This is a genomic window from Neotamlana nanhaiensis, assembly GCF_000943555.1.
GTDB lineage: Bacteria > Bacteroidota > Bacteroidia > Flavobacteriales > Flavobacteriaceae > Neotamlana > Neotamlana nanhaiensis.
The window spans coordinates 692,057-873,334 of record NZ_JTDV01000001.1 but is presented as its reverse complement, the minus strand read 5'-3'; the positions used below and the strand labels follow the sequence as shown (position 1 = coordinate 873,334).

The following is a 181,278-nucleotide window of genomic DNA, read 5'->3' as shown; positions in this document are numbered from 1 at the left end:
GGTTCTGTTACCGATGCAGCAGCGGCGTCATTGTATATGGCTTTAGGAGCAAACTTTATTGTAACACCTGTGTTACGCGAAGATATCGCTGTGGTTTGTAACCGTCGTAAAGTATTATGGTCTCCAGGATGTGGTAGCTTAACCGAAATTGCTAAAGCAGAAGAATTAGGTTGCGAAATCGTGAAGTTATTCCCAGGAGGTATTTACGGACCGAACTTTGTGAAAGGTGTAAAAGGCCCACAACCTTGGACAAGCATTATGCCAACAGGTGGTGTATCGCCAACCGAAGAAAATTTAAAAGGCTGGTTTGATGCTGGTGTAACTTGTGTAGGTATGGGGTCTCAATTAATTTCAAAAGATATTATTGCCAACAAAGACTTCGATAAGTTAACTCAAAGTGTTGCCAACGCTTTAAGCATCATAAAAAAATTAAGAAAATAGTGTTAGTTATTTAGGCTATAGGTTAGTTTTGTTGATTAAAAGAACCGTCTCAATTTGTTTTGGGACGGTTTTTTAGCTTTATATTATGTTGGCGCTAATTAAACTAAGTTTTAAATTCATTTGCACCAAAAATTAATCAGTTTGTTTTTAACTAAGCACTTTTTTGCGAAAATTTGCTAAATATTAAAAATAGCACCCCACACGATAACCAAGCGGGAAGTGTTACAAAGGATAAAAACACATCGAATTGTACTGAAATAAAGTAAAATATTCCAAAGCTTAATGCCCAAGCAAAAAGTACCGATTTATTAAACTTTATATTGGCTTGTTCAGCATAGTTTTTAATGATTCCGTATTGTTTAGCAAAGAAATGTTCGAAAACAATAATGGCTCCAACAGGTGCTAAAATAAAACCGTAAAGCGCAACAAAATCTAGTAATTGCATCGCAAAAGCAGGGAATAATCCAGCAATTGTAGCAACGGAACCAGCAATTATAGTTACCCAAAATGTTGATGTTTTAGGCATAATCGCTTGAAAAGCTAAACCTGCTCTATAAATAGTTGGGTTCGCGGTAGTCCAACCGGCAAGTAACACAACAATAACACCAAAAATACCAATAGTATTATAAGCCATTGGTCCAGGAGCAACCGAAGGAGCGCCGCCTGCAGCAACAATAGCTTGGGCTTCTGGAGTTTTTAAATATACGGCATACATTAAACAAGCCGATATCCAAGCCATATAATGGCCAACATACATACCTGCAATGGTGGTCCATCCAGAACTTGCTTTTTTAGCAAAACGAAAAACCGATAAATCGGACATACCAACATGCATTGCAGCATTTGCAAACCATGACCAAATGACTACGTGCCAAAAGGTGTATTTTATTTGTCCTGGAAATGGCTCCGAACCTTCTCCCCAAATAGCCCAAAAGTCAGCAAAACTAGCAACACCAAGTTGGTTAATAGCGACTATTCCTGCAATTAAAAAGCCTAAAACAATAATAGGCGACATATAATTTGAGGCCTTAGAAACCGTGTCGTAACCGCGTGCTGCAATAATTGAAATTACTGCGCCAATAGCTAAAACTATAATTATCCAAGTTAAGCCATTGGGTGTGGTATCGGTTAGTTTTGGCATGGGCATATCGAAAGGAATACCAACTGCTGTGGCCGAAACGGTTATCATGGCGCCAGCCAAGAAACAGAATAAAATACCGTTGGCTAAATTATAGCCTGTTACTAATTTTTTACCACAAATTTTTTCTAATTGGTAGTATAGAGTTAAACGGTTTTTAACGGCAACTTCGGCAGTTAAAAAACGCCAAGATAAAACGGCTAAAAAGTTACCAAGAAGTAATCCAATAATTAAATCGAAGGCGCTTACACCTGTGGTTAAAAATAGTGGGCCAATAACAAATTCGGTTCCCGCAGCATGCTCACCAGCATACATTCCTAAAAAGCTTTTCCAACTTTTAAGTTTCGATTGCGGTACAGGGGTTCTTTCAAATTCGCCGCCTGCGGCCTCATCAATTATCTCTTCTTCTATGCTATATTGTGTCATAATTTAGTTGGTTTTATTAGTTTTTAAGGAAGCTTATTTTATGAGATGATCTCCAAAATTTGAAGTGGTCGCACAATTAAGTTGTTCCATAACTTGTTGTAATTCGGTTTTTAAAAGTGAAATGGTGTGGTTACCACCTTTTTTACCTAGCGCAGAAACGCCATACATAAACGAGCGTCCCATAAAGGTAAATTTAGCACCACTAGCCATAGCTCTTGCCACATCTGGTCCTGAACGTACGCCACTATCCATCATCACTTCAATTTTATCACCGTATTTTTCGGCTAATGTGGTCAATGGTTTAATGGTAGATTCTCCAGCGTCTAGTTGTCTTCCGCCGTGATTAGAAACAATGATGCCGTCGAGTCCTAAACGTATCGCTTCTTCGGTGTCATATTCACTAGCAACACCTTTTAAAACCAATTTACCTTTCCACATATCGCGAATAGGTTTTATTTTTTCTTCGTTTAATCTTCCACTAAACGTTTGATCCATAAACTTGCCTAATTGTTTTAAATCTAAACCTTTTGGCATGTATGGTTTTAAGTTAGCAAAGTTTGGCTGACCATATTTTAAGGTTTGCATTGCCCAATGTGGTTTTCCTAATATTTGAAGGATATTTTTAACCGACATTTTTGGGGGCATTGCCAAACCGTTACGAATATCACGTGGTCTAAACCCAAAAGTAGGAACATCACAAAGTATTACTAAAACAGGGCATTCAGCCGCTGCAGCACGGTTAATAATATCGTCACGTAATCTGTCTTCAGCAGGATGATATAATTGAAACCATGCCTTACCTTCGGTTAGTTCGCTAGCGCGCTCAATACTAGTTGTTGTTACGGTACTTAAAATAAAAGGTATGTTATGCTCGAAGGCTGCTTTTGCTAAAATTTCTGGCGAATTAGGCCACATTAAACCTTGTAAACCAACAGGAGCAATGCCAAACGGCGCATCGTATTCTACACCAAAAAGCTTCGTTTTTAATGAAGACCCCGTATGAGCTCTTAAATAATTGGGTTTTAATTGAACTTCTCTAAGTTCGGATGTGTTTCTAATTAAATTTACATCTTCATTACAGCCACCATCTAAATATTCGAAAGCAAAACGCGGTATTTTGGTTTGCGCTTTTGCTCTTAAGTCGTCTATTGATGGATATCGGGTATCGAACTTTATTGCCATGTTATGCGTTATTAAATTTTGATTGGTAAGTAAGTTTTATGATCGTTTAATTTCCTTTTAAACTATCTAATAAAATTACTACTTAATAATAAAAGGAACATGCTTTTTTAAAGCATAATTTTTCCTTAAAAATTTAGAATTTAATTTCGTGTCTGAAATTGAAATTGCAGCACCTAATGCCGAACCTAAAGAAGAATCGGTGGTGCGTAATTTTTTATCTCTAAAATGATGTGATAATAGTTTAATGTACAGGTCGTTATCGCTAAATCCGCCATCAACATAAAGGCGTTTTATGGCATCGTCGCCAATAACATCTTTTATACTTTTAATTTGAAGCAGTACCAATTCCGTCATAAGTTGATGGTAAGCTTCTTCGTAGGTTTCTTGTGGAATGCTCGTTTCAGTAGGCATATCTGCAGTTGAAAAGCCTTCCCATTTAAACCTGTTTTTAAAGTCTTTATTGATTTTTGTATAAATATCGTAATCGAACTTTACACTTCTGTGATAATTGTCTTTTACACCAAATTTTTCATCTAATTTTTTAACTTGAATTTTGTATTCGTTACCTAAAAATAAACGAGTAGCTTTAACTGGTTTGCCGTTAATTCGCATATAGTTTATCGATTCACCATTTTCGGAAATGGGCTTTTCGGTAAACGGATTTAGAGAAATACTCCAAGTACCTGTTGACACCAATACAAACTTTTTCTTTATGCTGCGCACATAAGGCAATAAGGCTGAAGAACTATCGTGAATACCAACACCAATTTTAATGCGTTTCCCGTTATAGTTCATGTTAATGCTAGTTTCGGTTGACACTATTGGAGGTAAAATTTTATGTAATTCTTCCTTATAAACCCATGGGTGATAATCTTTTTTAGTGTAATCCCATAAGGCGGTATGGCAACCAATACTGGTGTATTCGCTTAACGGAATACCTGTAAAAATATAGCTTAAATATTGTGGCAAATGCAACGAATATTTTATTTTCTTGAAGATTTCTGGTTTGCTATGTTTAAGCCAATATAGTTGTAAACCAGAGTTTAGCAAACTTAAATCGAAACAGCCTGTTTTTTTTAGAAAATCTTCTTTTGGACCATATTTTTCAATAAAAGATTTTACAATACCTTCATCTAAGGGTTTGGTGTAATTGTAAAGTGGTGTTAATGCTTCGCCGTTTTCATCTAAATGCACAAAACTAGCACCATAAGTTGAAAAGTTTATGGCTTTAATATTGTATTCTGAAGCATTTAAAATGTTTTCGAAAACGCCTTTTAACCATTTTTGCAACTCGGATAAATTTTCGGTTGGATGGCCGTCTTCATCTTCAATTTCATCAAACGAAATGTATTCTTTGTAAACCTCTTTAAAGTCTTTATCGAACAGAAAAAACTTTTTATTGGTTTTACCTATATCAAAAACTGCAGTTACATCAATCATATAAATAATTATAAACCTGTTGCAACAGTGTTTTTACCGCGTTCTGTTATAAGTTCGTTTCTTACATTTAAGTTGCGGTAAGCGTTAATAGGACTTAAAGCGCCACCAGCATCTAACCGAGCTTGTTGTAATAAGGCACGAACATCGGTACGGTAAGCATCTTGTAAAATTTCTTGACACTTAACAACGTCATGATGCAATTGGGCTGCTTTTAAATCGGCTTGATTAATTAAAAGCGCCTTCGCGTAAGCTTCTTGTATTGCTTCAAGGGATTGAATTAAATCTTCTAACGGATCTTTTACATTATGGCTTGCATCAATCATCCACGCTAAATCTGGGTTTTGCGGGTTGTTTTCCATACCGTAAACCAATTCGTTAAAAATTAAGAATAGGGCATAAGGTTTAATGCTTCCAACAGTTAAATCGTCGTCGCCATATTTGCTATCGTTAAAGTGGAAACCACCTAATTTTCCTTTTAATTGAAGAATAGAAACAATTTGCTCGATATTAGAGTTTGGTAAATGGTGTCCTAAATCAACCAAAGTATAAGCTTTATCGCCACAACCATTAGCTAACATTAAGGAAGCTCCCCAATCTTGTATTACGGTGCTGTAGAAGTTAGGTTCGTATGGTTTGTATTCTACAAGCATTTTCCAGTCGTCTGGTAATCCTTTGTAAATATCAATTAAGCTATCTTGTGTGTTTTGAAATGCTGTTTGAAAATTATTTTGTCCAGGAAAACAAGAACCATCGGCTAACCAAACGGTTAAGGCTTTAGAACCTAGTTTGTTTCCAATGTTTATAACATCTAAATTATGCTGAATAGCTTGTTCTCTAACCGCTTTACTCGTATTACTTAACGAACCGTATTTGTATGTTTCTTGAGCACCTTTTTGATCTTGAAACGTATTCGAGTTTACGGCATCGAACTTTATGTTTAACGCATCGGCTTTTTCTTTAATAGCGTTATAATCTGAAGGAATATCCCAAGGAATATGAAGCGATACAGCTCCAGCTGTTTGCGTTAATGCATGAATAACGCCAATATCATCAATTTTTTGCTCTAAACTAGAAGGTTCTCCATAAAACGAAAAGCGCCCAAAGCGTGTTCCTCCAGCACCTAAAGCCCAACTAGGAATAGCTACTTGAAAATCTTTTAGTTTAGAAACAATGCTGTTAACATCAAGACCTTTGTTTGTTAATTTATCGGATAAATAGTTAAAATCACTCTCGTGCGATTTTAAATCCTTTTGATTTATATCGTGTATTTGTGTTTTATTTAATTTCATTGGTGAATTTTTAAAAAAAAACTCCCATATATAAAATTATGCTATGGAAGTTTTTATAACTAAACAAACTAAATTTTAATATTATCTTACAAATGCATTGGCCATACCACCATCAACATTTACAATATTTCCAGTAGTTTTGTCTAATATAGCAACTAATGAGAAAACACCGTTAGCTATATCGTCTGGATAAATAATTTCGTTTAATAAATTTCTTTTTGCGTAGTGTGCAGGTAATTCTTCAACAGTAATACCGTAAGCTTTAGCGCGACCTTCGGCCCAAGCGCCTTCCCAAATTTTACTACCAACAATAACACCGTCTGGGTTTACTACGTTTACACGTATTTTGTCTGGAGCAAGTTCGGCAGCTAATAAACGCGACATATGTTGTTGTGCAGCTTTTGCAGTACCGTAGCCTACGTTATTTGGACCAGAAACTAATCCGTTTTTACTTGCTATACTTATAAAGTTTCCACCTAAGTTTTGCTTACGCATAACTTCTACACCAGCTTTTGCTAGCTCGAACTGACCTTTTACTAATACATTTTGTAAAATATCCCAGTCTTTTTGAGTAGTTTCTTCAATTGGCTTAGAAATAGCTAAACCAGCACTGTGTACTATAATATCTACACCACCAAACTCAACACAAGCTTTTTTGTATGCGTTTACAATCGATTCGTAGTTAGTTACATCACAAATAGCATAAGTTGAAACATCGCGTTTGTACGTTCCATTAGCTTCTTTAAGTGCATCTTCGTTAATATCAGTTAAAACAACGTTAGCACCTTCGGCAGCTAGTTTATCGGCAATAGCCTTACCAATACCACCACCAGCACCAGTAACTAATGCTACTTTACGCGATAATGGTTGCTCTTTTGGCATACGTTGTAATTTAGCTTCTTCTAATAACCAATATTCAATATCGAAAGCTTCTTGTCTTGGTAAAGACGTATATTCTGTAATCGCCTCTGCACCGCGCATTACATTAATTGCGTTGATGTAAAATTCGCTAGCCACACGAGTTGTTTGTTTGTTTTTTGCAAAACTAAACATACCAACACCTGGATAAATAATAATTACCGGGTTAGGATCACGCATTGCAGGACTATTATCACGCTTGCACGTGTTGTAATAATCGGCGTATTCTTGTCTGTATTGCTCGAATGCTGGTTCTAATTTCTTTAAAACTTCGGCACCGTTGCTTAAATCTTCGTTAGCATCAAGTGTTAGTACTAATGGTTGAATTTTTGTGCGTAAAAAGTGGTCTGGACAAGACGTTCCCATTGGCGCTAAACGCTCAAGGTCGTTGCTATTAATGTATTGCATCACCACATCACTATCAGAAAAATGACCAATCATACGGTTTTCTGATGAACATAAACCTCTTAATAAAGGCATTAATTGCGCTGCTTTTTCTAAACGCTCCTCTTTTGGTAAACTTTGTACTTTTTGTCCGCCAAAAACCTCGCCTTGAGCTTCAATTTTCTTGTTGATATAGTCTGAAGCCATTTCTATAACTTCTAAACTATTCATATAACATTCATACGACGTATCACCCCAAGTAAATAACCCGTGGCTACCTAAAACAATACCACGAATACCAGGGTTGTCGTTTAAGCATTTTTCTAACTGTAAACCTAAATCGAAACCAGGACGTTGCCATGGCACCCATCCCATAGTGTCTCCCCAAATTTCTTTGGTAACTTTTTCGCTATCTTTTGCAGCAGCAACGGCAATAAGTGCATCTGGGTGTAAGTGGTCTATGTGTTTAAAAGGTAAAAGTCCGTGTAAAGGTGTATCAATAGAAGGTGCTTTACTATCTAAATCGTAAATACAGTGGTTAAATAAACCAACCATTCTGTCTTCATCATCTAAACCGCCATAAACATTTTTTAAATCGCGTAAACGGTTTGTGTATAAACCCGCAATTCCAGAACGTGTTAGAGTACCAATGTCTCCACCAGAACCTTTTACCCACATTACTTCAACATCTTCGTTTGTTAAAGGATCTTTTTCTATGGTTTTACAGCTGGTATTACCACCGCCGTAATTGGTAATTCTTAAATCGGCTCCAAGTATATTAGAACGATATAAAAATAGAGCAACTTGGTCGTCTCCTAAAGCTTCCGCTTTTTTATCGTCCCATAAATAATCAACGTATTTAAAATTTTCTGTTAGTGTGTCCATTAGTTGTTTAAATTTTGTGTAGCTAAATTAAGTTATCAATTAAAAGTTTCTATCCTGTACTATCCCGTTTAACTAAAATTTAATGTAGATTGTTAAAAATGTGTCAAATTTCATTTTACTTTTATTTTGAATACTAATTTTAAGACCGTTTATTTGAATATTAAATGTTGAAAAACATTGCGTTCGTGTAAGTTTTAAATCTAAAAACATCTCCAAGAATTATGGAAGTAATGAAGTTTATATTAATTGACGAAAATTCAAGAATTCCTAAATATCAACAAATTGTAGATTCTATAATTCATAATATTTCGGTTGGTAACTTAACCATCGACCAAAAAATACCATCGATAAATATGCTAAGTGAAGAGTTTTATTTATCGCGTGATACGGTAGAAAAAGCGTATAACATTTTAAAAGAACGCAATATCATTTCGTCAATTCGAGGTAAAGGCTATTACATTACGCGAACCAAATTAATATCAAAAGTCAATATTTTATTTTTAGTAAATAAGCTGAGTTCATATAAAATGCGTATTTATAACTCGTTTATTGATAGTATAGGTGCCAATTCGCATACCGAGTTACATATTTACCATTGTGACGAGTCGTTGTTTTTAAATTTAATGGATAAAAACAAATCGGCTTACGATTATTATGTGATTATGCCGCATTTTAAAACCGAAGATTTACGTCACGTAAGTTTTACCGATAAAGTTTTGGCAGCCATAAAAAATGTGCCAAGGGATAGGTTGGTAATTTTAGATAATACCAAATTAAATATTGATGGAAAATTTATTGAAGTGTCTCAAGATTTTGAAAATGATATTTACAATGCTTTAAAAGAAGGCGCCGAAAAAATTAAAAAATACGAAAAACTGTTTTTGGTTTATCCAGATAGTTCGGTATATCCGTATCCGAGACGAATTTTACATGGATTTAGAAAGTTTTGCAGTGAATTTAATTTAGATTTTGAAATTTTAAATGAAGTTTACGACGATATCATTTTGAAAAAGGGAGATTTATTTATCACTATTGAAGAATCAGATTTAGTAAACCTCGTAAAACAAGTGCGTGAAGATGAATTTGTTTTAGGAAAGGAAATTGGTATTATTTCGTATAATGATACACCTTTAAAAGATTTATTGGGGATTACAGTAATTTCAACCGATTTTAAAATGATGGGTGAAACCGCCGCGTCTATGATTTTAAATAAAAAGAAAGGAAAAGTTAAAGTAGATTTTAATTTTATTGATAGAAACTCTATTTAAAAGGAAAGGCTGTGTTTTTGAGTATATAAAAAATTAGACTGTCTAAAAAATGTGAAATCTGTCATTCTGAATTTATTTCAGAATCTGAAACAAGTTCAGATTGACAAAAAACGACTTTTTAGACAGCTTCTTTATGAGAGTTAAAGTTTTATTTTATAGCCTTTCCAAGGCTTTAAAAACCGAAAAAGGTACTTTAAAAATAGTACCGTGTCTGGTGCCTTTTGGAAATTCAATTTTATCTGAAATATCTTCCCAATGTTCTAAATCTGCCGATTGTACCGCACCGTATTTATGATCGGTGTATTTATCAAAGTAAACCGTCCATTTACCATCAACCTTAATAGCTGTTGGTCCTTCTGCCCAATATTTACCAGTAATTTGCTCACTAGCTTTAGAGTATGGACCTTCTAATTTGTCACTAAACGCCAATTTTAAATTTTTTCTAACGGGTTTTTTAGTTTCATCTTTTAAAAACATAATAAACTTTTCGCCTTCTTTTTGAATTGTAGCATCAATCACATTAAATCCTGGTTCGTAAAATAATTTAGTGTCGCTAAAGGTTTCAAAATCTTTGGTTACGGTGTAATACATTCTGTGGTTGTATCCAGCATCGTCTTCAATTTGAGTTTCAGGGAATTTTCCAGTAATAGTAGTTGCCCAGTAAATAATATAGTCTTTCGTCTCAGGATTGTAAGTAACCTCAGGCGCCCAAGTATTTCTGGCATTTGGTTCGTGTGCCATCACTGGAATAAATTTTTGCTCCGACCAATGTATTAAGTCTTTCGATTTGGCATAACCAATACCTTTATCGGTCCAACTTACGGTCCAAACCATGTGGTAGTAATCGTCACCGCCTTTAATAATACAAGGGTCGCGCATTAATTTATCTTTCCCAACCATTGGCGTTAAAAACGATTGGTCGTTTTTTAGTGTAGTAAATTTATAACCATCAAAGCTGTAGGCAAAATGTAATCCATCTTCCCCATTGCCTTTAAAGTACGAAAACATATAAACAGATGGTTCTGGAATAACATGATTAGCAATAAGCCATTGCTCGCAAGCTTTTGGCCAATTCGTGTGCGTGCCTGTTCTGCCTAAACCAAAGCCATGGCCACCATCTTCGTAAATATGCATTTCGGCAGGAACTTTATGTTCTTTTAAAGCCAAATAGTAATTAATTGAATTTTCTACAGGAACAGCGTGATCATCGGTGGCATGAATTAGAATTGTAGGCGGTGTGTTGGCATCAACTTGTTTTTCGTTAGAGTAGCTTTCAATTAATGCTTTTGAAACCTTTTTGCCTAAAAGATTTACTTTCGATCCATTGTGAGTTATACCGTCTTCCATTGAGATTACTGGATAAATCAACATTGAAAAATCTGGTCGTGCACTCATGTTATCGTGTTTGTAAACATCATCATTATAATGTGTGGAAGCTGTTGAAGCCAAATGGCCGCCAGCCGAAAAGCCAATAATGCCTACTTTTTCTGGGTTTATATTCCAAGTTGTGGCATTACGTCTTACGGTTCTAATAGCTTCTTGAACATCTTGAAGCGGACCGATAGTCTTGTTTTTCATGATGATATCACTAGGCAAACGGTATTTTAATACGAATGCAGAAATACCAATGCTATTAAGCCATTCGGCCACTTTATCACCTTCTTTATCGTGCGATAAAACACCATAACCGCCACCAGGGCAAATAATAACTGCCGCATTACTATTAGCGTTATTATCAGCTAAAAATACTTTTAATCTCGGATTTGTAACTTTCAAAATACCAGTGGCTTCTCCTTTTGAGTTTGTACGGAAATGCTCTTGGTAATCTTTGTTTTCAATAGAGTTTGGAACTTTCTCCCACAACTCAACTTCTTCTTGTTGTTGTGCGTTTGTGGCGTTAATTCCGAAAAGGATGGTGGATGCTAAAAGTAATTGTTTTAGTTGCTTTATCATGTTAGGCGTTTTGTCTTATTATATGTAATTGCTAGTAAAAATACATATAAAAATAAAACTACTCCTTAACTCCTGTATTTCTATCCTGTGGCATCCTGTAAAAAAACAAAAGACTGATGATTAATTGCGTTTTATTCATCAGTCTTTTGGCTAAAAACTTATTTTAGTTTTTCAATTTCTTTGAGTGTAGCTTCACCTACTTGATGTGCCGATTGTGGATTTTGGCCAGTTACCACACGACTATCTACAGTAACATGCACTTGCCATGGTGCCGATTTTTCAAAAATGGCACCACGTTCAATAAGTTTACTTTCAAGTAAAAACGGTACTATTTTTTCTAATTTAACGGCGCTTTCTTCCTCGTTTGTAAAGGCATTTATTTTTTTGCCATCAACCAAATACTTACCGTTGCTCAGTTTTATGTTTACCAAACCTGCTGGTCCGTGGCAAACGGCACTAATCACTCCATTGTTTTCATAAATTTTTTGAGCAAGAGTGGCTAGTGCTTCATTTTCTGGAAAATCCCACATGGTACCATGTCCACCTGCATAAAATATAGCAGCATATTCATCAGGGTTAATTTGAGCAGGTGTATTTGTGTTTTCAATCTTATGATGATATAATTCGTTTTCCCAGAATTTTTTATTGATTGGGTCATCTAAATCAAAACCATCAACGGGTGCTTTTCCGCCTTTTGGGCTAACAAAATCTACGGTGTACCCCGCATTGTTAAATACGTCCCAAGGATGAGACACTTCACTTAAATAAAAACCAGTTTTTTTGCCAGTATTTCCCTTTTCACTGTGGCTTGTAAGTACAATTAATATTTTTTTATCCATGTTGTTTGAGTTTTTAATCTGCGCATAGTTTTTTAAAGCAACCAATGCGCAAAGCGCTATTAATAATTGTTTTCGTATCATATTTATTTAAAAATCGATTTTAAATGTGTTAAGTAATTCGTCATATGAGTTTGTACCTGTTCGTTTCCATTGTTTTTTTCAACATCATGAAAATGGATACTTTTAAGAGGTTCTAGCGCTAAAAAAGCATTCATTCTATGAAACCCGAAAAGGATACCATCGTCTACAGAAGTTTCTTTAAAAAACTCATCAGGTAATGTAAATGCTGTTTCAGGAGCATTCCAAGTTGTGGTAACCATGTATGTTTTACCTTTTAGTAATCCTCCGGTGCCGTAATTTATAGCAGGGTTTTCTGCTTTTCTGCCATCGCTTCGGTATAAACCTTTTTGGTGACCAGCAGTTAAAACCTTATCGAAATATTCTTTTAAGGCATAAGGCATACCCATCCACCAAGCTGGAAAGTGGTAAATAATTACATCTGCCCAAATGAATTTTTCTATTTCTTCTGTTAGATTGTAAGGTTGATTTATGTCGGTTATTTTTAAATTGAAACCGTTTTTGGTAGTGAAAAAATCAGTATCAACATCAACTATCGTCTGATTAAATTTTCCTCCCGAATGGGCAAACTTTTTGCCGCCATTTATTACAAAAATATTCTTCATGTATTGCCTTTATTTATTAGGCAAATTTCGGAAGAAAGTAAGGTTTAGGTTAAGGACATATATCACATATTTATTGTGATGTATATCACATTTACAAGTATTACAACCTGCTTAAAGTTTCTCTTGTAACCCCTAAATAAGCTGCTAATATAGTTTTAGGAACACGCTGCAAGAGTTGCGGATATTGTTCAAGTAATTGATTGTAGCGTCCTTTGGCATCTTTGTTTAATAACGATAAAATGCGTTGTTGCTGAGCTACAAAACCCATACTGGTTTTTATGCGGAAAAAATGCTCGATTTTTTGAAGTTCGCGACATAGTTTTTCTCTGTTTTCTAGCGTGAGACAAAGTACTTCACTATTTTCGAGACAGTCAATATTTAATGTAGCATTGGTTTGTAAAAAGTAGGCTTGATAATCGGTAACCCACCAGTCTTCCATAGCAAATTGTAAGATGTGTTGCTTGCCTTCATCATTGGTGTAAGTGGCTTTTAGTAAACCTTTCAATACAAAATGATCGGTTTGTACAGGGGCACCGCTTGCGATTAAAAATTGATGTTTTTGAAGCTTTTTTTTAGTGAAGAAAGAAAGCACATACTTAAACTCTTCATCTGTTAAAGATACAATTTTTTCAATATGATTTTTTAATGCTAAACTCAAAATATAATGATGCTTCGATGCTAAATTATTGAAGCAAAATTAATGAATTTAATGTATTGACAAACTTAAAGGACTGTTATAAGTTAAGGTGTGTTGGTAGATGTGAAATCAACCACATTTTCATGAATGTATGGTTCGCCTTGAATGGTATCGCAAGCAATGTTTTTTAACGAAATAGTTTTTGCAGGTAGCGCTTCTTGGGCTAAAATTCGAGATACAAACTCAACATTACCAGCGTTAAAGTTTTCTAAATACACATTGCTAATTGGTGTTAAACGGGTTTCGTAGGTTGGCACTAAATCGCGCCACTGGTAAAGCACATCGGTTTCAATACCTAGAATGCCTTTGTCTATTTTACCCGAAGTTATGTTTTTTACAAAAATATTTTTTACATAACCGCCACGGCGTTCGTTAGTCTTAATGAACACTAAATGGAATAATTTTGCGCCATCTAAAACCTCGCAATTATCCATATAAACATTTTCGACACCGCCAGAAAGTTCGCTTCCTATGGCAAGTAACTGATGTCCGTTTTTTACAGTAGAATTTTTAATAACCAAGTTTTTAGTTGGCGTGTTTAATCGCCATGCGTCTTGGTTTCTTCCAGATTTTACGGCAATAGCGTCATCACCTTGATCGAAAAAGCAATTTTCAATCAGCATGTTTTGCGACATTTCAGGATCTACGCCATCGTTGTTGTGTCCGTGTGCATATACGTTTAAGTTTCTAATGATGATGTCTTTTGAAAGATAAGGATGGATGGTCCAAAACGGACTATTAGTAATCTTTACATCTTCCAGTAAAATGTGCTTAGAGCGATTAAACTGAATAAACTGTGGACGCAAATGTGCGCTGTCATTTACCATTTGGCGTGCTTTAACGTCTGGGTTCTTAGCCGATAGATTGTATAGGTGTTTCAAGCTATTCATGTGTGGTCTTGGGCGAGAAAACCAAGTTTTCCAAACATCCATTTTAGCTTTTAATTCACCTTTACCTGTAATGGCAATGTTTTCACAATTGTAAGCATAAATTAATGGCGAGTAGTTGTAACATTCCATACCTTCCCAAGTGGTATGTACTGCAGGTAAATAATCTTCAGGATTTTCAGAAAATAATAATACTGCACCTTCGCTAAGATGCAGGTTTATATTGCTTTTAAAGTGTAATTTTTTAGTTAACCATTCACCTTTAGGTATTAAAACAACGCCGCATCCATTTTCGTTGGCTTGGGTTATAGCTTTTTCAATAGCTAAACTCGTTTTGTTTTTATCACTAGCTACCGCGCCAAAATCAACAATATTTAAAGTATCGCAATTAGTGAAATTAGGCGTTTTAATTTCCGGCATGTCAAACGGCGCTTCAACTTTTGTAGTGTTATAAGTTATTGCTGGTTTTTCTTTGGATTTACATCCAACAAAACCAATTAAAGTAATTAAAGCGAGTAAGCTAATGTTTTTCATTTAGGTGAAAATTTTAAAAGAAAGAATTTTAATAAAAAAATACAACCTGCGTGTTGGCAGGTTGTATTTTTTAGATGATAATTATTGTAATCGGTATAGTTCTGCTCCTGCTAAAAGGAAACATCCTAAGCCGTAATCTTCAAAATCAGGTACTTTTTTGTATGAAAGTGGCTGACCATCTTTTGGTTCTTTTCCAGTAGATTGTAACCATCCTAAGAAACCATCTTTGTGTAGGGCATCTTTTACAATGGCATTCCAAGCTTTTTCAATAACAGGTAAATACGTTTCTTTATCTAAAATACCGTTGTTTATTCCGTAAGCAATTCCGTAGATAAATAAAGCCGTTCCAGAGGTTTCTTTACCGCCGTAGTTTGTAGGGTCGTGTAAACTCACGTTCCAGAAACCATCTTTACGCTGAATAGGCACTAAAGCTTGCGCCATAGATTTTAAATCCATAATGTATTGCTCTCTGTGTGGTGCATCTTCTGGAATAATAGTTAATACCTTTGCTAAGGCGGCAATTACCCAACCATTACCACGGCTCCAGTAACAATCTTCGCCGTTTGGTTCTTTGTATGGCGGATCGAAATCGGCATCACGCCACCATAATCCGTCTTTCGGGTTATATAACCCATTGTCACCGTGCTTATCGCGGCTGTACATGTACATATCATACATTTTTTCGAAGTAGCGTTCGTCATTTTCAAGAACTCCAAGCTTTGCAAATACCGGCATCCCCATTTGTATGGCATCAATCCACGACCAATCATCTAGTTGTGGTGTGTTTAAATGCATATTAATACAAGCCTTGGTATTTTTAAGTTTTTTAGAATCCGGTTCAAGGTTGTATAAATCGATGTAAGTTTGCGCAGCACAATAATCGTCTGCATTTCGGTTTGCACTGCCGTAACGGAATCCCCAATCATGGAATTCTGCCCAATCGTATGCATATTTGTAATATTCCTCTTTTGGATAAATTTCATACAATGCCATTAGCCCTTCGTAATACACACCACGCGTCCAAATATTACTAGGGCGCTCTTTATTTGTTACGATAGTTTTGCCAACATCTTGCCATTTATTCATAAAATATTGATTTGCTAATTGCATGTTTTTCAATATTTCGGCTTTATCAAAAGGCTGTTGCGCTAATGAAATATTAGTTATTAAGATGCTTAAAATTAAAAGCAGATTGATTTTTTTCATTGTATAATAATTTAGTTTATTTTTTGTAGAGACGTAAGGGTTACAGGTCCTAAAATACCAGAAAGCATAGGCTGCCATAGTGTAGCATCGAATTTTTGATAATCTTTGTTTACCATGTTTATTTCGTAGAAAATTTTCCATTCTTCACCACGAAGTTCTTTTGCACGAATGCGGTTAGCAGATAGGTTTGTAACTTCTACTTTTAACGTGTTTTCACCTTGTTTAAGTTTTCCTAATTCAATTTCAAAAGGATTAGACCATAGCGCACCGATAAATTCATCATTTACCCAAATTTTTGCGCTTTCGCGGACATCACCAAGTTTTAAAAGCCAATTATCTGTATTTTCATCAGAAATAGTAATGGTGGTGGTGTATTGAGCAGTACCCGAAAAATGTGCTGATGCTTCGTTGAAGGTTGTCCAAGATTGTAAACTATCAATCGTTTTAGTTTCAGGTAAACTTGGGCCACCGCGTAAAAATGATACTTCCCATGGTTCATTTAAAGCAACCGCATCGCTTGAAGCATTAAAATATTCCCAATTCGTTTCTGTTGCCGATGCTATTGTTTTTAAGAACAACGCTTCACCAGGTTTAATTGAAACTTGAACTAATGTTTTGCCGTTTTCAATTTTCGTGCTACCATTTCCAAATGCACCTGTATTTGGGTTGATAATAGCAACGTGGTCGTATATGCCGTTAATAGGAATAAACTCCGAAATGGCCTTATTAGTATGATTTACCAAATAATACGTTTTGTTACCATCAACATCACGTTTTATAAATTTTAACCCTGAATTTACTAAAGTTTCAGGAGCAATGTTAGCAGCTAGTAAACTAGAAATAACATCGCTAGCATCAGTAATATTTGCGTTATCAGCTAACAGTTTTTTCAATTCCGTAGTGCGTGCTTCGTAGTTGTTAAATCCTGGAATTGTGCTTGGTAATCCTTCAAAAATAATAGTTGCACCTTCTTTTTTAAGAGCAATAAGCTGCTTTAAGGTTTCAAGCGACATTTTATCGCAATTAGGAACAACAATAGCTTTATATGCGCCACCCGGAACTTCAATTTTTCCGTTGGCAAAAGTCGCTTTACTTAAGTAATTATCCGAAAGGAAATCAACACCATAACCCGTATTCATTAATAATTTTCCAGTATTGTAAAAAGGCGTGTCGTGCAGCCATTCTTTTAAAGAATGTATTTTAAACTGAAAAAATAATTGATTCTTTAATTGACTTCCCCAAGTATCGTAAATAGGATAGTATAGCAATACGTCGTTATCGGGTTTTCCTTCTTGAAGTAAGGCTTGACAATTGGCAATATAGTTAAATAACTGATTTTCATCTTCGCCAATCGCTAAATTAGGATTAAAGTTTACCGATGCGTAAAATTTCCACCCTGGCCATGTGGCACGTTTTGGCGAATAGGTTGTACCGTGTAAAAACACATGGTTAACACCGTTTAAAAATAAGTCTTCAACCTCTGGTTTGGTTTGTGATAAAGCCACTTTAAAATGATCGCGTAGCCAAGTAAAGGTTTCCGATGAGGTTAACGGCTTACCTGCAACATGTGCTGCAGACGACGAAAACTTCAACATTACTGGGTCGGCATCGCCTTCGCGAATATCTTCTTGCTCACGACGTAAACCAGGAATATCGTATGGCATAGAACCAAAGGTTTCACATTCTGGAATATCGGCAGCGGCATATAAATCTAATAAATTTCCTGGTGAACCATGAGCTTGTAAACGCGACTTAAAGTTGTGTTTGTTGGCCCAAGTTGTCCAAGGTTCATCAAAATCATGTAAAAGTAAATCAGATAATGTTTCGCGGTAATCGCTCTTTATGCGGTTAGCTTCGTCATCATCTTCGGTACTTAATAATAATTGTAAATGCGGTTTTAAATCGTAACCACGTAAGGTTTTAAAAGCTTCAAAGAAATTCGGCGTAAAATCGGTGCCATAAACCTCGTAACTATCATTAAATATAGAACGGATATTCCCATCAAATCCATTTAATGCGTCATCAAAAGGCACAACGTATTGGTTAAGTGCCTCGGTAGAGTAGTGGTCTAACGTGTAACCACTTCCGCCTGGAGCGGCACGTTTAACTTGTTGTCTTGTTTTTCCTGTAAAAACAGCTATAATATTGTAATTGGCGTTTTCTGCGGTCCAGTTGATAGTGTTGTCTTTAACTTGACTGGTTAAATCGATAAACTCACCGTTATCACCATAAGCTAATAAGTAATTAAAACTGGCTAGTTTTTTGTCTTTTTCGTTTGAAACTTCAATAGTGTTTTTAAAAGTTTCGCCTTTTTTAACAGCATATGTTTCAGTAATAAGTTTTGTGGCTGCAAATTTGGGTGTTACTTGGGGTCCGCCGTAAGGCCAACCGGTACCTAAAGTTAAATCGACTTGCATGTTTAAACTGTCGGCTATTTTAGTGGTATAGCTTAACATGTTCATCCATTTGGGCGATAAGTAATCTATAAAGTTGTCTTCTTCACCTTTAGCACCGTAAATTGGTGCAATTTCTACACCGCCAATACCTACTTTGTGTAAATCGATTAGGTTTTGCTTTATGTTGGTGGAATCTACCGCGCTACCCATCCACCACCAGCGTGTCCAAGGCTTTTGCAAGTTCGTTATTTCGGGAATAATGCTATTTTCTGTGGTGCTAGCATCTTGTTTTTTATCGCAATTGATAAATAAAAGTACTGTTAAACAAGATACTATAATTTTTATTTTTTGCATTTAGTTTAATTAAGGCGTTTTATGGTTAGTAAATATATGTGCTATTGGCAGATATGCTATCCTGTAGCATCCTGTTAAAATGCTTTGTTAAGTCTTTTTTAACAGAATTTAAGGCATCAAAAGTTATACCAATAAAATACTGGAATGCGCAAGTTGTTAAAGTAAATAAATGATAATTTAACAGATAGCACAGGATAGAATTGCTGTGCTCTATGGCTAAATTTAAAGAATACATAAACCACAAGTCAACTAAATTTATGACCACCACTAAATACTTTTTATCCGTTTTTTTATTGTTTTTACTATTACAAACGGCAACTGCTCAGGTTGTTGAAGGTAAGGATTATACTTCACTTTCTGAAGTAGATCATACCTTCGATATGGCGGGAGACGATATCTTTGGACAACGTTTTCCTTCAGAAAATTTTACCTACAAGGACAAAATTACAGGAGTAACAGTTAATGCCTTAACCACGTCGAGACATAGTAATTCTAAAATGTATCAAACACATCCGCAATGGTTGGCCAATGGCGAATACATCATTTTTTCATCGAATAGAACAGCAAAAGAAGGCAGTTGGGATAGGCAATATTATGCTATTTCTACCAAAACATTCGAAATCACTCAAATAACAACAGGTAAAGGTGCGCGCGATTTTCATTTAGGTTGGCATAAAAATGTAGCCTACAGATTTAAAAATAATACTTTAATTGAAATAGATATTGAAGCTATTTTAAAAGATGTTGACCATAACAAAGTAAAAACTCCTGAAGCTTACGAAAAGGTTTTGGCTAAAGTGCCTTCAACTATAAAACCTTCAGGATTGGGGATTGATGCCAACGAAACAGCGGCATATTTTTCATCTAAAATAAACGACGAAGAGCAAGCCATTTATAAAACCGAATTTAAAACAGGAAAAACTACAAAACTAGTAACTGTTCCTTTTCGAATAGGGCATTTACAGAACAATCCTTATGTTTCTGGCGAACTGATGTATTGTTGGGAAACGGGAGGCGATTCACCACAACGTATGTGGTTATTGTCTATTGATGAAAATGGAACGGTTACAAACCGATCATTATACGAAGAACGAGCAACCGATTGGGTTACGCATGAAGTGTTTATGGGTAAGGACAAAGTTTTGTTTCATTTAATGGGACATTTGGATAGGCTGAAGGTTAATCAAACAGGTATTTATTCTATTGATTTAAGAACTAGTAAATTAACCTTTCATGGGCAATCTCATGTTGATGGCGGCTACTGGCATTGTAATGCAACACCCGATGGCAAATGGATTGCAGGTGATACCTTTGATGGTAAGTTATTTAGAATTAATGCCGAAAATCCAGACGACACCGTGTTACTTACCCAAGGTCATCGCCTGTTGAGTGTAAGTCCATTTTCTAAAGAAGCACATTTGCATCAATCTATTAGTCCAGATGGTAAATGGGTGTTGTTTAATTCCAGTTATTTAACCAGTAACGATATCATGCTGGTACCATTAATGGGAAATTTTAAAAATACGAAATAAGCATTAAAACTCATATATAATAAGATATTATTAAAATAAGAGCTATCATTTTTTGCATTAAGCAGGTAAGTGCAGGACGGTTTGACAAAAGATTAACAATACTTTCACTAACATAAAACTAAACTAAAATACTCCAATTTCAAAAAATAGCGAATTACACATTGCAAGAATTAGCTATTGGAGCCTATTATCGTGTATTAACTCATTCTTTTAGAACGGAATATCAATTTGGTACTACACAATATGGTACCGATGAGTTTCATGTTGGAGGTGATGATACTAATAGCCAATGGAATAACTACGATTCAAGATTTGGTTCAATAATAACAACAATAAGAACCACTGCTGAAGAGCCATGGGACGATAAATATATTGGTATAGGTTTAGCCAATCAGTTAATTCAATCGGCTACTAATATTGAATCTTCAAATCCAGAAATTAAAAATATAGCTTTAGGTGAGGGGTATTTCTTTAGAGCTTACAATTACTTAAAATTAGTACGTCAATATGGAGGCGTTCCTTTAAAGTTAGAACCTAGTAATACGGTAGAGTTAGAGTTTACAAGAGCTTCAGCAGAGGAAGTTTTAGCTCAAGTAATAGACGATTTTACCCAAGCATATAATCTATTAAATAACTCAGGTCAACAGCCTCATCGTATAAGTAAAGATGCCGCAGCACATTATTTAGCCAAAGCTTATTTAACTCGTGCTAGTGAAATTAATGATGATTGGAATTCTTCAACAAAATCTGCAGACTTAGCTCAAGTAGTTGCATTATCTGATGAGGTTATTGGTAATCATCCATTAGCAAGTAATTATCAAGAATTATGGAGATATACACAACCAGATGGAGCAAACGAATTTTTACCAGAATTAATTTTGTCAGCCTCATTTGGTAGAGATGCTGCTCTCGAAACCTATAATCATCAGCATACACACTTTACAGCGCGTTATGACGATTTACCAATGATGAAACGTGATCTTACCGGAATGCGTCCTTATAGTCGTATGGCTGCAACCTACTTTACCTATGACGTTTTCGATCATGTTAACGATTCGCGTTTCTGGAAAGTATTCAGAACAAAACACCGCGTAAATAGTGGTGGTGAGTTTGGTGGTGTTTCGTATACGCCAGGGGTAGATTTAGGAATTATGTATGTTATTAATTCTGCTGACGATACTAGGTTTGCAAGTACTATAAATAATAACGACCCTAGTATTTTATACAGTGCAACAGGAAAGACTATTCCACATGTATTTGTTGCTTATGCAGCCGATGGGGTTGGTTTAATGGCTAACCCAAGATGGCCATCATTATCAAAGCATTTTGAATCAGATAGAACGGCAATCAACGATAACAGAGGGATGCGTGATGAGTTTTTAGCGCGTTCTGCCGAAACATATTTAATGGCAGCTGAGGCAAAAATAAAACAAGCAGCTATGGGGACAGGTTCATATGCTGATGCTTTACCTTACATAAATGCCGTGCGTGAGCGTGCAACCTATAAAAGTGGAGAGGATAGAGCTTATTATGAGGATGGCGCAGAATCGTACCCAACATCTACGTTTTCGCAACCATTTGAGTCTAATTCTTATATGAATGAAAACTCATATTACGAGTCTAATAATATTCCTGTTACTACAGCTGCGACAGATTTAACTATAGTTAGTACAGCAGTTCTTCCAGATGAAGATGAGGCTATTATTAGTACGTTAGGATATTCTTCAGAATATGATAGAATGTTATGCTTAATTTTAAATGAGCGTACAAGAGAGTTGTGTGGTGAGTGGCATCGTTGGGAAGATTTAAGTCGAACCCAAACTCTTGTAGAGCGCGCAAGAGCTTATAACCCAGAGGCTGCGCCAAATATTCAAGATTTCCACAATTTGAGACCTATTCCACAAACTTTTCTTGATGGTATTTATGCCAATGGAAGCCCGCTAGATGCTTCGCAAAAACAGGCGTTACAAAATCCAGGTTATTAATCTGGAATATTTTGAGTTAGTTTTTTAAAGTGCTAAGATGTTAATCTTAGCACTTTTTATTTTGATTAGGTTAAGTTAAAAATTAAGACTAATCAGTTTTAAATGTGAAAACAAAGTTAAAACCATGTTAAAAAATATAGCTTTTGGCTTGAGTGCATGTTAAAGTTAGACTTAAACAGGAGAGTGCAGGATAGCAATACTTTATTTTAATCTGTTCTTTGAACTAAAGTAGGCTAAAATCACTTCATTTTTAGCGCTACTTTAAAGTAAATAATAAACTAAACTATTTTCTACATGAAAAACAAAATCACAGCATTTTTATGCTTTTTGGTGTTTACTTTAATGTACACTACTGGGCATGCTCAAGAAAAAACAGTAACAGGAACTATTACAGACGATACAAGTTTTCCGCTTCCTGGAGTAAATGTTATTGTAAAAGGTACAACTAAAGGAGTTAGTACTAATTTTGATGGACTTTACAGTATATCTGTAGCTCCAGGAGAAACTTTAGTTTTCTCTTATTTAGGCTTTAAAACATCAGAAATTGTAGTTGGTGAAGCTAGTGTTTATAACGTTTCTATGGAAACAGACAATGCACAATTAGATGAAATTGTAGTAGTTGGTTATGGTACGCAAAAAAAATCGGACGTTACAGGTGCAATGGTAAATGTAGGCTCAGAAGAACTCATGACCCAACCTGTAAACAATGCATTCGAAGCTTTGCAGGGTAAGGCAGCTGGTGTAGATATTACATCAAGCCAAAGACCAGGAACAGTGGGTTCAATACGAATTAGAGGAACACGTTCTTTAACGGCTAGTAATGACCCATTGTATGTGGTTGATGGTGTTCCTTTGTTATCGGCCTCAGCAATAGAAACTTTAAACCCAAGAGATATTGAGTCTATTGATGTTTTAAAAGATGCTTCATCCACTGCTATTTATGGTTCTCGTGGTGCTAATGGGGTTATTATTGTAACAACAAAGCAAGGTAAATCTGGGCGTTTTACTTTAAACTATTCAGGTAGTGTCACAACGTCAAATATAGTTGATCGATCTCCGTCTATGAGTGCAGCCGATTTTATACAACTACGTCGTTGGGCTGCTTACAATCTAGATTCTGATACTTATGCGCATCCAGATAGCCCAACATTAGCAAACGATATGGTAATTTTCGATAGTGCTCTTGATGGTCAAACATCTAGAGATAATGTGTTAAAAGGATGGGAAAATGGTACTTGGGATCCATCAAAAGTAACTAATACCGATTGGACAGACTATGTAACCCAAACGGCATTAACAAATGAGCATACTATTAGTGCGAGTGGAGGTACAGAGAAAATGAAAGCTTATGGTTCTATAGGGTATTTAAATAATGAAGGCACTCAAAAAGGACAGTTTTACGAAAGATATACCGCAAAATTTAGTACTAGTATACAGGCTACAGATTGGTTTACATTAGACGCTAACTTAAATACTTCTTGGAGCGAGCAAGATTACGGAATGTCTACTCTAGGAGGTAGAAGTGGTTCGGTACCTAATGCTATTTACGGTGCAGCAAAATCTATTTACAACATGGCTGTTCCTTATGATAGCGAAGGAAACTTAGTTATAAATCCTGGTGGAGAATCTGGGATTTATACTATTATGAATGAGTGGGAGAAAAGTACGCAACAATCTCAAACTATGAGATTTTTAGGAAGTTTTTCTGGAACTTTTGATTTAGGAGCTCTTTGGGATTCGGTTGAAGGATTAACCTATAAAATAACTTTTGGTCCAGATTTTCGTCATTGGAGAGAAGGTGTTTATATAGATGGCACTTCGTCTCATAGAATTAATTCTGATGGAAGCGTAGGAACAAATTATGCTCGTTTAAGTAATAGGCGTGATTTTTCTTGGACTTTAGATAATATGTTAATTTACAATCGAACCTTTAAAGATATACATAATGTTGGTGTTACCTTGCTTCAAACAGCATCATCTTGGAATATTGAGAACTCTTCAATGTCTGCCAACAATATACCTAAACCTTCCTATTTATGGAATGCTTTTAATTCTATAGATGTTACAAATTCAGATAATAATGTTTCAATTGGTTCAGGCTTGTCAGAGCGACAATTAAGTTCTTATATGATTCGTTTAAACTATGGTTTTGATGATAAGTATTTATTAACTGTTTCTGGTCGTTGGGATGGTGCTTCGCAATTAGCTGATGGTCACAAATGGGATTTTTTCCCTAGTGCGGCGTTAGGATGGAGAATAGATAAAGAAAGTTTCATGCAAGATGTAAACTGGATTAACCAATTAAAACTTCGTTTAGGTGTTGGTACTACAGGTAATTCTGCTGTAAGTCCATATGCTACAAAAGGAGATATTGCAGCCATTTATTTGCCGTTTAACGACATGTCAAATCAAATCGGTTATACCACAAATGAGCCTTATTATTCAAGGGATCAGTTATCTATGGCTAATCCAGAGTTAGGGTGGGAAAAAACAACACAGTATAACATTGGTATCGATTTTGGTTTCTTACGAAATCGTATCTCAGGTAGTTTAGATGCTTACCGTTCTTTTACAAACGATTTATTAATGTCTGTAGATATTCCTACCTTAACTGGTTTCCCGTCAACTTATGCAAATATTGGTAAAACAAATAACCAAGGTTTAGAGCTAACGTTAAATGCAACACCAATAGAATTAGAGTCTGGTTTCGCATGGGATACTAATGTTAATGTTGCATGGCAAAAAGATGAAATTGAAGAGTTAGCATACGGAAAGAATGATATGGTAGACAACTCTTGGTTTATAGGAGAATCTATAAGTGTTTATTATGGTTACGATAATGAAGGTATATGGCAAGATACACCTGAAGATCAAGCTGAAATGGCGCTTTGGAATGCTAATGGATATGACTTTTCTCCGGGAAATGTAAGACCAAAAGATCAAAATGGAGACTACGATATGACCACTGAAGACCGCGTTATTTTAGGTAATAGAAATCCAAGATGGACTATGGGATGGAATAATACCTTTTCGTTTAAGGGGATAGAATTAGGTATTCAAACCTATTCGCGTTTTGGTTATACGGCAAACTTAGGAGGTCAAGCTTTAACTTCTCATAGTAATCAAATGGAAACAGATTACTGGACACCCGATAATACTGATGCAGAATTTCAAAAACCAATACTTGGTCAAGCAACTTCTGGATCGCAAGATGATTTTTCTAGTCTGTTAGGATACAAAAATGCTGGTTTTATAAAAATTAGAAATATTTCTTTAGGGTATAATTTTCCAAAAGAGTTTTGTACTAAAAATGGGATAAGCAATTTTAAAATTTATGCACAAGCAATTAATCCTGGAAGCATTTACCAATCTGTAGACTGGTATGATTTTGATGTTAGCTCTACTATATTCAATCGTAGTTTTACGTTAGGTATAGATATAGGAATTTAAGATTAAAATTGTTTTTAACATCATTAAACTAAAATATTTATAAAAATGAATAAGATTAAAAAATTAAACATATCATTTGTGATAATAGCAATATTGTCACTTACTTCTTGTTCAAAAGACTTTCTTGATGAGGAGCTAACAACTCAATATTCAACAGAGTATTTTGAAACTGCAGAAGGTTTAGAAGCATTAACAGTGTCGCTTTACGGAAACATACGTTGGCATTTTGGTTACGAATGGGCTTACGGTTTAACACTATACGGAACCGATGAGTTTACAAATGCAAACGATTTAACCAACGAAATGTGGAATACTTACGACAGTCGTTTAGGACCCTTAGGAGCAACGCCTTCAACTGGTGCAGCTAACTGGAACGCAACATCCCCAGCTGCATTATGGGATGAAATGTATTATGGCATTTCTTCTGCTAATACTATCATTGCAAATGCAGATATAATAGATAACGAAGAAATAAAAAATCGATGTTTGGCTCATGCCTATTTTTTACGTGGTTATAACTATTACCGTTTAACAGCTCAATATGGTGGTGTAGTTTTACAAACAGAACCCGCGGTTGGTGTAGTTCGTAATTTCGAACGTTCAACAGAGGAGGAATCTTGGGAGCAAGTAATTTCAGATTTTCGTAATGCCTACAACCTTTTTGCAGGGGAGGTTTTTACCTATGGAAAAGGAATTACATGGACCAAAGCTACTGCAGCACATTTCTTAGCAAAAGCTTTATTATTTAGATCTTCTGAAAGAAATAGCGACTGGAATAGTGCTTATATTCAAAGTGATTTACAAGAGGCCATAGATGCTTGTTCTTATGCCATTGGTGCTAGAGGAACATTAACCAATAACTATAGTGATTTATATGCCAATTGGACAGGAGTTGATTGTGAAATTGAGCAACTTGATGAAATTTTAATGGCGGCAGGACATAATGCCGATGGTGCTACAACAGGTCGTTTTGGTAACCGTACTTATAATTATTTTACACCACAATTTTCTAACTTCTCTGGCGGTTGGGTACGTCGTGGTGTTTGGATTGGTGGAATGGATTTTCAACGTTGTCGCCCAACAGAATACGCTTATGCGGTTTACGATCATGTTAACGATGCACGTATGTGGAAAACCTTTAAAACCGTTTATGGCATAAATAACATTGCCGATAATAACTTAGGTTTAGAATCTGGCGATCCTGGTATTGTAATGATATTAAACTCTCAAAATGATAACACTTACGATGGATACAACTTTGGAGCTTATGTTCAAAATCCTGATTGGGTTGATGTTAATGGTCGCTTACCAGAATGGGAAGAAGGTTCTCGTCAAACAGAAACAGCAGGAACATTAACAAGTACACCTGGTCAATATGTACCAAATGTATCAGTATTATATCAAAATGGGGAATATGTAGCACCAAACTTTAAAAGTCAGCCTATTTGTAACTTCTTTGCAGGTATAAATAAAACAGATGATGGCTCTCGTTTTGCTGAAAAAGGTGATGCACACCGTGATGTTACTATGGCGCGTCTTGGAGAAACATATTTATTACGCGCCGAGTGTTACGTGCGTTTAGAGCAATATGGAAATGCACTTAACGATATTAATGTGGTGCGTGAGCGTGCGCAGTGGAAAGCTGGTGAAAACCGTTCATTCTATAGCGATGGTTCACAGGCCTTCGAAAATAATGCATTGAATACAGGAACAGCAGCCGATAATTATGTGTATTCAAATTTAAATATGAATACCTATTATTTATCTAATCCAGATATCGCGGTGACTACAGATGCATCAGATTTAATGCTTACGTCTTTTCCTGGAAACTTACCTGCCGAAGATGAAGCTATTTTAACAGCAGTTGGTGCTGGTAGCGATTACGAAAGAGCGTTACACTTTATTCTTAATGAGCGCACTAGAGAGTTGTTAGGTGAGTGGCAACGTTGGGAAACGTTATCTCGCACAGGAACTTTAATTAGTAGAGCAAGAGCTTTTAATCCTGAAGCATCAACAGGAATTACAGAAAATAAGCATGAGTTAAGACCAATACCACAATCGTTTATAGATGGTTTATTAAACGACGACGGTACAAACTTAACCGATGCTCAAAAAGCTGAGTGGCAAAACCCTGGCTACTAGCAAATATTTTTTAAGTGAAGTATTAAAAGTGCTGAGGTTTCTATCTCAGCACTTTTTCTTTTTTAACAGTATAGCGCAGGATACTCACCACATCATAAATATATATATTTAGAACTTACAACTAAACTATATATTTAAAATGAATGATTTAAAACAGACCAATTGCGCCAAAATCTTAAAGCGTTTAAGTGTTTTTACAGTAATGTTTGGAGCTTCCCTTATCGGATTTTCGCAAGAACCAGCCAACGATGTTACCACACCACTACATTTATTACAGGCTAATTACCCTACACCTTATGGCGCACAATCTATAGAAGATATTGTGCTAACAGTAGATCGGGTTTATGATTTTCTAGAATCGGAAACAGCATCAAAATTAATCGATTCTAAAACGCATACAGAAATTACCAATTATAAAAAGTTAGATGAAAACACCGTGTTTTCACCGGGCGCTTTTCGTTTAACAAGTTACGAGTGGGGCGTTACTTATGCAGGTATGCTGCATTTAACCGAAGCTACAGGCGATGAAAAATATGCCGATTATACCAACAAGCGTTTGCAAATATTTGCAGATATAGCGCCATTTTACAACAAAAAAATGAAAGTGGATAAAAATTATCCGTCGCCAATAAAACAGTCACTAAAACCACATGCTTTAGATGATGCCGGAGCCGTTTGTGCTGCCATGATAAAAGCAAAACGCGCTGGATTAGATGCCGATTTGCGACCACTTATTGATAACTTTATAGACTACATTAGCAATAAGCAATTTCGTTTAGAGGATGGTACTTTGGCTAGAAACAGACCGCAACCTAATACCTTGTGGTTAGACGATTTATTTATGAGTGTTCCTGCATTAGCGCAAATGGGAAAATTAACAGGCGACAACAAATATTTTGACGATGCCGTTAAGCAAATCACCCAATTTTCAGAGCGTATGTTTAATGCTGAAAATAATCTCTACATGCACGGTTGGGTGATGGCCATGGAAGACCACCCTCAGTTTCATTGGGCACGTGCTAATGGTTGGGCAGTTATGACTCTAGTTGAGCTTTTAGATGTGTTACCAGAATCGCATGCAGGTTACAATACGGTGTTAACCCAATTGCAAAAGCACATAAAAGGTTTATTAAAATATCAAGATGGTACGGGTTTTTGGCACCAGTTAATTGATAAAAATGAAACCTATTTAGAAACTTCAGCCACGGCTATTTACACCTACGCTATGGCGAAAGCGATCAATAATGGTTATATCGATAAAATGGCATATTCACCAGCAGTATTATTAGCTTGGAACGCCGTTTCAACTAAAGTGAATGAAAAAGGGCATGTTGAAGGAACGTGCGTAGGAACAGGAATGGGATTCGATCCTGCATTTTATTACTATCGCCCAATCAATATTTATGCGGCACATGGCTACGGACCTGTTTTATTAGCAGGTGCAGAGGTTATAAAACTATTAAAAAGCAATACTTTTGAAATTAACGATAGTTCATTACAATTAAAAGTCAATAATTAATTTTTATGATAAAAAAACTCGGTAGCTTCTTTTTAATTTCCCTTTCCATTTTAAGCTGTAAGCAACAAAATGATGTCATTGTTAAATCCGATAATCCAAATATTCTGGTAATAATTGCAGATGATGCTGGTTGGAACGACGTGGGGTACAACGGATCAGAAATTAGTACACCAAACATCGATTCCTTGGCAAAAAATGGCGTACAACTCAATCGATTTTACGCAAATCCAACCTGTTCACCATCACGCGTGTCGTTGTTAACGGGTATGCCTGCTAGCCGAATAGGTGTAGTTGCGCCAATCAGTGGAAAAAGTAATAAGACGTTGCCAGATTCCATTACCACGTTACCTCAGGTTTTAAAAAAACATAATTATGAAAATGCTTTATTCGGTAAGTGGCATTTAGGTTTAGATATTAGTAATGGCCCGAATGCTTTTGGTTTCGATTATTCTTACGGTTTTTTACATGGTCAAATCGATCAATACACACATCGATACAAAAACGGCGATGCCAGTTGGTACAGAAACGATAAGATGATTGAGGAAGAAGGTCATACAACCGATTTACTTACCAAAGAAACTATCGAGTGGTTAACCAAAAAACGCGATACTTCAAAATCGTTTTATGTGCAGTTGGCCTATAGTGCGCCTCATTTTCCTTTGCAAGAAGAAGAACAATGGAAAGCGCCATATTATGTAACCATAAAAGATAGTTCACGCGTAGATTTTGCCGCAGCCATGACACACATGGATAATAGCATTGGTAAAGTTTTAAAAACCTTGGAAGAAAACAAATTGGACGAAAATACCATTGTTATTTTTCTAAGTGATAACGGCGCCATGGAACATTGGTTTCCAACAACGCAGTATAATGGTGTACATGGTCCAAATCCTGTGTTGGGGAGCAATACACCGCTGCGCGATTGGAAAGCTTCAAACTACGAAGGCGCTATTCGCGTGCCGGCTATTGTGTATTGGAAAAATCATTTAAAGGCATTTACAAATGCGAATTATATGTCGGTTTCCGATGTGATGCCGACTATTCTATCCTTAATCAAAGCAGAAATTCCGCAGTATGTGGAAGGTATTAACGTTTGGAAAAGTATCACAGATTCAAACGAAATTACCAATCACGAAATTTACATACGCGGTCATGTTCAAGAATGTTTAATTGGATGGCCATGGAAAATTATTAGAAATCGTCATGCCGATAATTCACCATCAACCTATCAACTATATAATATAGATGAAGATCCGGAAGAAAAGCATAATCTAGCAGAAGAGAATACTGTTGTTTTAGACTTGTTAAAACAACGTTTAGAATATCATTTTTCAAAAGATGATAAAACCGTAAATGTACCTTTGAAATAGAAAATCATGTTCAAAATCAACTTTAAAAACACTTTTTTAATGGTGTGCATCAATTTGATAGCAATATCCTGCGCACCTAAACTACAAATTGCCGATAAACCTTTGTTTCGCGATCCTGTTTTTGATGGTGCCGCAGATCCTTCCATTCAATGGAATAACAAAGAAAAAGAATGGTTTATGTTTTACACCAACAGGCGCGCCAGCGATACTACAGCAAACGGTGTAAGTTGGGTGCATGGTACTAAAATTGGCATTGCAACTTCCCAAAACGGTGCAAAATGGAACTATAAAGGTACTTGCAATATTGAATACAATCTTGAAGATGTTACTTATTGGGCGCCCGATGTTTTAGAGCATAATGGCACGTATCACATGTATTTAACCATTGTTCCAGGAATTTTTAACGATTGGTATCACCCAAGATATATCATTCATTTAACTAGTGATAATCTTGTGGATTGGAAGTTTCAATCGCAATTAAAATTGGCTTCAGAGCGTTGTATTGATGCTGATGTGTTTCAGCTTCCAAACGGCACTTGGCGTATGTATTACAATAATGAAAACGATGGAAAGTCTATTTATTATGCTGATAGCAAAGATTTATACACTTGGGAAGACAGTGGTAAAAAAGTAGTGAAAGATCGTGGAGAAGGCCCAAATGTATTCCGTTGGAAGGATAAAAACTGGATGGTTAACGATGCTTGGCGTGGTTTGGGTGTGTATAGCTCAACCGATTTTGAAAACTGGCAACGTCAACCTGAAAATATTTTAGAAACTCCAGGAACGGGTGAGGACGATCGCGTAAAAGGCGGACATCCTGATATTGTGATTAACACCGATAAAGCCTACGTGTTTTACTTTACACATCCCGGAAGAACACCAGAAAATGAAGGTAAAGATACTTACGAAACCCGCCGAACAACTATACAAGTTGCAGAATTAGAATATGAAAACGGAAGTTTAATTTGCAACAGAAATAAGCCAACTTATATTAATTTAAAATCTCCAAAATAATGAGCAATACCATACGCAATGCCTTTAAAATGAAACTTAAACCTGGTTTTGAAGCGGAATATAAAAAGCGACATGACGAAATTTGGCCAGAACTGTCTGAGTTACTTTCAGAAACGGGCATTCAAGATTACAGTATTTTTCTTGACGAAGAAACATTAATCCTTTTTGCTGTTCAAAAAATTAGTGCCGATTTTGATGTTAACTACCTACCAAATCACCCAATTGTAAAGAAATGGTGGGCGTATATGGCAGATATCATGGATACAAATCCTGATAATTCTCCAGTTGAAAAGCCTCTAAAAGAAGTTTTTCATTTAGATTAGCAAAAAAATAACTAAATGAGAACTACAACATCTATTTTTTTTGTTTGTTTTCTGTTTTCGTTAACTATTGCTGCTCAAACAAGGCAGATAATAGACTTAAAAGAAAATTGGAAATTTGCAAAAGGCAGCTACAATGATGCTTACCAAAAAAACTTCAATGACACAAAATGGGAAACTGTATCCGTCCCTCACGATTGGGCTATTTACGGGCCATTCGATAAGGAAATTGATAAACAAACCGTTGCCATTTTGCAAAATGGCGAGAAAACACCAACGGAAAAAACAGGTCGTACAGGGGCATTGCCTTATATTGGCGAAGGTTGGTATAGACATACTTTTAAACTGACTGATGTTGCGCAAAACGAAAAAGTATTATTAACTTTTGATGGTGCTATGAGCGAACCACAAGTCTATTTAAATGGTAAAAAAGTAGGCTCGTGGAACTACGGTTATAATTATTTTTACTTCGATATTACCGAATATTTAGAGGATACCAATGTGCTGGCAGTACATTTAACGAACCGCGATAAATCGTCGCGTTGGTATCCAGGGGCAGGTTTATATCGCAAGGTGCAATTAATTGTAAAAAACAAGGAAAGCATCAATCATTGGGGAACTTACATTACCACGCCTTTAGTGAGTAAGAACATTGCCAAAGTAAATGTGAAAACCGAAGTTACAGGAAGCAATTTAGAACTTAAAACAACTATTTTGAACGCTGAGGGAAACGAGGTTGCTTCGAATACAACAACTACAAATTTTAACAATCAGTTTGAGCAGATTTTAGCAGTAAATAATCCTAATTTGTGGAGTCCTGAAATGCCTTATTTGTACAAGGCAAAGTCTGAAGTTTATAAAAACGGAACGCTTTTAGATGCTGTAACCACCATATTTGGAATTCGAGATATTAAATACGAAGCTGGTAAAGGCTTTAGTTTAAATGGTGAAATCCGCAAGTTTAAAGGGGTTTGTTTGCATCACGATTTAGGGCCTATTGGTTCGGCGTTGAACAAATCTGCGTTACGCCGTCAGCTTCAAATATTAAAAGATATGGGCGCCGATGCTGTAAGAAGTGCGCACAACATGCCATCACTAGAGCAATTGGAGTTGTGCGACGAAATGGGTATCATGTTTTTAGCGGAGAGTTTTGACGAATGGGCGAAACCAAAAGTTGATAATGGCTATCATTTGTTTTTTGAAGAAGATGTAGAAAAAGATTTAATCAATTTAATTCACGCTACCAGAAATCACCCTTCCATAGTGATGTGGAGTTCGGGTAACGAAGTGCCAGATCAATGGGGTGCAGAAGGTGTAAAGCGTGCCAAACGCTTGCAAGATATTTTTCATCGTGAAGACCCAACACGTCCTGTAACGGTTGGTATGGATCAAGTGGGAAATACCATGAAATCGGGTTTTGGTGCTTTGTTAGATATTCCGGGACTTAATTATCGTGTGCATTTATATGAAGAAGCTCAGGAGAAATTTCCGCAAGGATTTATATTAGGATCTGAGACGGCTTCAACTGTAAGTTCTCGCGGTATTTATAAATTTCCTGTGGAAAAGGCTTCGATGAAGCAATACGACGATTACCAATGTTCGTCTTACGATTTAGAGTATTGTAGCTGGTCTAATTTACCAGATGATGATTTTGTGTTGCAAGACGATAAACCTTGGGTTATTGGCGAGTTTGTTTGGACAGGTTTCGATTATTTAGGAGAGCCAACACCTTACGACGATAAATGGCCATCAAGAAGTTCGTATTTCGGAATTAATGATTTGGCAGGTTTACCAAAGGATAGATTTTATCTGTATCGCAGCCGCTGGAATACCGAAGATGAAACCTTACACATTTTACCACACTGGAATTGGGAAGGTCGCGAAGGCGAAACCACGCCGGTGTTTGTTTACACCAGTTACGATAGTGCCGAATTATTTGTAAATGGTAAAAGTATGGGCATCCAGAAAAAGAATGACAGTACGAAACAAAATCGTTACCGATTAATGTGGATGGACGTAAAATACGAACCCGGAACCGTTAAAGTAGTTGCTTTTGATAAAGAAGGTAACACCGCTGCTGAAAAGGAAATAAAAACAGCCGGAAAACCTTATAAAATTGTTTTAACTCTAGAGAATAAAACAGTAAAAGCTAATGGTGACGATTTAGCTTTTGTGCGTGTTTCGGTAGTTGATAAAAACGGTATACCATGCCCAACGGCAACCAATCAGCTTAAATTTAAGGTAAAAGGGAATGGTTCGTTTAGAGCCGCCTGTAACGGAGATGCTACGTCGCTTGAGGTGTTTCATAACCCAACTATGAAATTGTTTAGCGGACAATTGGTGGTTCTCGTGCAATCATCTAAAACTGCAGGCGATATTGAATTAAGCGTGAAAGGAAGTGGTTTAAAATCTGGAAAAGTGACGATACAATCGGTGGAATAAATTTATTTATTTAAATAATAATTTATTAATGTCTTAAATCAGATAAGACATTATCTTTTAATAAAGTTGTATAGCTCTAAAAAAAGTTCTAAAACTTTTTCTTTAGTGTTGTATGACTTTTTTTGTTTTAGTTTTATGAAAGAATGAAAAGTAGACATTTTAAAAGTATATATATTTTGATCAATACATTTATAATGTCCTTGTTTATTGGGGTTTTGTACATTTTTCTTGTTTTTTAAGTACAATATTCTCTATGAAAAAAGACATAATCAAGTTTATTTGCTCAACACCAAACACTTAATTATTAACTAATAAAAAATACGTATGAAGCAAAAAACAAATGATTTGGTAACTTTTGAATTCTCTTTTTTTTAAACATGATTATTATGTTAAAGAGAAAAATGCTAACCACATTTTTAATTCAACAGTCATTACTTACCAACTAAAAAAATAACCAAACAAATAAGGCATGAAAATAAAAACAAAACAAGTCCTCTTTATATTGGCATTCTTGTTAAGCTTACCCATTTTGGGGCAAAATAAGATCAATGTTTCTGGAGTGGTTACAGATAAAGGCGGAATGCCCTTGCCTGGAGTGACCATTGTAGTTAAAGGCAGCGCCATAGGAACAACAACCGATTTTGACGGAAAGTATGATTTTTTAATTCCAGACGATGCTAAAGCACTTGTTGTATCGTACGTTGGGATGCTTAAGCAAGAAATTAAAATAGAAGGAAAATCGACTATAAATATTGTGTTATTAGAAGACACAGAAGCTCTTGAAGAAGTTGTTGTTGTAGCGTTTGGAGAACAGAAAAAAACCGATATGATTGGTGCTGTTTCAACCATTAATACTAAAGATTTACAAAAAATTTCAACAAGTAACTTAACTACGGCACTTGCAGGCCAAGTGGCTGGAGTTATAGCTTATCAACGTAGTGGCGAACCTGGTGAAGATAATGCCGACTTTTTTGTGCGAGGTGTAACAACCTTTGGAACACAAGCTAATAGAAGTCCACTTATTTTAATAGACGGTATTGAACTTACAACGACCGATTTAGCACGTTTACAAAAAGACAATATAGCCAGTTTTTCGGTGCTAAAAGATGCTACGGCAACTTCATTATATGGGGCACGTGGTGCTAACGGTGTCATTTTAGTACAAACCAAACAAGGGGTTGAAGGACCTGCAAAAATATCGCTTCGTATTGAAAATTCAACTTCATCACCAACCCGAAATGTAGAGTTTGCAGATCCTGTAACTTTTATGCAAATGCATAATGAAGCCGTTATAACTAGAGATCCGCTAGGGCAAACCTTGTATTCTCCACAAAAAATAGAAAACACAATAAATGGTACCAATCCTTATGTTTTTCCGACTAACGATTGGAATGCTTTACTTTTTAAAAACCATACTAATAATAGACGTATGAACTTGAACGTAAGTGGTGGTGGTAAAGTAGCCAGATATTATGTGTCTGGAGGGTATAATACCGATAATGGTATTTTAAAAACCCATAAACGCAATAACTTTAATAGTAATATTAAATTAAACACCTATTCGTTACGCTCTAATATAAACATTAATATATCGCCTTCAACAGAATTGGTGGTGCGTTTAAATGGGGTGTTTGATGATTATACAGGACCTCTTAATGGTGGATCTGATGTTTATAAAATGGCGGTACGTTCAAACCCTGTTTTATTTCCAGCCTATTTTCCTGTAGACGAAGACCATAAATATGTTAAACATATTTTATTTGGGAATTACGGTGTCGATGCAAATTATTTAAATCCTTACGCAGAAATGGTTAGAGGATATAAAGATTATTCAAGATCAAGAATGTTAGCACAATTTGAGGTTAACCAAGATTTATCCGCCTTAACTCAGGGCTTAAAGTTTAACACTTTTGTGAATACAAATCGCAATTCATATTTTGATGTAAGTCGTTCTTATAATCCGTTTTATTATCAAGTTGCTAATTATAATGCATTAGAAAACAGTTATACGTTACAACAGTTAAATCCAGATACGGGAACAGAGACTTTAGGCGATCCTCAAGGTGGCGGAAAAACAGTAAGTTCAACGTTTTTCTTACAAAGCCAGTTAGTGTATAACCGCAAATTTAATGAAAAGCATCAGGTGGGTGGTTTGTTAGTGTTTAGAATGAACGAAACCATAGATAGCGATTTTACAAGTTTACAAACGTCGCTTCCTTTTAGAAATTTAGGCTTGTCGGGACGTGGTACTTATGGTTACGACGACAGATATTTTGTAGAATTTAATTTTGGATACAATGGTTCTGAACGTTTTCATGAATCGCAACGTTACGGATTTTTTCCTTCGGTGGGTGCCGCTTGGACCATTTCAAACGAAACCTTTTGGGAACCTTTTAAAGAGGCGGTTAATAATTTCCGCTTAAGAGCTTCTTACGGTATTGTTGGTAACGATGGTATTGGTTCGGCTTCCGATCGTTTCTTTTATTTGTCCGAAGTCAATTTAAACGATAGTGGTCGTTCTGCAACGTTTGGTCGCGATAATGGGTATACCAGAAATGGTGTGCGCGTAAGCCGCTATGCAAACCCAGACATTACTTGGGAAATTGCCCGTAAAACCAACATTGCTTTAGAGTTAGGTTTGTTTAACAAGTTTACGTTACAAGCCGATTATTTTAGAGAACGCCGTACAAATATTTTAATGGAACGTGAGGCGATACCGAGTACAATGGGTTTACAAACATCTATAAAAGCCAATTTAGGAGAAGCTTCTGGAAGTGGTATCGATTTAGCTGCCGATTTTCGTCATAATTGGAGCGATGGTACTTGGATTTCGGCTCGTGGTAATTTTACTTATGCCACCAATAAATTTGAAGTTTATGAAGAACCAGAATACGACGAGTACTGGCGTTCGCGCGTAGGGAAATCTATTCAGCAAACCTACGGTTATATAGCAGAACGTTTATTTGTTGATGATGAAGAAGCGCAAAACTCGCCAACACAAAACTTTGGAGGCAACCCTGTTGGTGGAGGGGATATAAAGTATACCGATGTAAATGAAGATGGCGAAATTACCGAAGCCGATATGGTAGCGATTGGTAACCCAACTTTACCAGAAATTGTTTATGGTTTTGGTTTATCTTTCGGGTATAAGAACTTTGATGTATCGGCATTTTTTCAAGGTTTAACTAACGAGTCGTTTTGGATAGATCCAAAGGCTATCGCACCTTTTGTTCGATCAGGTGGTGGCGAAAACCAAGTATTACAAGTTGTGGCAGACAGTTATTGGTCTGAAAGCAATAGAGATGTTTATGCATTTTGGCCACGATTAGATACCGAACTTAATGAAAACAATACGCAAACCAGTACATGGTTTATGCGCGATGGCTCTTTTTTAAGACTTAAACAGGTAGAAGTAGGTTATAATATGCCAGAAAAACTTCGCGAAACTCTTGGTATGACGACGTTTAGGGTTTACTTAAACGCATCCAATTTGTTAACCTTTAGTAAGTTTAAAAAATGGGATGTTGAAATGGGAGGTAATGGTTTAGGTTACCCTGTACAACGTACTGTTAATGTAGGTATGAATATCAGTTTTAATTAACTGAATGATGATGGTTTTAAAATTTAAAAGAAAAACAATGAAACGAAATAAAATATGGAATTTACTGGTAGTCGCATGTCTTTCGCTATGTTCATGCGAAAGTTACCTCGATGTTGTACCAGATAATTTAGCAACAATAGACGATGCTTTTAGCTTACGTGTTAATGCCGAAAAGTATTTGTTTACATGCTATTCGTATATGCCTAATCAAGCCGATCCTGCTGGTAATTTTGGGTTATTAGGTGCCGATGAAATTTGGGCTTTTAATTCAGCTCCAGGCGCATCAAAAAACTTTGAACATCGTATTTTCGATACAGCAAAAGGCGGACAAAATAAAATAGATCCCATAGGAAACGAAATTTGGGATAATATGTACAAAGCTATTCGCGACTGTAATATTTTTTTAGCGAATATTGATGTAGTTCCAGATATGGACGAATTGGAAAAAAGACAATGGATTGCCGAAGTGAAGTTTTTAAAAGCCTATTATCATTTTAATTTGGTAAAGCACTACGGCCCTATTCCTATCATCGACGAAAGCTTACCCATTGATGCCAGTATTGATGAGGTACGTGTATCGCGTCAGCCAGTAGACGATTGCTTTAATTTCGCTGTTGAATTGATTGATGATGCCGTTAACGATTTACCAGAAGAAATCACCGATCCGGTAAGCGCATTAGGTAGAGTAACACAATCCATAGCTCTATCGGTTAAAGCAAAAATACTAACCTATCATGCTAGTCCGTTGTTTAATGGCAATACCGATTTTGCTGCATTACAAAACAACGATGGTACACAACTGTTTAATCAAGTTTATGACGAAACGAGATGGCAAACTGCCGCAGACGCCTGTAAAGCTGCAATTGATGCCTGCGAAAGCTACGGCGCCAAACTACATGAATACCTTAACGTTATTGGTAAACCGCTTTCGGATGCTACCATTACCCAGCTAAGTTTAAGAACGGCCATTACCGAAAAATGGAACACCGAAATTATTTGGGGCAACACGCAAAGCATGGTGAGTGGTTTGCAAAATTATGCGGCACCGTACGTAGATGATACCAATACCGAAAACCAAGGTACAAGACACGAATTAGGTGTGCCTATTAAAATTTTAGATTTATACTATACTGAAAATGGTGTGCCTATTGAAGAGGATAATACCTGGGATTACAACGGAAGATTCAGCACCCAAGTGGCCGAAGAAGCCGATTATCCAAACATTGAAACCAATTATGAAACTACCAACTATCATTTCGACAGAGAAAACAGGTATTACGCCAATATAGGTTTTGATGGTGGCGTTTGGTACGGCCAAGGCAAATATGATGAAGACGATTTATTTTTCCTTCGTACAAAGTATAAGCAACCCAATAACAATAATTCCACGGGAAGTTATATTAAGAAGTACATACATTATGAAAATGTACAAACACCACCAATCACCTATTCGGTAAACGCTTATCCGTTTCCAGTAATCCGCTTGGCCGATTTATACTTGTTGTATGCCGAAACGTTAAACGAAGCTAGTGGGCCATCGCCAGAAGTAAAATCATATATCGACGCCATTAGAGACCGAGCGGGATTGCTAGGAGTGGATGAATCTTGGGCTAATTTTTCAACAAACCCATCAAAACCACAAAGCAAAGAAGGTTTGCGATCCATCATTCGTCAAGAACGCGGTATAGAATTAGCTTTTGAAGGCAGTCGCTATTGGGATTTACGCCGTTGGAAAACCGCTCCAACTCAATTGAACGACGACGTTTTGGGATGGGATCAAACCAAAGAATCTTCAGAATTGTACAGCAAACCAAGAGTACTTTTCACCCAAAAGTTCGGACTTAAAGATTATTTTCTACCCATTAAAGACAATTACATTATTCGCAACAGAAACTTGGTACAGAACCTTGGATGGTAAATCAACTAAAAAAACAAATCATGAAAAATAAATTTAAATACATAGCAGGACTTGTATTGTTTGCAGGCTTTATAGCTTGCCAAGAAGAAGGACGTGAGGATTTAATAGATCAATCCGGAAGCTCGCCGGGTATAATTACCAATATTGAAATTACACCCACACCGGGAGGCGCTATTGTCAATTACGATATTCCAAACGATGAAAACTACCTCTACGCCAAAGCCGTTTACGAGGCTCCCGCTGGCGTTCCAAGAGAGGCTAAATCATCAAAATACGACAATGAATTGATTTTAGAAGGCTATGGCGACACCAATTCCCATAATGTTAAGTTTTACAGTATTGGCAGAAACACCAAACAGTCCGATGCTGTTGAAAAAAGTTTTAATCCTTTAACGCCTTCTATTTTCGAAGTAGCTAAAACTATTGATATCAAAGCTGTTTTTGGAGGCATTGAAGTGCTATACGACAACCCAACTGAAGCAAACATTATCTTAGAGATATTGGTAGACACTTTAGGTACCAAAACTGAGTACATCCCTTACGACAAATTATACACTAAGCTAATAGATGGTCGTTGGGTATTACGTGGTTTTGATGCAGTAGAATCAAATTTTGCGGTTACGGTTAGTGATCCTTTTGGGAATAAAACCGAAATGATTGAAGCCACAGTAACGCCACTTTTTGAAATTCTAATTCCTAAAGATGGTTTTGCCGATTTACGATTGCCAACCGATTCTAGGTCGCTACGATCTAAAAACCCAATTACCCATTTATGGGATGATGTTATTTCATATAGTAATTTCTGGGCCTCAGATCAAAACCAAGATCCTATGCCTAAATGGATATCACTGGATTTTGGTACAAAATATAAGTTAAGCCGACTTAAACTTTGGTTTAGAGGAGACAGAGAGTATCAAGACGGTAATTTTCCTACCGATTGGGACATTTATGGATCTAACGATCCTAATCCTGATGGCTCTTGGGATAGCTGGACTTTTTTGCATCATTTTGACGAGCCTTACAAACCCTCAGGACAACCCCATAAACAAAATACACAAGAGGACATCGATTATGCCAGACAAGGTATTGACTACGAGTTTATAAACATTCCCGACGGTTATCGTTTTTACAGATTCAAGTTTAATGAAACCACCGGAGGCGGTGCTTTTATAATCATCACCGAGATGTCATTCTGGGGTAAAGTAGAAGAATAATTGAAATTAAGAAGCATTAAACATGAAAAATATATTTATATATATGGCAGTATCTGCGCTTATTGTAAGCACCATATCCTGCCAAGACCAAACTGAAATTTACGAAGATTTTGTAAATCAATTTTCAGATAGAAACTATCCTGGAAAAGTACTTGAACCGGTTTCCTTTTCAGGAAAAAATAGAGTAAAAATAGAAGTATTAACCCCTGGAGACCCTGCTGTGAACGAAGCCCGGGTGTTTTGGAATTTTTATGCAGATTCTATTTCGGTTCCGGTAGAGCAAACCAACACCTTACAGGAAATTATGCTGGATAATTTGCCGGAAGACAGCTATTCGTTCATCATAAAAACCTACGATACCTATGGTAATATATCGATTCCTGTTGAAGTTTTTGGAACATCTTACGGAGATAATTATGCAAAGCTCATTTCAAACAGAACCTTGCTATCCTCCAATATAGACTCCATAACCAGAACACTTAGCCTAAGCTTTAGCGATGCCGATATTTCAAATGGTGCTGTTGAAACTCAAATAAAATACATCAACACATCCGACATTGAAGCAACCACAAATCTATTGGCTGAAGAAAACTCCATAACCATTGAAGGTTATAAATCAGGTGGTGAATTTGCTACGGTTTTTTTACCAGACAGCTCGAGTATAGATACGTTTATAACCACGTGGGAAAACATTGAGTAACCGTTTAATCTAGTTTGCTATTGATTTGATAGAGGTTTGGGATGTAAGACAAAGGGTTGAGAGATTTTGTGTTGCACCCAGACCTCCAATCAATACCATACTACTTAGATAAAACAGCAAAAACACAAGCAAATTCTAACACAAAACCATGAAATACAAAACTTTAGCCTGTATTTATATTTTATTACTCACCATTATTTCCATTGACGCCCAAACAAACACCGGCAATTTTGAAAAAATACTACAAAAGAACAGCAACGAAATAAAACTTAAAACAACTAAAGCTACCGTTATAGTTGAACTTTGTACACCATCAATTATAAGGGTACGCACAAGTTGGAACCATACTTTTTTGGATAACGAAAATTGGATGGTTTCAAATTACAATTGGCATAATGTCCCTCATAAACTTACTGAAACAGATACCTCCATTAAAATCCATACCGAGCACTTAAAAGTAGAGATAAACAAAACCCCGTTTAGTATTCAGTTTTTTGATAAAGACAACACCTTGCTTTCATCTGAAACCAATAAAGGCCAAAACTATGGCGGTTTTAAAAACGAAAGTAAAGTTGGAAGTACCAAACATTTAAAAGCAAACGAGCATTTTTTTGGGTTTGGAGAGCGCATGGACTTTTTAGACCGTCGTGGCAAAAAAGTTGAACTTAACGTTGGACGAGGACTTGGTAGGCCGCACATTACCGGAGCCTATAATGTACTGGAAGCCAATTACAGCCCCATACCGTTTTTTATGAGCACCGCAGGCTATGGTTTGTTTTTCCACACAGCATACCCTACAACTTGGAATATGGGTGCCGATTCCAACAACCGATACAGTTTTTATGCTGATGGCGGTGAATTGGATTATTACTTTATTTACGGTCCCACTTTTTCAAATATTTTAGATGGCTACACTTCCTTAACTGGGAAGTCTCCCCTGTTACCCAAATTTGCTTTAGGCTTGCATGTGGGTACTTACAGCGGCGGAACCTGGGGACATGAAAAACACACCTCTACCGACTATGTTGTTAACCTCGCTAAAAAGTTCAGAGCATTAGAAATTCCGTTAGATATACTGCATTTAGATTCTACATGGCGCATTTTTGGGAAAAGCGGTGGCAAAGGCGCTACAACCTTTGAGTGGCGCAACACTTTTGACAACCCAGACCAGATGTTTTCAGATTTATACGACTTAAATTTAAACATGGTTGGCCTGCATTTACGCCCCAGGTTTGACAATGGGAAAACCTTAAATCTTCTAGATCAAGCCCGTGAGAAAGGACATGTATATCCAGAAGAAAACAGTTTAGGCGAATTCGTTAATTTCTTTGATGAAAAGGCTGTTGATTGGTGGTGGAAAAACGGCGTGAAAACCATTGCCGACCAAGGTGCGATGTTTTTAAAAACCGACGAAGGCAGTGCCTTTGGAAGAAAAGCAAACGAAAGCAATAAAGTAGGCCCTCAAGGCGAAGGCGTTAAAGCTTTGCACAATCTATTTCCCATTGCCTATGCCAAAGCACCATACGAGAAATTTCAAGAATATAATGGCATTCGCGGTATGAACCACACCAGGGAAGGTTATGCGGGCATACAGCGCTATCCTTTTATTTTTGCAGGCGATTGGCCTAGCGAATGGCAGTATTTTGAACCCGTTATAAAAGCGGGGCTTAATATTGGGCTTTCCGGTGTTGGTAATTGGGCTCACTGTATGGGAGGCTTTGAACATATCGCAGACCCCGAACTTTATATCCGTTGGTGCCAATTTGGATTGCTAAGCCCCATAGCCCATTTATTCGGGATGGAGCACCCTAATTATAAAGAACCTTGGAGCTACGGCGATGAAGCTTTGCAAATTTTCAAGCAATATGACAGGTTACGTTATAGTTTAATTCCCTATTTATATAGTCACTCGTACCAAATGTACACAACCGGCATTCCTCTAATGCGTGCTTTGGTAATTCCGTATCAAAACGATGTGAATGTTTATAGCATCACCGACCAATATATGTTGGGAGAAAGTTTAATGATTTGTCCAGTGACCCAAAAAGGGGCGAAAACCCGAGTAGTTTACCTTCCAGAAGGGCAATGGACAGATTATTGGACAGGAAAAATTTACGAGGGTAAAAAGCATTATAATGTACTTTCCCCCATTGACCAAATGCCCATTTTTGTAAAAGAAGGCGCCATAATTCCTACCCAAGTTCCAGTAAACTATGTTGGCGAGAAGCCTATTGATCACTTAACCCTTGATGTTTACCCTACTGCCTCGAGTACTTTCAGTTTATACAATGATGATGGCAAAAGTTTGAAATACCAAAAAGGAGATTTTAATATTACGGCTATAACTCTTCAAGTAGCTGAAGAAAATATCAAGTTAGACATTGAAATGCCTAAAGGTGATTTTAAAAGTGAAGAAAAAACATATACGGCGAAATTTCACCTAAAAGAACAACCGGATCATGTTAAGATAAACAATAAAAAGTACCACATAAACGAAACCGAGCAGGTTAGTTTTAAAGACGGCATTTTAAGCGTTTCACCAGAAATATCAAACAAAGAAGTTATATCGATTATTATAATTTAGTTAGTTTTCTATTAATTAGTTGTTAGTAACAATGGTTTTATTCTTTTATGAAGCCATTGTTTTTTTATTGCTTTTGTGTTTTAACTGAAAGGATTTAGGTGTTTGACCAAAGTATTTTTTAAAAATTTTAGAAAAATAATTGGCATCATTAAACCCACAGATTTGACTAATCTCGGAGATGGTATAATTAGTACTCTTTAGTAATAAAGCAGCTTTTTTCATTTGTATCGTACTAATAAACTCATGAGGGGTTTCACCTGTTATTTCCTTCATTTTTTTATAAAAAACAGTTCGACTTAATCCTAGTTTTTCTAAAATAAAATTAATACCAAAATTAGGTTCTCCAATACTATTTTCTACAATGTTTTTTACTTTATCTACAAAGGTTTTGTCTTCATTTGATTGGGTTAAAATGGATGAGGATAGCGTTGGATTTTTACTAAAACTTTTTATCATTTTATCGCGTTGCTCTATTACCGAATCTACTTTTAATTTCAAATATTTAAAATTAAAAGGTTTGGTAATATAATCATCAGCTCCAATTTTTATGCCTTCAATTTTTTTATACTCAGAGGCATTAGCGGTTAGTAAGATTATGGGGATATGACAAGTGTTAAAATTTTCACGTAATAATTTAACTGTATTTAAACCGTCTAGCACAGGCATCATTAAATCGCAAATTATAATATCTGGTAGCTTTTTAATAGCAACATCTAACCCAACTTTACCATTTTCAGCTGTTAATACACTAAAGTGTTTTGAGAATTTACTTTTTAGATAGTCGCGAATATCATTATTATCATCAATAATTAAAATGGATTTTGATTTTTTTACATCATTTTCATCTATTTCATTATTGTTAAATTCAATTTTTTGTTCATAAAAATTACTGTCATTAACTATCACATTTTCTTTTTCAAAAGTTACTTCTGGATAATATTTTTTATTAATGGGTAAGGTAATAATAAAGCAGGTGCCTTTTTTTAATTCGCTTTTTACACTAATAGCACCTTTGTGACAGTTAACCAGTTCTTTAACATAAAAAAGTCCGATGCCAGAACTATTTTCGCTTTTTCCAAAACGTTCAAATAGGTGCTCTTGGTCTTCTTTTGATATGCCCTTTCCTTGATCCTTTATTTTAATCTTTACAAATTCATTATTCTTTATCCGTTTTACGGAAATTTTAATTAATTTATTAGCAGGTGTAAATTTAATAGCATTTGACAAAAGGTTATAAACAATTTTTTTTACAATATTAACATCAATATAGCCAAGGAGATTTTTACTATCATAATTAAAAATAAGTTCTATGTTTTCCTTTGTGGCCAAGGGAGAAAATTGATTGTGAATATCTTTTATTGTATTGAAAATGTTTGTGTTAACGAGTTGTAATTTCTTTTTTTCTTCTCTGATTTTTCTGAAATCAAGAATTTGTTCCACTAAATTAAGAAGATAGCTTGTACTTTTCTGAATTTTTTTTATACTTGTTTTAGAAGTTTCAGATAAACTATCTTCGTCTATAATATCTTCTAAGTGACATGAAATGAGTGAAAGAGGAGTTTTAAATTCATGTGATATGTTAGTGTAATAAACTATCTTTTTCTCATTAAGCTTATCAGTAAAAATAACTTCTTGTTTTGCAGAAATTTGCTTTTTGTACAAATACAAAAAGCAGAAAAATATGAAACCGAAAATCAAAAAGGTTATTAAATAACCAAGATTAGATTTTAAAAAAGGTGGCTTTATATTAATTTTAATTTTTTGCATACCTGCTAATTCAACTCCATCACTATTAGTTGCTTTTAATAAAAAAGTATAACTGCCGTGTGGTAAATTTTGGTAAATTGCTGTATTTTGAGTTAGCGGTACACTCCAGTCAGCATCAAAATTGTCTAATTTATAAGTGTATTGAATCTTTTCTGGTCTCTTGTAGTCTAACACTGAAAAATCAAGTTGGATCGTGTTTTGGTTATGAGATAAGTTGAGCTCATTTTCATATTCAATATTTTTGCTTAAAATATCAGATTGTCTGGGTCTTTGCTCATTACCATTGATAAAAAGTTTTGAAAAGACCAAAGGGAAATGCGTGGTGTCTTTGGTTATATCTTTAGGATTAAAAGATAGAAACCCCCGATGGTGGCCAAATAAAAAATCTCCATTACTTAATTTTGAAACACAACCTTCTGAAAAGTAATTAAGGCCATGATTTTTTTCGATAAAGAAGTGTTCAAATTTACCGTTTCTAGGGTAATATTTATTTAATCCCAAACTGGTGCTAAACCAAATATTTTGATAAATATCTTCCTGAATAGCAAATATTTTGTTTGAAGATAAACCATTGGACGTACTTAAATGCTTAAACTGGAAATTTCGTTTAGCTATATTATTATGAGTTATTATATCTACGCCTCCACCCATTGTTGCTATATATACGGTTTTGTCAACCGATTGGTATATATGGTCTACAGAATTAAAACTTAGTGAAGTTATTTCGTCTTTTATATTTTTTATAGCTAAAAATTTTTTTTCTTTTAAAGTTAAGTGTTCAGAATTTAAAAAATTTATACCATCGGATGTTGCTATCCAAAGGTTATTATCTATATCTAAAAACAAATATCGGATGTAATTACTAATGAGGTGTTTATTTTCTGTATTAAACGTTTCTATTTTTGGTGAAGAAAAAGGCGAAGTTAAATGCGCTAAGCCATAACCGTGAGAACCAATCCAATAGCTGTTTGTTTTATCTTGTACAATAGAATAAACATCGTTTAATGCTTTAGATTTATTATTGTTAAAATGAATAATTTCAAACTTGTCTTTGGTTTCGTTTGTTATATTTTTAACAATGAACAAGCCTTTTCCTTTGGTGCCGATCCATAGGTTGTCTTGGTGGTCTATGTATAAACAGTAAACATTAACATTCTTAAATAGGTGTTTACTATTTTTGGAAAGATCATCAGGAAAAGTATAGTTTAATGAATCGTTTTTATAACCAAAAATATTTCCGCCTTTACTGCCGAGCCAAACAGTAGAATTACGGTCTTGAACGGCAGCTCGTATTTCGTTTGAAAATATATTTTTAGGTTTTTCTACCGGATTATACCATGTAAAATAATCTTTTGATAAATTGATTTTGTTGACACCTCCATACATAGTGCCTACCCAAAGGTTTTTGGAGGCGTCTTCGTATAAACTTAATATTATATCAGATGACAAGCCTCCTTGCTTTTCTTCATTATATGAATAATTTTTAAATTCATTCTGTTCCCGATTGTATAAAAAAAGTCCGCCACTATGCACTCCAAGCCATAGGTTCTTATTACTGTCTTCAAGAATTACTACTTTATCCGATCCACCTAAAAATTCACGTTCTGGTGCGTTTAAATCGTAATAAGTTACTTTGTTATTATTAATGTCGTATTTAAAAACGCCCCGTTTTTGAGCAATTAGCCAAGTGTTTTTAAAAGAATCGTTGTAAAACCTAGAAATACCATTAAATAACTTATGGTGTACTTTTGTGACTTTATGACTTACCAGATTAAATTTTACCAAAACATTTTCAAGTCCTAAAAGTAAAGTTTCTGAATCGTACTGATTTATAGATAATACAGAGTTAAAACCGAGTTTGGTATTAAGAAACTTTGAGGGGGAAAAACTGTTTTTTTCTTTCGAAAAATTAAAAACACCTTGACGTTTTGTTCCTAACCAAATTTGATTATTAAATATATTATAACTTATAAAGTTTATGTTGGGATAATGTACTTTTATGTTTGCCTTATCATCAGATGAGTTTAAATTAATGAGCCCTTTTTCTGTACCAATCCAAATATTCTTGTTTAGGTCTTCAAAAACAAAATGAACTTTTATGTTTTTAATACCGTTTATTTGGTTAAAAATTTTGGCTTTTAAACTATTAGCATTCCCTTGATATTGTATTCTTGCGCACCCATTATCTCCCCAAACCCAAATATCTCCATTTGAAATAATTTTGAAATCTTGAATTGCTATTTGATTGTGTAAAACATAACTATTTAAATCGAAAACTTCGTTGGTAGCAGGGTTTACACGCTGTAAATTATTATCTCTTGACCAACACCAAATAAACCCTCTTTTATCTTCAAGAATTTTAATCATTCTGCTGTTAGTTAGGCTAGTAGTATCGCCAGGAATAGTGTTGTAATTTTTAAAGCTATTTCCGTTATATCTGCTTAATCCATTTAGTGTGCCAAACCATAAATAACCATGTTTATCTTGAATGATATCTCTTACCGAATTATCTGGTAAACCATTTTTAATATCGAGTTTTTCAATTTGAATATTTTGGGATACACTTATGTGAAATAAAAGAAAAAAAGAGTATAGCCAAAAGTGTTTCATGTTAAGTAAAGTTATTGTTAAAGTAACTAATTAAATATTAAAAAATAATTAGTGTTATATGTTTTGGTTTATTGTTTACGTACAGTTTAGTGATTCTTGACATATTATAAACATACACATAAAATAAACGGATTCAGAAAAGACAGAATTCGTTTATTAAAACTCTAAGAATAAAAACTATTTAATAACAATTTTTATGTTTTCATTTAAATTATTACCAATAATATTTAAAATATACATACCTAAAAGTTTTTTGTTGGTAGTATTCAATATAAAATGTCCTTCATCAATCAATTCAAGATTTTTTTTAAGAATGATTTTACCATTGATATCTTTGAGAACTACAGATAGTTTTGCTCCATTATAAGCATCTATTTTAATATTAATTGTATTATTTACAGGGTTAGGAAACACTTTAATATTATCATTATAACTAAATTTAGTATTGCTTAAAATGTTATTTTGGTACAAACTTGAAACCTGTTGTTCGCTTAAAGCATAATTGAATATTTTGAGCTCGTCCAGCTTACCATGGTAAGGGGCAGGAGCGCTACCATTAAGCAATTCCAGTTCACCTATATTTCCAAGAATTAAGTCGCTTACTTCACCAATGCCTCCAACTCCAGTCTCGTCCAAATCGGTTATGTAGTTACCATTACTATATATTCTTAGTTTATGTGCTTCAATGTCTCTCATCACAACAACATGGTTCCAATCTCCTGAAAAAAACGGAACAGCACTAGTTGAAAGTTCTTTTTTGGTGTTATTGTCATCAATAGCGAAACGAAACTCACTATTTTTAAACTCAATATTATAACGCTTACCTGTTGATCCAGTAGAGCCGTTTAAAGAAAAAGACCCCTTACATAATAAGTAAGCGCTGTTCGAGCCTGTGGGCATTAAGCTGGATGAGGCTTTCATCCAAAAAGATATAGTAAAAGAACTGTTGTTTAAATAGATTTGGTCTTGGTTAGGAATATTTACTATAAATGTTTCGTTAGGAGCCGTTAAAAAATCTAATCCGTTATTTTCTTTGCCAGAAACCCTAACACTCGAATTGTCATAATTCACATCCAAGACCCCATGATTTTCATAAGAAGATTCGTCTAGTATTTCTCCTCCGTCAAGCGGAAATTCATTAAAAGACCAGTAACCTACCATTTCAGCAGGAATATCTGCAATGGTTCTAAAAGCCCAAACATCGCCAGTTACAACCCCTTTAGCGTTTACAGCATCAATTCTCCAATAATAATTAGTTTCAGCATTTAATCCGAAAATTTGAAACGATGGGAAGGTAGAATACGCTACCTCTGAGACCTTTAAAAGGCTTGATGGTTGTTCGCCAAAATAAATATCAAAGCGTTCTGTATTTTCGCTTCCATTCCATTTTAAAGTTAAATTACCTTCTAACAATTCTACAAAGTTGAAACCATTAGTAGGAGAGGGTGAAATGGGTTTGTCGGGAGCTGAAGGAATTGCAGGAGTAATTATAGAAGCTACAGCACTATAAACTGATGATTCATTAGTTTTAATAGCTTTAATGCGGTAGTGATATTGCGTGTTAGGTGCCAAATTGGAATCGTTGTAAGATGTTTTATTAGCATCAACTTGGGCAACTATGCTAAATAAATTTCCATCTTCTGAACGTTCAATAACGTAATTATTTTCGTTATTTGAATTGTCATTCCAGTTTACAGTTAAAGAGCTACTTGGTGGTGTTTCAATCGATATTGCGTTGGTAAAATTTACATTTGAAGGTGGAATAATAAAGTATGGAGGTGTTTCGTTAATCATACTATTAATATACACCTCAATGTTTAAGTATGGTGAGTTAGATGTGCTTACAGCTAAGGCATCGGTAGGGTCGTTTTTATCTAAGTTATTAAAGTCTTCCCAATCGTCTGGCATGCCATCGTTATCAGAGTCCTGTGGGGCTGGAGCACCGTAAACATGACCAATACCTCCATTTTCAAAAGGTAAATCTGTTTCGCGGTAAACGTAAAATGCTTCAGTTCCTTTAGAGGATAAATCGGCAATCATCAAACTGTCTACTTGGTCTCTTTTTGGGTAAGAAGCACCAACATTCAATACTACTTTCTCAAAAGCTTGCTGAGCCGTTAAGGGCGCATTCTTTACAGGGTAATCGTATGGCTCTGATTGCAAACTGTTCTCGTCTCCTGTTGGGTAACCTGTTAAATCTTCAGAAACTAAATTTCCATCTAATACCCCATTCTTATTACTGTCAAAATAATTACCCGAACCATAAAGATGGAAGTTAGAGTTTCCTCTGTTGAAAGGTGTAATAACACTGTTTCCGGTGTGTGGCCCACTAATAAAATAATTATTGATAATATTTACATTGGAATTTCCAGCAGAATCTCCTCCCATTATGTAAGCGTCTCCAGATTCTGTATGACCATAGGAATTTCCATAATTCCCCCAGTTGTAAACCACATTATTCACAAACTCATTGATGCCTTTTACCTTTGGGTTACGAGTTTTATTGCTAATGTACAGATTGCCAATTAAGCTAATTTTACCATCGGCAGGCTGCATAAGACCACCAGCCGAGTGATTGTGTCTATGTAAACCGTGACCAATAATTGAGTTTTGAATAGTAATATTATCGGGGCTAGTTCCTTTATTATCCCAATTTATTGAGAATACTTCATCTGTTCCCCAAGTGAAGGTCATGTGATCAAAAATCATATTTGCACCGTTTGAAGCTCCCGAAGCATCTTTGTTTTTTGCTGCGCCACCAAAACGAATTCTTAAATAACGGGCAATGGTATTACTTGCTCCAGAAAACATGACGCGTTGCCCGTATAATACAATGCCTTCTCCTGGAGCAGTTTGCCCAGCGATTGTTGTGTTTTTGGGAATCACCATGTCTGATTCTACATTTATAATGCCACCAACTTTAAACAATATAAAACGCCCTTCTTGACTAATGGCATCTCGAAACGATCCTGGGCCACTATCGTTTAAATTTGTTACCAAATAGATTTCTGGATTGATATGGCCTCTAGCTCCTGTTGTGTACTTTCCAAAACCTGTTGCTTCTGGAAATGCTAGTGTTTGTCCTTGGACTATCGTGGAGATTGATAATGCCATAATAAAAATACTTTTAAAATGCACTTGTAATTTGTTTTCAAATAATTGAAAGTATTGTTTCATAAGTTTAGAATAATTGTTTTGTGGTATTAAAACCTAATATTTCTTTTTTTTAGTAGCTAGTATTTTAGTTTCTATTTAAATTAGTGGTGATTTAAGAAAAATCAATATTTTAAATATAGATAATTCTTATAAATAGTCTATCCTGTCCAATCCTGATAGACTATTTTTTAAAAAATAGAAGTAGCTTACTTTTTATTAAAAAGAGTGTTGTAAACTATACAATAAACTTTTTAGCGGGCAATTAGTGGTTCTCGTGCAATCATCTAAAACCGCAGGCGATATTGAATTAAGCGTGAAAGGAAGTGGTTTAAAATCAGGAAAAGTGACGATACAATCTGTGGAATAAATTTATTGATTCAGTTTATAAACAAATGAGAGTTATGGATTTAATATCATAACTCTCATTTTTTTAGGTTTACAGAAAATAGTTTTAATTTGAATGAGGAGAATGATTTATTCCTCCAAATAAATAAACCCACGCATCCCTAGTTTTTTATCACTTTTTAAAACTTCAGCTACAGCTTTTGCGGTAAAGGTTGCACCGTCTATGTTAGTATGTGTGTGATCTTGCGGAAAAAACGGTTTTACGTTTTCTTTACCAATTTCTTCATATTTGGTCGCAACAATATCGTTGATGTCAAAAAAGATTACATCTTCGGCTTCGGCAACTTCTTTAGCCCATTTTACGTAGCTATCGGTACGTCTTTCGGCTTTTCCATTTGGCCATTCATTACGCGGCGTTAAGCTTAAAATTATAGGTGTTGCACCAGCGGTTTTGGTATCGTTTATCATTTTGGTTAAATACCAACCGTAGGTGTGCACTGTTTCAGTAATGCTATCACGAACCACGTCTTGTACTTCGTCGCCAATACCTTTCAAAGAACCGCGGTATTTTTTCTTATCAATATTTCCGGCATCATTATGTCCGAACTGAATAATAACGTAATCACCAGCTTCAAATTCCGCCTTAGCGCTATCCCAAAGACCTTCGTACATGAAAGTTCTGGTGCTACGTCCGCCACGAGCCTTATTGATAACATTGACTTGCATGGTATCGCAAAACTGCGGAAACGGCACGCCCCAACCAATAGTATTCGGGTTGCTGCTGCTCGCCATAGTAGAATCGCCTATTAAAAAGATGTTTTTCTTTTTAGGTAAGCTGATTTCTGGATTTTCAACAAAATAATTTTTTATGGAATTAGAGGTGTTTTTAAGTTCATCAACAATTATTGAAGCTGCTAGAGCCGCTCCTTTAGCCGAAGTATGCGTATGGTCGCGCTTATAAAAATATGTGCCAGTAACATTTTCTTCGCCGTGTTTTTCAAGCTCTGAAGCCATTTTATCGTTCAAATCGATAAAAGTGATGTTGTTTCTATCGGCAATTTGTTTTGCCCACAATCCGTAAGACTGGTTGTTTCTTGGTACATTGCCATCTTCCCAATCGTTACGCGGAATAGGAGACATAATGATTGGAATACCACCTTTTTCTAACGTATTTTTTACAATTTTTTCGATGTACCAACCGTAACTGTGTACAATTTCGTGTTTTTTGGTTAGGATGTTGTCGATTTCCTCGGTTTCGTCTCCAATACCTTTAATAGTTCCGCGAGCTCTGTGATTATCGTTTATTGGGCCATTATCGTTATGTCCAAATTGAATTAAAACATAATCACCTTTATTCAATTTATTATTTACAGTATCCCACAAACCTAAGTTTTGATAAGTACGACTACTGGTGCCGCCAAGGGCATGATTTTCAATGTTGACTTTGATGCTATCTAAAAACTGACCAAGAAAATCGCCCCAGCCCCAAAGACCGCCGCCGCCATCGCCACGACCATTTTTAACGGTAGAATCGCCAACCGTATAAATAGTTGGTTTTATTTGTTGTTTTTGAGAATTGCACGAGCATAATGTTAGTAAACATGCCGTGAAAAGAATATATAAAGATTTCATTTTAAGTTTTTTTGATGATGATGATTAGTTATTTCTGAAGTCGAACCAAAGCGTCATTGGTATACCGTCGTCGCCACTTTTAATTCTGATGTTGGTTGGTTGACTTTCCGGACCTTGGTGCTCTAAAGGTTTAAAGGCGCGCATACCCGGAATTTCATATAAAAATGAAATGTTGCCTTCTGGAAATTCTGGCTGAGGAAACGTTTTAGAAACTGCTTTTTTAGGTAAATCTGGTGTGAATAATCTAAAGAATAATTTATCAGATTCACTAAAGAATTTTACATCGGTTTTTGATGTTTTTAAATTACCTGCCAAAAAGTTCGCGTGATAGCCTTTAAATTCTGGATATACTAAGTTTTCAAAACTTTCACCTGTAATAGTTTGGTTGTAGTCTTTCTCCCAAAGTCCTAATTCGGTTCCTTTAATTCGGTTTTTCCAAACGTGATATGGCCCGTTACCAATCCATTTGAAGCTTTCTACGCCTGCTTCAGGAAAATCGAAGGTTACACCAAATTTATCAATAGCACCTTCAAAAAATGCACCATCAAACCCGCTATTTCGTCCTGCATTTTTCAGTAAAATAAGATGTAATTTTAAACGTCCATCGTTAAAGAGTGTCCAAGTCGCCGAATCAATTCCACCGTTATAATCAATTTTACAAATGGCAGCATCGTTGGTGTTTGTAAGACTTACTTTTTCAACTTCAGCTTTCATACCAATAGGTTTTGGACCATTGTTAAACGGTACATTGCCTTCGCTGTTGGAGATGCTAATTATTTCTCCTGTTTTGGTGTTTAATTTTACCGAAACAGAACTACTTTCTAAGACTACAGTAGATTCCGTTTTGGTAGCGGTTGCTTTTTGTTTATTGGTGTCTTTTGCAATAAATTTATCGGCAAAATAAGGCGCACGGTGTATAGGCCACGACCATGTGTAAATTTCTCTACCGTGTTTATCGGTAGCTGTGATTTCTAACCAATCGCCATCAAAAAAGTTATCTGGAACATCAAAACTAATGGTTTGTGTTTCTCCAGGTTTAATGCTTTTGATATCAATATTTTTTGATGCAATTACCGATGTTGAATTATTAGTATAGATAGCATCGGCATCAGTTTTTAAAACACGATATTCAAGTTTACAGGTGTTTAAATCGGTAAAAATATATTCGTTGCTAATTAAAAATGTACCATCAAAAGTTGAAGTAATCATTTTAGGTTTAAACTGAATTGGCGACCATACTTCCTTAACTGTAAAAAAGCTTCCTTCTTTTTCGCGATGAGGCCCTAAAACGCCATCGGCAGCGAGGTTTCCTTTAGAGTCGTATTTTTCTTCACCAGTCCAATCGGTGCGTAAAACGGCTTCATCTAAAAGTGCCCAAATAAATCCGCCAGCAAATAACGGACTCTGTTTGTAGCGCGTCCAGAAATCTTCTAAACCAGCGCCAATACCGTTATCGTAAGTACCGTGCATAAATTCCGTTGGGAAAAATACATTTTCACCATTATTAAAACGATGCATACCCGTTAAATAAGTCGGGTAGTGGTGCGTGTCCCAACCATTAAAATCGGACCACGGGTGAATAACAATTCTATTTTGCGGATCGTATTTCTCGAATAAATAATCGTTTTCGTAGTTCCAACCACCTTCGTTACCATGATCCCAGATAATTACAGATGGATGGTTAACATCACGTTGAATGGTTTCTTTTATAATTTTTTCTCCAACTTTGGTGTCGTAGCCATTTTGCCAACCTGCAACTTCGTTAAGTACAAAAAGCCCCAAGGAATCACATACATTTAAGAAATGCGTATCGACTGGATAATGAAAACGAACCGCGTTCATGTTCATGTCTTTTATTAAATTCACATCTAAAATACTGATGTCTTTACTGGTGCTTCTACCAGATTCTGGCCAAATAGAATGACGGTTAATCCCTTTCATTACTATTTTTTTACCATTAAGGTAAATACCATCTTTTTTAAGGAATTCCAACGTTCTAAAACCAATTGTTGTGGTTTTGCTATGGAGAATCGTTCCTTTTTTGTTTTTTAAGGTAAGGGTTAAATTGTAAAGGTTTGGCGATTCAGGATCCCAAGTTTTAACATCTTTCCAGTTTGCGGTAATACGCTGTTTGTTGGATTTTTTGTTAAGCGAAATAATGACGGTTTTAAAAGTTTCGTCGCTTCCAATTGGTGAAATGTTAGCTTCAATTACCGTGTTTTTTTGCGGGTTTTCAATGTTTAAATCGGCAGTTAAAGTACCATCCATTTTGGCATCAACAGCTACATGCTCAATGAATGTTTTAGGAGAAACCTCTAACCAAACCGGACGATAAATCCCTCCAAAAAGCCACCAGTCGGTTTTACGTTCGGCCGCATTAACGCTGTTATTGCTTGAGTGTTTCGAAACATGAACTTCAAGCAGGTTATCTTCTCCATATTTTAATAATGATGAAATATCATATCGGAATTCATAAAATCCACCTTGGTGAATCTCGCCAGCCAATTTACCGTTAATTTTCACTTCAGTGTCGGTCATGGCAGCACCAAAAACAATGGTTACGTTTTGTCCTTTGTAGCTTTCTGGTACGTTAAACGTATATTTGTAGAAACCTTCTTCTTTACTCGGTTCTTTCTGGTTTAACTCTTTGTACCAACGCCCGTAGGTGTATTCGCCAAAGCCTTCAAGTTCCCAGTTTGATGGCACGTTAATGGTACTCCATGTGTTACTGTTGTTGCCGTCTGTACACATAAATTCCCATGGTACAGGATTTTTAAAATCTATTCCCGATAGATATACTTTTTTGGTTTCCTGAGCGGATACTACAGCATAAAAAAGTAAAAAAAATGATAATTTTAGTAGATTTTTAGTGGTATTTTGTCTCATAAAAATAATTAATTACCGTCTGGTTTTGTGATTTCGAATCGGGTGCTCATAGGGAGCGTCCAATCCTTGAATTTGTTTGGATGTTTCGGGTTATAGTTTAGTAAGCTTGTTTTTAAATATTTTGATAAATCTAAGTTTAATCCTTGTATACCTGTGGCTACAGCTTTTGCGATTTCGTTAGCGCCAAAACCATTAAAATGCGTATTGTCTTCTAATTTTTTTGTTTGATTAGGAAACGTGTTTTCAGGATAATGTACAAAAGCATATTTGGAGTCGTTTACACCCCAACTTTGGTACATTAAGCGTGTTTTTTCGGTTAAATCGATAAGAGGAACATTCAATTCTTCTGCCACTTTTTTCATAGCAGCAGGAAAATCGCCGTGTGTACGTTTTAGGTTACCGTCGCTATCAAAGTGACGTCTTTCGGTTGGTGTTGATAAAATGACTTTACCACCTTGATCTCTAAATGCTGTGATGTATTCTTTTAGAAGATTGCTATAAAGCCCCCAAGCGCCATTGCCTTCACCTTTAATTTTTTCGTCGTTGTGGCCAAATTCAACAATTAAATAATCGTTTGGTTTCATAACCGATAATATCTTTTCTAAACGAAGCGCGCCTTTAAACGCAGGTAAAGAAGAACCAGATTCGGCGTAATTTGCAATGGCAATATTATCGTTAAAGTAGTTGGTAATAAATTGCCCCCATGAAGCCCAAGGCTCAACATCTTGGTCGGTTACCGTGCTATCGCCAGCTAAAAATACTGTGGTAACATCGGCAGGTTCAATTTTTATACTTTGAATTACCGGTGTTCCTAAAAATTCTAGAGTTAATTTATTGTCCCAGTTAAGTTGATGTTTGTCTCTGCTTTTAACTTTTATGCTTCTATCCTCGTTAATTTTAGGAGTTCTAACGTTTACGGTAAAGGTTTGTGTGCTGGTTTCCTTTTTATCTAGGGCTAATTCTTGAAGCATTAAACGCCTCGATTCTGCTTTTATAGTTGTTGTAGAACATGGTTTTCCGCCTAAAACAACTTCAATTTTATAATTGCCTTCAGGAAGTTTTACCGAAAAATAAACCGATCCTTCAGCTTTTAAGTAATTTTTTTTGAAAGCTATTTTTTCAGCGGTGTCGTAATCAAATCCGTAGCCAATAGCATCAGTGTATTTGTTTACATTGTTAATACTTGTGCCTGTGGTGTTGGTTTTTTTTCCGAAGAAAAACTGTTTAGTCGTTGCGTTTTGAGCGCTTAATCCTAGAGAAAGTAGGATGCTAAAAAAGAAAAAAAATGTCTGGTTTTTGGAGTGCATGAAATATATTTTATACTAAAATATCTACTTAAAATAGAATACGTATCCTGTACTATGATGATTGCCAGAAACTATTTCATTTAAAAATTAACGAATTACCTGTTTGTACAGGATACTTCGGGAAAATTAATGGTGTATTTTTAGCACTACAATATAATTTTAAAATATGAAACACCACCTGATTTTTTTGTTTTTATTAGCCGTAGTTACCACATCATGCAAGGAAAATAAAAGCAAAAAAAGTAACCAACCAACCGAAACTAAAACGCTGCAAACCACTTGGAAAGACAGTGTAGGGTCTAAACCAATTACCATACCAAATCAAACCTTTTTTGTGAATGATTATGGAGCCGTTAGTGATAAAAACACTATTAATACCGATGCCATACAAAAAACCATTGATGCTTGTAGTGATGCTGGCGGTGGTGTTGTGACTTTTAAACCTGGTACGTATTTAACGGGTTCTATTTTTATAAAAAGCAATATTAAATTTTTAGTACCCGAAGGTGTCACTATTTTGGGTAGTGAAAATATTAAGGATTACAAAGAAATTGATACTAGAATTGCAGGCATTGAAATTAAATGGCCTGCGGCTTTAATAAATGTAAGAAACCAAAACAATGTTATTATTGATGGCGATGGAACGGTGGACGGACAAGGCAAAGTGTTTTGGGATTATTATTGGGATTTGCGCCGAAACGATTACGAACCGCGTGGTTTACGGTGGATTGTAGATTACGATGCGAAGCGCCCAAGAACCTTTTTAATTTCAAAATCGGAAAATGTTGCGTTTAAAAATTTAAACATTCAGCGTGCTGGATTTTGGACGGTTCAAGTACTTTATTCACAATTTATAACGGTTGATGGTTTGACCATAAAAAATAATATTGGCGGTCATGGTCCAAGTACCGATGGTATCGATATTGATTCTTCGCGATATATTTTGGTTCAAAATTGTGATATTGATTGTAACGACGATAATTTTTGTTTGAAAGCTGGTCGCGATTGGGATGGACAACGTGTAAACAAGCCAACTGAATATGTCGTGATTAAAGATTGTATTGCACGCCGTGGTGCAGGGTTATTTACTCTTGGCAGCGAAACTGCGGGTAGTATTAGGCACGTTTATGTGAGTAATATAAAAGGATTTGGAACCAAAAATGGACTCAATATTAAGTCGGCTGTAAACCGTGGAGGAACGGTTGAAGATATCGTGATGGAAAACATTAAAATGGATTCCGTAAGAACCTTTATGCAAGTTGGCATGAACTGGAATCCGGCCTACAGCTACTCCAAATTACCAGAAGCATTTAACGAAAACGAGATACCAGAACATTGGAAAAAAATGCTGAAAATTGTAACGCCAGAAAAGGGCATTCCAACTTTTAGAAACATTAGTGTCAATAACGTTGCTATAAAAGGTGCACAAACAGCTATAAACGTTAATGGTTTAGAAGCTTCGGTAATAAAAAATGTGTCTTTAAGTAACGTTTCTATAGAAGCTGAAACTGCGGGACAAGTGAGTTTTAGTGAAGACTGGACACTTAATAATGTTAAAATTTATGCTAAAGATAGCACAAGGGTAACCTTGGAACATACAAATGGTGTTAACTTTACAGAAACCGTTTATAATGAGTAAATTACCTGGATTTATGCAAATTTATTTTTCATTTTTAATAAGAAACTCAAAGCTATTTAAGTGTTTTTTAGCGGTGTTAATCTGTGTTTTTACGTGTCATTTTACACAAGCGCAAGACGACAGAAGTTTTAAGGTCTTTCAGTTTCCAAAAGATAAAATACCAACGATTAACGGCGATACATCTGATTGGGATTTAGTGCCCGAAAGTTATACTGTTGGTATGGAAGAATTGTGGGACGATAGCAAAAAACACGAAAATATAAATCCTGAAAATTTAACCGTAAGCGTGAAAGTGGGCTGGGTAAAAGGCTTAAATCGATTGTATTTTTTATATGAAGCTTACGATGATTATTGGGATTTTTCGCAAGAAGGGCTTCATAATGATACCTTTGAGGTGGTTGTGGATGCCGACCAATCCGGAGGCACATTTATCGATAGATTTCATCCCAACAAATCGCTCGATATTATGGATGCCTATTTTAGTTATCATGGCGTGCATGCGCAAAACTATCACATTTTTACACCTGCAAAAGATAAAGATTGGACGATGGTTTGGGGTAGTCAACCATGGATTAAAGATTTACCGTATGCGAATGCCGCTTACAACTATAATTTTAAACCTGGCGAATCGGGTAAATTGGTGTTGGAATTCTGGATTACACCGTTCGATTATGCAGGAAATACACCAGAACGCACTGTAAAATCTCAATTGATTGAAAATAAAAACATCGGACTTTGTTGGGCAATTATTGATTATGATGATGTTGAAAATACCAATAATAACGGGTTCTGGAATTTATCAAAAGAGCATACGATGTACGGTAATGCATCCTATTTATTACCTTTTAAATTGATGCCACTTGAAGCAGATTTTAAAAATGACATAGAAGCAAAGTGGACGTTCAAGGTTCTAAATATGGATGAACGAAAAGTGGCATTTTCAGATGGATCAGAAGGAGATGTTAAGTCATGGCATTGGGATTTTGGAGATGGCACAACTTCCGAGGAAAAAAATCCGATACATCAATATAAAGATGCAGGTAAATACGTGGTTGTTTTAACAGTAAAAGGGCCCAAAGGAACATCAAGACTATCAAAGGTTTGGGATGTTGCGGTAAAATAAAAGAACAAAAAATCAAATAATTAATATGAGAAAATTAGTAGCATTAAGCGCCTTATTAGTTGCAGGTGTAGCTTGTAAATCACCAGAAAAAAAAGGTGAAAGCATTGTGTTATCCAATACATCAAACATTAAATTAACCGATAAAGCCATTGCTATTCATCGCGATAGTTTAACGGTTTACGAAACCTTAAATAACTATCCGTTATTAATGTCAGGGAATGATACTATTCCAGTTCAAATTAATGATACAACGGGTGATGGCATTTGGGATGAGCTATTTTTTGTAACAAATTTTGAGCCAAACCAAGAAAAATCAATCGATTTGCAATGGGTTGATGCAGAACCAGAATACACGGTAAGAACCAGCGCACGTTTTGGGAAGCGTTCTGCTATCGATTCGCCTGTAGAACCAGCGACTGATGAGGTTTTAATCGCGAAAGATTTACCTAAAAGTTTGGGGTATCAGCGTTATCAAACCGATGGACCTTCGTGGGAAAATGATAAAGTTGGATTTCGTCATTATTTAGATGGTAGAAACTCGAAAGATTTATTCGGTAAAAAGATTGCCGAAATCTCACCCGAAGATGTCGGCATTAATGCTAAAGGTGAGGTTGAGGATAACTATCACGTCATGGAAGATTGGGGAAGAGATATTTTAGCAGTTGGTAATTCTGTTGGTTTGGGCGGTTATGCATTAATTACTGATGATGCGTTGTTCAGACTTGGGGTAACCGTGAACGATTCGGTTAATAATGTTGAAAAAACTACATTTAAAATTCAAAATGAAGGTCCGGTAAAATCTTTATTGACTTACAATTACAAAAATTGGAATGCAACTGATGATAGAACGTACAATGTTGCTGAAGAAACAACCATTTGGCCAGGGATGTATGCTTATAAAAACACGGTTACTCTAAAAGACTTAAAAGGAGATGAAAAACTTGCTGTGGGATTAGTGGATATAAATAATGATAATCCGCTTTCTGTGTACGATGAAAACGAAAAATTCATAACACTTTACACACACGACAAGCAAACATATAATAAAGAATGGTGGCTAGGAATGGCGCTTATTTTACCAAAAGATGCATACATTGACAATGTTGAAGCACCAGAATCAGGTCAACTAACGCAAACCATTTTAGCAAGACTAAATATTGAAAATGATGTACCAATAAGCTATTACGCCGTTGCTTGCTGGGAGTTAAAGGATCCAAAATTTAAAAACGAAGCCTATTTTGCCAATTATGTAAAAGACTTAACCAATCAGTTATCGGCAGAAATAGATGTTAAAATTGTAAAATAAATCACTAAACTAAATAAGACATTAATGCTATTTTCAAAAAACAAGCCTACTTATATTTTTAGATTATGCCTGCTTTTTATTTCTTTTCAAGCCTTAGGACAAGAAGAAACCGTACAAAGTAGAAAGATTCACTACACACCAAACGGACAAAGTTTTGTTTTAAAACATGGCAACCGAAAATTTAACAGAGCACTTTACGGGACCAATACTGGTTTTCGAGTAGAAGCAGGCGATTTACCTGAGTTTGCCTTGTATTTACCAGGAATGGGTGGTAATTTAAAATTAGGCATTACTACAGATAATGAAAGCAAATGGATTACCGATTGCGACTCGATAAAAACGGTATATTCACCAGGAATTGTAAGCTACACTATTCAAGACGCTATATTGAATTCTGGTACTTTGCAAGTTTCAGTAGTGGCGCATGCTAATAATGAAGCTCTGATTTTGAAGCTTAAAGCCGAAAATATTTCAAAAGATATTAATTTAATTTGGGCATTTGGCGGAGCAACAGGTAAAAAGTTTCATCGTGATGGCGATATTGGTGCCGATCCTGAATCGGTATTTTATCAGCATCCCAATTATTGTTTAAATAACGTTTATGAGATTGAAAAAAATCATTTTCAATTGCATTTTGGGTCGGAAAGTAACAAGCAAAAAACAGGAAATAATAAAATAGTTTTAGGTTATTTTCCCAATTCAATAACAAAAATAGTTGAAGCAAATTTAGATAAATCGCCACTAGAGCTTTACAATTCAAAATTAGATAGTTTACCCATTTTCATTGGGGAAACGAAATTAAGTGCCAAACAATTCTGGAAACTTGAGTACAATCAAAAGGTTGTAAAAACCAATCAAAAACAACTTGAAAACGAATTTAATGAAGCCGTTACAAAAGCCGAAACACTTCAAAACCGCGTAGTTTTAAAAACACCAGATCCGTATTTGAATACCTTGGGTGGTGCATTGGCTACTGCCGCCGATGCCATTTGGGAAAATCCAGCCTATTTACATGGTGCCGTAGCGTGGAGAATGTATTTAAACGCTTGGCGTGGTGCGTATGTCGCTCATCCTTTAGGTTGGCATGATAGAGCGCAAACGCATTTTAAAAGCTACGGTAATTCCCAGGTTTTAGAACCCGAAACGGGACCTGTGGTTTTAGATAGTTCCAGAAATTTTGCCCGCCAAAAAGAGGTTTTAGGAACGGCTATGTTTAGTCGAGGGTATATTAGTCGGCATCCAAACAACAACACGAAGGCGCATCATTACGATATGAATTCAGTCTTTATCAATCAGATATTGCGAGGTTTTCAATGGGATGGCGATGTGGCTTTTATCAAACAAATGTGGCCGGTTATAAAACGCCATTTGGCTTGGGAAAAACGCAATTTTGATGCTGATGGCGACGGACTTTACGATGCTTATGCTACCATTTGGGCAAGCGATGCGTTGCAATATTCGGGTGGCGGTGTTACCTATGCTTCGGCATATAATTATTCGGCCAATTTGAAAGCGGCTAAAATTGCCGAAATATTGGGCGAGAATACAGAACCGTACTTAAAAGAAGCAAAACATATTAAAAATGCTATTGAAGAGCAGTTGTGGATGCCTAAAAATGGTGTTTATGCGGAATACAAAGATTTGTTAGGAAGTCAATTATTACATGAAAAGCCTGGGATTTGGACGGTTTATCATGCCTTGGATGAAGCGGTTTCAAGTCCATTTCAAGCCTACCAAGCTTTACGCTATGTCGATACGCAAATCCCGCACATTCCAGTTAAAGCAACGGGCTTGCCTTTTGATGATTTGCAAGTCATTTCCACGAGCAACTGGCAACCGTACACATGGTCTGTAAACAATGTAGCACTCGCCGAAAATTTACATATGGCGTTGGCCTACTGGCAAGGAAACCGAAATGAAGAAGCCTACAAATTGTGGCATAACGCCTTGATAGAAAGCATGTATTTGGGAGCTTCTCCAGGCGGTTTTCAGCAACTATCGTTTTACGATGCGGTGCGTGGTGAGTTGTATCGTGATTTTGCCGACCCAATTGGTATGGCAGCACGCTCGCTGGTTGAGGGTTTATTTGGTGTTAATCCTGATGCCATAACTAAAATGTTACATATAAAACCAGGTTTCCCAACCGATTGGAAAAATGCGTCTTTACATCTTCCAGATATTGATATCGCTTTCGCGGAAGTGGGGCAAGTTTCAAACTATACTATCGTTTCTCGATTTAAAATTCCAATGACATTACAACTGCAAATTGATGCAAAATTTGATGCGGTTGAAGCAGTAAAAATCAACGGAAAGATTAGTGATTATAAGTATGATGAAAATGCTGTTGGTGCACCTAATTTAATTGTTGAAGCGCCTTATTCGGAAAATTACAACATAGAAATAACATGGAAAGGCAATCCAATAGAAACGACTAAATTTCAATATGAAACAACGCTAAATGAGAACATTCAGTTTTCAACTTCGCAATCAGAAATTTTAGAAATTTACAATCCGCAAGAAGCAGTTTCAGTAGTAAATCAATCAAAAAATAAGGTCAATTTTAAGGTTACCGCTTCAGAAGGAGATAAAACCCTATTTGTAAAGTTAAAACAAAACGATGCAATTTGGTGGCAACCGCTTCATATTCATATTAAAAAAGAAGAAATTAGCTCGAAATTCCAAAACTGGGACGACCAATTACCTGAAAATACCAATTTTGAAATGCTCAATTTAGAAAGCGTTTTCAATAGCAAAGTCACCGAAATATTTGAACAAAACTATCTCACGCCTCGGCCAACTTCACCTACCTTGCAATTACCAACACAAGGTATAGGCAACTGGTGTTATCCTTACGTAAAACCAAAAATGGACGATTCAGGCTTGCGCAAATTAGCAGGAGAAAAAAATACTATTGTAAGTCCGCAAAACATACCATTTAAAACACCTTCAAATCCGCAGAAACAAAATATAGCTTTTGTAAGTATGTGGGATAATTTTCCTAAATCTTTGGAAATACCAATTTCAGGACAGGCGTCACACGCTTATTTTATGATGGCTGGAACCACAAACCCAATGCAAAGTCGGTTTGTAAATGGTGAAATTATAGTCACTTATAGCGATGGTAGTACTGAAACTCTTCAACTTAAAAACCCCGAAAATTGGTGGCCTATTGAGCAAGATTATTTTGTTGATGGTTTAGCTTTTACCACTAATGCGCCAAAACCACCCCGAGTATATTTAAAAACAGGACAAATTACCAGAGATTTCAAAGATTTCACACCTATAAAAGGTTTCAGTAACTATGGAGTAGATGGCGGTGCAGCAACACTTTTAGATTTACCATTAAACCCAAACAAAACATTACAAAGTTTAACAATAAAAGCAGTGGCAAACGATGTTGTAATTGGGGTAATGAGTGCAACCTTATTAAGATAAAAAATGAAAAGAAAAGATTTTATTTCAACAACATTGTTAGCATCAATAGCAGCCAGTTTACCAATACATGCAGGGTCAATATGGTCATTAGAGGCTAACAATCCAAAACTTTCCGATTTTGAAAAACGGTTATCACCAGTAGGTAGAGCTCTGGAGTTTGAAGATTATTATGTGTGGTGTAACAGCCCAATTGCAGGACCCGATGGCAAAATTCATGTGTTTTTTTCGCGCTGGCCTAAAGCAAAAGGCATGAGTGGATGGACGCACGCATCTGAAATTGCGCATGCAGTTGCTAATAAACCAGAAGGTCCATATGAATATGTAAGTACTGTTTTAGAACCACGAGGCACCGGATATTGGGATGCAACCACTTGTCATAACCCAAGTATACATTACGTAGATGGTAAATATGCCCTTTTTTTTATGGGAAATTCTAATGGCAAATTAAACACACAGCGCATTGGTTTGGCGGTTTCAAATTCATTATTCGGGCCTTGGGAACGCCCTGAAGAACCTTTGTTACAACCAGGAGAAGAAGGTGCTTGGGACGAGCATTGTACAACCAATCCGTCGTTTTTAAAACATCCTAATGGCGACTATTGGATGTACTATAAATCGTTTGATACTGATGGCTATGTAAATCCAAAATTTAAAATTAGAGGTAATAGAAAGTATGGTTTAGCCATATCTAAATCGCTTTTTGGCCCTTATAAAAAATATAATGGTAACCCAGTTATTGATTATCATAACATGGGAAATAACCAGCAATGTGAAGATGCTTTTGTATGGTATGAAAATGGTAAATTTAAAATGTTGGCAAGAGATTTAGGTGTATTTGGCATTGATGTAGGGTTATACATGGAATCTCAGGATGGTAAACATTGGACAGAACCCGAAATTGGCTATCAACAAATCGATAAATATATAAAACAACCACCAGCACCAAAACATTTAAAGCGATATGGACGAGCAGAACGTCCGCAGCTTTTGTTTCAAAAAGGTAAGCCAACCTATTTATTTACTGCATCGCAAGGCGGAAAATATGAAACAGCTTCAGGTTTTATTTTTAAAATACAATCATAAAAACATACACCAACTAAAAACTATAACAATGAAAAAAATCAATATTATTTTACTTGCATTAAGCATCGTATTTTTATGGTCATGCAAAGAAAAACCAACTGGAACCCTAGAAATTGCAGATAAAATCGATCGAAAAGCGGTGGCAACGCGCCATAATGTTAAAATTACTGCAATAGACACATTGGGTTCGTTAAACGTTGGTAATGGTAAATTTTCATACACCGTTGATGTTACGGGTATGCAATCTTTTCCTGAGTTTTATGCGAATGGCGTACCGTTGGGAACGCAATCGGAATGGGGATGGCATACTACACCAAACACCGAAAATTTTAGTCATGGCGAAACCTTAAAAGCCTACAATTTTAACGGCGATAAAAATAGTTTGTACGCCATTCAAAATAGAAGCGATGAGCGGGCAATGGCTGCCGCCGATTATTTTCGCATGAATCCTCACCGACTGCAATTAGGTAATGTGGGACTGCAAATTGTAAAAGCAGATGGAAGCATAGCACAACCACAAGATTTAAAGGATATTAATCAAGAATTAAATGTTTATACCGGAAAAATTACCAGTGAATTTACGGTTGAAGGCGAAAAAGTTTCGGTGGTTACTTATGCTAATTTTGATGATGACGGTATTGCCGTAAAAATAGCTTCAAAATTGTTGGACGAAGGTCGTATTCAGCTAAAATTACGTTTTCCGTATCCAACTAATGAGTTTGCCGATAGAGGTGTCAATTATCAAGATTCAGAAAAACATGAAACCACGGTAAAAGCATCAGGTAAAACATTTCAATTTACGAGAACTTTAGATGATGATGTGTATTATGTATCAACTACGTTAAATTCAAATGCAAACATTAACGAAGTAGAAAAGCATTATTTCACTATTTCGCCAGAAAAGAATAACGAAGAATTAGAGGTTTACGTATCATTTTCCGAAGAAAAACAAAGCAACCCTGTAACTTTTAGTAAAGTTGAAGCAAATAGTATTACAACTTGGAATACCTTTTGGCAGTCGGGTGGTGCAGTAGATTTCTCGGAATGTACCGACCCAAGAGCATTCGAAATCGAGCGACGTGTTGTTTTATCGCAATACTTAACGCGATCGCAATGTGCAGGTAATTTTCCGGTGCAAGAAACTGGATTAACTTATAACAGTTGGTATGGTAAGCCTCACATGGAAATGTATTGGTGGCATGCGGCGCATTATGCGTTATGGGGAAGAACGGAGTTGATTGAGCAAAGTATCGATTGGTATTTTACGGCTTTTGATGGTGCTAAAGACATTGCAAAACGCCAAGGTTATAAAGGCGTGCGCTGGCAAAAAATGACCGATCATCAAGCTGGAGAAGCACCATCGAATGTGGGGGCGTTTTTATTGTGGCAACAACCACATGTTATTTATTTAGCCGAATTAATTTATCGAAATAACCCAACTCAAGCCAATTTAGAAAAGTATAAAACTTTAATTTTTGAAACGGCCGATTTTATGGCATCATTTCCTACTTACGATGCTGAAACCGATAGATATAACTTAGGAAAAGGCGTTATTCCTGCCCAAGAATGTTTTGATAAAACTGAAACGTTTAATCCGCCAATGGAATTATCGTACTGGAAATGGGCCTTACAAAAAGCGCAAGAGTGGCGTAAACGCTTAAACTTAGAACCCAATAATGATTGGCAAACTATAATTGATAAGTTAGTGCCTATGGCAGAAAAAGACGGTGTGTATTTAGTGGCAGAAAGTGTACCGAATTCATATTCTGAAACTAGCGAACATACCATCGATCATCCTGCAGTTTTAGGCGCCATTAGTTTTTTACCGCATAACAATTATATCGATTTAGAAACCATGAATAAAACCTTTGATGTAGTCGATAGCGTTTGGACTTGGCACCATACTTGGGGTTGGGATTTTCCGCTGGAAGCTATGGCTGCAACGAGATTGAACCGACCAGAAGACGCTGTAAAAGGCTTGTTGCGAGACGAAATTACAAATACGTATTTACCAAGCGGTCATAATTACCAAACACCCCGGTTAACACTATATTTACCCGGAAACGGCGGTGTACTAAGCGCTGTGGCATTAATGTGTGCAGGTTATGATGGCAATACAGTTGAAAACCCAGGATTTCCTAAGGATGGTAAATGGAATGTAAAATGGGAAGGTTTGAAACCAATGCCTTAATGGTGTTTTGTAAGAGGAAGGTTACAAAAGAATTTTATTTGTTATGTCGATTTTCTCTTTAAGGTGAAATACTTACTTTTGGTTATTCTCAATTTTTTCACCAATTATTTCCAAGCCTTTTATCGAAGCATTATTGAAACGTTGGGATTCGAAATTATTGGGTTTGCAGCTTCCGATAAAAAAATAGCTAGTGGTGTTATAAAAATTACCGCTAGGGCATAATTTCGTGTAATTAACATCTCAAGAATAAGTTGTAATGGAATAATTAAAATGTAAAGAATAACAATGGAATTTGTTGCGCTAAGAATTAACCAACATAATGCTAAACTTAAAAGAGTTCTTAATATCCGTTGGAAAGTTGGCTGCCAAATATGGTAACGCGATGCGCCTTGCATTAATGCCGCACAAGAAATTGGTGGAATTCAATAAGGATTTTCCATTTCTAAAAAATAGCCACACCATAACGAGGCAGCCATAAAACAACCTAATGTTATCGCTTCCCAAAAGTTAGCATAATCGGTTTTTTGAAATATGCGAATGGGTTGCGGTTCTAAACGCCAATTTGCTTTGGTAGATAAGTAAAGCAAGTGTACTAATATTATAAAGTTAGCTAGCAATAAGCCTAAACTTATCAGACCTACTTTTTCTGGAATGGTATTAAAATCAAAAGGCTGACAAATAGATAATACGGTAATAAATATGAAAAAAAAGCTTCTAGGAGGTGCCGTTTTATATTGTAATAGAATTAAATGGATTAACATCGAATACACCCCAAAAGCAATTATTGAGGCTAAATGGCTGAAACTGAAAAATTGCCCAATGGCAAAAGAAAGAATAAAGCCAAACGAACTAATGAGCAGTGTTGAAATTTTATTTGTAAAACTACCAGTATTTGGTAAATAGAGAATTACAAGACCGCTTATACAAGCTGTTAATCCGGCTCTAACATTATCAAAATATAATCCTAAAAGTAACGGTATGCCAACCGAAATAGCTGTTAATGCTGCTTTAGCCCAAGTAGTCTTTGTACTTTTTATAGAAAATAAAGCTCTAACTTCAGCTAGTATTTTTTTTGATATTTGCAAAATTAGGAAATATTATTAATTCGAAATGAGTCGATTTAAACAATCTTTTTTATAACGCGCAATTTATGCGAATGCGTTTTAGTATCAACATTATAAATACCAGAATGGTCAATTCTATCGATACGCACTGTACCATGCGCGTGAATAATATAATTGTCGGGCATAATGATACCAACATGAGTAATAATGCCTTCATCATTATCAAAAAAAGCTAAATCACCAGGTTCACTTTCTTCAATAAAACTTAAAGCCTCACCTTGTGTAGCTTGTTGCGAAGCATCGCGAAGTAATTTGTATCCGTTTAATTTGTAAACCATTTGGGTAAAACCAGAGCAATCTATACCAAATGTTGTTTTTCCTCCCCAAAGGTAAGGCGCATTTAAAAATAAAAAAGCGGTGTTTAATAGGTTTTCTTTAGGAGATTTTTGGTTTGTGCTACTCCCATCGTATTTATGGTTTAAAATAGATAAACCATTTAGTGTAGAACCCATAACTATAGGGTGTAGTTGATTGTTTTGATCTTCAATAAACTCAACTAAATCTAAGGTAAGTACGGGGTTTTCATCGTGAAGCGTTTTGTAGTGTTCCTCGGTAATTTCGAAATATTGTTTATTGTCAATCCAACCTTCATATTTATCGAAAGCTAAACGTATTTTGCTCCACTTTTTTCGAGGTTCAATAATTTTAAAAATATCACCATACAACACTTGCGAGATCAGTTCACTTTTATCTGAGGCTTCACTTCTAAGCGGTACAATGCTTAAATTACAAATTCCGTACTGCATTTAAATTAATTTCGTTCTATAATAACTGCCGATGCACCCCCGCCACCATTACAAATAGCAGCAGCACCAATTTTGGCATTATTTTGTTTTAATACGTTAATTAGGGTTATTAATATTCTAATACCCGAGCAACCTAAAGGGTGCCCAAGCGAAACCGCTCCGCCGTTTACATTAACGTTGGTGTCGTTTAATCCTAAAATTTTCATATTGGCTAAACCAACTACCGAAAAAGCTTCATTAAACTCAAAAAAATCAATATCACTTAATTCTAAATTTGCTTTTTCTAAAGCCTTAGGCAAAGCCTTAGCAGGTGCCGTTGTAAACCATTCGGGTTCGTGAGCAGCATCGGCATAACTTTTTATGGTAGCTAAAGGTTTTAAGCCTAATTCGTCGGCCTTTTGTTTACTCATTAAAATTACCGCACCAGCACCATCGTTAATGGTTGAGGCGTTTGCAGCAGTCACAGTGCCATCTTTTGTAAAAGCAGGGCGTAACGCTGGTATTTTATCAAGTTTTACATTAGTAAATTCTTCGTCTTGGCTCACTAAAATAGGTTCACCACGACGTTGAGGCACTTCAACAGGAACCACTTCATCGTTAAATTTTCCATTAGCCCAAGCTTCAGCCGAACGTTTGTACGATTGTATAGCAAAAGCATCTTGGTCTTCACGAGAAAAGTTATATTTGGTAGCACAGGCATCGGCACAAACACCCATAGCATTTTGGTTGTAAGCATCAACTAAACCATCTTTTTGCATACCATCTTCAAGTGTTGCAGGACCAAATTTTTTGCCTGAACGTGCATGAAAATAATGCGGAATTAAACTCATGTTTTCCATACCGCCAGCAACAATAATTTCAGCATCACCAAGAGCAATACTTTGTGCCGCTTGCATAACTGCTTTCATGCCCGAAGCACAAACTTTATTGATGGTTGTACACGGTACCGTATCGGGAATTCCAGCGTAAATAGCAGCTTGTCTTGCTGGTGCTTGACCAGAACCGGCCTGCACGACATGTCCCATAAGAACCTCGTTTACTAAACTAGGACTTAACTTAATTTTATCGAGCGCTCCTTTTATGGCGATGGCTGCTAATTTTGGAGCAGGAATAGTAGATAATGCTCCCAAAAAACTACCAATGGGAGTTCTTGCTGCTGATACTATGACGACTTCGTTATTCATGAGTTAATTCGTTTAGTTTAGTACCTGCGAAAATAAGGTTTTTTTAATACATAAATAAGCTATAAGATGAATATAAAAAATGGTTTACGGGTATTATTTTAGTACATTTGATTTACATTTTATACGAAATGAAAGACTTTATAAACAAGCTCTACAGAAATCATGCCTTGATTTACAAAGGCTTATTGTTTGTTGCTACTACTTTTTTTATTGTGTATTTGTTTCCTAAGAGCGGAAAGTTTAAATACGATTTTGAAAAAGGAAAACCTTGGCAATCTGAAAATTTACAGGCTCCATTTAATTTTGCTATTAAAAAAACGGATGCTGAAATTACTAAAGAAAAAGCACAGGTTGAAGCTCAAATTCCGTTGTATTTCGATGTGGATTATGAAGTTAAAAACAAAGTTGAAAACGACTATCTTACTCAGTATAAATCGGCATTTCAAGATTCCTTATCTACATCGGAATTGTCTCGTTTAAAGCGCGTTGGAGAAGACATTATTTCTGAACTTTATGATTATGGTATTTTGGAAGAGAACCATAATTTTTCCGCCGAAAGGCAAATTATTTTACTTAATAAACGGGCGCAGGTAAAAGAAGGTTTTATATCAGATTTAGTAAAACAAGATGATGTGTCTTCTATAATAACTAACGTTTTAAAGCAGCATAATTTAACGAGTTATAAAACACAATTTACGGCCTTATTTTTTGATTTGGTAGAGCCTAATTTAATTTTCGATAGTTCTTTTACAAACAAAGTTAAAGCCGATGAGCTTAACAAAATTTCGTTTACACGTGGAAGTATCGCTAAAGAAACGCTTATTGTATCGAAAGGAGAAGTTGTAGATGAAGATACTTATCAAATCCTAAAGTCGTTACAGCAAGAATACGAATCGCAAGTTTGGAATAAATCGAATTACATTTGGGTTTTAATTGCTTATACCGTTTTAGTAGCACTGGCCTTGTTAATGTTGCTACTATTTTTGCAAAAATACCGTATTACTGTTTTTGACGATAACACGAAAGTAACCTTTATATTTTTCAATGTTGCATTAACCATTTTAATTTCAACTATGGTGGTTAATTACAATTCGAAGTATATCTACGTTGTTCCTATTTGTATTTTGCCCTTAGTGTTTAAAGCGTTTTTCGATGCGCGTTTAGGGTTGTTTGCACACGTATTAACAGTATTATTACTGGGTTTTATTGTGCCCAATAGTTATGAGTATATGTTTTTGCAAATTATTGCAGGCATTGTAACTATATTAACGGTTTCCGAGCTTTATAAACGTGCTAATTTATTTATTTCGGTTGGGCAAATAACACTTATTTATATTGTTGCATACTTTGCTTTTTTTGTAATACATGAAGGTAGTGTAACCGAGTTAAAATGGGAAACTTTTATTTGGTTTATTTTATGCGGATTAGCAACCTTGTTCGTTCAACCATTAATTTATGCATACGAAAAGCTGTTTGGTTTGGTGTCTGATGTGTCTTTATTGGAATTATCAGATACAAATTCTAAGCTTTTAAAAGAATTATCGAACAAAGCACCAGGCACGTTTCATCATTCTTTAAATGTTGCTAATTTGGCTGAAGCTAGTGCTAACGAAATAGGAGCAAACGCTATGTTAACACGAGTTGGAGCGCTTTATCATGACATTGGTAAAATGAAGAATCCTACTTATTTTACTGAAAATCAATCAACAGGTATTAATCCGCATCAGGAATTATCAAATAGAGAAAGTGCACAAATTATAGTGGATCATGTAATAAATGGCATTGAGATAGCTCGCAAAAATAATTTACCAGATAGAGTTATTGATTTTATACGCACGCATCATGGCACCAGTTTAGTGTATTATTTTTATGCCCAAGAGAAGAAGGCATTTCCAGATGATACAAATAAAGAAGATTTTAGTTATCCAGGGCCAAAACCTTTTAGTAAAGAAACAGCTATTTTAATGATGTGTGATAGCGTTGAAGCTGCCTCAAAAAGTTTGAAAGAGCCTACAACCACAAAAATTGAAGCGTTTGTTGAAAATATTATAAATAAACAAATAGAAGAAGGGCAATTTTTAAATGCCAATATTACTTTTAAAGAAATTCAATCGATAAAAAAAGTGCTAAAGCACAAGTTGGCAAACATTTACCATTTACGAATTGAATATCCAGAATAAATTTTTAAAAAATAGATAAAAATAGTTGCGCAACTGTTAAGTAAAAGTTACATTTGCAACCGCAAATTTATTGCGATGTTCTTAAAATAAGAATAGGAGAGGTGCCAGAGTGGTAATGGAGCAGATTGCTAATCTGTCAACGCGTAAGTGTTGCCCGGGTTCGAGTCCCGGTCTCTCCGCAAAATAGATAACCACAATCGGGGTGTAGCGTAGCCCGGTTATCGCGCCGCGTTTGGGACGCGGAGGTCGCAGGTTCGAATCCTGCCACCCCGACAAATTGATATATAAATCAAGAACAAAAACCTGTTAATCGTATGATTTTCAGGTTTTTTGCGTTTTTATCAGTGTCATAAAGATTTAAAAATACTGTTAAAAAAGTCAACAAATCGGATAACAAAAAGAAATTGGATAATGTGTTGACCGAATTGTTAAAATTCATCTAATGGTTGAAATAATAAATGTATCTTTAAAGTGATTTGGCTTTCGTCTGGTAATAAATAAGTATCAACAAAAAAGACGAAAACATGAAAACGACAACAACCTTCAGTATCCTATTCTGGGCGGATTACGCCCGTTCAACAAACAATCAGGCCGCGATTTATGCAAGGATTACCGTAAATGGCAAACTTCCATCATAAGTTTAAAAAGAAAGATGCCATTAAATGATTGGGACGCCAATAGGGGAAGGTCAAAAGGAACGATCCAAAATGCAAGAATGCTCAATAATTATTTGGAAGCGGTAAAAATGAGTATCTTCAAATGTTATCAAGATTTGAAATTGGAAGGAAAGCTTATTACCTCAAAGGCAGTAAAGGCAAGATACCTAGGTGTGGACAAACAGAATCGTTCAGTTCTGGAAATTATAGACTGCCATAATGAAGACATGAAGAATAAGCTCAAAAGGGGTACTCAGAAGAACTACTAAACCACACAAAAGTACGTTACTAAGTTCATGTTGAAGCACTACAAAACTTCGGATATGTATTTAAAAGAGTTGGATTATAATTTCATTATCAAGTTTGAGAAATACCTAAGAGCTCACACTCCAGAAGACCATCAAAAGCCTATGGGCAACTATACGGTGATGAAATATATAGAACACCTAAGAAAACTAATAAACCTCTCCGTGAAACTTGGTTGGCTTGATAAAGACCCGTTTATAAACTTTAGGGTACACTTCGAAAAGACGGAAAGGGGTTTTTTGACCTTGGATGAATTACAGGCAATAGAATTGAAGCAATTTAGTATGGGAAGGCTTCAATTGGTAAAAGGTCTTTTTGTATTCACCTGTTATATCAGTCTTATTTATATGATATTATAAGTCTTACTGACGACAATATGGCCATAGGAATTGATGGGAAACTCTGGATAAACCACAAAAGAGAAAAAACAAGCAAGCCTATTAGAATACCGTTATTACCACAAGCCTTAGAGATTATGGAAAACTATAAAACCAAACCAAACAAAGAAAGTAAACAGGTTTTTCCGAAAATATCTAGCCAAAAGTTGAATTCTTATCTTAAGGAAATAGCAGATGTCTGTAAAATAAGAAAGAACCTTACCTTCCATATTGGAAGGCATATCTTTGCCACAACGGTTACGTTAAGCAATGGTATGCTCATAGAAACAGTATCAAAACTATTGGGACACTCACGAATATCTACAACGCAGATTTATGCCAAAGTCATAGAAAGAAAGGTAAGTGATGATATGAGAAAATTGAAGGAAAAATTAATTAGCTAAGGTTAAAGGAACATTAGAGCAAATTAATTTGAAAGAAAAGCTCTCCTTTTCAGGAGTGCTATTGCTTAGTCTTTGGAAAATTAGTTCTAATTTGCCATATCACAAAATATAATAAATTTCTTATATTCTAATTTGCTAGTCAAAAAAAATGATAAAAACAACTGTCACCAATACAACTATATAGGTGAATATAAAGACCACTATTAACAAGGGTTGTATTTATAATTGATACCCTACACGGAATCTATAAATTAGTGAATTGGTTATTTTTTTAGAAGTTTTTCTAAATAATTGATTTTATCTTTTTCTGCTTGTAAAAGGCGTTCGTAAAGTTTTTTGTTTTCTTCATGAGCTTCAATCAATTTATCAAGAGGATTGAATGTTGGTTGATATGAAAATAATGATGAATTATCATGATTGGTTACAGTATTTCCAATAATATTAAAAACATTTTCCTCAGAAAAATTCTCAATTCCTTCTTTGGTTACGCCCAAACCTTTGGCGACTTGTTCCAGTTTCTCATCCTCAAAATGTTAAGATTGTTCAATCTTGGATACGGTCTGTTGGCTTACGCCAAGGGTTTCGGCTAGTACTTCATGTAAGGCTAAGAACTCTTCCGCCGATACCACTTGCAAATGATCTAGAGAGATAATAGGTGTTGAAAAATCCATAAAATCCTCTCTAGACATACCTTCCTCTATAGGACAATTAAGCATTTTTCTATATAGATTTACAGAGAAGTACTTCGTGCGTTTAAAATATTAAGATATTGATTATGACTTTTTAAATTATTGCCAACGAACTGCTAAACGCAGTTCAGGCATGAAAACGAATATACGATAAAATGGATAACATTTCCATGATATTGTCTATTGGTCATCATGGAATTGTTTTACAAATAGATAACGCAATTATCGTTAATTACCATTATATTTTATTGGGAGTTAGAATACCTGATACAAATTGCTTTTAGGTATTGTTACGGCAAGTAAAGCACATTTTTTAATGTTAACATTTATTTATTTGTTTAGAATTTCCATCTTACAAAGGCTTCCATGGCAGCATAATGCGCTAAGCCTAATTGATGATATAATGCTGCGGTTTCTTTATTTCGGTCTTCGGCACGTTGCCAAAATTCTCTACTATCGGTACCTTGAAAAACTACACCGTCTTTTTGCGACTGATGTTTAAAAATACCATGTCGTTTTTCAAGAACTTGACCAGGACTCATAGGTACTGCCATTTCAATTTCATCAATACCCCATTCTTGCCATGCGCCACGGTATAACCAAACCCAACAGTCTTCCATAAATGGTTGTTCTTTCAAGCGTTTTATAGCTTCAAAAATGGCGTCTAAACAAACTTTATGCGTTCCGTGAGGATCCGCCAAATCGCCTGCTGCATAAATTTGATGAGGTTTTATAGCTTCAATAAGATCCATGGTAATTTTTATGTCATCTTCACCAATGGGTTTCTTTTCAATAGTACCCGTTTCGTAAAAAGGCAGTTCCATAAAATGAATTTTTTCATCGGGTAAGCCAACAAAATGAGCGGTGGCTCGTGCTTCACCTTTTCGAATTAATCCTTTGATGTTTCTCACTTCAGGAATATCAATTTCGCTATCCTTTTTTGCTTTTAAAAAATGAAAGGCTTTATCGTAAATAGCATGCGCATCGGAATTTTTAATACTGAATTTTTCGTTGTAATCGCGAACAAAAGCGGCAAAACGAAGCGCCTCATCATCGGCTACTGCAATGTTTCCAGAGGTTTGATAAGCCACATGAACATCGTGACCTTGTTCTTGTAATCGTTTAAAAGTGCCTCCCATGCTTATAATATCATCATCTGGATGTGGACTAAAAATTAGCACGCGTTTTCTAGCAGGTTCGGCACGTTCAGGGCGCTTACTGTCGTCGGCATTGGGTTTTCCACCAGGCCAACCCGTAATAGTTTGCTGTACTTTGTTAAATATGGAAATATTAATATCGTAAGCAGGACCAAAATCTGCAAGTAAGTCGCTCATGCCGTTTTCAATATAATCGGCATCTGTAAGCATTAAAATAGGCTTGTTTAGGCTTAGTGCTAAACCTAGAACAGCTTTTCGAGTCATTTTATCTGTCCATTCCACCTTTTCTACTAACCAAGGTGTATTTATTCTGGTAAGCTTAGATGCAGCACTTTTATCTAGAACAAAGGTAGCATCTCTGTGTTCTTGTAAAAAAGAAGCAGGTACTTGGTTGGTAACAACACCTTCTACCGATGCTTTTATGATATTCGATTTTCCTTCGCCCCAAGCCATTAAAATTACAGATTTTGCTTCCATAATTTTTTTAACGCCCAAGGTAATTGCGGTACGTGGCGTTTTATCTAATCCGCCAAAATCCTTACTAGCAGCTAAACGTGTGGTATGGTCTAGCGCAACCAATCGGGTCTTTGAGTTTTGTAACGATCCAGATTCATTAAAACCAATATGACCGTTACCGCCAATTCCTAAAATTTGCAAATCGATACCACCTAAATCTTCAATTTTTTGCTCGTAATTACTGCAATAATCAGAGATGTTTTCTTTAGATAAGGTGCCATCTGGAATATGAGTGTTTTCAGGAAGAATATCAACATGTTTAAATAATAATTCATTCATAAAATACACGTAGCTATTCACCGAATTTGGTGCCATAGGATAGTACTCATCCAAATTAAAGCTTATTACATTTTTAAAACTTAAATCTTCTTCTTGATGTAAACGTACTAATTCAGCATAAACGCCTTTTGGTGTAGATCCCGTAGCTAAACCTAAAATACAAGGTTTGTTTTCGTACTGTTTTTTTTGAATGCATTTGGCAATAGCTTTTGCAACCGACTTAGATGCAGATGCCGAATCGTTAAAAACTACGGTGTTTACATTTTCGAATCGTTTTTCGAAACCAGTAGCTTTATCGGTACTATTTTTAATCATAATGTGTTATTTAATACTAGTTTATCTTAAAGTATGTTAGTTTTTATTTTTTTCCAGATTTTAATTAGCAGTAAACCAGAAACTAAAGCCACTATGCTAATGATACTTGCTTGTAATGTTTTTCCATAAATCCAATAACCTGTTGCAAACATAATGCTATAAATTAAGAGACAGCCTAATATCATAGCTAGAATTCCAGATGGTACGTTCGATGTGGTGTTGGAGTCTTTGAGTTGAGTTTTATGTTTAATTTGTTTCCATCCAGGGCCACCAGGTTGAATTTTATCGTAAAACGTTATCAATACACGTTCGTGTTCTGGTTGAGTTAAAAAGGTAACGGCTAACCAAATCAAGGTGGTTATAACAACAACAAAAGGATATTGCACGTAACTAGGAAACAATCCCGTATCAGTTGCGAATAAAATAGCACCTAACGGTGTTAGCTTTAGTAGAATTGAAATAACTCCTGAGGCAAACATGGCGCTAATTTCGCTCCAAGCATTAATGCGCCACCAAAACCAGCGAAGTATAAAAATTAAGCCTGTTCCGGCGCCAAAAACCAATAGTAATTCAAATAATTGTAGTGCATTTTGAAGGCATAAAGCTAATAAGGCACTAAATACCATTAAAATAACTGTAGATAATCTACCAACGGCAACTAAGTGTTTTTCTGAAGCATTTGGGTTTATTTGTTGTTTATAAAAATCGTAAACAATATAAGACGATCCCCAATTGAGCTGTGTTGAAATGGTGCTCATGTATGCGGCGATTAATGAGGCTAATACTAAGCCTAACAAACCACTAGGGAGTTTTGTAAGCATTGCAGAATAGGCCAAATCGTGTCCAAGTTTGTTTGTGGCGATGTTAGGAAAAGCCTCTTGTATACTTTTTAAATCGGGAAATATTACCAAAGAAGCAAGAGCAACTAATATCCAAGGCCACGGGCGTAAAGCATAATGCATAATATTAAAAAAAAATGTAGCACCCATCGCATGATTTTCATCCTTAGCAGCTAGCATACGTTGCGCAATATAACCGCCACCACCAGGTTCGGCACCAGGATACCAAGAGCTCCACCATTGTACGGCTAACGGAATGATTAAAAGTGTAATTAACGCTTCGGTATTCTGTAAATCGGGAATAATATCTAATTTGCTTATCACATTGTCATTAGAAATAAGCGCAGTAACACCGCCAACTTCGGGGAGATTTACTAAATAATAAGCAGCACCAATCGCACCACCCATAGCAACAAAAAAGAGAATGAAATCGGTGTAAACAACACCTTTAAAACCACCTAAAGCGCTAAAAGCAACTGTAATTGCGCCTGCGTAAACTACAGTTTCCCAAGGCTGTAAATCTAACATAATACCACCTATTTTTATTGCGGCTAATGTTACGGCAGACATGGTTATAATATTAAAAATTACACCCAGATATATGGCTCTAAATTTTCGTAAAAACGCGGCAGGTTTTCCGCCGTAGCGTAATTCGTAAAATTCTAAATCGGTATTAACATTCGATTTTCGCCAAAGTTTTGCGTAAATAAAAACGGTTAACAATCCGGTGAGTAAAAAAGCCCACCAAGACCAGTTTCCAGAAACGCCATGAGTTCTTACAATATCGGTTACCAAATTAGGCGTGTCGGTAGAGAAGGTTGTGGCAACCATAGAAACACCAAGTAACCACCAAGGCATGTTTCTTCCAGATAAAAAGAATTCTGATGAGTTGGCTCCAGATTTTTTAGAGACCCAAATACCAATACCTAAAGTCATCGAGAAAAAAATGATTATGAATAAATAATCTAGAGCGCTTAAGGTAATCATAGGTTTTAAATTTAGGCTATGGTTAATGGTTTAGTCTGTGGTTGCAAAATTATTGCCCATAGCTTCTTATCGCCCTGTAATTTTTAATCAACATCCTGTATTTTTTATTTAATTAAGATTGAAGTCTTTACTGTTACAAACGAAGATGAAGTATGGATTAATAGTATAGGTTTTTGAATAAATAATCCATCCTAAAAAAAGGTTGATACAAGTAATTTAGCTACCTAACTAATTTCAAAAACTATACACATGAAAAAAATTAAACAGTTATTGCTTGTTATAGCATTATTTTTTCGGCCATGTCTTGGGCGCAACAGCAGGTTCGAGGCGTTGTTACAGACGATAAAAATATGCCATTACCAGGTGTCGATGTGCTTATTAAAGGAACAACAATGGGCAAACCGTAAATAGAGTTGTAGGTGATACGGCTGTGTATTTTCCAAAGACTACTTGGACGGATGCCGAAATAGCTGCAGTACCATATAAAGTTATAAATCTGGATACTTATTTTACAAATGATGGGATAACCACAGTACATTACCCCATGTTTACCAAGTTTGATGATCCTTCGGCGCCATTTGCATTCACCGATGAGCGCGCACAAGGCACACGTGATATGGTTATGTCAAGAAGTGGAGAAGTCTATATAATTGCTGCCGAAGCGTATTTTATGGATACAAATGTCACAGATGCCGCTGCAAGATTAACAGCCTTACGCTCACGTGCGGGACTTACAACTCCCGTAGTTCCAACAGATGTAGATCTTGATTTTATTTTAGACGAACACGCAAGAGAACTTGTAGGTGAAGTTAATCGTTGGATGGATTTAAAACGCACCAGTAAATTGGTAGAATACGAATTAATGTACAATCCACATGCCGCAATGAATAATGCACTTACCGAAGTAAATAGATTAAGACCAATACCGCAAGTAGAGATAGGTAATATTAATGGAACAATAACTCAAAGTCCATTGTAAATGAAGTTAATTTTTTGAATAAGCTTATAGTTTATTTTGAGTTTGTTTAGTTAACATTTTCCTTGATAGGCAGTGATATAATTTCTGCCTATTTTTTACTAACAAAATTAAAATGTCCCATTCCCAAACGAATATCTATGGTAATTTTAAAAACTACAGAGACCATCAAATTAATTAATAAAATATATTTCGGATATTTAAAAATTCGATTTAATCAAAAACCAATTATAATTTAATAATGAATAACTTAAAAAATAAATTAGGGTTAATTTTTCTGTTTGTTCTGGCTATTTCTTGCAAGACTGAAATAGAAAAACCTAATAGTAATACCCCCGAAAACGCTTTAATAAAGCGCATTGTGCCTAATCATGCCTCGCAATTTATCGTTGAGATCGATTCCTCCATGGCCAACGATTGGTTCGAAATAGCTTCAAAAAAAGATAAAATTCTTCTTAAAGGTAACAACGGCGTTTCCATAGGTTCGGCTTTATATTACTACTTGAATGAATTCACCAACAGCCAAATCACATGGAATGGTACAAACCTAAATCTGCCAGAAACGCTTCCAAAAGTGATAAAACCTATTCATAAAAAATCGCCTTACCAATACCGCTATTATTTAAACTATTGTACATTTAATTACACCATGAGTTGGTGGGATTGGGAGCGTTGGGAAAAAGAAATTGACTGGATGGCGTTGCACGGTATTAACATGCCATTAGCCATTACGGGCGAAGAGTATATTTGGGATGAGGTTTACAAATCGTACGGATTTACAGATGAGGATTTATCCGATTTCTTCTCCGGTCCAGCTTATTTTTCATGGTTTTGGATGGGGAATTTAGATGGTTGGGGCGGTCCGTTATCTCAAAACTGGAAAGAAACACACCGCGACTTACAGCTAAAAATAGTGAAGCGCGAACGTGAATTAGGCATGAAAACCGTATTGCCTGCTTTTACTGGGCACGTACCAGCATCTTTTAAAAAACACTTTCCTAACGCAAAACTCAAACAAACCAATTGGGGAAATGCTTTTGATGATACTTATATCTTAGATTCTGAAGATCCATTATTTGCAGAAATAGGGAAGAAGTTTCTGGAAGTACAAGAAGAAATTTACGGAACCGATCATTTGTATTCTGCTGATACGTTTAATGAAAACACACCACCATCAAACAATCCTGAATACCTTGGAGAATTAAGCAGCAGAATTTATGAAGGTATGATTGCTGCCGATGAAGATGCCGTTTGGGTAATGCAAGGGTGGTTGTTTTACAGTCATCGCGAGTTTTGGGAAGCTCCACAAATAAAGGGGTTGCTTAATGCTGTACCTGATGATAAAATGATAATTCTAGATTTAGCTGCCGAAATAGAACCTATTTGGAAACGCACAGAGGCCTTTTATGGCAAACAATGGATTTGGAATATGCTACACAGTTTTGGTGGTAATATTAGTATGTTTGGACGTATTGATACTGTGGCAAACGAACCTGCAAAAGCATTGAAAGATCCTAATTCGGGTAAATTAAAGGGCATTGGTTTAACCATGGAATCTATCGAGCAAAACCCAGTTCTTTATGAATTAATGACCGAAAACACTTGGCACGATACTCCAATTAATACCAGCGAATGGCTTAAAAAATATACCATTAACCGTTACGGAACCTACAACGAATCCATTTTAAATGCTTGGGATATTCTTACCAAAACAGTTTATAACGGACAAATCATTCGAGATGGTGCCGAATCAATAATTGTTGCACGTCCAACTTTTGAAGGTTATCGCCGATGGGCACGAACCAAACTCAACTACAAACCTGAAGCTTTATTACCTGCTTGGGATTTATTTATAAAAGCCATTCCCGAATGTAAAAATGCCGATGGTTTTCAATACGATTTGGTTGATGTAACCCGACAAGTATTAGCAAACTATGCGTTGCCTTTACAACAAGAAATAGCAACTGCATACAACGCAAATAACAAAACAGCTTTTAATAGTTTAAGTGCCGAGTTTTTAGAATTGATAGATGATATAGATAAGCTCTTGGCCACTCGAAAAGACTTTTTATTAGGGCCATGGATTGCCGATGCCAGAAGTTGGGGCATAACACCAAAAGAAAAAGCCGTTTACGAGCAAAATGCAAGAGATTTAATTACACTTTGGGGCGACGCTAACAATCCGTTACACGAATATAGCAATCGTCAATGGAGTGGATTGTTAACCGATTTTTACAAACCAAGATGGGAACAATTTTTTGCAGAAGTAACTACCAATTGGCAAAATTTTAATCAAACGCAATTTGATGAAAGTATAAAACAATGGGAATGGCATTGGGTAACGTCTCGAAAAGATTATCCTTTGGAAGCTTCAGGTAATCCTAACGAGGTTGCAAAACAGTTGTATGAAAAATACCGAGCTAAAATTGAACCGATAACTCAAAAAATGAAACCAATACAATACAATTATTAATATGGCACAAAATTCCAACAGATTTTTATCATTAGATGTTTTTCGTGGGCTAACCATATGTTTAATGATTATTGTAAACACACCAGGTACAGGAGCAAAATTGTATCCGTACTTGGTGCATGCCAGTTGGTTTGGGTTTACCCTTGCCGATTTGGTTTTTCCGTCATTTCTTTTTGCAATGGGAAATGCGCTGAGTTTTTCCATGGGTAAAATGAAAACGGCGCCATCAAATGTATTTTGGAAAAAGATAATAAAGCGAACATTCTTAATCTTCTTATTCGGGTTTTTAATGTACTGGTTTCCATTTTTTAGAGCGGGCGTTGATGGAGGCATAGAACTAAAACCTATTGGAGAAACACGCGTAATGGGCGTTTTACAACGCATTGCATTATGTTATTTTGCAACCAGTGTTTTGGTGTATTATTTAAAAGAAAAAATTGTAGCTATTATTTCAGTCGCAATTTTATTGTTGTACTGGGTTATACTTTATGTTTTTGGAGAACCTGGTGCGCAATTAAACATGGCAACTAACGCCATAGCAAAACTTGATTTATTCCTTTTAGGAAACAATCATATTTATCAAAAAGACAGTATTCCTTTTGATCCTGAAGGCATATTAAGCACATTACCATCTATTGTAAATGTTATTGCGGGGTATTTTGCCGGTAAATATATTCAGAAAGCAGGAAAAACGTTTGAAGGTATTTCAATACTATTTTTAAGTGGTTTTTTAGTTACTGCTTTAGCACTGTGGTGGGAACTTATTTTTCCTATGAGTAAAAAGTTATGGACAAGTCCGTTCGCATTGTATACCATTGGTCTCGATTTATCCATTATGGCGGTTTTAATTTATGTAATCGAAATCAAGCAAATTAAGTTTGGAGTTGAATTTTTCAATATTTTCGGAAAAAATCCTTTATTCATTTATTTGTTTTCCGAGTTGTTTTACATCACCTTACGATTAATACCTGTAACACCAACACAAGACGCTTTCGAGTGGTTTAGCGAGGTTGTTGTACAAAATATTTTTCCAGGAAGTTTTGGCGCTTTTTTTACAGCAATCCTCTTCATGTTAGTGTGTTGGAGTTTAGGTTGGTGGTTAAATAAAAAACGAATTTATATTAAAATATAGTCCTTAGCCTTTTTAAAACTGAAAATTTAGTATTTTCAGCAGTTTAGAGATTGAATAGAAGTAGAAAAACTAACAAGAAAAACTAGAATTTTTTCTTGTAAATTCTGCTGTAATAACCTCAAAATTATATTTGTAAAGTACAGATTAATAAATTGTTGTAAACGGTATGGTCAAATTAAAAATACGCTCCAATGGTGCTGTAATTTTAAAAAGTAAGTAAGACGTTTTAATAATCTATTTATTTATTACAAGAAATAGGAGGAAAGGCATAAAGCATTTATTTTATATGATTAAACAATTTACTGTTATATTCTGCATGGTGATTACGTTTCTAGGTAGTGCACAAAATTTAAAATTTCAGCATTATAATAGTAAAGATGGGCTGTCTCATAACTCCGTTAGACACATTGTACAAGACGAACAGGGTTTTTTGTGGTTTGGTACGTTTTACGGCTTAAATCGTTTTGATGGCTATCAGTTTAAATCATATTTAACAAATTCTAACGGAAATTTAAATACCACAATCAATAACAACGATATTACGGTCTTAAAGTTAGATAAGGAACGAAATACGTTATGGATTGGAACGCGACAAGGCTTAACCTGTTTAGATTTAGAAACCCGAACTTTTAAAACCTTTTTAAGTCAAAAAAATGATCCTAATAGTTTACCAGATGAAGAAATCCGGTCAATTTATATAGATCATTTTAAAAGTATTTGGGTGGGTACCAAGAACTCAGGCTTGTATCGATTTTATCCAGAACAAAATGTGTTTACCAAAGTTGAGTTGCCGGGTTTTAATTATATAAAAGAAATATTTGAAGATAAAAAAGGTAATATTTGGGTGGGTAGCTACCAAACGGCATCGGTAGCAAAACTATCTTTAAATAACCAAGGACATGTAACTGGTTTGGTAAAGTTTACATTAGATATCCCTAATACAAACGAGATTAATCCTTATGTTAATTTTATCTATGAAGATGTAAAGTCTGATATTTTTGTTGGCACACGCGAAGGTATATACAAACTAAATAAAGCCACAAACAGCTTCGAAATCATTCAAATAGAAAATAAGGTTTTAAGAGAAAAAGTTGGTCCTTACTTTTTATCAATTGCACTAAGTCCAGAAGGTAAATATTGGATAGGTACTTTAGGTGGACTTTTAGTATGCAATCAAATAGAAGATTTAGAAAAAAATGAGTTTCAGTGGCATTATTCCGTGTTAACAGAAAGCACCTCGTTAGCCGATAATTTAATTTCGGTGCTTTATTTTGATGCTTCAGGTGTGTTGTGGATTGGAACCGAAGACGGCTTAGATAAATACGATCCGTACGAAAATCAGTTTCATTTAAATAAAGATTTAATCTTATATACAGAAAATCAAATACCTCGAATTAGAGGCTTTGCTAAAACCTACGATAATAAGGTTATTGTTGCCACATGGCATAACGGTCTGTTTGTTTCTAACAATAATAGTTACAAACCTTTGTACAATACCAAACAGGATATTTCTAGTATTTATTCCGTTGATGGAAAGGTGTTTTATTGCGGCTTATGGAATGGTAAACTGTTGGTTTATAATTATGAAAAAAACACTTCCAAAGTAATTGATATCGGTTTTAAAAAAGAAGCTATTTCGGCCTTTTCTACTTACGGCGATCATGGTTTAATTGTAGGGTCGTTTGGTGAAGGTATTACTTTTTTAGATACTCAAACCTTACTACCGCTTGCTAATCACGAACGACTTATAGAAGATTTTGAAGTGAATAACTTTAAAAAATCGGGCAATGTATTATGGATTTCAGCTGAAGAAGGTATCGTAAAATACAATTTACAAACGAAAGAAATTAAAATCTACACACACGATTATCACAATAAAAATGGACTTCCAGAAGATAATTTAAGTGATATTCTAGTTGATGCTAATGCTAATGTTTGGGCAGCAACCCGAAACGGATTATTAATGTATAACGCTATAAAAGATGTTTTCGAATTAATATCCGAACCAAATGAGTTAAGCGGAAAATGGATTACAGATTTAGTTCAAGGTACAGGAGATAACATTTGGTTAAATATAAATAATAACAGTATTGCGAGGTTCAATACGGTTAGCAAAAAAGTAAATAGCTACAATATAACAAGCGGTACGCGCTTAGATGTTTTTAGTTCTAGAGGGTTTTATAAGGTAGATAATTCTCAAATTTTAATCGGAGGCAAATACGGTATCATATCTTTTTATCCAGACAGGATTAAAGAAAATAATTATGCCCCAAAGCCATTTATAACCGAATTTAAGGTTCAGAATAAAGAAATTGTACCTGGAGCGGTAGTAAACGGTCAAGTACCCTTCGAGAAAAATATTAACATAAATAGAGAAGTCACTTTAGATTATAAAAACCGCAATTTTTCAATTCAGTTTTCGTCGCCATCATTTATCAACGAAAGATTAAACAAGTTTAAGTATAAACTCGAAGGATTCGACGATAACTGGATTGAAGCTACCAGCGCTTCGCGCACCGTACAGTACACCAATTTAAGTTCTGGAAATTACGAGTTTAAGTTAAAGGCATCGAACAACGATGGTGTTTGGAGTAACGAAGCCGTTTACAGTATTGCTGTTTTACCTCCATTTTGGTTGTCTTATAAAGGTTTGGTTTTAATAGCTGTAATACTGGCAATCGCATTTTATTTTATAAGAAGGCAACTGCAATTGCGTTTAAAGTTAAAACAAGAATTACTTCTAGAACGTGTAAACCGGGAGCGCGACGAGAAAATAAACAACGAAAAATTAACCTTGTTCACCAATATTTCTCATGAATTACGAACGCCGTTAACCCTTATTTTAGGTCCTGTAAAACAGTTGTTAGAGCAAAAAGCAACAAGCTACGAGCGAAGTAGGGTAAGTTTAATTTATCAGAATGCGAATAGATTATTATTGTTAGTAAATGAAATATTAGATTTTAGAAAAGCCGAAACTGGAGAGTTAAAATTGCAAGTATCCAAAACTGAAATTTTAAAAGTAGCCCGCAAAATTTTTGAGTCATTTACCATACTAGCCGAAACCAAAAATATCAATTTCAATTTTAATGCCGAAGAAGAGGTTATAGCAGGATGGCTAGATATAGATAAGTTTAATAAAATATTGAATAATTTAATATCGAATGCTTTAAAATTCACCAATAATTATGGTAATGTCGATGTTTTTATAGGCTTGAAAGAAGGTGAGCGTAAAATGCTTTTAATTGAGGTAAGTGACGATGGTATTGGTGTACCGCCAGAGAGTAAAGACAAAATTTTTTCAAGGTTTTATCAGGCGCAAAACAGTAAATCTATCACCACAGGAACAGGTATTGGGTTGTCTTTTGTAAAGGCGTTGGTAGAAATACACAAAGGCATCATAAAAGTAGATAGTGAGCCAAACCAAGGAAGTGTTTTTACTATAGAATTACCCATAGATAAAAATGCTTTTACTAAAGATGAGCGTTTAAGTTTTATTCCAAAAACCGAGAATATCGAGACTATTGTTAAAAATAATCAATATACGCCTATAAAAGAATTAGAGGAAGTAAAGCGAACAACAACCAATACCGATATTAAGCAAAAAATTCTGGTAGTAGATGATAACAGTGAACTCAGAAAATATATAGTTGATTATTTATCTGGGTTTTACAAAGTGTATGAAGCCGAAACAGGTAAACAAGGTTTAGAAATATGTAAAAAAATAAAACCTGTATTGTGCGTTGTAGATGTGATGATGCCAGAAATGGATGGTTTTCAGTTTCTTGAAGCCTTAAAAGCCGATGAAAATATCAGTCATACGGCAGTTATATTACTTACCGCACTGGGTGATAACGAAAATAAGGTAAAAGGCTATAAAATTGGGGTTGATGATTATTTAACAAAGCCATTCGATCCGTCGTTGCTAAAAACAAGAATCGATAGTATCATAAAAATTCATTTCGATTTAAAACAAAAATTCTCAGAAGAGGTAGAGAGCGATATTATTTCACTCGCACACTCTCAAATAGACATCGATTTAATTTCTAAAATTCAAGAATTAATAGAAAACAACATTAATAACCCAGAGTTGAATACCAATTTCCTTTGTACCGAATTGGCTATGAGTACCTCAAAACTCTACAGGAAAATTACACAACTCACCGATATGCCTCCTAATGAATTTATTAGAACGCTTCGTTTAAAAAAGTCGGCTAAACTTTTAAAAACAAAAAATTACAATGTAAATGAAGTCGCCGATATGGTTGGTTTTAACGATCCTTTTTACTTTAGCCGTTGTTTTAAAAAGCAGTTTGGTTATGCCCCAAGTTCTTTAATTAAGTGAGAATAACTGGTACTTATTGTATTTGTTTGTTATCAAATTCGATTATTTTGGAATTTCATATTATTAAGCGTGCGAATGTGACTTCCATCCATATTAATGATTAAATTGTCTATATATCTATTGCTCTAAAAAACTATTCTTGAATTCTAAATTTGAGAATATTAAGTGATATGAATTCTATACCCAAAATTAAAGTAATACTGTTTTTATTGCCAATAGTTTTACTTAATTATCATTCCAGAACAAAAGAAAATAATGAAAAAAAACAATGCCTATCTCTTTACTTATTTCACAGGTAATGATCTGGTAGAAGAAGCTATTAGGTTTGTCGTAAGCTCAGATGGTTATCATTATAAAGCATTAAATAATAATAGACCTATATTGAACAATAGTGAGATAAGTTCAACTGGAGGTGTACGTGATCCACACATTTTACAAGGTATTGATGGTAAAACTTTTTATATGGTGGCTAAAGATTTATATGTGACAAACATGGGTTGGGAAAACTATGCTATTAATTAAGTCTAATGACCTTATAAATTGGACAACTTCAGTTGTAAATATTCCAAAAACATTTCCAGATCAGTTTGGAGATGTGTATAGGGTATGGGCTCCACAAACAATTTATGATGTTGAGAGAGAAAAATACATGGTGTATTTTTCTATGAAGCAAGGAACCGATCCCGATAAAATTTATTATGCATATGTCAATGAAGATTTTACCGCTTTAGAGGCTATTCCTAAACAACTCTATTTTCCGCCAAAAGATAGCAATAATCAAGCTTGTATTGATGGTGATATAATATATAAAGATGAGAAATATCATTTATTTCATAAAGCAGAAGATGGAAATCCGGGTATAAAATTGGCTATTTCAGACAAACTTACTGGAGGCTATACTTTAGTTAGTAATGGCCGAATAGATAAAGAAACACTTCCAGTAGAAGGTAGTGGAATTTTTAAATTTAATGATTCTGATGAATGGATTTTAATGTATGATCTTTACACTCAAGGAAAGTATTAGTTTGCTAAAAGTAAAGATTTAAAGGATTTTACGGTGATTGATGAAATTATATCTATGAATTTTTTACCACGACATGGCATTATTTTACCTATTACAAATAAAGAATTAAAATTATTATTAAAAACTTATGCCACTTTTGATGATTCTTTAATAGAAGTAAAATCGGAATTCATAAAGAATCAAAATGTGGTTGTTTATTGAGATGAAAATGTGATGAGATTACCAGTTAAAGTTGGTACAGATATTTCTAATTTAGATCCAGAATTCGAGGCATTTAAAGGTGTTAATATATCTCCGGATGGACCTCAAGATTTTTCAAAAGGAGTAGTTACTTATATTATTTATATAGAAGGGAAAGGAGTGAAAGAATATAGAGTTATGGTATCAAAAGATCATAACCCTGTTTTAGAGGGGGGATATGCAGATCCGGAGGTTTTGTATTCCCATAAAACGGAAAAATATTATATATATCCCACTTCAGATGGTTTTCATAATTGGTCAGGCACTTACTTTAAAACATTTTCATCTGACAATTTTATAAGTTCGAAGGATTTAGGAGTAATGGTCTCGGCTATGATTTCATTGTGGAATTTCACTTAGTGAACATTCCGCCGAAATTATACCGTGGCTTGAAGTTAAGGATTTCCGTTTTTAGTAAATCCGCTAAAATGAATTATAACTAATGTTTTATGCAGTTTTTATTTTTCCGTTTCCAAAAATGATTTTATTTCACCGAGAGACGCTGTATTTCCGCGCATAATAATTCGTTTTTCTTGATCTAATAGTATAAAGGTCGGGTAAGCTCGGATTTTGAGGTTTTTACCAATAGGTTCTTCATGGTTCTTGCTATCAACAAATGAATGGTACCATTTCATTTCATTTTCGGAAACATAGGTTTTTACGTTCTCAACGTTTTTATCGACTGCAATGCCCAAAATATCAAGCTTTTCTGAATTGTTTTTGTAAAGTTGTTTTAATTCTGGTGTCAACTCCTTGCATGGCGCACACCATGTTCCCCAAAAATCCAATAAGAGGTATTTCTTTTTGAATTTTTCAGTCAGATTGAATTCATTGCCGTTAAGGTCCCTTAAAATATAATTATCTACTTTTTCTCCTGTTCTCCAACCGTTCGAATGAATTTCTTGGTTTTTTATTTTTGAGAAGAACAAACCACTCAATTCCTGATTTAAACTATCTATTTTGTAATATCCGTTCTTCACGGCCAATGTATCTCCAAGCGAGTATTTAAAATCATAAATTGAAAAATTCTTATGTTCAATAGAATCAGGCATTATAACAATATTGGGATATTCACCCATTCTCCAACCGTATAGGCTAATAGTGAAAGGCACATTTTCTATCGTCTTTTTTCCAATCCAACTATTCTGAAAAAGAATTTCTGCGGTATACTTATTATGGGTTGAATTAATTACACCTTTCATAAGTAAATATTTAAATGAATGGTCTTCATTTGGATAGAATTTAATCTTTTGGTTTGTCCAAACCAGTTTGCCATTGACCAATTGCTGATATTTAAATTTTAAAACGGGTAGATTTTTAATCAAGGTTGGGTCAGAAAACGTAATAGAAGAGTCTTTAGGAAAACTGAATACTCTTTCGTCACTAAAATCGAAATCATTGTTAAGGTCCGCTATTAGTATTTGCTTGCCTCCCTTAAATCCTGAAATGGCATTGAAACTATATTTTATTTTGGACGCCAACAAATTTGTTGTATCCAGATCTACCCCATTTGTATTTACCAAAAATTCTTCTTTAGATATTGTTTTACTTGAATATAAGTCAAGCATTAGAAGGTTCTTGTCAAAATTTTTTGTTATCAAATGAAAACTATCCAAATTAGGTATTCCCTTAAACCTCTTTAGTTTTTCAGAATAAAACTTAGGTTTTTTTAAAGAGTCTACGATTACAGGAGAAAGTATTTGGAAAATATCGGACTCAAAATATTTATTTAAAATTTGCTGGCTTAGATGAATTTCTGTTACAGAGGACTTTTCCTGTTTTTTGCATCCAAAAAGCAATAAAATCAGAGCAATTTTTATTACAAAAGACTTGTTTTTGTTCATGTTATTGTATTATACTGAAATAGGTTGACCTTTTTTTGTTGTAATTTAGACGTTCAAAAGTTTTTTTTCAGCCGTTTAGAAGGTAAAAAATAGTTTGAACTTGGTCAGTTCTTAATTCGTAAGTTCAGGTAAATTTACATTATTTTTTCTGTATGATTTGTAATTCAAGTTTTGATTTAGGTGAACTTCAGCAGGTTTTCTTAAATCGAGACTAAAATGGGTTCTTAAATTGGTGTAAATATGGACAGCTTGGTCAGTCATTTTTTGAGCCAGATTAGTGTTTTTAACGGTCTCGTATAACCGTCAGTTACGGGTTAATATGCGTTTATTTTCGGTTTAGAACTGGCGTTAGCAATTCCGAGTGGATTCGGACGTAGTCGAATCCGCCGTAATTGCGGTTATACATTGTTGCCAATAGTTTTTTATCTATTTATTAAAGTCAGATAATGGATTGTAAAAATTAGTCTATTATTTTTATCACTCAAATCAATATCTTCAATATTCTTTGCAAAACCAGCAACTACAGAAGGCACAATATCTCCAGCACTTTCAAATCTTTCAGCGTAAACTTTTATAAATTCAGATTTTTGTCCAACGTGTTTTAAATACTCTTGATATTTACTATTATATTTTAAATCAAAGCGTTTTTTGTTTGTAATAGAGTCGGTAAAATTCCGCCAAATCTTATCAAATACTTTTAGCTTTTTCAAGTCAGAATTTAATTCGGTATATTCTTTTAAATCAGGAATAACCATATCATTAAATACTTTTTTTGAAAACTCCTCATAAGCTTTTATTTCCGATTCAGATTTGTATTCAGAGATAAGGATTCGGTCAAATTCAGAAACGAGTGAGTTCAGTTCGACGAGTTCAGAGTCAGTCCAAATTCCGTTTGGGTTTTCAATTTCATATTTATCTGAATTCGCGCAGGAAATCAGTAATAAAATTGTCATTAAAATTCCAATTGTTTTTTTCAATTCGTCAGTTTTTTCAAATTGTTGGCAACTTACTTATATAAGGAACATCCAGCGGGATTTTACTCTTATTTCGGTGGATATGCGGAAGTTTGACTTAATTGTTTTCTTCATATTTTTTACAAAATAAATGGCTGGACCTTCTTACAAGACCAAGTTAAGAGGTATTTTGAATATTAAACAATTAATTTTTTAAAAAATGTCTTTAAAAGATAGTTCAAAACGTATCATCAAATAAGTTATTTATTTGATCTTGTATGTTACAAAAAAGATAATCTGAGGGTTAAAGAAGGTCGTAAACTAGAACAAAAAGCTAGAAGAAAGTATTTCTTCTAGCTTTTTTTATGTAGTTTCATATCTTTTTAAGAAAGTAAAACATAAGTAAGTATCGTTAAAACAGTCAAGATAGCTCCAGAGGTTTTAACATGTTTCCACGACTTTAAATGACTGGTTTTTTCAATGTCATTGAGAACTTTAACATCATTTGTCAATTCAGAAACCGCAAACATGATTATAAAGTTTAAAACGAATTCTATGCCCCACAAATGCACAAAATGAATATTTAATTTAAAAATAAAAGTGGTTAATATATAAAACGTAAATCCAAAGAATAATCCAGCTTTAGCGCCTTTTGTATTTATTTGTTTAAAAAATATACCAGCAATAATTATAGATGAAATAGGAATAAAAAAGATACCATTTAATTGTTGAAGCAGCTGATATAATCCATCGGGAGCATAGGTGACCATAGGTGCTGCGGCAATAGCAATTACCGCTAAAATAACAGACGAAATTTTACCATACTTAACAAGAGTAGCATCACTAGCCGTTTTATTGATGAGTTTTTTGTAAATATCTAAACAAAAAATAGTACTCGCTGAGTTTAAAACACTGTTAAACGTACTTAAAACGGCACCTAAAATAACTGCAGCAAAAAAACCGTATAAGTAAGTTGGAAGTATCTTTTTAACCAATAACGGATAAATTAAATCTGGGTTTTCGTAGTATTGATCTTGAAAGTAATAAAACCCGATTAATCCTGGTAAAACAATAATCGCGGGAACAAAAAGTTTTAGTACACCAGTGTAAATTAAGCCTTTTTGAGCTTCAACTAAGTTTTTAGCACCAAAGGCACGTTGAATAATTGCCTGATTCATACCCCAGAAATACAGCTGATTGATCATTAATCCTGTAAACAACACGGAAAACGGTAAGGTTGAATCTGGTTTGCCAATAATATCAAATTTGTCTGGAGCAAAGTGATACACCGTATTTAATCCGCTAAAAATATTCCCACTTCCTATTTGATATAAAGCGATACACGGAATTAATAAGCCTCCAAGCATTAAACCGATGCCGTTTAAAGTGTCAGAGTAAGCTACGGCTTTCAATCCGCCAAAAATGGCATAAAGCGATCCTATAATACCTATTATAAAAATAGTATAAGTAATAGAAGCCGTTCTCGAGGTATTAAATACTTCAGATAAATTAAAAACACTATCAATATTTATTGCTCCTGAGTATAAAACAATAGGTAAAAGTGTGATAACAAAAGATGACATTAACAAAAAAGCCACTATCGACCGTATGGCACCATCAAACCGTTTTTCAAGAAATTCCGGAATTGTAGTCAATCCCATTCTTATAAACTTCGGAATAAAATATATTGCGGCTATTACCAAAGCTATGGCTGAAGTAACTTCCCAAGCAATAACAATGATGCCGTTTTTATATGAATTTCCATTCATACCAATTAAATGCTCGGTAGAGATATTTGTGAGTATCATAGAGCCAGCAATAATAGGTCCAGTTAAACTTTTACCAGCTAAAAAATAGCCTTTGGATGTTGTAAGTTTATCTTTTCTTAATTTATAAGTGGTGTAAATGATAACGAATAGCGTAAAGCCGAAAAAACCTAAATAGGTATAAAGCATATTAAAATTAGTTTAGTGGGTTAGTGGTAGATTTTAAAATTTTAAAGTATCTGGTAAATACTTTTTAACAAGTGCTTCATAATAAGGCTTTAACTCGGCAACATTTGGTTTTTTAGGAGCTTTGGTATACAGATCGTAAGGATTAAATTTCTTAACCCATTCAAACATTTCGATATCTTTGTCGTTCATTAAGTGCGTGTAAGCTCCTTCTCGGTGTTGTGAATAAAATGAGTGGTAACGAATAATGTAAAGCGCAGGTTCAGGTAAGTAATCCTTCATTATTTGATAAAGATATTCATCGTGTCCCCAACTCATTTTTACATTATCTAACCCACAGTTTGGTTCATAAATACCATATTTTGTGTTGTATTTTGGGTTTGTTGAATCGGGATTTGCATCAAAAAAATCAGGATAAACTATTTTGTCTGAGAATTGACATCCTACAGGAAAAGTATCTCCAACTACGGCCCACTGTGGCTCTCCAAACAAACACAGTACCTTACCAACATCGTGTAGAAAACCAGTTAATACAAACCAATCTGGATGTCCGTCGGCACGAATAGCTTCCGATGTTTGTAACAAGTGTTGTAGTTGATCTAAATCGATATCTGGGTCGCTATCATCAACTAAAGTATTTAGAAAGTCTATAGCTTCCCAAAGCGACATTTCTTTTCGGTTAAACTTTAAAAACTCTTGTTCTTTCTTACAAACAAAATCATAAGTTTGATATTTATGATTTATTCTATAAAACTCTCTAACGGTGTCAACACGTTCGGAATCCACATAATTCCTAAATTCTTCCTTTTCTTTTGCAGGAGTTTCAGGATCTGGATAACGCTCTATTAAATTGTCTTCCCAATCATCAATATTATTCATGGGATTGTTCTTATTTGGTTTAGTTGAGTTTGCCATAATTTTAGGTGTTTATATTAATAATTATAAGCTTTTTTTAAGCCATATTCTAATCCGCGTAACTCCGCTAAGCCTCGTAAGCGACCAATGGCGGTGTACCCGGGATTGTTTTTTTGTTTATTTAAATCGTCTAACATTTGGTGACCATGATCGGGGCGCATAGGAATTTGGTAATCGGCCATACTATTTTGTCTGCGGCGATGTTCTTCTTCAAGAATCTCCTTAATGATGCCAAACATATCTACATCGCCTTCTAAATGATTGGCTTCATAAAAGTTTCCAGCTTCGTCGCGCTTGGTACTTCTTAAATGTAAAAAGTGCACGCGGTTAGCAAAACGTTTAAAAATATCAATCAAGTTGTTATCTTCTCGAACGCCCAACGAGCCTGTACAAAAGGTAATGCCATTATGGCGACTAGGAACCTTATTGAATAAGTACGCATAATCAGCTTCGGTGCTAACCACACGAGGTAAGCCAAGGATAGGAAATGGCGGATCGTCAGGATGAATACACATAAGGACATTATTAGCTTCAGCAACAGGTATAATTTCCTCTAAAAATAAAACCAAGTTCTGCTTTAGTTGGTCGGCGTTTATGCTTTTGTAAGTATCGAGAGCATTTTGAAACTGCTCTAACGTATAGCCTTCTTCAGCACCCGGCAAACCCGCAATAATATTGTTGGTTAAAGCTTGTTTTTCTACTTCAGTAAGATTGTTATAATAGGTTTTTGCAACTTCTATTTGAGCTTCAGTGTAGTTTTCTTCAGCCTTTGGACGCTTCAGAATAAATAAATCGAAGGCTAAAAAAGCCGCGGTTTCAAATCTAAGCGCTTTGGAGCCGTCATTGACAGTAAAAGCTAAATCGGTACGAGTCCAATCTAAAACAGGCATAAAATTGTAACAAATAATATTTATGCCGCAGCTTGCTAAGTTTTTTATAGACGTTTTATAGTTTTCAATATATGTTTTAAAATTGCCAGACCTAGTTTTAATAGATTCATGTAAAGGAATACTCTCTACAACCTGCCAAGTTAAGCTTTGTGTTTCTATTAAATGTTTTCTTTCTTCTATGGCTTCGGTACTCCAAACCTCGCCATTTTTTATTTGATGTAATGCCGTTACAATGCTTGTTGCACCAGCTTGTTTTATATCGGTTAATTTAACCGTGTCTGTAGGACCATACCATCGCCACGCTTGTTTCATTTTAGTTTAGTTTTTACGGATGATTACGTATTTGAAATTAGTTTATAGCGAAAAACCATTCAAAAGGCGGTATTGTAGAAATACCATACGAGTTGCTGTAAAATTAACGGAGTTCTTCGAAATCGATATGGATTAAATTTTCAAAAACATGGATATTTTAATCGGTAATTCATAAAAAACACAGGTGTATTTTATGTATTTAGCAATGTTTAGGGGCGGGATTTAAAAAATACAATTGTCCATGTTTTTGAATGATATGTCCATTTGTTAGCTATTTATCCATGTTATATTTGTGAATCTTTTAACGTCGCGCTCTCAGCGACAATTATAAACTAAACTAAATTAAATATGAAAAAACTCAAATTTTTATCCATAGTCTTTGCGCTATGTTTTTCATTAATTTCTTGGGCACAAGCCGAAGTGTCTGGAGTGGTATTAGACCCGTATAATGTCCCGATACCTGGAGTAAATGTTGTTGTAAAAGGAACGCAAACAGGTAGCGTAACAGATTTTGATGGCAATTTTACAATTAATGCAAGTAAGGGCTCTGTTTTAGTATTTTCTTATGTGGGTTATCAAACACAAGAAGTAACTTATAACGGAGAAGCAAGTTTAAACATTGTATTAAAAGAGGATCTAGCCAAACTAGACGAAGTGGTAGTTATTGGTTATGGTTCTGTACAAAAAAGTGATTTAACAGGATCTGTATCCTCTGTTGATAGTAAAACTATCGAGCAAGCTAATAAAGTAGATGCAGTATCTGCTTTACAAGGACAAACAGCTGGTGTTGTTGTACAGCGTACCGATAACAAGCCAGGTTCTGGTGGATTTAATATTCGTATTCGTGGTGCCAGTACAATTAACTCAAATCAAACTGCCGATCAAGGAGGATTCTCTCCAGGACAAAATCCATTGTTTATAGTTGATGGTATTTTTGTTGATGATATTGCATTTTTAAATCCAGCCGATATTAGCAGAATGGACATTTTAAAAGATGCTTCAGCTACGGCAATTTACGGTTCTAGAGGTAGTAATGGTGTTGTTTTAATTGAAACTAAACGAGGAAAAACAGGAGAATTAAAAATAGATTACAGTAACTACGTTGGTTTTAAACAAGCATATCATTTACCTCCTGTTTACGATGGGCCAGGGTATGTAGATTTTTTGCAGGATGTGGTTGTTGGTAACGAGTTTGCTGCTGGGAATTTATCTTTTAGAAGAGAAGATGTGGTGTTATCTAATTATTTAGATGAAGAAGAGCGCCAAAACATTGCCGATGGTGTTAATACCGATTGGATAGATTTAATGCTTAAAAATGGTTTTCAAACCAATCACACAATCAATTTAAGTGGCGGTACCGAAAAAACTAAATATTCTGTTGGTTTAGCTTATACAAAAGATGAAGGTACTTTTGAAGGTGAAGATTTTAGTCGTTACAATATTAGAGGTAGTTTAAGCAGTGATTTAACAGATTGGTTAAACTTTAGCATTAGTAACTACATTACTAATGCGGTGCAAAATACAGGCAGTTGGGAAGCTTTTAGAAGTGCATACCGCTTAAAGCCAATAGGAAGACCGTATAACGAAGACGGTTCGTTACGCTTTTTGCCAACAAACAAAGAAACGCAAATTACAAACCCATTATTTGAGGCCGATAATATTACAAGAGAAACAAAATACTTACAATATATAGGTGATATTGCGTTGAAATTCCAGCCTGTAGACGGTTTAACATTTACTACTAAATTTTCGCCAAATGTAAAATATCAAAGATATGGTGAGTATAGAGGCTTATATTCTAAAAGTGTAAGTGCGAACGCTTCAAACAGAAGAGCGCAAGTAAACCACGGTAACTATTTTTCGTATGCGTGGGATAATATTTTAAATTACAAGTTCGAAAGTGAAAACCATGTGGTTGATTTTACTGGAGTATTCTCAAGATATTCAGAGCGTTCAGAGAACTACTATAATCAAGTTAGAAACTTTACGACCGATGAGTTTTTATTCTATAACCTTGGTGCAGGTTTAGATATTAGAGATGTATCAAGCGACTTTACAAAACTTACTTTAGAGTCTTACACTGGGCGTTTAAATTATTCTTTAATGAATAAGTATTTATTTACTGTAACAGGTAGATACGATGGTGCTTCAATATTAGCAGAAGGTAATAAATGGGCATTCTTCCCATCGGCAGCATTTGCTTGGAAAATCATGGAAGAAGATTTTATGCTTAATCAAAACGTTTTATCTAACGCTAAGTTAAGGTTAAGTTACGGTCAAACAGGTAATAACGGTCAAGGTGGTGGCTTAGGGCCATTAGGTTCAAAGTCGTTATTAGCTAGTAGTGCTACTAATTTAGGAGATACAGCTGCATCGTCGCTTTACATTAATGGTTTAGCAAACCAAGAATTAAAATGGGAGCGTACAAGCGAAATTAACGTAGGTTTAGATTTCGGATTCCTTAATAACAAGATAAATGGATCTATCGATATCTATAACAGAAAGAATTCGGATATCATTTTTTTCACACGTTTACCAACTGTAACTGGACATGATGGTATCTACGAAAATATAGGTGAATCTACAAACCGTGGTATAGAAGTTGGTTTAAATACGGTTAATATTAATAAAAATGATTTTAAATGGACAACTAATTTCAATTTTGCAAGTAACCGTAATACACTAGATAACCTTTATGGTGGTGTAGATCAAATTATTTTTAATGTAGGTGGTACAAATTTAATCCACAAAGTAGGTGAGAGTATCGGTTCTATTTACGATTATCAATTTGACGGCATTTGGCAATTAGATGAAGCTGCCGAAGCTGCGCAATATGGTCAAACACCAGGACAAGTTAGAGTAAAAGATTTAAATAACGATGGTGTGATTGATGCTGATAACGACCGTACAGTTATTGGGCAAGTAACGCCTAAATGGACGGGTGGTATTACCAATACATTAAATTATAAAAACTGGGATTTTTCATTCTTTTTAAATATAAGTCAAGGAAATCAAATTGCTAGTAATTTCCATAATAGTTTCTCTTTCCCTTGGGATAGTGATCCTACAAGAACCTTTAACGGTTACGATGTAAATTACTGGACACCAACAAACCCAACAAACAATTGGTACCAACCAGGTAACGGTGGTATTTATCAAAATGTAATTAAGTACAAAGATGTATCATTTGTAAAGGTTGGTTTTATGACACTTGGTTATAAAGTACCATCTACAGTTTTAGAAAAGCTTAAAATTAAAAGCTTAAGAATTTACGGTACTGTTCAAAATCCATTCATTTTTACAGACTACGACGGTTGGGATCCTGAAAATGCGGGAAGAAACCAATGGGGAGCGGCGTTCATGTCGCGTACATTCATGACAGGACTTAACTTGAGCTTCTAATTTATTTAAACTAAAAAATGAGAAAAATGAAATATTCAAAATATAAATTAATAGCCTTAATTTTAATAGTAGGTATTTTTAATACAAGCTGTGAAAGTTATTTAGAGGAAGAAAATAACTCTTATTTGAGTATCGAAAATGCGGATGCAACAACCTTCGAGCAATTAGTAAACAGTATCTACGAAAGAGCACGCGAAACAACTACGGTATATACATCAGATTTGTATTATGCTTTAGAAGATTTAGGAACCGATATAGCTACAAGAAGAACTGCTATTTCTGGAACCGACGAGATTAACGATTACGTGAATCTAACTTCATTAAACTGGGCAATAGGAGTGTATTGGACCAATCAATACAGCGTTATTACAGCTGCAAATGTTGTAATTGATAATGCTGAAACGATTTCAGATTTAGATGAAAACGATAAGACTGTAGGTGTTGGTGCTGCAAAGTTTTTTAGAGCGATGTCTTACTTCAATTTAGTTGAAAACTATGGAGGTGTACCGTTAGTTTTAAACCAAATTACTACAGCAGAACGCGATTTTACTCGAGCTTCAGAAGAGGAAGTTTACACACAAATAACTCAAGATTTACAAGATGCATTAGCAGCCGTAGAGGAGTCTCCAGCAACATTTGGTAAAGTTTCAAAAGATGCAGTAAGACACCTTATGTCTAAAGTATTATTAACAAAAGGATACAAATCATTTGGAAGTACAGCCGATTTTACTCAAGCGGCAGCTTTGGCAGAAACAGTAATTGCAAATAACGATTTAGTGGACTCGTTTGCCGATTTAGTAAGCATCGATAACCAACGTAATTCAGAAGTAATATTCTCTTACTTATTTGGTAACAATTCGGTAAGTCGTGGTTGGGGTAACTCTAAGCACATGATGTATAAATTTAGATTTTACGATTACCCAGGTTTATCAAGAACAGTACAAGGTTTACGTAACATGCCAACGCCATTTTATTATTCGTTATTTGATGATGCCGATGAGCGCGCCGAAGCCACCTTCTCTCGTGTCATTTATGCAACCGAAGATTATGTAGGAACAGCAAACGGTGTAGAGGTAAATGTGGTAGCGGGCGATACAGCTATTTATTTTCCAAAAGTAGCGTGGTCTCAAGCTGAAATTGATGCTGTACCATACCAAGTTTTTAATCCAGGAACATACTTTACAAACGATGGTGTTACCGCAGTACGTTTCCCTCAGTTTACAAAGTTCGACGATCCTAACGTGCCATTTACTCAGCCAGATCAATCTTCTCAAGGTGAAAGAGATATGGTTGTAATGCGTAGTGGTGAGGCCTATTTAATTGCTGCCGAAGCATATTTAGGTGCAACCAATACTGGTGATGCGGCTACTAAATTAACCGAATTACGCAATAGAGCGGGGTTAACAACAGCTGTTACACCAGCCGAAGTAGATATCGATTTTATTCTTGATGAGCGTGCAAGAGAATTAGCAGGAGAAGTTAACAGATGGATGGATTTAAAGCGCACAAATAAACTAGTGGAGCGCACATTAATGCACAACCCACACGCAGCGTTTAACAATGCTTTAAATTCTAAACATTTATTGCGTCCAATTCCGCAATACGAAATAGATAATTCGGGCGGGTCTATAACCCAAAACCCGCTTTAGTTTAATAATTAGAATCAACGCTTGTAAGATTAGTTATAAAGTTTGATTTAGTTTTAAGTTGTTTGGTATATAGGCAGGTAGTTTTTAATTACCTGCTTATATTTTAAATATTTTGTGTAATAAATGCCCTTTTTAAATAACCATGAAAATTAAGATAGGTAGAATAAATATGAATAATCCAGTTTTAATCTGTTACACTACTTTGTTGTTTTTGTTTTTTGTCTCTTGTCAAGAAAAAAAGCAGGACGAAGCACAAAAAGAACAGTTAGTAGATAAGGTTTACCCTTTATTAGATACAGATAATTCAAGATGGTTCTATTTTTCGTCTGCAAGTCGTCCTTTTGGTATGGTTAATTTAAGTCCAGATACTGAAATAGATGGTGCGTGGGGAAGTGGTTATCGGTACAAAACCGATACCATAAAAGGCTTCAGCCATATTCATGCGTGGCAAATGGCAGGTATTTCGGTTATGCCTGTTGTAGTTGATAATGAATCTGAAATACATTCCAACTTTTATTCAAAATTCAACCACCAAACCGAAGTTATAAAACCAGGATATCATCGTTTAAATTTAGAGCGTTACGATATTCAAACCGAATTAACCAGCACAAAACGTGTTGGTTTTCATAAATATACGTTTCCAAAAAATAAGGATAAAGCCATCCTTGTAAATTTAAATACGGTTTTGGGGCCTTGTGAGAATACCGATGGCGTACTCAAAAAAACATCTAATTCCGAATTGGTAGGACAATTAATAGCAACACCTACTCACAGGCGTCCAAAACCATTAACTATTTATTTTAAAATTCAATTAAATACTGAAATTGATGAATTAAAGAAAGACGCAGAAACCGGTAATTATTTAATTAAAGTACAAAGCGAAGCACCGGTTTTAATGAAAGTTGCCATCTCGTATACGTCTGTTGAAAATGCAACGTTGAATTTAGAAACCGAATTACCAGATTGGGATTTTAAAAAAGTTGTTGAAAGTGCTCAGGACGAATGGAATAGCATGTTGGGGCGCATACAAATTGAAGGCGGCTCCGAACAAGACCAAAATCGTTTTTATACCGATTTATGGCATGCCTTACAAGGGCGTCGCATCATCAGCGATGTAAATGGTGCTTATCCAGATAATACCCAAGCCGAATTTAAAATTGGGCAACTACCTTTAGATGAAAATGGAAAACCAAAGTTTAATCATTACAATTCCGATTCCTTTTGGGGAGCGCAATGGACTATAAATACACTTTGGGGATTGGTTTATCCTGAAATTATGGATGAATTTTCACAATCATTATTACAGTATTATAAAGATGGTGGTTTAATACCACGCGGCCCTTCAGGTGGAAACTACACGTATGTTATGACGGGTGCGTCATCAACACCATTTATTGTTTCGGCTATTCAAAAAGGTATTGTGAAAAACGATTTGAATACCTTTTATGAAGCGTTAAAAGTAAACCATATGCCCAATGGTATTATGGCAAAAGCCGGTTACGAACACGATACATATATAGGTGGTGGATTAAATTATTACATCGAAAAAGGCTATGTGCCTTATCCATTACCCGAAGGTGAATATGGCATTCATCTCGATGGTTCCAGTCAAACCATGGAATATGCCTACCAAGATTATACCTTGGCGCAATTGGCTAAAAAACTGGGCAAAAACGAAGATTACGCGTATTTCACAAAGCGTTCTAAAAATTATGCCAATGTGTTTGATGTAGAAAAAGGTTGGATGGCACCAAAAACGGTTGATGGTAAATGGCATGCAGATTTCGATCCGTACAAATACGAAAACGGATTTGTAGAGTCTAACGCAGCACAATCAACTTGGTTTGTGCCACACGATATCAATGGTTTAGCAGAATTAATAGGTAACAAAGACATAGCCGTTAGTAAATTGAATGAGCAATTTGAGCAGGCAGAAAAGCTTGGATTTACTTCTGGAGACTCTCACGCGGCAGAATTACATCCCGAATACAGTAGAATACCCGTAAATTACGGGAATCAGCCTTCTATTCAAACGGCTTTTGTCTTTGGTAAATTAGGTCGATCAGACTTAACGCAATACTGGTCTAGAAAAGTGATTAGCAAAGTGTTTTCTGGTTTAAAAACATCATGTGGTTATAACGGTGATGAAGATCAAGGTTTAATGGGAAGTTTGGCTGTTTTAATGAAAATGGGCTTGTTCCAAATGAATGGCGGAACCGAAGAAAACCCAAGTTATCAATTAGGAAGTCCTATTTTTAATAAAATAACTATTACTTTAAATCCTGAATATTATTCGGGGAAAACCTTCGAAATTCAAGCTGAAAATAACAGCAGCGAACACGTTTATGTAAAAACAGTTACCTTAAACGATAAAGCGGTAAATACATTTAATATTTCGCATAGCGATATTATTAACGGTGGCGTTTTAAAATTAAAAATGGACAACAAATAACATTTATTTATGCAGTCTAGCTTCAAAGTAGTGATTATTTTTCTGGGTATAATCCAATGGTCTTGTGCTCAAAATACAACGATTAATATTCAAGATTTTGGAGCGGTTTCAGATGGTAAAACGCTAAACACAACAATCATACAAAACGCTATTGATAAGGTTCATAAAGCCGATGGCGGTAAGGTTATCATTCCGAAAGGAAATTATGTTACAGGAAGCATTCAATTAAAAAGTAATGTGACTTTATTTTTAGAAGAAGATGCCATTTTATTAGGAAGTACAAATCCTGAAGATTACCAAGAAATGGCGTTTCCAGGTAGGCCAGAATCGCCAAAAAATGATGATAATTCGCAAATGGCCTTAATTATAGCGCATAAAGCCAATAATATTAAACTAACAGGCAAAGGAAAAATTGATGGTCAAGGTTTAAAATTAGCATTGGCTATTGATAGTTTACATCACGCTGGTATTAAAATTGACCCCAATTACAACTACCGCAGACATCGCCCAAATGAAACCATGCGACCAAAATTGTTTAGATTTTCGCATTGCGAAAATGTTGATGTTACAAATTTACAAGTAGGAGAAGCAGCGTGTTGGGGCTTATCGTTTGAGTTGTGTAAAAACATGATTATTGATAATATTAAAGTTGTGAACCGCTCCTACTGGAACAACGATGGTATGGATATTACCGATTGCCAGAACGTAAAAATAACCAATTGCGATATTAATGCTGCCGATGATGGTATTTGCTTAAAATCGTACTATCCGGGTTATGCAAACGATGGTATTTTTATTAGCAATTGTACTATTCGGTCCAGCGCGAGTGCTATAAAATTTGGTTCGGCTTCCTATGGCGGATTTAAAAATGTAACCATCGAAAATATTAATGTGTTCGATACTTTTCGTTCGGCATTAGCTTTCGAGTCGGTTGACGGTGCCATCATTGAAAATATAAATGTTAATAATGTGGTTGCTAAAAATACAGGTAACGCTATTTTTATCAGATTAGGACACAGAGATGGTGAAAAACCAGGTATTGTTAAAAATATAAGTATTAAAAATATAAAAGTTGAAGTGCCTTTTGGGCGTCCTGATATTAATTATGAGTTACGAGGTCCAGAGGTTAATTTTTTTCATAATCCATTTCCAGCATCAATTGTTGGTATTCCTGAAAATTATATTGAAAACGTAACCCTTGAAAACGTAGAAATTACCTATCCAGGAAAATCCTTTAAAGGAATGGCTTATGTGCCATTAAGTAGATTAGATGCCGTACCAGAAGAAATTAAAGGTTATCCGGAGTTTTCAATGTTTGGCGAACTTCCTGCTTGGGCACTTTATGTGCGTCACGCTAAAGGTTTGAATTTTAAAAATGTAACCGTAAAATTAAAAGAAGATGATTTTAGACCAGCCTTTGTTTTTGATGATGTAAAAACACTCAATATGGAAGCGGTTTCAATTTCAAAAAAAGATACCAATCAAATTATATTAAATAATACCGAAAACATAAATTTAGACGCCACCGCCAAAAAGCAAGTACTAAAAATTTAATAATAATCTTATGATTCTAAACCGCTTAAAGCTTTTTATAGTTGTATTGTTTCCAGCAATATTACTAGCTCAAAATAATATTTGGGAAGATCCTCGAATAAATCAAATTAATAGGTTGCCAGCAAAAGCAACCTTTTATAGTTATGAAACCGAGGCATTGGCAAAGGTGAATATTCGAGAAAATGCAAACAATTTTAAATCACTTAATGGCGATTGGAAATTTTATTGGGTGGCAACCCCAGAAGAAGCGTTAACCGACTTTCAAAACGAATCATTTAATTCGGCAAGTTGGGACGATATTGAGGTGCCTTCAAATTGGGAAATGAAAGGCTACGGAACGGCCATTTATACCAATACCACCTATCCGTTTTACAACAATTATCCGTTTATAAATCATAGCGATAATCCTGTTGGGCATTATATAAGAACGTTTAATATTGATGAAAGTTGGAAAGAAAAAGATGTGATTTTACACTTTGCAGGCGTGTCCTCGGCCTATTATGTTTGGGTAAACGGTGAGTTTGTTGGGTATAGTGAAGATACACGATTACCATCGGAATTCGACATTACAAAACACCTAAAAACTGGTGAAAATAAAATAGCAGTTAAAGTTTACCGTTGGTGCGATGGTAGTTATTTAGAAGATCAAGATACTTGGCGCCTTAGCGGCATAGAGCGTGAAGTTTACTTGCAAGCTTTACCAAAAGTGCGTCTTAAAGATTTTACGGTTAGAACAAAGTTAGATGACACTTACACCGATGCCGTTTTACAAGTGCGTCCAAAATTCACGGTAAACCTGCCTAATAAATTTATAGAGCAAGTAGGACATTTTAGTAACACGCCTTTGCAAACTATTGTTGATAATTATATGTTAACTGCCCAATTATTTGATGCTAGCGGCAATCAAAAAGATGATGAAGTAACTATAAAACTAAGTGATGTTTTAGGTGTTAGGCATCCAGCAAGAGATAAAGTTTATTTCGGGGTTATGGAAATGCCCGTAGCACAACCCAAAAAATGGTCGGCCGATGAGCCTTATTTGTACACCATGGTTTTGAGTTTAAAAGACGATAAGGGAAATTTGGTTGAAGCTACAAGTACAAAAGTTGGATTTAGAGATTTAAAAATTGATGATAAAGGCCGCTTTTTAGTAAATGGAAACCCCGTAAAACTTATAGGTGTTAACCGTCACGACCATAATATGCACAATGGTAAAGTAGTATCGAAAGCCGATATGGAAGCCGATGTAAAAATTATTAAGAAATTCAACTTTAATGCTGTGAGAACTTCGCATTATCCAAACGATCCGTATTTCTACGATTTATGTGATAAATACGGTTTGTACGTGATGGATGAGGCTAATTTAGAATCGCATGCTTTAGGCGGCAAATTGTCGCAAGATCCAAACTGGACGAGTGCCTTTCTAGAACGCGGAAACCGAATGGTTATCCGTGATAAAAATCATCCAAGTATTATTATTTGGTCTTTAGGAAATGAATCGGGTTCAGGTGAAAACCATGCAGCCATGTCCGGATGGATAAAAGAAATGGATCCAACCCGTTTTGTGCATTACGAAGGCGCACAAGGCGATCCAACCGATGCCAGATACCAACGCGATTTTTGGCCTTCAAATGTTGGTAATCCAACCGATCCAAAATGGGTAGATATGTTAAGCAGAATGTATCCGCAACCTTTCGAATTAGAATCCCTTATTAACGATACAAGTTTCGATAATCGTCCTGTGCTTATGTGCGAGTATGCTCATGCCATGGGGAATTCCTTAGGAAATATGAAAACCTATTGGGATATTATTCATAAATACGATCGCGCTTTAGGCGGATTTATTTGGGATTTTATTGATCAAGGTTTGTTAAAAACAGATGAAAACGGCAAGGAATTTATCGCTTATGGTGGCGATTTTGGCGACGTGCCAAACGATGGTAGTTTTTGTATAAACGGTATCATTGCCGCCGATAGAACGCCAAAACCTGAAATTTTTGAAGCCAAAAAAGTCAATCAACCAGTGGTTGTTATGGCAGATGATGTTCTAAGTGGAAAATTTACGCTACAAAATCGTCATCACGTTTCAACCCTTGATAAATATGACGTAATTTGGCAAATTACCGAAAACGGAAAAGTAATTCAATCAGGTACATTACCGCAATTACATACAAAACCATATCAAACTCAAACGCTAACTATTCCGTTTAAAAAATTAAAACCTAAAGCAGGTCATGAGTATTTTATAAACATTAAAGGAAAGTTAAAGGAAGATGCTCTTTGGGAAAAGCAAGGTTATGTGGTTTTCGAAGAGCAGTTTCAAATACCTGTAAAAACTAATGATGTGCCATTATTAACAAGTAATTCCGAGTTGCAAGTTGAAGATGCTTTCGAAACAGTAACCGTTCAAAATAAAAACATCGCACTAGTTATAAATAAAGCTAGCGGTTATATTTCGAGTTATAAGGCAAATGGAACAAATCTTTTAGCCGAACCTTTAAAGCTTAACTTTTGGAGACCAGAAACCGAAAATGATAACGCATACCGTCGTTCGATGAAAAAAACAAACGAACGCGATTGGATGCAAGCGGGTGATGCGTTTCAGGTGAATGATGTTGAGGTTAATACGCAAAAAGGAAAAGTCATTATTACAGTTTCTGGTACAATTGAAAACCCTAAAACAAATGTCAATTTGGTGTATTCTATTTTAGGCGACGGATTTGTAAAAGTGAATAACACCGTTGTTATTGCTGAGGAAGCTCCAGATGTGCCTAAAATTGGGATGCAATTTTCAATTGATAACGGCTATAAAAACGTAACCTATTTTGGTAAAGGAGAACAGGCTAATTATCAAGATAGAAACTCTGGTGCTTTGGTTGGGTTATATAGTGCCGATGCAAATACCATGAATTATGAATATGTAGTACCTCAAGAACACGGTAACCATACAGGAACACGTTGGTTTAGCCTAACAAATAATTCAGGAAAAGGAATTGTTATTAAAGGTGAAAACCCTATTAATTTTAGTGTTTGGCCGTACACAGCAGCACAAATTACGGAAGCCACACATACCAACGAGCTTGAACTACAGGACAATTTTACAGTGAATGTCGATTTAATTCAAATGGGCGTTGGTGGCGACAATACATGGTCGCACAAAGCAGAACCACATGCAGAATACAAAATTAAAGGCGGAACCTATACTTATGCGTTTTATATCGCACCAGTTGTAACCCGTAAAACAGATGTTTTAATTCCAAAAATAAAATTTTAAATCATGAAAATTAAGTTTATGTATGGAGCTACAGCGGTTTTATTTTGCGTATCAACATTGGTGTTAGCTCAAAATTTTAAATATGTAGATCCTATGATTGGTTCAGAAGGTTTAGGCAATGTGTTTATAGGGCCTTCTTGTCCTTATGGGATGAGTAAACCAGGACCAGATAATGCTTTACATGCTAATAGCGGATATTCTACAAACGATGCAAAACCAATTTATGGGTTTAGTCAAGTTCATGTAAGTGGTACAGGCGGGGGTGCAAAATATGGCAACGTTTCCGTAATGCCATATTCTGGTAATTTCGATTCTATAGCGCAAGAATCTTTAAAATCTGAAGAAGACATAGCTTTAGGGTTTTATAAAGTATTGCTAAAAAAATGGGGTATTGAAACTAGAATAACAACCTCTGATAGAGCGTCTATTTATCAGTTTAACTATCAAAAAAATGCCGAACAAGCTATAAAAATTGATTTGGGTCGTTATCTAGACGAAACCGATGTAAAAGATGGGCGAGAAACACAACAATTTGTAGGCTCTCAGGTCGAGGTTATCTCAAATACCGAAGTTAGAGGTTATACTAAAATAAGAGGAGGTTGGAACAATGGAGCGGCATATACAGTATATTTTACAGCAGTATTTAATAAACCTTTTACATCCTTTTCAACATGGAAAAAACAAACGTTTTATCCTAATCAAAAAACACAAGTAGACGATGGCAGTAAAACCGGCGTTATGTTATTTTTTAATGCTTCAGAAGGGGAATCAATTAACATGAAAATAGGAATTTCGTTTTTAAGTGAATTAAAAGCAAAATATAATTTAGAAAATGAAATTCCGCATTGGGATTTTAATAAAGTACGTACAGAAACTGAACAAAAATGGGAACAAATTTTAAGTCGGGTTAGCATTGATGCTGATGCCACTTTAGAAAATAAAACCATGTTTTACACTGGGTTATACCACACCATGTTAATGCCTGTAGATAGAACTGGAGAAAATCCAAAATGGGAAAATAACACACCTTATTACGACGATTTTTATGCCATTTGGGATACCTTTAGGTCGTCTAGCCCTTTAATAACCTTGCTCGATCCCAAGCGCGAAATAGATATTGTAAACGCCATGTTGCAAATTTATAAACGTGATGGATACTTACCCGATGCACGCAGTGGAAATTCTAATGGCAGAACGCAAGGAGGCTCCAATGCAGAAGTTGTAATTGCGGATGCTTTTGTAAAAGGTTTAGAAGGCATAAACTATAAATTGGCTTTAGAAGCCATGATGAAAGACGCTATGTTTCCTCCAGGTGGTAACGAAGAAAAAGAAGGTCGAGGAGGCTTGGTAGATTATAATAATTTAGGTTATGTCTCTACCAATTATGTGCGTTCAGGTAACCGAACTATAGAGTATGCCTACAACGATTTTTGTTTAGCAACTGTGGCTAAAGCCATAAAACGCAAAGGAGAATATTGGCGGTTTATTAACCAATCCGATAATTGGGAAAACCTGTGGAGAGACATAGAAGATAACGGTTCGCGTGGTTTTATAATGCCAAAAGATTCGCAAGGTAAATGGGTAGACAGTATACAGTGTAATGTAAGTAACGGTAAAATAAATTACGTGCCTTATACACCTGTGGCTCAAGATTGGCCTAACTGTGTTTGCTGGTGGTGTGGTTTTTTTTACGAGGCAAGTTCTTGGGAGTATTCACTTTCAGTACCGCATGATGTTGCTAAAGTAATAGAAAAATCTGGAGGTAAGCTGGCTTTCGAAAAGCGATTAAACACATTTTTTAATAAAGGATTTTACAATGTAGCGAACGAACCTTCGTTTTTAACTCCAAATTTATATCACTGGATTGGTCGTCCAGATTTAAGTTCAGAACGCATTCATAAAATAATTGATGAAAATTACGATAGTAGTCGCGATGGTATCCCTGGAAACGACGATTCTGGAGCCATGTCGTCATGGTTGGCTTTTCACATGATGGGGTTGTACCCCAACGCAGGACAGTCGTATTACCTTATAAATACACCCTATTTTAAAGAAACTAATATTCATCAAACTAACGGGAAAGATTTTACTATTAGAGCAAGAAATTTATCAGTAAAAAATAGGTATATCCAATCGGCTACATTAAATGGAGAATCATTCGATAAAGCTTTTATTGAGCATCAAGATATCGTAAACGGAGGTGTTTTAGAGTTTAAAATGGGTAATAAGTCTTCTAAAAATTGGGGTGTAAATGTTGTGCCACCATCAAAATCTGATAAATAAAATAGTATGAAATTTAATTCTATGCATAAACTTTTTTTGTGTTTAACGCTGTTGACATTACAATTTTTAAAGGCTCAAAATAGCTTTCAAATGGCATCAAAGACAAGTACTGCAAATATTGTTATTGATAAATCTGATGCCAAAGTAGTCGAAATTGCAGCAAATTTATTGGCAAATGATGTTTTTAATATTACCAAAAAGAAGCCTGAAATTGTAAATAAACTAGAAGATTATGCAATTATTGCTGGTACTATTGGAAGTAGCAAATGGATTGATAAATTGATAAATTCAAAAAAAATTGATGTTTCAACTATCAAAACGAAATGGGAAACCTTTAAAATAATTTTAGTTGATAATCCCTTTCAAAATATAGAAAAGGCTTTGGTTGTGGTAGGTTCCGATAGACGTGCCACTGCATACGGATTACTTGAGCTGTCAAGACAAATGGGGGTTTCACCTTGGGAATGGTGGGCAGATGTTACTCCAGAGCCTAAAATTGAAATCTCTATTACAGTTGATAACACTAAAATTTATGGCAATCCTTCGGTAAAATATCGAGGTGTGTTTTTAAATGATGAAGATTGGGGCTTACAGCGTTGGGCAGCTTTAACTTACGAACCTGAAACGGGAGATATAGGCCCAAAAACTTACGCAAAAGTATTCGAATTGCTTTTGCGTTTACGCGCCAATACCATTTGGCCTGCAATGCACAAATCCACTAAGGCATTTTACTTTTATCCTAAGAATAAAGAAGTTGCCGACGATTATGCTATTGTAATTGGCAGTTCGCATGCCGAACCTATGCTTTCAAACATCAACGCAGAATGGAATCATGAAACTATGGGCGAATATCGTTACGATACCAATTCCGAATCCATAAAATCGTTTTTTAAAAAACGTGCTAAAGAAACGGCAAACTACGATGGTATTTATACCATTGGCATGCGCGGTGAGCATGATTCGCCAATGATTGTTGGTGAAGATGATACCGATTCGCAAGTGAAATTATTAGAAAAAGTTATAACCGACCAGCGTGCTATTTTAAAAGCTAACTCGAAAAAAGGCGAACACAAACCACAAGCTTTTGTGCCTTATAAAGAAGTGTTACATTACTACCAAAGCGGGTTGAATTTACCAGAGGATATTACTTTGGTATGGACCGACGATAACTATGGATATATCCGTCAATTAAGCAACCCAGAGGAACAGAAACGCATCGGTGGAGCAGGTGTGTATTACCACACATCGTATTGGGGGCGTCCGCATGATTATTTGTGGTTAAACTCAACAAGTCCTGCTTTAATGTGGGAAGAAATGCTAAAAGCCTATCAATTTAACTCTCAAGATTTATGGATTTTAAATGTTGGTGATATTAAACCGCATGAGTATAATATGGAACTGTTTTTAGATATGGCTTGGGATATGGCGCCATTTCAAAACAATACTTATTTAAAAACGCATAAACAAAATTGGGCAAAGCGCGAATTTGGAGAAAAGTATGCCGAAAAAATAGCAGATATTTTAAGTGCAAATGATGTTTTAGCGTTTAAACGTCGTCCAGAATTTATGGCTTGGAGTCAAGTGGAGCCTGTAACTAAATCAGGAGTTACCGAATTGAGTCAATTTCATTACGGCGATGAGGTTAGCAAACGTATTTCTGCTTTTAATGAGTTGTTAGAGCAGGTTGAAGCCGTAAAACCCAACCTTCCGGAGCACAGAAAAGATGCTTTTTATCAATTGGTATATTATCCAATAGTTGCGGCGGCTAATCAAAATAACAAGTGGTTGTATGCTTATAAAAGTAAGTTTGTAGCAAAACAAGGGCGTTTTAGCGCAACGGCATTTGCAAAAGAATCAGAGGATGCCTTTAACACCATAAAAGCAGAAACAGACTATTATAATACAAAGTTGAAAAACGGTAAATGGAATCACATCATGACGATGCAACCTCGATTTTTACCTGTTTTTGATAAGCCAGACACTGCAATTCCAGCAAGTACGAATGTCAACGATTTAGGAATAGCTCTTGAAAGCTATCAAATGGAATTAAATAACAAGGTGATAAATTCTTATGCCGATGTATTGCCAGTTTTTAACGCATATACCAAGAACACCTATTACATTGATGTCTTTTTAAAAGGAAATCAAACTTTAAATTGGGAAGCAAAACCAGAAGCGTCATGGATTAAATTATCACAAAGCAAAGGTGTTTTAAATATTGAAAATCCTGAAGAACGCATTTATGTTACCATCGATTGGAATCAAGTTCCGAAAGGTGAAAATAAAAAAGAAGCGCCACTTGGTCACGATTATCAACTTATACCACCAAGTTATAAGGTGAATTCGGCAATCAATTTTTCTTCAAATGAAAATAACCATAAAGTAGGCGTTTCGGTATTCAATCCGGAGTTAGAAGATTTAAAAAATTTCAAAGGATTTGTAGAAGATAAAGGATTCGTATCCATAAATGCTGAAAACGCAACAAGAAAAACCAAAGGCGCTGAAGCCAATTGGGAAACCTATGAAGGTTTAGGATATACCAATAAGGTTGCTGTGGCGCTTCCGCGTAGCGCAAAATCAATTACGGATGCTTCAGAAATTTTGAAGGATAGCCCAATGCTTGAATACGATTTTTACAGTTTCAATTTTGGAGAGGTAAACATTAATGTCCAAGCGATACCAACACATGCATTTTTTGAGGGTTATGGTGTGCGTTGTGCTCTAGCTATTGATGACGCTGAACCTGAAATTATCGACTTTCAAACTTTTGGACGTAGCGATGCATGGAAACAAAACGTTTTAAAAAATGCAGCTATAAAATCGGCTAAAGGCATTGTAAACAAGGCGGGTAAGCATACCTTAAAAATTTGGATGGTCGATCCAGGTGTAATGATAGATCAAATTTTAATTGATTTTGGAGGTTGGAAAGACTCGTATGCTTTTCCTGAAGAAACACGATTTTAAATTGAGCGAGAGTAAAATATAGCATATCAAACTCGTTGGGAGAGCTTTAACTTTTTTCAATTTTAAAATGATATTAATAACTATTAACTTATTTTAATTTTATTAATATATTGCGTTATTACTGTGGTATTTTTGATTTATGGCAAGGAATTTTATCTTTTTTTTATTTTTAGTTGTTTTAAATGTTTCTGCACAAACGTTAAAATTTGAACACTACAACGATAAAAATGGGCTCTCACACAATTCTGTTCGCCACATCGTTCAAGATAAACAAGGCTTTTTATGGTTGGGTACTTTTGATGGTTTAAACCGTTTTGATGGCTATCAATTTAAATCGTATTTAAGTACAAATGCAACCAATAACAGACTTTATAACGACGATATCACCGGGTTAGAATATGATGAAACCTTAAACAATTTATGGATTGGAACACGAAAGGGTTTAAGCTTATTAAAAACCAATACGCATACTTTTAAAACTTTCTTAAACAATCCCGAAGACCCTAATTCATTGCCTGACGATGAGGTGCGCTCGGTGTTTGTAGATAAATTTAAACGTGTTTGGGTAGGTACAAAAACAGCTGGCGTTCATTTATTTTATCCTGAAGAAGAACGATTTGAAAAAATAGAAATTGAAGGTGTCGCTTATGTAAAAGATATTTTTGAAGATAAAAGCGGCAATATTTGGGTAGGTAGTTTTGGTAAAGCTTCGGTAACAAAAATTACGATGGATGCTAAGGGCGATTTTGTTGAAATTAAGCCTTATACTTTAAAAATTCCGAATTCAAATCACATCAACCCTTATTTAAACTTCATTTTTCAAGATACGAAGTCCGATATTTTTGTGGGTACAAGAGAAGGACTTTACAAACTCGATGTGACTACAGATAGCTTTAAGAATCTTTACATTGAAGATAAAACTGAGCGCGAGCGTATTGGTCCCTATTTTTTATCGGTTGCCAAATCTCCAGAAGGTAAATATTGGATAGGAACACTCGGTGGTTTATTGGTTTGTGATGCTTTAGAGGATATCACCACTGGAAATTATCAGTGGTATTATTCGGTATTGTCTGATGATACGTCGTTGGTCGATAATTTAATTTCGGCTCTGTATTTCGATCCTTCTGGCGTGTTGTGGATTGGAACAGAAGATGGCTTAGATAAATACAATCCTTTCGAAAATCAGTTTAACTTAAATAAAGATATTTCTAAATATATTGGTAATCAAGCGCCAAGAATTAGAGGGTTCGAAAAAACTTATGACGATAAGGTGCTTATTGCGACATGGCATAACGGACTCTTCATTACCGACAACAATAGCATTGAACCGCTATTTACTACAAAAACTAATATTGCCAGTATTTATTCGGCAGATGGTAAACTGTTTTATTGCGGACTTTGGGATGGCAGATTAATGCTTTACAATTATCTTAATAAAACACATAAAATAATAGATATTGGATACAAAGACGCTCCTGTTTTTGCTTTTGAAAAGTTTGATGATAGCACCATGTTTATTAGCGTTTACGGGCAAGGTGTTGCCATTTTAAATCTAAAAACTTTAGAAGTAAAACCATTTAAGCACATTTTATTTACAGATATCGATATTAATAAAATTAGGAAAGATGGCGGTAACGTTTGGTTTGCTGCAGAAACAGGTTTAATAAAATACAATGTTGAAAACCAGCAGGTAAAGCGATACCAAAAAGGATTACATGCTAAAAAAGGATTGCCGCATAACAATGTAAGTGATGTTTTAATTAATGGAGACAATATTTATGCGGCAACGCGTAAAGGATTAGCAAAATATGATGCCACTATTGATGATTTTATGCCCATTCCAGAATTAAAAGACCTTAATGGCAAATGGGTAACCGATTTAACTATCGATAAAAATAAGATGTTGTGGCTTAACATGAACAACAATAAAATTGTAAAGTATAATCCCAAAGATAACACCGCTAACATTTATCAAGTTCCTAACGGAAACCGACTCGATGTATTTAGTGCCAATGGCTTCTTTAATTTAAACGATTCTAAAATTTACATAGCAGGAAAGGAAGGTGTGGTGCATTTTTCGGTAAACGAAATAAAGGAAAATAATAATTCACCCAAACCAATAATTACCGAATTTAAAATTGAAAACAAAGAAATTTTACCGGGCACGGTAATAAACGATCAAATTCCCTTCAAGGAAGATATTAATTTCTCCAAAGAGGTCGATTTAATTTATAAAAACAGAAGTTTTTCAATACAATTTGCAAATCCTTCATTTACAAGTGCGCAACAGAATAAATTTCAGTACAAACTTGAAGGTTTCGATAAAGATTGGGTAGAAACAACCAGCGAATCCCGCACGGTACAATACACCAACTTATATTCTAAAACTTATGTTTTTAAAATTCGCTCGAGTAATAATGATGGCGTTTGGAGCGATGTTAACGCCTATACCATTAAAGTAAAGCCAACCTTTTGGCTGACGTACAAAGGTTTTGCGTTAATTTTATTTTTGCTGGCTATTCCTGTTTACTTTTCAAGAAAGCAAATAAAACTGCGCTTAAAGTTAAAACAAGAACTATTATTAGAAAAAGTTAAGCGCGAGCGCGACGAAAAGCTAAACAGTGAAAAATTACGTTTTTTTACAAACATATCGCACGAATTAAGAACGCCTTTAACCTTAATTTTGGGGCCTGTAAAACAACTTTTAGAGCAGGAAAATAAGGATACTTACGAGAAAAGTCGACTCGATTTAATTTATCAAAATGCCAACAGACTATTAAGGTTAGTCAACCAAATTTTAGATTTTAGAAGAGCCGAAACTGGCGCCTTAAAATTGCAAGTCAACGAGGTGGATATTGTTAGCGCCACGCACAATATATTTAATTCGTTTGTAGAGCTTGCACAAACAAAAAATATAAACTTTAATTTAAACCTTGAACACGAACAACTTATTTGTTGGTTAGATTTAGATAAATACAATAAAATACTTTTTAATCTGCTGTCCAACGCTATGAAATTTACAGATCAGTATGGTAATGTCGATCTGTTTTTAGGCTTGAAAGAAGACAGCGAAAGAGTCTTGAAAATAGAAGTAAGCGATGATGGTATTGGCATTCCTAAAGAAAGTCAGGATAAAATATTTTCAAGGTTTTATCAAGCGCAAAACAGTAAATCGAGTACAACTGGTACCGGTATTGGCTTGTCTTTGGTAGAAGCTTTGGTAGAAATTCATAAAGGTGAAATTTATGTTGTTAGCGCACCAAACGAAGGCAGTGTGTTTACAGTAGAACTTCCTGTGGGTAAACCATCTTACACCGATGATGAATTGGCACATTTTACAGCTTCCGATGCGCAAGACCATAACATTACTCCGTTTAAGTTAAAAGAATCGGTTTTTCAAAGTATTAATGTGAAGGCTGTAAAGCATAATACCGATGTAAAACAAAAAATATTAGTTTTAGACGACAATGCAGAACTTAGAAAATATGTAGTTGAATATCTGTCTTCATTTTATAAAGTTTACGAGGCCGAAAATGGTAAAGAAGGATTAGAAATTTGTAGAAAAGAAAAGCCAGTGCTTTGTGTTGCCGATGTGATGATGCCTGTTATGAATGGTTTTGAGTTTGTTGAAGCCTTAAAAGCAGACGAAAATTTAAGTCATATTGCCGTTGTTCTTTTAACAGCTTTAGCCGAAAATGAAAATAGAATAAAAGGCTACAGTATTGGTGTAGATGGTTATTTGGTAAAACCTTTTGATCCAGCGTTACTAAAAACACGAATCAATAACATTATTAAAATTCATTTAGATTTAAAAAGAAAATTCTCTGGCGAAGCCGAAACCGATGTAATTACACTGGCGCATTCTCAAATTGATGTGGAGCTTATTTCAAAAATAAAAGCGATTATTGAAAAGAACATAAGCAACCCAAAACTCACTCCAGGATTTTTAAGTGAATCTTTAGCTATGAGTTCTTCGAAATTATATAGAAAAATCACTCAGCTAACCGATTTAACACCAAACGAATTTATTAGAACCATCCGTTTAAAAAAATCGGCACAATTACTAAAAACTAAAAATTATAACGTCTCTGAAGTGGCCAATCAAGTTGGTTTTAACGATCCGTTATACTTCAGTCGTTGTTTTAAAAAGCAATTTGGTTATTCACCTAGTACGCTTCTAAAATAGAACCTATTGATTGCCTGCTGGTTGTGTATTTGTCCATATTTTTGATTAAAATATCTCTATTTTTTAGCTCATAATTTTTCATCTTTACAAGAATTAAAACCACATTTTTTATAAAATCATAAATGAAAAACACATCTAAAATACCTGTAGTGCCAAAGCATATGTTAATACCTTTTATTTTGGTAACCTCTTTGTTTGCGTTATGGGGATTTGCAAATGCTGTAACCGATCCTATGGTGCAAGCATTTAAAAAAGTATTAGAATTATCAAACTCGCAAGCGGCATGGGTACAAATGGCGTTTTATGGCGGGTATTTTTGTATGGCATTACCAGCAGCCATGTTTATGCGTAAGTACTCGTATAAAGTTGGTATTTTAATAGGTTTGGCGCTTTATGCAACAGGAGCCTTACTGTTTTATCCTGCGGCAATAACAGAGCAATTTTGGTTTTTCTGCTTAGGACTATACATTTTAACTTTTGGTTTGGCCTTTTTAGAAACCGCTGCAAATCCTTATGCGTTGGCTATGGGCGATAAAGCTACGGCAACACAACGTTTAAATTTAGCTCAGGCGTTCAATCCATTAGGATTAATTCTAGGTTTATTGGTTGCTCAACAATTCGTTTTAAAGAATTTACAGTCTGATGATATTGAGGATTTTAGTGTGCTTGATGAAGCATCAAAAACTCTAGTAAAGACTTCAGATTTATTGGTTATAAAAAATCCGTATGTAATCCTTGGTCTTGTTTTAATTGGGGTATTCTTCTTGTTCTTGGTTTGTAAAATGCCTCAAGCAAAAGACGAAGATGCTATGCCAAGTCTTAAAAATACGTTTAAACAGTTGTTTAAAAACAACAAGTATAAATATGGAGTTTTAGCGCAAATAACCCACATGGGCTGTTTAATTATGTGTTGGACTTATATTTATCAATACGCCGAAGCTATTGGTCTTGATAGTGTTACAGCAGGTTATTACCAAATGGGGGCTTTTGTTCTGTTTACAATTGGTAGAGCTTTGGGTACGTATTTGTTACGTTTTATAAATTCAGGAAAATTACTGATGCGTTTTGCAATTTTTGGGGCGCTATGTATTTTACTAACAATTTTTATAAAGGGTATTTTCGGACTGTATGCTTTAGTGTCCGTGTCGTTTTTTATGTCCATTATGTTTCCAACAATTTATGGTATCGCTTTAGGTGATTTAACCGAAGAACAATCAAAAGTAGGATCAGCAGGTTTAATTATGGCTATTGTTGGTGGTGCTTTAATGCCAAAATTACAAGGTTTAATTATAGATCTTGGTGGCGTTGGTGTAAACGATATAAAAATAATGGGAGTTTCAGAGATTAACTTTTCGTTTGTTTTGCCATTGTTATGCTTTGTTTACATTCTGTTTTACGGCTTAAGCGTTTATAAAAAATCGAAGTAATTAATAATAAATTTCAATATGTTTAGAGTAGGTTCAAAAATTTTAACGGTTTTCGCAGTAGGTTTGCTCGCGTTTAGCTGTAACCAAAAAACGAAAACCCAAGTAGCGATTACTAACCCCGTTATTGAAGGCGATTTTGCAGATCCTTCCATAGTTAAATACGACGGTAAGTTTTATGTTTATGCGACCAAAGATCCTTGGGGAGGTGAAGATTTAGCAGTTTTTGAGTCATCCGATTTTAAAACCTGGGAACCAAAGACTTTAAATTGGCCTACAAAAACGTTGTGCACTAGTCCAACATCAAACGATAGTAGAGTTTGGGCGCCATCTGTAATTCAAGGTAAAGATGGCAAGTTTTACATGTATATTTCTGTTGGAAGTGAAGTTTGGGCGGGCGTGAGCGACCATCCGCTTGGACCTTGGAAAAATGCAAAAGAAGATAATACACCACTAATAAAAGGCAATATGTTTCCAGAATATCATATGATTGATGCCGAAGCATTTATAGATGATGATGGACAAGCGTATTTATACTGGGGCTCTGGTTTGCAATGGGTAAACGGCCATTGTTTCGTTGTGAAATTAAAGGATGATATGATATCGTTTAATGAAGCTGAAATAAAAGATATTACACCTCCAAATTACTTTGAAGCGCCATTTATGGTTAAAAAGAATGATGTTTATTATTTAATGTATTCTGATGGAAAATGTACTACGGAAACTTATAAAGTAAGATATGCTACTTCAAATTCGCCTTATGGCCCTTTTGAAGAAGGTGAAAATAGCCCAGTACTATCTACAACACCAGATAAAGTGACTCGCGGTCCAGGACACCATTCGGTGTTTGAAGAAAACGGACAATTATATATCCTCTATCATAGAATTACCGATAATAAAGATGAGCTTTTTCGCGAATTGGCTATCGATAGCTTAAACTTCGCTGAAAATGGAGCTATTAAAAAGGTGAATCCTAAAGGTGTGGTTTTCACGAAATAAATTTTCTAGGGTTATAAAATGTTTATAACCCTATTTTTTTACATGGGTTCTATATTTCCCTGGGCTTATCCAACGCGATGCGAAAACAATAATTTTATAAAAATTTCAGACAATTAAATAGTTCTAATTTCGGTAAGCATACAAAATTGGGGTTGCTACTTTTACTCGGACATAAAATTTAAGTCCGAATGTTACAAAACAAATATCTTAGAAGCATGAAAAAATGATATTACAGCCTCGAGTTAAAGGAACAGGCGGTTCGCTTAGGCTACCAGCGAGAGAATATAAAAGAGTTAGCGCACGAAATTAGAGGACCAAAGGATCTACAAATGGCGTAGGGCAACCAAAACAACCACATCCCATAAGCCTAAAAAAACTAATACCCGGTGATGCTTTAGAATTTAAAAGACTGAGGAAAGCTCTTAGAGAAAAGGAACTTGAACTTGAAATATTAAAAAAGCCGTGCACATCTTCTCCAAGAGCGATGGGAAATCTATGGATTTATCGAGCTAATACTGCGCAGTGTTTTCGGTGAAATCCTATCGATAATCCATTTTTTACGAAAAAATCAACGATTTCATTGGGCTGCCAAGGTTTTTTCTGAAAAACAAACACTGGGAACAAAGCACAAAGAAGTACAGCCTTCCAAAGTCCTTTATTTTGCTGCCGTTCTGAAGGAACATGAAAACGTAACATCGCGCAGCGTGTTACCCTCTTGCTTATCCCTTAGATTAGCAATGTCATTTACATGGAGCTTTCCTTTAAGATAATTACTCATATAAATGAATAGTAATCCTTAATTCGGGAAAAGCCTCCGTAATTGTAAATGGCAACTAACCGGTAGAGGAGCGTTGTACACGTTTTAAATCCTTAAAATTCTTTAATGTAATTTTATTTTGTTGGGTGTCCTCTAATATTATAAAATAAGTCAATAAAAGTATTGCCTAAAGTCATATTATACCCCTTCATATATAGTTGCAAGCCGTTATTTTACCGATATCAACTAAACCAAAACCAATTATGAAAATATTTCTTTTCATTACACTTTTATTATGTCTTGAAAGTAATTCCCAAACATTATCGAACATTACAATTGATTATGCTATAGACAAAGGCGAATCAAAACAAGTAGCTAGTGGTTTGTTACACGGAATAAGTGCTAATAACCCCGCTCAGTATTTGATTGATGGTATTACAGTGAATGCTATTAGAGGAGCAGATTACCATCCAAATTTGCCGAGCTATTTTGAACAGCAAACTTATGATAGGGCTAAAAGCACTGGCGCAAACTTAATGATTGGATTATATTACTACAGAGCGAATGATTCCTATTTTCCAGGAGATAATGGTGACTTTACTAAATGGGAAAACATCTGTAAAGATGTGTATAAAGATGCCCAAACTAAAAACCTTGATATTTATTCTTGGATTACATGGAATGAACCACGTTTGCAATGGGGCAACAGTTCAAATAATAGAAACAGATATTTTTTGGCACACGATGTCGCTTACAAAGCGGTAAAGTCTATTAATACTCAAGCTAGAATACAAGCACCCGAGGATCATGCATATGATTTTGTTTTTATGCAAGAATTTTTAACATATTGTAAGCAGAATAATTGTTTGCCCGATATTCTTGCATGGCATGAATTATCCCAAGATCCTTTGGATGTCGAAGCACATTGTAATGAGTTAAAACAATGGATGCTTAATAATGGAATTACACCTATGCCAATGGCGGTTACAGAATATCAAGGTGCAACATACTCGAATGATAATACTTCAATACCAGGTGTGAATGTTTACTATTTGGCCTCAATGGAGAGGGCTACGGAACATGGTTTTGAATTTGGTTTACATGCTTGTTGGACCCGCATTGGTAGCGATCCGGAATTTATAGCAACTTTAGCTGATATGGCCGATAGAGACAATGCCAATTTGCCTAGAGGTTTGTGGTGGAATTATAATGCATATAAAGACATGACAGGGAGAAAGATAGGTGTAACTATTGATGGATTAAATTCCGATGCGGTTGGTAGTACCGATGATACTATGAAAAGATCGGTTGTTTTAATAGGTACTAGGAATTACTTTACGCCTCATGATGTATCATTACAACTCGATAACATACCAGAATATTTAACCTATAATGACAAAGTTAACATACGAGTGGAGCAAATTACAAATCAAATGGTTCTAACAAATCCTGAAGTAGTAATCAAAAATGATTATGTAATAACAAATAACTCCGTTTCTTTAGATTTACCGCAAATGATACCTAAAAGTTCATTTGCGATATATATAACACCAGCAACTAATGATGCTTTAACAACATCTTTCGAAGCAGAAACTCTTACAGTTAAAAGTTCATTTACTACAGGCACACCTCATTATGTATTTAGCGAATCAATAGCTAGTGGAGGAGCATCAACAGCTTTTGAAGCTAATGCTATTGGCGATTTTGTTGAATATACCATACCTTCACCAGGACCAGGAATTTATAACTTATCAGCACTGCTTAAAGGCGCACCAAATCGAGGATTTGTTCAGTTATACATTAATGGAAAAGTTACTTGTGCACCAGAAGATTTGTATAAAAATCAATTTGAATATTATAAAAACGACTTTGGCAATATTGAAGTAGGTAGCGAAGACTTAAATTTAAAATTTGAAGTTGTTGGTAAAAATCCAAATGCTACTGGCAACTTTTTAGTATTTGATAGATTCGATTTAACATTTTTAGGAAATTCGCCAACTGCAGGTGTAAATGATATTGTTTCCAATAGTAAATTAAAAATTTATCCTAATCCGAGTACAGGTATTATTAATATTAAAGTTGATGATGTTGATTTAAAAGATTCTCATTTGTCAATATATGATAGCATGGGTAGACTAATATTTAATAAAAAACTGAATAGTAATAATGAATTAGATATTACTAATTTTTCATCAGGAATGTATTTAATTAAAATTTTTAATAAAGAAGAAGTTTTAATAAAACGTATTACAAAAAAATAGATTGTAATCGGGTTAATAGGTATTCCAATTCCAATTCACTAAAAAAACATAAATTATATAAAAAGATGAACGAAATTTTTTTTAACATAGCAGGAAAAGTAGCTATTGTAACAGGTGGCGGCGGTGTTTTAGGTGGTAGTATTTCAAAACACTTAATAAAAGCAGGTTGTAAGGTAGTTGTTTTAGATATTCGAGAAGAAAATGTAAATAATAGGGTTAAAGAATTAGAAGAAATTGGAGGAAAAGCCATAGGTTTTGTTTCTAATGTTTTAGATGTAGAAGAAATGAAACTTACAAGAGATAAAATTCTTAACACTTGGGGTAGTATAGATGTTTTAATTAATGCTGCTGGCGGTAATTTACCTGGAGCCACTTTAACCGAAGAACAAACAGTTTTTGATATGAAAATTGAAGACTTCGAAAAAGTAACTAATCTTAACTTAAACGGTACTGTTTACCCATGTTTAGTGTTTGGTGAAGCCATGGCTAACAAAGGAAGCGGAAGCATCATCAATGTGTCTTCAATGGCTACATTATCTGCAATAACAAGAGTTCCTGGGTATTCTGTCGCAAAAAGTGGTATTGATATATTTACAAAATGGTTAGCTATGGAAATGGGTATAAAATTTGGAGAAAAGGTACGGGTTAATGCCATTTCACCAGGGTTTTTTATAGGCGACCAAAACAGAAAAGTATTAATAAATGATGATGGTTCGTACACCGAAAGAAGTAAAAAAGTATTGGCTAGAACACCTATGAAACGTTTTGGAGATATTAACGAGTTAAATGGTATGGTACATTTTTTATGTTCTGATGCGGCAAGTTTTATTACAGGAACAATCATTCCTATTGATGGCGGTTTTAGTTCTTTTAGTGGCGTTTAAATAATATAAGTATGGAATTAAAAAAAACATTACGTTGGTTTGGTGAAAAAGACCCAATAAGTTTAGCGCAAATTGCACAAACAGGAGCTAAAGGTATTGTTACTGCATTACACCATATACCAAACGGAGAAGTATGGTCAGTTGAAGAAATTTTAAAAACCAAAAACAATATCGAATCTCATGGCCTTACTTGGGATGTTGTAGAGAGTTTGCCATTGCACGAAGACATTAAAAAAGGAAAACCAAGCCGCGATAAAATTATTTCAAATTATAAAGAGAGTGTTAAGAATTTAGGCAAATGTGGCATAAAAACCATATGCTACAATTTTATGCCCGTATTAGATTGGGCGAGAACAAGCTTAAATTATACGCTTGAAAACGGTACAGAAGCCATGTATTTCGAGGCCGATTTATTTGCCGCATTCGATATCTATATACTTGAAAGACCAAATGCTCTAAAAGATTATACACCAAACCAAATAGCTGCAGCTAAAGCTATATTTGAGGCATTAACCAAAGAAGACATAAAAGCCATTGCTTACAATATTATTGTGGTTACACAATCTTTTATTGATGGCGCAGTAGGAGAAGATGAAAAAGAGCCAATTAAGATTTTTCTAAAATTATTGGCGGAATATGATGGTATAGATAAGAATAAACTTCGCGAAAATTTTGCTTATTTCTTAAATGAAGTTGTGCCTACAGCTGAAGCATATGGCGTTAATTTGGCAGTTCATCCAGACGATCCGCCGTATCCATTATTAGGATTACCCCGTATTGTTAGTACTGCAGATGATTTTGAGTGGCTATCAAAAGTTTGTCCTTCTTTAAATAATGGTATTACCTTTTGTACCGGTTCGTTAGGTGCTCGAAAAGACAATAAGCTTCCTGAAATATTTGAAAAATATGCAGATAGGGTTCATTTTCTTCATTTAAGAAGTACAAAAATATTAGACAATGGCGACTTTTTTGAAGCAGATCATTTAGATGAAAGTGTAAACTTAGCATCTGTAATGAAAGTTATAATAGCAGAACAAATAAGAAGAAAAAATACGGGTAGAGAAGATTACAACATACCTATTAGGCCAGATCATGGGCATAAAATGCTTGATGATTTTAATAGGAAATCAAACCCAGGATATCCATTAATTGGCAGACTTAAAGGTCTTGCAGAACTTTCTGGTTTAGAATCAGGAATGAGATACTTAATGGTAAGTAAATAATATTTATATTAAATTTCATTGAAATTAGGGCTTAGTTTTTTGGGCTTAACAATTTAAAAACTAAAAATAAGTGAAAAGAAAATACCCGATTATTAACTTAAAGGCACTAGCTGTATTCTTGCTATTTCAGTCCTGTGCTAAAGTGTTAACGGAAAACAATTTTGAGATTATTACCCCAGAGCACCAAGCCACCATATTATATGATGAAAAAGGCAGTGATTTAGATTCTATTGCCGCAAATCTGCTCGCCAAGGATATTTTTATGGTCACTAACTATAGGCCTAAAGTAGTTAACAGTATCGATGAAGTTAACGGCAACGTTATTGTTATTGGTGAAATCCAATCCAAGCTTGTCAATACATTTTTAAAGAATAGCCAAATTTCCGAAGATTTTAAAAACCAATGGGAAAGCTATACTTACCAAACCGTAGCAAATCCCAATGGAAAAATTGAAAAAGCCTTCATTATTGCCGGAACCAATCCCAGAGGTACAGCTTACGGGGTGTTCAACATTTCAAAAAAAATGGGTGTAAATCCTTGGTACTGGTGGGCTGATGTTCCCGTTAAAAAAAGTGAGGAGCTGGTTTTGAATCAACCCGATGTTTTCAGTAAATCGCCATCGGTAAAATACCGGGGCATCTTTTTAAACGATGAAGATTGGGGACTGCAACCATGGGCCGCCAAAACATTCGAACCAGAAACCAATGACATTGGTCCAAAAACCTATTCAAAAATATTCGAATTGTTGTTGCGCCTTAACGCCAATACCATTTGGCCAGCCATGCACCCCAGTACCAAAGCTTTTTTCCATTATCCCGGAAATGCCCAAGCAGCAAAACGTTATGACATTATAGTAGGCACATCACATGCCGAGCCTATGTTGCGAAACAATGTTGACGAATGGAGCAAGACCGAACACGGAGCGTTCAACTATAAAACAAACCAAGCTACCGTTTTAAATTATTGGGAAGAGCGCGTAAAAGAAGCCAAAGATATTGATGCGATTTATACTGTGGGTATGCGCGGTGTTCACGATAGCGGAATGGAGGGCATAAATAGTAAAGATGAAGCAGTTGATTTGCTCGAAGGTATTTTGAGCGCCCAAAGAAACTTGATAAAAACCCATGTTAACACTAAGGTAGAAGAGGTGCCCCAAGCCTTTACCGTTTATAAGGAAGTGCTCTACTTTTATAAAAACGGACTGGAAGTGCCCGAGGATATCACTCTGGTTTGGACCGACGATAATTACGGTTACATCAGAGCGTTAAATAACACCGAAGAACAGAAACGCCCAGGCGGAGGTGGCGTTTATTATCACGCTTCTTATTGGGGCAGGCCGCACGATTATCTGTGGTTAAGCACTACAAGTCCGTATTTGATTTGGGAAGAAATGATTAAAGCGTACCAACTGAACAACAAAACCATTTGGATATTGAATGTGGGGGACATAAAACCCGCCGAATTTAACACCCAATTATTTTTGGATATGGCCTATGATGCCTCAAAATTTGAAAATTCGGAATATATAAAAACGCATCAAGAAGAGTTTTTTAAGAATATTTTTGGTGAAGACCATGGCAAATCCATTGCACAAATTAAGGAAGATTATTATCAACTGGCATTCGGACGCAAGCCCGAGTTTATGGGCTGGAGTCAAACCGAACCCACAACACTTATTTACAATACAGACTATAGTCCATTTTCGAACGGTGATGAAATCGAGCAACGCGTTGCGGATTATAATAACTTAGAAAAGGCGGTTAAAGATATAGAGGCACAATTGCCTGAAAACCTAAAAAGTCCTTTTGTGCAATTGGTAAGTTACCCTGTTGAAGCGGCCTCGAATATGAACAAAAAGTTTTTGTATAGAGATAAGGCCATGGCATACGCAGAACAGGGTAGAAAAAGTGCATTGCAATATAAAATGCTATCACACCAAGCCTACGAAAATATCGTGTCGTTAACGGAAAAGTACAACAGTCTATCCAACGGAAAGTGGAAAGGTATGATGGATATGAAACCCCGAAATCTGCCGGTTTACGATATTCCGGAAATCAATATTTCGGTTGCAAATTCAGAAGAACCCATAGGCATCACTGTGGAAGATACTTTAAAGCTCGATAACGGCCAGCTTCGTTTGCCTACGTTTTATGCAAACGATTCGGCTTCATATTTTGTAGATGTTTATTTAAAATCAGCAGAAAAAGCCTCATGGCAATTTAGTAAGCTTCCAAAATGGATAAACGTAGAAAACGCTTCAGGTAAATTGGATGATGAAAATTTAGAAGAGCGCATCTCGTTTTCAGTGAATTGGGATGCTTGGCAAGAGGCAGGAAAACCACATTCTGAAACGATATCCGTGGAATCTAATGTTTTTAAAAGAGACATTCAAATCAATATCTCCACTGCCTTTGAAAACACTTCTGAAAATAGTTTGGTGGAGAAACACGGACGAATTATTGGCTATGCCAATGGTTTTACAAAAAACATTTCAAAAGAAAATTCCAATTGGCAACCCATAAAAGGTCTTGGGCATACCCAATCGGTAATGCAGGCCGCTCCGTTCCAAAGCGGTTCCATTTCAAATTTTGATGATGCAGCCGTTTTAGAGTACGAGCTATTTGCTGAAACGATTACCGACGTTGCTTGGTTGACTTTAGTGGCCATTCCTACGCACCCTTTAACAACTAGCGGACAGGTTAGAGTTGGGGTTCAGTGGAATGACAACCCTATTGAAATTATCGATTTTAAAACCGAAGGACGAAGTAGCACTTGGAAACAAAACGTGCTCAGCAATACAGCAAAAAAACAGTTAAAGGTTTCCGTAGATTCAAAAGGTAAGCAAACCTTGAAAATTTATATGCTGGATGCCGGGTTTTTATTGGATTATTTTGTTTTGGACACTATGGGTGAAGAAAAAACACCCTATAGAATTCCTGCCGAGACTAAAGTTGCTGCTAAATAACTGAAGGTACAAACTGCAAATATTTTAAGTTCTTACGACCGTTATAGTATTTGTTTAAAAGATGTAGCAAGGAAAATGTTGAATAATCACATGTTGATCTAGTTGAAAGATATTTTGGATAGTTAACATGCAGTAGCCAACTAATTTTTTGCTACTAAAATTTTACGCTCTCTCAACCAACCATGCGAAACGCGATTTGAAATGTAGCATAACAATTAGCTAATTGAAGGCAAATTTTAAATTTGTAAGCATAAAAAGGAACTTACGTCGTATCCATTTTATTTATGTGCCAAATGGTTTTACATATTATTGTTTGTACTCTGATGGTAAAACTCCAAATTGTTTCTTAAATAATTTTCTAAAATAGGTAGGGCTTTTGTAGCCTACCTCAAAAGCAGCTTGGGAAATTGAGTATCCTTCGTTTTTAATCAATGATGCCGCTTTTTTAAGCTTTACCATGGTAATGTATTCATTTATGTTTTTTCCTGTGATTGCTTTTATTTTTCTAAATAAAGGAGTTCTGCTCATACCCATTGCTTTTGTTATTTCATTAACATTAGCACCCCCTTTTTTTAAGTGATTTAAAATGGCGAGTTCGAGCTCTCTTAGGAAGTCCTTTTCTTTCTCAAATAACTTTGATTGTTCTAATGATAGGTCGCTAGGTTGTTTGTCTTGTCCTAAAAAATATTTTCTTAATAAATTTCTTCCTTCAATTAAGTTTTTAATCCTTACAAAAAGTATGTCGCTATTAAAGGGTTTGATTATATAATCATCAGCTCCAGTTTCATAGCCTTCTTTAATGCTTTCTGCGTTTGTTTTTGCAGTTAATAGGATTATTGGTATGTGCGTTGTAGTAGTTTCTTTTTTTAATACTCCACATAAATCAATGCCACTTTTTTGGGGCATCATAACGTCAGAAATTATCAAATCTGGCACATACTTTATGGCTTTATCTATTCCTTCTTGCCCATTTTCTGCAAAAATAAGGTCATAATTGTTTTTTAATACCCCTTCTAAATAATCGAGAACGTCAGGGTTGTCATCAATTAATAATAAAAATAGCCTGTCTTCTTTGTTTAGATTTATATTCCTATTCTTTAATTCATTTGCTTTGGTCAAAGTTTCGTCCCATACGTTTAACTCGTTCAAAGCGTTATCGTTTTCAATTATCGAATCTTGATCGTTGATAATTTCTTTAGAATAGGAAGATTTGTTGTACGGTATGGCTAAAGTGAAGGTTGTGCCTTGGTTGAGTTTACTGTTTAGGGTTATTTTGCCTTCGTGTAATTCGGCGAAATTTTTTGATAATGCAAGCCCTATACCTGTTCCTTTTTTTCTATGTTGAGACTTGGTTTGGTAATACCAGTCAAAAATGTAGTCAATATCATTTTGGTGAATTCCCATTCCTGTATCTTCAACTACAACGTTAAAATATTTTTGGTCATTCCTGAGATATACGTTGATTATTGAGCCTTTATCACAATATTTGATGGCATTTGAAAGTAAATTACTTATAATAATTTGAACTTTTTCTAAATCAAACCATGCTTCTAAACTTTTGGTTTCTAAGTTTAGATTTAAAGTTATTCCTTTCTTTTTGGCTAAGGAACGATAATTGTTTACTAATTGTTTTAAAACATTAGCTATATCGTTTTTGCTTATCATTAAATCGCTTAAACCTACTTGAGATTTTCTAAACTCTAACAATTTATTGATAGTGCTATATAAAGTAGAGGCATTCTTTTTAATCAAACTTAATGTTTTGGTATGTTCAGGGCTAGAAATTTTTGTTAACATGTCGTTTACAGGACCAAGAATTAATGTAAGAGGTGTTCTTAGTTCGTGTGAAAAACTTGTAAAAAAACGTATTCTTTCTTCGTTTAGGTCTTGCTCTAATTGTCTTTGTTTTTTTTCAAATAAAAGAGAGTTCTTTAATTTTAAATGCTCCGAATAATATTTAAGCCCTATATATAATAATGCTAAAATTAAAAGTGTATAAAGTGTGTAGGCAGTTGAAGTTCTCCAAAAAGGAGGGGGTATGTTTATACCTATTTGATTAATGATTTCTTTTCCTGAACCTAATACGGCTTTTACTTTAAGGTTGTAGTTGCCCGGAGGGATATTACTTAAGTTAGCTACACTGGCTCCTTTGGTGCTTATCCAGTTTTTGTGATAATTTTCAAGGATATATGAATAATTGATGTTTTTAGCAAACGGATAATTAAGTACAGCAAAATCTATAGAGAACGAATTTTGATCATGTTTTAATGAAAGGTGGTCTTGATAAGTTATGGCATTCTTTAAAATAGCTTTATCTGTTTCTGGTTTTACTGTGACTTTTTTGTTGGAAATATAGAGATTTTGAAAAAGGATTGACTCAGTACTTTCATTTTTGTTGAAAATGTCTTTTGGGTTAAACACATTAAATCCACTATTGCCTCCAAAATACATAAGACCCTCTTTGCTTTTTAAAGCAGCTCCAATGTTAAAATCACTTTTTTGTATATTATTTAAAGGGTTTAGATTAATAATATTATTGGTTTCGGTATTGTAATAGCTAATGCCTTTGGCCGTAGATAACCAGGCTTCAGTATCGGTACCCATAACAATACTCATTATCGTATTATTGCTTAATCCATCATTTTCAGTAAAATTTTGAATTTTGTTCGTGCTTGGGTTTAGTCTTATTAAACCTCCATAACGTGGGCCTGCGAGTATGTCTCCATTTTTTAAAGGCTGAATGCTAAAAATAATGTCTGTAATTACTCCTTTGGTATTGTTAGAGGTATAGTACTTTGCAATATTTTTTTTGTAGTTGTATTTAATGATACCATCACCATATGAGGCTAGCCATAAATTGCCAAGAGAATCGTTTTTTATGTCTCTTATATCAATTTTTCCGAGAGTTTCAATATATTCAAAGTTATTATTAATTGGATTATATTTATAAAGGCCTCCTCGGTTGGTTCCAACCCAAATATGACCTTGATTGTCTTCAAATATTTTCCTCACATCTGAACCATCCCTTGATGAACCTTGTAGGTAATGTTCAAAATAACCCGTTTTAGTATTAAATTTGTTTAGGCCGCCTTTATAGGTTCCAATCCATAAATTTTCTTTTTGGTCATCATATAATGAGATGATATAATTGTTGCTCAATTCACTTTTATCACTATTGGCTACGTGCTTAAATTTGCCAGTTTTTGGGTTAAATACACTTAATCCTTTTCCATCGGTTCCTACCCAAATTTTACCATCTTTACTTTCTGATAAGGCTCCAATTCTATTATGGTTTAAACCATCTTCGATTTTAGAGTTTTCAACAAATAGTTTTATTGGTTCGCCATCTGGATTCACAAAATTTAAACCTGTGCTTGTGCCTAACCACATGTTGCCATTATTGTCTTTTTTTATTGCAGAAATAGTCCTGTTGTAAACACTAGATCCGTCATTTTTTGGTAAGAACCATTCTATTTCCAAAGATTGTTTTGAAAGGAATGAAGGGGTTTTAAGGATATTTAACCCTCCGTTTCTAGTTCCAATCCACATGCGTTTTTCATTATCTTCTTCAAAAGACAAAATTTCGTTATCACTAAGACCTTTTTTTGGAATTATTGATTTTTTTAAACTTAGCGTATCAGCATTTTTAGTAATAACAAATAGCCCTTTTGATGTGCCAAACCATAAATTGTTTTCTGAATCGGAATATATGGTTTCAATGGTAAACGTATTGTCGGGATTATTGTGTAGGGCAACTTTTTTTACGTTGTTGGTTTTATAATTATATTTATGTAATCCGTGATAATTTGTGCCTATCCAGAGAATAGAATCGCCTTGCGTAAAGAGGTTGGAGATGTAATTAGTAGAGAGAGATGAATGATTTTTGTTTTGAGTACTTATATATTTAACCTTGTTGTTTTCATCAATAAAGGTTAACCCCCATTTTATTCGTGCAGAACCTACTATAATTTCTTTTCTTGGGCCAATGGCCATACAGCTAACATGAGTTTTTAAAGTTACCCCATTCTGTTTATATGTTCTAAACGATTCTTTTTTAGGATTAAATATATTAATTCCATCGTCGGTAGCTATTAGTAAGTTGCCTTCATTATCGATTTTTAGTGATGACACATTGTTGTTTAAAAGGATTGAGTCATTGCTTTGAAAATCTTGTTTGAACTGCACAAAGTTTGTTCCATCAAACCGATTCAGGCCTTCAGTGGTAGCTACCCATATATAGCCAATAGAATCTTGTTCAATATCATTTACAAAGTTATTGGACAATCCATTATTAACATCTAAAAGATGGAAATTGAGAATGTCTTGAATGGGTTTAATAGAGGAAGTTTGGCCGTGTATTGCCAAGACATAAAAAAAAACTAAAATTAATGAAGAATATGCTTTTTTAAAGGACATATAGCTAATGTTTAAATTTTAACAAAAAAGTAGTTTGAGTGCAATAATACTATTTTTACGGATTAATTGGATTATTGGTTTTTAAAATTGTATAAAATTAATATTTCAAATTAAATGTTCTTGGAAGAATAATGAGAATGCATGATTAAGTCATTTTGTTACTTGTTTTTGGCTGATTTTTGCTGCATGATAAGATATTGAATATTTAATTTAGCCTCTTCAATTAACGTGTCTATCGTTGTTCTTGTTATTTGATTTTTGCACCACTCAAATAGTTAGTAAGAAAAAACGATTAGACGAAATTGTAAATTATTAACTAATCTAAATTAAATTAACTCATGAAAAAAACTACCAAAAGTTTTTCAAGGTTAAAAAGGGACAAATTTGTTTTTGTTATTCTTTTTGGCCTAAGTGTCTTCTCGTTATTTGCACAAAAGACTACAATTACGGGAAAAATTACAGATGAAGCAGGTATTCCAATTCCAGGAGCCAACATTGTTTTAAAAGGAACCAAAACAGGAGCAGTGACAGATTTTGATGGTTTGTATTCTATCAATGCTTCACCTGCTGATGTTTTAGTTGTGACTTACATTGGTTATCTTAAAAAAGAAATTACTGTAGGGAGCCAAAAAAACATTAACATCCAACTTCAAAATGATATATCAAAATTAGATGAAGTCGTAGTGGTTGGTTATGGTACACAAAAAAGAACCGATGTAACAGGGGCTGTTGCAAGGGCCAATATTGAAGCCTTTAAAGAAGCTCCCAATGCAAATGTTGTTCAGAGTTTACAGGGTGCAGTACCGGGTTTAAATATTGGACAGGTAACTAGTGCCGGCTCAACACCATCAATTAGTATTAGAGGGCAAGTATCTCTAAATGGTAATCAAGATGTACTTATAGTTCTAGACGGGATTCAATACAACGGTTCTTTGTCTTCTATTAATCCAAACGATATCGAGTCGATAGATGTGCTAAAAGACGTAAGTTCTACAGCTGTTTATGGAGCTCAAGCGGCTAATGGTGTAATTTTGATTACTACTAAAGGGGGGAAAAGAAACCAAAAAGCAAAAATTACTGTAAGTTCATCTTACACAACGCTACAGCCAACGGTCGATTTAAGACCAATGAAAAGAGATGAATATATTGACTACTTAAATATGCAGTTATATGATTTTGAATTTTTAGCGCCCGATTATACTACACCTAATCCAGATTACGAAGGGTATTTTGGTAATAATTCAGGTGTAAATTACAATCCAAATTTAGCTTCACCAGACGACCCTCTTAGCTTTAATGATAATGATTATGATTGGTGGGAAGAAGGCACGCAAAACAGTTTTATTAGAGAGAACTTAATTAGTGCTGCTGGCTCTTCAGAAAAAATAAGTTATCTTATTTCATTAGGGCTTACGGAACAGGAAGGTATTATTAAAAATGATAATTTTTCTCGTAAAAGTATTCGTGTAAACCTTGATGCAGATGCCACAGATTGGTGGAAAATTGGTATTCAAACATTTGGTTCTTTTACAAAACAAGATGGGGATGAACCAAGTTTAAACCGACTAGGTATTTCTTCGCCATTGTTAGTGCCGTATGACGAAAATGGAGATTTAATCCCAACGCCTTCTGGAACCGTAGAGCTAAATCCGTTTTTAGGTTCTAATACGCAGGATTATGAAAGACATGATTACTTTTTTGCAAATTTATATTCTGAAATACAGTTGCCAATTAAAGGCTTGTCTTACCGTTTAAACTTCGGTAATAACTATAGGATAGATAAAACTTATGGTTCTAGTATATATGGTGCTGGTGAAACGGGAGATGCTGGTAAAAATGTTAGTTTCTATAAAGACTATACTATTGACAACATATTAAAATACGCCAGGGTATTTGGCAAGCACGATATTAGTGCTACTTTATTGTATGGTGCTATAGAGCGTAAAGGAGAGAGTACAAATGCTTACGCTAGTGGTTTTGATAGATTATCATTAGGTTATAATGATTTATCTTTAGGAACCATTCAAGAGGTAGGATCTTCTGCATTTACAGAAACTTTAAACTACCAAATGGCAAGAGCTAACTACAAGTTTGATAATCGTTATATCTTAACCGGTACAATAAGAAGGGATGGGTTTTCTGGATTTGCAGCAAATCAAAAAACGGCCTATTTCCCTTCAGGAGCATTGGGGTGGATTGTTTCAAATGAATCCTTTATGGAAAATGCCGATTGGTTAAATAATTTTAAACTAAGAGCATCTTATGGTACAAGTGGTAACCAAACTAGTAGATATTCTTCGCTTGCGAGAGTAGGAACAAGAGCCGCATATGTGTTTGGAGATGGTGGTACTACAGCATTTGGACAAGAATTAAATTCGTTAGAAAACTCAGACTTACGCTGGGAAATAACTACAGGTTTAAACGTGGGTGCAGATTTCTCATTGTTTACAAGTAGACTGAGAGGCTCTGTTGATGTTTACAGAAATATTACTGACGATTTATTATTTTCAGTAAGAATTCCTTATCTAACAGGATTTAGTAACATTCAAACAAACGTTGGTAAAATTAAAAACTCTGGTGTTGAAGTTTCATTAACAGGAGATATTGTTCGTTCAGATAATTTTACTTGGACAGCAACCGCAAACTTCTCAACAAATAAAAACGAAATACTTGAGCTTACAGGTGTTGATGAAGATGGAGATGGTGTAGAAGATGATTTAATTCAAAGTGGATTGTTCATCGGAAAATCAATTAATGCCATTTATGGTTATGAAAACGATGGTATTATGCAAATTGGCGAAGAAAATGTAGTTGGTGGTATAAGACCTGGAGAATACAAAATTGTTGACCAAAATGGAGATGGAGAAATAACTCAAGCAGACGACCGTACCTTTTTAGGGAAAGGCGACCCTGATTTTAGAGCCTCTTTGTTAAACACTTTTAAGTACAAGAATTTTTCACTTAGCTTATTCTTCAATGCCATACAGGGTGGAAGTGATAGTTATATTGCTAGAAATGATAATGCCTTGTTTAGGAATGCAAATACATTATATCAAAATAAAATTAGCGGAACAGATTGGTGGTCTCCACAAAACCCTGATGGTTTAAACGCTCTTTACTTAGGTGGAGGCCTTAACCCAGGAAGATATGAAAATAGAAGCTTTGTGCGTTTACAAGACGTAAACTTGCGATATAGTTTCGATAAATCTTTGCTTGAAAGTTTATCAATTGATGAGTTAAGTGTTTTTGTAAGTGGAAAAAACCTTGCTACTTGGACAGATTGGAGAGGATGGGATCCAGAAACAGGATCAGGCATGTCTACTGGTGGAAGACCAGTATTACAAGCGCTTTCATTGGGTATTAACTTAACCTTTTAAAAAATCATGAAAAAAACATTTATATTTTTAGCAATAGTCTCATTATTCTATTCTTGTAATGATGACTTTTTAGACGAAAAGCCTGAAGACTTTTTAAGTTCAGCAAATGCATATACAACGTATGCCGACTTTACTGCATCTGTAAATAATTTATATTTTTTATTTAGAAGACAGTATTTCAGTAGAGACGAGAACCGTCCATTTGATTTTATCTATGGTACAGACCTCGTTTACGATGGAGAACCACATACCAACCGCCACAGTAGAATGGATTTGGCCTACAGGCCTTCTGGAGATATAGCAACAGTACATTGGAATCTATTATATAAAACAATATCTGAAGCTAACGCTATTATAGACCGTTCTGCCAATTCTGAAATGACTGAAACTGAGTTAAATGATATTTTGTCTCAAGCTCGATTTTTTAGAGGAATTAGTTATAAAAATTTGGCTACCCTTTATGGAGGAGTGCCGCTAGTTTTAAATGAAGTTACAGCACCTAAAGTAGATTTTAAACGTAATACCAAAGAAGAAGTACTTAATCAAGTAGTAGATGACTTATTGTTTGCTTCAGAAAATTTACCTTCTATTAATGAGGCTGTAGATGGACGTATTAATAACCTTGTTGCTAATCACTATTTAGCAGAAGCGTATCTAGCTTTAGGTAGAAATACAGATGCAATAGCTGCAACAACTAAAGTAATAGATAACCCGAACACAGCCTTAATGACATCACGTTTTGGAACCCGACGTACGGAAACTCCAGGGGATGTTTTTTGGGATTTATTTAGAAAAAACAACCAAAATTCAGACGACAATACAGAAGCTTTATGGGTTATACAGTTCGAAATTGATGTGCAAGGTGGTGGTTTAGAAACAGGTAGAAGAGCGGGAGGTTATCCTGCGGAAAGGCATTTTGCACCACTTTTAAGATTTAGCCCATTTAACTCTTGGCCAGTAGGAGATTATACAGGAGGAAGAGGAATTGGTTGGGGTATTTCAACAACCTATTATTCTAACACTATTTGGGGAGATGATTCGAGTAATCCAGACTGGAATAACGACATAAGAAACGCTAATCATAATTTTGTTAGAGTTTTTGATCAATCTAATTCTGAAGCCTTGAAAGTACAAAATATTACTCAGGAATATTCTACAGAAGTATTGCCAAGACGAAGAGAATTTTATGCATTTCCATCAAAAATCACCACACCATATAACCATCCAGAAGGAAATTACAGAACAAGCAGTACGCCTTTTGCATTAACATCTAATGCAGGAATGACTTATACAGATCAATATATGTTAAGGTTAGCAGAAACCTATTTGTTAAGAGCAGAAGCTTATTTAGCCGATAACAAACCAGGCTTAGCTGCAGATGATGTAAATGTTGTAAGAACTAGATCAAATGCTTCTTTAGCTACAAGTGCAGAAATGAACATTGATTATATTTTAGATGAACGCGCTAGAGAGTTAGGTCTTGAGGAAAAACGCAGATTAACTTTAATGCGTTTAGGAGTACTTTATGATAGAGTGAACCGTTTTAATCCATACTATATGGATGAGGGTATGCAACCTCATTTTAATTTGTGGCCTATTCCAGCTGATGAAATAGAGGGTAACCGTGGTGCTGTTTTAGAGCAAAACCCAGGATATAATTAATAATTAATTTAAAACCCGTTATAAAAACTATAACGGGTTTTAACTCCTATATTATTTACCAATTAAACTAATAACCAAACATTAATGAAAAAGAACAACCTCACGTTTTTAGCTTTTTTAGTTTACAGCATAAGCATTACATTTCTTAATGCCCAAATTAAATTAGTTAAAACTTCAGAAACGGGATTTACTATCGTTAACAACAACATTGTAGCGAAAATATATTATGATGATAATGATTTTGAGGTTGTAAAAGTTGCCGCAAATTTACTTTCAAAAGACATTCACAACGTTACAGGTAAAACACCTAGGGTTTCCTCAAAAAAACCTAAAGCATCACATGCTATTATTATAGGTTCTTTACAAAGTGAATTAGTTAAAAAATTAATAGAATCAAATAAAATTAATACCAAACCTTTAGAAAACAAATGGGAACAATATAGTTATATAACTGTAAAAAAACCTTTGCCAAACGTAGACGAGGCCTTAGTAATTGTAGGTAGCGATCGTCGTGGAACTGCGTATGGTGTATTCGAACTTTCTAAACAAATAGGTGTGTCCCCATGGTACTGGTGGGCAGATGTTCCAGTTATAAAAAGAAAAACATTACGCATTGCGGATGTAGATTTTATTTCTAAAGAGCCTTCAGTTAAATATAGGGGGGTGTTTTTAAATGACGAAGATTGGGGGTTAAAACCTTGGGCTTCAAAATTGATGGATCCTCAGATAAATGATATTGGCCCAAATACTTACGAAAAAGTTTGCGAATTACTTCTTCGCTTAAAAGCAAACATGCTGGCGCCTGCTATGCACGAGGTTACTGGTGCCTTTTTTAAATATCCAGAAAATAAAGTAGTTGCAGATAAATTTGCAATTATGATGACGAGTAGTCATGCAGAACCACTCTTGTACAATAATACTACAGAATGGGATAAAAAAATTAACGGTGAATGGGATTACGTAACCAATAAAGACGGTGTTTTAAATGTTTTAGATAAACGCGTAAAAGAAGCTGCTCCATACGAAAATATATATACCGTAGGTATGCGGGGTATACACGATACAGGTATGAAAGATGTGCCAGAAGGCTATACAAAAGCCAATGTTTTAGAACAAGTTATAGATGCAGAAAGAGATATACTTGCCAAGTATATTGAAAAACCAAAAGATGAAATTCCACAAATATTTGTGCCATACAAGGAGGTTTTAAATATCTATAATAGTGGTATGGAATTACCAGAAGATATAACCATAGTTTGGCCAGACGATAATTTTGGGTACATAAAAAAATTAAGTGATAAAGAAGAGGTTAAGCGTAAAGGTGGCGCAGGTGTATATTATCACATATCCTACTTAGGAGAGCCTAACGATTACCTTTGGTTAAATACAACGCCACCAGCTTTAATATATGAAGAAATGTATAAAGCATACCAAAATGGCGCAGACCGTTATTGGTTACTTAATGTTGGCGATATAAAACCAGGTGAATTAGGTATGCAGTTCTTTTTAGACTTAGCTTGGAATATTGATATGGTTACTTATAATACCATTCCTGATTATAACAGTTCGTTGTTGGCTTCCATTTTTGGCAATCAGTACAAAAATGATTTAAAAGATATTTATAATAGTTACTTCCATCTAGGTTTCGAGCGTAAACCAGAATATATGGGTTGGGATTGGCGTTGGAACAGTTTATTTGCTAAAGAAAGAATTTCAGATACCGAGTTTTCATTCTCAAATTATAATGAAGCCCAAAATCGAATCAACGAATATGATAGAATAGCTAATAAGGCAGAAACGCTTCTTAAAGAGTTGCCAGAACAATATAAATCTAGTTTTTATCATCTTGTTTATTACCCAATAGTTGGTTCATCATTAGTAAATAAAAAAATGCTAGTGGCTCAAAAAAACCGTTGGTATGCGCAACAAGGTAGAGCTGCTACAAATGGTTTAATTGATGAAGTTAATAACATAGATGCTCGTTTAACAGAAATTACAGCAAATTATAATGGCTTAGAAAATGGAAAATGGACTGGTATCATGACGGCACCCGAAAGACTTCCTGAAATTCAATTACCTCCAACAGAGAAAATAGATGTACCCGAGAATGCAGAAATGGGAATATTCATACCCAGTGCGTCTTCCATAAATGGCGTAAATGTTTTACCCAGATTCAACAAGTTCACAAAACAAACATATACTATAGAAGTATTCAATAAAGGGGTAAACGCTTTAAAATGGGAAGCTAAAACTAATGAGAGTTGGATTCTACTTAGTAAAGTCAAAGGAAAAACCAATACTCAAGAAACAATACAAGTTAGTATAGATTTTAATAAAGCGCCAATTGGCACCAACATTACAGGGGAAATTCAAATTACTTCGGGAGAACATACAGAGAAAATACACTTGTCTTTATACAATCCAGAAACAAATGCAGAAGATTTGAATGTTCTCTATGTTGAAGATAACGGTGTAGTTTCAATTTTGCCTTCAGAGTTTTCAAGAAAAAACGAAAAAAATGAAATGAAAGTTAAAATTATAGAAGAGCTGGGTTATGAAGGTAAAAGTGTTCAGTTGGGAACTATTGTAGATAAGGGTCGGAGAAATGCTAGTGTAGAATACGATTTTTATTCAGAAAGTGCAGGTTACGTAACCGTTTACACTTATGCATTACCTGTTTTTGGTAAAGACGAAAAAAACGGCACAACTTATGGAGTTCAAATAGATGGTAGTATGGTAAGTTGGGAAACAACAGCTTCCGATGAATATTCATTTAATTGGAAGAAAAATGTCATTAGAAATTGTACAATAAATACTAGTGAAATTTTAATTTCCAAACCTGGAAAACATACATTAAAATTAATCTCTGGAAATCCAGGAATGGTCATACAAAAAGTAGTCATTGATTTCGGAGGAATGAAAAGATCTTACTTGGGCCCCCCTCCAACAATGCTCAATATTGATGACAAATAGTTTAAACTACAATAAGTATTGAATTAGTTTAGTTTAGTTTTTGTGTAAGCAGAGAAGTTGATTTGTCTTCTTCTTTGCTTACTTGTTTTAGATTTTATTAAAACATACACAGATGGCAATAGAAAACATAACCAATTAAATAAATTTTAATGAAATTAAAGTTTCTTATCTTGACTGTCTTATTTGTATTTGCTTGCTCAAGTAAACATAAATACGAAGGTGTTGCATTTGAAGAAAAAACACCGCACGATTGGGAAAACCCAGAAGTTTTTAGGGTTAATAAAGAAGCGCCGAGAGCTTCATTTATACCATACGAAACCGTCGAACAGGTAAAAGAAGATAATGAGTCAAACTCATCATTCTACACTTCTTTAAACGGTTTTTGGAAATTTAATCTATCCAATACACCTTCAGAGAGACCCTTTTATTTCTTTAAAACAGATTATGATATTTCAGATTGGGAAGACATAGCCGTTCCTGGTAACTGGGAAACACAAGGTTTCGATATTCCTATATATACTAATGTAAAATATCCACACGAGAAAACACCGCCTACAATTCAGTCATATTACAATCCTGTAGGCTCTTATCGTACAACCTTCAATATTTCAAAAAGCGCTTTAAATAAAGATATAATTTTACACTTTGGTGCCGTGAGTTCCGCCATGTACGTATGGGTTAATGGTGAGAAAGTGGGTTATAGTGAAGATAGTAAGACACCTGCGGAATTTAATATTTCAAAATATATTATTGAAGGTGAAAATCAGTTAGCTGTTGAGGTTTACCGTTGGTCCGATGCTAGTTATATAGAAGATCAAGATTTTTGGAGATTAAGTGGTATTACCAGAGATGTTTACGTTTTAAGCAGAGAAAAAGCACATGTTAAAGATTTTTGGTCTAAAGCAGATTTAAAAAACGATTATAAAGATGGTTTGTATTCATTAGACATAAAATTATCAAAAGATGCTCAAAATAATGGATATGTACAATATCAACTATTTGATGCTAGTGGAAAGGAAGTTTTAAACGAGCAAAAATCAATTGAAAATGAAACGATTCATTTTGAAAAATCCATTGAAAATGTAAAGCCGTGGAATGCTGAAAACCCGTATTTATACCAATTAGTTATTACACTTAAAGACGCTAAAGAAAATACTATTGAGCGTGTAGGAACGCAAGTTGGTTTTAGAAAAATAGAGCAGAAAAACGGACAACTATTAGTGAACGGAAAGGCTATTTTGGTAAAAGGCGTTAATCTGCATGAGCATCACGACAGAACAGGGCATTATGTAGATAAGGAAACTATGTTGAATGACATTAAAACTATGAAACGTTTTAATATCAATGCTGTAAGAACATCGCATTACCCACAGCCAGAAGCATTTTATAAACTTTGTAATGAATATGGCTTATATGTTGTAGATGAAGCTAACATAGAATCGCACGGCATGGGCGCAACAAATCAAGGTTCTTTTGATGAGACCAAACACGTTGCTTATTTACCAGAATGGGAAGCGGCTCATATGGATAGAATAAAAAATATGGTGGAGCGCGATAAGAACATTCCTTCCATTATTACCTGGTCGTTAGGTAATGAATGTGGTAATGGAAAAGTATTTTATGACGGTTACTATTGGATAAAGCAAAGAGATACCACAAGGTTGGTACAGTTTGAACAAGCGGGTACGAATAGGAATACCGATATTGTTTGCCCAATGTATCCACGTATAAAAAGTTTAATAAATTATGCCGAAAACAATAATGACAGACCATACATTATGTGTGAGTACGCACATGCTATGGGGAATAGCGTTGGTAACTTACAAGACTATTGGGATGTTATTGAGAAATATCCTGTATTACAAGGTGGTTTTATATGGGATTGGGTCGATCAAGGCCTAATTAAAACAACTGATGATGGCACAGAATATTGGGCTTATGGTGGCGATTTTGGACCTAAAGATGTGCCTTCCGATGGTAATTTTTGTTTAAACGGATTGGTTAATCCAGACCGTGCACCTAAACCTCATTTATGGGAGGTTAAGAAAGTGTACCAAAACATTAAGTTAAAAAAACACGCAAATGGTTATGAAATTGAAAATAACTTCGATTTCACCAATTTATCTGAGTTTATATTCACTTATAAATTTGAGTTAGATGGCGAAGTTGTTCTTGAGAATATAATAGATTCTGTTGATGTTAAACCTTCGCAAAAAACAATTTTAAAAATTGAAAAGCCAGGTAATTTTGATAACAGCAAAGAATTGATTTTAACTATTTCTGCTTTAGCAAAAGAGGCAAAAGGTGTTATTGAAAAAGGGCATGAAGTAGCTTGGGAACAATTTATACTAAATAAACCAGCGCCTGTGGCTATTTCAAAATCTAATTCCAATATTTCAATTGAAAATACCGAAGCTGCAATAAAAGTTAGTAACGAAAATATCAAAGCTACTTTTAATAAAACCACGGGTGTTTTGGTTGATTTAAGTTTTAAAAATGGTGAGAACATTATTAAAAACCAACAAGGTTTTACTCCAAACTTTTGGAGAGCACCTATTGATAATGATTTTGGAAACGATTTACACAAAAGAAGTCGTGTTTGGCGACATGTAAGTAAAAACAGAACGGTAGAAAGTATAAAAGCCACTATGCAAAATGGTGATGCATTGGTGGTTGTGAAATATAATTTATTAAACGAAGAAAATCTTAAAATAGCAGAATTTCAGATGGACTATACCATAAACAGTGATGGTGCTATTTTAATAAAAAACACATTTCAAAAGAAGCAAGATAATTTGCCAGATTTACCAAGAGTAGGTTTGAATATTCAGTTATTAAACGAATTTGAAAACGTAACCTGGTACGGAAAAGGACCTTACGAAAGTTATTTCGATAGAAAAACTGGGGCAAAAATTGGCACGTATTCTGGCCAGATAGAAGATTTTAATTGGGCATACATTCGTCCGCAAGAAAACGGTAATAAGAGTGATGTGAGATGGATGAGTCTAAAAAATAAAACTGGTAAAGGAATCAAAATTTATGGGTTTCCAACTATAGATTTTAGTGCACATCATTCCATTATGGAAGATTTTGAATCTCTAGAACGTACCGACGGCAGACAAAGTGAAGGGGACCTGGTAACCAATAGGCATACCATAGATGTAAAAACCAGAGATTTAACGTCCTTAAATATCGATTATAAACAAATGGGTGTAGGTGGCGATACTAGTTGGGGTGCACACACACATGATGAATATAAATTGTTAGATAAAAAATATGAATTCACGTTTTATATAGTTCCAAATTTTTAGACAATCGACGGGCTTATAACATTGTTTAAATAAAAAAAGTAATTCAATTCTTTAAATAAATTCAATTTTAAATGAAAAAAAGCAACTATAAAAAAAGGTGTCAATTTTTTATTTTTTTTAATGAGTCTAAATATAGATTTAGGTTCATTTTCTCTATTGTTTTAATACATGTTTTCCTTTTAGGGTGTAAAACAGCTCAGAGAACAAAGGGTCAAGAATCGTTTGGTCAAACTAAAGAAGATATTAAATCTATTGTATATAAAGTTAATGGCTATTGGCAAAAAACACACCCAAATCATGGGAATTCTTTTTGGCACGTAGCAGCTTATCATACAGGTAACATAGAGGCCTATAAAATAACAGCTGATGAGGATTATTTAGAATATTCAAAAGCTTGGGCAGAAAAAAACGAATACAAAGGAGCTAAGTCAGATAATAAGTCAGAATGGAAGTATAATTATGGAGAAACCGATGATCATGTTCTTTTTGGAGATTGGCAAATAGCATTTCAAACTTATATAGACATTTTTACTTTAGAAGGAAAAAAAGACCCTGAAAAAATTAAAAGAGCGCGTGAAGTAATGGAATACCAAATGAGTACTTCTGCAAACGATTATTGGTGGTGGGCAGACGGACTTTACATGGTTATGCCAGTAATGACTAAGCTATATAATGTTACGGGAAACGAACTTTATTTAGAAAAACTAAATGAATACCTAAACTATGCTAATAGTATTATGTACGATTCCGAAGCGCAATTATATTTCCGTGATGCAAAATATGTATACCCCAAACACAAAAGTGCTAATGGAAAAAAGGATTTTTGGGCGAGAGGTAATGGTTGGGTTTTTGCAGGTTTAGCTAAAGTTATTCAAGATTTACCTAAAAAATCTAAATACAGAGAAGAATATATTACTCGTTTTAAAACCATGGCAAATGCTTTAAAAGCAGCGCAACAACCAGAAGGTTATTGGACTCGAAGTATTTTAGATCCCGAACACGCGCCAGGGTTCGAAACCAGTGGTACAGCTTTTTTTGCCTACGGCTATTTGTGGGGTGTAAACAACGGAATTTTAGATGAGAAAAAATACCTCTCTGTTATTGAAAATAGTTGGAAGTATTTATCAAAAGTTGCACTGCAAGAAGATGGTGAAATAGGGTATGTACAACCCATTGGTGAACGTGCTATTCCTGGTCAAGTGGTAGACGTTAATTCTACTGCAGATTTTGGTGTAGGAGCCTATTTATTGGCTGCGTCAGAAATGTATCGATATTTAAAGAGTAAAGAATAAAATTTAAAAGGCTACGCCAAAACATGAAATATCAATAAAAAGGAACACGAAAATCCAATTAATAAAACCAATAAAATGCCTTTTGCTTATTTTAGTAATAACTAGTTTTAATTCTTCATGTAAAACACCTCAAAACAACAAGCCAAATAATTATGTTGCCCACCTATTTACATATTTTACAGGCAATAATGGAACCGAGGAATCTATACGATATGCAATAAGTAAAGATGGGTATAACTATTATGCCCTTAATAATAACGAGCCAATTATTAGTTCAAAGAAAATAAGTTCTACAGGTGGTGTACGTGATTCGCATATTTTAAGAGGTCATGATGGAAAAACGTTTTATATGGTTGTTACCGATATGGTTTCTGCCAACGGATGGAGTTCCAAGTAACTCAGCTTGTATTGATGGTGATATTATTTAGAAAGACGGGAAATACCATCTCTTTTTTAAAAACGAAGACGAATCTAAAAAAGGGATTATGCAAGCAGTTTCAGATAATTTAACGAGCGGTTACAAAGAACAGAAAGGATTTATGAACGTAACAAATAAACCGGTTGAAGGTTCCAGTGTTTTTAAATTGATTAATTCTGATACTTATATTTTAATGTATGATATGTATACTTCTGGAAAGTACCAATTTACCAAAATTACTGATTTAATTAATTTCTCTGTTGTTGATGAGTTTATTTCAATGAATTTTCATCCACGCCATGGAACTGTAATCCCAATAACACAAGAAGAAACCGCACTTCTGAAAAAATGGGAAAGTAAAAACCGAATATGTTATTAATATAAATTAATTAAAAATTGCAAAGCTGCACAATTAATTCTAGGTTGAAATAAATTAAGCGTTGGGCGTTTAATGCATCAACTTCAACCAATTTGTTACCCTAAGCATATTATAATTATATGTTTTTTGCAGTATGATTTTTAATTTTTCTATAGATTTTTTTCTGTAGAGAAATAACTTGTATTAAAAAAAAGACAGATCATACAGCTAAACCCAATAAACTAAATTAAACTAGATGAAAAAAAATACATTTTTTATTTCATTCTTATTGCTTTTTGCAATAGGAATATGGCAAATCAATGCGCAAACAAGCACAAGTAGTAATTTTGTAGTTCAACCATCTGCAGATGAGGTTCTGTTTTACGATGTAAAAGCTACAGGAACTCCCAAAACAATGTTATGGGGCTTAGACACGGCTTGGGCAAGTGAAGAAAATTTTAGAAGAGGGATGGCTTTCATGGGGGGCGAAAATGTCGACGTAGTTCGCGTATCTTATTTCACGCATTTGCCATTGGAAAGTAATGGAGAGCTTGCTCCAGCGATCAAAGCACTAATAGATAAACGTCTTGGGTATCTCGCTTTATTGGGCAGGCCAATGCAGCTAACCATGAATAGCGTTCGTAACTCTGTAGACCCAAGTTATGGTACGCAGGGTAATTACAATCCTGTTACCTGGGCAGCAAATATTGCCGCTACCATAAGTTATTATGAGGCAGCAGGGCATGAAGTTATTTCTTTAGCCCCATGTAATGAATGTGACCTTGGTACTTCTTACGGAAATGGCGACAAACCATTTAATGCTGCATTAAACACAGAATTACGGAAATTATCAGAACTTGATGATGTTCGAATATCTTCTAGTACTTTGAATACAGATCAGGCTTTACCTTGGTACAACTACCTAAAGTCTACATTAGATGAAGGTATTACGCATCAGTTGGCAGGTTCGTTTAGTAACTATGCCAATTTCTTTGAAACAGTAAGAAGTGATGGGAACTATGCTAGTAATGACGAATTGCATAATGTTATTGAAGCAATTGCGGGATTGGAGTATGGCCTTCAAATGGGTATTTGGTGGGGAACACCAGAGTACACTGGGGGGAAATTTTTAAAGGCATCAAAAGGGGCTAGGTTGGCTTATGCCGAAAACCGCTCCAACTGGACAGCTGCTTCAGTTTATAGAAATCAAGATGGTCAAGTTGAAGCTTTTCTTGGTGCATCAGAAAGACAAGCTGTAGCTACATCATACAAATTTGTATCTCAAAACAGAGCTGTTTATTATGATGGTCATGGTCCTCAAAGAGAGTTTGTTATGCAGATGCCCGGAGGTACAGGATATCACCAAAACCAACCAAATGCAGAACGCGTTATTAATATTCAATGGGGAGAAGATATACAACCTGCTATTGCTAATGGCATGTATAAATTAGTGAATCGTGAAAGTGGTAAAGTAATACAGGTAGCCAATGGTTCTACTAATGATGGTGCAAATATAGAAGTTGGTACAGATGCGGGACAAACATACCAGCAATGGGAAATGAATGCTGTACCAGCAAATGTTGGAGGCGATTTTACTTTTTATAAAATTGGTTTAGGAAGTAATACAAGTAAGAAAATGGCAGTTGATGCTTCTAATCTTTTCAATAATGGTAATATTATTTCTTTTGCTGACAGTAATAGCTTAAACAGGCATTGGTTTATTGAATATGCCGAAGACGGGTGGTTTTATATTGGTAGTCGTATTAGTGGAAAATTTTTAGAAGTAGCTTCAACATCAGAAAATGCAAATGTACGTCAGTGGGAGAAAAAAACCGGGCTAAATTCTTATAGTCAACAATGGCGATTTTTACCAGTTAATGCCCCTGTAGAATTTAATGCGCCTAGTGTTCCAAATAATTTGGTTGCTACAGGAAATCCAGAATCTATTCAGCTTGATTGGACAGCTAGTCCAGAGGCAGATGTTGCTGGTTATACAATATTTAGAGCAGAAACAGCTGGCGGAACATACAGTACTATTGCAAGAAACGTACTTACAACGTCATTTGTAGATAATACAGTAACCATTGGCGGACAATACTTTTATAAAATAAAGGCTGTAGATAATTCTTTAAATGCATCTGCTCATTCTGCTGAAGTTTCAGCAATTGCTAACGGAAATAATGCTGTTGTTGCTCATTATGAATTTGAACAAAACATTTTAGATTCATCAACAAACTTAAATCATACAGCTTCTTCGGGAACAATTTCATTTGATAGTGGTGAAATTGGCTCAGAGTCGTTAGTTTTAAATGGTAGTTCGTATTTGCAGTTACCACCAGATATTGCAAATCAAGAAGAAATTACAGTAGCAACTTGGGTATACTGGAATGGAGGAAATATTTGGCAACGTATTTTCGATTTTGGTAATAATCAAAACGAATTCATGTATATGTCTCCATATTCTGGTACAGGTTACTTGCGATTTGGTATAAATAACGGCAGTGGTTTACAAACTTTAGATGCCACTGTAGCATTACCAGAAAATCAATGGTCTCATGTAGCTGTCACTTTAGGTGCTACAACCGCGAGTTTATATATTAATGGTGTTTTAATTAATGAGTCTAATACTGTAACAGCTAGACCTATCGATTTTAAACCTATGTTTAATTATATTGGGAAAAGTCAATTTTCAACGAATCCTTTATTAAATGGACGTATAGATGATTTTAGAGTTTATAACTATGCCTTAACAGCTCAAGATGTTGCTAACTTATATAACAAAACCCTTTCTACAGACAATTGTGAAAACAATTGTATTGATGGCTTAACATTTTGGCCAGTTCCAGCAAACGATGTATTGAATCTTAGTTTCACCAATAATACAAATGAAATAACAACAGCTAATATATATGATATAAATGGCAGATTATTGCTAACTGAAGATTTTGTAAACACAGCAAAAGGGCAACTAAGTGTTGCGCAGTTACCATCAGGAATGTATTTACTTAAATTAAATAAAGGGGAAAAAATATCAGTAAAAAAGCTTTTAATAAGGCACTAAATAGTATTAAACGTAAAGCAAGAAACTATCCATCAGATAGTCTTTTTGCTTGTGTGTTTTTATAGTATTCACGAATACTAAATAAATATTTTCATAAATTAATTATATTTTACATTTCAAATAAACTAAAGAATTTTAAAACTACATAAAATGACTCATCAACTAAAATACATCCTAATAGTTTTTGGAATATCAGTTCTAACTATAAATAAAACATACTCACAAGAAGAAACACCAAAACAGGTTCGAGAATTTTTTGTGTCCTCATTAATTAAAATAGGCGATCCAGTTTTAACGGCATTAGGCAAAAATGAATTAAAAAAAATGATGCCTGTAGAGAAATCTCCAGGTGCTTGGGATGATCGTACACACGTTACCTATTTAGAGGCTTTTGGAAGGTTGCTTTCAGGAATGGCGCCGTGGTTAGAACTGGGTACAGATAAAACGCCAGAAGGTAAGTTAAGAGCAAAGTACATTTTATTGGCACAAAAATGTATACATAATGCAACTAATCCTGAATCGCCAGATTTTATGAATTTTAATAATGATAAGCAACCTTTAGTAGATGCAGCTTTTTTTGCGCAAGCATTAATACGTGCGCCCGAGCAGTTGTGGGAACCATTAGATGAAACTACTAAAGAAAATGTAATTAAAGCATTAAAATCTACAAGAGTAATAAAGCCATATTATAGTAATTGGTTGCTTTTTTCAGGAATGATAGAAGCCGCGTTGCTCAAATTTGAGGCAGGAGCAGATATGATGAGACTGGACTACCCATTAAACAAACATAAAGAGTGGTATTTAGGGGATGGTATGTATGGAGATGGTCCAGATTTTCACTGGGATTATTATAATAGCTTTGTTATCCAGCCTATGATTCTTGATATATTAAAAGTTATGAATGAAAAAGGGGTAAACATGAAAAAGGATTACGAGATGGCTTTAAAAAGATCCAAACGCTACGCGGCTATTCAAGAACGATTAATTTCACCCGAAGGTACATACCCTCCAATAGGTAGATCGTTAGCATATCGTTTTGGTGCATTTCAATTGTTATCCCAAATAGCGCTTTGGAATGAGTTGCCAAATGAAGTTAATCCAGCTCAAGTTCGTTCGGCTTTATATGCTATGGTAAAGAATCAAATAAATGCTTCTGGTACTTTTGATGAAAATGGCTGGCTTCAAATAGGTTTATTTGGGCATCAACCTAATATTGGTGAAGGCTATATTTCTACAGGAAGTTTGTATTTATGTTCTGAAGTATTTTTAATACTTGGGTTACCCTCAACGGATGCGTTTTGGAGAGAACCTTACCAACCTTGGACACAAAAGAAAATTTGGTCGGGACAAAAAATTCCTATAGACCATGCTATAAAGAACTAAAAAATATTCCGAAGTCAATTAGTAGTCCTTTTTGAGCTGATTAATAAGTGCCTGTTAACTTTTGTTTAGTGTTATTTTACATACAATAAAGGCGTAGAAGTATAATTTTCTATGTTTTTTATTACTAAATCTAAATTAAATAACATTAAAAATTTAAAATTATGAAGAAAATTACATGCTTTGCTTATTTGCTATTACTTAACACAATAGCCTTAATGGCTCAAACTACTCAACCTTTTCTTGTAGAAGCAGAGTCTGGTTCTCTAGGAAGTGATTATACAACGGGAACTGATGGAGGAATAACCTATGTTTACCCACAAACAAATTTTTTATCTACTTCATATCCAGGTACAGCAGATAAAGTTATAACTTATAATATTACTTTTCCAGAGGCTGACACTTATGATTTATATGTCAAAATTTATATTGGTCCTGAAGGGAATAATGATGATAGTTTTTATGTGGCTCAATCTTTCGGAACTAAAGTTGAGACAGATTCTAATGATTGGGTTAATATGAATCGACTGGATGAATCAGGTCATACTGCTGGTACTGATGTTGTTTCAGGGGATATGCAATCTCAAATAATAGAGCAATGGAAATGGATTAATCTTTCTCAGTTATGGGCTAATGGTACAAATTGGACATATACAGTAAATCCTGGAAGTCTAAGTGTTACTTATCAAATTGGAGCGAGAGAAGATGGTTTGTTTATTGATAAATTGGTATTTGGTAAAACAGGAACTAGTTATACAGTAGATGAATTAGAAGCCGCTACTACTTTAAGTTCTAAAAAATATGACACTTTAGATAATACAGTGACTGTTTATCCAAACCCATCAAAAGGCTCATTCAATATCGATTCAAATGAGTACGTTGGTGTTTATAAAATATATAGTTTAATTGGTGCAAAGGTAGAAGAAGGTGCTTTTGGTTTAGGTTTAACTAGTTATGGTGAAAACTTAAAATCAGGAACTTATGTTTTAGATTTACAAGCCAATAACAAAAGAAGTGTTACTAAAATAGTTAAACTATAATATAACCCCCTTGTTATGAACTATGTGAGCTATTTAAGTTTAGCTTACATAGTTCATAATTATTCTATTCTTATTAATTAGTCCAATCAGTTAAGTGTTTAATTAGGTGTGTTTTCTCCTTATTATATTAAGATATAGAGAAGATTTACCAAACTTTACAATATTTTCTTAATTATAAAAGATATTTCATCCTCAATGGCCATGAACCATAGGTTGTTTTATATATAACTTATCGAGTTAAAAAAAAACAGCTGTCTATTTCTTTTTCTTTTTTAAAGGTTCAATATCAATAAATTACTAAAACCAACTAGTAACAATACTAAAATAAACTAAATAAAACTTTATAAAATGAATAAACTAAAACGATTCTTTGGGGTTGTACTATGCTTAGTGTCGATACATACTTACTCTCAAGAACCCAATTTAGATCAAAAAGCCAGCTTACCAACAACACTTATAGCATCCGAAACGATTGATGGTTCTAATGTGGTTGATGTTGTAAATCTTCCCATGGATTTATATCAAAATATGTCTATTGAAATTAAAGCAACTATAAATTCTGCAGATGGAAGAGGACTTGATTTTGATCTTCGTAAAAATGATTTCAAGGGTTTTAGAACTTCTTTAAATACTGAAAAATTTCAATGGTCAACTCCGTTATCGAGTATTTATATGATGAATTTTTCTTCATCCGAAGAACAAACCATTCGTTATGCCGTAGAAGGAAATACGGTTCACATGTACCAAAATGGGAGTTATATAGAATCTAAAGGTTTAGAAACTATTTACGATATTGTTAATGGTGTTGAAAATACCAATCCCGACCTGTCCTCTATGACCGAAGGTCCAAATATAACAGAAAATGCCTTTGGAAATTTAACTACCGAAACACCTTTGCAAGCAGGTTGGAATAACAATGGCACTGGAAATGTTCCATGGAATACTCCTAATAGTAATTCTGGTGTTCGATTTACAAATACTTTAAACAGTAATTTAACTTACAATGGGCAAACTTATACCGAGACAAATCATTTTATGTTAATGCGATGGGAAAGTGGCGTAACAAATGGCTCTTCATACTACTACCCGGTAACATTGGAAGCCAACACAACCTATAGCCTTAGTTCTTTATATACTTATTGGGGTAATGGCTCTTCGGGGACTTTTAAAATAAGTGCAAGTAAAGAAACCACAGGAAACAATTTAATTGGCCAGTTTTCAACTTCCGTAACAAACGGGAATCAAAAAAAATTAAGTAATAGTAATTTAACTTTTACAACAACCGAAGCAGGTACTTACTATTTATTATTTGAAAATAATGGGGCAGGTATTTGGTTTGTTGGAAACTTATCACTTAAAAAATTTGGTGCACAACCTCGAATTATTCTAGGAAAAAATTACCAGGAAGGAACAGTAGATATACAAGTAGCATCTGTGACTTTTGATGCAACAGGGGCTTATGCCCCCGTTTCTACAGGTAGTGAACCTAGAAATCAAGTAAGTATAGATAATCAAGATTACAATATAGCTCGTTTTATAAATGTTGATGTTACTGTCTCTGGAACATCTGAAATACATATTACAGGTACAGATCCGCTTCGTAACAGCTCTGTAAATTTAACATCAGATGATTCTTGGTTGTATATAGAAAGAATTAAACCTTCTATATTTTTAGATGAAGCGAATACTTGGTTAGATATCGTGAAAATTAATGGGCAACCATTCGACCCTACAAAGGATAGAATAGGTATTTATGCATCTGGTTGTGTAATTATTCCAAACGGAAAATTGGCAATGCAAAACGCACTTACTATTTACTCTGAAGAGAATTTTGGAGGTAATTCTATGGATTTAGAAGTTGAAACCTACCATAATAATTTAGGAGCTTTTGATAATAATGTGAAATCGTTTAAACTTAAAAAAGGATTTGCAGTTACATTGGCTAACAACCCAAATGGAACAGGGTTTAGTAAAATGTTTATAGCTAGCGATGATGATATTGAAGTATCGGCATTGCCTGAAGGTTTTATAGCAAGCAGTACAGACCAAAGTAGTTTTATATCGTTTATAAGGGTTTTTAAATGGCAATGGAATTCTAAAAAAGGACTTGCAAATAAATTAGGAGGAGATGCTCATTATCAAGCAAGTCCAACAATATACTATAATTGGTCCGCTGGAGGTGATACAGAAAGTGTTGATGCTACTTTTGTACCTATGAGGCATAATTTAGGTTGGGATTCTTTTACTAAAATTAACTCATTAACAAATGTGTCGCACGTATTAGGATATAATGAGCCAGCAAGACCAGACCAAGCAAATATGAGTGTAGCCTCAGCTATTAATCAATGGCCAGAGATATTTAAGTCAGGGTTAAGAATTGGTTCTCCAGCACCTGCAGCAATAGGCAGTTCATGGCTAAATGAATTTATGCAAATTTGTAACGAGCTTAATTATCGTGTAGATTTTATTGCATTTCATGCGTATCAAGATCAACCAACAAGTTGGTGGTCTTGGAATATTTCAACTGCTGCCATAGGCGGAAGACCTGTATGGATTACAGAGTGGAATAATGGTGCAAACTGGACTAATAGTGCAGATGCTTCAAAGTGGCCAAATGCTAGCGGACCTCGTTATTACCCTAATGGCGATCCTATTTTAGATGAAAATGGTGTGCAAAAAACAGGAGCTCTGCCTCTTACACCTGAAAATGCAGAAAGAAATAAAGTTAAATTAGAAGAAATATTATCTTATTTTGAAACGAACGATCTAGTTGAACATCATTTTTTATATCAATGGGTTAATGATGCTAGAACTTTAGAGCTTGGTGGCCAAATTACACCTGCTGGTGAAATGTTTGGAGCCTTTAACTCTGGTACAGGTTTTAAAAAATCAAAAGAATATAACCACCAGTGGAAAATAGCCCCGCCCTGGTTAAATCAAAGTTTTTCTCAAAATTATACCCAAAGTGTTATTTCATGGTACGATCATAACGGTGAAACAGGTAAAAACTATATCTTAGAAAGAAAAACAGATTCAGAAACTACCTTCGCGCCAATTGCAACCTTGGTTAAAGGAGATGATTATGAAGTAGGAGGAACAGTAAACTTTTATGATAATTTAACTTATAATTCAGCAAAATATAGGGTAAGAGCAACAAGTTATAAAAACACACAATCTACATATTCTAGAGAGGTTGAAGTAACCATAGATCAACCTGCTGCGGCTCCTGTTTTAACAGGGCAAGCACTTTCAGGAACCATTATACAACTAGAATGGAATAATGCTGCAAATGCTAAAAAATATATTTTAAAACGCTCTACAGCTATAGATGGCGAGTATGAAACTATAGCTGAAAATCTTGATGCGATTAATTATAAAGATGAAAATCTAACAGCTTTAACAACATATTATTATAAAGTAGCAGGAGTTAATAGTGCTGGAGAAGGTGAATATTCACAAATAGTTGAAGTTACAACAAAAGATATTAGTGCTCCTAATGATATTGAAAATTTATATATCTCATCGGGAGATGAATCTGTTGTTATTACTTGGGATTTCGCTTATGATACAATGTATAAAATAACCCGATCATCAAATGCTAATGGACCTTTTACTGAAATTTCGAATAATTTTATAGGCACTCGATTTGTTGAAAATACTGGTATTGTTAATGGTAATAATTATTATTATAAAGTACAACCATACAACGACGAAGGTGAAGGACCCGAATCTAGTGTATTGGTAGCAGCCCCAAAAAACGGGCAACATGCAAAATTTACTTTTAATGAAAACTCAGGAAGTAAAACTTATGATGAGTGGGGTGGCTATCATGGAGAATTAAAAAATAATCCAGAATGGTCTGTAGGTAATGATGGAAGTGCAATTACTTTGTCAGCCTCAGACGAATCTTATGTGCAATTGGGAGATAATATCGTGTCAAATCTCACAGACTTCACAATTACTTCTTGGTTTAAAACACCAGCAGTAACTAATAATTACTTGCGACTTTTCGATTTTGGAGCAGGAGGTTCTAATTTCATGCTCTTAATACCTAAGGCTAACGAAACAGAATCAAGGTTTATAATTGATCCAATTGAGGGAAGTAGATATAATGTTTATATGCCATGCGATTTTCCTGTTGACGAATGGGTGCATGTGGCGCTTTCTTTGGAAGGCAATACCTTTAAGTATTTTATTAATGGTGAGTTAGTTTTTACAGATAACAATTGTAATTTGACGCCTTCTGATATTGGCCCAACAAACCAAAACTACTTAGGTAAATCACAGCAATCACAAGATGTATATACAAATCATAATTATGATGAGTTTAGAATTTATAATTATGCTTTAAGCGAAAATGATATAGCTGAATTATATAACAATGCTAGTCTTAGTGCATTATTACTTGACTCTAATAATGATGTTTCAATTCAATTGTATCCAAACCCAGTCGATAGCGGAAAAGATATTAACATTAAAATTGATCAAGATAAGAAAGCTACTGATAAAATGACTGTTCATACATACAATATGTTAGGAAAACTAATTAATAAGCAAATAGTAGATGTTGGTAGTCAGTTTAAATTTAAAGCACCTTTAGACAGAGGTATTTACTTTATTGATATAAAATCAACGAAGTTTTCTGGTAAAACAAAAGTTATAGTTAGGTAAGGCTTTGAGTGATTTAAGAACTTTTCCAAAATCAATATAGAGCTGAATTCAATAAAATGTTTAATTTTAAATTTAAACAAAAGTCCTTAACAAATAAGTTACTAAATCTAAAATTGAGAAATTGTTCAAGACCTAATAAAAAAATAAAAACTTAAAACTTGTAATGGACCTCAAAAATGAACATTTTAAAGAGCTAGGTAGATCTGTTAAAGATTTTGAGAATTTCTTCAATCCGACTGCTTCAATGAGGTGGGAATGTAGAAATAACTCAAACAAACTAAAGCGTCGGTAAAGGCTCCAATTTACTGTAGCGAGTTTTAGGGGCCTTATTTTTTATTGTTTTATATCTAAAATCAGTAAGAGATAATAATTTCCAATCCTTTAATCGAACCAAGATTATATACTAAAGTGAAATTCTCAATCAACAGGAGTGTTAGTTGTATGTAAGTTGCTGATAAGTAGTTTTTTGTTGTATAAATAGCTTCTAACTACCCCGATAAAAAATCGTTTAAAAAGTAATTTTTAGGCGATTTTCTTTTTTTTGATAAATTTTATTTTAATCTTTTTTAGTTAAATTCTTGTAATCAACTTCCGTATCAATATCAATATTTTCAAAATTTGTTGGAATTGATATCACATTTTTAACGTAACGCTTTAATAAATGTTTTGCGCCTTTATCATCGTTTAACACTTTCAATTCATCAAAGTAAAACTTAGAAAATAATACCGGAACGCCAATAGTTTCTTGGTATGTTGTGGCATGAATAGTCTCAGGTTTTCTATTTGCCTCAATCATTTTGTTGAGGTGCGCGGTAGTTATAAAAGGTTGGTCGGCGAGCGTGATGACTACGCGTTCAATATTTTTAAAATGAGATTCTATATAATGCAAGCCATGTGCAATAGATTGTCCTAATCCGTTTTGCCAATTTTTATTAGTAGTAATTGAAATAGCTTCTGAAAAGTGCGTGCTTTCTTTTATAGTTTCTGCATTCGCACCTAAAACGCAAACAATTTGGTTTGTTACTGTGGCTTCTGCAACTTGCAATGCGTTTTCAAGTAAAGATGTGCCGTTGTACGGAAGAAGCTGTTTAATAGCTTTCATTCTATTTGAAGCACCTGCTGCTAAAACAATAATTGCCGTTTCCATAAGCTATTATTTAGCATGAATGCTGCCCATGTGTTCACGTAACGAAGGCACTTCCTTATGGCGTTTTACGGCAATAATTTCACTTAAAATAGACACCGCGATTTCTTGAGGCGTAATTGCGCCAATATTAATACCGGCAGGACTGTAAATGCGGTCTAAAAACGAGGTGTTGATATCGGGATTGTACTCAATTAAAGCATTCATGAGTTTTTCACGACGTTTAGCAGAGCCTAAAACACCCAAGTAATAAAATTTTTGGTGTTGTAAAGTGAGTATAAAATTAAGATCTCGAGCGTAATTGTGGTTCATTAAAATCACAGCGGTATGTTCATCACAGGTAAAGTCGTAATTCGAACTAGGGTCGAGATAAAGCATTGTTTTTGCTCCAGGAAATCGCTCAATAGGTTTAGGATCGCGTGGAGAGCCTACAACGGTTATTTCCCAACCTAATAAATTTGCTGAAGTACATAATGAAACGGCATCATGTTCGGTGCCAATTATGATTAATTGCGATAAAGCAGGGAAATTTATCTTGAATGTTTCAGTTTGAGATAAGGGTTTAAAACCAGATCTAAAACTAATGAGGTTTTTATTTGAAAGGGTTAATGTCGATCCAAAAGATGAATTTGTAGTAACTTCTTCTTCAAAATATGCGGTAAATTCCAGAGTACGCCTTAATTGTAATTCTGATTGAATGTTATGGTAATCTGTTTCAGAAACCAAAAAAGGTTCAAGTAAAATATAAAGTACGCCTTCACAACCTAAACGGTAACTTCCGTCGTAATCCATTACTTTTGGTAACCCTGTTTTAAAAACACTTTGTGCTTGGAACAGAACTTCTTTTTCAACGCAACCACCGCTAACGGCACCCGTCATGGTTTCATCTTCAGAAATTAGCATTTGCACACCAGGTTTTCTATACGAAGAGCCATTTAAAGCGACTACCGTTGCTAAAACATGTTTTAAATGCCGATTTTGGTAGGCGGTTTCTAGTATTTGTTTGAATTCGTGCGTCATTAAATAGATATTGTTCTACCGGTTAAATATATTTTAAACAATTTCAACTTTACTTAAAATTTTAATAAAATTACAGGTAAAGTATTGCGAATAACTTTTATTTAGAAAACTTATAAATAATAAGTATTAACATTTCTTCACAGTATTAATACCTAACTTAAGGCTAAAAATTAATTCATGGCAAATAGTCACAATTCCTTTAAAAATTATAAACATTTAGCAAGCTACATTATAGCGCTCATTCTGGTGGTTGTTTTTGTAATTTCATGTAAATCAAAAAACAGTGCGAGTACCGAGTATGTGGTGCTTTCTAAAATAACGAAGAAGGATAGTTTGGCGTCGTTGGCGGCCTTTGAAAAAGTCTATTCGGTTTTAATGCATCCAAGGTGTATGAATTGCCATCCAAATGGTGATATACCATTACAAGGCGACGATAGCCATATTCATAATATGTTACCACAACGCGGACCAGACGGCATGGGGATTTCTACTATGAAATGTGCCAACTGTCACGCTTCAACTGGCGTTCCAGGTGAATCTACACCACCAGGAAATCCGTTATGGCATTTACCACCTTCAGACATGAAAATGGTTTTTCAAGGGCGTTCGCCAAGAGAATTAGCACTGCAATTGGTAAATCCGAAACTAAACGGACATAAAAATTTACAGGAATTAAGAGTACACGCCGAAGATACTTTGGTTAAAAATGGTTGGACAATGGGCGGCAACCGCGAGTTGCCACCATTAACTTACAACGAGTTTAAAGACGCGTGGTACGAGTGGATTGATAACGGTGCAGTAGCACCTGCGAATTAAAAAATCGATTTCAAAAAAATAAACAAAAAGCTATGGCATTATTTACAATACATGTTAACGGAGAATCGAAACAAGTCGATGTAGATGCAGATACACCAATACTTTGGGTGTTACGCGATAATCTGCGTTTACTTGGTACAAAATACGGTTGCGGAATTGCCCATTGTGGCGTGTGCACCATTCATTTAGATGGCGATGCTGTGCGATCATGTGCGTATCCAATTAGTGCCGTAGGCGATAAAAAAATTGTAACTATTGAAGGGCTTTCAGAAGAAGGTGATCATCCTGTGCAAAAAGCATGGTTGGAGCATGATGTGCCTCAATGTGGCTATTGTCAAGCAGGACAAATTATGACAGCTTCATCGTTGTTGGCTCAAAATCCTAATCCAACCGATGAAGAAATCCGTCGCGCTATGAATGGTAATTTATGCCGTTGCGCTACTTATACTAGAATAAACCGAGCAATACGAACCGCAGCTAAAGACATGTAATTATGGCAAAAGTAAAAACACATTTTAACAGACGCTCATTTTTAAAACTGTCAGCTGCTGGTGGCGCAGGCCTTATGTTGCAGTTTAGTTGGTTTTCGGCGTTAGCAAAAGAAAATCCGAATTTAGAAAGTGCATTCGATTTAAACGGATACATAAAAATAGCAACTGATGGAACAGTAACCATAGCTTCACCAAATCCTGAAATTGGTCAGAATGTAAAAACATCAATGCCAATGATTGTAGCCGAAGAACTGGATGTGAATTGGAAAAACGTAAAAGTGGTTCAGGCACCATTGAATACTGATATTTTTACAAGACAGTTGGCAGGTGGTAGTAATTCCATCAATCAAAGTTGGAATGCCTTAAGGATGGCAGGCGCAACCGCAAGATATATGTTGGTTGAAGCTGCCGCTAAAGCTTGGAATGTACCATCATCATCAATAAAAGTTGATGCTGGGGTTATTTCGCATGCAGCAAGTGGCAAATCCGCTGGTTTTGGTGAAATGGCCGAAGCAGCTTCAAAAATAGAAGTTCCAAAAGAAGTTGATGTTAAGAGTATTAAAGACTTCAAAATAATAAGAAATTCGCAGTTTAATGTTGATGGGCCATCCATTGTAACAGGAAAACCCTTGTTCGGGTTAGATGTTTATGGAGATGATATGGTGTATGCTTCTATTGTGCATCCGCCGGCATTTGGTATGGAATTAAAATCCTTCGATGCTACCGAAGCATTAGCCATGAAAGGTATTTACGATGTGTTTACTATTGATGCTTATCCCGAAGATTTTGAGCGAGGGTATTTTGATATTACGGCATTTCCAAAGTTAATTATTATAACAGGAGATTCTACTTGGCGCATTATGAAAGCCAAGAAACTAATTAATGCAGAATGGATGCCTTTTGAAGAGCATACAATTAAAGTGAAAGGTTTTCGAGGTAATGCTACAGACCAAAAAGTGCCTACGAAAATCGAAAATACCGATAAGCAATACGCATCTATGATTGCGTTGAGCAAGGAAAACCCAAGGCAAGCCCGTAAAGATGGCAATCCTGAAAAGGCTTTCGCTAACGCAGCAAAAGTGATTGAGCGCGAATATACCGCACCTTATTTGGCGCATAGTCCGTTAGAACCGCTTAATTTTTATGCGAATGTTACTGATGATAAAGCGGAACTTATTGGCCCGATTCAAACACCTGAATATATGGAGCAATCTGTAGCGCAACGTTTTGGGTTGAGTTTGGAGCAGATTGATATTCAAATGACGCGTATTGGAGGTGGTTTTGGAAGAAAATTATTTGGGCATTACCTATTGGAAGCCGCCGTAATTTCTAAAAAAATCAAAAAGCCAGTAAAATTAATATACACACGTGAAGACGATATGACGTTTGGTGCTTACCGCCCAATGTATCATGCTTATTATCGCGCTGGATTAGATGAAAATAATAATTTAATAGCTTTTCATGTAAAAGCAGGTGGAATTCCTGAAAGTCCGTTGTATGCTAATCGTTTCCCAGCGGGAGCAGTCGATAATTATTTAGCAGAATCATGGACCATTGAAAGTAATATTACTACAGCAGCATTTCGTGCGCCACGATCAAACTTTATGGGAGCGGTAGAGCAAGCCTTCTTAGATGAGGTTGCCGAATTAGCAGGGAAAGATCCTATAGATTTTAGATTAGAACTTTTCGATAGAGCTATAAAAAATCCAGTAGGCGAGCGCAATGATTACGATGCAAAGCGTTACGCAGGTGTTTTAAAATTGATAAAAGAAAAGTCCAATTGGGGAACACCTAAACCAGGATTAAGCAGAGGTGTAGCAGCCTATTTTTGTCATAACAGTTACGTGGCCAATGTTGTTGATTTACGTATGGAAAACGATAAACCCATTATTGAAAAAGTATATTGTGCCACCGATTGTGGTATCGTGGTTAACCCTATTGGAGCAGCAAATATGATTGAAGGTGGTAGTGTTGACGGTATTGGGCATGCGCTGTATAGCATGCTAACCGTAAAAGATGGTGTGCCGCAACAAAAAAACTACAACGATTACCATTTAATTAGAAACAACGATGCCCCTTGGGATGTTGAAACTTACTTTGTTGAAAGCGATGTACATCCAACAGGTTTAGGTGAACCACCATTTGCACCAGCCATTGGCGCTTTGACAAACGCACTTTATAAAGAAACAGGCAAACGTTACTATCATCAACCATTTATGGTGGATATTGAAAGTATGTTTCTTAAAGATGAGGCTGCGGTTTAATACCGAGTTGGTTAATAAAAAAAGACTGAGTTTAAATTTATTTAACCCAGTCTTAATTATAATTTTTGAGGTAGACCTTTAAAATTATTTAGAAGCTTTTAATAATACTTTTAATTCAATATCATCATTAATAAATTTATCTCCTAAATTATCAAAAATCGATTTCGAACCATATTGTACATTCCATTTTGTTCTATCAATAGTAAAAGTTTCACTTACTAAAGTTAAGGCGTCACCTTCAGTGGTTACAGCAACAGGGAAAGTTACGTTGTTAGTAGCCTCTTTTAAAGTAAGGTTTCCAGAAAGTAACGTTTTACCTTCAGCTTCTTCAACACCTGTAATTTCAAACATAGCAGTTGGGAATTTTTCAACATCAAAAAAGTCAGCATTCGATAAGTGTCCAACTAAATTAGCGTTTCCTTTTTCTTCAGCAGGAATATCTTCAACTACAATTGTAGCCATGTCAATAACAAAACTACCAGCGGTAATTTTACCATCTTTAGTACTAATTGTACCTTCTTTTAAACTAATGGTTCCATAGTGTTCGCCAGCAGGTTTAAAGCCTTTCCATGCAATTTTAGAGGCTTCGGTGTTAGCTGTATATTGTGTAGCTGTAGCTTCAACAGTTGCAACTTCTTCAGCTTCAGAAGTGGTCGCTTCTTTGGCTTTATCTTTACAAGAAAATACGCTTAGTGTTAAAACTGAAATAAATAAAATGCTTAATAGATTTTTTTTCATTTTTAGGTTTGTTTTTTGTTAAACCGTAAATGTACCAAAGAGTTTAATCATTAAGAAATATGAAAAATGAAAGTTTTGTTAAAAAATTATGATGACATTATGGCATTTTTATAATAATGGCAGTACTTTTGCCAACCTATTTTAGTACAAAAAAATAAGTTTAGCAATGAGCAAAAAAGATATAAACGAAGATTTAGAAAATGAAGCTGTTAAAACTGCTGAAGCTGAGACTGTTGAAACAGAAGAACAGCAAGTTGAAGAAGTAACAGCCGAAGAGAAACTTCAAGAAGAACTGCAGGAAGAAAAAAATAAGTTTTTACGCTTGTTTGCAGAGTTCGAAAATTATAAAAAGCGTACATCGAAAGAGCGTATCGAGTTGTTTTCTACGGCTAGCGAAGGAGTTATGAAAACTTTGTTGCCAATTTTAGACGATTTTGAGCGCGCTTTAACACATATTGAAGAAGATAAAGAAGCCGAAGAATTACGCAAAGGTGTGTTTTTAATATACCAAAAAATGGTGAATACCCTTGAGCAAAAAGGTTTAAAAGCTATTGCAGTTGAAAAAGGCGAGGCCTTTAATGCCGATAATCATGAAGCGGTTACGCAAATTCCTGCGCCAACCGACGATTTAAAAGGCAAAATTATAGATGTTATTGAAAAAGGTTACAAACTAGGAGAAAAAGTAATTCGTTTCCCTAAAGTGGTAATAGGACAATAAACCAAAAACATGGCGAAAAGAGATTATTACGAAATATTAGGAATTAGTAAAGGTGCAACTGCGGCCGAAATTAAAAAAGCTTATCGTAAAAAAGCTATTGAATTTCACCCCGATAAAAACCCCGATAATAAAGAAGCTGAAGCTAAATTTAAAGAAGCTGCAGAAGCTTACGAAGTATTAAGCGATGCCGATAAAAAAGCACGTTACGACCAATTTGGTCATCAAGCCTTCGAAGGTGGCTTTGGCGGCGGAGGCGGAGGTGGTATGAATATGGATGACATATTCAGTCAATTCGGCGATATTTTTGGCGGCGGCGGTTTTGGCGGTTTTTCAGGCTTTGGCGGTGGCGGTGGCCAGCGTCGAGTAAAAGGAAGTAATTTACGAATTCGAGTTAAGCTTACTTTAGAAGAAATTGCTAATGGCGTTGAAAAAAAGGTGAAAGTAAAGCGTAAAGTTCAAGCACCTGGTGTAACTTATAAAACCTGTTCTACGTGTAACGGTACTGGTCAAGTTACAAGAATTGCCAACACTATTTTAGGTCGTATGCAAACCGCTTCAACTTGTAATGTATGTGGAGGAGCAGGACAAACTCTTGATAAAAAGCCAAACGATGCCGATGCTCAAGGTTTAAAAGTTGCAGAAGAAACTGTATCTATTAAAATACCTGCAGGTGTGGTTGATGGTATGCAACTTAAAGTATCTGGTAAAGGTAATGAAGCGCCAGGAAATGGTGTTTCGGGTGATTTAATTGTTGTAATAGAAGAAGAGCAACATGAAAAATTACAGCGTGAAGGCGATAATTTACACTACGATTTATATGTAAGTTTCCCTGAAGCAGTACTTGGTACATCAAAAGAAATTGATACTGTAACAGGTAAAGTGCGTATAAAAGTTGAAGCAGGTGTGCAGTCGGGGAAAATATTACGCTTACGCGGAAAAGGTATACCAAGTATTAACGGTTATGGTTCGGGCGATTTATTAGTGCATGTAAATGTTTGGACGCCAAAAACATTAAATAAACAGCAAAAAGAATTTTTTGAAGGCATGCTAGCCGACGAACACTTTGAGCCTAAACCAGAAAGTTCGGATAAGTCATTTTTCGAGAAAGTAAAAGATATGTTTTCTTAAAGAAGCTTGTTAAATACGGATGAATTGTTTTAATGCGATACTTTGTTTTTTAGTGTTACGTTGAATTTATATTAGTATCTAAAACACTTGTAAATATTAATGTCGTATGGTAAGAGCTTGAAACAATTCAAATTGATAATTAAAGTCATTATTTTATATAAATAATTTATAAATCCGCTCGATTCTGGCGGATTTATTGTTTTAAATGTTAAAAGTTCTATAAAACTTTTGCTTTTAGTTTCGAAAAAAAAACTATATTTGACTATCACTAATTAATTTAGTGATAATTTTTCTTTTTCATAGCAATTTTTTTCCCATCCTTAATTTATTAAGGGTGGGTTTTGTTTTTTATACCAAATAGCTAATATCTTTCGTTTCTTTACTTACCTATGCTGTTAACATTTAATATATTTACGCTCGCAAGTAAATAAAGTAAATAAATGACTAACTTATTAGAAGTTAACAACGTTTCAAAAAAGTTTGGAACTTTTACCGCGTTAAATCACGTATCGTTGGCCGTACCAAAAGGCAGTATTTTTGGTTTGTTAGGGCCAAATGGCGCTGGAAAAACCACCTTAATAAGGGTGATAAATCAAATTACCATGCCCGATACTGGTGAGGTATTTTTAGACGGAGAAAAACTTCAAGAAAAGCATATAAAGGCTATTGGCTATTTGCCAGAAGAACGTGGCTTGTATAAATCGATGAAGGTTGGTGAGCAAGCTCTATATTTAGCTCAATTAAAGGGTTTAAGTAAAGCTGAAGCTAAAAAACGCTTAACATATTGGTTTGATAGATTAGAAATTGGTGATTGGTGGAATAAGAAAATTCAAGAGCTATCAAAAGGAATGGCGCAAAAGGTACAGTTTGTAGTAACCGTGTTGCATGAACCTAAATTGTTAATTTTCGATGAGCCTTTTTCGGGCTTCGATCCTATAAATGCGAACTTAATAAAAGACGAGATTTTACATTTGCGAGACCAAGGTGCTACCGTGATTTTTTCAACACACAGAATGGAATCGGTAGAAGAATTATGCGACGATATTGCCTTAATTAACAAATCGAATAAAATACTTGACGGTAAACTTACCGAAGTAAAGCGCCAATATAAAAGTAATACGTTCGAGGTTGGTTTAAGAACCGAAAATAGCTTAGCCTTAGAACAAGAACTAGCGGATAAGTTTTCCGTTTCTAAAGCTTATTTTAAAACTTTAGATGATGAGTTAAAGCTAAATATAAAGCTTAGCGAGAACCATAAACCAAACGATTTGTTGAGTTTTTTAACCACCAAAGCCGAAGTATCGCATTTTGTAGAAGTAATACCAAGTGTAAACGATATTTTTATTCAAACCGTAAAGAATAATAGCTAAATGAACCATTTACCACTTATAATAAAGCGCGAATATTTAAATAAGGTGAGAAACAAAGCCTTCATTATCATGTCTATATTAAGTCCAGTAATCATGATAGTTTTAGTATTGGTTGTGGCCTATTTGTCGCAAATTAATAACGATAAGGTTAGAGTTATTTCGGTGTTAGACGAGTCAGGTTTAGTACAAGATAGTTTCAAAAATTCCGATAATACAACTTATAATCTATTGTCAGGAATGTCATTAAACGATGCTAAAAAATTAACCGAAGAAGCGGAGATGTACGGCTTGCTTCATATAGAACAATTTAGTAAAATAGAAGATGCATCAAATCATATAAAATTTTATTCCGAAGAGTCGCCATCATTAAGTTTAATTTCAAATATCGAAAGTAAATTAGAGGAAGCATTTACGGCTAAAAATCTTTATGATAAAGGTGTAAATGTCGATATGATAAATGCCGCACGAGTAAGAATTAATTTAGGACAAGAAAGTTTTGCAGGCGAGAAAACTTCAAAAATTGATAGTGTTGTAAAGCTTATTTTTGGTGGCGCAGCAGGGTATTTATTATTTATGTTTATCATTATTTATGGTAACATGATTATGCGCAGTGTTATTGAAGAAAAAACTAGTCGTATTATTGAAGTTATAATTTCTTCAGTAAAACCCATTCAGTTGATGCTTGGAAAAATAATTGGCACCTCGTTAGCAGGAATTACGCAATTTGTAATTTGGTTAATTTTAGGCGGTATCTTGTTAACAGTTGTATCGGTAGTGTTTGGTATTAATGTACAAACACCACAGCAACAAATGGTAGAGCAAGCTGTTGCGACTCCAGAAATTAATGCCCAAGTTCAAAATATTATAGAGGCATTTTACCATTTACCAATAGCCAATTTAATTGTTGCATTTATCTTGTTTTTTGTGGGCGGTTATTTGTTATATAGTTCGCTTTATGCCGCCATTGGTGCTGCCGTAGATAACGAAACCGATACCCAACAATTTATGCTACCTATTATTATGCCATTAATTTTAGCGGTTTATATTGGTGTTTTTACAGTAATTGAAGATCCGCATGGAACTGTATCAACGGTTTTTTCGTATATTCCATTAACATCACCAGTGGTTATGCTTATGCGTATACCTTTTGGTGTGCCTATTTGGCAACAATTAATTTCCTTAGTAATTTTATTGGCTACATTTATGTTTACGGTTTGGTTTGCCGCTAAAATTTATCGTGTAGGTATTTTAATGTATGGTAAAAAGCCAAGTTATAAAGAACTTATAAAGTGGATTAAATATTAATATGACTCAAGAATTAAATAAAATAGAAGAAAGTATTACTAATAGTAATCTTTGGGAAAGCATTAAAAACTTTCTGAATCTTCATATTGATTTCACTGAAAAAATCAGCGTTTCTATTCTTGATTTTATTATTGTAACAACCGCTATTTTTATAACAACCATTTTTTTGCGAATAGCATTAAAGGTTATTACGCGCAATCTTCCCGAGAATGATAAACTTAAATTTAATGTTGTTTATGGGTATTTTAGGTGGCTCGTTTACCTCATTATTTTATTAATAACCTTGCACTCCGTTGGGGTAAATGTTACCGCAGTTTTTGCAGCATCGGCGGCCTTATTAATAGGTATTGGTTTGGCTTTACAAACCTTGTTTCAAGATATCATTTCTGGGGTGTTTATATTAATAGACCAAAGTGTTCATGTAGGTGATATTATTGAAATTGATGGTAAAGTAGGTCGTGTTGAAGAAATAAAACTACGAACCACTAGAGCGGTAACCATCGATAATAAAGTACTGGTAATACCAAACCATTTGTATTTAGAAAACAGTTTGTTTAATTGGACGCAAAATGGCACAACCACACGAGAATCGGTTAATGTTGGTGTCGCTTACGGAAGTGATGTACAACTCGTGAGAAGGTTGTTAATACAAGCGGCAAGCACGCATCCAGATGTGTTAAGCGAACCAGAACCTACTGTTATTTTTACCGATTTTGGTGATAGCTCACTAAATTTTAAAATTGTGTTTACTTTAAACGATAGTTTTAAGGCCACTTTTCCTAAAAGTGATATCCGATTTGAAATTGATAAACTTTTTAGAGAACATAACATAAGTATACCGTTCCCGCAAAGAGATATTCATATTATAAATAAATAAAATATGTCAAAAATATTAGTAATAGAAGATGAAGCTGCAATACGTCGTGTATTGGTTAAAATACTTTCTGAAGAAAATGATACCTATAAAGTAGATGAAGCAGAAGACGGTCTTTCGGGTATTGAAAAAATTAAGAATGACGATTTCGATTTGGTGTTGTGTGACATTAAAATGCCAAAAATGGATGGTGTTGAGGTACTTGAAGCTACTAAAAAAATAAAACCAGAAATTCCTTTTGTAATGATTTCTGGTCATGGCGATTTAGATACCGCTGTAAACACCATGCGCATGGGAGCTTTCGATTATATATCAAAACCGCCAGATTTAAACCGATTATTAAACACCGTACGCAATGCTTTAGATAGAAAAGAGTTGGTTGTAGAAAACAAAATTCTAAAGAAAAAAGTAAGCAAAAAGTACGAAATGATAGGTGATAGTGTTGCAATTGCTCAAATAAAAGATATGATTGACAAAGTAGCACCAACCGATGCACGCGTGCTAATTACTGGCCCAAATGGAACAGGAAAAGAATTGGTTGCGCATTGGTTACACGAAAAAAGTGAGCGTGCAAAAGGCCCGATGATAGAGGTGAATTGTGCCGCAATCCCATCAGAATTAATTGAAAGTGAATTGTTCGGTCATGTTAAGGGCGCATTTACAAGTGCGAATAAAGATCGTGCAGGTAAATTTGAAGCAGCCAATGGCGGTACTATTTTTTTAGATGAAATTGGAGACATGAGTCTATCGGCTCAAGCCAAAGTATTACGAGCGTTACAAGAAAGTCGTATTCAACGTGTTGGTAGCGATAAAGATATCAAAGTTGATGTACGCGTGGTAGCAGCTACCAATAAAAACCTCAAAAAAGAAATTGAAGATGGCAAGTTTCGTGAAGATTTATACCATCGTTTAGCGGTTATTTTAATTAAAGTACCGGCTTTAAACGATAGGCGTGAAGATATTCCGTTATTAGTGAATCATTTTTCAGATAAAATAGCTTCAGAACAAGGTACAGCTAAAAAAACATTTTCAGATAAGGCTATAAAATTACTACAAGATTACGATTGGACAGGAAATATTCGTGAGTTACGAAATGTAGTAGAACGTTTAATTATTTTAGGAGGCGCAGAGGTTAGCCAACAGGATGTAAAGGCTTTTGCTTCAAAATAATGATTTATGATTCTCTCAACAGGTATTAAAAAAGTTTGGTTTTTGGTTTGTTTTGCCTGTGTTTCACTTTTAGGAGCACAAAACAAGTCCTCACAACACCGCGCGGTGGAAGATGAACTTACTTTTTATTTACTAGATGTTGAGTTAGGACTATCAAACAACGGAATAAATAGTATTGAGCAGGATAGCTTAGGTTTTATTTGGGTGGGAACGCCAGAAGGTTTAAACCGATACGATGGTACACAGTTTAAAGTTTTTAAAAAAGGCAATACCCCAAATAAATATCAATTAAACGATAATTTTATTCATAAAATTCAGTTGGTCGATAAGCATCAGCTGTATATTGCCACCAACGAAGGTTTAAACATTTACGATTTTAAACAAGAAACATTTCAGTTTTTAAACACCAGTAATGGCTTGCTTGGTAGTAATAATGTAAGCTCTTTTTCAAAAAGTACCTCTAATCTTATTTTAGGTGTTTACAATTACGGTGTGCAAGTGTCATATAATCAGGGTGATACTAATTTATTTGAACATAGCCCAAATAACCCAGAAACCTTATCGTCTAACCAAGTGTTATCGGTGCTTCATCAAAACGATTCTGTGGTTTGGGTGGGAACAGAAAAACATGGTTTAAACAAAATCAATTTAAACACTAAGAAGGTTAATCGGGTACCAATTCAAAATCATTTAAATTTAAGAATAAATCAACTTTATACCGATAAGCAAAATAATCTTTGGATTGGTAGTAACGAAGGCGTGCATGTGTTTACCACGCATGGCGACACTTTAAATATTAAAAAATCTAATACCGAAGGTGTAGGTTTAAGCGATAATAATGTGTTGTGTTTTGAGGAAGATAACAATAACCAAATGTGGATTGGTACCAGAAATGGCGGTTTAAACATTTTAAATACCAGCAGTTTTTTAAATAGTAATACCATAAAAACACAATGGTATTTACCACAAGACGATGGCTCCAGTGTGTTTAACAGAACGGTTTTAGCATTAAAACTAGATTGGGATAACAATATGTGGATTGGCACTAGTACAGGCCTAAACTATGTAAATCCTAATGGTGAACCTATAAAATTACTTCGAAAAAACAGTTCAAAAAAGGAAAGTATAGGTCATGATCGGGTTGGTGCTTTAACCGAAAGTTTCAACCAAAATATTTGGATTGGTACCGATGGCGCTGGATTAGATTTACTAAACCCTAAAACAGGAACAATTAAGCATTTTGTGCACCATGCTAACGATGCCAAAAGTTTAAGTAACGACTACATTATTTCACTGTTAGAAGATAGTAAAAACCGCCTTTGGGTAGGCACCTATCAAGGAGGTTTAAATAAAATGGACATAAAAACAGGTCGTTGTAAGCATTATCTTCAAGGAGATATTACTGAAGGAAGCGATGTTCGTGTTATTTTTGAAGATGCAAAAGGAACTATTTGGGTTGGTACAAACCGTGGCGGATTATACAAATACAATGAAAGCACAGATACTTTCTCGTTTGTAAATGTACTAGGTAAAATTGATGTTAGAGATATTAGTGAAGACGATAAAGGCTATTTTTGGATGGCAACTTACGGTAATGGTATTTTAAAGTATAACCCAACTACTAACGAAACGTTTTTTTATAACACATCCAATATTAGTACGTTTAAAACAAACCTTATTTACAGCATTCTGGCTTTGTCAAGTGGCAATGTTTTGGCAGGCACATTAAACGAGGGTTTGTTGCTTTTAAACCCTGTACAAAATACCGTTAAGGCTTTTACAGAAGCAGATGGTTTAAGCAATAATACAGTGTGTAGTATGGTGTTAGAAGATGCCACTAGTATTTGGTTAGGTACGCATCGTGGTATTAGTAATTTCGATCCTTCAAGCAATACAATTTACAACCTTAATACGTATACCAACATTCAACAGGGTAAGTTTAATATTGGCTCTAGTTTAATTACAAATTCCGGAGTCTTATATTTTGGAGGCGACAAAGGCTTAAATGTTTTTAATCCTGAAAAGCTTAAAATTGAAGCGGAAAAGCATCCTATTGTTATTGAAAAATTAGAAGTTTTAAATAAAGAAGTTCAGGTAAATGAAAGCTTTAACGATAATGTTATTTTAAATAATTCAATACAATTTCAAGATCACATTGCTTTAGATTATCATCAAACATTCTTTTCGTTAGATTATGTGAGCTTAAAATATCCGTTTGTAAAAAACACAAAATACGCCTATAAAATTGATGGTTATCAAGACCAATGGGTAGATACCGATGGTACTGGAAAAGTGAATTTAATTAATATGCCACATGGTAAGTACGTTTTAAATGTAAAAGCGAAATTTGGATCGGGCGATGAAATTATAAAAAAGTTAAACATCACTGTAAATCCGCCATTTTGGAAAACACTTTGGGCTTATTTAATATACTTAGTGGTTTCATCATTGTTGTTATACGCCATACTAAAATATTTAGCCGAACGTATTACACTATTAAATTCGTTGTCTTTCGAGAAAAAACAGCGTCAATTAGAACATAATTTTAACGAAGAGCGCATCCGTTTTTTTACCAGTTTTTCGCACGAATTAAAAACGCCATTAACACTTATTCTTGCACCGTTAGAAGATTTATTAAGCGAAATTACCTTGTTAAAACATAAAAAAAGTTTACAGCTTATTCAAAAAAATGCTAATCAGCTATTACAATCCATTAACAGATTGTTGGAGTTTAGAAAATCTAATTTAGGTTTAAGTAAATTACGTATAGAAAATCACAACTTAACCGAGTTGTTAGAGCAATGGGTAAATAATTATTTTCCGTTAGCAAAAAAACGAGGTATTACGCTCTCATTTAAATTACCAGACGAGAACTTTTATGCTTGGTTCGATTTAGAAAAAATGCACATTATAGTCAATAATTTGCTGTCAAATGCTTTTAAATACACGCCAGATAATGGTAAAATAAAGCTGAGTTTGGACTATAATGAAAATGCCTTTACGATTAAAGTTAAAGATACTGGCTATGGAATAAGCGAAAGCGATTTAGAACTTATTTTTGAGCGTTATTACCAATCGCCATCAACCAATAGTAAAAATGGATTAGGTATTGGTTTAGCTTTATCTAAAAACTTTACCGAGTTGCACATGGGCACCATAAATATTAAAAGTGAACTTAAAAAGGGAAGTACATTTTTAGTAACCATTCCAAGAGATAAAAGCTTGTTTAATAATGTTATTATTGATGGCGAAAATACGAAACAGGCGCGTTTAGATACGCTCGAAAAAACGGAACTAATAGCCGATGTTGAGCCAAATAAACCAACTAATCCTAACTTAAATTTAAACGACAAAAAGCAGCTTATTTTATTGGTTGATGATAACCCCGATATTTTAAGTTATTTAGATACTCTGCTCGATGGACAACACGATTTAATTTATGCCAATGATGGAGAAGAAGGAGTGCAAAAAGCAATGCAGTATATTCCGGATTTAATAATCTCGGATGTTATGATGCCTAAAATGAATGGTTTAGAGTTGTGTAATAAATTAAAAGAAAATATTGAAACCACGCATATTCCAATTATACTTTTAACAGCTAAAGGAAATACCGAAAGTATTGAAGAAGGCTACATGTATGGTGCCGACGATTATATTACCAAACCATTTAGTGGCAAAATTTTACAAGCTAGAATACAAAATATACTTGAAAACAGAACACAATTACGCAATTACTTTTTAAATAAAAATAGCGCGATTACGCCCATAACAAATAATGGCTTAATCCAGCAAGAAAAAGAGTTTTTAATAAAATTAGAGGCTGTAATTTTAGAGTACCTTGATTTAGAAAAAGTCGATGTAAAATTAGTATCAACGCAAATGGGTATGAGCCGTACATCTTTATTTAGAAAGTTAAAAGCTATTACGGGACTTAATATTAATCAATACATCCGAAAAGTAAAAATCGATAAGGCGGCAGAACTTATTAGAAGCGGTAATTACACTATCGCTCAAGCTTCATACGAGGTTGGTTTTAAAAACGTGAAATATTTTAGGAAGTTGTTTAAAGAACAATTTAACTATTTGCCATCAAAATTATCAAAAAATAAAACCGTTTAAGGCCGTTTAATGGACAATTTGTCCCCCGTGAATTTAAATTGAAACCAAGATATTTGTTTCGTAAATAATTTATAATTTGTATTTAAATAATTCATTTAAAGCCATTGCATTTTTAGTTTGTTTAATAATTTTTAGTGCATGTTCGCAAAAAATCACGCAAACAACGGTAGGTTTAGGTTGGGGAAATAATTCTGTAAACACAGTAAAATTCAGGAAAAACGCTATAACCAGTTTCAACGGTTATCAGTTTACAGCCTATTATAATCCTGATAAATTTTTAGTTTTAGCTAAGCGTAAGCAAAATTCAAAAAATTGGGAAATACACCAAACGCAGTATAAAGGCAATACTAACGATGCTCATAACAGCATAAGTATTGTAATTGATGGTGACGGATTTTTACACGTAAGTTGGGATCATCATAACACCCGCTTACGTTATGCCAAAAGTGTACAGCCAATGGCACTAAATTTAGGTGATGAAATGCCAATGACAGGATTACAAGAAGATAAAGTAACCTACCCAGAATTTCACAGTTTACCTAAAGGAAATTTATTGTTTTTGTACCGATCGGGCGAATCGGGAAGAGGTAATATGGTTGTTAATAGTTACAACTTGAAGTCAGAAAAGTGGACGCAACTACACAGTAATTTAATTGATGGTGAAAACAAGCGAAGTGCTTACTGGCAAGCATGTGTAGATAATAAAGGAACACTGCATGTGTCATGGGTTTGGCGCGAAACTTGGGGTGTTGAAACTAATCATGATATAGCTTATGCACGTTCGAATGATGGCGGTTTAACTTGGGAAAATTCAAAAGGACATTCCTATGAATTACCAATAAAATTAAATTCTGCCGAATATGCTTGTAAAATTCCTCAAAATTCAAACTTAATAAATCAAACCTCTATGACGGTTGATGGCGTTGGAAATCCGTATATCGTTAATTACTGGAATGATGCTGCCAAAATTCCGCAGTACCAAATTGTTTATTTAGAGAATAATATTTGGAGAACCCTAAACACAGGTTTTAGAACTCAAAGTTTTTCACTTGGTGGTGGAGGTACAAAACGTATTCCTATTTCCAGACCTTCAATTTTGGTGGAAGATTTAAAAGATGATAAACTTATAACAGTTATTTTTAGAGATGAAGAACGCCAAAACAAAGTTTCGCTGGCACAATCATTATTAAACAAACCATCTTGGAAAATTACCGATTTAACAAAAACCTCGTTGGGGCAATGGGAACCTAATTACGATGCTGCTTTATGGCAATCAAAAAAAATATTGAATATTTTTGTTCAAAACGTCACTCAAATTGATGGTGAAGGTTTGGCGGAAAATCAATCCTCACCAGTAGAAATTTTAAGTGTATCAAAAATCAATCAACTAATTACAAAATAAATCAAAATGAAGTCTTTAAAATATAGCTGTCTATTTCTTATCCTAATTTTATCGAGTTGCAAAAGCAGTCAGAATTATATAAAAACGGCGAAAATAGAACATTTCAAAGCAGATGTTATTGGCATTATAAATAAAGTGAATAATCATTGGCAAAATACACATGCTAAACCAGGTAATGCATTTTGGCATGTTTCGGCATATCATACAGGAAATATGGAAGCTTATAAAGTTACAAAAAATGATGCTTTTCTACAGTACTCATTAGATTGGGCAAACCATAATCAATGGATGGGCGCTAAAGGAACCGATAAATCCAAATGGCGATATAGCTATGGTGAAAGCGATGATTTTGTACTGTTTGGCGATTGGCAAATATGTTTTCAAACTTACGTTGATTTATACAATTTTACAGGAGCAAACGATGAAAGTAAAATAGCTCGGGCCCTTGAAGTTATGGAATACGAAATGAGCACCAATAAAAACGATTATTGGTGGTGGGCAGATGGCTTATACATGGTTATGCCAGTAATGACTAAGCTTTACAATGTTACAGGTAACGACATGTATTTGCAAAAACTTGATGAATATTTAGAATATGCCAATAGTATTATGTACGATGCCGATGCGCAATTATACTACCGCGATGCAAAATACGTGTACCCTAAACATAAAAGCGCTAATGGAAAAAAGGACTTTTGGGCACGTGGCGATGGTTGGGTGTTTGCAGGTTATGCCAAAATTATTCAAGATTTACCTGATGGAGAGCAAAAAGAGAAATACATAACACGTTATAAAAAAATGGCCGAAGCTTTAGCGAACTCACAGCAAGCCGAAGGGTATTGGACACGCAGTATTCTCGATGCCGAACATGCACCAGGACCTGAAACCAGTGGTACAGCCTTTTTTACTTATGGTTATTTGTGGGGTATTAATAACGATATTCTAGATACAGCTACTTATTTGCCCGTGGTAAAGAAATCATGGGAATATTTAACTACAGTAGCACTTCAAGAAAATGGTGCGGTAGGGTATGTGCAGCCTATTGGAGAAAAAGCCATTCCTGGTCAGGTGGTTGACGTGAATTCTACTGCCGATTTTGGTGTTGGAGCCTTTCTTTTGGCAGCATCAGAAATGTATCGTTTTTTAGATTAACACTGTCTCTTTGTATATAAATTAAAATGTCAGTTTTAAAATTTTTGTTTTTAGTTAGGAGATAATCAAATCTTTGTAAAGCCTAGTAAAGCCTAGTAAAGCCTAGTAAAGCCTAGTAAAGCCTAGTAAAGCCTAGTAAAGTCTAGTAAAAACCGTTAAAATTTTAAGATTTGCACATTTTGTATCTCTAAAAATGTCAATTTGTACCCCTTGAAAAATTGACTGTTTGTTGAAATTTGAAAATATTCTACAAGTGTAAATTTAACACTTTAGAAACTAACTATTAAAACTAAATAATGACCAAAACTTTTTTAACATCAGTATTAATATTGTGTGCCTCATTAATTATTGCGCAAAGTAATAATGAATGGGAAAATCCTAATATTGTTGAGAGAAATAAAGTAGAAGGAAGAGCTTCTTTTATTCTGTATCAATCTGAGGCTTTAGCAAAAACAAATCATCCTGAAGATTCAAAATACTTTAAAAGTTTAAATGGTGAATGGTCATTTAACATTGTAAAGCACCCAGACCAACGTCCGCAAGATTTTTATCTTACTAATTTAAATGATACTGGTTGGGATACTATTGAAGTTCCATCAAACTGGGAATTACAAGGTTTCGATACGCCTATCTATACCAATGTTACCTATCCGCATCCTAAAAATCCGCCATATATTGACGGCGATTATAATCCTGTTGCAAGTTATCGTAAAACCTTTACGATTTCCGAGGAATGGAAGGATGAAGAAATATTTGTAAACTTTGGTTCCATAGCAGGGTATGCTAGAATTTTTGTAAACGGTAGCGAAGTTGGTATGAGTAAAGCATCAAAAACAGCTGCCGAATTCAATATTACTAGTGTTGTAAAGCCAGGTGAAAACTTAATCGCAGTGCAAATTACGCGTTGGCATGATGGTAGTTATCTAGAAGATCAAGATTTTTGGCGCTTAAGCGGATTAGAACGTGATGTATATTTACATGCGACTCCTAAAAAAACAATTTGGGATTATTTCGTTACTGCTAATTTAGACGAAACATATATCGATGGAATTTTTAATATCAATGTCGATTTAAAACAATTTGAAGGCAAATCGCCTAAAAAGCAAACTTTAGAATTATGTCTTTTAAATGCTGAAGGAAAGAACGTTTTTAAAGAAGAAAAAGAGGTAAAATCTAAAGATGTAACCATTAATTTTAATACTGTAATTAATAATGTAACCAAATGGAGTGGTGAAAATCCTTATTTATACCGCTTTGTTTTAACGTTAAAAGATAAAAAGAATACCCAAGTTGTTTCTAAAAAAATAGGATTTAGAAAAGTTGAAATAAAAGATTCTCAACTTATGGTTAACGGCCAACCACTTATGGTCAATGGAGTGAATTTACACGAACATCATGGTGTAAAAGGCCATACACCAGATAGAGAAACTATGCTTCAAGATATTAAAATAATGAAGCAAAATAACATTAATGCGATACGCATGAGTCATTATCCGCACGATCCATATTTATATACATTATGTGACGAGTATGGTATGTATGTGGTTGACGAAGCAAATATTGAAACTCACGCCATGGGTGCTGAAAAGCAAGGTTGGTTCGATAGTAAAAAGCATCCTGCTTATTTGCCTGAATGGGCGCCTGCACATTTAGATCGTATCAAACGCATGTTCCAGCAAAACAAAAACCATACGGCAATTATATTATGGTCTATGGGTAATGAGTGTGGTAATGGTCCTGTGTTTTACGATGCTTATAAATGGCTTAAAGATCAAGATAAAACACGCTACGTACAATTTGAGCAAGCCGCAGAAAACCCAAATACCGATGTGGTTGCACCAATGTATCCAGGTATAAAATATATGGCAGAATATGCTAAAGATGAGACCAAAACCCGACCATTTATTATGTGTGAGTACTCGCATGCTATGGGAAATAGTAATGGTAATTTTCAGGAATACCGTGACATCATGAACACCAACAAAAAAATGCAAGGAGGCTTTATTTGGGATTGGGTAGATCAAGGTTTAAAAACCGAAACCGAAGATGGTAGAATATTTTGGGCTTATGGAGGCGATTTAGGTGGTGAAAAATTACAAAACGATCAAAATTTCTGTGCTAACGGTTTAGTAAGTGCCGATAGAACACCACATCCTGGACTTCAAGAGGTTAAAAAAGTGTTTCAAAATGTAGCTTTTAGCTTAAAGGATAATGTTTTAACGTTGAAGAATAATTACAATTTTTCAAGTTTAAGTAATTTTGAATTTAAATGGCAAGTACTTGAAAATGGTAAAATAATTAAAACAGAAACTTTTACTTCTGATATTAATCCAGGAGAAGAAACAACTATAAAATTAGAAATTCCAGAGGTTAATGCATCAAAAGAATATTATTTAAATGTTTTTGGATATACAAAAACAGCAACAACATTAATTCCTGCAAATCACGAATTAGCAAGAGAAGAGTTTCAGCTTAATTCAGGTTCGTTTTTCGATGCCTCGGAAGACAGCAAAGGTAAATTGAAACATAGTAAAAAAGGTGATAAGCTATATTTTACAACCGCTAAAACCGAAGGTGTTTTTAATTTAAAAACAGGACAATTAGAATCATTTAATTCACTTAACGATTCAGATAATACCTTTTTAGCTTTTCCAGAACCTTATTTCTGGCGCGCACCAACCGATAACGATTACGGTAACAAAATGCCAGAGCGTTTAGGTGTTTGGAAAAACGCTCATAAAGATTTAAACATTACAACTATTGAAGTAGGTAAAAAAACCGATGGTGGTTTGCCTATTAACGTTTCATACGAGTTAACCGATAAAAAAGTACCTTATACTGTTACTTATTTAATAAATAGTAATGGCACTATTTCGGTAACGGCAAGTATCAATATGGAAGGAAAAGACATGCCAGAATTACCACGTTTTGGTATGCGCATGGTAGTAAAAGGCGATTATAGTGATTTATCGTATTACGGTCGCGGGCCTTGGGAAAATTATTCCGATAGAAACACGGCTTCATTTTTAGGTATTTATAACGATGCTGTTAAAAATCAATTTACTTGGGAATATATTCGTCCTCAAGAGTCAGGTTATAAAACCGATGTACGTTGGTTAACCCTTCAAAATAAAAACAATTCAGGAGTATTGATTACCGGAAATCAACCACTAGGTTTTAGTGCTTTAAATATGCCAACCGAAGCGTTAGATGGGGGCAAATACAAAACCCAAACACATCCAACAGATATTAAAGTTGAAACAGATAAAATTTATTTGCACATCGATTTAAAACAACGAGGTGTTGGTGGCGATAACAGTTGGGGGGC

At 34.9% G+C, this 181,278-nt stretch carries 105 protein-coding genes, 2 tRNA genes and 1 pseudogene (1 of these 108 running past the window's edge); 75 read left to right on the top strand and 33 right to left on the bottom strand.

The genetic code is table 11. The features are described from left to right. Nucleotides 1-441: beta/alpha barrel domain-containing protein (locus PK35_RS03235; protein WP_044625155.1), on the top strand; the 441-nt coding region annotated here is incomplete at its 5' end. A 151-nt stretch (nt 442-592) separates the two neighbouring features. On the opposite strand, the gene PK35_RS03230 is transcribed toward PK35_RS03235, so the two are convergent. The 5 genes from PK35_RS03230 to PK35_RS03210 all read right to left on the bottom strand — a co-directional run bounded on the left by PK35_RS03230 (nt 593) and on the right by PK35_RS03210 (nt 8,103). Next, complete coding sequence (locus tag PK35_RS03230; protein WP_044625154.1) at nt 593-2,005, bottom strand: purine-cytosine permease family protein; 1,413 nt, start codon at nt 2,003-2,005, stop codon at nt 593-595. A 33-nt stretch (nt 2,006-2,038) separates the two neighbouring features. Beyond that, nucleotides 2,039-3,187: an alpha-hydroxy acid oxidase gene (locus PK35_RS03225; protein ID WP_044625153.1), complete on the bottom strand. Its 1,149-nt coding sequence runs from the start codon at nt 3,185-3,187 to the stop codon at nt 2,039-2,041. Nucleotides 3,188-3,265: 78 nt separating this feature from the next. Beyond that, on the bottom strand, nt 3,266-4,627 hold the full coding sequence (locus PK35_RS03220; RefSeq protein ID WP_044625152.1) for an FGGY-family carbohydrate kinase: 1,362 nt from the start codon (nt 4,625-4,627) through the stop codon (nt 3,266-3,268). Between the two features lie 8 nt (nt 4,628-4,635). After that, the gene (locus tag PK35_RS03215; RefSeq protein WP_044625151.1) at nt 4,636-5,916 is read right to left on the bottom strand and encodes a sugar isomerase; all 1,281 of its coding nucleotides are present in this window, start codon (nt 5,914-5,916) and stop codon (nt 4,636-4,638) included. An 81-nt stretch (nt 5,917-5,997) separates the two neighbouring features. After that, nucleotides 5,998-8,103, bottom strand: coding sequence for a bifunctional rhamnulose-1-phosphate aldolase/short-chain dehydrogenase (locus PK35_RS03210; RefSeq protein ID WP_044625150.1), 2,106 nt, complete (start codon nt 8,101-8,103; stop codon nt 5,998-6,000). A 221-nt stretch (nt 8,104-8,324) separates the two neighbouring features. Here PK35_RS03210 and PK35_RS03205 point away from each other — a divergent pair, with 221 nt between their 5' ends. Further along, on the top strand, nt 8,325-9,371 hold the full coding sequence (locus PK35_RS03205; protein WP_044625149.1) for a GntR family transcriptional regulator: 1,047 nt from the start codon (nt 8,325-8,327) through the stop codon (nt 9,369-9,371). 153 nt (nt 9,372-9,524) lie between these two features. Here the strand turns inward: PK35_RS03205 and PK35_RS17085 are convergent, their stop codons facing one another. The 7 genes from PK35_RS17085 to PK35_RS03170 form a co-directional block, all read right to left on the bottom strand. After that, nucleotides 9,525-11,324, bottom strand: a complete 1,800-nt coding sequence (locus PK35_RS17085; RefSeq protein WP_052825842.1) for a prolyl oligopeptidase family serine peptidase — start codon at nt 11,322-11,324, stop codon at nt 9,525-9,527. A gap of 158 nt (nt 11,325-11,482) precedes the next feature. Beyond that, on the bottom strand, nt 11,483-12,163 hold the full coding sequence (locus tag PK35_RS03195) for a type 1 glutamine amidotransferase domain-containing protein (RefSeq protein WP_044625265.1): 681 nt from the start codon (nt 12,161-12,163) through the stop codon (nt 11,483-11,485). 83 nt (nt 12,164-12,246) lie between these two features. Continuing rightward, complete coding sequence (locus PK35_RS03190) at nt 12,247-12,846, bottom strand: NAD(P)H-dependent oxidoreductase (protein WP_044625148.1); 600 nt, start codon at nt 12,844-12,846, stop codon at nt 12,247-12,249. Nucleotides 12,847-12,946: 100 nt separating this feature from the next. Then, complete coding sequence (locus PK35_RS03185; protein ID WP_044625147.1) at nt 12,947-13,504, bottom strand: Crp/Fnr family transcriptional regulator; 558 nt, start codon at nt 13,502-13,504, stop codon at nt 12,947-12,949. A gap of 83 nt (nt 13,505-13,587) precedes the next feature. Next, a complete protein-coding gene (locus PK35_RS03180) occupies nt 13,588-14,964 on the bottom strand; it encodes a glycoside hydrolase family 28 protein (protein ID WP_044625146.1) in 1,377 nt (458 codons plus the stop codon). An 81-nt stretch (nt 14,965-15,045) separates the two neighbouring features. After that, entirely contained in the window at nt 15,046-16,170 is a 1,125-nt protein-coding gene (locus PK35_RS03175; RefSeq protein WP_044625145.1) for a glycoside hydrolase family 88/105 protein, read from the bottom strand. 11 nt (nt 16,171-16,181) lie between these two features. Further along, a complete protein-coding gene (locus tag PK35_RS03170; protein WP_044625144.1) occupies nt 16,182-18,920 on the bottom strand; it encodes a glycosyl hydrolase in 2,739 nt (912 codons plus the stop codon). Nucleotides 18,921-19,177: 257 nt separating this feature from the next. Between PK35_RS03170 and PK35_RS03165 the strand changes: the two genes are divergently transcribed. The 14 genes from PK35_RS03165 to PK35_RS03100 all read left to right on the top strand — a co-directional run bounded on the left by PK35_RS03165 (nt 19,178) and on the right by PK35_RS03100 (nt 44,711). Beyond that, the gene (locus PK35_RS03165; RefSeq protein ID WP_044625264.1) at nt 19,178-20,452 is read left to right on the top strand and encodes an oligogalacturonate lyase family protein; all 1,275 of its coding nucleotides are present in this window, start codon (nt 19,178-19,180) and stop codon (nt 20,450-20,452) included. Between the two features lie 161 nt (nt 20,453-20,613). Then, nucleotides 20,614-22,437: a RagB/SusD family nutrient uptake outer membrane protein gene (locus PK35_RS03160; RefSeq protein ID WP_238320870.1), complete on the top strand. Its 1,824-nt coding sequence runs from the start codon at nt 20,614-20,616 to the stop codon at nt 22,435-22,437. Between the two features lie 294 nt (nt 22,438-22,731). Further along, nucleotides 22,732-25,887 (top strand): SusC/RagA family TonB-linked outer membrane protein, encoded by a 3,156-nt coding sequence (locus tag PK35_RS03155; RefSeq protein WP_044625142.1) that lies wholly within the window; start codon nt 22,732-22,734, stop codon nt 25,885-25,887. Between the two features lie 45 nt (nt 25,888-25,932). Then, nucleotides 25,933-28,029: a RagB/SusD family nutrient uptake outer membrane protein gene (locus tag PK35_RS03150; RefSeq protein WP_044625141.1), complete on the top strand. Its 2,097-nt coding sequence runs from the start codon at nt 25,933-25,935 to the stop codon at nt 28,027-28,029. Nucleotides 28,030-28,168: 139 nt separating this feature from the next. Beyond that, nucleotides 28,169-29,548 carry a glycoside hydrolase family 88/105 protein gene (locus tag PK35_RS03145; protein WP_052825841.1) on the top strand — a complete coding sequence of 460 codons (1,380 nt, stop codon included), beginning with the start codon at nt 28,169-28,171 and terminating at the stop codon, nt 29,546-29,548. A gap of 5 nt (nt 29,549-29,553) precedes the next feature. Next, nucleotides 29,554-30,918, top strand: a complete 1,365-nt coding sequence (locus PK35_RS03140) for a sulfatase family protein (RefSeq protein WP_044625140.1) — start codon at nt 29,554-29,556, stop codon at nt 30,916-30,918. A gap of 54 nt (nt 30,919-30,972) precedes the next feature. Next, nucleotides 30,973-31,932, top strand: coding sequence for a family 43 glycosylhydrolase (locus tag PK35_RS03135; protein WP_238320869.1), 960 nt, complete (start codon nt 30,973-30,975; stop codon nt 31,930-31,932). Further along, entirely contained in the window at nt 31,932-32,255 is a 324-nt protein-coding gene (gene rhaM / locus PK35_RS03130) for an L-rhamnose mutarotase (protein WP_044625139.1), read from the top strand. The genes PK35_RS03135 and rhaM overlap by 1 nt, the downstream gene beginning before the upstream one ends. A gap of 15 nt (nt 32,256-32,270) precedes the next feature. Then, on the top strand, nt 32,271-34,694 hold the full coding sequence (locus tag PK35_RS03125) for a DUF4982 domain-containing protein (RefSeq protein WP_044625138.1): 2,424 nt from the start codon (nt 32,271-32,273) through the stop codon (nt 34,692-34,694). Between the two features lie 469 nt (nt 34,695-35,163). Then, nucleotides 35,164-38,295 (top strand): SusC/RagA family TonB-linked outer membrane protein, encoded by a 3,132-nt coding sequence (locus PK35_RS03120; RefSeq protein WP_044625137.1) that lies wholly within the window; start codon nt 35,164-35,166, stop codon nt 38,293-38,295. Between the two features lie 37 nt (nt 38,296-38,332). Further along, on the top strand, nt 38,333-40,213 hold the full coding sequence (locus PK35_RS03115; RefSeq protein ID WP_044625261.1) for a RagB/SusD family nutrient uptake outer membrane protein: 1,881 nt from the start codon (nt 38,333-38,335) through the stop codon (nt 40,211-40,213). A gap of 20 nt (nt 40,214-40,233) precedes the next feature. After that, nucleotides 40,234-41,427: a DUF5000 domain-containing lipoprotein gene (locus PK35_RS03110; protein WP_044625260.1), complete on the top strand. Its 1,194-nt coding sequence runs from the start codon at nt 40,234-40,236 to the stop codon at nt 41,425-41,427. Nucleotides 41,428-41,449: 22 nt separating this feature from the next. Next, nucleotides 41,450-42,127 (top strand): DUF4998 domain-containing protein, encoded by a 678-nt coding sequence (locus tag PK35_RS03105; RefSeq protein WP_082048503.1) that lies wholly within the window; start codon nt 41,450-41,452, stop codon nt 42,125-42,127. 148 nt (nt 42,128-42,275) lie between these two features. Continuing rightward, nucleotides 42,276-44,711: a glycoside hydrolase family 31 protein gene (locus PK35_RS03100; protein WP_044625135.1), complete on the top strand. Its 2,436-nt coding sequence runs from the start codon at nt 42,276-42,278 to the stop codon at nt 44,709-44,711. Between the two features lie 45 nt (nt 44,712-44,756). Here PK35_RS03100 and PK35_RS03095 read toward each other — a convergent pair whose 3' ends face one another. The 5 genes from PK35_RS03095 to PK35_RS03075 form a co-directional block, all read right to left on the bottom strand. Continuing rightward, nucleotides 44,757-49,088, bottom strand: coding sequence for a hybrid sensor histidine kinase/response regulator transcription factor (locus PK35_RS03095; RefSeq protein WP_044625134.1), 4,332 nt, complete (start codon nt 49,086-49,088; stop codon nt 44,757-44,759). A 177-nt stretch (nt 49,089-49,265) separates the two neighbouring features. After that, nucleotides 49,266-52,265: a LamG-like jellyroll fold domain-containing protein gene (locus PK35_RS03090; RefSeq protein ID WP_238320868.1), complete on the bottom strand. Its 3,000-nt coding sequence runs from the start codon at nt 52,263-52,265 to the stop codon at nt 49,266-49,268. A 453-nt stretch (nt 52,266-52,718) separates the two neighbouring features. Continuing rightward, nucleotides 52,719-54,221, bottom strand: a complete 1,503-nt coding sequence (locus PK35_RS03085; RefSeq protein ID WP_044625133.1) for a rhamnogalacturonan acetylesterase — start codon at nt 54,219-54,221, stop codon at nt 52,719-52,721. A 24-nt stretch (nt 54,222-54,245) separates the two neighbouring features. Then, nucleotides 54,246-57,107: a glycoside hydrolase family 2 protein gene (locus PK35_RS03080; protein ID WP_044625132.1), complete on the bottom strand. Its 2,862-nt coding sequence runs from the start codon at nt 57,105-57,107 to the stop codon at nt 54,246-54,248. 8 nt (nt 57,108-57,115) lie between these two features. Next, nucleotides 57,116-58,414 (bottom strand): rhamnogalacturonan acetylesterase, encoded by a 1,299-nt coding sequence (locus PK35_RS03075; protein ID WP_082048502.1) that lies wholly within the window; start codon nt 58,412-58,414, stop codon nt 57,116-57,118. Nucleotides 58,415-58,580: 166 nt separating this feature from the next. Between PK35_RS03075 and PK35_RS03070 the strand changes: the two genes are divergently transcribed. Genes PK35_RS03070 through PK35_RS03045 form a run of 6 tightly spaced genes read left to right on the top strand, consistent with a single transcriptional unit; the run spans nt 58,581 to nt 69,191 of the window. After that, nucleotides 58,581-60,053, top strand: coding sequence for a glycoside hydrolase family 28 protein (locus PK35_RS03070; RefSeq protein WP_044625131.1), 1,473 nt, complete (start codon nt 58,581-58,583; stop codon nt 60,051-60,053). Next, nucleotides 60,046-61,176 (top strand): PKD domain-containing protein, encoded by a 1,131-nt coding sequence (locus PK35_RS03065; protein WP_238320867.1) that lies wholly within the window; start codon nt 60,046-60,048, stop codon nt 61,174-61,176. The genes PK35_RS03070 and PK35_RS03065 overlap by 8 nt, the downstream gene beginning before the upstream one ends. Nucleotides 61,177-61,201: 25 nt before the next feature. Further along, nucleotides 61,202-62,482: a DUF4861 domain-containing protein gene (locus tag PK35_RS03060; RefSeq protein ID WP_044625130.1), complete on the top strand. Its 1,281-nt coding sequence runs from the start codon at nt 61,202-61,204 to the stop codon at nt 62,480-62,482. Nucleotides 62,483-62,506: 24 nt separating this feature from the next. Beyond that, entirely contained in the window at nt 62,507-65,917 is a 3,411-nt protein-coding gene (locus tag PK35_RS03055) for a DUF4450 domain-containing protein (protein ID WP_052825832.1), read from the top strand. Between the two features lie 3 nt (nt 65,918-65,920). Next, complete coding sequence (locus PK35_RS03050) at nt 65,921-67,000, top strand: glycoside hydrolase family protein (protein WP_052825830.1); 1,080 nt, start codon at nt 65,921-65,923, stop codon at nt 66,998-67,000. A gap of 28 nt (nt 67,001-67,028) precedes the next feature. Then, nucleotides 67,029-69,191, top strand: coding sequence for a hypothetical protein (locus PK35_RS03045; RefSeq protein ID WP_044625254.1), 2,163 nt, complete (start codon nt 67,029-67,031; stop codon nt 69,189-69,191). Between the two features lie 119 nt (nt 69,192-69,310). Here the strand turns inward: PK35_RS03045 and PK35_RS18010 are convergent, their stop codons facing one another. The 4 genes from PK35_RS18010 to PK35_RS03030 are packed head-to-tail and all read right to left on the bottom strand — an operon-like array spanning nt 69,311 to nt 72,245. After that, nucleotides 69,311-69,604: an FUSC family protein gene (locus tag PK35_RS18010; RefSeq protein ID WP_414629294.1), complete on the bottom strand. Its 294-nt coding sequence runs from the start codon at nt 69,602-69,604 to the stop codon at nt 69,311-69,313. A 9-nt stretch (nt 69,605-69,613) separates the two neighbouring features. Then, a complete protein-coding gene (locus PK35_RS03040; protein WP_052825825.1) occupies nt 69,614-70,276 on the bottom strand; it encodes a hypothetical protein in 663 nt (220 codons plus the stop codon). 35 nt (nt 70,277-70,311) lie between these two features. Next, on the bottom strand, nt 70,312-71,061 hold the full coding sequence (locus tag PK35_RS03035; protein WP_044625129.1) for a C40 family peptidase: 750 nt from the start codon (nt 71,059-71,061) through the stop codon (nt 70,312-70,314). Nucleotides 71,062-71,066: 5 nt separating this feature from the next. Then, on the bottom strand, nt 71,067-72,245 hold the full coding sequence (locus PK35_RS03030; RefSeq protein WP_044625128.1) for an acetyl-CoA C-acyltransferase: 1,179 nt from the start codon (nt 72,243-72,245) through the stop codon (nt 71,067-71,069). A gap of 128 nt (nt 72,246-72,373) precedes the next feature. Here PK35_RS03030 and PK35_RS03025 point away from each other — a divergent pair, with 128 nt between their 5' ends. The 6 genes from PK35_RS03025 (at nt 72,374) to PK35_RS17810 (ending at nt 76,168) form a co-directional block, all read left to right on the top strand. Next, entirely contained in the window at nt 72,374-74,425 is a 2,052-nt protein-coding gene (locus PK35_RS03025) for an HD family phosphohydrolase (protein WP_044625127.1), read from the top strand. Between the two features lie 95 nt (nt 74,426-74,520). Next, nucleotides 74,521-74,604, top strand: a tRNA-Ser gene (locus PK35_RS03020). 19 nt (nt 74,605-74,623) lie between these two features. Then, nucleotides 74,624-74,698 (top strand) — tRNA-Pro (locus PK35_RS03015). A 379-nt stretch (nt 74,699-75,077) separates the two neighbouring features. Next, entirely contained in the window at nt 75,078-75,350 is a 273-nt protein-coding gene (locus PK35_RS17820) for a hypothetical protein (protein WP_238320866.1), read from the top strand. Between the two features lie 54 nt (nt 75,351-75,404). Then, entirely contained in the window at nt 75,405-75,746 is a 342-nt protein-coding gene (locus PK35_RS17815; RefSeq protein WP_238320865.1) for a phage integrase SAM-like domain-containing protein, read from the top strand. Nucleotides 75,747-75,763: 17 nt separating this feature from the next. After that, complete coding sequence (locus tag PK35_RS17810; protein ID WP_238320864.1) at nt 75,764-76,168, top strand: site-specific integrase; 405 nt, start codon at nt 75,764-75,766, stop codon at nt 76,166-76,168. A 263-nt stretch (nt 76,169-76,431) separates the two neighbouring features. On the opposite strand, the pseudogene PK35_RS03005 reads toward PK35_RS17810, so the two are convergent. The 3 genes and pseudogenes from PK35_RS03005 to PK35_RS02995 form a co-directional block, all read right to left on the bottom strand. Next, nucleotides 76,432-76,764, bottom strand: a pseudogene (locus PK35_RS03005) (helix-turn-helix domain-containing protein); the annotation flags it as partial. A gap of 431 nt (nt 76,765-77,195) precedes the next feature. After that, entirely contained in the window at nt 77,196-79,124 is a 1,929-nt protein-coding gene (gene nagB, locus PK35_RS03000) for a glucosamine-6-phosphate deaminase (protein ID WP_044625126.1), read from the bottom strand. Nucleotides 79,125-79,150: 26 nt separating this feature from the next. After that, nucleotides 79,151-80,950 (bottom strand): sodium:solute symporter family protein, encoded by a 1,800-nt coding sequence (locus tag PK35_RS02995; protein ID WP_044625125.1) that lies wholly within the window; start codon nt 80,948-80,950, stop codon nt 79,151-79,153. Nucleotides 80,951-81,249: 299 nt separating this feature from the next. Here PK35_RS02995 and PK35_RS17805 point away from each other — a divergent pair, with 299 nt between their 5' ends. The 9 genes from PK35_RS17805 to PK35_RS02965 all read left to right on the top strand — a co-directional run bounded on the left by PK35_RS17805 (nt 81,250) and on the right by PK35_RS02965 (nt 91,497). Next, nucleotides 81,250-81,357 (top strand): carboxypeptidase-like regulatory domain-containing protein, encoded by a 108-nt coding sequence (locus PK35_RS17805; RefSeq protein WP_238320863.1) that lies wholly within the window; start codon nt 81,250-81,252, stop codon nt 81,355-81,357. A 23-nt stretch (nt 81,358-81,380) separates the two neighbouring features. After that, a complete protein-coding gene (locus PK35_RS02990; RefSeq protein WP_082048501.1) occupies nt 81,381-81,929 on the top strand; it encodes a RagB/SusD family nutrient uptake outer membrane protein in 549 nt (182 codons plus the stop codon). A 238-nt stretch (nt 81,930-82,167) separates the two neighbouring features. Continuing rightward, nucleotides 82,168-84,399 (top strand): alpha-N-acetylglucosaminidase, encoded by a 2,232-nt coding sequence (locus PK35_RS02985; protein WP_052825820.1) that lies wholly within the window; start codon nt 82,168-82,170, stop codon nt 84,397-84,399. A 64-nt stretch (nt 84,400-84,463) separates the two neighbouring features. Continuing rightward, on the top strand, nt 84,464-85,531 hold the full coding sequence (locus tag PK35_RS02980) for an acyltransferase family protein (protein WP_238320862.1): 1,068 nt from the start codon (nt 84,464-84,466) through the stop codon (nt 85,529-85,531). A gap of 286 nt (nt 85,532-85,817) precedes the next feature. Then, entirely contained in the window at nt 85,818-89,873 is a 4,056-nt protein-coding gene (locus PK35_RS02975) for a hybrid sensor histidine kinase/response regulator transcription factor (protein WP_044625123.1), read from the top strand. A 255-nt stretch (nt 89,874-90,128) separates the two neighbouring features. Beyond that, complete coding sequence (locus tag PK35_RS17710) at nt 90,129-90,395, top strand: hypothetical protein (RefSeq protein WP_052825817.1); 267 nt, start codon at nt 90,129-90,131, stop codon at nt 90,393-90,395. Further along, nucleotides 90,382-90,897, top strand: coding sequence for a glycoside hydrolase family protein (locus tag PK35_RS17705; RefSeq protein ID WP_052825814.1), 516 nt, complete (start codon nt 90,382-90,384; stop codon nt 90,895-90,897). The genes PK35_RS17710 and PK35_RS17705 overlap by 14 nt, the downstream gene beginning before the upstream one ends. Nucleotides 90,898-90,951: 54 nt before the next feature. After that, nucleotides 90,952-91,098, top strand: coding sequence for a hypothetical protein (locus tag PK35_RS17700; protein ID WP_202903800.1), 147 nt, complete (start codon nt 90,952-90,954; stop codon nt 91,096-91,098). A gap of 12 nt (nt 91,099-91,110) precedes the next feature. Then, nucleotides 91,111-91,497: a hypothetical protein gene (locus tag PK35_RS02965; RefSeq protein WP_044625122.1), complete on the top strand. Its 387-nt coding sequence runs from the start codon at nt 91,111-91,113 to the stop codon at nt 91,495-91,497. A 98-nt stretch (nt 91,498-91,595) separates the two neighbouring features. Here the strand turns inward: PK35_RS02965 and PK35_RS02960 are convergent, their stop codons facing one another. From PK35_RS02960 to uxuA (PK35_RS02940), 5 genes are all read right to left on the bottom strand, one after another. Next, nucleotides 91,596-92,981 carry a TlpA family protein disulfide reductase gene (locus tag PK35_RS02960; protein ID WP_044625121.1) on the bottom strand — a complete coding sequence of 462 codons (1,386 nt, stop codon included), beginning with the start codon at nt 92,979-92,981 and terminating at the stop codon, nt 91,596-91,598. Between the two features lie 422 nt (nt 92,982-93,403). Beyond that, entirely contained in the window at nt 93,404-93,958 is a 555-nt protein-coding gene (locus PK35_RS02955) for a hypothetical protein (protein ID WP_044625120.1), read from the bottom strand. A 359-nt stretch (nt 93,959-94,317) separates the two neighbouring features. Further along, nucleotides 94,318-95,889: a solute:sodium symporter family transporter gene (locus PK35_RS02950; protein ID WP_044625119.1), complete on the bottom strand. Its 1,572-nt coding sequence runs from the start codon at nt 95,887-95,889 to the stop codon at nt 94,318-94,320. A 33-nt stretch (nt 95,890-95,922) separates the two neighbouring features. Beyond that, nucleotides 95,923-96,801, bottom strand: coding sequence for an inositol oxygenase family protein (locus PK35_RS02945; RefSeq protein ID WP_044625118.1), 879 nt, complete (start codon nt 96,799-96,801; stop codon nt 95,923-95,925). 17 nt (nt 96,802-96,818) lie between these two features. Then, on the bottom strand, nt 96,819-98,003 hold the full coding sequence (uxuA, locus tag PK35_RS02940; protein WP_044625117.1) for a mannonate dehydratase: 1,185 nt from the start codon (nt 98,001-98,003) through the stop codon (nt 96,819-96,821). Between the two features lie 348 nt (nt 98,004-98,351). On the opposite strand from uxuA (PK35_RS02940), the gene PK35_RS02935 reads away from it, so the two are divergent. From PK35_RS02935 to PK35_RS02870, 14 genes are all read left to right on the top strand, one after another. Then, nucleotides 98,352-101,405: a SusC/RagA family TonB-linked outer membrane protein gene (locus PK35_RS02935; RefSeq protein ID WP_044625116.1), complete on the top strand. Its 3,054-nt coding sequence runs from the start codon at nt 98,352-98,354 to the stop codon at nt 101,403-101,405. A gap of 26 nt (nt 101,406-101,431) precedes the next feature. Further along, nucleotides 101,432-103,054: a RagB/SusD family nutrient uptake outer membrane protein gene (locus PK35_RS02930; protein ID WP_044625115.1), complete on the top strand. Its 1,623-nt coding sequence runs from the start codon at nt 101,432-101,434 to the stop codon at nt 103,052-103,054. Nucleotides 103,055-103,196: 142 nt separating this feature from the next. Then, complete coding sequence (locus PK35_RS02925; RefSeq protein WP_044625114.1) at nt 103,197-105,506, top strand: GH92 family glycosyl hydrolase; 2,310 nt, start codon at nt 103,197-103,199, stop codon at nt 105,504-105,506. A 9-nt stretch (nt 105,507-105,515) separates the two neighbouring features. Then, the gene (locus PK35_RS02920; RefSeq protein WP_044625113.1) at nt 105,516-107,060 is read left to right on the top strand and encodes a glycoside hydrolase family 28 protein; all 1,545 of its coding nucleotides are present in this window, start codon (nt 105,516-105,518) and stop codon (nt 107,058-107,060) included. Between the two features lie 10 nt (nt 107,061-107,070). Beyond that, entirely contained in the window at nt 107,071-110,334 is a 3,264-nt protein-coding gene (lacZ, locus tag PK35_RS02915; RefSeq protein ID WP_052825812.1) for a beta-galactosidase, LacZ type, read from the top strand. 3 nt (nt 110,335-110,337) lie between these two features. Then, nucleotides 110,338-112,617: a GH92 family glycosyl hydrolase gene (locus PK35_RS02910; RefSeq protein WP_044625112.1), complete on the top strand. Its 2,280-nt coding sequence runs from the start codon at nt 110,338-110,340 to the stop codon at nt 112,615-112,617. A 90-nt stretch (nt 112,618-112,707) separates the two neighbouring features. Continuing rightward, nucleotides 112,708-115,581 (top strand): glycosyl hydrolase 115 family protein, encoded by a 2,874-nt coding sequence (locus tag PK35_RS02905; protein WP_162182421.1) that lies wholly within the window; start codon nt 112,708-112,710, stop codon nt 115,579-115,581. Between the two features lie 139 nt (nt 115,582-115,720). Continuing rightward, nucleotides 115,721-119,767 (top strand): hybrid sensor histidine kinase/response regulator transcription factor, encoded by a 4,047-nt coding sequence (locus PK35_RS02900; protein WP_044625110.1) that lies wholly within the window; start codon nt 115,721-115,723, stop codon nt 119,765-119,767. A 122-nt stretch (nt 119,768-119,889) separates the two neighbouring features. Next, nucleotides 119,890-121,194: an L-fucose:H+ symporter permease gene (gene fucP, locus PK35_RS02895; protein WP_044625109.1), complete on the top strand. Its 1,305-nt coding sequence runs from the start codon at nt 119,890-119,892 to the stop codon at nt 121,192-121,194. A gap of 18 nt (nt 121,195-121,212) precedes the next feature. Beyond that, the gene (locus PK35_RS02890) at nt 121,213-122,190 is read left to right on the top strand and encodes a family 43 glycosylhydrolase (RefSeq protein ID WP_044625108.1); all 978 of its coding nucleotides are present in this window, start codon (nt 121,213-121,215) and stop codon (nt 122,188-122,190) included. A 1,020-nt stretch (nt 122,191-123,210) separates the two neighbouring features. Continuing rightward, nucleotides 123,211-125,208, top strand: coding sequence for a T9SS type A sorting domain-containing protein (locus tag PK35_RS02885; protein WP_044625107.1), 1,998 nt, complete (start codon nt 123,211-123,213; stop codon nt 125,206-125,208). Nucleotides 125,209-125,273: 65 nt separating this feature from the next. After that, nucleotides 125,274-126,092, top strand: coding sequence for an SDR family oxidoreductase (locus tag PK35_RS02880; RefSeq protein ID WP_044625106.1), 819 nt, complete (start codon nt 125,274-125,276; stop codon nt 126,090-126,092). Between the two features lie 11 nt (nt 126,093-126,103). After that, entirely contained in the window at nt 126,104-127,315 is a 1,212-nt protein-coding gene (gene uxuA, locus PK35_RS02875) for a mannonate dehydratase (protein ID WP_044625105.1), read from the top strand. A 70-nt stretch (nt 127,316-127,385) separates the two neighbouring features. Continuing rightward, a complete protein-coding gene (locus tag PK35_RS02870; protein WP_131474390.1) occupies nt 127,386-130,280 on the top strand; it encodes a glycosyl hydrolase 115 family protein in 2,895 nt (964 codons plus the stop codon). Between the two features lie 306 nt (nt 130,281-130,586). Here PK35_RS02870 and PK35_RS02865 read toward each other — a convergent pair whose 3' ends face one another. After that, the gene (locus tag PK35_RS02865) at nt 130,587-134,696 is read right to left on the bottom strand and encodes a two-component regulator propeller domain-containing protein (protein ID WP_044625104.1); all 4,110 of its coding nucleotides are present in this window, start codon (nt 134,694-134,696) and stop codon (nt 130,587-130,589) included. Nucleotides 134,697-135,034: 338 nt separating this feature from the next. Here PK35_RS02865 and PK35_RS02860 point away from each other — a divergent pair, with 338 nt between their 5' ends. The 11 genes from PK35_RS02860 (at nt 135,035) to PK35_RS02815 (ending at nt 158,239) form a co-directional block, all read left to right on the top strand. Next, nucleotides 135,035-138,073, top strand: coding sequence for a SusC/RagA family TonB-linked outer membrane protein (locus tag PK35_RS02860; RefSeq protein ID WP_044625103.1), 3,039 nt, complete (start codon nt 135,035-135,037; stop codon nt 138,071-138,073). Nucleotides 138,074-138,079: 6 nt separating this feature from the next. After that, nucleotides 138,080-139,735: a RagB/SusD family nutrient uptake outer membrane protein gene (locus PK35_RS02855; RefSeq protein ID WP_044625102.1), complete on the top strand. Its 1,656-nt coding sequence runs from the start codon at nt 138,080-138,082 to the stop codon at nt 139,733-139,735. Between the two features lie 84 nt (nt 139,736-139,819). After that, nucleotides 139,820-142,708: a glycosyl hydrolase 115 family protein gene (locus PK35_RS02850; RefSeq protein WP_044625101.1), complete on the top strand. Its 2,889-nt coding sequence runs from the start codon at nt 139,820-139,822 to the stop codon at nt 142,706-142,708. A 149-nt stretch (nt 142,709-142,857) separates the two neighbouring features. Beyond that, nucleotides 142,858-146,019 carry a beta-galactosidase, LacZ type gene (gene lacZ, locus PK35_RS02845; RefSeq protein WP_044625100.1) on the top strand — a complete coding sequence of 1,054 codons (3,162 nt, stop codon included), beginning with the start codon at nt 142,858-142,860 and terminating at the stop codon, nt 146,017-146,019. Between the two features lie 71 nt (nt 146,020-146,090). Then, nucleotides 146,091-147,311, top strand: a complete 1,221-nt coding sequence (locus PK35_RS02840; RefSeq protein ID WP_082048500.1) for a glycoside hydrolase family 88/105 protein — start codon at nt 146,091-146,093, stop codon at nt 147,309-147,311. A gap of 82 nt (nt 147,312-147,393) precedes the next feature. Next, nucleotides 147,394-147,708 carry a hypothetical protein gene (locus tag PK35_RS17990; protein WP_052825808.1) on the top strand — a complete coding sequence of 105 codons (315 nt, stop codon included), beginning with the start codon at nt 147,394-147,396 and terminating at the stop codon, nt 147,706-147,708. A gap of 88 nt (nt 147,709-147,796) precedes the next feature. Next, nucleotides 147,797-148,108 (top strand): glycoside hydrolase family protein, encoded by a 312-nt coding sequence (locus PK35_RS17985; RefSeq protein ID WP_052825806.1) that lies wholly within the window; start codon nt 147,797-147,799, stop codon nt 148,106-148,108. A gap of 235 nt (nt 148,109-148,343) precedes the next feature. Continuing rightward, nucleotides 148,344-151,148 carry a LamG-like jellyroll fold domain-containing protein gene (locus PK35_RS02830; protein WP_044625099.1) on the top strand — a complete coding sequence of 935 codons (2,805 nt, stop codon included), beginning with the start codon at nt 148,344-148,346 and terminating at the stop codon, nt 151,146-151,148. A 150-nt stretch (nt 151,149-151,298) separates the two neighbouring features. Next, on the top strand, nt 151,299-152,531 hold the full coding sequence (locus PK35_RS02825) for a DUF2264 domain-containing protein (protein WP_044625098.1): 1,233 nt from the start codon (nt 151,299-151,301) through the stop codon (nt 152,529-152,531). 161 nt (nt 152,532-152,692) lie between these two features. Continuing rightward, nucleotides 152,693-153,568 carry a T9SS type A sorting domain-containing protein gene (locus tag PK35_RS02820; RefSeq protein ID WP_082048499.1) on the top strand — a complete coding sequence of 292 codons (876 nt, stop codon included), beginning with the start codon at nt 152,693-152,695 and terminating at the stop codon, nt 153,566-153,568. Nucleotides 153,569-153,916: 348 nt separating this feature from the next. Further along, a complete protein-coding gene (locus PK35_RS02815) occupies nt 153,917-158,239 on the top strand; it encodes a glycosyl hydrolase (RefSeq protein WP_082048498.1) in 4,323 nt (1,440 codons plus the stop codon). Nucleotides 158,240-158,795: 556 nt separating this feature from the next. Here the strand turns inward: PK35_RS02815 and PK35_RS02810 are convergent. Continuing rightward, the gene (locus PK35_RS02810; protein ID WP_044625096.1) at nt 158,796-159,386 is read right to left on the bottom strand and encodes a nucleotidyltransferase family protein; all 591 of its coding nucleotides are present in this window, start codon (nt 159,384-159,386) and stop codon (nt 158,796-158,798) included. Between the two features lie 6 nt (nt 159,387-159,392). Then, complete coding sequence (locus PK35_RS02805; protein WP_044625095.1) at nt 159,393-160,403, bottom strand: XdhC family protein; 1,011 nt, start codon at nt 160,401-160,403, stop codon at nt 159,393-159,395. A 177-nt stretch (nt 160,404-160,580) separates the two neighbouring features. Here PK35_RS02805 and PK35_RS02800 point away from each other — a divergent pair, with 177 nt between their 5' ends. Genes PK35_RS02800 through PK35_RS02790 form a run of 3 tightly spaced genes read left to right on the top strand, consistent with a single transcriptional unit; the run spans nt 160,581 to nt 163,974 of the window. Next, on the top strand, nt 160,581-161,219 hold the full coding sequence (locus tag PK35_RS02800) for a hypothetical protein (protein WP_044625094.1): 639 nt from the start codon (nt 160,581-160,583) through the stop codon (nt 161,217-161,219). Nucleotides 161,220-161,251: 32 nt separating this feature from the next. Beyond that, nucleotides 161,252-161,710, top strand: coding sequence for a (2Fe-2S)-binding protein (locus PK35_RS02795; protein WP_044625093.1), 459 nt, complete (start codon nt 161,252-161,254; stop codon nt 161,708-161,710). 2 nt (nt 161,711-161,712) lie between these two features. Further along, entirely contained in the window at nt 161,713-163,974 is a 2,262-nt protein-coding gene (locus PK35_RS02790; RefSeq protein ID WP_044625092.1) for a molybdopterin cofactor-binding domain-containing protein, read from the top strand. A gap of 84 nt (nt 163,975-164,058) precedes the next feature. On the opposite strand, the gene PK35_RS02785 is transcribed toward PK35_RS02790, so the two are convergent. Then, nucleotides 164,059-164,712 (bottom strand): YceI family protein, encoded by a 654-nt coding sequence (locus tag PK35_RS02785; RefSeq protein WP_044625091.1) that lies wholly within the window; start codon nt 164,710-164,712, stop codon nt 164,059-164,061. Nucleotides 164,713-164,878: 166 nt separating this feature from the next. Here PK35_RS02785 and PK35_RS02780 point away from each other — a divergent pair, with 166 nt between their 5' ends. The 10 genes from PK35_RS02780 to lacZ (PK35_RS02735) form a co-directional block, all read left to right on the top strand. Beyond that, on the top strand, nt 164,879-165,430 hold the full coding sequence (locus PK35_RS02780; RefSeq protein ID WP_044625090.1) for a nucleotide exchange factor GrpE: 552 nt from the start codon (nt 164,879-164,881) through the stop codon (nt 165,428-165,430). 9 nt (nt 165,431-165,439) lie between these two features. Beyond that, nucleotides 165,440-166,558: a molecular chaperone DnaJ gene (dnaJ, locus tag PK35_RS02775; protein ID WP_044625089.1), complete on the top strand. Its 1,119-nt coding sequence runs from the start codon at nt 165,440-165,442 to the stop codon at nt 166,556-166,558. A gap of 440 nt (nt 166,559-166,998) precedes the next feature. Beyond that, complete coding sequence (locus PK35_RS02770) at nt 166,999-167,928, top strand: ABC transporter ATP-binding protein (RefSeq protein WP_044625088.1); 930 nt, start codon at nt 166,999-167,001, stop codon at nt 167,926-167,928. Continuing rightward, a complete protein-coding gene (locus PK35_RS02765; protein WP_044625087.1) occupies nt 167,929-169,233 on the top strand; it encodes an ABC transporter permease in 1,305 nt (434 codons plus the stop codon). 1 nt (nt 169,234) lies between these two features. Next, nucleotides 169,235-170,110, top strand: coding sequence for a mechanosensitive ion channel family protein (locus PK35_RS02760; RefSeq protein ID WP_044625086.1), 876 nt, complete (start codon nt 169,235-169,237; stop codon nt 170,108-170,110). A gap of 3 nt (nt 170,111-170,113) precedes the next feature. Further along, entirely contained in the window at nt 170,114-171,277 is a 1,164-nt protein-coding gene (locus tag PK35_RS02755) for a sigma-54-dependent transcriptional regulator (RefSeq protein ID WP_044625085.1), read from the top strand. 6 nt (nt 171,278-171,283) lie between these two features. Then, a complete protein-coding gene (locus PK35_RS02750) occupies nt 171,284-175,396 on the top strand; it encodes a hybrid sensor histidine kinase/response regulator (RefSeq protein ID WP_044625084.1) in 4,113 nt (1,370 codons plus the stop codon). A gap of 76 nt (nt 175,397-175,472) precedes the next feature. Continuing rightward, nucleotides 175,473-176,798: a BNR repeat-containing protein gene (locus tag PK35_RS02745; RefSeq protein ID WP_044625083.1), complete on the top strand. Its 1,326-nt coding sequence runs from the start codon at nt 175,473-175,475 to the stop codon at nt 176,796-176,798. 6 nt (nt 176,799-176,804) lie between these two features. Further along, a complete protein-coding gene (locus tag PK35_RS02740) occupies nt 176,805-177,950 on the top strand; it encodes a glycoside hydrolase family 88/105 protein (protein WP_044625082.1) in 1,146 nt (381 codons plus the stop codon). Between the two features lie 296 nt (nt 177,951-178,246). After that, nucleotides 178,247-181,278 carry the 5' portion of a beta-galactosidase, LacZ type gene (lacZ, locus tag PK35_RS02735; protein ID WP_044625081.1) on the top strand. 97 nt of this gene lie beyond the right edge of the window, so only the first 3,032 of its 3,129 coding nucleotides appear in the window; its start codon is at nt 178,247-178,249; the stop codon falls past the right edge of the window.

Coding starts and splice junctions, on each gene's coding strand:
- PK35_RS03085 (WP_044625133.1), bottom strand. CDS start 54,221: ATGAAATCTTTATATATTCTTTTCACGGCATGTTTACTAACATTATGC.
- PK35_RS03105 (WP_082048503.1), top strand. CDS start 41,450: ATGAAAAATATATTTATATATATGGCAGTATCTGCGCTTATTGTAAGC.
- PK35_RS02795 (WP_044625093.1), top strand. CDS start 161,252: ATGGCATTATTTACAATACATGTTAACGGAGAATCGAAACAAGTCGAT.
- PK35_RS02865 (WP_044625104.1), bottom strand. CDS start 134,696: ATGTCCTTTAAAAAAGCATATTCTTCATTAATTTTAGTTTTTTTTTAT.
- rhaM (WP_044625139.1), top strand. CDS start 31,932: ATGAGCAATACCATACGCAATGCCTTTAAAATGAAACTTAAACCTGGT.
- lacZ (WP_044625100.1), top strand. CDS start 142,858: ATGAAATTAAAGTTTCTTATCTTGACTGTCTTATTTGTATTTGCTTGC.
- PK35_RS03030 (WP_044625128.1), bottom strand. CDS start 72,245: ATGAATAACGAAGTCGTCATAGTATCAGCAGCAAGAACTCCCATTGGT.
- PK35_RS02830 (WP_044625099.1), top strand. CDS start 148,344: ATGAAAAAAAATACATTTTTTATTTCATTCTTATTGCTTTTTGCAATA.
- PK35_RS03120 (WP_044625137.1), top strand. CDS start 35,164: ATGAAAATAAAAACAAAACAAGTCCTCTTTATATTGGCATTCTTGTTA.
- PK35_RS02790 (WP_044625092.1), top strand. CDS start 161,713: ATGGCAAAAGTAAAAACACATTTTAACAGACGCTCATTTTTAAAACTG.
- PK35_RS03050 (WP_052825830.1), top strand. CDS start 65,921: ATGAAAAGAAAAGATTTTATTTCAACAACATTGTTAGCATCAATAGCA.
- PK35_RS17085 (WP_052825842.1), bottom strand. CDS start 11,324: ATGATAAAGCAACTAAAACAATTACTTTTAGCATCCACCATCCTTTTC.
- PK35_RS03060 (WP_044625130.1), top strand. CDS start 61,202: ATGAGAAAATTAGTAGCATTAAGCGCCTTATTAGTTGCAGGTGTAGCT.
- PK35_RS03145 (WP_052825841.1), top strand. CDS start 28,169: ATGAATGATTTAAAACAGACCAATTGCGCCAAAATCTTAAAGCGTTTA.
- PK35_RS03125 (WP_044625138.1), top strand. CDS start 32,271: ATGAGAACTACAACATCTATTTTTTTTGTTTGTTTTCTGTTTTCGTTA.
- PK35_RS02815 (WP_082048498.1), top strand. CDS start 153,917: ATGAATAAACTAAAACGATTCTTTGGGGTTGTACTATGCTTAGTGTCG.
- PK35_RS03090 (WP_238320868.1), bottom strand. CDS start 52,265: ATGAAACAATACTTTCAATTATTTGAAAACAAATTACAAGTGCATTTT.
- PK35_RS17705 (WP_052825814.1), top strand. CDS start 90,382: ATGCTATTAATTAAGTCTAATGACCTTATAAATTGGACAACTTCAGTT.
- PK35_RS02920 (WP_044625113.1), top strand. CDS start 105,516: ATGCAGTCTAGCTTCAAAGTAGTGATTATTTTTCTGGGTATAATCCAA.
- PK35_RS03170 (WP_044625144.1), bottom strand. CDS start 18,920: ATGCAAAAAATAAAAATTATAGTATCTTGTTTAACAGTACTTTTATTT.
- PK35_RS02760 (WP_044625086.1), top strand. CDS start 169,235: ATGACTCAAGAATTAAATAAAATAGAAGAAAGTATTACTAATAGTAAT.
- PK35_RS02810 (WP_044625096.1), bottom strand. CDS start 159,386: ATGGAAACGGCAATTATTGTTTTAGCAGCAGGTGCTTCAAATAGAATG.
- PK35_RS17805 (WP_238320863.1), top strand. CDS start 81,250: ATGTCTTGGGCGCAACAGCAGGTTCGAGGCGTTGTTACAGACGATAAA.
- PK35_RS02770 (WP_044625088.1), top strand. CDS start 166,999: ATGACTAACTTATTAGAAGTTAACAACGTTTCAAAAAAGTTTGGAACT.
- PK35_RS02905 (WP_162182421.1), top strand. CDS start 112,708: ATGGCATCAAAGACAAGTACTGCAAATATTGTTATTGATAAATCTGAT.
- PK35_RS03070 (WP_044625131.1), top strand. CDS start 58,581: ATGAAACACCACCTGATTTTTTTGTTTTTATTAGCCGTAGTTACCACA.
- PK35_RS03035 (WP_044625129.1), bottom strand. CDS start 71,061: ATGCAGTACGGAATTTGTAATTTAAGCATTGTACCGCTTAGAAGTGAA.
- uxuA (WP_044625105.1), top strand. CDS start 126,104: ATGGAATTAAAAAAAACATTACGTTGGTTTGGTGAAAAAGACCCAATA.
- PK35_RS03140 (WP_044625140.1), top strand. CDS start 29,554: ATGATAAAAAAACTCGGTAGCTTCTTTTTAATTTCCCTTTCCATTTTA.
- PK35_RS02910 (WP_044625112.1), top strand. CDS start 110,338: ATGAAAATTAAGTTTATGTATGGAGCTACAGCGGTTTTATTTTGCGTA.
- PK35_RS02825 (WP_044625098.1), top strand. CDS start 151,299: ATGACTCATCAACTAAAATACATCCTAATAGTTTTTGGAATATCAGTT.
- PK35_RS02740 (WP_044625082.1), top strand. CDS start 176,805: ATGAAGTCTTTAAAATATAGCTGTCTATTTCTTATCCTAATTTTATCG.
- uxuA (WP_044625117.1), bottom strand. CDS start 98,003: ATGAAACAAGCGTGGCGATGGTATGGTCCTACAGACACGGTTAAATTA.
- PK35_RS03215 (WP_044625151.1), bottom strand. CDS start 5,916: ATGAAATTAAATAAAACACAAATACACGATATAAATCAAAAGGATTTA.
- PK35_RS17700 (WP_202903800.1), top strand. CDS start 90,952: ATGAATTTTTTACCACGACATGGCATTATTTTACCTATTACAAATAAA.
- PK35_RS03180 (WP_044625146.1), bottom strand. CDS start 14,964: ATGAAAAACATTAGCTTACTCGCTTTAATTACTTTAATTGGTTTTGTT.
- PK35_RS17710 (WP_052825817.1), top strand. CDS start 90,129: ATGAAAAAAAACAATGCCTATCTCTTTACTTATTTCACAGGTAATGAT.
- nagB (WP_044625126.1), bottom strand. CDS start 79,124: ATGATTAAAAATAGTACCGATAAAGCTACTGGTTTCGAAAAACGATTC.
- PK35_RS03190 (WP_044625148.1), bottom strand. CDS start 12,846: ATGAAGAATATTTTTGTAATAAATGGCGGCAAAAAGTTTGCCCATTCG.
- dnaJ (WP_044625089.1), top strand. CDS start 165,440: ATGGCGAAAAGAGATTATTACGAAATATTAGGAATTAGTAAAGGTGCA.
- PK35_RS02985 (WP_052825820.1), top strand. CDS start 82,168: ATGAATAACTTAAAAAATAAATTAGGGTTAATTTTTCTGTTTGTTCTG.
- PK35_RS03095 (WP_044625134.1), bottom strand. CDS start 49,088: ATGAAACACTTTTGGCTATACTCTTTTTTTCTTTTATTTCACATAAGT.
- PK35_RS02765 (WP_044625087.1), top strand. CDS start 167,929: ATGAACCATTTACCACTTATAATAAAGCGCGAATATTTAAATAAGGTG.
- PK35_RS02880 (WP_044625106.1), top strand. CDS start 125,274: ATGAACGAAATTTTTTTTAACATAGCAGGAAAAGTAGCTATTGTAACA.
- PK35_RS17810 (WP_238320864.1), top strand. CDS start 75,764: ATGGCCATAGGAATTGATGGGAAACTCTGGATAAACCACAAAAGAGAA.
- PK35_RS03075 (WP_082048502.1), bottom strand. CDS start 58,414: ATGCACTCCAAAAACCAGACATTTTTTTTCTTTTTTAGCATCCTACTT.
- PK35_RS02930 (WP_044625115.1), top strand. CDS start 101,432: ATGAAATATTCAAAATATAAATTAATAGCCTTAATTTTAATAGTAGGT.
- PK35_RS17815 (WP_238320865.1), top strand. CDS start 75,405: ATGTATTTAAAAGAGTTGGATTATAATTTCATTATCAAGTTTGAGAAA.
- PK35_RS03195 (WP_044625265.1), bottom strand. CDS start 12,163: ATGGATAAAAAAATATTAATTGTACTTACAAGCCACAGTGAAAAGGGA.
- PK35_RS02885 (WP_044625107.1), top strand. CDS start 123,211: ATGAAAATATTTCTTTTCATTACACTTTTATTATGTCTTGAAAGTAAT.
- PK35_RS02855 (WP_044625102.1), top strand. CDS start 138,080: ATGAAAAAAACATTTATATTTTTAGCAATAGTCTCATTATTCTATTCT.
- fucP (WP_044625109.1), top strand. CDS start 119,890: ATGAAAAACACATCTAAAATACCTGTAGTGCCAAAGCATATGTTAATA.
- PK35_RS03055 (WP_052825832.1), top strand. CDS start 62,507: ATGCTATTTTCAAAAAACAAGCCTACTTATATTTTTAGATTATGCCTG.
- PK35_RS02960 (WP_044625121.1), bottom strand. CDS start 92,981: ATGAACAAAAACAAGTCTTTTGTAATAAAAATTGCTCTGATTTTATTG.
- PK35_RS02805 (WP_044625095.1), bottom strand. CDS start 160,403: ATGACGCACGAATTCAAACAAATACTAGAAACCGCCTACCAAAATCGG.
- PK35_RS02840 (WP_082048500.1), top strand. CDS start 146,091: ATGAAAAAAAGCAACTATAAAAAAAGGTGTCAATTTTTTATTTTTTTT.
- PK35_RS02780 (WP_044625090.1), top strand. CDS start 164,879: ATGAGCAAAAAAGATATAAACGAAGATTTAGAAAATGAAGCTGTTAAA.
- PK35_RS03045 (WP_044625254.1), top strand. CDS start 67,029: ATGAAAAAAATCAATATTATTTTACTTGCATTAAGCATCGTATTTTTA.
- PK35_RS02945 (WP_044625118.1), bottom strand. CDS start 96,801: ATGGCAAACTCAACTAAACCAAATAAGAACAATCCCATGAATAATATT.
- PK35_RS02785 (WP_044625091.1), bottom strand. CDS start 164,712: ATGAAAAAAAATCTATTAAGCATTTTATTTATTTCAGTTTTAACACTA.
- PK35_RS02950 (WP_044625119.1), bottom strand. CDS start 95,889: ATGCTTTATACCTATTTAGGTTTTTTCGGCTTTACGCTATTCGTTATC.
- PK35_RS03065 (WP_238320867.1), top strand. CDS start 60,046: ATGAGTAAATTACCTGGATTTATGCAAATTTATTTTTCATTTTTAATA.
- PK35_RS02820 (WP_082048499.1), top strand. CDS start 152,693: ATGAAGAAAATTACATGCTTTGCTTATTTGCTATTACTTAACACAATA.
- PK35_RS03220 (WP_044625152.1), bottom strand. CDS start 4,627: ATGATTGATGTAACTGCAGTTTTTGATATAGGTAAAACCAATAAAAAG.
- PK35_RS02975 (WP_044625123.1), top strand. CDS start 85,818: ATGATTAAACAATTTACTGTTATATTCTGCATGGTGATTACGTTTCTA.
- PK35_RS03205 (WP_044625149.1), top strand. CDS start 8,325: ATGGAAGTAATGAAGTTTATATTAATTGACGAAAATTCAAGAATTCCT.
- PK35_RS02925 (WP_044625114.1), top strand. CDS start 103,197: ATGAAAATTAAGATAGGTAGAATAAATATGAATAATCCAGTTTTAATC.
- PK35_RS03100 (WP_044625135.1), top strand. CDS start 42,276: ATGAAATACAAAACTTTAGCCTGTATTTATATTTTATTACTCACCATT.
- PK35_RS02965 (WP_044625122.1), top strand. CDS start 91,111: ATGAGATTACCAGTTAAAGTTGGTACAGATATTTCTAATTTAGATCCA.
- PK35_RS02935 (WP_044625116.1), top strand. CDS start 98,352: ATGAAAAAACTCAAATTTTTATCCATAGTCTTTGCGCTATGTTTTTCA.
- PK35_RS03230 (WP_044625154.1), bottom strand. CDS start 2,005: ATGACACAATATAGCATAGAAGAAGAGATAATTGATGAGGCCGCAGGC.
- PK35_RS02860 (WP_044625103.1), top strand. CDS start 135,035: ATGAAAAAAACTACCAAAAGTTTTTCAAGGTTAAAAAGGGACAAATTT.
- PK35_RS03165 (WP_044625264.1), top strand. CDS start 19,178: ATGACCACCACTAAATACTTTTTATCCGTTTTTTTATTGTTTTTACTA.
- PK35_RS02900 (WP_044625110.1), top strand. CDS start 115,721: ATGGCAAGGAATTTTATCTTTTTTTTATTTTTAGTTGTTTTAAATGTT.
- PK35_RS03150 (WP_044625141.1), top strand. CDS start 25,933: ATGAATAAGATTAAAAAATTAAACATATCATTTGTGATAATAGCAATA.
- PK35_RS02995 (WP_044625125.1), bottom strand. CDS start 80,950: ATGATTACCTTAAGCGCTCTAGATTATTTATTCATAATCATTTTTTTC.
- PK35_RS02890 (WP_044625108.1), top strand. CDS start 121,213: ATGTTTAGAGTAGGTTCAAAAATTTTAACGGTTTTCGCAGTAGGTTTG.
- PK35_RS17985 (WP_052825806.1), top strand. CDS start 147,797: ATGCAAGCAGTTTCAGATAATTTAACGAGCGGTTACAAAGAACAGAAA.
- PK35_RS03225 (WP_044625153.1), bottom strand. CDS start 3,187: ATGGCAATAAAGTTCGATACCCGATATCCATCAATAGACGACTTAAGA.
- PK35_RS02755 (WP_044625085.1), top strand. CDS start 170,114: ATGTCAAAAATATTAGTAATAGAAGATGAAGCTGCAATACGTCGTGTA.
- PK35_RS02800 (WP_044625094.1), top strand. CDS start 160,581: ATGGCAAATAGTCACAATTCCTTTAAAAATTATAAACATTTAGCAAGC.
- PK35_RS03080 (WP_044625132.1), bottom strand. CDS start 57,107: ATGAGACAAAATACCACTAAAAATCTACTAAAATTATCATTTTTTTTA.
- PK35_RS02980 (WP_238320862.1), top strand. CDS start 84,464: ATGATTATTGTAAACACACCAGGTACAGGAGCAAAATTGTATCCGTAC.
- PK35_RS02750 (WP_044625084.1), top strand. CDS start 171,284: ATGATTCTCTCAACAGGTATTAAAAAAGTTTGGTTTTTGGTTTGTTTT.
- PK35_RS03155 (WP_044625142.1), top strand. CDS start 22,732: ATGAAAAACAAAATCACAGCATTTTTATGCTTTTTGGTGTTTACTTTA.
- PK35_RS03115 (WP_044625261.1), top strand. CDS start 38,333: ATGAAACGAAATAAAATATGGAATTTACTGGTAGTCGCATGTCTTTCG.
- PK35_RS03025 (WP_044625127.1), top strand. CDS start 72,374: ATGAAAGACTTTATAAACAAGCTCTACAGAAATCATGCCTTGATTTAC.
- PK35_RS17820 (WP_238320866.1), top strand. CDS start 75,078: ATGCCATTAAATGATTGGGACGCCAATAGGGGAAGGTCAAAAGGAACG.
- PK35_RS03110 (WP_044625260.1), top strand. CDS start 40,234: ATGAAAAATAAATTTAAATACATAGCAGGACTTGTATTGTTTGCAGGC.
- PK35_RS02850 (WP_044625101.1), top strand. CDS start 139,820: ATGAAAAAGAACAACCTCACGTTTTTAGCTTTTTTAGTTTACAGCATA.
- PK35_RS03210 (WP_044625150.1), bottom strand. CDS start 8,103: ATGGACACACTAACAGAAAATTTTAAATACGTTGATTATTTATGGGAC.
- PK35_RS03175 (WP_044625145.1), bottom strand. CDS start 16,170: ATGAAAAAAATCAATCTGCTTTTAATTTTAAGCATCTTAATAACTAAT.
- lacZ (WP_052825812.1), top strand. CDS start 107,071: ATGATTCTAAACCGCTTAAAGCTTTTTATAGTTGTATTGTTTCCAGCA.